The 230,686-nt window shown below is 52.5% G+C and carries 207 protein-coding genes, 7 tRNA genes and 1 pseudogene (2 of these 215 cut by a window edge); 74 read left to right on the top strand and 141 right to left on the bottom strand.

What is annotated here, in order from left to right; genetic code table 11:
• The 14 genes from SK39_RS16760 to mltB form a co-directional block, all read right to left on the bottom strand.
• A protein-coding gene (locus SK39_RS16760; protein ID WP_048217213.1) for a carbohydrate porin crosses the window boundary here: on the bottom strand, window positions 1-992 show its 5' portion. 376 nt of this gene lie to the left of the window's left edge; only the first 992 of its 1,368 coding nucleotides appear in the window; its start codon is at window positions 990-992; its stop codon lies off the left edge, out of view.
• Between the two features lie 346 nt (window positions 993-1,338).
• The gene (gene luxS / locus SK39_RS16755) at window positions 1,339-1,854 is read right to left on the bottom strand and encodes an S-ribosylhomocysteine lyase (RefSeq protein ID WP_003037312.1); all 516 of its coding nucleotides are present in this window, start codon (window positions 1,852-1,854) and stop codon (window positions 1,339-1,341) included.
• Between the two features lie 149 nt (window positions 1,855-2,003).
• Complete coding sequence (gene gshA / locus SK39_RS16750) at window positions 2,004-3,560, bottom strand: glutamate--cysteine ligase (protein WP_003037314.1); 1,557 nt, start codon at window positions 3,558-3,560, stop codon at window positions 2,004-2,006.
• A 77-nt stretch (window positions 3,561-3,637) separates the two neighbouring features.
• Entirely contained in the window at window positions 3,638-4,066 is a 429-nt protein-coding gene (locus SK39_RS16745; RefSeq protein ID WP_003839664.1) for a YqaA family protein, read from the bottom strand.
• A complete protein-coding gene (yqaB, locus tag SK39_RS16740; RefSeq protein WP_032938120.1) occupies window positions 4,063-4,629 on the bottom strand; it encodes a fructose-1-phosphate/6-phosphogluconate phosphatase in 567 nt (188 codons plus the stop codon). Before yqaB ends, SK39_RS16745 begins: the two co-directional genes overlap by 4 nt.
• A 247-nt stretch (window positions 4,630-4,876) precedes the next feature.
• Window positions 4,877-4,953 (bottom strand) — tRNA-Arg (locus tag SK39_RS16735).
• Window positions 4,954-5,043: 90 nt separating this feature from the next.
• A tRNA-Arg gene (locus SK39_RS16730) sits at window positions 5,044-5,120 on the bottom strand.
• 3 nt (window positions 5,121-5,123) lie between these two features.
• A tRNA-Ser gene (locus SK39_RS16725) sits at window positions 5,124-5,216 on the bottom strand.
• Between the two features lie 336 nt (window positions 5,217-5,552).
• Entirely contained in the window at window positions 5,553-5,738 is a 186-nt protein-coding gene (csrA, locus tag SK39_RS16720; protein ID WP_000906486.1) for a carbon storage regulator CsrA, read from the bottom strand.
• A gap of 237 nt (window positions 5,739-5,975) precedes the next feature.
• Entirely contained in the window at window positions 5,976-8,603 is a 2,628-nt protein-coding gene (gene alaS, locus SK39_RS16715; RefSeq protein ID WP_032938313.1) for an alanine--tRNA ligase, read from the bottom strand.
• A gap of 128 nt (window positions 8,604-8,731) precedes the next feature.
• Window positions 8,732-9,232, bottom strand: coding sequence for a recombination regulator RecX (gene recX / locus SK39_RS16710; protein ID WP_003037326.1), 501 nt, complete (start codon window positions 9,230-9,232; stop codon window positions 8,732-8,734).
• 86 nt (window positions 9,233-9,318) lie between these two features.
• Window positions 9,319-10,383 (bottom strand): recombinase RecA, encoded by a 1,065-nt coding sequence (gene recA, locus SK39_RS16705; protein ID WP_003037330.1) that lies wholly within the window; start codon window positions 10,381-10,383, stop codon window positions 9,319-9,321.
• A 92-nt stretch (window positions 10,384-10,475) separates the two neighbouring features.
• Window positions 10,476-10,973, bottom strand: a complete 498-nt coding sequence (pncC, locus tag SK39_RS16700) for a nicotinamide-nucleotide amidase (protein WP_003037333.1) — start codon at window positions 10,971-10,973, stop codon at window positions 10,476-10,478.
• Between the two features lie 192 nt (window positions 10,974-11,165).
• A complete protein-coding gene (mltB, locus tag SK39_RS16695) occupies window positions 11,166-12,245 on the bottom strand; it encodes a lytic murein transglycosylase B (RefSeq protein WP_003037336.1) in 1,080 nt (359 codons plus the stop codon).
• A 265-nt stretch (window positions 12,246-12,510) separates the two neighbouring features.
• On the opposite strand from mltB, the gene srlA reads away from it, so the two are divergent.
• The 7 genes from srlA (at window position 12,511) to gutQ (ending at window position 17,430) form a co-directional block, all read left to right on the top strand.
• Window positions 12,511-13,074, top strand: a complete 564-nt coding sequence (gene srlA / locus SK39_RS16690) for a PTS glucitol/sorbitol transporter subunit IIC (RefSeq protein ID WP_003037339.1) — start codon at window positions 12,511-12,513, stop codon at window positions 13,072-13,074.
• Window positions 13,071-14,042 carry a PTS glucitol/sorbitol transporter subunit IIB gene (gene srlE, locus SK39_RS16685; RefSeq protein ID WP_048217212.1) on the top strand — a complete coding sequence of 324 codons (972 nt, stop codon included), beginning with the start codon at window positions 13,071-13,073 and terminating at the stop codon, window positions 14,040-14,042. Before srlA ends, srlE begins: the two co-directional genes overlap by 4 nt.
• A gap of 13 nt (window positions 14,043-14,055) precedes the next feature.
• On the top strand, window positions 14,056-14,418 hold the full coding sequence (gene srlB, locus SK39_RS16680; RefSeq protein ID WP_003846051.1) for a PTS glucitol/sorbitol transporter subunit IIA: 363 nt from the start codon (window positions 14,056-14,058) through the stop codon (window positions 14,416-14,418).
• 17 nt (window positions 14,419-14,435) lie between these two features.
• The gene (gene srlD, locus SK39_RS16675) at window positions 14,436-15,215 is read left to right on the top strand and encodes a sorbitol-6-phosphate dehydrogenase (protein WP_003846054.1); all 780 of its coding nucleotides are present in this window, start codon (window positions 14,436-14,438) and stop codon (window positions 15,213-15,215) included.
• A gap of 55 nt (window positions 15,216-15,270) precedes the next feature.
• Entirely contained in the window at window positions 15,271-15,630 is a 360-nt protein-coding gene (gene gutM, locus SK39_RS16670) for a transcriptional regulator GutM (protein ID WP_003037348.1), read from the top strand.
• 68 nt (window positions 15,631-15,698) lie between these two features.
• Window positions 15,699-16,472 (top strand): glucitol operon DNA-binding transcriptional repressor SrlR, encoded by a 774-nt coding sequence (gene srlR, locus SK39_RS16665; RefSeq protein WP_003037350.1) that lies wholly within the window; start codon window positions 15,699-15,701, stop codon window positions 16,470-16,472.
• Entirely contained in the window at window positions 16,465-17,430 is a 966-nt protein-coding gene (gene gutQ / locus SK39_RS16660; RefSeq protein WP_003037353.1) for an arabinose-5-phosphate isomerase GutQ, read from the top strand. The genes srlR and gutQ overlap by 8 nt, the downstream gene beginning before the upstream one ends.
• On the opposite strand, the gene norR is transcribed toward gutQ, so the two are convergent.
• Window positions 17,427-18,947, bottom strand: a complete 1,521-nt coding sequence (gene norR / locus SK39_RS16655; RefSeq protein WP_048217211.1) for a nitric oxide reductase transcriptional regulator NorR — start codon at window positions 18,945-18,947, stop codon at window positions 17,427-17,429. The genes gutQ and norR overlap by 4 nt on opposite strands.
• A 188-nt stretch (window positions 18,948-19,135) precedes the next feature.
• Here norR and norV point away from each other — a divergent pair, with 188 nt between their 5' ends.
• Complete coding sequence (norV, locus tag SK39_RS16650; protein WP_044699694.1) at window positions 19,136-20,584, top strand: anaerobic nitric oxide reductase flavorubredoxin; 1,449 nt, start codon at window positions 19,136-19,138, stop codon at window positions 20,582-20,584.
• A complete protein-coding gene (norW, locus tag SK39_RS16645) occupies window positions 20,581-21,714 on the top strand; it encodes an NADH:flavorubredoxin reductase NorW (RefSeq protein ID WP_048217210.1) in 1,134 nt (377 codons plus the stop codon). Before norV ends, norW begins: the two co-directional genes overlap by 4 nt.
• A 161-nt stretch (window positions 21,715-21,875) precedes the next feature.
• Here norW and hypF read toward each other — a convergent pair whose 3' ends face one another.
• From hypF to SK39_RS16630, 3 genes are all read right to left on the bottom strand, one after another.
• Window positions 21,876-24,116 (bottom strand): carbamoyltransferase HypF, encoded by a 2,241-nt coding sequence (gene hypF, locus SK39_RS16640; protein ID WP_048217209.1) that lies wholly within the window; start codon window positions 24,114-24,116, stop codon window positions 21,876-21,878.
• A gap of 143 nt (window positions 24,117-24,259) precedes the next feature.
• Window positions 24,260-24,805 carry an electron transport protein HydN gene (gene hydN, locus SK39_RS16635; protein WP_003037366.1) on the bottom strand — a complete coding sequence of 182 codons (546 nt, stop codon included), beginning with the start codon at window positions 24,803-24,805 and terminating at the stop codon, window positions 24,260-24,262.
• 145 nt (window positions 24,806-24,950) lie between these two features.
• Window positions 24,951-25,964: a LacI family DNA-binding transcriptional regulator gene (locus SK39_RS16630; protein ID WP_044699793.1), complete on the bottom strand. Its 1,014-nt coding sequence runs from the start codon at window positions 25,962-25,964 to the stop codon at window positions 24,951-24,953.
• 264 nt (window positions 25,965-26,228) lie between these two features.
• Between SK39_RS16630 and ascF the strand changes: the two genes are divergently transcribed.
• The 3 genes from ascF to SK39_RS16615 all read left to right on the top strand — a co-directional run bounded on the left by ascF (window position 26,229) and on the right by SK39_RS16615 (window position 29,537).
• Window positions 26,229-27,683: a PTS cellobiose/arbutin/salicin transporter subunit IIBC gene (ascF, locus tag SK39_RS16625; RefSeq protein ID WP_003037374.1), complete on the top strand. Its 1,455-nt coding sequence runs from the start codon at window positions 26,229-26,231 to the stop codon at window positions 27,681-27,683.
• 22 nt (window positions 27,684-27,705) lie between these two features.
• Window positions 27,706-29,130, top strand: coding sequence for a 6-phospho-beta-glucosidase (locus SK39_RS16620; protein ID WP_048217423.1), 1,425 nt, complete (start codon window positions 27,706-27,708; stop codon window positions 29,128-29,130).
• A 167-nt stretch (window positions 29,131-29,297) separates the two neighbouring features.
• Window positions 29,298-29,537: a SymE family type I addiction module toxin gene (locus SK39_RS16615; protein WP_003037379.1), complete on the top strand. Its 240-nt coding sequence runs from the start codon at window positions 29,298-29,300 to the stop codon at window positions 29,535-29,537.
• 56 nt (window positions 29,538-29,593) lie between these two features.
• Here SK39_RS16615 and hycI read toward each other — a convergent pair whose 3' ends face one another.
• The 9 genes from hycI to hycA all read right to left on the bottom strand — a co-directional run bounded on the left by hycI (window position 29,594) and on the right by hycA (window position 37,472).
• Window positions 29,594-30,064, bottom strand: coding sequence for a hydrogenase maturation peptidase HycI (gene hycI / locus SK39_RS16610; protein WP_003037382.1), 471 nt, complete (start codon window positions 30,062-30,064; stop codon window positions 29,594-29,596).
• Window positions 30,057-30,467: a formate hydrogenlyase maturation HycH family protein gene (locus SK39_RS16605; RefSeq protein WP_003037385.1), complete on the bottom strand. Its 411-nt coding sequence runs from the start codon at window positions 30,465-30,467 to the stop codon at window positions 30,057-30,059. The genes hycI and SK39_RS16605 overlap by 8 nt, the downstream gene beginning before the upstream one ends.
• Window positions 30,464-31,231, bottom strand: a complete 768-nt coding sequence (gene hycG, locus SK39_RS16600) for a formate hydrogenlyase subunit HycG (RefSeq protein ID WP_003037388.1) — start codon at window positions 31,229-31,231, stop codon at window positions 30,464-30,466. Before hycG ends, SK39_RS16605 begins: the two co-directional genes overlap by 4 nt.
• Complete coding sequence (gene hycF / locus SK39_RS16595; protein ID WP_003037391.1) at window positions 31,231-31,773, bottom strand: formate hydrogenlyase subunit HycF; 543 nt, start codon at window positions 31,771-31,773, stop codon at window positions 31,231-31,233. The genes hycG and hycF overlap by 1 nt, the downstream gene beginning before the upstream one ends.
• Window positions 31,774-31,782: 9 nt before the next feature.
• Window positions 31,783-33,492: a formate hydrogenlyase subunit HycE gene (gene hycE / locus SK39_RS16590; RefSeq protein WP_003037393.1), complete on the bottom strand. Its 1,710-nt coding sequence runs from the start codon at window positions 33,490-33,492 to the stop codon at window positions 31,783-31,785.
• Window positions 33,493-33,509: 17 nt separating this feature from the next.
• Window positions 33,510-34,433: a respiratory chain complex I subunit 1 family protein gene (locus SK39_RS16585; RefSeq protein ID WP_003825914.1), complete on the bottom strand. Its 924-nt coding sequence runs from the start codon at window positions 34,431-34,433 to the stop codon at window positions 33,510-33,512.
• 2 nt (window positions 34,434-34,435) lie between these two features.
• A complete protein-coding gene (hycC, locus tag SK39_RS16580) occupies window positions 34,436-36,262 on the bottom strand; it encodes a formate hydrogenlyase subunit 3 (RefSeq protein ID WP_003846592.1) in 1,827 nt (608 codons plus the stop codon).
• Window positions 36,259-36,870, bottom strand: coding sequence for a formate hydrogenlyase subunit HycB (gene hycB, locus SK39_RS16575; RefSeq protein WP_003037401.1), 612 nt, complete (start codon window positions 36,868-36,870; stop codon window positions 36,259-36,261). Before hycB ends, hycC begins: the two co-directional genes overlap by 4 nt.
• Window positions 36,871-37,013: 143 nt before the next feature.
• Window positions 37,014-37,472: a formate hydrogenlyase regulator HycA gene (hycA, locus tag SK39_RS16570; RefSeq protein ID WP_003840271.1), complete on the bottom strand. Its 459-nt coding sequence runs from the start codon at window positions 37,470-37,472 to the stop codon at window positions 37,014-37,016.
• 198 nt (window positions 37,473-37,670) lie between these two features.
• On the opposite strand from hycA, the gene hypA reads away from it, so the two are divergent.
• From hypA to SK39_RS16535, 7 genes and pseudogenes are all read left to right on the top strand, one after another.
• Complete coding sequence (gene hypA / locus SK39_RS16565; protein ID WP_003037406.1) at window positions 37,671-38,042, top strand: hydrogenase maturation nickel metallochaperone HypA; 372 nt, start codon at window positions 37,671-37,673, stop codon at window positions 38,040-38,042.
• Window positions 38,043-38,145: 103 nt separating this feature from the next.
• Window positions 38,146-39,018, top strand: a complete 873-nt coding sequence (hypB, locus tag SK39_RS16560) for a hydrogenase nickel incorporation protein HypB (protein ID WP_003037409.1) — start codon at window positions 38,146-38,148, stop codon at window positions 39,016-39,018.
• Window positions 39,009-39,281 (top strand): hydrogenase 3 maturation protein HypC, encoded by a 273-nt coding sequence (hypC, locus tag SK39_RS16555; protein WP_003037411.1) that lies wholly within the window; start codon window positions 39,009-39,011, stop codon window positions 39,279-39,281. The genes hypB and hypC overlap by 10 nt, the downstream gene beginning before the upstream one ends.
• A complete protein-coding gene (gene hypD / locus SK39_RS16550) occupies window positions 39,282-40,403 on the top strand; it encodes a hydrogenase formation protein HypD (RefSeq protein ID WP_003037413.1) in 1,122 nt (373 codons plus the stop codon).
• On the top strand, window positions 40,400-41,410 hold the full coding sequence (hypE, locus tag SK39_RS16545; protein ID WP_003037416.1) for a hydrogenase expression/formation protein HypE: 1,011 nt from the start codon (window positions 40,400-40,402) through the stop codon (window positions 41,408-41,410). The genes hypD and hypE overlap by 4 nt, the downstream gene beginning before the upstream one ends.
• 127 nt (window positions 41,411-41,537) lie before the next feature.
• Window positions 41,538-43,616: pseudogene (gene flhA / locus SK39_RS16540) on the top strand (formate hydrogenlyase transcriptional activator FlhA).
• 44 nt (window positions 43,617-43,660) lie between these two features.
• Window positions 43,661-44,089, top strand: coding sequence for a TOBE domain-containing protein (locus SK39_RS16535; protein ID WP_003037421.1), 429 nt, complete (start codon window positions 43,661-43,663; stop codon window positions 44,087-44,089).
• Window positions 44,090-44,213: 124 nt separating this feature from the next.
• Here the strand turns inward: SK39_RS16535 and SK39_RS16530 are convergent, their stop codons facing one another.
• Complete coding sequence (locus SK39_RS16530; protein ID WP_032938326.1) at window positions 44,214-44,558, bottom strand: nitrous oxide-stimulated promoter family protein; 345 nt, start codon at window positions 44,556-44,558, stop codon at window positions 44,214-44,216.
• A 187-nt stretch (window positions 44,559-44,745) separates the two neighbouring features.
• Between SK39_RS16530 and SK39_RS16525 the strand changes: the two genes are divergently transcribed.
• The 14 genes from SK39_RS16525 to SK39_RS16465 all read left to right on the top strand — a co-directional run bounded on the left by SK39_RS16525 (window position 44,746) and on the right by SK39_RS16465 (window position 60,191).
• Window positions 44,746-45,663: a metal ABC transporter substrate-binding protein gene (locus tag SK39_RS16525; protein WP_032938328.1), complete on the top strand. Its 918-nt coding sequence runs from the start codon at window positions 44,746-44,748 to the stop codon at window positions 45,661-45,663.
• Window positions 45,660-46,475, top strand: coding sequence for an iron/manganese ABC transporter ATP-binding protein SitB (gene sitB, locus SK39_RS16520; RefSeq protein ID WP_003840297.1), 816 nt, complete (start codon window positions 45,660-45,662; stop codon window positions 46,473-46,475). The genes SK39_RS16525 and sitB overlap by 4 nt, the downstream gene beginning before the upstream one ends.
• A 2-nt stretch (window positions 46,476-46,477) precedes the next feature.
• Window positions 46,478-47,335: an iron/manganese ABC transporter permease subunit SitC gene (gene sitC, locus SK39_RS16515; RefSeq protein WP_048217208.1), complete on the top strand. Its 858-nt coding sequence runs from the start codon at window positions 46,478-46,480 to the stop codon at window positions 47,333-47,335.
• Window positions 47,332-48,180 carry an iron/manganese ABC transporter permease subunit SitD gene (sitD, locus tag SK39_RS16510; RefSeq protein WP_032938329.1) on the top strand — a complete coding sequence of 283 codons (849 nt, stop codon included), beginning with the start codon at window positions 47,332-47,334 and terminating at the stop codon, window positions 48,178-48,180. The genes sitC and sitD overlap by 4 nt, the downstream gene beginning before the upstream one ends.
• Before the next feature lie 766 nt (window positions 48,181-48,946).
• Entirely contained in the window at window positions 48,947-49,276 is a 330-nt protein-coding gene (locus tag SK39_RS16505; protein ID WP_225623509.1) for a DMT family transporter, read from the top strand.
• The gene (locus SK39_RS16500) at window positions 49,273-49,602 is read left to right on the top strand and encodes a DMT family transporter (RefSeq protein ID WP_008322725.1); all 330 of its coding nucleotides are present in this window, start codon (window positions 49,273-49,275) and stop codon (window positions 49,600-49,602) included. Before SK39_RS16505 ends, SK39_RS16500 begins: the two co-directional genes overlap by 4 nt.
• Before the next feature lie 13 nt (window positions 49,603-49,615).
• The gene (gene cutC, locus SK39_RS16495) at window positions 49,616-51,994 is read left to right on the top strand and encodes a choline trimethylamine-lyase (RefSeq protein ID WP_003840305.1); all 2,379 of its coding nucleotides are present in this window, start codon (window positions 49,616-49,618) and stop codon (window positions 51,992-51,994) included.
• Window positions 51,957-52,931, top strand: coding sequence for a glycyl-radical enzyme activating protein (locus SK39_RS16490; protein ID WP_003037447.1), 975 nt, complete (start codon window positions 51,957-51,959; stop codon window positions 52,929-52,931). The genes cutC and SK39_RS16490 overlap by 38 nt, the downstream gene beginning before the upstream one ends.
• A 284-nt stretch (window positions 52,932-53,215) precedes the next feature.
• The gene (locus SK39_RS16485; RefSeq protein ID WP_003840308.1) at window positions 53,216-53,983 is read left to right on the top strand and encodes a winged helix-turn-helix domain-containing protein; all 768 of its coding nucleotides are present in this window, start codon (window positions 53,216-53,218) and stop codon (window positions 53,981-53,983) included.
• Complete coding sequence (locus tag SK39_RS16480) at window positions 53,980-54,459, top strand: hypothetical protein (RefSeq protein ID WP_048217207.1); 480 nt, start codon at window positions 53,980-53,982, stop codon at window positions 54,457-54,459. The genes SK39_RS16485 and SK39_RS16480 overlap by 4 nt, the downstream gene beginning before the upstream one ends.
• Before the next feature lie 527 nt (window positions 54,460-54,986).
• Window positions 54,987-56,072 carry an efflux RND transporter periplasmic adaptor subunit gene (locus SK39_RS16475; RefSeq protein WP_032938330.1) on the top strand — a complete coding sequence of 362 codons (1,086 nt, stop codon included), beginning with the start codon at window positions 54,987-54,989 and terminating at the stop codon, window positions 56,070-56,072.
• On the top strand, window positions 56,072-59,125 hold the full coding sequence (locus SK39_RS16470; RefSeq protein WP_003034209.1) for an efflux RND transporter permease subunit: 3,054 nt from the start codon (window positions 56,072-56,074) through the stop codon (window positions 59,123-59,125). Before SK39_RS16475 ends, SK39_RS16470 begins: the two co-directional genes overlap by 1 nt.
• A gap of 15 nt (window positions 59,126-59,140) precedes the next feature.
• Window positions 59,141-59,299, top strand: a complete 159-nt coding sequence (locus tag SK39_RS27590; RefSeq protein WP_228051124.1) for a hypothetical protein — start codon at window positions 59,141-59,143, stop codon at window positions 59,297-59,299.
• Window positions 59,280-60,191 carry an AI-2E family transporter gene (locus SK39_RS16465; RefSeq protein WP_231593820.1) on the top strand — a complete coding sequence of 304 codons (912 nt, stop codon included), beginning with the start codon at window positions 59,280-59,282 and terminating at the stop codon, window positions 60,189-60,191. Before SK39_RS27590 ends, SK39_RS16465 begins: the two co-directional genes overlap by 20 nt.
• A gap of 82 nt (window positions 60,192-60,273) precedes the next feature.
• Here SK39_RS16465 and SK39_RS16460 read toward each other — a convergent pair whose 3' ends face one another.
• A complete protein-coding gene (locus tag SK39_RS16460) occupies window positions 60,274-60,417 on the bottom strand; it encodes a hypothetical protein (RefSeq protein WP_003034206.1) in 144 nt (47 codons plus the stop codon).
• A 152-nt stretch (window positions 60,418-60,569) separates the two neighbouring features.
• Between SK39_RS16460 and mutS the strand changes: the two genes are divergently transcribed.
• Entirely contained in the window at window positions 60,570-63,131 is a 2,562-nt protein-coding gene (gene mutS / locus SK39_RS16455; protein WP_016150901.1) for a DNA mismatch repair protein MutS, read from the top strand.
• Window positions 63,132-63,240: 109 nt separating this feature from the next.
• Here the strand turns inward: mutS and SK39_RS26080 are convergent, their stop codons facing one another.
• From SK39_RS26080 to SK39_RS16435, 4 genes are all read right to left on the bottom strand, one after another.
• On the bottom strand, window positions 63,241-63,393 hold the full coding sequence (locus SK39_RS26080) for a Hok/Gef family protein (RefSeq protein WP_003034202.1): 153 nt from the start codon (window positions 63,391-63,393) through the stop codon (window positions 63,241-63,243).
• Window positions 63,394-63,633: 240 nt separating this feature from the next.
• Window positions 63,634-63,870, bottom strand: coding sequence for a non-oxidative hydroxyarylic acid decarboxylases subunit D (locus SK39_RS16445; RefSeq protein WP_032938336.1), 237 nt, complete (start codon window positions 63,868-63,870; stop codon window positions 63,634-63,636).
• Between the two features lie 10 nt (window positions 63,871-63,880).
• Entirely contained in the window at window positions 63,881-65,308 is a 1,428-nt protein-coding gene (locus SK39_RS16440) for a non-oxidative hydroxyarylic acid decarboxylases subunit C (RefSeq protein WP_003846554.1), read from the bottom strand.
• A complete protein-coding gene (locus tag SK39_RS16435; protein WP_048217206.1) occupies window positions 65,308-65,901 on the bottom strand; it encodes a non-oxidative hydroxyarylic acid decarboxylases subunit B in 594 nt (197 codons plus the stop codon). The genes SK39_RS16440 and SK39_RS16435 overlap by 1 nt, the downstream gene beginning before the upstream one ends.
• A gap of 158 nt (window positions 65,902-66,059) precedes the next feature.
• Between SK39_RS16435 and SK39_RS16430 the strand changes: the two genes are divergently transcribed.
• Entirely contained in the window at window positions 66,060-66,464 is a 405-nt protein-coding gene (locus SK39_RS16430; protein ID WP_032938341.1) for a MarR family winged helix-turn-helix transcriptional regulator, read from the top strand.
• 142 nt (window positions 66,465-66,606) lie between these two features.
• On the opposite strand, the gene rpoS is transcribed toward SK39_RS16430, so the two are convergent.
• The 12 genes from rpoS to cysD all read right to left on the bottom strand — a co-directional run bounded on the left by rpoS (window position 66,607) and on the right by cysD (window position 76,434).
• The gene (rpoS, locus tag SK39_RS16425; RefSeq protein ID WP_000081498.1) at window positions 66,607-67,599 is read right to left on the bottom strand and encodes an RNA polymerase sigma factor RpoS; all 993 of its coding nucleotides are present in this window, start codon (window positions 67,597-67,599) and stop codon (window positions 66,607-66,609) included.
• A 62-nt stretch (window positions 67,600-67,661) separates the two neighbouring features.
• Window positions 67,662-68,744 carry a murein hydrolase activator NlpD gene (nlpD, locus tag SK39_RS16420; RefSeq protein ID WP_223232897.1) on the bottom strand — a complete coding sequence of 361 codons (1,083 nt, stop codon included), beginning with the start codon at window positions 68,742-68,744 and terminating at the stop codon, window positions 67,662-67,664.
• A gap of 184 nt (window positions 68,745-68,928) precedes the next feature.
• On the bottom strand, window positions 68,929-69,555 hold the full coding sequence (locus SK39_RS16415) for a protein-L-isoaspartate(D-aspartate) O-methyltransferase (RefSeq protein WP_003034172.1): 627 nt from the start codon (window positions 69,553-69,555) through the stop codon (window positions 68,929-68,931).
• Window positions 69,549-70,310, bottom strand: a complete 762-nt coding sequence (gene surE / locus SK39_RS16410; RefSeq protein ID WP_003825728.1) for a 5'/3'-nucleotidase SurE — start codon at window positions 70,308-70,310, stop codon at window positions 69,549-69,551. Before surE ends, SK39_RS16415 begins: the two co-directional genes overlap by 7 nt.
• Entirely contained in the window at window positions 70,291-71,340 is a 1,050-nt protein-coding gene (truD, locus tag SK39_RS16405) for a tRNA pseudouridine(13) synthase TruD (protein ID WP_016150904.1), read from the bottom strand. Before truD ends, surE begins: the two co-directional genes overlap by 20 nt.
• Window positions 71,337-71,816, bottom strand: coding sequence for a 2-C-methyl-D-erythritol 2,4-cyclodiphosphate synthase (ispF, locus tag SK39_RS16400; protein WP_003034167.1), 480 nt, complete (start codon window positions 71,814-71,816; stop codon window positions 71,337-71,339). The genes truD and ispF overlap by 4 nt, the downstream gene beginning before the upstream one ends.
• A gap of 55 nt (window positions 71,817-71,871) precedes the next feature.
• Window positions 71,872-72,567, bottom strand: coding sequence for a 2-C-methyl-D-erythritol 4-phosphate cytidylyltransferase (gene ispD, locus SK39_RS16395; RefSeq protein WP_003840328.1), 696 nt, complete (start codon window positions 72,565-72,567; stop codon window positions 71,872-71,874).
• Window positions 72,568-72,585: 18 nt separating this feature from the next.
• On the bottom strand, window positions 72,586-72,897 hold the full coding sequence (gene ftsB / locus SK39_RS16390) for a cell division protein FtsB (RefSeq protein ID WP_003034163.1): 312 nt from the start codon (window positions 72,895-72,897) through the stop codon (window positions 72,586-72,588).
• A gap of 215 nt (window positions 72,898-73,112) precedes the next feature.
• Complete coding sequence (locus SK39_RS16385) at window positions 73,113-73,436, bottom strand: DUF3561 family protein (RefSeq protein WP_003034160.1); 324 nt, start codon at window positions 73,434-73,436, stop codon at window positions 73,113-73,115.
• A gap of 47 nt (window positions 73,437-73,483) precedes the next feature.
• Window positions 73,484-74,089 (bottom strand): adenylyl-sulfate kinase, encoded by a 606-nt coding sequence (gene cysC, locus SK39_RS16380; RefSeq protein ID WP_003034157.1) that lies wholly within the window; start codon window positions 74,087-74,089, stop codon window positions 73,484-73,486.
• Window positions 74,089-75,516 carry a sulfate adenylyltransferase subunit CysN gene (gene cysN / locus SK39_RS16375; RefSeq protein ID WP_048217205.1) on the bottom strand — a complete coding sequence of 476 codons (1,428 nt, stop codon included), beginning with the start codon at window positions 75,514-75,516 and terminating at the stop codon, window positions 74,089-74,091. The genes cysC and cysN overlap by 1 nt, the downstream gene beginning before the upstream one ends.
• Before the next feature lie 9 nt (window positions 75,517-75,525).
• Window positions 75,526-76,434 carry a sulfate adenylyltransferase subunit CysD gene (gene cysD, locus SK39_RS16370; RefSeq protein WP_048217204.1) on the bottom strand — a complete coding sequence of 303 codons (909 nt, stop codon included), beginning with the start codon at window positions 76,432-76,434 and terminating at the stop codon, window positions 75,526-75,528.
• Between the two features lie 254 nt (window positions 76,435-76,688).
• Here cysD and SK39_RS16365 point away from each other — a divergent pair, with 254 nt between their 5' ends.
• A complete protein-coding gene (locus SK39_RS16365) occupies window positions 76,689-77,732 on the top strand; it encodes an aminopeptidase (protein ID WP_032938348.1) in 1,044 nt (347 codons plus the stop codon).
• Window positions 77,733-77,776: 44 nt separating this feature from the next.
• Here the strand turns inward: SK39_RS16365 and cysH are convergent, their stop codons facing one another.
• The 3 genes from cysH to cysJ form a co-directional block, all read right to left on the bottom strand.
• Entirely contained in the window at window positions 77,777-78,511 is a 735-nt protein-coding gene (gene cysH / locus SK39_RS16360) for a phosphoadenosine phosphosulfate reductase (RefSeq protein ID WP_032938355.1), read from the bottom strand.
• A gap of 83 nt (window positions 78,512-78,594) precedes the next feature.
• Window positions 78,595-80,307 (bottom strand): assimilatory sulfite reductase (NADPH) hemoprotein subunit, encoded by a 1,713-nt coding sequence (cysI, locus tag SK39_RS16355; RefSeq protein WP_032938357.1) that lies wholly within the window; start codon window positions 80,305-80,307, stop codon window positions 78,595-78,597.
• Window positions 80,307-82,106, bottom strand: coding sequence for an NADPH-dependent assimilatory sulfite reductase flavoprotein subunit (cysJ, locus tag SK39_RS16350; RefSeq protein WP_032938358.1), 1,800 nt, complete (start codon window positions 82,104-82,106; stop codon window positions 80,307-80,309). The genes cysI and cysJ overlap by 1 nt, the downstream gene beginning before the upstream one ends.
• 305 nt (window positions 82,107-82,411) lie before the next feature.
• On the opposite strand from cysJ, the gene queD reads away from it, so the two are divergent.
• Entirely contained in the window at window positions 82,412-82,774 is a 363-nt protein-coding gene (gene queD, locus SK39_RS16345; RefSeq protein ID WP_003034142.1) for a 6-carboxytetrahydropterin synthase QueD, read from the top strand.
• Between the two features lie 91 nt (window positions 82,775-82,865).
• Here the strand turns inward: queD and queE are convergent, their stop codons facing one another.
• The 3 genes from queE to SK39_RS16330 form a co-directional block, all read right to left on the bottom strand.
• On the bottom strand, window positions 82,866-83,537 hold the full coding sequence (queE, locus tag SK39_RS16340; RefSeq protein ID WP_003034139.1) for a 7-carboxy-7-deazaguanine synthase QueE: 672 nt from the start codon (window positions 83,535-83,537) through the stop codon (window positions 82,866-82,868).
• 71 nt (window positions 83,538-83,608) lie between these two features.
• Window positions 83,609-84,298: an N-acetylmannosamine-6-phosphate 2-epimerase gene (locus SK39_RS16335; protein WP_003846548.1), complete on the bottom strand. Its 690-nt coding sequence runs from the start codon at window positions 84,296-84,298 to the stop codon at window positions 83,609-83,611.
• Complete coding sequence (locus SK39_RS16330; protein WP_003034134.1) at window positions 84,298-85,854, bottom strand: maltose/glucose-specific PTS transporter subunit IIC; 1,557 nt, start codon at window positions 85,852-85,854, stop codon at window positions 84,298-84,300. Before SK39_RS16330 ends, SK39_RS16335 begins: the two co-directional genes overlap by 1 nt.
• Before the next feature lie 165 nt (window positions 85,855-86,019).
• Between SK39_RS16330 and SK39_RS16325 the strand changes: the two genes are divergently transcribed.
• Window positions 86,020-86,844, top strand: coding sequence for a MurR/RpiR family transcriptional regulator (locus tag SK39_RS16325; protein ID WP_003034131.1), 825 nt, complete (start codon window positions 86,020-86,022; stop codon window positions 86,842-86,844).
• Window positions 86,845-86,899: 55 nt separating this feature from the next.
• Here the strand turns inward: SK39_RS16325 and eno are convergent, their stop codons facing one another.
• The 5 genes from eno to rlmD form a co-directional block, all read right to left on the bottom strand.
• Complete coding sequence (gene eno / locus SK39_RS16320; RefSeq protein WP_003034129.1) at window positions 86,900-88,198, bottom strand: phosphopyruvate hydratase; 1,299 nt, start codon at window positions 88,196-88,198, stop codon at window positions 86,900-86,902.
• A gap of 87 nt (window positions 88,199-88,285) precedes the next feature.
• Window positions 88,286-89,923: a glutamine hydrolyzing CTP synthase gene (gene pyrG / locus SK39_RS16315; RefSeq protein WP_003034127.1), complete on the bottom strand. Its 1,638-nt coding sequence runs from the start codon at window positions 89,921-89,923 to the stop codon at window positions 88,286-88,288.
• Between the two features lie 224 nt (window positions 89,924-90,147).
• A complete protein-coding gene (gene mazG / locus SK39_RS16310; protein ID WP_003840346.1) occupies window positions 90,148-90,939 on the bottom strand; it encodes a nucleoside triphosphate pyrophosphohydrolase in 792 nt (263 codons plus the stop codon).
• Window positions 90,940-91,062: 123 nt separating this feature from the next.
• Window positions 91,063-93,297, bottom strand: coding sequence for a GTP diphosphokinase (gene relA / locus SK39_RS16305; protein ID WP_003034123.1), 2,235 nt, complete (start codon window positions 93,295-93,297; stop codon window positions 91,063-91,065).
• Between the two features lie 100 nt (window positions 93,298-93,397).
• Window positions 93,398-94,696 (bottom strand): 23S rRNA (uracil(1939)-C(5))-methyltransferase RlmD, encoded by a 1,299-nt coding sequence (rlmD, locus tag SK39_RS16300; RefSeq protein WP_032938359.1) that lies wholly within the window; start codon window positions 94,694-94,696, stop codon window positions 93,398-93,400.
• Between the two features lie 57 nt (window positions 94,697-94,753).
• On the opposite strand from rlmD, the gene barA reads away from it, so the two are divergent.
• The gene (gene barA, locus SK39_RS16295; RefSeq protein ID WP_048217203.1) at window positions 94,754-97,510 is read left to right on the top strand and encodes a two-component sensor histidine kinase BarA; all 2,757 of its coding nucleotides are present in this window, start codon (window positions 94,754-94,756) and stop codon (window positions 97,508-97,510) included.
• 43 nt (window positions 97,511-97,553) lie between these two features.
• Here barA and SK39_RS16290 read toward each other — a convergent pair whose 3' ends face one another.
• The 8 genes from SK39_RS16290 to syd form a co-directional block, all read right to left on the bottom strand.
• Window positions 97,554-98,696, bottom strand: a complete 1,143-nt coding sequence (locus SK39_RS16290; RefSeq protein ID WP_048217202.1) for a glycerate kinase — start codon at window positions 98,694-98,696, stop codon at window positions 97,554-97,556.
• A gap of 81 nt (window positions 98,697-98,777) precedes the next feature.
• On the bottom strand, window positions 98,778-100,118 hold the full coding sequence (gene gudD, locus SK39_RS16285; protein ID WP_048217201.1) for a glucarate dehydratase: 1,341 nt from the start codon (window positions 100,116-100,118) through the stop codon (window positions 98,778-98,780).
• Window positions 100,119-100,138: 20 nt separating this feature from the next.
• Complete coding sequence (locus SK39_RS16280) at window positions 100,139-101,479, bottom strand: enolase C-terminal domain-like protein (protein WP_003846538.1); 1,341 nt, start codon at window positions 101,477-101,479, stop codon at window positions 100,139-100,141.
• A gap of 2 nt (window positions 101,480-101,481) precedes the next feature.
• Complete coding sequence (gudP, locus tag SK39_RS16275) at window positions 101,482-102,834, bottom strand: galactarate/glucarate/glycerate transporter GudP (RefSeq protein WP_003034105.1); 1,353 nt, start codon at window positions 102,832-102,834, stop codon at window positions 101,482-101,484.
• Between the two features lie 342 nt (window positions 102,835-103,176).
• Window positions 103,177-103,626: a flavodoxin gene (locus tag SK39_RS16270; RefSeq protein ID WP_003846536.1), complete on the bottom strand. Its 450-nt coding sequence runs from the start codon at window positions 103,624-103,626 to the stop codon at window positions 103,177-103,179.
• A gap of 19 nt (window positions 103,627-103,645) precedes the next feature.
• Window positions 103,646-104,428, bottom strand: a complete 783-nt coding sequence (gene truC, locus SK39_RS16265) for a tRNA pseudouridine(65) synthase TruC (RefSeq protein ID WP_048217200.1) — start codon at window positions 104,426-104,428, stop codon at window positions 103,646-103,648.
• Window positions 104,428-104,757: a YqcC family protein gene (locus SK39_RS16260; RefSeq protein WP_003034091.1), complete on the bottom strand. Its 330-nt coding sequence runs from the start codon at window positions 104,755-104,757 to the stop codon at window positions 104,428-104,430. The genes truC and SK39_RS16260 overlap by 1 nt, the downstream gene beginning before the upstream one ends.
• Window positions 104,758-105,390: 633 nt before the next feature.
• Complete coding sequence (syd, locus tag SK39_RS16255) at window positions 105,391-105,936, bottom strand: SecY-interacting protein (RefSeq protein WP_003034087.1); 546 nt, start codon at window positions 105,934-105,936, stop codon at window positions 105,391-105,393.
• Window positions 105,937-106,004: 68 nt separating this feature from the next.
• On the opposite strand from syd, the gene queF reads away from it, so the two are divergent.
• From queF to xni, 5 genes are all read left to right on the top strand, one after another.
• The gene (gene queF / locus SK39_RS16250; RefSeq protein ID WP_048217199.1) at window positions 106,005-106,853 is read left to right on the top strand and encodes an NADPH-dependent 7-cyano-7-deazaguanine reductase QueF; all 849 of its coding nucleotides are present in this window, start codon (window positions 106,005-106,007) and stop codon (window positions 106,851-106,853) included.
• Between the two features lie 112 nt (window positions 106,854-106,965).
• Window positions 106,966-108,330 carry a nucleotide 5'-monophosphate nucleosidase PpnN gene (ppnN, locus tag SK39_RS16245; protein ID WP_003034076.1) on the top strand — a complete coding sequence of 455 codons (1,365 nt, stop codon included), beginning with the start codon at window positions 106,966-106,968 and terminating at the stop codon, window positions 108,328-108,330.
• Between the two features lie 559 nt (window positions 108,331-108,889).
• Window positions 108,890-110,179 (top strand): HAAAP family serine/threonine permease, encoded by a 1,290-nt coding sequence (locus SK39_RS16240; RefSeq protein ID WP_003034073.1) that lies wholly within the window; start codon window positions 108,890-108,892, stop codon window positions 110,177-110,179.
• 53 nt (window positions 110,180-110,232) lie between these two features.
• Window positions 110,233-111,600 carry an L-serine ammonia-lyase gene (locus SK39_RS16235; RefSeq protein ID WP_003034070.1) on the top strand — a complete coding sequence of 456 codons (1,368 nt, stop codon included), beginning with the start codon at window positions 110,233-110,235 and terminating at the stop codon, window positions 111,598-111,600.
• Between the two features lie 166 nt (window positions 111,601-111,766).
• Window positions 111,767-112,522: a flap endonuclease Xni gene (xni, locus tag SK39_RS16230; protein WP_003840372.1), complete on the top strand. Its 756-nt coding sequence runs from the start codon at window positions 111,767-111,769 to the stop codon at window positions 112,520-112,522.
• A 76-nt stretch (window positions 112,523-112,598) separates the two neighbouring features.
• Here the strand turns inward: xni and fucO are convergent, their stop codons facing one another.
• From fucO to SK39_RS16195, 7 genes are all read right to left on the bottom strand, one after another.
• Complete coding sequence (fucO, locus tag SK39_RS16225; RefSeq protein ID WP_032938365.1) at window positions 112,599-113,747, bottom strand: lactaldehyde reductase; 1,149 nt, start codon at window positions 113,745-113,747, stop codon at window positions 112,599-112,601.
• A gap of 27 nt (window positions 113,748-113,774) precedes the next feature.
• On the bottom strand, window positions 113,775-114,422 hold the full coding sequence (fucA, locus tag SK39_RS16220; protein ID WP_003034062.1) for an L-fuculose-phosphate aldolase: 648 nt from the start codon (window positions 114,420-114,422) through the stop codon (window positions 113,775-113,777).
• Window positions 114,423-114,563: 141 nt separating this feature from the next.
• Window positions 114,564-115,562, bottom strand: a complete 999-nt coding sequence (locus tag SK39_RS16215) for a LacI family DNA-binding transcriptional regulator (protein ID WP_003034060.1) — start codon at window positions 115,560-115,562, stop codon at window positions 114,564-114,566.
• Window positions 115,563-115,628: 66 nt separating this feature from the next.
• On the bottom strand, window positions 115,629-117,209 hold the full coding sequence (locus tag SK39_RS16210; protein ID WP_032938369.1) for an FGGY-family carbohydrate kinase: 1,581 nt from the start codon (window positions 117,207-117,209) through the stop codon (window positions 115,629-115,631).
• A 53-nt stretch (window positions 117,210-117,262) separates the two neighbouring features.
• Window positions 117,263-118,213: an ABC transporter substrate-binding protein gene (locus SK39_RS16205; protein WP_003034057.1), complete on the bottom strand. Its 951-nt coding sequence runs from the start codon at window positions 118,211-118,213 to the stop codon at window positions 117,263-117,265.
• A 73-nt stretch (window positions 118,214-118,286) separates the two neighbouring features.
• A complete protein-coding gene (locus SK39_RS16200) occupies window positions 118,287-119,270 on the bottom strand; it encodes an ABC transporter permease (RefSeq protein ID WP_003034055.1) in 984 nt (327 codons plus the stop codon).
• A gap of 3 nt (window positions 119,271-119,273) precedes the next feature.
• Window positions 119,274-120,773 carry a sugar ABC transporter ATP-binding protein gene (locus SK39_RS16195; protein ID WP_048217198.1) on the bottom strand — a complete coding sequence of 500 codons (1,500 nt, stop codon included), beginning with the start codon at window positions 120,771-120,773 and terminating at the stop codon, window positions 119,274-119,276.
• Between the two features lie 464 nt (window positions 120,774-121,237).
• Here SK39_RS16195 and fucI point away from each other — a divergent pair, with 464 nt between their 5' ends.
• The 4 genes from fucI (at window position 121,238) to fucR (ending at window position 125,764) form a co-directional block, all read left to right on the top strand.
• The gene (fucI, locus tag SK39_RS16190) at window positions 121,238-123,013 is read left to right on the top strand and encodes an L-fucose isomerase (protein ID WP_048217197.1); all 1,776 of its coding nucleotides are present in this window, start codon (window positions 121,238-121,240) and stop codon (window positions 123,011-123,013) included.
• A gap of 122 nt (window positions 123,014-123,135) precedes the next feature.
• Entirely contained in the window at window positions 123,136-124,554 is a 1,419-nt protein-coding gene (fucK, locus tag SK39_RS16185; protein WP_032938373.1) for an L-fuculokinase, read from the top strand.
• Between the two features lies 1 nt (window position 124,555).
• Entirely contained in the window at window positions 124,556-124,978 is a 423-nt protein-coding gene (gene fucU / locus SK39_RS16180; RefSeq protein ID WP_003840383.1) for an L-fucose mutarotase, read from the top strand.
• A 57-nt stretch (window positions 124,979-125,035) separates the two neighbouring features.
• A complete protein-coding gene (gene fucR / locus SK39_RS16175) occupies window positions 125,036-125,764 on the top strand; it encodes an L-fucose operon activator (protein ID WP_003034043.1) in 729 nt (242 codons plus the stop codon).
• Between the two features lie 35 nt (window positions 125,765-125,799).
• Here fucR and rlmM read toward each other — a convergent pair whose 3' ends face one another.
• From rlmM to SK39_RS16155, 4 genes are all read right to left on the bottom strand, one after another.
• Window positions 125,800-126,900, bottom strand: coding sequence for a 23S rRNA (cytidine(2498)-2'-O)-methyltransferase RlmM (gene rlmM, locus SK39_RS16170; protein ID WP_003034040.1), 1,101 nt, complete (start codon window positions 126,898-126,900; stop codon window positions 125,800-125,802).
• Window positions 126,893-127,288, bottom strand: a complete 396-nt coding sequence (locus SK39_RS16165) for a DUF423 domain-containing protein (protein WP_003034037.1) — start codon at window positions 127,286-127,288, stop codon at window positions 126,893-126,895. The genes rlmM and SK39_RS16165 overlap by 8 nt, the downstream gene beginning before the upstream one ends.
• Before the next feature lie 18 nt (window positions 127,289-127,306).
• Window positions 127,307-128,224 carry a glycine cleavage system transcriptional regulator GcvA gene (gcvA, locus tag SK39_RS16160; RefSeq protein ID WP_003034035.1) on the bottom strand — a complete coding sequence of 306 codons (918 nt, stop codon included), beginning with the start codon at window positions 128,222-128,224 and terminating at the stop codon, window positions 127,307-127,309.
• 363 nt (window positions 128,225-128,587) lie between these two features.
• Window positions 128,588-128,815 (bottom strand): YgdI/YgdR family lipoprotein, encoded by a 228-nt coding sequence (locus SK39_RS16155; RefSeq protein ID WP_003034032.1) that lies wholly within the window; start codon window positions 128,813-128,815, stop codon window positions 128,588-128,590.
• Between the two features lie 192 nt (window positions 128,816-129,007).
• On the opposite strand from SK39_RS16155, the gene csdA reads away from it, so the two are divergent.
• Both csdA and csdE read left to right on the top strand, forming a co-directional pair.
• Window positions 129,008-130,213, top strand: a complete 1,206-nt coding sequence (gene csdA, locus SK39_RS16150) for a cysteine desulfurase CsdA (protein ID WP_048217196.1) — start codon at window positions 129,008-129,010, stop codon at window positions 130,211-130,213.
• Window positions 130,213-130,659, top strand: a complete 447-nt coding sequence (gene csdE / locus SK39_RS16145) for a cysteine desulfurase sulfur acceptor subunit CsdE (RefSeq protein ID WP_003840390.1) — start codon at window positions 130,213-130,215, stop codon at window positions 130,657-130,659. Before csdA ends, csdE begins: the two co-directional genes overlap by 1 nt.
• A 77-nt stretch (window positions 130,660-130,736) precedes the next feature.
• Here csdE and tcdA read toward each other — a convergent pair whose 3' ends face one another.
• Window positions 130,737-131,543 carry a tRNA cyclic N6-threonylcarbamoyladenosine(37) synthase TcdA gene (gene tcdA / locus SK39_RS16140; protein ID WP_003840392.1) on the bottom strand — a complete coding sequence of 269 codons (807 nt, stop codon included), beginning with the start codon at window positions 131,541-131,543 and terminating at the stop codon, window positions 130,737-130,739.
• 109 nt (window positions 131,544-131,652) lie between these two features.
• Window positions 131,653-132,750, bottom strand: a complete 1,098-nt coding sequence (mltA, locus tag SK39_RS16135) for a murein transglycosylase A (protein ID WP_003840394.1) — start codon at window positions 132,748-132,750, stop codon at window positions 131,653-131,655.
• A gap of 205 nt (window positions 132,751-132,955) precedes the next feature.
• Between mltA and SK39_RS16130 the strand changes: the two genes are divergently transcribed.
• The 3 genes from SK39_RS16130 (at window position 132,956) to SK39_RS16120 (ending at window position 133,386) form a co-directional block, all read left to right on the top strand.
• Window positions 132,956-133,032: transfer RNA gene (locus SK39_RS16130), tRNA-Met, on the top strand.
• A 48-nt stretch (window positions 133,033-133,080) separates the two neighbouring features.
• A tRNA-Met gene (locus SK39_RS16125) sits at window positions 133,081-133,157 on the top strand.
• A 152-nt stretch (window positions 133,158-133,309) separates the two neighbouring features.
• Window positions 133,310-133,386: transfer RNA gene (locus tag SK39_RS16120), tRNA-Met, on the top strand.
• 141 nt (window positions 133,387-133,527) lie between these two features.
• Here SK39_RS16120 and SK39_RS16115 read toward each other — a convergent pair.
• The 10 genes from SK39_RS16115 to amiC form a co-directional block, all read right to left on the bottom strand.
• Window positions 133,528-134,571: a fimbrial protein gene (locus SK39_RS16115; protein WP_048217195.1), complete on the bottom strand. Its 1,044-nt coding sequence runs from the start codon at window positions 134,569-134,571 to the stop codon at window positions 133,528-133,530.
• A gap of 12 nt (window positions 134,572-134,583) precedes the next feature.
• Window positions 134,584-135,168, bottom strand: a complete 585-nt coding sequence (locus SK39_RS16110; RefSeq protein ID WP_003840921.1) for a fimbrial protein — start codon at window positions 135,166-135,168, stop codon at window positions 134,584-134,586.
• Window positions 135,169-135,183: 15 nt separating this feature from the next.
• The gene (locus SK39_RS16105; protein WP_003840923.1) at window positions 135,184-135,777 is read right to left on the bottom strand and encodes a fimbrial protein; all 594 of its coding nucleotides are present in this window, start codon (window positions 135,775-135,777) and stop codon (window positions 135,184-135,186) included.
• On the bottom strand, window positions 135,774-138,383 hold the full coding sequence (locus SK39_RS16100; protein ID WP_231593827.1) for an outer membrane usher protein: 2,610 nt from the start codon (window positions 138,381-138,383) through the stop codon (window positions 135,774-135,776). The genes SK39_RS16105 and SK39_RS16100 overlap by 4 nt, the downstream gene beginning before the upstream one ends.
• A gap of 44 nt (window positions 138,384-138,427) precedes the next feature.
• Window positions 138,428-139,114, bottom strand: coding sequence for a fimbrial chaperone (locus SK39_RS16095; protein WP_003840927.1), 687 nt, complete (start codon window positions 139,112-139,114; stop codon window positions 138,428-138,430).
• Between the two features lie 118 nt (window positions 139,115-139,232).
• Window positions 139,233-139,829: a fimbrial protein gene (locus SK39_RS16090; protein WP_003840930.1), complete on the bottom strand. Its 597-nt coding sequence runs from the start codon at window positions 139,827-139,829 to the stop codon at window positions 139,233-139,235.
• Between the two features lie 12 nt (window positions 139,830-139,841).
• Complete coding sequence (locus SK39_RS16085) at window positions 139,842-140,390, bottom strand: fimbrial protein (protein ID WP_003840932.1); 549 nt, start codon at window positions 140,388-140,390, stop codon at window positions 139,842-139,844.
• 10 nt (window positions 140,391-140,400) lie between these two features.
• On the bottom strand, window positions 140,401-140,958 hold the full coding sequence (locus SK39_RS16080; RefSeq protein WP_003840934.1) for a fimbrial protein: 558 nt from the start codon (window positions 140,956-140,958) through the stop codon (window positions 140,401-140,403).
• A gap of 61 nt (window positions 140,959-141,019) precedes the next feature.
• Window positions 141,020-141,589 (bottom strand): fimbrial protein, encoded by a 570-nt coding sequence (locus tag SK39_RS16075; protein WP_016150922.1) that lies wholly within the window; start codon window positions 141,587-141,589, stop codon window positions 141,020-141,022.
• 373 nt (window positions 141,590-141,962) lie between these two features.
• The gene (gene amiC, locus SK39_RS16070) at window positions 141,963-143,216 is read right to left on the bottom strand and encodes an N-acetylmuramoyl-L-alanine amidase AmiC (protein WP_003840937.1); all 1,254 of its coding nucleotides are present in this window, start codon (window positions 143,214-143,216) and stop codon (window positions 141,963-141,965) included.
• Between the two features lie 234 nt (window positions 143,217-143,450).
• On the opposite strand from amiC, the gene argA reads away from it, so the two are divergent.
• Window positions 143,451-144,782, top strand: a complete 1,332-nt coding sequence (gene argA, locus SK39_RS16065) for an amino-acid N-acetyltransferase (RefSeq protein WP_003034012.1) — start codon at window positions 143,451-143,453, stop codon at window positions 144,780-144,782.
• A gap of 124 nt (window positions 144,783-144,906) precedes the next feature.
• On the opposite strand, the gene recD is transcribed toward argA, so the two are convergent.
• The 12 genes from recD to rppH all read right to left on the bottom strand — a co-directional run bounded on the left by recD (window position 144,907) and on the right by rppH (window position 163,294).
• Window positions 144,907-146,736, bottom strand: a complete 1,830-nt coding sequence (gene recD / locus SK39_RS16060) for an exodeoxyribonuclease V subunit alpha (RefSeq protein WP_003846475.1) — start codon at window positions 146,734-146,736, stop codon at window positions 144,907-144,909.
• A complete protein-coding gene (gene recB, locus SK39_RS16055; protein WP_048217193.1) occupies window positions 146,733-150,278 on the bottom strand; it encodes an exodeoxyribonuclease V subunit beta in 3,546 nt (1,181 codons plus the stop codon). Before recB ends, recD begins: the two co-directional genes overlap by 4 nt.
• Entirely contained in the window at window positions 150,271-153,159 is a 2,889-nt protein-coding gene (ptrA, locus tag SK39_RS16050; protein ID WP_048217192.1) for a pitrilysin, read from the bottom strand. The genes recB and ptrA overlap by 8 nt, the downstream gene beginning before the upstream one ends.
• Before the next feature lie 179 nt (window positions 153,160-153,338).
• Window positions 153,339-156,707, bottom strand: coding sequence for an exodeoxyribonuclease V subunit gamma (recC, locus tag SK39_RS16045; RefSeq protein WP_048217191.1), 3,369 nt, complete (start codon window positions 156,705-156,707; stop codon window positions 153,339-153,341).
• A 12-nt stretch (window positions 156,708-156,719) separates the two neighbouring features.
• The gene (locus tag SK39_RS16040) at window positions 156,720-157,043 is read right to left on the bottom strand and encodes a prepilin-type N-terminal cleavage/methylation domain-containing protein (protein WP_003846470.1); all 324 of its coding nucleotides are present in this window, start codon (window positions 157,041-157,043) and stop codon (window positions 156,720-156,722) included.
• The gene (locus tag SK39_RS16035; RefSeq protein WP_032937462.1) at window positions 157,028-157,435 is read right to left on the bottom strand and encodes a DUF2509 family protein; all 408 of its coding nucleotides are present in this window, start codon (window positions 157,433-157,435) and stop codon (window positions 157,028-157,030) included. Before SK39_RS16035 ends, SK39_RS16040 begins: the two co-directional genes overlap by 16 nt.
• Window positions 157,432-157,995, bottom strand: coding sequence for a prepilin peptidase-dependent protein (locus tag SK39_RS16030; protein WP_032937461.1), 564 nt, complete (start codon window positions 157,993-157,995; stop codon window positions 157,432-157,434). The genes SK39_RS16035 and SK39_RS16030 overlap by 4 nt, the downstream gene beginning before the upstream one ends.
• On the bottom strand, window positions 157,986-158,456 hold the full coding sequence (locus tag SK39_RS16025) for a prepilin peptidase-dependent protein (protein WP_003033993.1): 471 nt from the start codon (window positions 158,454-158,456) through the stop codon (window positions 157,986-157,988). Before SK39_RS16025 ends, SK39_RS16030 begins: the two co-directional genes overlap by 10 nt.
• A gap of 183 nt (window positions 158,457-158,639) precedes the next feature.
• Window positions 158,640-159,434 carry a thymidylate synthase gene (gene thyA / locus SK39_RS16020; RefSeq protein ID WP_003033990.1) on the bottom strand — a complete coding sequence of 265 codons (795 nt, stop codon included), beginning with the start codon at window positions 159,432-159,434 and terminating at the stop codon, window positions 158,640-158,642.
• A gap of 6 nt (window positions 159,435-159,440) precedes the next feature.
• The gene (gene lgt / locus SK39_RS16015; RefSeq protein ID WP_003033987.1) at window positions 159,441-160,316 is read right to left on the bottom strand and encodes a prolipoprotein diacylglyceryl transferase; all 876 of its coding nucleotides are present in this window, start codon (window positions 160,314-160,316) and stop codon (window positions 159,441-159,443) included.
• 188 nt (window positions 160,317-160,504) lie between these two features.
• On the bottom strand, window positions 160,505-162,751 hold the full coding sequence (gene ptsP / locus SK39_RS16010; protein WP_003033984.1) for a phosphoenolpyruvate--protein phosphotransferase: 2,247 nt from the start codon (window positions 162,749-162,751) through the stop codon (window positions 160,505-160,507).
• 12 nt (window positions 162,752-162,763) lie between these two features.
• Window positions 162,764-163,294: an RNA pyrophosphohydrolase gene (rppH, locus tag SK39_RS16005; RefSeq protein ID WP_003033982.1), complete on the bottom strand. Its 531-nt coding sequence runs from the start codon at window positions 163,292-163,294 to the stop codon at window positions 162,764-162,766.
• A 684-nt stretch (window positions 163,295-163,978) separates the two neighbouring features.
• Between rppH and mutH the strand changes: the two genes are divergently transcribed.
• The 4 genes from mutH (at window position 163,979) to SK39_RS15985 (ending at window position 166,973) form a co-directional block, all read left to right on the top strand.
• A complete protein-coding gene (mutH, locus tag SK39_RS16000; RefSeq protein WP_003033965.1) occupies window positions 163,979-164,674 on the top strand; it encodes a DNA mismatch repair endonuclease MutH in 696 nt (231 codons plus the stop codon).
• A 75-nt stretch (window positions 164,675-164,749) separates the two neighbouring features.
• On the top strand, window positions 164,750-165,463 hold the full coding sequence (locus SK39_RS15995; RefSeq protein ID WP_003033961.1) for a TerC family protein: 714 nt from the start codon (window positions 164,750-164,752) through the stop codon (window positions 165,461-165,463).
• Between the two features lie 144 nt (window positions 165,464-165,607).
• Entirely contained in the window at window positions 165,608-165,826 is a 219-nt protein-coding gene (gene ygdR / locus SK39_RS15990; RefSeq protein WP_000758660.1) for a lipoprotein YgdR, read from the top strand.
• Between the two features lie 106 nt (window positions 165,827-165,932).
• Complete coding sequence (locus SK39_RS15985; RefSeq protein WP_003033954.1) at window positions 165,933-166,973, top strand: NADP(H)-dependent aldo-keto reductase; 1,041 nt, start codon at window positions 165,933-165,935, stop codon at window positions 166,971-166,973.
• Between the two features lie 82 nt (window positions 166,974-167,055).
• On the opposite strand, the gene lplT is transcribed toward SK39_RS15985, so the two are convergent.
• Window positions 167,056-168,249, bottom strand: a complete 1,194-nt coding sequence (gene lplT, locus SK39_RS15980; RefSeq protein ID WP_003033951.1) for a lysophospholipid transporter LplT — start codon at window positions 168,247-168,249, stop codon at window positions 167,056-167,058.
• Window positions 168,242-170,401 (bottom strand): bifunctional acyl-ACP--phospholipid O-acyltransferase/long-chain-fatty-acid--ACP ligase, encoded by a 2,160-nt coding sequence (gene aas / locus SK39_RS15975; protein ID WP_048217190.1) that lies wholly within the window; start codon window positions 170,399-170,401, stop codon window positions 168,242-168,244. Before aas ends, lplT begins: the two co-directional genes overlap by 8 nt.
• A 597-nt stretch (window positions 170,402-170,998) precedes the next feature.
• Between aas and galR the strand changes: the two genes are divergently transcribed.
• Complete coding sequence (galR, locus tag SK39_RS15965; protein ID WP_003033945.1) at window positions 170,999-172,027, top strand: HTH-type transcriptional regulator GalR; 1,029 nt, start codon at window positions 170,999-171,001, stop codon at window positions 172,025-172,027.
• A gap of 13 nt (window positions 172,028-172,040) precedes the next feature.
• Window positions 172,041-173,051: a LacI family DNA-binding transcriptional regulator gene (locus tag SK39_RS15960; protein WP_032937458.1), complete on the top strand. Its 1,011-nt coding sequence runs from the start codon at window positions 172,041-172,043 to the stop codon at window positions 173,049-173,051.
• 107 nt (window positions 173,052-173,158) lie between these two features.
• Here SK39_RS15960 and lysA read toward each other — a convergent pair whose 3' ends face one another.
• Window positions 173,159-174,415, bottom strand: a complete 1,257-nt coding sequence (gene lysA, locus SK39_RS15955; protein ID WP_032937456.1) for a diaminopimelate decarboxylase — start codon at window positions 174,413-174,415, stop codon at window positions 173,159-173,161.
• Between the two features lie 118 nt (window positions 174,416-174,533).
• On the opposite strand from lysA, the gene SK39_RS15950 reads away from it, so the two are divergent.
• Complete coding sequence (locus tag SK39_RS15950) at window positions 174,534-175,469, top strand: LysR family transcriptional regulator (RefSeq protein WP_003033937.1); 936 nt, start codon at window positions 174,534-174,536, stop codon at window positions 175,467-175,469.
• Here the strand turns inward: SK39_RS15950 and SK39_RS15945 are convergent.
• On the bottom strand, window positions 175,441-176,148 hold the full coding sequence (locus tag SK39_RS15945) for an aspartate/glutamate racemase (protein ID WP_032937454.1): 708 nt from the start codon (window positions 176,146-176,148) through the stop codon (window positions 175,441-175,443). The genes SK39_RS15950 and SK39_RS15945 overlap by 29 nt on opposite strands.
• A 141-nt stretch (window positions 176,149-176,289) precedes the next feature.
• Here SK39_RS15945 and SK39_RS15940 point away from each other — a divergent pair, with 141 nt between their 5' ends.
• Both SK39_RS15940 and SK39_RS15935 read left to right on the top strand, forming a co-directional pair.
• Complete coding sequence (locus SK39_RS15940) at window positions 176,290-176,616, top strand: cupin domain-containing protein (RefSeq protein WP_032937452.1); 327 nt, start codon at window positions 176,290-176,292, stop codon at window positions 176,614-176,616.
• 196 nt (window positions 176,617-176,812) lie between these two features.
• Window positions 176,813-177,700 (top strand): Rpn family recombination-promoting nuclease/putative transposase, encoded by an 888-nt coding sequence (locus SK39_RS15935; RefSeq protein WP_003033929.1) that lies wholly within the window; start codon window positions 176,813-176,815, stop codon window positions 177,698-177,700.
• A gap of 55 nt (window positions 177,701-177,755) precedes the next feature.
• Here SK39_RS15935 and araE read toward each other — a convergent pair whose 3' ends face one another.
• From araE to SK39_RS15910, 5 genes are all read right to left on the bottom strand, one after another.
• Window positions 177,756-179,174, bottom strand: a complete 1,419-nt coding sequence (araE, locus tag SK39_RS15930; protein ID WP_003033926.1) for an arabinose-proton symporter AraE — start codon at window positions 179,172-179,174, stop codon at window positions 177,756-177,758.
• 315 nt (window positions 179,175-179,489) lie between these two features.
• Entirely contained in the window at window positions 179,490-180,251 is a 762-nt protein-coding gene (gene kduD, locus SK39_RS15925; RefSeq protein WP_003033923.1) for a 2-dehydro-3-deoxy-D-gluconate 5-dehydrogenase KduD, read from the bottom strand.
• Window positions 180,252-180,307: 56 nt separating this feature from the next.
• Window positions 180,308-181,144: a 5-dehydro-4-deoxy-D-glucuronate isomerase gene (kduI, locus tag SK39_RS15920; protein ID WP_003840972.1), complete on the bottom strand. Its 837-nt coding sequence runs from the start codon at window positions 181,142-181,144 to the stop codon at window positions 180,308-180,310.
• Between the two features lie 471 nt (window positions 181,145-181,615).
• Window positions 181,616-182,794 (bottom strand): acetyl-CoA C-acetyltransferase, encoded by a 1,179-nt coding sequence (locus SK39_RS15915; protein ID WP_003033912.1) that lies wholly within the window; start codon window positions 182,792-182,794, stop codon window positions 181,616-181,618.
• A gap of 102 nt (window positions 182,795-182,896) precedes the next feature.
• Window positions 182,897-183,781 carry a LysR family transcriptional regulator gene (locus SK39_RS15910; RefSeq protein WP_003033908.1) on the bottom strand — a complete coding sequence of 295 codons (885 nt, stop codon included), beginning with the start codon at window positions 183,779-183,781 and terminating at the stop codon, window positions 182,897-182,899.
• Between the two features lie 101 nt (window positions 183,782-183,882).
• Here SK39_RS15910 and SK39_RS15905 point away from each other — a divergent pair, with 101 nt between their 5' ends.
• A complete protein-coding gene (locus SK39_RS15905) occupies window positions 183,883-184,338 on the top strand; it encodes a multidrug/biocide efflux PACE transporter (RefSeq protein ID WP_003846445.1) in 456 nt (151 codons plus the stop codon).
• 142 nt (window positions 184,339-184,480) lie between these two features.
• Window positions 184,481-185,710, top strand: coding sequence for an amino acid permease (locus SK39_RS15900; RefSeq protein WP_003033903.1), 1,230 nt, complete (start codon window positions 184,481-184,483; stop codon window positions 185,708-185,710).
• Between the two features lie 743 nt (window positions 185,711-186,453).
• On the opposite strand, the gene rcnR is transcribed toward SK39_RS15900, so the two are convergent.
• Window positions 186,454-186,726 carry a Ni(II)/Co(II)-binding transcriptional repressor RcnR gene (gene rcnR / locus SK39_RS15895; RefSeq protein WP_003033900.1) on the bottom strand — a complete coding sequence of 91 codons (273 nt, stop codon included), beginning with the start codon at window positions 186,724-186,726 and terminating at the stop codon, window positions 186,454-186,456.
• 120 nt (window positions 186,727-186,846) lie between these two features.
• On the opposite strand from rcnR, the gene SK39_RS15890 reads away from it, so the two are divergent.
• Window positions 186,847-187,746, top strand: coding sequence for a nickel/cobalt efflux protein RcnA (locus SK39_RS15890; RefSeq protein ID WP_048217189.1), 900 nt, complete (start codon window positions 186,847-186,849; stop codon window positions 187,744-187,746).
• Window positions 187,747-187,790: 44 nt separating this feature from the next.
• On the opposite strand, the gene SK39_RS15885 is transcribed toward SK39_RS15890, so the two are convergent.
• From SK39_RS15885 to SK39_RS15855, 7 genes are all read right to left on the bottom strand, one after another.
• Window positions 187,791-189,173 carry an amidohydrolase family protein gene (locus tag SK39_RS15885; RefSeq protein WP_048217188.1) on the bottom strand — a complete coding sequence of 461 codons (1,383 nt, stop codon included), beginning with the start codon at window positions 189,171-189,173 and terminating at the stop codon, window positions 187,791-187,793.
• 12 nt (window positions 189,174-189,185) lie between these two features.
• On the bottom strand, window positions 189,186-190,136 hold the full coding sequence (locus SK39_RS15880; protein WP_048217187.1) for a carbamate kinase family protein: 951 nt from the start codon (window positions 190,134-190,136) through the stop codon (window positions 189,186-189,188).
• A gap of 26 nt (window positions 190,137-190,162) precedes the next feature.
• Window positions 190,163-191,713, bottom strand: a complete 1,551-nt coding sequence (locus tag SK39_RS15875) for a hypothetical protein (protein ID WP_003840986.1) — start codon at window positions 191,711-191,713, stop codon at window positions 190,163-190,165.
• Between the two features lie 117 nt (window positions 191,714-191,830).
• Entirely contained in the window at window positions 191,831-193,249 is a 1,419-nt protein-coding gene (locus tag SK39_RS15870) for a YlbE family protein (RefSeq protein ID WP_003033887.1), read from the bottom strand.
• Entirely contained in the window at window positions 193,249-194,796 is a 1,548-nt protein-coding gene (gene fdrA, locus SK39_RS15865) for an acyl-CoA synthetase FdrA (RefSeq protein WP_032937445.1), read from the bottom strand. Before fdrA ends, SK39_RS15870 begins: the two co-directional genes overlap by 1 nt.
• Window positions 194,774-195,562, bottom strand: a complete 789-nt coding sequence (locus SK39_RS15860; RefSeq protein WP_032937443.1) for an oxamate carbamoyltransferase subunit AllH family protein — start codon at window positions 195,560-195,562, stop codon at window positions 194,774-194,776. The genes fdrA and SK39_RS15860 overlap by 23 nt, the downstream gene beginning before the upstream one ends.
• Before the next feature lie 126 nt (window positions 195,563-195,688).
• Window positions 195,689-196,294 carry an ankyrin repeat domain-containing protein gene (locus tag SK39_RS15855; protein WP_003033877.1) on the bottom strand — a complete coding sequence of 202 codons (606 nt, stop codon included), beginning with the start codon at window positions 196,292-196,294 and terminating at the stop codon, window positions 195,689-195,691.
• 390 nt (window positions 196,295-196,684) lie between these two features.
• On the opposite strand from SK39_RS15855, the gene SK39_RS15850 reads away from it, so the two are divergent.
• Entirely contained in the window at window positions 196,685-197,614 is a 930-nt protein-coding gene (locus tag SK39_RS15850; protein ID WP_003033874.1) for a LysR substrate-binding domain-containing protein, read from the top strand.
• Between the two features lie 42 nt (window positions 197,615-197,656).
• On the opposite strand, the gene SK39_RS15845 is transcribed toward SK39_RS15850, so the two are convergent.
• The 6 genes from SK39_RS15845 to pgaA form a co-directional block, all read right to left on the bottom strand.
• On the bottom strand, window positions 197,657-197,929 hold the full coding sequence (locus tag SK39_RS15845) for a GNAT family N-acetyltransferase (RefSeq protein WP_003033869.1): 273 nt from the start codon (window positions 197,927-197,929) through the stop codon (window positions 197,657-197,659).
• Window positions 197,930-197,940: 11 nt separating this feature from the next.
• Window positions 197,941-198,171 (bottom strand): 4Fe-4S mono-cluster protein YjdI, encoded by a 231-nt coding sequence (gene yjdI / locus SK39_RS15840; RefSeq protein ID WP_003033864.1) that lies wholly within the window; start codon window positions 198,169-198,171, stop codon window positions 197,941-197,943.
• Window positions 198,172-198,253: 82 nt separating this feature from the next.
• The gene (gene pgaD / locus SK39_RS15835) at window positions 198,254-198,760 is read right to left on the bottom strand and encodes a poly-beta-1,6-N-acetyl-D-glucosamine biosynthesis protein PgaD (RefSeq protein WP_003033860.1); all 507 of its coding nucleotides are present in this window, start codon (window positions 198,758-198,760) and stop codon (window positions 198,254-198,256) included.
• Window positions 198,757-200,091 carry a poly-beta-1,6-N-acetyl-D-glucosamine synthase gene (pgaC, locus tag SK39_RS15830; RefSeq protein WP_032937441.1) on the bottom strand — a complete coding sequence of 445 codons (1,335 nt, stop codon included), beginning with the start codon at window positions 200,089-200,091 and terminating at the stop codon, window positions 198,757-198,759. Before pgaC ends, pgaD begins: the two co-directional genes overlap by 4 nt.
• On the bottom strand, window positions 200,088-202,109 hold the full coding sequence (gene pgaB / locus SK39_RS15825) for a poly-beta-1,6-N-acetyl-D-glucosamine N-deacetylase PgaB (RefSeq protein WP_003033857.1): 2,022 nt from the start codon (window positions 202,107-202,109) through the stop codon (window positions 200,088-200,090). The genes pgaC and pgaB overlap by 4 nt, the downstream gene beginning before the upstream one ends.
• A gap of 9 nt (window positions 202,110-202,118) precedes the next feature.
• Window positions 202,119-204,581 (bottom strand): poly-beta-1,6 N-acetyl-D-glucosamine export porin PgaA, encoded by a 2,463-nt coding sequence (gene pgaA / locus SK39_RS15820; protein ID WP_032937439.1) that lies wholly within the window; start codon window positions 204,579-204,581, stop codon window positions 202,119-202,121.
• A gap of 816 nt (window positions 204,582-205,397) precedes the next feature.
• Between pgaA and SK39_RS15815 the strand changes: the two genes are divergently transcribed.
• Entirely contained in the window at window positions 205,398-205,934 is a 537-nt protein-coding gene (locus SK39_RS15815) for a GNAT family N-acetyltransferase (protein ID WP_003033852.1), read from the top strand.
• A 32-nt stretch (window positions 205,935-205,966) separates the two neighbouring features.
• On the opposite strand, the gene SK39_RS15810 is transcribed toward SK39_RS15815, so the two are convergent.
• A tRNA-Gly gene (locus SK39_RS15810) sits at window positions 205,967-206,040 on the bottom strand.
• A 79-nt stretch (window positions 206,041-206,119) separates the two neighbouring features.
• The gene (gene actS / locus SK39_RS15805; protein WP_003026902.1) at window positions 206,120-206,878 is read right to left on the bottom strand and encodes an amidase activator ActS; all 759 of its coding nucleotides are present in this window, start codon (window positions 206,876-206,878) and stop codon (window positions 206,120-206,122) included.
• 166 nt (window positions 206,879-207,044) lie between these two features.
• Here actS and idi point away from each other — a divergent pair, with 166 nt between their 5' ends.
• Complete coding sequence (gene idi, locus SK39_RS15800) at window positions 207,045-207,599, top strand: isopentenyl-diphosphate Delta-isomerase (RefSeq protein ID WP_032948043.1); 555 nt, start codon at window positions 207,045-207,047, stop codon at window positions 207,597-207,599.
• Window positions 207,600-207,676: 77 nt separating this feature from the next.
• On the opposite strand, the gene lysS is transcribed toward idi, so the two are convergent.
• The 5 genes from lysS to xerD all read right to left on the bottom strand — a co-directional run bounded on the left by lysS (window position 207,677) and on the right by xerD (window position 213,766).
• Window positions 207,677-209,194: a lysine--tRNA ligase gene (lysS, locus tag SK39_RS15795; protein ID WP_003026911.1), complete on the bottom strand. Its 1,518-nt coding sequence runs from the start codon at window positions 209,192-209,194 to the stop codon at window positions 207,677-207,679.
• A gap of 9 nt (window positions 209,195-209,203) precedes the next feature.
• Window positions 209,204-210,302 (bottom strand): peptide chain release factor 2 gene (gene prfB, locus SK39_RS15790; protein WP_096878465.1). Its coding sequence is split into 2 segments (ribosomal slippage): window positions 209,204-210,226 and window positions 210,228-210,302, totalling 1,098 coding nucleotides; the frame shifts between segments, so codons are not numbered across the junction.
• Window positions 210,303-210,393: 91 nt separating this feature from the next.
• Window positions 210,394-212,127 carry a single-stranded-DNA-specific exonuclease RecJ gene (gene recJ / locus SK39_RS15785; RefSeq protein WP_032937435.1) on the bottom strand — a complete coding sequence of 578 codons (1,734 nt, stop codon included), beginning with the start codon at window positions 212,125-212,127 and terminating at the stop codon, window positions 210,394-210,396.
• 5 nt (window positions 212,128-212,132) lie between these two features.
• Window positions 212,133-212,846, bottom strand: a complete 714-nt coding sequence (dsbC, locus tag SK39_RS15780) for a bifunctional protein-disulfide isomerase/oxidoreductase DsbC (RefSeq protein WP_003825520.1) — start codon at window positions 212,844-212,846, stop codon at window positions 212,133-212,135.
• Between the two features lie 23 nt (window positions 212,847-212,869).
• Complete coding sequence (xerD, locus tag SK39_RS15775) at window positions 212,870-213,766, bottom strand: site-specific tyrosine recombinase XerD (protein ID WP_003026928.1); 897 nt, start codon at window positions 213,764-213,766, stop codon at window positions 212,870-212,872.
• A gap of 113 nt (window positions 213,767-213,879) precedes the next feature.
• On the opposite strand from xerD, the gene fldB reads away from it, so the two are divergent.
• Window positions 213,880-214,401 (top strand): flavodoxin FldB, encoded by a 522-nt coding sequence (gene fldB / locus SK39_RS15770; protein ID WP_003026933.1) that lies wholly within the window; start codon window positions 213,880-213,882, stop codon window positions 214,399-214,401.
• 44 nt (window positions 214,402-214,445) lie between these two features.
• Here fldB and SK39_RS15765 read toward each other — a convergent pair whose 3' ends face one another.
• Both SK39_RS15765 and sdhE read right to left on the bottom strand, forming a co-directional pair.
• Complete coding sequence (locus SK39_RS15765; protein WP_003026936.1) at window positions 214,446-214,853, bottom strand: protein YgfX; 408 nt, start codon at window positions 214,851-214,853, stop codon at window positions 214,446-214,448.
• Complete coding sequence (gene sdhE / locus SK39_RS15760) at window positions 214,834-215,100, bottom strand: FAD assembly factor SdhE (RefSeq protein ID WP_003026938.1); 267 nt, start codon at window positions 215,098-215,100, stop codon at window positions 214,834-214,836. The genes SK39_RS15765 and sdhE overlap by 20 nt, the downstream gene beginning before the upstream one ends.
• A gap of 256 nt (window positions 215,101-215,356) precedes the next feature.
• Here sdhE and ygfZ point away from each other — a divergent pair, with 256 nt between their 5' ends.
• Entirely contained in the window at window positions 215,357-216,337 is a 981-nt protein-coding gene (gene ygfZ, locus SK39_RS15755; RefSeq protein ID WP_003838269.1) for a tRNA-modifying protein YgfZ, read from the top strand.
• 93 nt (window positions 216,338-216,430) lie between these two features.
• Here the strand turns inward: ygfZ and trhA are convergent, their stop codons facing one another.
• Both trhA and yqfB read right to left on the bottom strand, forming a co-directional pair.
• Entirely contained in the window at window positions 216,431-217,090 is a 660-nt protein-coding gene (gene trhA / locus SK39_RS15750) for a PAQR family membrane homeostasis protein TrhA (protein WP_003838267.1), read from the bottom strand.
• 162 nt (window positions 217,091-217,252) lie between these two features.
• A complete protein-coding gene (yqfB, locus tag SK39_RS15745) occupies window positions 217,253-217,564 on the bottom strand; it encodes a N(4)-acetylcytidine aminohydrolase (RefSeq protein ID WP_003026949.1) in 312 nt (103 codons plus the stop codon).
• Window positions 217,565-217,616: 52 nt separating this feature from the next.
• Between yqfB and SK39_RS15740 the strand changes: the two genes are divergently transcribed.
• On the top strand, window positions 217,617-218,345 hold the full coding sequence (locus tag SK39_RS15740) for a MurR/RpiR family transcriptional regulator (RefSeq protein ID WP_003838265.1): 729 nt from the start codon (window positions 217,617-217,619) through the stop codon (window positions 218,343-218,345).
• A gap of 120 nt (window positions 218,346-218,465) precedes the next feature.
• Window positions 218,466-219,899, top strand: a complete 1,434-nt coding sequence (gene bglA / locus SK39_RS15735) for a 6-phospho-beta-glucosidase BglA (protein ID WP_048217186.1) — start codon at window positions 218,466-218,468, stop codon at window positions 219,897-219,899.
• Window positions 219,900-219,993: 94 nt separating this feature from the next.
• Here the strand turns inward: bglA and SK39_RS15730 are convergent, their stop codons facing one another.
• The 8 genes from SK39_RS15730 to SK39_RS15695 all read right to left on the bottom strand — a co-directional run bounded on the left by SK39_RS15730 (window position 219,994) and on the right by SK39_RS15695 (window position 230,211).
• A complete protein-coding gene (locus SK39_RS15730; RefSeq protein ID WP_032937431.1) occupies window positions 219,994-220,737 on the bottom strand; it encodes an SDR family oxidoreductase in 744 nt (247 codons plus the stop codon).
• A gap of 61 nt (window positions 220,738-220,798) precedes the next feature.
• Window positions 220,799-223,672 (bottom strand): aminomethyl-transferring glycine dehydrogenase, encoded by a 2,874-nt coding sequence (gene gcvP / locus SK39_RS15725; protein ID WP_048217185.1) that lies wholly within the window; start codon window positions 223,670-223,672, stop codon window positions 220,799-220,801.
• A gap of 131 nt (window positions 223,673-223,803) precedes the next feature.
• The gene (gene gcvH / locus SK39_RS15720; RefSeq protein ID WP_003838257.1) at window positions 223,804-224,193 is read right to left on the bottom strand and encodes a glycine cleavage system protein GcvH; all 390 of its coding nucleotides are present in this window, start codon (window positions 224,191-224,193) and stop codon (window positions 223,804-223,806) included.
• A 25-nt stretch (window positions 224,194-224,218) separates the two neighbouring features.
• Window positions 224,219-225,313, bottom strand: coding sequence for a glycine cleavage system aminomethyltransferase GcvT (gene gcvT, locus SK39_RS15715; protein ID WP_003026967.1), 1,095 nt, complete (start codon window positions 225,311-225,313; stop codon window positions 224,219-224,221).
• 452 nt (window positions 225,314-225,765) lie between these two features.
• Entirely contained in the window at window positions 225,766-226,968 is a 1,203-nt protein-coding gene (gene ubiI, locus SK39_RS15710) for an FAD-dependent 2-octaprenylphenol hydroxylase (RefSeq protein ID WP_048217184.1), read from the bottom strand.
• Between the two features lie 139 nt (window positions 226,969-227,107).
• Window positions 227,108-228,286 (bottom strand): 2-octaprenyl-6-methoxyphenyl hydroxylase, encoded by a 1,179-nt coding sequence (gene ubiH, locus SK39_RS15705; RefSeq protein ID WP_003026973.1) that lies wholly within the window; start codon window positions 228,284-228,286, stop codon window positions 227,108-227,110.
• Entirely contained in the window at window positions 228,283-229,608 is a 1,326-nt protein-coding gene (gene pepP / locus SK39_RS15700; protein WP_048217183.1) for a Xaa-Pro aminopeptidase, read from the bottom strand. Before pepP ends, ubiH begins: the two co-directional genes overlap by 4 nt.
• A gap of 24 nt (window positions 229,609-229,632) precedes the next feature.
• Entirely contained in the window at window positions 229,633-230,211 is a 579-nt protein-coding gene (locus SK39_RS15695; RefSeq protein WP_003026978.1) for a YecA/YgfB family protein, read from the bottom strand.
• A 167-nt stretch (window positions 230,212-230,378) separates the two neighbouring features.
• Between SK39_RS15695 and zapA the strand changes: the two genes are divergently transcribed.
• On the top strand, window positions 230,379-230,686 hold the 5' portion of the coding sequence (zapA, locus tag SK39_RS15690; RefSeq protein ID WP_003026980.1) for a cell division protein ZapA. 22 nt of this gene lie beyond the right edge of the window; only the first 308 of its 330 coding nucleotides appear in the window; it begins with the start codon at window positions 230,379-230,381; its stop codon lies beyond the right edge, outside the window.

Genomic DNA, 230,686 nt, shown 5'->3' with positions numbered 1-230,686 from the left:
TCGGTTTTTTGTCCGTCCCAGGTCATGGTAAAACCATACCCCGTACGATCGGACTGATCGATCCACTTCCCGTTCTCATAATAGCCGTAGGCGTTGTTAACGACGTTACTTTCCATCGCCACTGCCGTCGAGAAACGCCCGTTTTGCCAGGCGATCACCGGGCGCACGTAAGCCACGTTTTTATCATTGGTTAAGTCCATCCCGTGGTACTGCTTCTCGGTATAGAGCGTACTGCCATTTTCCATCAATGTATTCACTTCAAAATACCAGTTATCGATGGTTTTACTTATCAGGAAATTACCGCCGCTGTCGCTACGTCCACGCCCCTCTTTCATCATATAAATATAGCCATAGCCATCACTGTAAAGATCATTCGCCGTATTACCTGAATATTCAATAAACGTATCCTGATTCAGCGGGAACATATCGTACGCTTCAAAACGTCCGACCTTAATTTGCCAGTCTTTTTCCTGGCCAAAAAAGAACACTGCATCATCGAGATTCATTTTTCCGGTCAGGTCTGCCAGCGGCTGAACTGAGAATCCGGCGAAATTACCGTTATTCAGTCGTTGGTAGCCATCAAACCCTAATAGCAGACGCCCGTTGATATCCCAACGTTCATTCGTTCCCGGCGCCCAATCTTTATTTGCCGAAGTTCTGGTTGATGTCAGACTACCAGAGCGGCTTGCCGCATCCATATTAAACTCAACGTCGCCATAGAACTTGATATCGCTAAAACCGGATAGCGTTAACTTGGGTGGATTTTCCGTAGAGGCGGAGGGTTCAGCAGACTGTACTTGCACCGTCGGCGCTGCAGCTACCTGCTGCTGCCTCAGCGAGCGAATTTGCGATTCAGCATCTGCGGCTCGCTGTTCGGCATTAATCACGCGCTGCTCCAGTTCAGCAAGACGCTGTTCAATAGCGGTATTTGCTGCCCAAAGGTTATGCGAAAAGCAAGCGCCGACCACAAGCGCTAAATATTTCACCTTCATTTTTTATCCCTAAAGTTTAATGTATACCAGATAAGATTTGATAAAAACCCCATCCACCAGCGATGAAAAGAGTCTTTTTATTACCTGGATATCTGGCGTATTCCATTATGTTTTTCTATTAATTATTTATGTTTTTTGATTTATGTGATCGGTGTGAGCTGGCATCGTTAATTATCCATTATTTTCTGTTTACCAGATCACGTTTTGTTATTTAACAGGTCACCAATTAATTAGCTTAAATTATATTCCTGTCGTAAATATAATAGATATAGATTATATGACAAAATAAAAAACCCCGGACATAAACCGGGGTTAATTTAAATACTGGAACAGCTAATCAATAAGACTAAATATGCAGTTCCTGCAATTTCTCTTTCGGCAGCGCCAGCTCTTCATTGCTGTTCACGCGTACATCACGCTCCAGAATATGACGCGCGATATCCTGTGCTTCGCTAAGAGAGTGCATCTGATACGTACCGCACTGGTAAACGTTCAGCTCCGGGATCTGGTTCTGATCCTGTACTTTCAGCACGTCCGCCATTGCCGCTTTCCACGCATCGGCAACACGCTGCTCGTCCGGCGTACCAATCAGGCTCATGTAGAAGCCGGTACGGCATCCCATCGGAGAGATATCAATAATCTCAACGCCATTACCGTTCAGATGGTTACGCATAAAACCTGCAAACAGGTGCTCCAGCGTATGGATACCTTTCTCAGGCATGACTTCTTTGTTCGGAATGCAGAAACGCAGATCAAACACGGTGATTGCGTCGCCATGCGGGGTGTTCATCGTTTTTGCAACCCGGACCGCGGGAGCTTCCATCCGGGTGTGATCGACAGTAAAACTATCTAACAACGGCATTTAGCCACCTCCGATAAATTTTTTAAAAATAATCTGAACTCTTTGTTCCGGGGCGAGTCTGAGTATATGAAAGACGCGCATTTGTTATCATCATCCCTGTTTTCAGAGATGAAATTTTGGCCACTCCCGAGTGGCCTTTTTCTTTTGTATCAAGCGTGCTTTTCCAGCCACACGCTAAACGGCTCAGTATCAGCCGCTTCGATCTCCTGCTGACGACGCTTCGAAGCCTCGGTTTCAGCAATAAATTCAGCTTCCTGCAATATTTCTAATGGCTCTTCACGCAGCAGATTTCGGTAAGCCTCACCCAGCGCTTTGCCCGTACCGCCAATGCCTTCATCAATCATAGACCGTAGGATCCGGGCAGAGAAAGTCAGTTCAGGATTGTCAAAACAGACAACCAGTTCATCACAGACCTTCTGATACTCCTCTCCCCCATCGATGCTGTCCAGCGTTTGTGCCACGCGTTTCAGATCGCGGAACAAATCTTTCCCAACCTTAGGCAGCGGGAACTGGGCCGTTTCACAGCCAATACCTAACGTCAGTCCTGGCTTGCGACCTTCGAGAATCACGCGATTCCAGTTTTTACGCGTACACAGCAATTCATCGCTGCTCATTTCCGGGGCATCGGCCAGCGCACACCAGACCATAAACAGATCGAGGAAGCGTACCTGCTGCTCGTCCACGCCGATCGGTGAGAACGGGTTGATATCCAGCGAGCGTACTTCGATGTACTCGATACCGCCACGCAGAAGCGCATCAGACGGCGTTTCACCACGACGAGTGACGCGTTTCGGACGAATAGGCGCATACAGCTCATTTTCAATCTGCAGAACGTTGCTGTTGATTTGCAGACGCTTACCGTCTTTCTCCAGACCGATCGCTGCGTACTCCTCGGAGGGCGTTTTAATCGCGCGCTTTAATCCTGCCACATACTCATGCAAATCGTTAAACGTAATTCCAAGATTGCTTTGCGACTTATTGGTATAGCCCAAATCACTCAGACGCAACGAGGTCGCGTACGGCAGGTAGTACATCCCGCAGTCGGTTTTTTCAAACGGCAGAGTTGTTGGTTTTCCTTGCAGGAATGAGGAACAAATGGCCGGAGAGGCGCCAAACAGATACGGGATCACCCAACCAAAACGGTAGTAGTTGCGGATCAGACGGAAGTAGCCCGCGGAGATCTTCTCTTTAGCATCTTCGCCTTCGGTTACGCCGCACTTCGCCTGCCAGAAAGCCATTGGCAGCGAGAAGTTGTAGTGTACGCCTGAGATTGTCTGCATCAACGCACCGTAACGGTTTTTAAGGCCTTCACGGTACAGCGTCTTCAGGCGACCGGTGTTCGACGTGCCGTACTGCGCCAGTTCGATATCCTGGCCTTCGGCAATATAGCAAGGCATGCTCAACGGCCACATACGCTCGTCGCCCAGGTTTCTGGCGGTATAACGATGCAGGTCGCGCATGAATGTGAGCATTTTCTCAATGTCATCGCCTGGCGGAGTGATAAATTCCAGCAGCGCTTCGGCAAAGTCAGTAGTTATCCATTTATGCGTTAGCGCTGAGCCTAACACCTCAGGATGGCCTGTCGTTGCTAATGACCCATCTGCATTAACACGCAGCGTTTCGCGCTCCAGACCACGTTGAATCCCCTTTAACGCCTGAGGATGGTTTTCCAGCCAGGCCAGCGCCTGTGATACGTCCGGGATCAAATTGACCTCCCGCCTGTCAAAATCGTTTTAATTAGCATAATGGTATTGGTTACCCTGAAGGCTATCTCACAACACAATTAGTGCCACCACATAATGCCTTGCGTCGTAACCGCTGCGACAACAACATAGCGCAGCGCCTTGCCAAGGCATAAGAAAAAGAGAACTGGACCCCACGAGATGCGCATCCACCCGGCTAACAGGCACAATAAATCACCTACAACCGGCATCCAGCTTAATAATAGTGTGACAGCGCCATAGCGCCGCAGCCAGCCAGTGGCTTTTTCTTGCCAGCGCGATGTTTTACGCAAAGGAAAGAAACGCCCAAGGATAACGTTAGTTAACCCTCCAAGGCTATTACCCATTGTTGCTGTTAAGACTAAGACCCAGGGATGACTTATCCCGGAGACCAGCAAAGCAACTAAAACAACTTCAGAATTGCCGGGTAATAGCGTGGCGCTGAGAAAACTACTGGCAAACAGTGACAGGAGCGACAGTCCATCACTCACAATAACCGGACATCCACGGCGTCCATTCCCGCAGCGTGCGCCGCCTGTATTCCAAAATCGGCATCTTCAAACACGACGCAACGCGCCGGAATAACCCCCATACGTTCGGCACAAAGCAAAAACGTATCAGGAGCAGGTTTGTGGCGTTGTACGTGATCGGCTGCGACGACAGCATCAAAATAGCGACGCAGTCCAAGGTGAGCGAGCAGCGCTTCTGCAATTGCGTTTTCACTCCCCGTTCCTACTGCCATAGGCCGACGCCCATGCCAGGCTTTCACGACGTCAACCAACGGCAGAGGCTGGACGCTATCCAGCAACATGCTTTTCACCTTGTCAGTTTTCTCGCGCGCTAAGGCATGGGGGTCAAGATCGGCATGATTCAATTCAATTACCGACTGGGCAATACGCCACGTTGGGGAGCCGTTGAGGGCGACCATGGCTTGTTCATCAAACCGCAGCCCATAATGCCCCAATACCTCATGCCACGCCTTACGGTGCGTTGGCTCAGTATCCAGGATGGTGCCATCCATATCAAAAATCAAACCCGCATAACGTTCGTACATCGTCTTCTCACAAGCCGAATGACCAGACGTTATTTTATCGTAATTGATTGATTTTGTCGCTGACAGCGAATTGAGGGGTGTTCAGAGAGTATGTGGAAATAATTTAAAGGGGGAGATGGTGCATCCGGGAGGATGACTCACTAGCGTTCGCCCTGCGGGCCGTTGCTGGAGCAACGTTATCCTTCCTGGTGCTCGCGATTATCTCGCAGACCATGAAACAACAGTTTTGCTGCTATCTCGGAGAAGATGGTGCATCCGGGAGGATTCGAACCTCCGACCGCTCGGTTCGTAGCCGAGTACTCTATCCAGCTGAGCTACGGATGCATCAGGAAAACTTACTTACTGCAGATTTGATATCGCTGCTAAAGTGATATCGATTTCCGTAACAACGCTAATGCGTTATTGCAGAGAAGATGGTGCATCCGGGAGGATTCGAACCTCCGACCGCTCGGTTCGTAGCCGAGTACTCTATCCAGCTGAGCTACGGATGCAAATGGCGGTGAGGCGGGGATTCGAACCCCGGATGCAGCTTTTGACCGCATACTCCCTTAGCAGGGGAGCGCCTTCAGCCTCTCGGCCACCTCACCAACACGCCTCTTGCGAGTGCTTCGAAGAACTTGTTTCTGCTCATCGTCGCTGCGTGGCGCACATATTACTTTCTGGGACTTATAAGTCAAACAATTTTTCCAGAGCTTTTATCGTTTGCACATTTCACGCGCAATTAGTCTGCAAAAACGGCAAAAAGAGTGTTTTATCAACAGATAAATTGGCAATTTCCTGAAGCAGTGAACAAACGGAAACTTCGTCGGGAAAGGCATTACGCCCAGTGGAATCGAAAAAATGGGGAGGACGAAGAAGAAAAGAGAAGAAAAAGGGTAACTCAATCAGGTTGCGCCTCACCAGAAAGGTGAGACGCGAAAACCTTAGTAACTGGACTGCTGGGATTTTTCAGCCTGGATACGCTGGTAGATCTCTTCACGATGGACAGAAACTTCTTTCGGGGCGTTTACGCCAATGCGCACCTGGTTGCCCTTCACCCCTAAAACTGTCACGGTGACCTCATCGCCTATCATGAGGGTCTCACCAACTCGACGAGTCAGAATCAGCATTCTTTGCTCCTTGAAAGATTAAAAGAGTCGGGTCTCTCTGTATCCCGGCATTATCCATCATATAACGCCAAAAAGTAAGCGATGACAAACACCTAAGTGTAAGCAGTCACGGCATCACATTCTGTTAAACCTAAGTTTAGCCGATATACACAACTTCAACCTGACTTTATCATTGTCGATAGCGTTGATTCGCATGCCGTAACTTAGGGTTTCGGCATGCGCTGACGCTTATAGTTATTACAGTTTTGCGCTGACCCAGCCTTTCACACTGGCTAACGCTGCAGGCAGAGCCGCTGCATCCGTACCACCGGCTTGCGCCATGTCCGGACGACCGCCACCCTTACCGCCGACCTGCTGAGCGACCATTTCAACCAGTTCCCCTGCTTTCACGCGATCTGTCACGTCCTTAGACACACCCGCAATCAGAGAAACCTTACCTTCCACTACCGTTGCCAGAACGATAACGGTAGACCCCAGTTGATTTTTCAGATCATCAACCATGGTACGCAACATTTTCGGCTCAACGTCCGCGAGTTCACTGACCAGCAGCTTCACACCGTTGATATCAACCGCTTTGCTGGAAAGATTTGCACTCTCCTGCGCCGCAGCCTGTTCCTTCAATTGCTGCAATTCTTTTTCCAGTTGACGTGTACGCTCCAGCACGGAACGAACTTTGTCAGCGATATTCTGGCTATCGCCTTTCAGCAGCTGCGCAACATCGCTTAAGCGATCGCTCTCAGCATGCACGGTTTGGATAGCGCCTTCACCGGTTACCGCTTCGATACGACGAACGCCTGCCGCAGTACCTGACTCGGACACTATGCGGAACAGACCGATATCACCCGTACGGCTGGCGTGAGTACCGCCACACAGTTCGGTAGAGAAATCACCCATGCTCAGAACGCGCACATGGTCGTCATATTTCTCGCCAAACAGGGCCATTGCGCCTTTGGCTTTTGCCGCTTCGAGATCCATGATGTTCGTTTCAATCGGCAAGTTGCGACGGATTTGCGCATTCACCAGATCTTCAACAGCACGGATTTCAGCAGGCTTCATCGCTTCGGTATGAGAGAAGTCGAAGCGCAGCAGTTTATCGTTAACCAGCGAGCCTTTCTGTGCCACATGTGTGCCCAGAACCTGGCGCAGCGCCGCGTGCATCAGATGCGTTGCGGAGTGGTTCAGGCGAATACGCGCACGACGCGCTTCATCCACATCAGCCTGTACTGCATCACCAATTTTCAGAGAACCCGCAGACAGCTTGCCAATGTGGCCAATGGCCTGGCCATATTTCTGTGTGTCGCTAACGGCAAACGCAAAACCTGCGCCTTTCAGTTCACCCTTATCGCCAACCTGACCACCAGACTCCGCATAGAACGGCGTCTGATCCAGTACGACAACAGCGTCCTGACCTGCGTTAATTGCGTCTACCGCTTTACCATCAACAAACAGCGCGGTGACTTTGCCGTTCAGTTCCAGGTGCTCGTAGCCTTTAAATTCAGAGGCGCCATCAACACGAATCATTGCATTGTAGTCTGCGCCAAAACCGCTGGCTTCACGTGCGCGACGGCGCTGTTCTTCCATTGCAGCTTCAAAGCCAGCTTCATCAACCTTAATGTTACGCTCGCGGCAAACGTCTGCCGTCAGGTCAACAGGGAAACCGTAAGTGTCATACAGACGGAATGCGGTTTCGCCGTCCAGCGTATCGCCAGACAGTTTTGCCAGTTCTTCATCCAGCAGCGCCAGACCACGCTCCAGCGTACGCGCAAACTGCTCTTCTTCGGTTTTCAGAACCTGCTCAACCATAGCCTGCTGACGCTTCAGTTCTTCACCAGCAGAGCCCATGACGTCCACCAACGGACCAACCAGCTTGTAGAAGAAGGTATCCTTCGCGCCTAGCATGTTGCCATGACGTACCGCGCGGCGAATGATACGGCGCAGCACATAGCCACGGTTTTCATTCGACGGCACAACACCATCGGCAATCAGGAACGCACAGGAACGGATATGGTCGGCGATAACGCGCAGCGACTTGTTGCTCAGATCGGTCGCGCCGGTGACTTTCGCCACGGACTCAATCAGTGAACGGAACAGGTCGATTTCATAGTTGGAGTTAACGTGTTGCAGCACGGCCGCAATACGCTCCAGACCCATACCGGTATCCACGGACGGTTTCGGCAGCGGTTCCATGGTGCCGTCAGCCTGACGGTTGAACTGCATGAAGACGATGTTCCAAATCTCAATGTAGCGATCGCCATCTTCTTCTGCGCTTCCCGGAGGCCCACCCCAGATATGGTCGCCGTGGTCGTAGAAAATTTCGGTGCATGGACCGCAAGGACCGGTATCACCCATCTGCCAGAAGTTGTCGGAAGCATAAGCCGCACCTTTGTTATCACCGATGCGGATGATACGTTCGCGCGGAATACCGACTTCTTTTTCCCAGATTTCATAGGCTTCATCGTCAGTTTCATAGACGGTGACCCACAGACGCTCTTTTGGCAGGGCAAACCAGTTTTCACCAGTCAGCAGTTCCCATGCATATTGAATAGCATCGTGCTTGAAGTAATCGCCGAAGCTGAAGTTGCCCAGCATTTCGAAGAAAGTGTGGTGACGTGCAGTGTAACCGACGTTTTCCAGGTCATTGTGCTTACCACCCGCACGTACACAACGCTGCGAGGTGGTTGCGCGGGAATAATTACGCTTGTCGAGGCCAAGGAAAACATCCTTGAACTGGTTCATCCCGGCGTTGGTAAACAACAAAGTAGGGTCATTGTTCGGTACCAGGGAGCTGCTGGCAACTACCTGGTGTCCTTTACTATGGAAAAAATCGAGAAACGCCTGACGGATCTCAGCGGTGCTCTTGCTCATAATTATCCTGAAGAAATCAAGCTAACGAAATGTCATTACCAGCATCGGCAAGCAAACTGCGCCTCTGGCAATCGAAAAGTGGGAATAAGATAAGTTTTCTTTACTGGGAAGTAAAATCCCGTATGCGGTCAATCGTCAAAATTTCGCCATATTGCCTGAATATCTTCCATCAGATAGCCGCGATAGAGCAAAAAACGCTGGACCTTTACCTTATCTGAAAAATCGACAGGTAAAGGTTCACCGTACTTCCGAATGGCCTGCTCACGCGCAAGCACTGCCCAGTCAATTTCGCATTCACGCATGGCCCGCTCGATAGCTTCACGCGTGATCCCTTTTTGGTTTAATTCCTGGCGCACCCGGGCAGGCCCATAACCTTTGCGGCTACGGCTGGCGATAAACTGCTGCACGAAGCGATCATCATCCAGATAACGACTTTCAATACACCAGGCGATGACCTTGTCGTAATCCTCCGGCGTGGCATCAATTTCTTCTGGTCCATTTTTCCCCATCACCGGAGCGGCCAGCTTGCGCCGCAGTTCCTGCTCGCTGTGATCGCGCATCGCCAGAATACGTACGGCGCGGTCAAGCAGTCGGGAATAAGCGGAACGGCGGGAAGTTGCTTCTGTCATAGTAAGCCTTCAGAAATGAAAAAGGGCTGCATGATATGCAGCCCTTTACTATATGCGATTCAAAACATGCGATTCAAAACAGATTATCAGAAATCTTCGTTCGTTTCTTTTACGTCTTCGCCGCTGTCATCAACGGAGAAATCAGGCGTTGAATCCTGGTTATTGAGCAGTAGCTCACGTAATTTCTTCTCAATTTCTTTCGCAGTTGCCGGGTTTTCTTTCAGCCAGTTGGTCGCATTCGCTTTACCCTGACCGATTTTCTCACCGTTGTAGCTGTACCATGCACCAGCTTTTTCAATCAGCTTCTCTTTCACGCCCAGGTCAACCAGTTCGCCGTAGAAGTTGATGCCTTCACCGTAAAGGATCTGGAATTCAGCCTGTTTGAACGGCGCTGCAATTTTATTTTTCACAACCTTAACGCGGGTTTCGCTGCCAACCACGTTGTCACCTTCTTTCACCGCACCAATACGACGGATATCCAAACGAACAGACGCATAGAATTTCAGGGCGTTACCACCGGTGGTGGTTTCCGGGTTACCGAACATAACGCCAATCTTCATACGGATCTGGTTGATGAAAATCAGCAGCGTGTTGGACTGCTTCAGGTTACCGGCCAGCTTACGCATCGCCTGGCTCATCATACGCGCCGCAAGGCCCATGTGAGAGTCGCCAATCTCGCCTTCGATTTCTGCCTTCGGCGTCAATGCGGCAACGGAGTCGACAACGATAACGTCAACCGCACCGGAGCGCGCCAGTGCATCACAGATTTCCAGCGCTTGTTCACCGGTATCCGGCTGAGAACACAGCAGGTTATCGATATCAACGCCAAGCTTACGGGCATAGACCGGGTCCAGTGCGTGCTCTGCATCGATAAATGCACAGGTTTTACCTTCACGCTGCGCAGCGGCAATAACCTGCAGGGTCAGCGTTGTTTTACCGGAGGATTCAGGCCCGTAGATTTCGACGATACGGCCCATTGGCAAACCGCCCGCGCCCAATGCGATATCCAGAGAAAGCGAACCGGTGGAGATAGTTTCCACATCCATGGAACGGTCTTCACCCAGGCGCATGATGGAGCCTTTACCGAATTGCTTTTCGATCTGACCCAGCGCTGCCGCCAACGCTTTCTGTTTGTTTTCGTCGATAGCCATTAATTACTCCTGTCATGCCGCTTTCGGGTTAAACCGCGAAACGTGATAGATAATGTTCTGTTGAGGCAATTATACTGTATGCTCATACAGTATCAAGTATTTTGTAGAAATTGTTGCCACAGGGTTTGTAACGCGTAGGCGGTCGCCTGTCGACGGACCGCATCGCGATCGCCGCTAAAGCATTCCCGGCGGGTAATCCCCTCGCCGCTCGCGCTGGCAAAGGCAAACCATACCGTTCCCACAGGTTTTTCTTCGCTACCGCCATCCGGCCCCGCAATACCGCTTATCGAAACAGCAAAATGCGCACGGGCGGCTTTTAACGCGCCTATCGCCATCTCCACCACCACAGGCTCACTCACCGCGCCATGTTGGGCCAGCGTCTCTTCGCGCACGCCAATCATCTGCGCTTTGGCTTCATTGCTGTAGGTCACAAACCCGCGTTCAAACCAGGCGGAGCTTCCGGCAATATCCGTAATCGCTTTGGCTACCCAGCCGCCGGTGCAGGATTCCGCCGTCGTCACGGTTGCCCCGCGCGCTTTCAGCGCCAGGCCAACCTGCTCGCTTAACTGCATCAGTTCACTGTCGGTCATTTCAGCCTCTGTCAGTTAAAAAAATATGCCGGACAAGATAGCACTTTCATGACCAATGTGGGGATGGGGAGAACGTTTTACGAGGGGGATTCCAAAAATTGCTCCGTTGCACAAATAAGACCTGCCGGATGGCGATGCCAGGACATCTTATCCGGCCTACCAGAGATATCTTCCGGTAGGCCGGTGGAGCGATTACTGTACGCGCGCCAGCGCCACCGCCTGACCTAACTGCCAGACTGCCATCGCGTAATGCGTGCTGTGGTTATAGCGGGTAATCGTGTAGAAGTTCGGCAACCCATACCAGTACTGATAACCCGTGCCAATATCCAGGCGCAGCAGGCTGGCCTGCTGATGATTCCCCAACGACTGCTGCGGCGTCAGGCCCGCGGCAGCAAGCTGAGAAATGCTGTACTGGGTTTTAAAGCCGTTCGCAAGCCCAGGTGCCTGACCATTTGCCGGAACCGCGACCGTATCGCCTTTCACCCAGCCGTGGCCCTTGAAGTAGTTCGCCACACTACCGATGGCATCAACCGGATCCCACAGGTTAATGTGTCCATCGCCATTGAAATCAACGGCATATTGTTTATAGGAAGACGGCATAAACTGGCCGTATCCCATTGCCCCAGCGAAAGAACCTTTCAAATCGAGCGGATCGTCGCTTTCATCTCGCGCCATCAGCAGGAAGGTTTCCAGTTCACCAGAGAAGTATTCCGCACGACGAGGATAGTTAAACGACAGCGTCGCCAACGCATCCAGAATCCGCGTTTTACCCATCACGCGGCCCCAGCGAGTCTCTACGCCAATAATACCGACAATAATTTCCGGCGGAACTCCGTAGACCTGCCACGCACGGTTCAGCGCATCTTCATATTGATTCCAGAAAGCCACGCCGTTTTGCACGTTGTCAGGTGTGATGAACTGTTTGCGATAGCGCAGCCATGCGCCGTTAGGTCCGGCTGGCGGTTGAGTCGTCGGTGCCTGGCGGTCCATCAAACGCAATACCGAGTCCAGACGCTTGGCCTGCGACAGGATCTCCTGCAGCTGCTGGCGGTCGAAGCCGTGCTTGTTCACCATTTTCTCGATGAACTGCTGCGCGTTCGGATTATTGGCAAAATCGCCGCCCGTTTGCATGACGTTGTGCTGTGGCTCAAGCAGGAAGCCGCCGGATGGCGCACCCGTAGTCGTTTGAGTCTCTGAAGGTTTAGGTTTGCTGCTACAGGCAGCGAGCAGTACGAAAAGGGGGAGTAACGCTACATAACGACGCTTGAACATGAGACATCCATTAAACAAATTCAGCCTGGGAGAAGTATGGTAAAGCATCCTCCGCCATACAAGGAAGCGGTAGTCGCTCTTCTTCACAGAATTTACATCCCCTTTCATCTCTGACCATCACATTTGCGAGCTTTCACGCAAAAACTTTCAAATTAAAATATTTATCTTTTATTTTGAGATCAAAATAACACTTTTATATCTTTCAATCTGATTAAAATCAGCCACCGTTTGGCAAGATAACTAAAAATCCCTACAGGAGAGAATAATGATCGACACCATCACACTCGGTGCTGAGTGGTTTATCGGGCTGTTCCAGAAAGGCGGAGAAGTGTTTACCGGCATGGTGACCGGTATTCTGCCACTGCTGATCAGTCTGCTGGTCATCATGAATGCGCTGATTAACTTTATCGGTCAGCAGCGTATTGAACGTTTTGCCCAGCGTTGCGCCGGAAACCCGCTGTCCCGCTATTTGCTACTGCCGTGCATCGGCACATTTGTATTTTGTAACCCAATGACGCTGAGTCTGGGTCGCTTTATGCCAGAAAAATACAAGCCCAGTTACTACGCCGCCGCGTCTTACAGTTGCCATTCCATGAACGGCTTATTCCCGCACATCAACCCCGGCGAACTGTTTGTCTATCTGGGGATCGCCAGCGGACTGACCACGCTGGGGCTTCCGCTTGGCCCACTGGCGGTGAGCTATTTGCTGGTCGGTCTGGTGACCAACTTCTTCCGTGGCTGGGTGACCGATTTCACCACCACTATCTTCGAGAAAAAAATGGGCATTCAACTTGAGCAGAAGGTACATCTGGCGGGAGCAACATCATGACACGTATTCGTATTGAAAAAGGCACCGGCGGCTGGGGTGGCCCGCTTGAACTGGATGCCGTTCCGGGCAAGAAAATTGTCTATATCACCGCAGGAACTCGCCCCGCGATCGTCGACAGGATAGCAAACCTGACCGGCTGGCAGGCCGTTGATGGCTTCAAAGAGGGCGAGCCGCCGGAGAGCGAAATTGGTGTGGCGATCATCGACTGCGGCGGCACGCTGCGCTGTGGGATCTACCCTAAACGCCGTATACCGACGGTGAATATTCACGCTACGGGTAAATCCGGCCCACTGGCTCAGTATATTGTCGAAGATATCTATGTCTCTGGCGTAAAAGAAGAAAACATTACCGTTGTCGGCGAAGCGTCCGCCACGCCAACGCCCGCAAGCAGCAGCATGGGACGCGATTACGACACCAGCAAGAAAATTACCGAGCAAAGTGATGGTCTGTTGGCAAAAGTCGGAATGGGCATGGGTTCAGCCGTTGCGGTTCTGTTCCAGGCCGGGCGCGACACTATTGATACCGTCCTGAAAACTATTTTGCCATTTATGGCGTTCGTCTCAGCACTGATCGGCATCATTATGGCTTCGGGTCTGGGAGACTGGATCGCCCATGGACTCGCACCACTGGCCAGCCATCCGCTGGGACTGGTCACGCTGGCACTGATCTGCTCTTTCCCACTGCTTTCGCCTTTCCTCGGCCCCGGTGCGGTCATCGCCCAGGTTATCGGAGTGCTGATCGGTGTACAGATTGGTTTGGGGAATATTCCCCCACATCTGGCGCTACCTGCCCTGTTCGCCATTAACGCCCAGGCCGCATGTGACTTTATTCCTGTCGGGTTGTCGCTGGCCGAAGCGCGTCAGGACACGGTCCGCGTCGGCGTGCCATCCGTTCTGGTGAGCCGCTTTCTGACCGGCGCGCCAACTGTTCTCATCGCCTGGTTTGTTTCCGGCTTTATTTACCAATAAGAGGCACTCAAAAATGACCGTGATTTATCAAACCACCATCACCCGTATCGGCCAGAGCGCCCCGGATGCATTGTGCGACCAGATGCTGATTACCTTTCGTGAAGGCGCGCCCGCGGATATCGAGGAGTTTTGCTTCATCCATTGCCACGGCGAGCTGAACGGTTCGTTGCAAGCTGGGATCCAGTTTGAACTAGGCCAGCATCACTACCCGGTCACCGCCGTTGGCAGCGTGGCGGAACAAAACTTACGTGAACTCGGGCATATCACTCTGCGCTTTGACGGACTGAGTGAAGCGGAATTCCCCGGTACCGTACACGTTGCAGGTCCCGTACCGGACGGTATCGCGCCGGGCTGTATTTTGAAGTTTGTTGCTTAAGATTGAAGGAGATAAAGATGAATCAGGTTGCCGTTGTCATTGGTGGAGGCCAGACCCTTGGGGCATTCCTTTGCCGTGGGCTTGCGACAGAAGGATACCGCGTCGCGGTGGTGGATATTCAAAGCGATAAAGCCGCCAACGTGGCGCAGGAAATTAACGCCGAGTTTGGCGAAGGCACCGCCTACGGTTTTGGCGCAGATGCCACCAGCGAACAGAGCGTGCTGGCGCTGTCGCGCGGAGTGGATGAAATATTCGGTCGCGTTGATCTGCTGGTTTACAGCGCGGGTATCGCTAAAGCCGCGTTTATCAGCGACTTTCAGCTTGGGGATTTCGACCGCTCGCTGCAGGTCAATCTGGTTGGCTACTTCCTCTGTGCACGTGAATTCTCACGCCTGATGATCCGCGATAGCGTGCAGGGACGCATTATCCAGATCAACTCCAAATCAGGGAAAGTGGGCAGCAAACACAATTCAGGCTACAGCGCGGCAAAATTTGGCGGCGTTGGCTTAACCCAGTCACTGGCGCTGGATCTGGCGGAATACGGGATCACCGTGCATTCACTGATGCTCGGCAATCTGTTGAAATCACCGATGTTCCAGTCGTTATTACCACAATATGCAACCAAACTTGGCCTTAAGCCAGATGAAGTTGAGCAGTACTACATTGATAAGGTTCCGCTTAAGCGCGGCTGCGATTATCAGGACGTGCTAAACATGCTGCTGTTTTACGCCAGTCCGAAAGCCTCTTACTGTACCGGGCAGTCCATCAACGTCACCGGCGGTCAGGTGATGTTTTAATGTTGAATTGCCGGATGGCGTCTGCGCTTATCCGGCAAAATCAAAGGAGTACAAAATGGTTTCCGCACTGATTACCGTCGCCGCTATCGCCTGGTGTCTACAACTGGCGCTTGGTGGCTGGCAAATATCCCGCTTTAACCGGGCGTTTGATAGGCTTTGCCAACAGGGTCGGGTTGGTGTTGGTCGCTCCGGTGGGCGTTTTAAACCGCGCGTGGTAGTCGCCATCGCGCTAAATGAGCAGCAGCGGGTGACCGACACGTTATTTATGAAAGGTCTTACGGTATTCGCCAGACCCGGCAAAATTGCCACGATAACCGGCAAACATCTTGATGATTTACAGCCTGATGTGATCTTTCCCCATGATCCGTTAGCGCAGAATGCACTATCATTGGCGCTTAAACTGAAACATGGGTAATTTCGTTGTGAATGCTAATAGCTTGCGAAATTATCATTTTGCAAATTTAAGTCAGGGTAATCACGCCTATGAAACCTCGTCAGCGTCAGGCTGCCATATTGGAGCACCTGCAAAAGCAGGGAAAATGCTCGGTTGAAGAACTGGCCCACTACTTTGACACGACTGGCACGACCATTCGCAAAGACCTGGTCATTCTGGAGAACGCCGGAACCGTCATTCGTACCTATGGCGGCGTGGTATTAAATAAAGACGAATCAGATCCGCCAATCGATCACAAAACGCTAATTAATACGCATAAAAAAGAGCAGATTGCCGAAGCTGCCGTCCGTTTTATACACGATGGCGACTCTATTATTCTGGATGCGGGTAGCACCGTACTGCAGATGGTGCCGATGCTCACACGCTTTAGCAACATCACCGTCATGACCAACAGTCTGCACATTGTTAACGCCCTTTCGGAGCTGGACAACGAGCAAACCATCCTGATGCCGGGCGGGACCTTTCGCAAAAAATCTGCGTCATTTCACGGTCAGCTGGCAGAAAACGCCTTTGAGCAGTTCAGCTTTGATAAACTCTTCATGGGCACCGACGGCATTGACCTCAATGCCGGCGTGACCACTTTTAATGAGGTGTTTAGCGTCAGTAAAGCGATGTGTAATGCCGCTCGCGAAGTGATTCTGATGGCTGACTCGTCAAAATTTGGGCGCAAAAGCCCTAATGTTGTATGCAGTCTGGAAAGCGTCGACAAGCTGATTACAGATGCGGGTATCGACCCTGCATTTCGTCAGGCGCTGGAAGCAAAAGGGATTGAAGTGATCATAACCGGAGAAACCAATGAGTGATGCACTACTGAATGCGGGCCGTCAGACGTTAATGCTGGAACTACAGGAAGCCAGCCGTTTGCCTGAGCGACTGGGCGATGATTTTGTCCGCGCCGCCAATACTATCATCCACTGTGAAGGCAAAGTCATTGTCTCCGGTATTGGTAAATCAGGTCATATTGGCAAAAAAATTGCGGCGACCCTCGCCAGTACCGGCACGCCTGCCTTTTTTGTGCATCCGGCGGAAGCGCTGCACGGTGACTTAGGGATGATCGAAAGCCGTGATGTCATGCTGTTTATCTCCTACTCCGGCGGTGCGAAAGAGCTGGATCTCATCATTCCGCGCCTGGAAGACAAATCCGTCGCCCTGCTGGCAATGACCGGAAAACCGACCTCACCGTTAGGCCTGGCCGCCAAAGCCGTGCTGGATATTTCCGTTGAGCGCGAAGCCTGTCCGATGCGCCTGGCACCGACGTCCAGTACCGTAAATACGTTGATGATGGGCGATGCGCTGGCAATCGCCGTAATGCAGGCGCGCGGCTTTAACGAGGAAGATTTTGCCCGCTCGCATCCGGCAGGTGCGCTGGGCGCTCGTCTGTTAAATAAAGTGCATCATCTGATGCGCCGTGACGATGCCATCCCGCAGGTGACACTTACCACCAGCGTCATGGACGCGATGCTGGAGCTAAGCCGCACGGGTCTTGGCCTGGTCGCGGTCTGCGACGACCAGTCACTGGTGAAAGGGGTCTTTACCGACGGCGACCTGCGCCGCTGGCTGGTTGGCGGCGGAGCGCTCACCACTCAGGTTAGCGAAGCAATGACCCAGAATGGCATTACGCTGCAGGCGCAGAGCCGCGCGATTGACGCCAAAGAGATCCTGATGAAGCGCAAAATCACTGCCGCCCCGGTGGTCGATGAAAACGGTAAACTCACCGGTGCTATCAACCTACAGGATTTCTATCAGGCCGGTATTATCTAATCCTTCAACCCCAGACGCTTCGCCAGCCGGTGCAGGTTGGCGACGTCTGTTTCCAGCGCCCGCGCACTTGCCGCCCAACTATGGTTATTTTGTGCCAGCGCCCGGCGGATCATCTCCCGCTGGAACGACTCTGTTGCTTCACGCAGGTTGTGATGCTGTGGGATCTCCGCAACAACTTCCGCCGCCGGTGTTACTGGCGCTTCATCCTGCAGGGCAAAATGCTGCGTCTCCAGCACCACTTCATCCCCTGCTCTGGTCGCCCTTGCCAGAACCACCGCGCGGTGAATGGCATGTTCCAGCTCGCGCACATTCCCGGGCCAGGCGTAGCTCAACAGATGGCTACGCGCACCGGGGCTTAACACCACGCGGGACAGTCCCAGCCGCAGCCGACATTGCTCGCAAAAATAGCCTGCCAGTAGCACCACGTCTTCACCGCGTTCACGAAGAGGCGGTACCGAAAGGGGAAAGACGCTCAGCCGGTGGAACAAATCCGCACGGAAATTCCCAGCCAACACCTCTTCGCGTAAATCACGGTTCGTCGCCGCCAGCACTCGCACATCCACACGCAAGCTGCGATCGTCACCTACGCGCTGAATATCACCGTACTGCAATACGCGCAGCAGCTTAGCCTGTAGCGCCAGCGAGAGTTCGCCTATCTCGTCGAGAAATAGCGTCCCATTGTCGGCCATTTCAAACTTACCGCTACGATTGCTGATAGCCCCGGTAAACGCGCCTTTTACGTGACCAAACAGTTCACTTTCGGCAACGCTTTCCGGCAACGCCGCGCAGTTCAGATACACCAGTGGATTCACCGCGCGCGGTGAACCTTCATGGATAGCTTTAGCCACCAGCTCCTTCCCGGTCCCTGTTTCGCCGCTAATCAGCACGTTGAGATCGGACCCCGCCACAATCTCAATCTCTTTTTTCAACTGCATCATATTGGGCGACAGGCCAATCATCTGGGTTTCCGTCACCTGCTCGAAAGCCGTCGACGAACCTGGCAGCATATTCTGGCTTTCCAGCTGTTCAATCAGCAACGCATTGCTCAATGCGCCAGCCGCCAGCGCGGCAATCAGCCTAAGCTCCTCATCGCTGAAAACATCGAACTGATCGGGCTCCATGCCATCCAGGGTTAACGCACCAATCAAATTTTGACCGGCGAACAACGGCAGCCCAATACAGGCATGCACCTTCAGACTCTCCTGCCCCGGAATCAGACCATCATACGGGTCTGGCAAATCGCTGTCGGCAGGGAAACGAACCACGTCCCCGGCGCGGGCAATCGCCTCCAGACGCGGATGCCCTTCCAGAGTAAAGCGTCTGCCGAGAACATCCTGCGCCAGCCCATCGATCGCCAGCGGAATAAACTGTCGCGACTCGTAGCGCAGCAGTGCCGACGCGTCGCACTCCAGCACCTGACGCAAGGTGGTTATCAGTCGTTGAAAACGGTCCTGATGCCCAATACCGCTTTGTAATTCAATGGCGATGCCCGCCAGCACGTCTACGGAAAAGCTCATGGCTACCTCATTGTCATTTTGACAATTCATATTGTCATATTGACAATAAAACATATAGTCATTTTGACTACCACCTTATAGGTGGTAAAACAACTAATCCTTTAAAATCAAACAAATAAAAAGTTGGCACGCAACCTGCAATTAGCAAAACATCTTTTTTGAAAAACGCTGAATTAATTGAGGTTGTTATGTCTATTCTGGTTAAAAATAACATTCATTGGGTTGGCCAACGTGACTGGGAAGTGCGTGATTTCCACGGAACTGAATACAAAACGCTGCGCGGCAGCAGCTACAACAGCTATCTCATCCGTGAAGAAAAAAATGTTCTGATTGATACAGTAGACCACAAGTTTAGTCGTGAATTCGTGCAGAACCTGCGCAGTGAAATTGACCTCGCGGATATCGACTACATCATCATTAACCACGCTGAAGAAGACCATGCCGGGGCGCTGACCGAGCTGATGTCCTGCATCCCGGACACGCCGATTTACTGCACCGCCAACGCCATTGACTCTATCAACGGGCACCACCATCACCCGGAATGGAACTTTAACGTAGTGAAAACCGGTGATTCGCTGGACATTGGTAACGGCAAGCAGCTGATCTTCGTTGAAACGCCGATGCTGCACTGGCCGGACAGTATGATGACCTACATGACCGGCGATGCGGTGCTGTTCAGTAACGACGCCTTCGGTCAGCACTACTGCGACGAACGTCTGTTTAACGACGAAGTTGACCAGACTGAACTGTTCGAACAGTGCCAGCGTTACTACGCCAACATCCTGACGCCATTCAGCCGTCTGGTTACACCGAAAATTACTGAGATCCTCGGCTTCAACCTGCCGGTCGATATGATTGCCACTTCCCATGGCGTGGTATGGCGCGACAACCCGACACAAATCGTTGAGCTGTACCTGAAATGGGCGGCGGATTATCAGGAAGACCGCATCACTATTTTCTACGACACCATGTCCAACAACACCCGCATGATGGCGGACGCGATTGCCCAGGGCATCAACGAAGTCGACCCGAATGTAGCGGTAAAAATCTTTAACGTCGCCCGTAGCGACAAAAACGAAGTTTTGACCAACGTCTTCCGCTCTAAAGGCGTGCTGGTCGGGACTTCCACAATGAACAACGTGATGATGCCGAAAATTGCCGGTCTGGTGGAAGAGATGACTGGCCTGCGTTTTCGTAACAAGCGTGCCAGCGCCTTTGGTTCACACGGCTGGAGCGGCGGTGCAGTAGACCGTTTGTCCACGCGTTTGCAGGATGCAGGTTTCGAGATGTCACTGAGCCTGAAAGCGAAATGGCGTCCGGACCTGGATGCACTGGAACTGTGCCGCCAGCACGGCCGTGAAATCGCGCGTCAGTGGGCGCTGGCTCCATTGCCGGAAACAACCGTGAAAGCCGTCGCCCAGGAAGAAGCCTGTGCATGTGCCGCTGCGGCTGCCGCCGATCTTGGTCCAAGCATGCAGTGCAGCGTGTGCCAGTGGATTTACGATCCGGCGAAAGGCGAACCGTTGCAGGACGTTGCTCCGGGTACGCCATGGAGCGAAGTTCCGGACAACTTCCTGTGCCCGGAATGCTCACTAGGTAAAGACGTCTTCGACGTACTGGCAACGGAGGCAAAATGAGTCACGGCATTGTCATCATTGGTTCGGGCTTCGCCGCCCGCCAGTTAGTCAAAAATATCCGTAAGCAGGATGTGAATGTTCCGCTGACCTTGATTGCCGCGGACAGCATGGATGAGTACAACAAGCCCGATCTCAGCCATGTTATCAGTCAGTCGCAGCGTGCAGACGACCTCACCCGCCAGTCGGCGGGGGAGTTTGCCGAACAGTTTAATTTGCGCCTGTTCCCACATACCTGGGTAACCGACATCAACGCCGATGCCCACGTAGTGAAAAGTCAGGACAAGCAGTGGCAGTACGACAAGCTGGTGCTGGCGACGGGCGCTTCAGCCTTTGTACCGCCGGTTACCGGACGTGAGTTAATGCTCACGTTGAACAGCCAACAAGAGTATCGCGCTTGTGAAACGCAGCTGCGTGACGCCCAGCGGGTGCTGATTGTCGGCGGCGGCTTGATTGGTAGTGAACTGGCGATGGATTTTTGTCGTGCCGGTAAAGCGGTAACGCTTATCGACAACGCCGCCAGCATTCTGGCTTCGCTGATGCCGCCGGAAGTCAGCAGTCGCTTACAGCATCGTCTGACCGATATGGGCGTACACCTGCTGCTGAAATCACAGCTTCAGAGTCTGGAGAAAACCAGCACCGGTATTCGCGCCACGCTCGATCGTAGCCGCAACGTAGAAGTCGATGCGGTGATTGCCGCCACCGGCCTGCGCCCGGAAACCGCACTGGCGCGTCGCGCCGGATTGAACATCAATCGTGGCGTCTGCGTCGACAGCTACCTGCAAACCAGCCACCCGGACATTTATGCTCTCGGCGACTGTGCAGAGATTAACGGTCAGGTGCTCCCGTTCCTGCAGCCGATTCAGCTGAGCGCCATGTATCTGGCGAAAAACCTGCTCGGCGGCAATGCGCCATTGAAACTGCCAGCCATGCTGGTAAAAGTCAAAACGCCAGAACTGCCTTTACATTTGGCCGGGGAAACCCAGCGCCGCGATCTGAACTGGCACATCACCGCCGAAGCACAGGGGATGGTAGCCAGAGGGATGAACGATGAAGGCCAGCTGTGTGCGTTTGTCGTCAGTGAAGACCGCATGAAAGAGGCCTTTGCGCTGCTGAAAACGTTGCCCGTGTAAGTCTGTGATGCCGGATGGCGCCGCTTCGCGTCTTATCCGGCCTACGACTTTGCCCGGCAACGGTGCTACTGATTTATTAACCTCACGCACATGGATGTGCGTTGCCACTTGTCGGTATGCCCCGACATGTTTTTCTTGCCCCGCCAGTCCCGGGGCTTTTTTTATTTTTGCATCAACACCCGCGCCGCGGCAATCACGCCCTGCCCCAATGACAACCCGCCGTCGCCCGCCGGTAAACGCTGCGGGAACAGTAAGGTAAAATCACGCAGATAAATCGCCAGCCGGGATGACAGCAAGCGGTTATGCATCACGCCACCACTGAATACTAACGTTTTAATTCCGCGCGCTTCGGCCTGCTCACGCATCAGCGTGGCAAAACCACACGCCAGCGCGTCGTGAAACGCCCACGCTCTTTCTGCAGGGGCGGTCTGCCAGGCCAGCCATTGCTGCCAAAAAATTGCTAAGTCCAGTTGATTGCCATTAAGCGGCACCGTAACAGGGTGATCAACACCTGCACACTGCGATGCCAGCGCCTCCAGCGCACAGGCCGCCTCACCTTCATAACTCAACGATTCCGGCGCACAATGCAACGCGGCGGCAACCGCATCAAACAGTCGTCCGCACGACGATGCCAGCGGGGCATTGATTCCCCGCTCGATGGCGCGCGCCAGTACGTTCCAGTTTTGATGCTGTAGCCCCGATGTTTCTGGGTAACGCTGCCAGTCAGGAACAAAACGCAGGCACTGCGCGAGCAGATTGCGCCATGGCTGTTTTGCCGCTAAATCGCCGCCCGCCAGCGCTACCGCCGGTAAGCCGCCAAGGTGTTCGCATTCACGATAGTTGACCCGCAGACATTCGCCGCCCCACAGCTCGCCATTTTCCCCCATGCCGATACCGTCCAGCGTCAGAGCAATCACATCGCCGCCATCGAGCGGCCAGCCGTGCTCGGCAAGACATGCAGCGGCATGAGCATGGTGATGCAATACCGTTTCGGTTGGCAGATTCATTTCGCTGGCCCACTGGCTGGAAACATAGCCAGGGTGGGCATCATGCACGATACGCTGTGGCGTAAAATCATAAATATTCTGGATCAGGCGTAGCGCATCACGCCACTGCTGCTGAATGCCGTCATCGCTGAGATCGCCTAAATGCTGGCTGATAACCGCCTGTTCGCCACGCACCAGGCAGAAGGTATTTTTCAGATCCGCGCCTAAGCACAGCATCGGTGGCACGTCGCGAAATCCTGGCGGCAGCGCGACCGCATCCGGCACGTACCCCCGGGAACGACGCAGCATTTCCCCGCTATCACGCACCACGGAGTCATCCATCCGCTGCACAATTTCGCGGTTATGCAGCAGGAAACCATCAGCAATCGCACTTAAATCTTCCAGCGCCTGGGCGTTGGTAATGGCCGGAGGCCTGCCGCTGAGGTTGCCGGAGGTCATCACCAGTGGACAATTCATCTCTTGTAAGAGCAAATGCTGCAACGGATTCGCGGGCAGCATGACGCCCACTTCCGTTAACCCTGGCGCAATGCCCTCGCTCAATGCAGCGACATAGCATTTCTGCACCAGCACGATCGGCGCAGCAGGTGTAGTCAGCAAACGACGAGCAGGTTCGGGCAGTCCGTCATCACCTGGCAGCATTACCGCCAGCGGTTTCGCCGGACGGTGTTTACGCAGCCTGAGCAGCGCGACAGCGTCATCATTGCGCGCATCGCACACCAGATGAAACCCACCAATGCCTTTAACCGCCACAATACCGCCTGCTTTCAGTCGCGATACCGCCGCCTGCAGCGCCTCTTCTTTCTCTGCCCGCTCATCCGTGCTGAACCACTCAAGATGAGGGCCGCACGCCGGACAGGCAACGGGCTGGGCATGGAAGCGACGATCATACGGGTCACGATACTCTTTGTCGCATTGCGCACAGAGTGGGAACGACGCCATCACGGTGAACGGGCGGTCATAGGGCATGGCACGGATAATCGTAAAGCGTGGACCACAGTGGGTGCAGTTGATAAAGGGGTATCGGTAGCGACGTTCGCCGGGGGTGTTCATTTCAACAAGGCATTCGGGACAGGTCGCGGCATCCGGAACGATTTGCGTATTCATCGTACCGCCAGCACTTTGACGAATCGAGAAATCGGCAGGCTGCTGCGTCCAGGCGAATGCTTCGCTCTCAACGCTGTCAATGCGCGCCAGCGGTGGGCAGTGTTGATGTAACTGCGCAATAAATACCGCCGGATCTTCCTGTAAGCGCACAACCACACCGTCACCGTCGTTACACACATCGCCATGCAGTTGTAACCGCTGCGCCAGTTGCCAGACGTAGGGGCGAAATCCGACGCCCTGTACTTTGCCGCGAATACGCAACTGTACGCCGGAGAGGGTGTTTATTGTCATTAGATTATTCCCGCAGTCATCAATCCCGGTTAGCCTGATGGCGCGATGCTTATCAGGCCTACGGGGATGCGAACAGTAGGCCGGATAAGGCGAAGCCGCCATCCGGCATAAGTACTACCGTATTTTACGCGGATTTTCAGATATCAGAACAGCAAAGATGCGGTGGAATCCAGCGCCGCGCGACGGCGTTTTTCCGCGCTAAGTTGCTCAAGCTTATTGCGATCGACATAAATCAGCGCGTGAGTCGGGCACACTTCCATACAGGCAGGACCGGCCTCGCGATGGTGGCACAGGTCGCACTTATTGGCTTCAGCTTTTTCTGCACGGACGTTCAGACCCGCGCCGCTGTTACGCACAACCGGACGCACGACCACTTCCATTGCGCCGTAAGGACAAGCCACAACGCAAGTTTTACAGCCAATGCAGCGTTCCTGCATTACGTGAACAAAACCTTTATCGCGGCTGATCGCACCGTTCGGGCAGACGTTAGCGCACGGCGCGTCTTCACACTGGCGGCACAGCGTCGCCGTAGAGACATTAACGCCTTTGATGACGTGAATGCGGGGTAAAAAAGTTTCAGGGGTCAGCGATGCGCAGTCCTGGTTATCCTGATGGGATACCACGCAGGCCACTTCACAGGTACGGCAACCAATGCATTTATTGGCGTCTGCAATGATGAAACGGTTCATCAATTTCTCCAGCAATGACAGAATATCTGCCGAAGCATTCACAAATCGTGCCAGAATTTAATTCACTGTTATTAAAGGAATTTTATTTTGAAGAACGCAAGAAGAGCGTGTCATCGTCACTAGTGACGATGACAAATGACAGCCGTCAGCGCGAAGCGGGCGGCGCAACTGAGTCGCGCTGGATGAGTTCACCGGTGAAAGTCTTTGGCGGCGTAAACGCCCCGTCACCCAACATAAAGATCAGGCGCCCAATCGTTTCCTGAATCATTTCTGTTACCGGAATTTTAACGCTGGAAAGCGCCGGAATAGTGTATGCCGCGAGGGCGATATCATCAAAGCCAATCACCGACACCTGTGCAGGAACGCTCACGCCATGCTCGTGCAACTGCTTCATCGCGCCGATCGCCATATCGTCATTACTGGCCACCAGCGCGGTAAAATTGACCTTGCGCGAAAGCAAAGTATCCACACCCGCTGCGCCGCAGGCTGGCGTCCATTTCCCTTTAACAATCAGATCATTATTTAGCGCGATACCATGATGTGCCAGCGCGTCTTTATAGCCTGAAAGTCGCTCCAAGCCTGTTGGAGAATCCATCGAGCCGGTAATAAAACCAATCTCTTTATGCCCAGCGGCAATGAGCTGAGTAACGGCGTTAAAGCTGGTCTGCTTTTGATCACACCATACGCTGTGGCTACTGTTTTTCCGCAGGCGTCGATTAAGCACCATAATCGGCTGGCTGTGGGTATCGATGATATCGTCTATCTCATCCACGCTGAGAAAACGCGGATAAATCATAATCGCGTCACAGCGCAGGTCGAGCAGGTACTGGATCGCCTGACGCTCTTCCTCAGCGCTGTGCTTACCGTCAGCCAGCAACAACTGGCGTCCTTTATCTTCCGCCATCCGCGCGGTATGAAACAGCAGCTCGCTGAAATAGACGCCGTGATAAAGGGTATTTGTTACCACCAGGCCCAGCGTCTGCGTGGTTTTCGCCGCCAGACTGCGCGCCAGCAAGTTTGGGCGGTAACCACTCTCTTCAATGGCCTGAAACACGCGGTCTTTGGTCTCCTGGCTGACGTAGCCGTTCCCGGAAAGCACCCGGGAAACTGTCGCTTTCGACACCCCGGCACGCTTCGCCACCTCCAGCATCGTGGTCATATTACTCATCCCTATTCTCTCAATGTGACGCAGTGTACTGCACCATTTCGCCGCTGTCCTTGCTGCTAAATCGCAGACGCTGACATCTGGTGATCGGAGTCACAATTACAAAAAATGATCAAAATTAAATCTTGCTCATTACTCATATTTTAAACATGATTTTGTGGAACCGGTTTCCTATCTGCGTTTCATAACCCAGAAAAGCGACCCAACGTAAACGGATAAAACATAACGTACCCTACTGATAAAACAGGATTAAATCCGATGTCCAAGAATTATGCAGCGCTGGCGCGCTCCGTTGTGACGGCTCTGGGAGGCGTCGACAACATCACAGCAGTGACCCACTGTATGACCCGTTTGCGTTTCGTTATCAAAGATGACTCGCAGGTCGACAGCGCGACGCTGAAGACGCTTTCTGGCGTACTTGGCGTGGTGCGTAGCGATAACCAGTGCCAGGTGATCATCGGCAACACCGTTTCGCAGGCGTATCGCGAAGTGGTCAGCCTGTTGCCTGCCAATATGCAGCCTGCTGAGCCGCAAACCAAACCCCGACTGACGCTGAAGCGGATTGGCGCGGGGATCCTCGACGCGCTGATCGGCACCATGTCGCCGTTGATCCCGGCAATTATCGGTGGATCAATGCTCAAACTGCTGGCAATGATCCTCGAAATGACCGGCGTGCTGGAGAAAGGATCGTCCACGCTCACCATTCTGACCGTTATCGGTGACGGCGCATTTTTCTTCCTGCCGCTGATGGTCGCCGCGTCGGCCGCTATCAAATTCAAAACCAACATGTCGCTGGCAATCGCCATCGCGGGCGTACTGGTGCATCCCAGCTTCATCGATCTGATGGCGAAGGCTGCGCAGGGTGAGCACGTTGAGTTTGCCCTGATCCCGGTGACGGCAGTGAAATACACCTACACGGTGATCCCGGCGCTGGTGATGACCTGGTGCCTGTCATACATCGAACGTTGGGTCGATCGCATCACTCCGGCGGTAACCAAAAACTTCCTTAAACCAATGCTAATCGTGCTGATCGCCGCGCCGCTCGCCATCGTCATCATTGGCCCGATCGGTATCTGGATCGGTAGCGCAATTTCAGCGCTGGTCTATACCATTCACGGCTATCTCGGCTGGCTGTCGGTGGCCATTATGGGCGCACTGTGGCCGCTGCTGGTAATGACCGGTATGCACCGTGTCTTTACGCCAACCATTATTCAGACCATTGCCGAAACCGGAAAAGAAGGCATGGTGATGCCGTCAGAAATCGGCGCCAACTTGTCGTTAGGTGGTTCATCGCTGGCAGTAGCATGGAAAACCAAAAACCCGGAACTGCGTCAGACGGCGTTAGCGGCAGCCGCCTCCGCCATCATGGCGGGGATTTCCGAACCTGCGCTGTATGGCGTAGCGATCCGCCTGAAACGACCACTGATTGCAAGTCTTATCAGCGGTTTTATCTGCGGTGCCGTTGCCGGAATGGCCGGACTTGCAAGCCACTCCATGGCAGCTCCTGGCCTGTTCACCAGCGTCCAGTTTTTCGATCCGGCCAATCCGATGACTATCGTTTGGGTATTTGGCGTGATGGCGCTGGCGGTAGTGCTTTCCTTTGTATTAACGCTGATTCTCGGCTTTGAAGATATCCCTGTCGAAGATGCAGCCGCGCAGGCCAGAAAAAACCAGGCCGCACAACCGGGCAATATCAATGGAGCCAGCATTTGACTGGTATGAACTGAGGTTAATTATGTCTGTTTTTCCACAAGGATTTTTATGGGGCGGCGCACTGGCCGCCAACCAGTCTGAAGGGGCATACCGGGAAGGCGGCAAAGGACTGACTACCGTCGATATGATCCCCCACGGCACACATCGGATGCCCGTCAAGCTGGGTCAGGAAAAGCGCTTTGCGCTGCGGGATAACGAATTTTATCCTAGCCATCAGGCGATCGACTTTTATCATCGCTATAAAGAAGATATCGCGCTGATGGCGGAAATGGGTTTTACGGTATTTCGTACTTCCATTGCCTGGAGCCGTCTCTACCCTAACGGCGATGAGCTGATGCCGAATAAAGAGGGCATAGCGTTTTACCAGAGCGTGTTTGCCGAGTGTAAAAAATACGGTATTGAGCCATTAGTCACGCTGTGTCACTTCGATGTGCCAATGCATCTGGTCACCGAGTACGGCTCCTGGCGTAACCGCAAAATGGTTGAGTTCTTTACCCGCTACGCCCGTACCTGCTTCGAGGCCTTTGACGGTCTGGTGAAGTACTGGCTGACGTTCAACGAAATCAACATTATGCTGCACAGCCCCTTTTCAGGCGCCGGGCTGGTATTTGAAGAAGGTGAAAATCAGGATCAGGTGAAATATCAGTCCGCTCACCACGAACTGATAGCCAGCGCCCTGGCGACTAAAATAGCCCATGAAATTAATCCGCAAAACCAGGTCGGTTGTATGCTGGCTGGCGGTAATTTTTATCCTTATTCGTGTAAGCCGGAAGATGTGTGGACCGCGCTGGAAAAAGACCGCGAAAACCTGTTCTTTATTGATGTGCAGGCGCGCGGGGCCTACCCGGCTTATTCTGCCCGCGTGTTTCGCGAAAAAGGCGTGGTCATAGAAAAAGCCCCAGAAGATGACGACATCCTGAAAAACACCGTCGATTTCGTCTCGTTCAGCTATTACGCATCGCGCTGCGCCTCGGCGGAAATGAACACCGGCAATACCAGCGCCGCCAACGTGGTGAAGTCGCTGCGTAATCCGTATATTGCGGCCAGCGAATGGGGCTGGGGCATCGATCCGCTTGGTCTGCGCATCACCATGAATATGATGTATGACCGCTACCAGAAACCGCTATTTCTGGTGGAGAACGGGCTGGGAGCGAAGGATGAAATCGATGCCAATGGTGAGATCAATGACGACTATCGCATTAGCTATTTACGCGAACATATTCGCGCCATGGCAGACGCGATTGAAGATGGCGTGCCCCTGATGGGTTACACCACCTGGGGCTGTATCGATCTGGTTTCTGCCTCAACCGGTGAGATGAGCAAACGCTACGGTTTTGTGTATGTGGACCGCGATGACGCGGGCAACGGCACGCTGGCGCGCACCCGTAAGAAATCATTCTGGTGGTACAAAAAAGTGATCGCCAGCAACGGCGCCGATCTGGCATAACAGATCTGCCGGAGGGGATTACAGTCTTCCGGCAGAATTACATATTTTCATTTATTACATTCCAGATGTGGAATCGTCCTTCCAGTTTCAGGTTTGCCCTCATCCTTTTTTACTGGCATTTTATTCAGTAGTTTTTAATCCTGGCCGTTCACCACAAGGAAGCGTGCATGTTTGATAAAAAGGGTAAATCAGCAGAGGTAATCACCAAACCGGTACGTCGCTTGAAAGTCAGCTATGTCAGAAAACGCCATGAAGATCCAAAAACGGGTTACACGCGACGAATCAGTCGGCACGCCTCGCTCACGCTGAACGGCGACTGGCTGGAACAAGCTGGATTTCCGACCGGTACGGCAGTGAATGTATCAGTGATGCAGGGGAAATTAATTATTGAGCAGGCAATTGAATGACGAGGATACACTGGGAAAACAGGCCGGATGTCGTTCACATCCGGCACTGATACGGTTTACTCTTCTGGCGCTTCCAGCTCGGAGAATCCACCGTGTCCTTCCCAACCGGCTAATCGCTGATAGACGGTATCAACAGCATCTTTGATCGGCTGTGTCATCGGGTAGTAAAAACCGACGATGTCCGGTTGAATGCCGAGGAAAATCACCTCGCCAACGTCGTCTTTCAACTGATCGACCAGGTAATTCAGCGGCATGTTATGAGTGGTCATCATGAACATCTCGGCAATGTCATCGGGATCGATAATGCGGATTTCACCAGGGTTCAGCCCCATATCGGTAGCATCAACAATCAACAAACGTTGCGGACGCAGTTCACGGATGGCGACAATATCGTTTTCTGGCGCACTACCACCGTCGATGACAACCCAGTTGCCTTGAGGATTTGCAGCACACATTTCAGCCAGCAGCGGGCCCGCGCCGTCATCGCCCATCATGCTGTTACCCACACATAATAAAACGTCAGTCACGGTGTCTCCTCACCATCAGATAGATGGCGCTTTCCTGGTGTATGTCGTGCAGCATGCTAAGCATCAGCTTGCTCCACTCCTGCTGCTGCGGGGTCTGTACGGCACGCGCATCATCGAACGCGCGTGCCAGCATTTGCACATGGTTGAAATCGATAACGATCTCGCCGTATTTCGGCACACCTTCCATTTTCCGGCGAGCTTCGCTTCCCTCAGCAAGGGTAGCAATCCATGCCAGATATTCGTCCCATGGACAAGTTAACGCCGCTTCCAGGCAATCGATGATCCCAAGGTGGTGACCAATCGCCAGGCTGTAATAGACAACCTGCTGCGCCTCAGCGGGCGTCGCATCGTTCTCATCAATAAACTTACGGCTCAGTTGACTGAACACCACCGTTTCACTCATCGGATACGCGCCTCTTCGACAACATGGTTAAGATGCGTGACGATCTCGGTCAGACGCGGATCGTTTTCCGCCTCCAGCCAGCGCGCCACCTGATGCTCGCCCTGCCCTAACTGCGTCATGTAGTCATCAGCAATCTGGCGACCGTAGCGGTATCCCGCCAGACGGCGAGCCTCGCGATCCACCTTCACTCGCAGCGGCTGAACCATATCCGGATGCAGAATTTCGGCGGGCTGTTCGTCCAGTTCACCCGGCGCACGCGCGTGAATTTTTTGTTCCAGCAGACCCAGCGCCATGGCAAAACCATACAGCGTGGCTGCAGGCGTTGGCGGGCAGCCAGGGATATAGACATCCACCGGTACGATTTTGTCCGTGCCGCCCCATACGCAGTATAAGTCGTGGAAAATACCGCCGCTGTTACCGCAAGCACCGTAAGAGATACAAATTTTCGGGTCTGGCGCAGACTGCCAGGCGCGTAGCGCCGGAGAGCGCATGGCACGGGTTACCGCGCCGGTAAACAGCAGGATATCCGCATGACGCGGGGACGGTACCACTTTGATGCCAAAACGTTCGGCGTCAAACAGCGGAGAAAGCGTGGCGAAGATTTCGATTTCGCAACCGTTGCAGCCGCCGCAGTCCACACGGTAAACGTACGCTGAACGCTTGATGCTTTTTAGCAGCGACGCTTTCATGCTGGCAATGGATTCATCCACCGTCATCGGTACCGGAATACCGTTGGCGTCACGTGGGCCTAATAAATTGCTCATCAGCTGGCCTCTTTCATATGGCGAGTCAGTTCAATACGGTCAGACGGCACCAGGCATTTCTGGCGCTTACAGTCCGGGCAGGTCTCAAAGCTTTCACGGTGGTTTTCCGCGCGGCTATCACCGTTGTGCTTAAGCAGCGCAATGGCGTAATCAATCTCTTTTTGTACCGCAAACGGACGGTTACATACGCGGCAATTACACAGCGCAAAGCGGGACTGCTGCAGGAAATCCTCTTTCTTCCACACCGCCAGCTCATACTCCTGCGACAGCTTGATCGCCGCCGTCGGGCAAACTTCTTCGCAACGGGCGCAGAAGATGCAGCGACCGAGGTTGAACTGCCACGCCAGCTCATTGGTGGCCAGATCGGTTTCGACCGTCAGCGCGTTCGACGGGCACGCATTCACACAGGCCGCACAGCCGATGCACTGTTGCGGATTATGTTCCGGTTTGCCACGGAAGTTTTTATCGACCGCGATCGGCTCCAGCGGATACGACGACGTCGGTGCCCCGGTTTTGATGACTTTTTTGATAAAGGTAAACATGGCGATTCCTTATTTCAGCGGCGAGTTTTTACGCTCGATGCTGTAGCGCTCAAGTTCTTTGTACGGCACGACTTTGCTCTTCTTCTTACGCACATCGACTACGGTCATACGGTCAGTACAGGAGTAGCAAGGATCGAGGCTACCGATAATCAGCGGTGCATCGGAAACGGTATTGCCACGCAGCATGTAGCGCAGCGTCGGCCAGTTGGCGTAGGTCGCCGCACGGCAGCGCCAGCGATACAGTTTCTGGTTGTCGCCGGTCATACTCCAGTGGATGTCATCTCCACGCGGCGCTTCAGCAAAGCCTAGTGCGAAACGGTGAGGAATATAGGTAAAGCCTTCTACCATCAGCGGACCGCCCGGCAGGTTATCCAGACCGAAGTCGATCATATTCAGTGCAGTGTAGACTTCATTAATACGAACTTTCAGACGAGAAATAACGTCGCAGCCCTGCTCGCTATGAACTTCCATCGGCAGCAGACCATAGCCGACAAACGGGTGATCGGCGCGGGTGTCACGCGCGTGGCCGCTGGCGCGAACCATCGGGCCGACGTTACTGAAGTCACGGGCAATTTCCGGATCCAGACGACCAATACCAACGGTACGCTGTTCCATGTTCGGCGTGCTGAGCAGCATATCGACCAGTTCCTGCACGTCACGACGCATCTGCTGCGCCAGTTGACGGGTCTGGATCATATCTTCTTTCAGCAGATCACGACGGATACCGCCGATCAGGTTCAGGCCGTAAGTCTTACGCGCCCCGGTGAGGATCTCCGCCATTTTCATCGACGTTTCACGCACGCGGAAGAACTGCATAAAGCCGGAGTCAAAACCGGTGAAGTGGCAGGCCAGACCAAGGTTCAGCAGATGCGAGTGCAGACGTTCCACTTCCAGCAAAATGGCGCGGATCATCTGCGCACGTTCCGGCACCACGATGCCCATCGCATTCTCAACGGAGGTGGTGTAGGCGGTGCTATGCGCAAAGCCGCAGATGCCACACACGCGATCTGACAGGAACGTCACCTCGTTGTAACCCATACGGGTTTCCGCCAGTTTCTCCATGCCACGGTGGACATAGAACAGACGGTAGTCGGCATCGATAATGTTCTCGCCGTCCACGAACAGGCGGAAGTGACCGGGTTCATCGGAGGTGACGTGCAACGGGCCAATCGGCACCACGTTATTTTTCTTGTCGCCCAGTTCGTTGATGAACTCGTAGGTTTCAGCATCGGTAGTCGGCGCCGGGCGCTGACGATAATCCATGCTGTCTTTACGCAGCGGATAGAGTTCGTCCGGCCAGTCATCGGGCAGTACCAGACGACGCTCATCCGGCAAACCTACCGGGATCAAACCGTACATATCGCGCACTTCGCGCTCGCCCCAGACCGCAGCCGGAACGCGCGGCGTGACGGATGGGAACTCCAGCTTATTGGCATCGACTTCAACGCGGACGGTTATCCAGCATTTGGTGCCCTGCTCCATCGACATCACATAATAAACAGCGTAATGGCCGCACAGCTGGCGTTCGTCGTTACCAAACAACACGGACAACCAGCCGCCCTGTTTGTAGTACAGGAACTCCACCACTTCCGGCAGGTAGTTCACCTTGACGGTGATCGTCAGCTGATCTTTGGTCTGCCAGGCTTCATCCAGCACCACGCCCGGAAAGGCCTGATGCAGCGCAGCGAGATATTGTTGACCTAATTTTTCTTCAGACATGCTCAAACTCTCTTAAATCACGCCACCAGCAAGGAGACGAACGCTAAAAACGCAAACCCAAAACCGGCCCAGGTCACGCGTGAAGTGGCGCAAAAACGCAGACGCGCCATGCTGTTTTCGAACAGGGCGATGACCAGCACGCCGAGGACCAGCTTGACGACGGCAATCACCAGCGCCAACAGCAGCCCACCCGCGGTGAAGGTTTCCATCTGTCCCCACGGCAGGAACACACCAACGAACATTTGCAGAACGACCAGTTGCTTGAGGCTAATGCCCCATTTCAGCACGGCAAAACCGCTGCCGCTGTATTCAGTCAATGGACCTTCCTGCAGCTCTTGCTCTGCTTCTGCCAGATCGAATGGCAGTTTGCCCATTTCGATAAAGGTGGCGAAAGCACAGGCGCACAGTGCCAGAATCAGCGGGATGCTGCGCGCAGCAGGCCAGTGGTAAATGGTATCGGCGATATTGCTGATATGGGTTGAACCCGCAACCTGTGCCGCTACCCACAGCCCCAGCAACAGGATAGGTTCAACCAGCACGCCGAGCATCGCTTCACGGCTGGCACCAATGGCGGTAAACGGGCTACCGGTATCCAGTCCCGCGATAGAGAAGAAAAAACGGGCAATGGCGAACAGGTAAATTAAGGTGATCAGATCGCCCAGTTGCGGCAGCGGTGAGCCAACGGTCACTACCGGTAGCGCAGTGGCGATAGTCAGCATCACGCCCACCATCACAAACGGCGTCAAGCGGAAGACCCAACTGGAATCCGCAGGCGCAATGCTCTGACGGCCCAGCAGTTTGATAATGTCGCGGTATTCCTGCAAAACGCCCGGACCGCGGCGATTGTGCAAACGCGCGCGCGCCACGCGGGTAACGCCGGACAGCAGCGGCGCAACGGCAAACAGCACCAGCGCCTGAATTAACGGATATAAAACACTCATTTTCAGGCTCCTCGTGAAACCACAATCACCACCAGCACCGCCAGCTCAATCAGCGCCAGGCGACGGAACAGCACCGGCGCAGCCGCATTCTGCCAGCCCGGAACCAGTGATACCGGATTCAACCACTTACGCAGTTTGAGTACCGGGGCAAAGGCTTCTTTCACCGGCATGGCAAAACCGTGCGCGGTAATGACCATTGACTGCTCGTGATCGTAACCACACACCCATGCCGCACCGCGTGAACGCGACGGCAGACGGTTGCCTTTGAAAATTGCCATGATGATGAACGGCAGCAGCGGACATGCGATCAGCAGCAGCGTGATCATTGGCTGAGAAACGGTGGTGTTCGCAGTTTCCAGCGGCAGCGGAACGGCAGAGGAGATCATCGGCAGCAGCCACGGCGCAGCCACGCCGCCGATCACGCAACAGATAGCCAGCGCAACGACGCTCACACCCATCAGGATTGGCGCGCAGCAGGCGTTTTCAGCTTCCTTCGTGCGCGGTGCACCAAGGAACGTTACGCCATAGACTTTCGCCATACACATCACCGCCAGCGCGCCGGTAATTGCCAGCCCAACCGCCAGCAACGGCCCTAACAGACGACCGACAAACGCCCCGCTGTTACCCAGCTTGAAGAAGGATTGATAGATAACCCACTCACCGGCAAAACCGTTCAGCGGCGGCAGCGCGGCCATCGCCATCAGGCCAACCAACATCGCCAGAGAGATAACCGGCATGCGTTTGCCGATACCGCCCAGTTTTTCGATATCACGATGACCGGTACGGAACCAGATGCTGCCTGCGCCCAGGAACAGAACGCTTTTGAACAGGCTGTGGTTTACCAGGTGGTACAGACCGCCGGTCAAACCCAGCGCAATCAGCGCCGGTTGATTCAGGGAAATCCCGGTCACGCCAGCGCCCAGCCCCAGCAGAATAATGCCGATGTTTTCCAGCGTGTGGTACGCCAGCAGGCGCTGGATATTGTGTTCCATCAGCGCATACAGACCGCCAACAAATGCGGTGATCATGCCCAACACCAGCAGCGTAATTCCCCACCACAGCGGCGCGTTACCGCCCAGCAGCGACAGCGACAGAATACCCAGCAGCCCCACCTTCATGACCACGGTAGAGAACAGCGCCGCAGCCGGCGCGCTGGCATTGGCGTGTGCCTGTGGCACCCAACCATGCAGAGGAATAATCCCGGCCAGCAGGCCAAAACCTGCCACGCCCAGCAGCCAGATGTCAGACCCGAGCGGCAGCTCCTGGGTGCGCAGGTCTAGCAAACGCAGCTCCAAAGTGCCGTAACGTTGCCACACAAGGTAGCAGGCAACCGCCAGCAGCAGCGTACCAATACGCCCCAGCGCAAACCACAGTTTGCCTTCTTTACTGCAGCCGGTGAGGAACACGGCACACAGCGCCATGATTTCCGCCATCACCACCAGCGTACCGAGGTTGCTGGCAACCACCGCACATACCGCCGCGGCCATCAGCAGATTCACCAGCAGGCCGTTAGCTTTCACCTGCGGATGACGATGCCAGTCAATGTTGTACAGGCTGACAAACAGGCCGCACAGTCCCAGCGTAATCAGCCAGATAGCATTCAGCGGAGTAATTTGCAGACTGTGCCCAATAAACGGCATCACGCCGCTCACCGCCAGCGCATTAGTCAGAACGGTAAAACCAGCGGCTGCCGTACACAAGCTGCCGACCGCACCGCCAACTCCAGCAATCCAGCCGCTCAGCGATTTATGAAATGAAAACAGAAATGCCAGAACCGCAGCCGCTGTAAACCAGGCCACGCCGCTGTTAATCAGTGAAATTGCGCTCATTTTGCATCCCCACTCTGAGCCTGCTGAAACAAGGTGAGATCGCCAAAATCGGTATTGAAAGTCAGCTCACGCTTACGTTTGCTGGCGCGGGCGATATCCATGTTGCTCACCAGGTGCAGGGCTTTGGTCGGACACATGCGCACGCAGGCCGGACCAAGCTCGTCAAAACTGCACAGATCGCATTTCACCGCGATGGCACGAACGCCTGGAACCCAGTCCAACAGCGAACTCACGCGAGCAGGCGCTGGCGGAGCCGGAGGCGCTTTTGGCGTATTGGCGTTTGCCGGGATATGCAGCGGACGGCTACCAGAAAACTCTATCGCGCCAAACGGACAAGCGATCCCGCACAGTTTGCAGCTTACGCACAGGCTTTCATTCAGCTGTACGGCGCCATCAACGCGGTTAATGGCATTAACCGGACACACGGTGGCGCAAGGCGCATCTTCACACTGGTGGCAAAGCTGCGGCGCGGATTCTTTTTCATTTAACATCACTTTCAGGCGCGGCATTGACTGCAGGCCATGCTGGCGATGTGTCTCTGAGCAGGCGGCTTCACATGTGTGGCAGCCAATACAAAGAGTGGAGTCAGCAATTACAAAACGATTCACCAGGCATTCCTCAGGTGATAGTCATTTTTGACGAAAACATGTCTGCAAAATGTCATTTCGACATTTTTCGACATGCCCATTCCCTAAAACATCGTGACGCAGTATGTAAACCGCATCATGACAAAGTGGACAGCACCTGAGGCTTAAGCCGGGCTATGTCCCTCAACCAGTTGGCTTAAATTCACCGGCATATTGTTCTCAACCGCGGTGTACAGGCTGTCGTAGACGGTGGCGATTTTCTCGAGATAGTGCTCCAGCACCTGTTCGCGATCGCGGTTACTGAAACGCTCATCGACTTGACCGTCGATGGTCAACTGTGCCTGTGCAATCAGTTGCTTATCATCACCATCTTTTGTTTCGACGTAGTACTCGATGGTGTGGCTATTGAAGCCATCCGCCAGCGTGACGTAGATAGTGAAGTGTTCAAAAAGGACAAAGCAGAGATCTTTGTCCGGCGCACAGCTCATTGCATGATGCAAACGCGCTTTCGAGAGGGTGATCCCCTGAACCAGCGAGTTGCAGTAAATACGCCACTGGTCCTGTAGGCGACGATGCCGTTCAGCGATGTAATCGGCTTTTTCGCTTATTTCCCAAATAGTCATGTCAGGTTACCCGTTTAGCAGAGATGAACAGCCTTAAGCACATTTCATGCCAAAATTAAATTACTTAATTTTCATATAGATAAAAAATCAAAGGCGGGTGACGACATGTCATTTCGTCATTGTCGTCATTGTCACGAATGAAAAAATTCAACCTGGCATGCTTATTGCTTTTGATACGGCAACTTCACAGGAGGCGGTATGCACGAAATAACCCTCTGCCAACGGGCACTGGAATTGATTGAACAACAGGCCACGCAACACGGTGCTCAGCGAGTAACTGGGGTCTGGCTCAAAATTGGCGCATTTTCTTGCGTAGAAACCAGCGCTCTCTCCTTTTGTTTTGATCTGGTATGCCGCGGGACCCTTGCAGAAGGTTGTAAACTCCACCTCGAAGAACAAGAAGCCGAATGTTGGTGCGAATCTTGTCAACAATACGTCACGTTACTGACGCAACGCGTGCGCCGATGTCCGCAATGCAACAGCGATATGCTGAGAATTGTGGCCGATGACGGCCTACAGATTCGACGTATTGAAATAGATCAGACTCCAGCGCCGGATGGCGACGCTTAAGCGTCTTAACCAGCCTACAGAAAGAGCTCGTTTGTAGGCCGGATAAGGCAACGCAGTCATCCGGCAACAGATGTATCGCAAGTAAAAAGATCAGGAGTGAGCGATGTGTACGACATGTGGTTGCGCTGAAGGCAACCTATATATAGAGGGTGATGAGCATAATCCCCACTCGGCGTTTCGCAGCGCGCCATTTGCCCCAGCGGCTCGTCCAGCGCTGAATATTACCGGTGTGAAGACCTCAAATTTCACACCGAGCCAGACCGAAGAAGGCGATTTGCACTACGGTCACGGTGAGGCAGGAACCCACGCACCAGGTATGAGCCAACGCCGTATGCTGGAAGTGGAAATTGACGTACTGGACAAAAACAACCGCCTGGCCGAACGCAACCGTGCCCGCTTTGCGGCCCGTCAGCATCTGGTGCTGAACCTTGTTTCAAGCCCGGGCTCCGGTAAAACCACGCTGCTGACCGAAACGCTGATGAAGCTGAAAGATAGCGTGCCGTGCGCCGTTATTGAAGGTGACCAGCAGACGGTGAACGATGCTGCCCGTATTCGCGCCACAGGCACGCCCGCCATTCAGGTCAACACCGGTAAAGGTTGCCACCTTGACGCACAAATGATCGCTGACGCCGCGCCGCGTTTGCCACTTGACGATAACGGCATTCTGTTCATTGAAAACGTCGGCAACCTGGTCTGCCCGGCCAGCTTCGACCTCGGCGAGCGCCATAAAGTGGCCGTGCTTTCCGTCACCGAAGGTGAAGACAAACCGCTGAAATATCCACATATGTTTGCCGCCGCATCGCTGATGCTGCTCAACAAAGTGGATCTGCTACCGTACCTCAATTTTGACGTTGAAAAATGCATCGCCAGCGCCCGGGAAGTGAACCCGGGAATTGAGATTATCCTGATTTCCGCCACCAGTGGTGAAGGGATGGATCAATGGCTCTCCTGGCTGGAGACGCAGCGATGTGCATAGGTGTTCCGGGTCAAATCCGCACCATTGATGGCAACCAGGCCAAAGTCGACGTTTGCGGTATTCAGCGCGACGTCGACCTGACGCTGGTCGGTAGCTGTGATGAACATGGCCAACCGCGCCTCGGCCAGTGGGTACTGGTCCACGTCGGTTTTGCCATGAGCATCATTAATGAAGCTGAAGCGCGCGATACGCTCGACGCGCTGCAAAACATGTTTGACGTTGAGCCGGATGTCGGCGCGTTGCTGTACGGCGAGGAAAAATAAATGCGTTTTGTTGACGAATACCGCGCACCAGAGCAGGTGATGCAACTGATAGAGCACCTGTCTGAACGTGCCGCCCACCTCCCCTACACGGCTGAACGCCCACTGCGCATCATGGAAGTTTGTGGTGGTCATACCCACGCTATCTTCAAATTCGGCCTCGACCAGTTGCTACCGGAAAACGTGGAGTTTATTCATGGTCCGGGTTGCCCGGTTTGCGTTCTGCCGATGGGTAGAATCGACAGCTGTGTAGAAATCGCCAGCCATCCAGAAGTGATTTTCTGCACCTTTGGCGATGCGATGCGCGTCCCGGGTAAGCAAGGCTCCCTGCTGCAAGCCAAGGCGCGCGGTGCAGATATCCGTATCGTCTATTCACCGATGGATGCGCTGAAGCTGGCACAGGAAAACCCAACGCGTAAGGTGGTGTTCTTTGGTCTGGGTTTTGAAACCACAATGCCAACGACCGCTATCACTCTGCAACAGGCAAAGCAGCGTGACGTGCAGAACTTTTACTTTTTCTGCCAGCACATCACGCTTATCCCTACGCTGCGCAGCCTGCTGGAACAGCCGGACAACGGTATTGACGCCTTTTTAGCACCAGGCCACGTCAGCATGGTGATTGGCACAGATGCCTATAATTTCATTGCTTCAGACTTCCATCGTCCGTTAGTGGTCGCCGGTTTTGAACCGCTCGATCTCCTGCAAGGCGTGGTGATGTTAATTGAGCAGAAAATTGCCGCGCACAGCCAGGTAGAAAACCAGTACCGTCGCGTGGTACCGGATGCCGGTAACGCGTTAGCGCAACAGGCCATCGCCGAGGTGTTCTGCGTCAATGGCGACAGCGAATGGCGCGGTCTGGGCGTTATCGAATCCTCTGGCGTTCACCTGACGCCTGACTATCAGCGCTTTGATGCCGAAGCCCATTTCCAGCCAGCGCCGCAGCAGGTGTATGACGATCCGCGCGCGCGTTGTGGGGAAGTGCTGACGGGCAGATGTAAACCACATCAGTGCCCATTATTTGGCAAAACGTGTAACCCGGAGACCGCTTTTGGCGCCCTGATGGTCTCCTCAGAAGGCGCATGTGCCGCCTGGTATCAGTATCGTCAGCAGGAGTGTGAAGCATGAGCAGCGTACAACTCGCCCACGGTAGCGGCGGTCAGGCTATGCAGCAGTTGATCAACAGTCTGTTTATGGAGGCATTCGCGAATCCGTGGCTGGCGGAACAAGAAGATCAGGCACGTCTGGAACTGGCGCAACTGGTCGCTGAAGGCGATCGTCTGGCGTTTTCAACCGACAGCTATGTTATCGATCCGTTGTTCTTCCCGGGCGGTAATATCGGCAAGCTGGCTATCTGTGGTACGGCTAACGACGTGGCGGTCAGCGGCGCGATCCCGCGCTATCTCTCCTGCGGTTTTATCCTCGAAGAAGGTTTACCAATGGAGACGCTGAAAACCGTCGTTAACAGCATGGCGGCAACCGCGCGCGAAGCGGGTATCGCCATCGTCACCGGCGACACCAAGGTTGTACAGCGCGGCGCGGCGGACAAACTTTTTATCAACACCGCCGGAATGGGCGCGATCCCCGCCAACATTCACTGGGGCGCACAGACCCTGAGCGTGGGCGATGTGCTGCTGGTCAGCGGTACGCTTGGCGATCACGGCGCAACTATCCTTAACCTGCGCGAACAGTTGGGTCTTGATGGCGAACTGGTCAGCGACTGCGCGGTATTGACGCCGCTTATCCAGACGCTACGTGATATTCCCGGCGTCAAGGCGCTGCGTGACGCCACCCGTGGCGGCGTGAATGCAGTAACGCATGAATTTGCCGCATCATGCGGGTTTGGTATTGAGCTGTCTGAAGCGGCCCTACCCGTGAAGCCCGCTGTGCGTGGCGTTTGCGAACTGCTGGGACTGGATGCGCTCAACTTTGCTAACGAAGGTAAGCTGGTGATTGCCGTTGAGCGTCAGGCCGCTGAAACGGCGCTTGCCGCGCTGCGCGCGCATCCATTAGGACGCGACGCCGCAATGATTGGCGAAGTGGTAGAACGCAAAGGTGTGCGTCTGGCCGGACTTTACGGCGTGAAACGAACCCTCGATTTACCACACGCCGAACCTTTACCTCGTATATGCTAACTGCCCATTAGCAGCAACGTGTAGGCCGGATAAGCGAAATCGCTATCCGGCAATAATTTACGACTTATACCTATAATTCATTTACCGTTTTCGCACCGTTCTGCGGTGCTTTTCCTGGAAAAGCAATATGTCGTATACACCGATGAGTGACCTCGGACAGCAAGGCCTGTTCGATATTACTCGTACATTATTACAGCAGCCCGATCTCCCGTCTCTTAGCGAGGCGCTTTCGCAGCTGGTCAAGCGTTCAGCGCTGGCCGACTGTGCGGCTATTGTCTTATGGCAGGCACAAACGCAGCGTGCGCGTTATTTTGCGACGCGTGAAAATGGTAAACCCATCGATTATGAAGACGAAACGGTACTGGCTCATGGCCCGGTACGCCGTATTTTGTCTCGCCCCGATGCGCTGCACTGCAACTATCACGAGTTTACGGAAACCTGGCCACAGCTGGCCTCTGGCGGACTGTATTCTGAATTTGGCCACTACTGCCTGCTGCCGCTGGCGGCGGATGGGCGTATCTTTGGCGGTTGCGAGTTCATCCGTAATGAAGATCGTCCATGGAGTGAAAAAGAATATAACCGTCTACAGACCTTCACCCAGATAGTCGGCGTCGTTGCTGAACAAATTCAAAGCAGGGTCAGCAACAACGTCGATTACGATCTGTTGTGCCGCGAGCGTGATAACTTTCGCATCCTGGTCGCCATCACCAATGCGGTACTCTCCCGCCTGGACATTGACGAACTGGTCAGCGAAGTCGCCAAAGAGATCCATCACTACTTCGACATTGATGCCATCAGCATCGTGTTACGCAGCGATCGCAAAAACAAGCTCAGCATTTATTCCACCCACTATCTGGATGAACATCATCCAGCGCACGAACAAAGTGAAGTGGATGAAGCAGGTACGCTTTCCGAACGCGTGTTCAAAAGCAAAGAGATGCTGCTGATTAATCTGAGCGAACGCGATACGCTCGCTCCTTACGAACGGATGCTGTTCGAAACCTGGGGCAACCAGCTACAAACCCTGTGTCTGTTACCGCTGATGTCCGGCAATACTATGCTCGGCGTGCTCAAGCTGGCACAGTGCGAAGAGAAAGTTTTCACTACCGCTAACCTCAAGCTATTGCGCCAAATTGCCGAGCGTGTGGCAATTGCCGTGGATAACGCGCTTGCGTATCAGGAGATTCACCGCCTGAAAGAACGTCTGGTAGATGAAAACCTGGCGCTGACTGAACAACTCAACAATGTAGAGAGTTAGTTCGGCGAAATCATTGGCCGCAGCGAAGCGATGTACAGCGTACTCAAGCAGGTCGAAATGGTGGCGCAAAGCGACAGCACCGTCCTGATTCTGGGTGAGACCGGAACGGGTAAAGAGCTGATCGCACGGGCCATTCACAACCTGAGCGGACGTAACGCCCGTCGGATGGTGAAGATGAACTGCGCGGCAATGCCTGCCGGATTACTGGAAAGCGATCTGTTTGGTCATGAGCGCGGCGCGTTTACCGGCGCCAGCACGCAGCGGATTGGTCGTTTCGAGCTGGCAGATAAAAGTTCGCTGTTCCTCGATGAAGTTGGCGATATGCCGCTGGAGCTTCAGCCTAAGCTACTGCGCGTTCTGCAAGAGCAGGAGTTTGAACGTCTGGGCAGTAATAAGCTGATCCAGACCGATGTGCGCTTGATCGCAGCCACTAACCGCGATCTGAAGAAGATGGTCGCCGATCGCGAATTTCGTAACGATCTCTACTATCGACTGAACGTCTTCCCGATCCATCTGCCGCCACTGCGCGAGCGCCCGGAAGATATCCCGCTGCTGGTGAAAGCTTTCACCTTTAAAATTGCTCGCCGGATGGGGCGCAATATCGACAGCATTCCCGCCGAGGCGCTGCGTACGCTGAGCAGCATGGAGTGGCCGGGCAACGTGCGCGAGCTGGAAAACGTGGTAGAACGTGCGGTTCTGCTTACCCGAGGCAACGTACTGCAACTGTCCCTGCCGGATATTGCCCCTTTGATGCCGTCTACGCCTCCGGTGGCAACCGAAGTCGCACAGGACGGCGAAGATGAATACCAGTTGATCATGCGCGTTCTGAAAGAGACCAACGGCGTGGTTGCCGGACCTAAAGGCGCGGCACAACGGCTGGGGCTGAAACGCACCACGTTACTCTCGCGTATGAAACGCCTGGGCATTGATAAGGATGCACTGGTTTAGCCAGTGTGGCTATACTGGGTGATATCTCAACGAAAGGAGGCAATATGGCGGTATCAGCACGTAATCAATTAACCGGTACAGTGAGCGCAGTCGCTACAGGCGCAGTGAATGATGAAGTTGAACTGACGCTGGCTGGCGGCGCAAAACTGGTCGCGATTGTGACCCATAGTAGTCAGCAGGCACTGGGTCTGGCGAAAGGAAAAGAAGCCATTGCGCTGATCAAAGCGCCGTGGGTGACGCTGGCGACTGAAGACTGTGGCCTGAAATTCTCTGCCCGTAACCAATTTGCCGGTAGCGTTTCACAGGTAACCGAAGGCGCCGTTAACGCCACCGTACACATCAAAACTGATGCCGGTTTTGACATTGTCGCGGTCGTGACGAACGAAAGTCAGCAAGAGATGAAACTGAGTCAGGGAAGCCGGGTCATCGCGCTGATCAAAGCCTCGGCCATTCTGATTGCCACCAAAGCGTAATCGCCATTCATCACCGCATGGCCAGATTGCCCGATGGCGCTACGCTTATCGGATTTACACAACGGTTCCGTTTACCTTGTAGGCCGGATAAGGCGCAGCCGCCATCCGGCATAGAATTGTTACATTACTTCTTACGCTGGTATTTCTCTGGCAATTCCGGGACAGGGCGTTTGTCATCAATCAGATGACGCACGGTCAGAATCGGATGACGCCAGAGCATTCTTGGCCCAGCCCAACGCATAATTTGCTTCATCTCTTCGCGTTTACCAGGTTGATAGCAGTGCACCGGACACTGCTTACAGGCTGGTTTTTCCTCGCCAAACACGCACTTATCGAGGCGCTTTTGCGCATAGGCAAACAACGCATCGTAATGCCCCGGCTCGTCTGAAGCCTGCGGACACTGGCGCTCGTAGAGTGAGATCATTCTCTGGATCGTCATTTTTTCACGTGCAATACGTTTGCCGGACATGATGCCTCCATAGTTAAGTTGCATAAATAATACACCTTAACTAAGCACAGGACTATTGCTGGAGGTCATCCATTCCTTAGCACCCTACGCAAATAAGAATTATTTTCATTTATTTATGCCATGTGCTATATAACATAGCAAAGGCTATATTCGATGATAAATTAACCATTTTGTTGTGAGGGATACTATGCCGCATCTGCCCCATCTCAAGTCATTTCTCCTTGCCAGCGCGTTAACGGCGCTGATGCTGTCACCCGCCTGGGCGAAAGAAAAATTTAAAGTGGTAACCACCTTTACGGTGATTGCCGATATGGCAAGCAATGTAGCAGGTGATGCGGCGGACGTTAGTTCTATCACCAAACCGGGGGCTGAAATTCACGAATATCAACCAACCCCAGGTGATATTAAACGGGCGCAAGGCGCACAGCTTATTCTCTCCAACGGTCTTAACCTCGAACTATGGTTTGCCCGCTTCTACCAAAATTTGTCCGGCGTACCAGAAGTGATGGTCTCAAACGGCGTCCAGCCAATGGGTATCAGCGAAGGGCCGTACAACGGCAAACCGAACCCGCATGCCTGGATGTCAGCGGAGAACGCACTCATCTACGTGGATAACATTCGCGATGCGCTGATGAAATACGATCCAGACAATGCCGCCACTTACCAGAAAAATGCACAGAATTATAAAGCGAAAATCCAGCAGACCCTGGCGCCGCTGCATGCTGAACTGGTAAAACTCCCCGCCGATAAACGCTGGCTGGTCACCAGTGAAGGCGCATTCTCCTACCTGGCACGTGATAACAGCCTGAAAGAGCTGTATCTGTGGCCGATCAATGCCGATCAGCAAGGTACGCCGAAGCAGGTACGCAAGGTAATCGATGCGATCAGAGAGCATCATATCCCAACGGTATTTAGCGAAAGCACCGTGTCCGACAAACCAGCGCGTCAGGTTGCCCGTGAATCTGGCGCGTATTACGGAGGCGTGCTGTATGTCGATTCGCTCAGCGCTGCCGATGGTCCGGTACCGACCTATCTGGATTTACTGCGCGTCACCACGCAAACCATTGTTAACGGCATCAACAAAGGTCTGGAGAGCCAACCATGAGTCACTCTGCGATTACCGTAAATCAGGTTACGGTGACGTATCGCAACGGTCATACCGCATTGCGGGACGCCACTTTTCAGGTTCCGGGCGGCTCAATTGCCGCTCTGGTCGGCGTAAACGGGTCGGGAAAATCAACGCTTTTTAAAGCGCTGATGGGTTTTGTCCGCCTGGCGCAAGGGGAAATCTCAATTCTGCAACAGCCGGTAAATAAGGCGCTCAAACAGAATCTGATCGCCTATGTCCCTCAGTCAGAAGAGGTGGACTGGTCGTTTCCGGTACTGGTGGAAGATGTGGTGATGATGGGACGCTTTGGCCATATGGGCTGGCTGCGTCGACCAAAACAGATCGACCACGCCTGCGTGGATGCGGCGCTGGCGCGGGTTGATATGCTGGACTATCGCCATCGTCAGATAGGTGAACTGTCCGGTGGGCAGAAAAAGCGAGTTTTTCTGGCAAGGGCCATCGCACAGGACGGACAGGTTATTTTACTGGATGAACCCTTCACCGGCGTGGATGTAAAAACCGAGGCCCGGATCATCGACCTGCTGCGTGAACTGCGTGATGAGGGTCGAACCATGCTGGTCTCTACCCATAATCTGGGATCCGTCACCGAGTTTTGTGATTACACGGTGATGATTAAGGGCACGGTGCTGGCAAGTGGACCAACCGATACCACCTTTACCCCCGAGAATCTCGAGCTGGCATTCAGCGGCGTACTGCGTCACGTTGCGCTGAGCGGCGGCGAACAACACGTGATTACCGACGATGAACGCCCGTTTATTTCGCGACGTGCGGCAAGCGAGGGGGAATAATCATGAACTGGCTGACAGAGCCGTTTAGTTACCAGTATATGCTCAACGCCATGTGGGTCTCGGCGATGGTCGGCGGCCTGAGCGCGTTTCTCTCCTGCTATTTGATGCTCAAAGGCTGGTCGCTGATCGGCGATGCGCTGTCGCACTCTATTGTTCCGGGCGTGGCAGGCGCTTATATGTTAGGGCTTCCCTTCGCGCTTGGCGCATTTCTTTCCGGTGGGCTGGCAGCGGGCAGTATGCTGTTTCTCAATCAACGTTCACGCCTGAAGGAAGATGCGATTATCGGGCTGATTTTTTCGTCTTTCTTCGGTATCGGGCTGTTTATGGTGTCGCTCAATCCGATGTCGGTGAACATCCAGACCATTATTCTCGGTAATATCCTGGCAATTGCGCCGGAAGATATTCTGCAACTGGCCATCATAGGGGTTATCTCGCTGACTATCCTGTTTTTGAAGTGGAAAGATCTGATGGTGGTCTTTTTTGATGAAAACCACGCGCGCTCTATCGGTTTGAATCCGGGCCGGTTGAAGCTGTTGTTTTTTACGCTGCTCTCCGTTTCAACGGTAGCCGCCCTGCAAACCGTCGGTGCATTTCTGGTGATTTGCCTGGTGGTTACGCCCGGAGCGACGGCCTGGCTGCTGACCGATCGTTTTCCACGCCTGCTCACCATCGCCGTAGCTATCGGCAGCCTGACCAGCTTTTTCGGCGCCTGGCTGAGCTACTGGCTGGACGGCGCAACCGGCGGAATTATCGTCGTTCTGCAAACATTGCTGTTCCTGCTGGCATTTGTCTTCGCACCAAAACATGGTCTGCTGGCGAATCGCCGACGCGCCCGACTGGTGAACAAGGAGTCAGTATGATCTTAACAACGCTATTAGAACCCTTTCAGTTTAGCTTTATGGTCAATGCGCTGGTTATCTCCACCATTGTCGCCGTGCCCTGCGCGCTGCTGTCGGTATTTTTAGTTCTCAAAGGCTGGGCGCTGATGGGCGATGCCATGAGCCACGCGGTTTTCCCGGGAATTGTACTGGCGTGGATTGCGGGTATCCCACTGGCAATTGGCGCATTTATCGCTGGATTGTTCTGCGCGATAGCAACTGGATACCTCGACGATAACAGCCGCATTAAGCGCGACACCATCATGGGCATTGTTTTCTCCGGGATGTTCGGTGCGGGACTGGTGCTGTATGTTTCCATTCAGTCGGAAGTCCATCTCGATCATATTCTGTTCGGCGATATGCTCGGTATATCACTGACCGATATCATGCAAACAATGGCGATCGCTTTGGGGATCGCGCTTATTATTGGGCTTAAGTGGAAAGATCTGCTACTGCATGCGTTCGACCCGCATCAGGCAAAGGCCAGTGGGCTTAACACTGCACTGCTACATTACGGCCTGCTGTGCATGATCGCCCTGACGATTGTCGCCACGCTAAAATCAGTAGGGATTATTTTGTCAATCTCCTTACTGATTGCGCCTGGCGCCATTGCGATTTTAATGACGCGGAAATTTTCCCACGCCTTGTGGCTGGCGGTGATTATGTCGGTCGTTACCTCGTTTATGGGCGTGTACCTGTCTTTTTTCATCGACAGTGCACCGGCCCCCACCATCGTCGTACTATTTTCACTGCTGTTTGTGATGACCTTTATTTATTCCACCCTGCGCGATCGCCGTTTAGAACGGCAACGCCTGCATGATGTATAAATAATGCTTCATAATATGTCAGCTAATGATGTTTATGCCTCTAGAGCCTCGTTTCCACATCCTGACGGGTATTATCGTTATTCCATAAGATAAAAAAGAGCAACCACGAAATGAAAGAGTAATTTGATACAAACTTCACCGGCCACACCACAATGGTAAATTAGGGTGTGGCATTGATACTTGAAGTTCATCTGTTAAAGATAAAGAAATCGACTCATTAACCAGTTTTTAATTAACTATCTAATTTTATGATCATTATTTCTCCACTCACTGAAGAAATATAATCTGCAGGTTTATAGATAAATCCATACAACATCGGCAAAGCTCATATCACACCCCAGAAAATAATTAATAATTTTTTATTAAGCCATACTAGTGCGGGTTATGGCTCCAAAATCCTTCGCCGCACCAAACACCCCATAACTGAACCGTATATACACTCTAAGCATTCACGTACGCTCTTTGAGCTGCCTGGGCAGACATTAATCTCAAAGGTTAAATTACATCAACATCATTATTTAGCCTGCACTTCGGGAAATGATATCAGGCATAAAAGCAATACTGAGAGGTACTCGTCCCATATCATTAAAAGATGAAATTTAACGCTTCATAAGCAAACAAACAAAGAATAAAAAACTATAATCGCCAATTTTTTCGAATTATATAGATAGAAAAATAAAAATACTGTTTCATGTCCGTCATCCAATCCGACCTGTAACCAGGCTCATTAATCAGGAAAGTTAATATGACGTTAAGAAAGACATACATGAAACTTGCTCTGGCTATTTTGTTCGAAATATTTGCAACAACTATGCTGGTCCTTTCTGAAGGATTTACTCGCATCCTTCCTTCTATTTTATCCATAATAGGGTATGGGCTTTGCTATTATATCCTAACTTATGTATTTCGCAGAATGCACCTTGGCGTTGCTTATGCGATCTGGTCTGGTGTGGGTATCGTCGCAGTAAATATAATTGGCGTGTTAAATTTCGGCTATTCAATAAGTGGCGGCCACTTACTGGGCATGTGGTTAATCGTCGCCGGAGTTATTGTTATTAATTTTTCCGCAAAATATAAAACGATGGAAAACACATGATTCAAATAATACTCATGAGTACAACATGGTTATTTATTGCCATTCTTACTGAAGTTTTTGGTACTGCTATGCTACCCAAAACCCGACATTTTCGGAGACTCGCCCCAACCATATTTTGTGCGTTAAGTTACGTAGTTTGTTTTTATGCCCTGGGGCAAGCAATGAAATTAATGACACCAGGTATCGCTTACGCAATCTGGTGTGGTATGGGCACAGTATTAATTACTGTGATAAGTAGTATTTATTACGACATGCATACCAGCATATTTGAAAAAGCAGGTATTGCACTGATCCTGAGTGGCACGCTGCTGATGGGATTTGCATAAAAGGAGTTATTAAATGGAAAAGCAACTTACCGATCGTATTGACGCCCTGAAAGCCCAATATTTCAGCGCAAAGCCGTTTATCTCTGTTTCAAGGGCACAGGCGGTTACAGAGGTCTATAAAAACAACCCCGGGCTGGATCTGATTATGTTACGGGCACTTGCCTTTCGGCGCGCCTGCGAACGGGCACCTTTATGGATTGCCGAGAATGAGCTTATTATCAGCCACCCGGCAGGCGGTCCGCGCGGTGGAGAAGTATCACCTGAGCTCAGCTGGCGCTGGGTAGCTGAAGAACTGGATACCGTAAAAGAGCGTAAACAGGATCCCTATCAGATAAGTGACAGCGCAAAGCGTATTCTCAGAGAAGAAATCTTCCCTTTTTGGCGCGGTCGCTCGCTGGATGAAATCGCGGAAACTCAACTCCGTCATGCAGGCCTCTGGGAATGGTGCAATGAATACGGCGTCTGCGACGTAACCATTAAAACCCAGAATGGCGGAGGTGATACCTGTCCGGGTTACGACACGTTATTACTGACAGAAGGTATGGGCGGTTTGCGTGACAGGGCTATTCACGCAATTGAACAGCTAAGTTTAACCTGCGCAGAAGATATGGAACGCCACCAATTTTATCTGGCAACGAAAGAGACCTGCGATGCGGTGATCCATTACGCCCATCGTTACAGCGACTACGCCGCACAACTGGCTGATGAACAAACCGATCCTCAACGCAGAGTAGAACTGAACCGTCTCGCTGACATTTGTCGCCGTGTACCTGAACACGCGCCGCGTAATTTTTATGAGGCGCTTCAGTCCCTGTGGATTGTACAGTCTCTGTTTTGTCTTGAAGAAAACCAGACCGGTATTTCACTGGGACGCGTCGATCAGTATCTCTGGCCATTACTGGAGCGTGACCTGGCAGAAGGGACATTGACCCATGCCCACGCAGAAGAATTACTGTGTTGCTGGATGATTAAAATGGCAGAGAGTTTGTGGATCTGTAGTGAGTCTACAGCAAAATATTTCGCTGGATATCAACCATTTATCAATATGGTTGTTGGCGGGCAAAAACGTGAGGGCGGCGATGCTACTAATCAGCTGACAATGATGATTATGGCCTGCTCACGGAAATTGAAAATTTATCAACCCAGCCTGGCTGTAAGGATACATAACCAGTCGCCGTGGCACTATCTGCGGGAAATTGTGGAAGTTATCCGCGGGGGAACGGGTTTTCCGGCCTGCCATTTCGATGACGCGCATATCAAAATGATGCTGCGCAAGGGATTTGATTATGAAGATGCACGTGATTATTGCCTGATGGGCTGTGTTGAGCCTCAAAAGTCCGGAAAAATGTATCAATGGACATCTGTAGGCTATACCACGTTTACTCGGCCACTGGAACTGGCGTTTAGTAATGGTTATGGGCCACAGGGTGAGCGTATCGGTCCTCAGACCGGCGAACTGACAGAGATGACCAGTTACAACGATTTTGAAGCGGCAGTAAAACAGCAACTGGCGGCTATTACGGCTAAAGCGGCCCAAGCCACACTCATCATTCAGAAGTTGCACAGACAGTATGCCCCAAAACCGCTTATTTCCTGCCTGATTGAGGGATGCCTGGAAAAAGGTCGCGATGTTACCGCGGGCGGAGCGTGGTTAAACAACGGCCCCGGGCTTATCTGGACAGGTCTGGCTGATTTAGCGAACGGGTTGATGGCCATTAAAAAAGTGGTGTATGAGCAAGAGCAGGTCACTTTGTCTGAGCTGGATGAAGTGTTGAAAGCCAATTTTGTTGGGCATGAAGCGCTTCGCCAGCGCTGCCTGCGAGCACCGAAATACGGCAATGATATTGCAGAAGTTGACGAACTGGCGCGTTCCCTTATTCATTACACTGAGCAAGAGCATCGCCGCTATCACATGCTTTATGGCCGCTTCACGCATGGCACGCTATCTATTTCAAATAATACGCCGTTCGGACTGGCAACCGGTGCGTTACCTGGCGGCAGACTGGCTCATAAACCTCTGGCCGACGGAATAAGCCCATCGCAGCAAACCGATATCAATGGCCCGACGGCAGTGATTAACTCGGTGAGCAGGATAAACGTTGAAGAGATGGAAATCGGCATGGTGCATAACCTCAAACTAATGCACGGTATGTTGGAAAGCGATGAAGGCATTAATCAACTGATTAACCTGCTTCGCACCGCCAGTATGCTTGGTAATGGGCAAATGCAGTTTAGCTACGTCGATAATGAAGAGCTGAAGCGCGCGCAGGCACGTCCGGAGGAGTATCCGAATTTGATGATTCGTGTGGCCGGATATAGCGCATTTTTTGTTGAACTCAGCCGTGAGGTGCAGGATGAAATCATTAGCCGTACCGTTCAACATGAATGCTGAGCCGCTAACAGGCCGCGTCTTTAATATTCAGCGCTTCTCGTTACATGATGGCCCGGGTATTCGCAGCGTCGTATTCCTTAAAGGATGTCAGATGAGCTGTATTTGGTGCGCGAATCCCGAAGGATTGCGTCAGGATAATGACGTGCTGTGGCGTGCCAGTAGTTGCCAGCACTGCGGGGCCTGCGTTGATGCCTGCCAGAAAGGTATTCATCAGTGGAGTAATAAGAATCACGTTATTGATCCCAGTATGTCGTGTGATGGCTGCCGTCTTTGTGAAGAAGCTTGCCCGTCCCAGGCGCTTAAGATTGTCGGACGTCAGATGTCAGTTGATGAGGTACATCAAGAGGTCGTAAAAGATGTAGCTTATTATCAGTTATCAGGAGGAGGCGTTACGCTCAGCGGCGGTGAAGTGATGCTTCAACCGGATTTTGCAGTCCAGGTACTACAAAACTTACGCCGGGAGGGTATCCATACCGCGGTGGAAACGGCAGGGTTCGCCCCCTGGTCAGCGGTTGAGAAAGTCAGTACTGTGGCTGATCTGGTGCTCTATGATCTCAAGCTGGCGGATGACACACTTCATCAACGATTTACCGGGGTCAGTAATATCCGTATTTTACGCAATCTTGAAAAATTACTGACGTTGAATACTCCAGTACGCCTGAGGATCCCAGTAATTCCCGGCGTTAACGATTCATCACATGAAATAAATAATATGCTCCTGCTTATCAGCAATCTTACTGCCGGAAAGACATCTTTTCAGGGTATTGATTTATTGCCTTACCATGCTTACGGCGTACAAAAATACTCACTGCTGGGACGCGATTACCCGGCCAGTACTATTATCAGGAAGGGTACAGAAAGTAATGGCGCAACATTCCTTCAGATTGCAAAAGACAGAGGAATCTCCGCTACGCTTTCAACCAGCCTGGTGGGTTAAAAGAACTGTGCCGCAATTGCACAACTTTGGCTTAACAACATTACTCATTTTTTCAGCAAACTGTCTGTTATCTGTAGTGATTTTGCTTATAAGCTAATAACTGAGAATATTACTACTTCGGGCTAAATTCATTAGCAACTGTTAAATTCGTTAATAATTACCAGTTATATTGATGAGAATTTTCATAAATGTAACAAATATACGGGAGGCAATTTAGCGCATAATCACCCGGATATCTGTGTTATAATTTTCTGTAATAACGCAGGTATCTGGTAATTGCCAATATGATTTTTTTAATTGCGGAGAAAATAAAGTTTAATCCAGAGGATGGATCGCTAACCCATTGCGCCACAAAGGAAACGGTAAAACTCACCCTAACGGCCAGCCGCTTGCTGGAAACCCTATTAAGGGCGTCAGAAGGGATACTATCACGTGAGAAATTATTAACTATGGTCTGGGACGATTATGGTTTACAGGCGTCCAATAGCAGCCTTAATCAGTATATCAGTATCTTACGTCGCGCATTATCTGCATTCGGCTGTGAAGAACTGATAATTACTGTACCGAAGATGGGGTTCAGGCTAAATCCTGACATCACACTTCAGTTAACCCAGACAGTGCCGCTCAGTATACCTGAACAGGTCACTTCTCAACGTACCGGGAAACTGTTTTCTTTAAAAAATGCGTACCTCACGATGATTATCGTTCTGACATTATTCATTTGCGGTGCGATCGTTTTTTTTAATACCGTCTCATCGGTCAGTACCAGTCACTACCCGTTGTATAAAGACAGTCTGGCGACCGGGTGCGAGGTGGTGTATATGAAAAATCTGAGTGAGCGAGATCGGGAGAAAGCCAGGAAGAATATTGCTGCCATTCTTAAGGACAATGCCGCCACCTGCGGCCCTGAACAAAAGGTGATATTTGACAGCAATGACTCCTTTACCGCGCAAAGCGCCGGGCGCACCCTTTTTTCGCTTTGCACAGCAGGAAAAAATAATCAAATTATCGCGTGTGACAACGTCTACTACCACAACTGGAAGCAATCATGAAAATTAAATGGATAGTGTGCATGGGTCTTGTCCTGATTGCTGTCTGCCTGGGTGTTTCATTTAACTATGCCCATGGAATCAGTAACTTCAAATGTACGAATCAGTCACGCTATCGTATAACAAGAAATTCAGTGGTATATGATTTCTATGTTAAGCAAACCATTCAATTATATGAAGATAATACGGGTTTTATTTCATTTAATGGTAAGGTTGCGGGAGGCGATGTAACACAAAGCGTGAGCCGTAAAATTCTTCTGCGGGATGGTCATCAGATAGATAACCATACTCTCCAGTACCAGAATGACGGCGTTCGCAGATTACCGGCAGATCATGTTGAGGATGATATTTTTCAAATCTTACTGGCAGAAGTCAGCGGTGATGACGCAACCCTGATTTTTGAGCGAGAAAGAATTGATAACCACGCCTGGCTTATCGGTAATCCGGATGCCTGGGTTCTCACTTGTGTTGAATATTAAAACAATAAAAGCGTGACTGCAGAGTTAAATAATTAAACCTGTAATGACATTAAATCACTTCCTTTGTTTTAATATTAAATCACAGCAGTATTAAACAACATCCTGAATTTACCATACCATGTACCAGTGGCTACCCCTCATTACGGTTGCGGATACGGTATTAATTAAAAATTACATATTAAAGAACCTGTTAAGTATTAGTGAGATTGGAATTCACAATTTATCAGAGATCCGGTTTCATCTAAATATAACATTGTTATATACACAGTGATATTGAAGGCGGCGAATGAAATTTTACCAATAAGAATTTGAATTAACTTGTCCATTCCTCCGGAGTAAGGACCGTGTTGTATCTGTTTCTTCTTGTACGACAAGAATGCATGTAACTAGCGGAAAAACTAAAGGAAGTTATATACCAACCAAACTGAGTCTGCATTGTGTCAGCCTCTGGCTGGCATTCTGCTTTCATTCGCTCACATATATAACCCTACAAAATTAATTACATCATTATCGCTGAGGATATAAAATTGGCTCGTTATTTACCCCTGATTATCTTTGCCGTTTTTTTAATTACAGCGTGCGAGCAGAAAGATATAGATTTACCCATTCAGCCTCGCACAATTAAAGTTGTGGAGGTGGGAAAGTCTGAAAAGTCCCGTCAACGTATTCTCCCCGCAAGAATTGAGTACAGTGATTCCACCGCACTATCTTTTGAACGCTCGGGCCGTATTGAATGGCTTGATATCCGCCAGGGAACTCCAGTGGCGAAAGGACAAGTGATCGCCCGGCTCTCTAGCGATGAAGCCCGGCAACGGGTAAAAGAACGGCAGACCACCGCCGACCTCGCACAGCGACAGTTTGAACGCTTCCAGGCATTGTCTGCGCGCCATGCCGTCTCACGTGATGAGATGGATGTACAACGTGCCAAAAGAGATGCTGCAAACGCGGCGCTACAGATCGCTCGTGAAGAACTGAGCCAAATGATACTCACCGCCCCGTTCTCCGGTATCGCTGTCAGTGTAAATGCTCGAAGCCATCAGGTTGCGACAGCCGGACAAACTATCGCCACTCTGGCTCGCACCGACATGCTCGATGTGGCATTCAGCGTACCGGAAAACCTGTTTACCGCAATGGACATTCGCAATGTGACCTATCGACCACTGGTGCAAATCACTGCACTGCCTGGCCGCCAGTTTCAGGCTGATTACAAAGAGCACTCGGCTAGCAGCAACAATAACACGCTCACCTGGAAGATGATTTTAACCATGCCACGACCGTCTGACTTCCCTGCTGTTGCTGGGGTCAGTGGTACGGTCACCATCGATCTGTCAAAACTGCCAGTCAGTACCTTGCGTGAAAAGCTGGTCGTGCCAGTTGAAGCTGTGTTTAACCCGGACAACAGCCCACTCAATCACCCCCACGTCTGGGTGGTAAAGGGCAGCGGCGAGCAGCTTACGCTGGAAGAACGCAGTGTAACCACTGGTGAACTCACCGAGGGCGGTATCGTAATAACCCACGGTCTAACAAACGGTGAACGGGTGGTCGCTGCCGGGGTTAATGAAATACATGCTCAGCAGCAGGTCCGTATCTGGACACGTGAAGGGGGACTGTAATGGATATCTCCCGACAGTTTATTAATAATCCCGTCCGTGTCTGGCTGCTCATTCTGTTACTAGGTATCGGCGGTATTTTTGCACTACTTAACATCGGTCGTCTTGAAGATCCAGAGTTTGCTATTAAAAGCGCCGTAGTTGTTACCCTCTATCCAGGGGCATCCGCCGAGCAAGTAGAAGAAGAAGTAACACTGCCACTGGAAAAAGCCCTGCAGCAACTGCCCTATCTGGATAACATCAGTTCGATTTCATCCAACGGGATGTCGCAAATCACAGTGAACATCGCTTCGCACTACCACTCGGATAAATTACCCCAAATCTGGGACGAATTACGTCGTCGGGTAGGTGATGCAGGACGCGTATTTCCGCCTGGTGTCATGCAGCCTTTCGTAAACGATGATTTTGGCGATGTTTTTGGATTTTTCTTCTCAATTTCCGGTGACAATTTCAGCAATAAAGAGCTTGCACAATATGCCGAACAGCTGCGACGTGAGCTGGTACTGGTGCCTGGCGTAGGCAAGGTCATGACCGGAGGAATCATAACGTCACAGATCAATGTAGAGGTGTCACTGATAAAAATGGCTGCGCGCGGCATCACGCCGGCTCAGCTATCCGCTGCGCTGAGTCGACTGAATGTTGTGTCAAACGCTGGGGTGATAAAATCTGGTACAGAATCAATCCGTATACATTCCACTGGCGAATTCGAAAATCTTGATGAACTGGGCCATCTACTTGTTAGCCCAGCGGGTGACAGCGCCAGCACACGCCTGAAAGATATAGCCACACTCACGCGCGGTCTCGCTGATTCGCCCTCCAGCATTTATCACGCCAACGGTCAACCCGCCGTGATGATGGGGGTATCATTTATACCCGGAGTGAATGTGATTGACGTGGGACAAGCGCTGAAATCTAAGTTACTACAGATGTCTGAGGAAAAACCCGCCGGTATACAGATCGGTGTATTTTACGACCAGTCTGCTGAAGTGGCATCTTCAGTAAATGGCTTTCTTACTAATTTTCTAATGGCGCTAACGATAGTCATCGGAATATTGGTGATATTCATGGGGCTGAGCAGCGGCATTATTATAGCCCTGTCATTAGCGCTCAATGTGCTGGGCACGTTGTTTATTATGTATCTGTGGGGACTTGAGCTTCAGCGCATCTCCCTGGGAGCGCTGATAATCGCGCTGAGTATGCTGGTAGATAATGCGATAGTGGTTGTGGAGGGATTACTCATTTCGCGTCAGCAGGGCGTGTCAGGGGTAAAAGCGCTAAACTTAATTATTCGGCGATCCGCACTTCCGCTGTTGGGAGCCACAATTATTGCTATCCTGGCATTTGCTCCTATTGGCCTGTCACAGGACTCAACGGGCGAATACTGTAAATCGCTGTTTCAGGTATTGTTAATTTCACTGATGCTGAGCTGGTTCACGGCCCTAACCATTACGCCAGCACTGGTTAAATGGTGGCTATTTAAAACCGAATCCCCTCTTAAGCAGCCATCAGAATTCGCTCCCTATAGTGGCAGTTTTTACCGACTCTATCAGCGTATCCTGAATACACTGTTGGCACACAAAACAGCCACACTTTCAGTCATGGCAGTACTGCTGGCGTTGGCAATCTGGGGCTTTGGCTCGGTACGACAAAATTTCTTTCCTTCAGCCAGTACACCGATTTTTTTTGTGGATCTGTGGCTACCTTATGGTTCGGACATCACCTCCACGGAAAAGATGGCTAGTGATATTGAAAAAATAATTGACGGTCGCCCGGGCGTGGTTTCCACGGTGTCAACGATAGGTCATGGCAGCATGCGGTTTATCCTGACTTACAACGGTCAGCGCCAGTACAGCAATTACGCACAAATCATGGTAAGAATGGACAATGAGCGCAATATTGGGGTACTGACGAGCCAGTTGGATACCGTTATCGCGCAGGATTACCCGCAGGTCAATGCCAGTACCAATCGCGTGATGTTTGGCCCTGCGGGCAGTAGCAGTATTGAGGTACGCATCAGAGGGACAGCGCCCGATATCATGCGCCAGATTGCCAGCAAAGTAAGTACTATTCTGGCCGACAATCGCGATACCAGTAGTGTAAGTAACGACTGGCAAAACCGCAGTAAAGTCATTCGCCCACAATATAATCCAGTGCTCGGTCAAGAGTTAGGTGTGGATAAAAAAGAAGTAGATGACGCGTTGGAAATGAATTTTTCCGGCAGTCGCATCGGGCTATATCGCGAAGGCACGGATATGATGCCGATAGTCGTGCGTCCGCCCGAAAACGAGCGGCATGACATTAATCATCTTAATAATGTCCAGGTCTGGAGCCAAAATCAGCAACGCTACATTCCGCTCAGTAACGTGGTCGATGGGTTCATATTACAGTGGGAAAATCCACTGATTCTGCGTCGCGATCGCAGCAGGGTTATGACCATCATGACCAACCCTGACCCACTGAGCAATGCCACTTCCGCCGATATTCTGGCACGCGTTCGCCCACAGATTGAACAGATTCCGTTGCCGCACGGTTACAACATTACGTGGGGAGGAGATGCGGAAAGTTCAAGCGAGGCACAGCAAGGCCTGTTCTCTACCCTGCCGTTAGGTTATCTGGTGATGTTCACCATTACCGTGTTGATGTTTAGTTCGCTGAAAAATGCTTTCGCCATCTGGCTTACCGTGCCGCTGGCATTAATTGGCGTCACAACAGGGTTTTTACTTATCGACATTCCGTTTGGCTTTATGGCCCTGATAGGTTTGCTGAGTCTGAGTGGAATGTTGATCCGTAACGGGATTGTCCTGGTTGAGGAGATTGAGCATCAGAAACAGGTGAAGCCGCAACATGAAGCGCTTATATCCGCCGCCACTTCACGTTTACGTCCTGTTCTGCTCACAACCTTCACCACTGTACTGGGTTTCGCGCCGCTGCTGAGGGATGTCTTTTTTCAGGGCATGGCCGTGGTTGTTATGTTTGGTCTGGGTTTTGCGACAATCCTTACCTTAATGGTTCTGCCGGTCCTCTATGACTGCCTGCACCGTCCGGAGACACCATGAAACATCACGGGGTAAATGTTAAAAATCGACAGGCTGCTTGTCGTTTACAGGAGAACAGACGTCAATGCATCAGAGCGGGTTAAAATCATTAACGCCCCTTATTCAGGGGCTACTTTTGCTGACATGTTTGACCATACTATTGGCTGGATTGCACATGGCAGCACCACTGGTTAATCAGGTCCTCCTGGCGCTGTTTCTCGCCGTGATGCTTGATCCACTGATCGAACGCCTGGAGAAACACGGACTCCCTCGACTCCTTACTTCGCTATCAGTGATTGTGGCTCTGCTGTTACTGATCGTTATTATCATCAGCTCGCTCAGCGCCTCAGCACCGGGGTTAATTCAGCTCAGTCGCCTGGCATCGGTTCAGATCGCCACCCAGCTTCATGCTCTGACATTTTTTCTGAGCGAGGCGGGTATTTTCCTTTCCACCAATCTGGTGCTTAGTTTCATCGATACCAGTGCCATACTTCGTCTGATAACCAGCCAGCTGTCGCTGATTCCGGGCATGTTGTCCTGGTGGCTGATGGTATTTCTTATGCTGCTATTTATGTTGTACGAACTGCCAGTGTTAAAAACCACTCTGCGCACCACTCAACATCGTTCGGGTGTGATCCGTGCGCTGCTGGAAGGCATACAAAGCGTGATCGTTTATGCACGCGTAAAAACGCTGACGGGACTGCTCGGTGGCCTGGTTGTCTGGGCCGCCGCCTGGCTACTGGGTTTAAAGTTTGCTTTTCTCTGGGGCATGCTGATGTTTATTTTCAATTATGTCCCGGTGGTCGGCTCCTTACTTGCCGCGATTCCGCCGGTCCTTCAGACGATGATCTTTTTCGATATACAGGCCGGCCTGTTGGTCGTTGGATTTTTCGTGGTGCTAAACCTTTCCCTGAGTTCAGTGATGGAACCACTTATGCTCGGCAAACGGTTGAATTTACCACTGACGGTTCAACTACTGGCATTCCTGATCTGGCAGGCACTACTTGGCATAACTGGAGCTATACTGGCCATTCCACTCACCTTTTTACTGAAAAAAGTGTGGCAAGCATTACGTGAACTGGAATGACGTATATATGCAGACGAGAGAAGTTGTGGAAAGTTACCAATTTTAAACTGAATAAGTTTACCAGTCGGGGACTCGCGTAACGTTAGAAAAAAGACTTCATCCTGGTGGCACCAGATGAGAGACGTAAACCACGATTTTCGCCTACGTCAGCTTCATCTTTGCCACCAGGCTTCATCATTTTTACCGCTTTAAACGAAAGTGGCTTTCCCTCTTGTTTTCCTGCCATAAAGACTCCGTTATCATGCACCTCATACCGTCATGAAATCCTACTATTAACTGTAGGATTTCATGATATTCGATGAGACAACGTGAAACCTAATGATAACCATAAAATTCACTAACTCATGAAAAATTAAGAAATATGGACATCACACTCCAATGAGTACAATAGAAAACCTAGACTCTCACACCCCAATGATGCAGCAGTATCTCAAGCTGAAAGCCCAGCATCCGGAGATACTGTTGTTTTACCGCATGGGCGACTTTTACGAACTGTTTTATGACGATGCGAAACGCGCGTCTCAGCTGCTTGATATCTCCCTGACCAAACGCGGCGCATCAGCAGGCGAGCCTATCCCGATGGCGGGCATTCCTCACCATGCGGTAGAAAACTACCTCGCCAAGCTGGTCAATCAGGGGGAATCTGTCGCTATTTGTGAGCAAATCGGCGATCCGGCAACCAGCAAAGGTCCGGTTGAGCGTAAAGTGGTACGCATTGTCACGCCTGGCACCATCAGTGATGAAGCGCTGTTGCAAGAACGCCAGGACAACCTGCTGGCTGCCATCTGGCAAGACAGTAAAGGCTACGGCTACGCTACGCTGGATATCAGCTCAGGGCGTTTTCGCGTCAGTGAACCCGCCGATCGCGAAACCATGGCCGCAGAGCTGCAGCGCACCAACCCTGCTGAATTGCTGTATGCCGAGGATTTCGCTGAAACCTCACTGATTGAGGGGCGTCGCGGATTACGTCGTCGTCCACTTTGGGAATTTGAAATCGATACTGCTCGCCAGCAGCTGAACTTGCAGTTTGGCACGCGGGATCTGATTGGTTTTGGCGTGGAAAACGCCCCGCGCGGATTATGTGCTGCTGGCTGTCTGCTGCAATACGTAAAAGATACCCAGCGCACCTCGCTGCCGCATATTCGTTCCATCACCATGGAACGTCAACAGGACAGCATCATTATGGATGCCGCCACGCGCCGCAATCTGGAAATTACCCAGAACCTGGCGGGTGGCGTTGAAAACACGCTGGCTTCAGTACTCGACTGCACCGTGACGCCGATGGGCAGCCGTATGCTCAAGCGCTGGCTGCATATGCCGGTCCGTGACACCAAAGTCCTTACCGAGCGTCAACAGACTATCGGCGCGCTACAGGATTCCACCAGTGAATTGCAACCCGTGCTGCGTCAGGTAGGCGATCTGGAACGTATCCTGGCGCGTTTGGCCCTGCGTACTGCGCGTCCGCGCGATCTGGCCCGTATGCGTCATGCCTTCCAGCAATTACCGGAACTGCGCGCGCAACTGGAAAGTGTAGACAGTGCCCCCGTGCAGATGCTGCGCGAGAAAATGGGTGAGTTTGCAGAGCTGCGTGAACTGCTGGAACGCGCCGTTGTGGAAGCTCCGCCAGTGCTGGTTCGCGACGGTGGCGTCATCGCCCCGGGCTATAACGAAGAACTGGACGAGTGGCGAGCGCTGGCTGATGGCGCAACTGACTATCTGGACAGACTGGAAATCCGTGAGCGCGAGCGCACCGGTCTGGATACGCTGAAGGTTGGGTTTAACGCCGTTCATGGCTACTACATTCAGATCAGTCGCGGGCAGAGCCATCTGGCGCCGATTAACTATGTGCGTCGCCAGACGCTGAAAAACGCTGAACGCTACATTATTCCGGAACTGAAAGAGTACGAAGACAAAGTTCTGACGTCAAAAGGCAAAGCACTGGCGCTGGAAAAACAGCTGTACGATGAGCTGTTCGACATGCTGTTGCCGCATCTGGCTGATTTGCAACAGAGCGCCAGCGCGCTGGCGGAGCTGGACGTACTGGTCAACCTTGCAGAACGCGCTTATACCCTGAATTACACCTGCCCGACCTTCACCGATAAACCCGGCATTCGTATTACTGAGGGACGTCATCCGGTGGTTGAACAGGTGCTAACCGAGCCGTTTATCGCCAACCCGCTTAACCTCTCGCCTCAGCGACGGATGCTGATCATCACCGGTCCGAATATGGGGGGTAAAAGTACCTATATGCGCCAGACCGCGTTGATTGCGCTGTTGGCGTACATCGGCAGCTACGTTCCGGCGCAGAAAGTGGAAATAGGCCCGATCGATCGGATCTTTACCCGCGTGGGCGCGGCGGATGATCTGGCATCCGGTCGTTCTACCTTTATGGTAGAAATGACCGAAACCGCCAACATTCTGCATAACGCCACCGAGAACAGCCTGGTACTGATGGATGAGATTGGACGCGGCACCTCCACCTACGACGGCCTGTCGCTGGCATGGGCGTGCGCGGAAAACCTGGCCAATAAAATCAAAGCATTAACGTTGTTTGCCACCCACTACTTCGAACTGACTCAGTTACCGGAAAAAATGGAGGGCGTCGCGAATGTGCATCTGGATGCATTAGAGCACGGCGATACCATCGCCTTCATGCACAGCGTACAGGATGGTGCGGCGAGCAAGAGCTATGGTCTGGCAGTAGCAGCCCTGGCTGGCGTGCCGAAAGAGGTTATTAAACGCGCGCGGCAAAAACTGCGCGAACTGGAAAGCATTGCGCCAAACGTTGCTGCGACCCAGGTCGATGGAACACAGATGTCGCTGCTTTCAGTGCCTGAAGAAACCTCGCCCGCCGTTGAAGCGCTGGAAAACCTCGACCCGGATTCACTAACGCCTCGCCAGGCGCTGGAGTGGATCTACCGGTTGAAAAGTCTGGTGTAACGTTGTAATGCCCGATGGCGCTTTGCTTATCGGGCCTACGGCAACGCGAGAATGGGTGCAAGAGGACGAAACCAGACCATCAAGACGCGGGGTTTCCCCCGCGTTGTTGCTACTTCTTCGGTTCGTAAGCGAGAACAGCTTTAAACTCCATACCACGTTCTTTAATACTTAACTCGCACAACGAATCTCGCACCATTAACGTGAATCCCAGCGCCGTGAAACACAGCACTACAATTGCCACAAGGGCATATTTTGTCAGCATGTCTTGCCTCCCTGCAAAGAAGAGACTAACATCCAAAGGGTCTAGGTTTGTACGTTAGCCTCAGGTTGATAGAACTATCTCCTGGGGCTTTTGTCTTTCCGGGACCTTGCCAATGCTCAAAGCCCAGAAAGCCTCAAGCACCCGCAGCTATTCTATTCCCGATGCCGCTGTAACAAATCAATTTATCAATACGTTACGAGTCTACTCGCAAAAAAGACCCGGAATCCCGGGCCTTCAGTATTAGCGCTTATCTTCCGCCAGCAGCGGTGGAATACTCGGCACCATCGGTGCGTCATCCATATCTTTTTGCGTCATACGAAACGCCTCCGGGTAGTGCTCGCGGCTGGTACGACGTAGCGGTTCGGTATTACGCCATGTATACAGACAATGCTGGCACTGATATACCGTCCAGACACCTTTTACCGGCGAGTTTGCCATCACTTCAATATGTTCATCGGCACAACGTGGACAAATCATCTGCTACTCCTTATTTACGGTTGGCCAGCATGGCGGTCAGTTTTTCTGCCCAGGCTTTCGTTTCCGGTAAATCACATACCGGCTGGCTGTAGTGCCCACGGTTATCCGGCGCGACCGGCGTGGTAGCATCAATAATTAACTTGTCGGTAATCCCCGCCGGACTGGAACCCGGATCAAGCTCCAGCACCGACATATTCGGCAGTTGCACCAGATCGCCCGCCGGATTGACCTTCGAAGACAGCGCCCACATCACCTGCGGCAGGTTGAACGGGTCAACATCCTCATCAACCATAATCACCATTTTCACGTAACCCAGGCCATGCGGCGTCGTCATTGCGCGCAGCCCCACCGCGCGGGCAAAGCCGCCGTAGCGTTTTTTGGTGGAGATAATCGCCAGCAAACCGTGGGTGTACATGGCATTCACCGCCTGCACTTCCGGGAACTCGGCTTTCAGCTGTTGATACAGCGGTACGCAGGTTGCCGGCCCCATCAGGTAGTCAATCTCCGTCCACGGCATCCCCAGATATAGCGATTCAAAAATCGGTTTGGTGCGATAAGAGACTTTATCGATACGTACGACCGTCATATTACGTCCACCGGAATAGTGCCCGGTAAACTCGCCAAATGGCCCTTCGATTTCACGCTTACGGCTTTCAATGACCCCTTCGAGGATCACTTCCGAACCCCAAGGTACGTCAAAGCCGGTAAGCGGTGCGGTAGCGATCGGGTACGGGCTTTCACGCAGCGCTCCCGCCATTTCGTATTCCGACTGATCGTACTTCAGCGGCGTGGCCCCCATCAGGGTGATGATAGGATCGTTACCCAGCGTGATGGCAATCGGCAGATCTTCACCGCGCTCTTCAGCTTTATGCAGATGCAGCGCGATATCATGCATCGGCACCGGCTGCAGGCCAAGCTTACGTTTGCCCTTCACTTCCATACGATAAATGCCGACGTTCTGTTTGCCGAAGTTGTCCGGATCCAGCGGATCGCGCGACACCACGCAGGCTTTATCAAGATAGAAACCGCCGTCACCATCGTTCAGACGAAACAGCGGCAGAATATCAAACAGGTTGATCTCCTCACCATCAACACAGTTTTCAGCCCACGCCGGGTTGGCACGACGCTCCGGCGTAACCGGAAATTTATCCCAACGGCGAATAAACTCATCAATTTGTTTTTTCACCGGCGTATTGGGCGGCAGGCCTAATGAAATGGCATGATTCTGCCATGAGCCGATAGTATTCATCGCCACGCGGGCGTCGGTAAAACCACGAATATTGTCAAACCACAGCGCTGGCGCACCATCACCAATACGTCCGGTCGCGTTAGCCGCCGCAGCCAGATCCGGCTCAGCGTTGACTTCTTCACTGATTTTCAGCAATTGTCCCTGGTCGTCCAGCGCTTGTAAAAAGCTGCGCAAATCATCAAATGCCATTATTCATTCTCCTGTGAAAAATTCTGCGCCTGCCGTAAACCCTGCCAGCGACGGGCGTTTGGATGCTCCAGACCAAACTGATCGAGCACACGCGCAACGATATGCTGAGTGATGTCATCGACCGTTTGCGGGTGGTTGTAAAACGCGGGCATCGGCGAGACCATCGCCACGCCCATGCGGGAAAGTGCGAGCATGTTTTCCAGATGAATAGTGCTGAGCGGCATTTCACGCGGAACCAGAACCAGCTTGCGCCCTTCTTTCAGCACCACATCAGCAGCGCGCCCCACCAGTCCTTCCGCGTAGCCTGCTCGAATACCGGCCAGCGTTTTCATACTGCAGGGGATAATGATCATGCCGTCAGTACGAAACGATCCTGAGGATATGGTCGCCGACTGGTCCGCCGGGTTGTGGCAATAATCGGCCAACGCCGACACATCACGGACGCTGTACGGCGTCTCCAGTTCAATAGTGGTTTTGGCCCACTTTGACAGCACCAGATGGGTTTCTACCCCCGGCATTTCCCGCAGCGCCAGCAATAGCGACACACCAAGCGGTGCGCCGGTCGCCCCGGTCATTCCTACAATCAGTCTCATTTCGCCCTCAATTTTGTTCGTGTACGAACATTTTGATTAAAATACTCCCTCGATGCATTCCGGACAAGAGCACCTCGCACAGATTGCTAAAGCAGCAATGGTTAAACTATGACGCGTTACCCGTTAAGATAGAGACTGACAGATATTCCGGAGCTCTCATGCCGTTAAGAAACACAGCCTTTCACCTTTTACGTCAGCTTTTTCAGCAACATACGGCTCGCTGGCAACATGAATTACCGGATCTGACCAAACCGCAGTATGCGGTGATGCGCGCCATTGCCGAGCATCCCGGCATTGAGCAGGTCGCCCTGACCGAAGCCGCAGTCTGTACCAAGGCAACGCTTGCGGAAATGCTGAGCCGGATGGAAAAACGGGAGTTGGTCAGACGTGAACACGACCCGGCGGATAAGCGTCGGCGGTTTGTTTATTTGACCGCGCAAGGAGAAGCATTACTGGCCAGCGCAACCCCGTTAGGCGATAGCGTGGATGATGAGTTTCTGGGGCGATTATCTGATGAAGAACGTGAGCAGTTCACACGTCTGGTGCGTAAGATGATGAACTAATCTGCCGGATGGCGACATAAATGTCTTATCCGGCCTACAAAGTCCTGCTCCCCGTAGGCCTGATAAACGCAGTGCCATCAGGCAACAAACATAGAAAAAGGCCAGTCTCAATGAGACTGGCCTTTCTTGATAGAACTTGTGCTTACTCGCGGAACAGCGCTTCGATATTCAGTCCCTGAGTCTGCAGGATTTCACGCAGACGACGCAGACCTTCAACCTGAATCTGGCGAACACGTTCACGGGTGAGGCCAATTTCGCGGCCTACATCTTCCAGTGTCGCAGCTTCATACCCCAGCAGACCAAAGCGACGTGCCAGTACCTCACGCTGTTTGGCGTTCAGTTCGAACAGCCATTTGACGATGCTCTGTTTCATATCATCGTCTTGCGTGGTGTCTTCCGGGCCGTTTTCCTTTTCATCGGCCAGAATATCCAGCAACGCTTTTTCGGAATCGCCACCCAGCGGGGTGTCTACCGAGGTAATACGCTCGTTGAGTCGGAGCATACGGCTGACGTCATCAACCGGTTTGTCCAGTTGTTCAGCAATCTCTTCTGCGCTCGGTTCGTGGTCCAGTTTATGCGACAACTCACGCGCGGTACGCAGATAGACGTTCAGCTCTTTTACAATGTGAATTGGCAGTCGGATCGTACGGGTTTGGTTCATAATCGCCCGTTCGATCGTCTGGCGGATCCACCAGGTTGCGTATGTTGAGAAGCGGAACCCGCGTTCCGGGTCAAACTTCTCGACTGCACGGATCAGTCCCAGATTGCCCTCTTCAATCAGGTCCAGCAATGCCAGACCACGATTGCCATAACGACGAGCAATTTTCACCACCAGACGCAGGTTACTTTCAATCATGCGACGGCGGGATGCGACATCCCCACGCAGTGCGCGACGCGCAAAATAAACTTCTTCTTCGGCTGTTAACAGTGGTGAATAACCAATCTCACCAAGGTAAAGCTGAGTCGCGTCCAACACACGCTGTGTGGCCCCCTGCGATAACAGCTCTTCTTCAGCCAGGTCGTTATCACTGGGTTCCTCTTCACTCAAGGCTTTTTCATCAAAAGCCTCTACTCCGTTCTCATCAAATTCCGCATCTTCATTTAAATCATGAACTTTCAGCGTATTCTGACTCATAAAGGTGGCTCCTACCCGTGATCCCTAACGGAACTAGCACGTGAAAGCCTGGTTCCGCCGAATTATCGCTGCGGTAAATAACGCAGCGGGTTTACGGATTTCCCCTTGTAACGAATTTCAAAATGCAAGCGTGTTGAACTGGTTCCGGTACTACCCATGGTAGCTATTTTCTGCCCCGCCTTGATTTCTTGTTGTTCCCGGACCAGCATTGTATCGTTATGGGCGTAGGCACTCAGGTAATCATCGTTATGTTTGATGATAATAAGATTACCGTAACCACGCAGCGCGTTACCGGCATAGACGACGCGTCCATCTGCGGTCGCGACAATAGCCTGTCCCTTGCTGCCTGCAATGTCGATCCCTTTATTGCCACCTTCGGTAGCCGCAAAGTTTTCGATCACTTTGCCGTCGGTCGGCCAGCGCCAGGTAGAGATTGGCGAGCTGGTTGACGTTGAGCTTGCAGTTGATTCGGTTGCGCTAACTGCCGGAGCCGTTACAGGCGCTGTGACCACAGTCCCAGCAGGCTTGTTGTTCGGCAACATTTTATTAGCACTTTGTTCACCTGAATCCTCAGAATACGTAATTGTTGGTTTCGAAGCAACAGCAACGGTGGAATTTTGTGCAGGGTTGGTCACAACTCCTTGCTGTGCTGCATCCGCCTGGGTGATGGCATTTCCACCGGTAATCGGTGCGCCAGACGCATTGCCCACTTGCAGAGTTTGACCGACATTCAGGCCATACGGGGCCGGAACGTTATTGCGTTGTGCGAGATCACGGAAATCGTTCCCGGTAATCCAGGCAATATAGAAAAGGGTATCGCCTTTCTTAACAGTATAGGTACTGCCGCCCGTATAGCTACCTTTCGGAATGTTCCCATACTTACGGTTGTACACAATACGACCGTTTTCCATTTGCACAGGTTGTTCCGCAACAGGCTGGATCTGTGTTGACTGTGTGGTCGGACGCTGCACCGGCTGGATCTGCGGCGTTTGCTGTACTGTCGACGTCGAGCCCATTTTTGGTGGAGGCGTAATCAGCATACCGGAATTGGTGTTCGTTGATGCACCGCCATCAACCGAACTGACCGGTGCAGGTGGATTCGAGGTATTTGAACAACCTGCCAGCCATAATGAAACCAGTGACAATGCCGCAATGCGGCGAACGGTAAATTTGTGGCTTCCCGCGCTCATTTATCCCCCAGGAAAATTTGGTTAAAACCAGTGACGTAATCACCGTGCAAGGCATCGGACTGGGCACTGGAAACGTGACCACGATACGCTTACTAATTCCAGAATATCCAGGAAAACTCCAGGTATTCAGAGCCTGTATCTACGCAAGCTCCCCTTTTACTAAGGGAACGAAGCGTACGGCCTCCACGGTATCGATAATAAATTCGCCTCCCCGACGACGCACCCGTTTCAGAAACTGGTGCTCGTCACCCACGGGTAAGACGAGAATGCCGCCTTCATCCAACTGCATCATCAATGCGGTTGGGATCTCAGGCGGCGCTGCCGTAACAATGATAGCGTCAAACGGGGCTCGCGCTTGCCAGCCTTGCCATCCATCACCATGACGGGTAGAAACATTATGTAAATCAAGCTGTTTAAGTCGACGACGCGCCTGCCACTGCAAACCTTTAATGCGCTCAACAGAGCACACATGGTGCACCAGGTGCGCCAGAATCGCCGTTTGGTAGCCAGAGCCGGTACCAATTTCCAGCACCCGGGACTGTGGCGTTAACTCCAGCAGCTCGGTCATCCGTGCAACCATATAGGGCTGCGAAATCGTCTGCCCCTGACCAATCGGCAGGGCAATATTGTCCCAGGCCTTATGTTCAAACGCCTCATCAATGAATTTTTCACGCGGCACGGCGGCGAGTGCATCGAGAACAAGCTCATCTCTGATGCCCTGCGCACGTAATTGTTCAAGAAGAGTGTGTACGCGTCTGCTTACCATTGCGTGTCGGCTCCCACGCTGTCTAACCAGTCAGAAACAACTTCATGCGCGCCGTATGCGGTTAAATCGACATGCAGCGGCGTGATGGAAACATAGCCTTCATCGACGGCGGCAAAATCAGTATCCGGTCCGGCGTCGCACTTTTCGCCCGGTGGCCCGATCCAGTACAGCGTATTACCGCGCGGGTCCTGCTGTGGTATCACCTGATCCGCAGGATGGCGACTACCGCAGCGGGTGACGCGAATACCTTTAATCTGATCCAGCGGTAAATCCGGCACGTTGATATTCAAAATGCGCCCGGTGCGCAGCGGTTCACGACTCAGCGCCCGTAAGATACGGCAGGTTACTGCGGCAGCAGTATCGTAGTGTTTATGCCCATCAAGTGAGACAGCCAGCGCAGGGAAGCCCAGGTGACGACCTTCCATCGCCGCCGCAACGGTACCGGAATAGATAACATCATCGCCGAGATTAGGACCTGCGTTAATACCAGACACGACAATGTCCGGACGCGGACGCATTAATGCGTTAACGCCCAGATAGACGCAATCGGTAGGTGTACCCATTTGTACGGCGATATCACCGTTATCATAGGTGAACGTGCGAAGTGAGGATTCCAGCGTCAGCGAGTTGGACGCGCCACTGCGGTTACGATCCGGGGCAACCACCTGTACGTCAGCAAACTCACGCAGCGCTTTCGCCAGCGTTTGTATACCGGGTGCGTGAACCCCATCATCGTTACTCAGCAATATACGCATAATCACCCATTGTGTTAATAAGTTCCCTTACAACACTGGTGGCGAAGCTACCTGCCGGTAGCCAGAAACGTAACTCAACGGTTACGTCATCCCACCAGTTCCAGCTTAATTGTTGTGGATACAGCAACATAGCGCGACGCGACGCGTCGACTTTCTCGCGCAATAACAGAGACTGCAGCGCGGTTTCATCAGCAACAGCGGCTTCTTCAAACGCCAGCGCGTCGCGTTGAGTTCCCCACTCACCGCTGCCCGGTAATGCCGCTGTAATCATCAATTCTTTCTCATCGACGCGACGCTGTAATTCAGTTTGTTCTTCCTGTGCGGCGACAAACCAGCTTCCGCGCCCCGATAATTGTAGCGCATCGCCGTCAACAACTTGATTAAAGTCTGTTTTTTTCAGGCGTTCACTGACTATCTGATTAAACAACGCGCTACGGGCCGCCGACAACCAAAAACTGCGTTTATTGCGATCGCGCACCGGCGCATCGCTTTGCGCCCAGCGCAGCGCCCCTTGCAGGTTGCTGCCGCCGATACCAAAACGCTGAGCGCCAAAATAGTTCGGAACGCCGCGCTCGTTAATTGCCTGCAAACGCGCTTCAACATCATTTCGCTCGCTCACTTCACGCAGCACCAGCGTAAATTCGTTGCCTTTCAGCGCCCCTAAACGCAGCTTACGCTTGTGGCGTGCGTACTCCAGCACTTTACAGCCTTCAAGCTCAAATTTGCTTAAATCAGGCATCGCATTGCCCGGCACACGCGCACACAGCCACTGTTCCGTGACCGCATGCTTGTCTTTCTGACCAGCAAAGCTCACTTCGCGGGCATGAATTTTCAGGAATTTCGCCAGCGCGTCAGCCACAAAACGGGTGTTACAACCGTTTTTCAGGATACGCACCAAAATGTGCTCGCCTTCGCCATCGGGTTCGAAGCCTAAATCTTCGACGACGACAAAGTCTTCCGGATTCGCTTTCAGAACGCCATGGCCTTGTGGTTTGCCATGGAGATACGTCAGATCTTCAAACGCAGTCATTTCGTTGCCTTAATGAGTAACGCCACCGCTTCACAGGCAATCCCTTCCCCACGCCCGGTAAAACCGAGTTTTTCCGTGGTGGTCGCTTTCACGTTAACATCATCCATATGACAGCCGAGGTCTTCGGCAATAAACACACGCATTTGTGGAATGTGCGGCAGCATCTTCGGCGCCTGAGCAATAATTGTCACATCCACATTACCAAGCGTATAGCCTTTGGCTTGAATACGCCGCCAGGCTTCACGCAATAATTCACGACTATCAGCACCTTTAAAGGCCGGGTCGGTGTCCGGGAATAGCTTACCGATATCCCCCAGCGCAGCCGCGCCCAGCAGAGCATCGGTTAACGCGTGCAACGCCACGTCACCATCAGAATGCGCCAGCAATCCTTTTTCATACGGGATGCGCACACCACCAATGATAATTGGGCCAACTCCTCCAAAAGCGTGTACGTCGAAACCGTGTCCAATTCGCATTATGCCTTCTCCTGATATACACAGCGTCCTCCAGGCAGCCTGAAGGATGATGTATCTAGATAGTTCGGGTCAGATAAAATTCCGCCAGCGCCAGATCTTCCGGGCGGGTGACTTTGATGTTGTCAGCACGCCCTTCGACCAGCTGCGGATGAAAGCCGCAATATTCCAGCGCCGAAGCTTCGTCTGTAATAGTTGCACCTTCGTTGAGTGCACGCGTCAGGCAATCGTGCAATAACTCACGTGGGAAAAACTGCGGCGTCAACGCATGCCATAAATCGGTGCGATCGACCGTATGGGCGATGTCTGTTCGCCCCGGCTCCGCGCGCTTCATTGTGTCGCGTACCGGTGCGGCAAGGATCCCGCCGGTACGGCTGGACTCGCTGATTGCCAGCAAACGGGCCAAATCATCCTGGTGCAGGCACGGACGCGCGGCGTCATGCACCAGCACCCAACGGGCCTCCCCTGCGGCTTGCAAACCGGCAAGGACAGAATCGGCACGCTCGTTGCCGCCATCCACCACCGTAATTTGCGGGTGCGCAGCAAGTGGAAGTTGGGCAAAGCGACTGTCGCCTGGGCTGATAGCGATGACGACTCGCGTCACCCGGGGATGAGCCAGCAGCGCATCAACCGAGTGTTCAAGAATGGTTTTATTGCCAATAGAGAGGTACTGCTTAGGACACTCTGTTTGCATTCGGCGGCCAAACCCGGCAGCCGGCACCACGGCGCAAACGTCCAATAAAGTGGCTGCCATGTTAAATCCCTGGACGGTTTATCGATTGTTTTGCCCTGCAGTCTGAGCGCGTTTAGACGCGTCAGGCACCAGACGATAAAAGGTTTCGCCCGGCTTAGTCATACTGAGTTCGTTGCGCGCACGCTCCTCAATAGCCTCTTGTCCGCCATTGAGATCGTCAATTTCGGCAAAGAGCTGATCGTTACGCGCTTTAAGTTTCGCGTTTGTAGCTTGCTGCGCAGCAACATCATCGTTGACGCGACTATAGTCATGTATGCCGTTCTTACCGAACCACAGCGAATACTGCAGCCAGACTAATAAAGCCAGCAACAGCAGCGTTAGTTTACCCATCCTGCCCCCTGAAAAACGGCATTAATATCCCATAACTTCCGCAGACAACTTTACATCAACGGTCGGGAATGCCGCGACAACGCGGGCAAATGTACCACATTTGCCCGTTGTTACGTATACCCCGTGTAAGGAGAACATAATCTCATTGTTGGTTACGGTTTGAATTATGACCAGAGAGTGAACAACGTCGGCGATTGTTAAAAAAAGGCGTTTGCCTAACCCAATAACCATAAAAATAGTGCGCCAAACATCGCCCCAACCACCAGCAGGGTACAGGTAATGCTCAGCAGCAACCTCCCCTTCAATAGCGAGTGCAAGGCAATACCCGCGACAATCGCCACGGGCAGCAATGCGAGGAAAAAGGGCCAGGTATAAATGAAGAAAAACAGTGTATTAGGGCCATACATCAGACACGGGAATCCCAGCGCCAACAACCACGCGATAAAACCGACCACGGCCCCCGGTAGTGACCAGGTGGTTTCGTCGTCGGCGGCGAAGGTATCTGACTCTGTAATAGTAATGTTATGGCTGTTACGCATATCTAATCCTGTGACCGTGACTGACCGGGCATGTGAGCTCGGGTGTCTCAGGATCTGATAATATCTTCCTGCCTCAGCAGGTCTAATAATTGGGGTACCAAATTTGTTACCAATTGTTCACCATCAAGATGAATCTCTGGCGATTCAGGCGCTTCGTATACCGAATCAATTCCGGTGAAATTGCGTAACTCACCCGCCCGCGCTTTTTTATACAGCCCTTTTGGATCGCGTGCTTCACACGTTGCTAATGGCGTATCGACAAAAACTTCAATAAAACGCCCTTCGCCAACTCGCTCACGAACCATTTTGCGCTCAGCGCGATGCGGTGAGATAAAGGCGGTCAACACCACAAGCCCCGCATCCACCATCAGGTTAGCCACTTCACCAACCCGGCGAATATTCTCCTTACGATCGGCATCACTAAATCCAAGATCGCTGCACAAGCCGTGACGCACGTTATCGCCATCCAAGAGATAAGTACTCACCCCCAGCTTATGCAACGCTTCTTCAAGCGCCCCTGCTACCGTGGATTTACCGGAACCAGACAACCCGGTAAACCACAGTACAACACCACGATGACCGTGGCGTTGTTCCCGCTGTTGCGGTGTAACAGGATGGGCATGCCAGACGACGTTTTCGTCATGCAGCGCCATTATTTTCCTCCCAGCAGATCGCGCGCACCCCAGTGTGGGAAGTGGCGACGCACCAGTGCATTAAGCTCCAGCTCAAACGCGCTGAACTGAGAAGCCGCGGCGTGCTCCTGAACAAGTGGCTCACGCACCAGTCCCGCGCCAACGGTAACGTTGGTCAGGCGGTCAATAATTATCAGCCCGCCCGTCACCGGGTTCTGCTGATAGGTATCCAGCACCAGCGGCTCATCAAAGGTCAGATTAACCAGACCGATGCCGTTCAGCGGTAGCGCTTCAACGTCACGTTGGGTCAGGTTGTTTATATCGACCTGATATTGCACGCTATCAACGCGTGCGCGGGTCTTCTTGCCTGCGACTTTGATGTCGTAGCTTTGTCCAGGCGACAGCGGTTGTTCCGCCATCCAAACCACATCAATGGCAGCGCTTTGAACCGCCGGCAACGCCTCACCGGCATCAAGTAACAGGTCGCCCCGGCTGATATCGATCTCATCTTTCAGCACCAGGGTGATCGCTTCACCTGCATACGCTTCCTGTAAATCGCCATCAAAGGTCACGATCCGCGCTACGCTGGACTCAACGCCGGACGGCAGTACTTTGACGCGCTGCCCGACCTTCACGCTACCGGAGGCCAGCGTTCCGGCATAACCACGAAAATCCAGATTCGGTCGGTTCACATACTGCACTGGGAAGCGCATCGGCTGAGTATCAATACTGCGCTGGATCTCAACGGTTTCCAGCACTTCCAGCAGCGTCGGACCGCTGTACCACGGCATACTGGCGCTTTGCGAAGCCACGTTATCGCCTTCCAGCGCAGAGAGCGGCACAAACCGGATATCCAGGTTGCCCGGAAGTTGTTCAGCAAAAGTAAGATAGTCTTCGCGAATGCGATTAAATGTCTCTTCGCTAAAGTCCACCAGATCCATTTTGTTGATCGCCACCACCAGGTGTTTGATCCCAAGCAGCGTGGAGATAAAGCTGTGACGACGAGTCTGATCCAGCACACCTTTACGCGCATCGATCAATAGGATCGCAAGGTCGCAGGTCGACGCACCGGTCGCCATGTTACGGGTGTACTGTTCATGCCCGGGAGTGTCCGCAATAATAAATTTGCGCTTCTCGGTAGAGAAATAACGGTAAGCCACGTCGATGGTGATGCCCTGCTCGCGCTCGGCCTGTAAGCCGTCAACCAATAACGCCAGATCAAGCTTTTCGCCCTGAGTGCCGTGACGTTTACTGTCATTGTGCAGCGATGAAAGCTGGTCTTCATAAATCTGACGCGTGTCGTGCAGCAGGCGACCAATCAGGGTGCTTTTCCCGTCATCCACGCTACCGCAGGTTAAAAAGCGCAGCAGACTTTTGTGTTGCTGGGCAACCATCCAGGCTTCAACGCCGCCTTCATTAGCAATTTGTTGTGCAAGTGTCGTATTCATGGCGGCTCCTTAGAAATACCCCTGACGTTTCTTCAGCTCCATGGAGCCCGCCTGGTCGCGGTCAATCACGCGGCCCTGACGTTCACTGGTGGTTGAGACCAGCATCTCTTCGATAATTTCCGGCAGCGTCTGCGCATTCGACTCCACCGCGCCTGTCAGCGGCCAGCAGCCGAGCGTACGGAAACGTACCATGCGTTTTTTAATCACTTCCCCGGGTTGCAGATCGATTCTGTCGTCATCAATCATCATCAACATGCCATCGCGTTCAAGCACCGGACGCTCCGCCGCCAGGTACAGTGGCACGATGTCGATATTTTCCAGCCAGATGTACTGCCAGATATCCTGTTCGGTCCAGTTGGAGAGCGGGAAGACGCGAATACTTTCGCCTTTGTTAATTTGTCCGTTGTAGTTGTGCCACAGCTCCGGGCGCTGATTTTTAGGATCCCAGCGATGAAAACGATCGCGGAAAGAGTAAATACGCTCTTTGGCACGCGATTTCTCTTCGTCACGACGAGCACCGCCAAACGCGGCATCAAAATCGTATTTATTAAGCGCCTGCTTCAGCCCTTCGGTTTTCATAATGTCGGTATGCTTGGCGCTGCCGTGGACGAACGGGTTGATGCCCATCGCCACCCCTTCCGGGTTTTTATGCACCAGCAGTTCGCAGCCGTAGGCTTTCGCCGTACGGTCACGAAACTCGTACATTTCGCTGAATTTCCAGCCGGTATCAACGTGCAGTAATGGGAACGGCAGCGTGCCAGGATAAAACGCTTTACGCGCCAGATGCAGCATTACGCTGGAATCTTTGCCGATGGAATACATCATCACCGGATTAGAAAACTCGGCGGCCACCTCACGAATGATATGGATGCTTTCCGCTTCCAGTTGCCGCAGGTGGGTAAGTCGTTTTTGATCCATAACCGTTCCTATGTAATGCCGTTATTTTGCTAACGATGCTCAGATAACCTGACTATAGGGAGGGCAAGAGGGCGAATGAAATTACGAATTGGAATGAGTAGTTCCTCAAAGGAATAACGATCCGGAAAAGCAAATATCAAAAAGTGCTTAAGCTACCGGATTTCGGGCATTTAGGAGCAAATGAAATTGTTTTACCTCGATCACAGTTTCATACTAGCGGCTGAAAATTTCTGCTTGGTATTTAAGGACTCATTATGTTTTCCGCAACGCGCCACCTTATTGCTGCCATGGCGCTCGGCGCGTGTTTTATCCTTCCTGCACAGGCAACATCCTCCAAACCTGGCGATATCGCAAATACCCAGGCTCGATATATCGCAACGTTTTTCCCGGGCCGCGTGACGGGATCTCCGGCTGAAATGTTATCTGCTGATTATATACGTCAGCAATTTCAGCAGATGGGCTACAGCAGTGATATTCGGACGTTTAATAGCCGTTATGTTTATACCGCCAAAGATAACCGAAAAAACTGGCATAACGTAACGGGAAGCACCGTTATTGCAGCACATGAAGGCAAAGCGCCGCAGCAGATTATTATTATGGCGCACCTCGACACCTACGCCGCACAAAGCGATGCCGATTCAGATGCCAATCTGGGTGGATTAACCCTGCAAGGGATCGACGACAACGCCGCAGGTGTTGGCGTGATGCTGGAACTGGCGGAAAAACTCAAAGACGTGCCGACGCAGTACGGCATCCGATTTATCGCCACCAGCGGCGAGGAAGAAGGCAAACTGGGCGCGGAGAACATCCTGAAGCGAATGAGCGCCGCCGAGAAGAAAAACACGCTGCTGGTTATCAACCTCGATAACCTGATTGTCGGTGATAAGCTCTATTTCAACAGCGGTAAGAAAACCCCGGAAGCGGTGCGAAAACTAACGCGCGACCGGGCACTGGCTATCGCGCATAGTCGCGGCATTGTAGCCAGCACCAATCCAGGCCTGAACAAAGACTATCCGAAGGGTACAGGATGTTGTAACGATGCGGAGGTCTTCGACGACGCGGGTATTGCTGTGCTCTCCGTTGAAGCGACCAACTGGAACCTGGGCAAGAAAGATGGCTACCAACAGCGCGCCAAAAGCGCCTCGTTCCCGTCTGGCAACAGCTGGCATGATGTGCGACTGGATAACCAGCAGCATATCGATAAAGCCTTACCGGGCCGGATAGAGCGCCGTAGCCGCGACGTAGTACGCATTATGCTGCCGCTGGTAAAAGAACTGGCGAAAGCAGGTAAATCCTGAAGAAGAAGCCCGGTAATAAATAAACGTTACCGGGCTTTTAACAGTTAGCCTTCGTGCAGCCCGCACTCTCTTTTCAGCCCAAAGAACCGCGTCTCTTCTTCCGCCATTCCCGGCTCCCATTTGCGGGTGGTATGGGTATCGCCGACTGACAGATAGCCCTGATCCCACAGTGGATGGTACTTCAGACCATGCTTTTGCAGATACTGGTAAACCGTACGGTTGTCCCAGTCGATGATCGGCAGAACTTTAAACACACCACGCTGAATAGCCAGCACCGGTAAATGCGCACGACTGCCCGATTGCTCACGGCGCAGACCGGCAAACCAGGTCTGCGCGTTCAGCTCCAGCAATGCCCGGTTCATCGGTTCGACTTTGTTGATGTCATTGTATTTTTCAATGCCCTCAACGCCCTGCTCCCACAGTTTGCCATAGCGCGCTTCCTGCCAGGCCGCACTTTCCTTCGCCCGGTAGACTTGCAGATTAAGCTTGAGCTTGTCCGTTAACTCGTCAATAAACTGGTAGGTTTCCGGGAACAGATAACCGGTATCGGTGAGGATCACTGGGATATCCGGGCGAACCTGATTTACCAGGTGCAGGCTCACTGCCGCCTGAATACCAAAACTTGATGACAGTACATATTCGCCAGGCAGGTTTTCCAGCGCCCACGCCACGCGATCCTCGGCGCTCAATTTTTCCAGTTGGTCGTTGGTTTGCGCCAACGCCATAACGCGTTCAACTTTCGGCAGTTCGTTCAACGCGTTGAGATCGAGTTTGGACATAAGTTCCTCACTGTTTGCCTTGCCTGATGGCGCTGCGCTTATCAGATCTACCAATTCAGTAGACCCGATAAGTCAATTTCACATTATTCCCAGAAATCCCGGGCAGGATCGAGCACCGGGCGAATAATGCCCGCACGCACCGTAAAGTCACCGAAGCCTTCACCCGCTTCGCGCTCTTTCGCCCAGCGCCCAATCAGTTCATCCAGCGATGCCAGAATTTCCGGCTCGGTGATGTTCTCTTTAAACATCCGGGGAATGCGAGTTCCAATACGGTTGCCCCCTAAATGGAGGTTGTAACGTCCGGGCGCTTTCCCCACCAGACCAACTTCCGCCAGCATCGCGCGGCCGCAACCGTTCGGGCAGCCAGTCACACGCATGACAATATTTTCATCACTCAGGCTGTGCTTCGCCATCAGCGTGTCGATGTTGTCGATAAACGTTGGCAGGAAGCGCTCGGCCTCCGCCATCGCCAGCGGACAGGTTGGGAACGACACGCAGGCCATCGAGTTTTCACGCTGCGGAGTGACCGCATTCATTAAGCCACTCTTCTGCGCAATCTTCTCGATCTTCACCTTTTCACTCTCAGGAACACCTGCAATGATCAGGTTCTGGTTCGCGGTAATACGGAACTCACCTTTGTGGATCTTCGCGATCTCAAGCAGACCGGTTTTCAACGGACGGCCCGGATAATCCAGGATACGGCCGTTTTCAATAAACAGCGTCAGATGCCATTTATTGTCGATCCCTTTCACCCAGCCGATACGATCGCCGCGACCGGTGAACTCGTACGGGCGGATAGGCTCAAACTTGATCCCCGCGCGGCGCTCAACTTCAGCTTTAAAGGTCTCAACGCCTACGCGTTCCAGCGTGTATTTGGTTTTGGCGTTTTTACGATCGGTACGGTTACCCCAGTCACGCTGAGTCGTCACCACCGCTTCCGCCACGGCCAGTGTATGCTCAAGCGGCAGATAACCAAATTCGCTTGCCGTCCGGGCGTAAGTTTTCTTATTGCCATGCTCAATTGACAAACCGCCGCCCACCAGCAGGTTAAAGCCCACCAACTTGCCGTTTTCCGCAATCGCCACGAAGTTCATGTCGTTGGCATGCAGATCGATGTCGTTCTGCGGTGGGATCACCACCGTGGTTTTAAACTTACGCGGCAGATAGGTTTGACCGAGGATCGGCTCCTCGTCGGTGGTCGCAACTTTTTCCTGATCAAGCCAGATCTCTGCATAGGCGCGGGTGCGCGGCAGCAGATGTTCGGAGATCTTTTTCGCCCACTCGTAGGCTTCGGCGTGCAGCTCAGATTCATACGGGTTGGAGGTGCACAGCACGTTACGGTTCATATCGTTGGCGGTCGCCAGTGCGTCCAGGCCGACGGAATGCAGCATCTGGTGTACCGGTTTAACGTTCTTCTTCAGAATGCCGTGAAACTGGAAGGTCTGACGGTTGGTCAGACGAATGCTGCCGTAAATAGTGTTGTCATGGGCGAACTTGTCGATCGCCTGCCACTGTTTGGTGGTGATCACTCCACCCGGCAGACGACAGCGCAGCAGCATCGCGTGACGCGGCTCCAGCTTTTGCTCGGCACGTTCGGCGCGGATATCGCGGTCGTCCTGCTGGTACATACCGTGAAAACGGATCAGCAGGAAGTTGTCGCCTTTAAACCCGCCGGTCAGGCCGTCGTTTAAATCTTCGGCAATGGTACCGCGCAGATAGTTGCTTTCCAGCTTCATACGCTCAGCGTCGGACAGTTTGCCTTCGACCACCAATGGTCCTGGATGTTTTTCGCTCATTAGTAGACATCTCGCTGATAACGGCGCTCAATGCGCAGCTCACTTAAAAATTCATCCGCCGCTTCGATATCCATACCACCGAATTCGGCAATCACTTCCAACAACGCCTGCTCAACGTCTTTCGCCATACGATTGGCATCGCCGCAGACATAAATGTGGGCACCGTCGTTAATCCAGCGCCACAGTTCCGCGCCCTGTTGGCGCAGTTTATCTTGTACGTAGACTTTTTCTTTTTGATCGCGGGACCAGGCGAGATCGATACGGCTCAGTACGCCCTCTTTGACGTAACGCTGCCATTCCACCTGATACAGGAAATCTTCGGTAAAGTGCGGGTTACCGAAAAACAGCCAGTTTTTGCCTTCGGCTCCATCAGCCGCACGCTGCTGCATGAAAGCACGGAACGGTGCAATTCCCGTACCCGGGCCAATCATAATCACCGGCGTCTGCGGGTTTGACGGCAGGCGGAAATTGTCGTTGTGTTCAATGAACACGCGGACTTCACCTTCTTCTTCCACGCGGTCGGCGAGGAAACTGGAAGCACCACCAGCACGGGCGCGACCTTCTATTTCATAACGCACCACGCCCACGGTGACGTGCACTTCGCTTTCCACTTCCGCCTGAGAAGAGGCAATGGAGTACAAACGCGGCGTCAACGGACGCAGAAGATCAACTAACGCCTGAGCATCCAGTTGCGCCGGGGAAAAGCGCACCATATCGACGATGGGCGTGGTGGCGGCATAATGCTGCAACTGTGCTTTGTCACCCACTAACGGCAGCAATGTTTCGCTGCGGGTTAAGGTGGCATAGTTCTCCACGATATTGCCGGTATTCACCGTCAGCTCGAAATGCCACTGCAACGCTTCAGCGAGCGACAAGGTTTTGCCTTCAACCGTCACCGGTTCATCACCTTTCAGCCACAGCAGTTCAACCAGCTCTTTGACCAGCGCCGGGTCGTTCTGATACCACACGCCCAGCGCGTCGCCCGGCTGATAGCGCAGACCGGAATCGCCAAGGTCGATTTCGATATGGCGGACATCTTTTTCCGAATTACGGCCGGTAATTTTCTGATTCACCGCAAGCGACGCCGTCAGCGGCGCTTCTTTGGTATAGGGGCTGGAGTGAATCTCGTTCACCGCGCCGCCCGCCACGGCCTGCACCGATGGCGCCGCCGGCGCGCGGGCTTTCAGTACCTCGACCAGACGCGCGCGCCATTCAGCGGCGGCGGCCTGGTATTCGACGTCGGCATCGACGCGGTCGAGCAGACGTTCACCGCCCAGCTCGGCCAGTTTGCTGTCGAAGTCTTTCCCGGCCTGGCAGAAGAATTCATAGGAGGTATCGCCAAGACCAAACACGGCAAAAGCGGTGTTATTGAGCTTTGGCGCTTTTTTCGAGAACAGGAATTTATGCAACGCCACAGCTTCTTCCGCCGGTTCACCTTCCCCTTGCGTCGACGCCACCACGATCAGCAGTTTTTCATTGGCGATTTGTTTGAATTTATAGTCGCCAGCGTTGATCAGAGTGACGTTGAGCTTCGCGGCGATCAGATCATCGCGCAGGGCTTCCGCCACACGACGCGCATTACCGGTTTGCGAGGCGGAGATAAGCGTAATGCCAGGCATTTCAGCGACAGGCGCAAGCGCCGCTGCATTGCTACCAGGCTGCTGATTCAGCACGCCCCAAAAATAGCCAGAAACCCACGCAAGCTGTGCGGGAGTGAAATCGGTCGTGGCAGCCTGAAGGCGTGCCAGTTGCTCCGGGTTTAGCGGTAGCAGAGCGGAAGGTGGGGCCTGTGTCGTCATGCGTTGTCATGTTCCAGTAAGCAAAGCGGATTTCAGCAATAAAACCCAAACTGAAGATAAGGTTAACGGCGGGGATAGTAACAATTAAAGAAGGGATAGAAATAACAAATAACCAAATGGACTAACCTGTTTTAGTTATAGTCATTAACGACAAAAACGATTTAATAACTATATGATATATAAATAGTTATCAAACATTAACAGCGTAAATATGACGTTCTGATGCTTAGCGCCCTTTTAACTAATGATAAAAATTGTGCTTTACGGTACCCTACGGCGGTTTTTCGCATTCTTGAGAGTAAATAATGTCCACCACCTTGTTTAAAGATTTCACCTTCGAAGCCGCTCACCGCCTGCCGCACGTACCGGAAGGGCATAAGTGTGGCCGCCTGCATGGTCACTCATTTATGGTGCGTCTTGAAATTACCGGTGAAGTCGATCCGCATACCGGTTGGATCATGGATTTTGCTGAGTTAAAAGCCGCGTTTAAGCCGACTTATGACAGACTCGATCACTACTATTTGAACGATATTCCTGGCTTAGAAAATCCAACCAGTGAAGTGCTGGCCAAATGGATTTGGGATCAGATTAAACCTGTGGTCCCTCTGCTAAGTGCTGTAATGGTGAAAGAAACCTGCACAGCAGGCTGCGTGTACCGCGGCGAGTGATTGTAGGCTTGCCGGATGGCAATGCGTCTTATCCGGCCTGCAACAAGCAACAAACTCTGGCCGGGTAAGCGAAACGCTCCCGGCACAGTTATCAGGCAATATTCAGATATTTATGGGTTTGCATCGACAGACGCCAGTTGCGCGCAATACAGGTATCAATACACAAACGCGTCGCATCTTCTTTCTGGCTGATTGGCTGTAAGGCGATGATTCGTGGTTTGTCGTCGCTCAACGTTGCCAGCAGTTCATCCAGCGCTTCAATATCGCGAACGCGACCAACCGGATGTTTGATTTCATTCGCGCGCTCCAGCGCCTGCGACAGCACATCATAACCGCCACGCATATTTACCTTCGGCGATACGGTCACCCAGGTATTCGGCGTACAGCGTACTTCGTGGGTACCACTGGTCTCAATCTGGCAGCTAAAGCCGTTCTTTTCCAGCAGGTCAGTCAGCGGCATCAGGTCATGAATGCAGGGCTCGCCGCCGGTGATCACCACATGACGGGCGGTATACCCCTGACGCGAAATGACCGCCAGCAGATCCTCACTGCTCGCCGCCCCCCATTTGTCGCTTTCTTTGGTCTTGGCCAGGATGCTGTACAGGGAGACTTCCCGATCCTCAAGCTTATCCCAGGTGTGTTTGGTATCGCACCAGGCACAGCCAACCGGGCATCCCTGTAAACGAATAAAAATGGCGGGGACGCCGGTAAAGTAACCCTCACCTTGCAGGGTCTGGAACATCTCGTTAATCGGGTACTGCATAGCGCTCTCAATATGGGGATAAACGATAATTATCGCAGATCCCCGCCAAAGTATCATGCCCCATCGATGCTTTACGAGGCGATCGCCGCGACAAAGCGTGCCGTTATCTGCTGCGGACGCGTGATTGCGCCACCAACCACCACGGTATGGGCACCTAATTCCAGGCATCGTGCGGCACGTTCCGGAGTATCGACGTTTCCTTCTGCCACGACAGGTACGCTGACCGCCGCCAATACCTCACGTAAAAAACCGCAGTCGTTTTCCGCCAGCACATGCCCGGCAGTGTCAGCGGTGTAGCCGTAGAGCGTGGTGCCCACGCAGTCAAAACCCAGACGCTCAGCTGTCACCGCCTCGTCTATGGTGGCGATATCCGCCATCAGCAGCACAGACGGGTAGCGAGCGCGGATTTGCATAACTAATTCTTCCAGCGTTTGTCCACCTGGGCGCGGGCGCGCTGTCGCATCCAGAGCAATAATCTCCGGCTCAACGGTCATTAGCTCATCCACTTCCTGGAGCGTGGCCGTGATAAACACATCGCTACCCGGATAATCACGCTTGATAATCCCAATCACCGGCAGGGAGACGCTCTCTTTGATCGCGCGAATATCCACCACGCTGTTCGCACGAATACCTACAGCACCTCCCTGCGCTGCCGCCAGTGCCATACGCGACATAATAAACGGACTGTGCAGGGGCTCATTTTCCAGCGCCTGGCAGGAGACGATTAATTTACCTTTCAGGGAATCCAGTACAGTTTTCATTACGATAAGATCTCTTCGACTTCGTTTTTGATGATGGTGACATGCGGGCCATAAATCACCTGAACCCCGTTGCCGCGAATAATTACGCCACGCGCTCCGGTCGCTTTCAGCGCCGCTTCATCGACCTTGCTACTCTCTTTTACCGTCACGCGCAGACGTGTGGCGCAACAGTCCACCTCTTCCAGATTCTCTTTACCTCCCAGTCCGGCAATCACAGCCGCAGCACGCTCACTTTGCGGCAGGCCGGATTCAGTCGGTGCTGCGTTTTCACGACCAGGCGTCAACCAGTTAAAGCGGTTAATCAAATAGCGGAAGGTGAAGTAGTAAAGGAAGAACCACGGGATCCCCACCATAGGGACGTACATCCAGTTGGTTTTAGCTTCCCCCTGTAGCACACCGAAGAGGAGGAAATCGATAAGCCCACCCGAAAAGGTTTGCCCGATGGTGATATGTAAAATATGCGCCATCATAAACGCCAGACCATCGAAGAAGGCGTGAATGACGTATAACACAGGTGCGACAAACAGGAAGGAGAACTCGATAGGCTCAGTGATCCCCGTCAGGAAAGAGGTCAGGGCCGCAGACAACAGCAGTCCGGCGACAAGCTTTCTGTTCTCTGGTTTTGCAGTATGGTACATCGCAAGACATGCGCCAAGCAGGCCAAACATCATGGTGATAAAGCGCCCGGACATAAAGCGCGAGGTGCCCGCATAGAACTGCTGCGTATTCGGATCGGCAAGTTGCGCGAAGAAAATACGCTGCGTGCCTTCAACCAACTGGCCGTTGACGATTTCACTCCCGCCAAGCGCTGTGGTCCAGAACGGTAAATAAAAGATATGGTGTAACCCCAGTGGGCCAAGCATACGCAGGATGAAGCCGTACAACAGCGTACCCAGATAACCGGTCGCATCCACCAGACCACCCAGTCCAAAAATGAGTTTCTGGAAATGCGGCCAAACCACCGTCATGACCGCACCCACTACAATCGCGGCAAGGGAGCTAATAATCGGCACAAAGCGCGAACCGCTGAAGAAACCAAGGAACTGAGGCAGCGAGACTTTATTGAAACGGCTATGCAGCGCGCAGGTGACAAGCCCAATCACCACCCCACCAAATACGCCTGTTTCCAGCGTCTGAATACCCAGCGTCATCCCCTGGCCTACGGCACCGGGATTCTCGTGCGCCAGCGTTCCGTTGAGTGTCAATAAAGCGTTGATGGTGGCGTTCATCACCAGAAATGCCAGCAATGCAGCAAGCCCGGCGGTGCCTTTGTCCGTTTTCGCCAATCCTACTGCCACACCCACCGCAAAAAGTACCGACAGGTTGGCAAACACAATAGAACCTGCGCTGGTCATGATCGTGAAGATTGCCTGTAACCAGTCAACGTCCAAAAACGGATACGCCGTCAATGTGTTTGGATTCGACAGCGCACCGCCAATCCCTAACAACAGCCCCGCAGCGGGCAGTACCGCAATCGGCAGCATGAACGATTTGCCAAACCGCTGTGCCTTTTCAAACCATGCGCCCGATGAGGCGCCGCTAAACATTTGCATCATTTTTTCATCTCCCCGATTAATGATGAAAATTTTTACCATAATTAATTTTATAAATGAAAATTATCATCAAAAACCAGGAAGCCGATCATACTTTTTTAAAATGACTGGCATCTCTCCCCTGCTTTCCGCCACACTATCAGCAGAGAAACGCATTAAGGATTTTGCATGTCAGAAAATGAAAACCTGCTGCTGAGATTGCGCCAGGGCGTTGACGGATATAGCCGAACACAGCAGAAGCTGGGAGAGTTTGTGCTTAGTGATCCGGCAAAAGTTGTCTACCTGACGATTACCGAACTGGCGCGTGAAAGCGACACCAGCGAGGCGAGCGTCACACGTCTGTGCCGCACGCTTGGGTGTAAGGGTTATAACGAATTCAAAATGGCGCTGGCTCTCGATCTCCAGCAAGGACAGCCGGTAGAGCACAGCGGGGATGAAATTGACAATGTGGTCAATGAATCCGTGCAAGCGCTGCAGGACACAGCAAAGTTACTCGACAGGACATTACTGGAATCCGCCGCTCTGGCGCTACATCAGGCTCAGTCGGTACAGATTTATGGCGTAGCGGCCAGCGCTATTCTGGGGGAGTATTTACATTACAAACTCCTGCGCCTCGGCAAACCCGCGCAACTGTTCAGCGACATGCACCGCGCAGCCATGAATGCCACTACGCTTAGCAAAAATACGCTCGTGGTAGCGATCTCCAGTTCAGGCTCCACGCGCGATCTGCTGCATGTCGTGAAACTGGCGCGTAAGCAAGGCGTGCGCGTACTGGCGCTGAGTAATACGCCGCGCAGTCCGCTGGCTTCGCTGAGCGATATTCAACTGGTCGCAGCCAAACCAGAAGGTCCGTTGAGTGCTGGTGCGCTAAACGCCAAGGTGGGTGTGATGCTGTTGGTTGAACTTCTCACCACGTCGCTGATTGCGCTGGATGAAAAGTACAGTGATGTGAGCCAGCAAACAGCCAGCGCAACACTTCCTCTACTGCTTTAAAAGCATAAAAAAACCCGCCGCAGCGGGTTTTTACGTTAAGAGTTAAAGAACAGGATTACGCCTGACCTTTGATCTCTTTACGACCGTTATACGGTGCTTGTTCACCCAGAGCTTCTTCGATACGAATCAGCTGGTTGTACTTAGCAACGCGGTCAGAACGGCTCATAGAACCAGTTTTGATCTGGCCTGCAGCGGTACCAACAGCCAGATCAGCGATGGTAGCATCTTCAGTTTCGCCAGAACGGTGAGAGATGACAGCGGTGTAGCCAGCGTCTTTCGCCATTTTGATCGCAGCCAGAGTTTCGGTCAGAGAACCGATCTGGTTGAATTTGATCAGGATGGAGTTAACGATGCCTTTTTCGATGCCTTCTTTCAGGATCTTGGTGTTGGTTACGAACAGATCGTCACCAACCAGCTGGATTTTGTCGCCCAGTACTTTAGTCTGGTATGCGAAACCATCCCAGTCAGACTCGTCCAGACCATCTTCGATGGACACGATCGGGTACTGTTTGGTCAGTTCTTCCAGGAAGTGAGTGAATTCTTCGGAGGTGAATGCTTTGTTGCCTTCGCCAGCCAGAACGTATTTACCGTCTTTGTAGAATTCAGAAGCTGCACAGTCCATCGCCAGAGTGATGTCTTTGCCCAGCTCGTAGCCAGCTGCTTTAACCGCTTCAGCGATTACAGCCAGAGCTTCAGCGTTGGAACCCAGGTTCGGCGCGTAGCCGCCTTCGTCACCAACTGCAGTGTTCATACCTTTAGCTTTCAGAACTTTAGCCAGGTTGTGGAACACTTCAGAACCCATACGAACGGCTTCTTTCAGAGTCTTAGCGCCAACCGGCTGAATCATGAATTCCTGGATGTCGACGTTGTTGTCAGCGTGCTCACCACCGTTGATGATGTTCATCATCGGAACTGGCATGGAGTATTTACCCGGAGTACCGTTCAGTTCAGCGATGTGTGCATACAGCGGCAGGCCTTTAGCAGCAGCTGCTGCTTTGGCGTTCGCCAGGGACACAGCCAGGATGGCGTTTGCACCGAAGTTGGATTTGTTTTCAGTACCGTCCAGATCGATCATGATCTTGTCGATGCCAGCCTGATCTTTAGCATCTTTACCCAGCAGAGCCTGAGCAATTGGGCCGTTAACAGCTGCAACAGCTTTCAGTACGCCTTTACCCATGAAACGGGATTTGTCGCCATCGCGCAGTTCCAGTGCTTCGCGGGAACCAGTAGAAGCACCTGACGGAGCTGCTGCCATACCAACGAAACCACCTTCCAGGTGTACTTCGGCTTCAACAGTCGGGTTACCACGGGAGTCGATGATTTCACGACCGATGATTTTAACGATTTTGGACATTAGATTTTCCTCAGTACAAGTTAAACTAAAACTCCAGACAAACAATGCACCCTGATGGGTGCATTGCCGTTCTAACTTATTTACTTCTTACTTCGCCTGACGCTTCTGATGTTCACTGGCGGCTTTCACAAAGCCGGCAAACAGCGGGTGCCCATCACGTGGCGTGGAAGTAAATTCCGGGTGGAACTGACAGGCCACGAACCACGGATGATTCGGTACCTCAATGATCTCGACCAACTGATCATCACCGGAACGGCCTGCAATACGCAGACCCGCAGCTTCAATCTGTTTCAACAGCATATTGTTGACTTCGTAACGGTGGCGGTGGCGTTCAACAATTGTCGGCGCGCCGTACAGTTGACGAACCAGGCTATCGTCGCTCAACTGACACTGCTGCGCACCAAGACGCATAGTGCCGCCCAGATCGCTCTTCTCGGTACGGACTTCGACGTTGCCGTCTTCATCGCGCCATTCGGTAATCAGGGCCACCACCGGGTACTTACAGTCTGGCACAAATTCCGTGGAGTTGGCGTTGTCCATACCCACTACGTTACGTGCAAACTCAATCAACGCAACCTGCATACCCAGGCAAATGCCCAGATAAGGAATATTGTTCTCACGCGCAAAGCGCGCCGTCGCGATTTTACCTTCAACACCACGGTAGCCGAAGCCGCCAGGGATCAGGATTGCATCAAGACCTTTCAGGATCTCAACGCCACGCGTTTCGACATCTTGTGAATCGATCAGCTTGATATTGACGGTGACACGATTCTTCAGACCGCCATGCTTCAGCGCTTCGATAACTGATTTATAGGCATCCGGCAGTTCAATGTACTTGCCGACCATACCGATAGTCACTTCGCCTGCCGGATTCGCTTCTTCGTAGATAACCTGTTCCCATTCTGACAGATTAGCTTCCGGACAGTTCAAGCTGAATCGTTTACAAATATAATCGTCAAGGCCCTGAGATTTCAACAGGCCCGGGATTTTATAGATGGAATCGACATCTTTCAGAGAAATCACCGCTTTTTCCGGAACGTTACAGAACAATGCAATTTTTGCACGTTCATTAGCCGGAACTGCGCGATCGGAGCGGCAAATCAGGATATCTGGCTGAATACCGATAGAAAGCAGCTCTTTTACAGAGTGCTGAGTCGGTTTAGTTTTGACTTCACCTGCCGCTGCCATGTACGGAACCAGCGTCAGATGCATAAACAGCGTGTGCTCGCGACCAATTTCTACGGCCATCTGGCGAATCGCTTCAAGGAACGGCAGAGATTCGATATCCCCAACGGTTCCGCCGATTTCAACCAGAACAACATCATGACCTTCACCGCCTTCCAGAACACGCTCTTTAATGGCATTCGTGATGTGCGGGATAACCTGAACGGTCGCGCCCAGGTAGTCACCACGGCGTTCTTTACGCAGAACGTCGGAGTAGATACGACCCGTAGTGAAGTTGTTGCGGCGGCTCATTTTGGTACGAATGAAGCGCTCATAGTGACCCAGGTCCAGGTCGGTTTCAGCGCCGTCTTCGGTAACGAACACTTCCCCGTGTTGGATTGGGCTCATAGTACCTGGATCGACGTTGATGTACGGATCCAGTTTCATCATGGTTACATTGAGGCCACGGGCTTCAAGAATGGCTGCCAGGGAGGCTGCGGCAATGCCTTTTCCCAGAGAGGATACGACCCCGCCGGTCACAAAAATATAGTTCGTTGTCATGCTGGACCTGAGAAGTTAGGGTGAAACGATGGAATTACCAAGACGGGAAAGTAGTATACCCGAACATGACGAGCGCCACAAACTTTCATTATTCCTCCTCTTCACCAGGCTCACATTAACATCGGGAGTGAGAAAATAGCCCCTTTGGGGTAAATGTTTTTGACGTAAATCAAGCGCTTGTTATTTAAAAAATCACACAAATCGCCCTTGACCGACGAAATCCCTTAGAGATCAATTTCCTGCCGTTTTACCTGTTGCCAGACTTCTTCCATAGTTTCCAGATCAACACCAGTCATTTCCAGACCGCGAGCAGCCACAATTCGCTCAACCTCACGAAAACGTCGCTCAAATTTCTCGTTCGCTTTTTGCAAAGCAGTCTCTGCTTTAGTGCCTAAATGCCGGGCCATATTGACCGTGGCAAACAGCAGATCGCCCATTTCCTCCTCCAGTTTAGCCTGGTCGACAACAGCCTGCTTCGCCTCAAACATGACTTCGTCGATCTCTTCGTAAACCTTGTCGACAACCGGTCCTAATGTTTTCCAGTCGAAGCCAACATTTGAGCAGCGTTTCTGGATTTTTTGGGCGCGCATTAATGCCGGTAAACTACGGGGAATATCGTCGAGCGCGGAATGCTGTGCCTTCTCAGCACGTTCTTCGGTTTTGATTTGCTCCCAACGGGTAAGCACCTCGGTGCTGTTACTTGCAGAAACATCAGCAAAAACATGCGGGTGGCGGCGTTCAAGCTTATCGCTTATCGCAGCGCAAATATCATCAAAGTTGAAGCGTCCTTCTTCCTGAGCCATCTGGGCGTAAAACACCACCTGGAACAGCAGATCCCCCAACTCTCCACGCAGGTCGTCGAAGTCTTCTCGCGCAATCGCGTCCAGCACTTCATAAGTTTCTTCGAGGGTATAAGGAGCAATAGTGGCGAATGTCTGCTCTTTGTCCCACGGACAGCCGTTCTCCGGGTCGCGCAGGCGCTGCATAATACCGAGCAGTCGGTCGATTTGATTCATTGGAATATCCTGAAATTTCAATACGGTAGGCCGGATAAGGCGACATCAGGCAACATAGCAATGCCTGATGGCAACGCTAACGCGTCTTATCAGGCCTACAAGGTTATCCGGCCTACATAATGATTAATTACCGTGCAGACGACGTGCGTCGATCACATCCGGTACCTGGTTCAGCTTGCCGAGCACGCGCCCGAGCACCTGCAGGTTGTAGATTTCGATGGTCATATCAATGGTGGCAAGCTGTTGTTTGGTATCACTCCGGCTGGCAACTCCCAGCACGTTTACCTTCTCGTTGGCGAGAATCGTGGTGATATCACGTAACAAGCCACTGCGATCGTTGGCCTGGACGCGAACCACCAGCGAATACCCTGCAGAGTAACTTTCGCCCCAGACCGCATCAACAATACGTTCCGGCGCATGGGAGCGCAGCTCAGTCAGCTGTTCACAATCAGCCCGGTGCACAGAAATACCGCGTCCCTGGGTAATAAACCCGACAATCTCATCGCCTGGAATCGGCTGGCAGCAGCGAGCGATGTGGTGCATCAGGTTACCTACCCCTTCCACCACGACACGACCGTCGTCTTTACGGCGACTCTGCGGTGCGTGCGTTTTCTGCTGAAGCTGTTTCAGCGCGGCGGCATCCTGTTCGGCAGCGCTTGGCTTATTAAACTGCGCCTGCAGGAAATTCACCATCTGGTTGAGGCGGATGTCTCCTCCGCCAATCGCCGCCAACAGTTCATCCAGCTCATTGAAACTGTAGCGCGGCAGCAGATGTTTTTCCGCTTCTTTCAGGCTGATGCCTAAATGCGCCAGTTCATCGTCGAGGATCTGGCGACCTGCAAGAATGTTCTTATCACGGTCCTGTTTACGGAACCAGGCGTGGATCTTCGAACGCCCACGACTGGTGGTTACGTAGCCAAGGTTAGGGTTCAACCAGTCGCGGCTTGGGTTTGGCTGTTTCTGGGTGATAATTTCAATTTGATCGCCCATCTGTAGTTGGTAGGTAAACGGTACGATGCGTCCACCAATTTTCGCGCCAATGCAACGATGCCCCACATCACTATGAATGTGGTAAGCAAAATCGAGCGGCGTGGAGCCTGCTGGCAGATCCACAACGTCGCCTTTCGGTGTAAAGACGTACACGCGGTCATCAAAGACCTGGCTACGAACTTCATCCAGCATTTCACCGGAATCTGCCATCTCTTCCTGCCAGGCGATCAGCTTACGCAGCCATGCAATACGATCTTCATGACCAGAGCGCGCGGCGCCTGAAGCAGTGCCCTCTTTGTACTTCCAGTGTGCCGCGACGCCCAGTTCGGCATCTTCGTGCATCTGTTTGGTACGGATCTGAATTTCAATAGTTTTCCCACCCGGCCCCAGCACAACCGTATGGATTGACTGGTAGCCGTTGGGTTTCGGGTTCGCGACGTAGTCATCAAACTCATCCGGCAGATGGCGATAGTGAGTATGTACTATCCCGAGCGCGGCATAGCAGTCCTGTAAACGCTCTGCCACGATACGCACTGCGCGCACATCGAACAGTTCATCGAAGGCCAACTGCTTTTTCTGCATTTTGCGCCAGATGCTGTAGATATGCTTCGGACGCCCGTACACTTCAGCTTTGACGCCTTCCGTTTTCATCTCTGAGCGCAAATGACCAACGAACTCATCAATGTAATGCTCCCGGTCGATACGACGTTCATGCAGCAGCTTGGCAATGCGTTTGTATTCAGCCGGGTGCAGATAACGGAAGCAGTAATCTTCCAGCTCCCATTTTAATTGCCCGATTCCCAAACGGTTGGCCAGCGGTGCATAGATATTGGTGCACTCTTTTGCCGCCAGAACGCGTTCATCTTCCGGCGCGTCTTTCACTTCACGCAGATGGGCAATCCGCTCTGCCAGCTTGATGACCACACAGCGAAAGTCATCCACCATTGCCAGCAGCATGCGGCGGACGTTATCGACCTGCTCGGAAGAAACTGAATCGGTATGCGTGGCTTTAAGCTGGCGTATCGCCGCCATATCACGCACGCCGTGGATAAGATGAACAATGGATTTGCCCACGCTCTCGCGCAGGATGTCTTCACTTACCACGTTGGCATCAGCCAGAGGGAACAGCATTGCTGCACGCAGCGTGTCGATATCCATGCTCAACATGGAGAGAATTTCTACCATCTCCACGCCACGCCACAGCAGCAGATCCGCATCCGGATGCCCCTGTGTCTGCTGGAGGCAGTACGCCCAGGTTTCGGCTAAGCGTTCACACGACTGCTGGCTGGAGATCCCCAGACTCGCGATCCATTTCTTGGGATCAAACTCACCAGCTTTATTTAAATGTGCACTTCTTACCGCAACCATCGTCCTCTCCTTAAGGGGCATGGCCTGTCGAAGTCGACAAGCCGAACCCATTGTCTTTCACACAGCATTACAAGGCGAAATCCAATGGGTATTAAGTTCATTACAAACGCTCAAACAGGACCATTGATTCCAGGTGTCCAGTGTGCGGGAACATATCGAGCATCGCCAGCCGCCGGATGGCATATCCCGCATTGAGCAAAGCATCGCTGTCACGAGCCAGCGTTGCCGGGTTACAGGATACATAAACAACGCGTATAGGTTCTAATTTTATAATATGTTGCATCACACCAGCAGCCCCCGCACGCGCAGGATCGAGCAATACTTTGTCGAATCCGTTTTTCGCCCACGGCTGCCGGGTAACATCTTCCTCAAGGTTTTCATGAAAGAACGTCACATTGTGTAATCCGTTATTCAGCGCGTTCTCCCGACCTTTCTCCACCAACGCCGGAACACCTTCCACGCCAACCACGCTTGCTGCCCGAGTTGCCAGCGGCAGAGTAAAATTGCCCATTCCGCAGAACAGATCGAGTACGCGATCTTCAGGTTGAACATCGAGCCATTCCAACGCACGGGCCACCATTTGCTGGTTTACCCCTTCATTGACCTGAATAAAATCACGCGGGCTGAAGGTTAACCGTAGTCCATTTGAGTCATACCAGGGTGATTCTTCTGATATTGATTCCAGTATCTCGCTTTGCGGGGCCAGAAACAAAGACAGCCCCAGAGAATGCGAAAAGCATTCCAGTTTTTCTTTATCCGCTGCACTTAATGGCGCCGTGTGGCGCAAAATCATCAGGGTTCCGCTCCCTGCCTGCACCAATTCAACATGTCCAAGGTGGCGTAACCCTTGAAGACTTTCCAGACACGCCCTGAGATGGGGCAATAACGCTTCAAGCTGGGGCACCAAAACAGGGCATTGTTTGACATCGATAATGTCGCTGGAGCCTGATTTACGAAACCCCATCTGCAATTTTTGTTCTTTTGGCCGATAGTTCAGGCTCAATCGGGCACGACGACGATAGCCCCACGGCGTATCAGCTATAACATCCGACACGTCACATTTCATTAAACGCGACAACGCCGCGCTTTTACTACGCTGCTGTAACGAGATGCTGGCATGCTGCTGCTGGCAACCGCCGCATACGCCAAAATGCGGGCAACGTGGCACTTCACGCTCAGGGCTGTTGTTCAAACGTCGTTTTACTTGCGCGCGGGCGAACTGTTTTTTATCTTCGGTAATCACCACCTCGGCGCTTTCCTGGGGTAGCAATTCCGGTATAAACAACGCTTTTCCGTTATGGCGAGCGACGCCCTGACCAAAAGGATCGAGGTCATTGACGGTAACGGTTATGATCTGACGCGTCGTCACGCGTCGTTTTGCAGAGTAGAATTGCGCCATCGACGAGATATTTCTCTATTTAACAGTGTGACCCTAATTGTCCCATAACGGAACTCCATGACCAACTACAGCCTGCGCGCACGCATGATGATTCTGATCCTGGCCCCGACCGTCCTGATAGGTTTGTTGCTCAGTATCTTTTTTGTTGTGCATCGCTATAACGACTTGCAGCGTCAACTGGAAGATGCTGGTGCCAGCATCATAGAACCACTCGCGGTCTCCAGCGAATATGGCATGAACCTGCAAAACAGGGAATCTATCGGCCAGCTTATCAGCGTGCTGCATCGTCGCCATTCCGATATCGTGCGGGCAATTTCTGTTTATGACGAAAATAACCGACTGTTCGTCACCTCTAATTTTCATCTCGATCCGTCTGAAATGCAGTTGGCGACAGGTTCACCGTTTCCACGTAAGCTAAGCGTCACCCGGCACGGGGATATCATGATCCTGCGTACCCCGATTATATCGGAAAGCTATTCACCAGATGAATCCGCCGTAAGCGATGCGAAAAACACCAAAAATATGCTGGGGTATGTGGCGCTTGAGCTGGATCTTAAGTCCGTGCGATTGCAGCAGTACAAAGAGATCTTTATCTCCAGTGTAATGATGCTGTTTTGTATTGGTATTGCGTTAATTTTTGGCTGGCGTCTGATGCGAGACGTAACCGGCCCGATTCGCAATATGGTGAATACCGTTGACCGAATTCGTAGAGGACAGCTCGACAGCCGCGTGGAAGGTTTCATGCTGGGCGAGCTGGATATGCTCAAAAATGGTATCAACTCGATGGCGATGTCACTTGCGGCTTACCATGAAGAGATGCAGCACAACATCGATCAGGCCACCTCTGACCTGCGTGAAACGCTGGAGCAGATGGAAATCCAGAACGTCGAACTGGATCTGGCGAAGAAACGCGCCCAGGAAGCGGCGCGTATTAAGTCTGAGTTTCTGGCTAACATGTCGCACGAACTGCGAACACCGCTGAATGGCGTGATTGGCTTCACCCGTCTTACGCTAAAAACCGAGCTCAACACCACGCAGCGCGATCACCTGAATACCATTGAACGCTCGGCTAACAATCTGCTGGCTATCATCAATGATGTACTCGACTTCTCCAAACTTGAGGCGGGCAAGCTGATTCTGGAAAGCATTCCCTTCCCGCTGCGCAGCACGCTGGATGACGTCGTTACGCTGTTAGCGCATTCATCCCATGATAAAGGGCTTGAGCTGACGCTGAATATTAAGAATGACGTGCCGGACAACGTCATCGGCGATCCGCTACGCTTACAGCAGGTAATCACTAATCTGGTTGGCAATGCCATCAAATTTACCGAAGGCGGCAATATCGACATTCTGGTCGAGAAGCGCGCCCTTAGTAACACGAAAGTGCAGATTGAAGTACAAATCCGCGATACCGGAATTGGTATTCCTGAGCGCGATCAGTCACGCTTGTTCCAGGCCTTCCGCCAGGCGGATGCCAGTATTTCCCGCCGCCACGGCGGTACCGGGCTGGGCCTGGTCATTACGCAAAAACTGGTCAACGAAATGGGCGGGGACATCTCCTTCCATAGTCAACCGAACCGGGGTTCCACGTTCTGGTTCCATATCAGCCTCGATCTTAACCCTAACGTTCTCGTTGACCGCTCAACCACGCTCTGCCTGGCCGGTAAACGACTGGCCTACGTCGAACCGAACGCCACTGCCGCACAGTGCACATTAGATATCTTGAGCGAAACGCCGTTGGAGGTGATTTACAGCCCTTCATTCTCCGGGCTGCCGAAGGATCACTACGATATTCTGCTGCTCGGCATTCCGGTTACTTTACGCGAACCGCTCACCATGCAGCATGAGCGGCTGGCAAACGCTGCGGCGATGACCGACTTTTTGTTACTGGCCCTGCCTTGCCATGCGCAGATTAACGCCGAGAAGTTAAAACAGGGCGGCGCGGCGGCATGTCTGTTGAAACCTCTCACCTCAACTCGCTTACTGCCTGCGCTGACAGAGTATTGTCAGGTGAATCACAGCGCGGATCCGCTGCTGTTAGACGATAGCAAAATTGCGATGACCGTTATGGCGGTAGACGACAACCCTGCGAACCTCAAGCTGATTGGCGCACTGTTGGAAGATAAGGTGCAGCACGTCGTGCTCTGCGACAGTGGGCATCAAGCGGTGGATCGCGCCAGACAAATGCAATTTGATCTGATCCTGATGGATATTCAGATGCCAGACATGGACGGCATTCGCGCTTGTGAACTAATCCACCAGCTTCCTCATCAACAGCAGACACCGGTCATTGCGGTCACCGCACACGCCATGGCTGGGCAGAAAGAGAAGCTGCTCAGCGCCGGGATGAACGATTACCTGGCGAAGCCTATCGAAGAAGATAAGCTGCATAATCTGCTGTTACGCTACAAACCCGGCGCAAGCACAGCGCTTAGGGCGATCGCCGTTGAACCCGTTGAGCCGGTAGTCAATCCGAATACCACACTCGACTGGCAGTTAGCATTAAGACAAGCCGCAGGTAAAAACGATCTGGCGTGGGATATGCTGCAAATGCTGCTCGATTTTCTGCCCGAAGTACGTAACAAAATTGAAGAACAGCTGGTCGGTGAAAACCCTGAAGGTCTGGTGGATATGATCCACAAGCTGCACGGTAGCTGCGGTTATAGCGGCGTTCCCCGCATGAAAAACCTGTGTCAGCTTATTGAGCAGCAATTACGTAGCGGGACCAAGGAAGAAGAGCTGGAGCCTGAGTTTTTAGAGCTTCTGGATGAAATGGACAACGTTGCGCGCGAAGCGAAGAAGTTGTTGGGGTAATATTCGCAGGAAGGCGGCGTGACCGCCTTATCCAACCTACAACTCAGCGTAATTGCTGCCAGGCTTTAAGCGTTGCGGCAACGTTTCTCGCCGTCATTCGTACGTTGTCGCTCGCGTTCTTTAGCGCCTCATCCAGGGTACAGATGGTATAGATGACGCTGAAAACCGCATCCAGCCCATGCTCGTGGACCACACCGACATCCGCCGTCAGGCTACCGGCAATGCCGATAACCGGTTTGTTGTAACGCTTTGCGACCTTCGCCACGCCAACCGGAACCTTACCGTGAATGGTCTGACTATCAATGCGCCCTTCACCCGTGACCACTAAATCCGCATCCGCAACGCAGGCGTCAAGGTGCAACGCATCCGTTACTATCTCAATACCGCAGCGCAACTGTGCGCCGCAAAACGCATATAGCGCCGCCCCCATACCACCAGCGGCGCCACCGCCGGCCAGATCCAGCACGTTGACGTCCAGATCGCGGGCAATGAGTTGCGCATAGTGCGTGAGTGCCCGATCCAGGCGGGTAATCATCTCCGGCGTCGCCCCTTTTTGCGGGCCAAAAACCGCAGAAGCGCCCTCTTCACCGGTCAACGGATTAGTCACGTCGCAAGCCACTTCAATACGACACGCAGCAAGTCGCTGGTCTAACTGAGAAATATCAATCCGAGCGAGCGATTCGAGGCCAGCCCCGCCATGGGCAATATCGTTATTTTGCGCATCCAGCAATTTTGCTCCCAGCGCTTGCACCATCCCGGCACCGCCATCATTGGTGGCGCTTCCGCCAATTCCAATGATGATATGCTCAACGCCAGCGTCCAACGCATGACGGATTAACTCCCCGGTTCCCCAGGATGTCGTTTTCAGCGGATCGCGTAACCCCGCAGGAACCTGTTCCAGTCCGCTGGCGGCCGCCATTTCGATAAAGGCCGAGCGCTCATCACCGGATAAACCATAAAATGCCTGAATTGTGTTGCCCAAAGGGCCGGTAACATCAACATGCACAAGGTGACCTTGCGTTGCGGCAACCATCGCTTCGACCGTTCCTTCACCGCCATCTGCAACCGGAATCTTCACGTAATCCGCATCGGGCCAGATCTCACGAAACCCCTGCTCAATAGCCGTTGCCACTTCAAGCGCACTCAAACTTTCCTTATAGGAATCCGGTGCGATTACTATTTTCATAAAGCATCCTTACGCATGTTGACTGTGTTAAGCATATACCAGGATAAAAACCGCCCCTTAATGGGAGCGGTCCCAGTTCGCTTAGCGTACCATGCACGGACGCTTATTATCAAACGTCCAGTTCGGGATCAGATACTGCATTCCCATCGCATCATCACGCGCCCCCAATCCATGTTGCTGGTACAGCTCATGCGCTTTCATGACCTGATCCATATCCAGCTCCACGCCCAGACCCGGTTTTGCCGGAACCTGCACCATGCCGCCTTTGATTTCAAATGGCTCTTTGGTCAGGCATTGATTGCCTTCCTGCCAGATCCAGTGGGTATCAATCGCGGTAATTTTGCCCGGAGCCGCTGCCGCGACATGCGTAAACATCGCCAGCGAAATATCAAAGTGGTTGTTGGAGTGCGATCCCCAGGTCAACCCAAACTCATGGCACATTTGTGCCACGCGGACAGAACCCTGCATGGTCCAGAAGTGCGGGTCCGCCAGTGGGATATCCACGGACTGCAGCGACAGCGTATGCCCCATCTGACGCCAGTCGGTGGCGATCATGTTGGTGGCGGTCGGCAGACCGGTAGCGCGGCGGAATTCCGCCATCACTTCACGACCAGAGAAGCCCTGCTCGGCGCCACACGGATCTTCCGCATAGGCCAGAGAACCCTTCAGATATTTGCCGATCTTAATCGCTTCATTTAGCGACCACGCACCGTTCGGATCCAGCGTGACGCGGGCCTGCGGGAAACGCTTCGCCAGCGCAACGATAGATTCCGCTTCCTCTTCCCCGGCCAGCACGCCGCCTTTCAGTTTAAAGTCGTTGAAACCATACTTCTCATACGCAGCTTCCGCCAGGCGCACTACCGCATCCGGGGTCATCGCCTCTTCATGACGCAGACGATACCAGTCGCACTTCTCATCCGGCTGACTCTGGTACGGCAGCGGCGTTGCCTTACGGTTACCGACAAAGAACAGGTAACCCAACATTTCAACTTCGCTACGCTGCTGTCCATCACCCAGCAGAGAGGCGACGTTTACACCCAGATGCTGACCTAACAGATCCAACATGGCCGCTTCGATCCCAGTAACCACATGAATAGTGGTACGTAAATCAAAGGTCTGCAAACCGCGACCGCCCGCATCACGATCGGCAAAAGTATTGCGTACCGCATTCAGCACGTTTTTGTATTCACCTAACGTTTTGCCTACCACCAGCGGGATCGCATCTTCCAGCGTTTTGCGGATTTTTTCTCCGCCGGGAATTTCACCCACGCCGCTATGACCGGAGTTATCTTTAATAATCACAATATTGCGCGTGAAGAATGGAGCATGTGCGCCGCTCAGGTTCATCAGCATACTGTCATGACCCGCAACCGGAATAACCTGCATAGAGGTAACCAATGGGGTAGAAAATTGTGCGCTCATAATTAAGTCCTTATTCAAAATTAGTGGCGGCCGAAAACGGGACGTTTACGGTCAAAAGTCCATCCGGGGATCAGATACTGCATTGGGCCTGCGTCATTACGCGCGCCGCCGGGCAGTCTCTTGTAGGCTTCATGAGCCTTGTTAACCTGATCCCAGTCCAGCTCTACGCCCAGTCCAGGCGCGTCAGGAACAGCAATTTTCCCGTTCTTAATCTCCAGCGGATTTTTGGTCAGACGGCAATCGCCCTCCTGCCAGATCCAGTGGGTGTCGATAGCCGTCGGGTTGCCCGGCGCGGCGGCGCCAACGTGGGTGAACATCGCCAGCGAAATATCAAAATGATTGTTAGAATGGCAGCCCCAGGTCAGGCCCCAGTCATCGCATAACTGTGCCACGCGTACCGCGCCGGAAAGGGTCCAGAAGTGCGGATCGGCCAGCGGAATATCTACTGAGTTCAGCATCACCGCATGGCCCATTTCACGCCAGTTGGTGGCTATCATGTTCGTTGCTACCGGTAGACCGGTTGCACGGCGGAACTCGGCCATCACTTCGCGGCCAGAAAAACCCTGTTCAGCGCCGCATGGATCTTCGGCGTAGGTCAGAACATCGTTCAGCCCTTTACACAGGGAGATGGCTTCATCCAGCAACCAGGCACCGTTGGGATCAACCGTAATACGCGCATCCGGGAAGCATTTTTTCAGCGCACGAGCGGTGTCGATTTCCTGCTCGCCAGGCAGTACACCACCTTTGAGTTTGAAATCTTTAAAGCCGTAGCGATCCTGCGAAGCCTGAGCCAGACGTACCACCGCCTCACTGTTCATCGCTTGCTGGTGACGCAGGTGATACCACTCATGGTTTCCCGGCGTGCTTTCCAGATACGGTAAATCGGTCTTTGTGCGATCACCCACGTAGAACAGATAGCCGAGTACGGTGACCGCATCGCGCTGCTTGCCCGGCCCTAACAGTTCACAAACCGGCACGTTCAGCGCCTTGCCCAGCAGGTCGAGCAGCGCCGCTTCCAGCGCCGCTACCGCGTTTACCCGTAGCTCAAACGTCCAGGCGCCTTTGCCGAAGGTGTCAAAATCAGCGGCCTGGTTGCCTTTATGCACCTGCTGTACCACCTTATTCAGGCGCGCAACCTCCTGACCCAATACCATCGGGATAGCGTCAACCAGCGTCTGATAAATCACTTCGCCGCCCGGCGCTTCACCGACGCCGGTATTGCCGGCGTTATCGGTAAGAACCACAATATTGCGGGTGAAATATGCATTGTGCGCACCGCCAATATTGAGCAGCATGCTGTCATGACCGGCCACCGGGATGACCTTCATATCGGTAATAACGGGACTCGATTGTGTTGTCATCATCATTGTCCTGCGACAGGTTTCAGTTCGATACGTTTAATATCGCCCACCAGTACCAGATAGCTCACCACCGCAATCAACGCATGCACCCCGACGTAAATCAACGCGCCGTTAAACGAGCCGGTGGTCCCTACGATGTAGCCGATAGCAATTGGCGTGACGATACCGGAGATATTGCCAAACATGTTGAACAAACCGCCGCTCAGACCGCTGATCTCTTTAGGTGCAGTATCAGCCATCACCGCCCATCCCAACGCACCGATACCTTTGCCGAAGAAGGCCAGCGCCATAAAGCCGATGATCATCCACTCCACGTTGACGTAGTTACAGAACACCATCACCATCGACAGCAGCATGCCGAGTACGATTGGCGTTTTACGGGCGATATTTAGCGAACCGGTACGGCGCATCAGCCAGTCGGAAATAATGCCGCCGAGCACGCCGCCGGCGAATCCGCAAATGGCCGGGACCGAAGCGACAAAACCAGCTTTCAAAATCGACATACCGCGAGCCTGCACCAGATAAACCGGGAACCAGGTGATAAAGAAGTAGGTCAGCGCGTTAATGCAGTATTGCCCGATGTAAATACCGATCATCATCCGTGAGCCCAGCAGCTGTTTGATTTGCCCCCACTTCACGCTGAACGGCACTTTAGCTTTGGCGGCCGCCTGATCCATATTGATCAGCGCCCCGCCTTCAGCAATGTACTCCAGCTCTTTTTGGTTTACGCCCGGGTGCTGGTTTGGTTCATGAATCACCTTCAGCCAGATAAAGCTGATAACAATCCCGAGGCCGCCCATAAAGAAGAACACATGCGACCAGCCCACTTCGTGGGTCAGCCACCCCATGATTGGCGCAAAAATAACGGTGGCAAAGTACTGCGCAGAGTTAAAGATTGCGACCGCCGTGCCCCTCTCCTGTGCCGGGAACCATGCCGCAACTATACGACTATTACCGGGGAAGGAAGGTGCTTCAGCTAAACCGACAAGGAATCGCAACGTAAACAACGCAACGATAATGCCGAAGCCGCTAAAGATATCGACGAAGCCTTGCAGCAGGGTAAACATGGACCAGATAAAGATGGACCAGAAATAAACACGTTTTGAACCGAAGCGGTCGAGCAACCAGCCGCCAGGGATCTGGCCGATAACATAGGCCCATGAGAAAGCGGAGAATACATAACCCATCCCTACCGCATCCAGACCAATGTCTTTGGCCATCTCCGAACCGGCAATGGATAAGGTGGCGCGATCGCCGTAGTTGAAGGATGTGACGATAAACAACATCACCACGATCCAGTAACGAGCGTTAGTGCGTTTTTCCGCGCTGCTCGCCGCCTGACTTAATGAACTCATTGTTGCACTCCTGAATCTTGGCTTTCGCCAGTTCATTCTGTACAGCACCTGTAGGGTGATCAGAATGAGAGGTTAGTGTGTGGCAGTTTTGGTACAGCTCAGGGCCGTTTTATTCTGACTCGCTGCCTTTTCGGGAACTGACGGGAAAAGTATATGAAGGAGTGGCTCTTACCCTCACCGTGCATGAACACAACATTCGGGAGGCAGTAAGAAGTTGTTTGGGGCATAAGCCCAAAGCAGTGGAAGTTAGTTCACGTAATTGGGGTTTTATTGCCGGGTGGCGGCTTCGCCTGACCCGGCCTACGGTTCAAATGGGGGTTGTATGCCCGTACGGGCGAGAGATTATTTGAGCAAGGTTCCCCAGTTTTCTACCCAAGGGTTGGATTCGCTTTCCGGTTCAGGATGTTCGCTGGCGTCAATCAGCAACATTTCACCCACGCGCTGTGCGCTTTGCTCCTGTAACAGCGCATCAAACTGTTTGCCACCATTGCAGAAATTAACGTAGCTGCTGTCGCCCAGCGCAATGACTCCGTAATGCAGATTTGGCTGGAAACCGAGATTATCTTTGATCCCCTGAAACAGCGGCACAATGCTATCGGGCAGATCGCCCTGCCCGGTCGTTGAGGTCACCACCAGCACATATTTATCCTGATATACCTGCCAGTCGCTAAGCTCCGGATCTTCAAACACCGTGGCTTTATGACCCTGTGCCGTCAAAATGGCCTCGGCCTCTTCGGCAACCAGCAGCGCGTTTCCGTACATTGTGCCGACAAAAATTCCAATTTCCGCCATAACCGTAATCTCCTGGGACTTAAGAATCTATCTGCTCATCCTGACCTGACATCCCGCTGAACTCAACCCTTTCATTCTCAGGGAGAAGTCCACGCCAGCCAAATTGTGACAATGCCTGCATCCAGACGTCATCCAGCCCGGCGCGAATAACCAGAGGCTCACCGGTGAATGGATGTGTCAGCGCAAGCTGGCTGGCATGCAGCATTAATCGCTGACAACCGAAATGCTCCGCGGCGCTGCGGTTTTGCCGTAAATCACCGTGCTTGCTGTCGCCAATTATCGGATGGCGTAAGTGGGCCAGATGGCGCCTGAGCTGGTGTTTCCGACCGGTTTTAGGATCCAGCTCCACCAGTCCATAACGGGTGGTCGGATAACGTCCGGTCGCTACCGGCATTTCTACCGTTGCCAGACCGCGATAATGGGTGACGGCAGGCTGCGGGCCTTTATCATCGCGGGCAAACTTATCGGCAATCTTATCCAGCTCTTCGACCAACGGGTAATCCAGCACGGTATCATCCATCAGCCAGCCACGCACAATCGCATGATAGCGTTTCTGAATTTGATGATGTTCAAACTGCTGAGACAACAAACGCCCGGCTTCGCTGGACAGTCCCATCAGCAGCACACCGGAGGTTGGTCTGTCGAGTCGATGGGCGGTAAAAACGTGCTGACCAATTTGGTCTCGCACCGTTTGCATCACCACCACTTTCTCATCCCGGTCGAGCCAACTGCGGTGAACCAACCAGCCCGAAGGTTTATTGACGGCAACCAGCCATTCGTCCTGATAAAGAATTTCCAGCATCAGGCGTTATCACTGGTAAACAGCGCATCCAGCTCCTGCAATGCCGCCAGGAGAATGTCGCGTTGCGGATGATCGGCTGCTAGCGCCATTTCGTAATACGGTGCAACGGCAAAAGCCTGCGGAAGCGGCTGCGCGTTATCGAGTAGCGTATGCATGCGGGGAATCAACACCCACTGCAGCCACTCGACCGGCTCCATGGTATCCATACAAAAAGGCTGCGTACTGGTAAACAGATGCTCTGCTGGCTCATCCATCCGCCAGTGATTATGTTCACGCAGTAGCGCTTCAAGTGCGTGTAACTGCTGGCGCACACGGTCATGAGTCGTCATGAAATAAACCTCAATGATGAAAAATCTGGCGCGAAGAATAGCACTAGTGGAGGGAAATAAAAAAAGGGAGCACTGTAAAAAAACAGTGCTCCCGGTTCGTTTCGCAGCATTCCAGCTACTTTTAGTGCTCCCTGCTCATCCGTGACAACTTTTCCTGTGGTCTTGCGACCTTGTTCATCCTGAACTTTTGCATCCTGCTCACATCACCCCGATGTGAAAACTTCATCCTGAAGTATCCTGGCCATCCTGACCCGCCGAACATCCTGACCGGCTCTCATTCTCCGTCCTGGAGGTGTCCTTTAACGCATCCAGCGTCTTCCTCTTTGCTTCGTCCTGAAGCCTGTCCTTGCAACACCGTCCTGGTGTGTCCAGGCGAAGAGCCATCATCCTGATGTTCTCTTCGTTGTGCGACTCCTTGTCGACAGATATAGAATCGCCTGTTTCGCTTTGTCTTACAAGATGCTTACAGGCTTACCCTTACGATTATTTTCGTATGAAAGTTGACAATAAAAGACTAACCAATTGAATAATAATAAATTATTATTTTATCAATTCATTAAGTCTTTACTTATCACCTGGCAATGTCCTACAGGGTATGTAAGAGATCTCTCACAAGATTCAGGGCAAACAGGATTACAGAACTGGCTTAAGTTGAGTGAGGAATTCCGCAAGTGAGGCCGCCAGCACCGTTCGTTTACGGGTTCCCAGCGTTTCTTTGCACACTTCACCGGACAGATTGCACACCGAAATGACGTCAAGCTCATTATCTTGTGTGGCAATAAAAAGCGTAGGCGAAAGCTTAAGTCGCTTTTGCGTAACCAAGTGACCAATCAGGTTTTCCTGAACGCGCCTGAAGTCATCTTCACTCCAGGTCTGCAGCAGCGTCAGCTTTTCATCCGCAAACTGCGCGTGCATATCCCCGGCAAACTGGGTGGTGTAAAAAGCGTGAACGGCAGGTTGTATCACAATATCAAATGCCCGTTCAACCGCATTGAGGTTTTTTTCGCCGACAAAAGGTTGAGGCTGCCAAAATACCGCATCGTCTGTGGAAGAAATGATGCACGGAGAAGGTACGCCATACAGCTCTTCACTGAGTGGCCAACTGTTGTTTTTTTCATGCCATGCGTCGCAATAACGCGTCGTAAAGGCTACCAACGCCTGCGCTGTCAATTCGTCCACTGATTTCTCTCTTCACAAAAGCCAGGATACACTTGTCGCATAGTGTATCTGGTTTATGACGGTGAAACATGTCCTCTTATGAAAATCATCAGGCGCTTGACGGCCTGACTCTCGGTAAATCAACGGATTACCGAGACAATTACGATGCAAGTCTGTTGCAGGGTGTTCCGCGCAGCCTGAACCGCGATCCGCTGGATTTAAAGGCCGATGCCCTGCCTTTTCACGGTGCGGATATCTGGACGCTGTATGAACTGTCGTGGCTGAATGCCAACGGCTTACCGCAGGTCGCAGTCGGTCACGTGGAACTGGATTACACCAGCGTAAATCTGATTGAATCGAAAAGCTTTAAGCTTTACCTGAACAGTTTTAATCAGACGCGTTTTGATTCCTGGGATGCGGTACGTCAGACACTGGAAAACGATCTTCGCGCCTGCGCTCAGGGCGATGTCAGCGTGGCGCTGTACCGCCTTGACGAACTGGAAGGGCAGCCGATAGCCCACTTTAACGGCACCTGTATCGACAATCAGGATATCGTCATCGATAACTACCAGTTCAGCACTGCGTATCTGGAAAATGCCGTGAGCGGTGAAAAGGCAGTGGAAGAGACACTGGTCAGCCATCTGCTGAAGTCCAACTGTTTAATCACCCACCAGCCAGACTGGGGCTCCATACAAATTCAGTATCGCGGACGTAAAATCGACAGAGAGAAGCTGCTGCGTTACCTGGTCTCCTTCCGCCACCATAACGAGTTTCATGAACAGTGTGTGGAACGCATTTTCAATGACATTCTGCGCTTCTGCCAGCCGGAGAAACTGAGCGTTTACGCACGCTACACGCGACGTGGTGGCCTGGACATTAACCCATGGCGCACCAACACCGATTTCACTCCGGCAACCGGTCGTCTGGTGCGTCAGTAATCTTTTTTCTCAATTTTGCGTGTCGGATTCCGCGCACAAGGTTGTGAAAGGTCATAAGCCAGGGCTATTGTAATCACAGGGAATGACGTGTTGCGTCCCATAAGGAGTTTACTTGATTACACATATTAGCCCGCTTGGCTCAATGGACATGTTGTCGCAGCTGGAAGTCGATATGCTTAAACGCACGGCCAGCAGCGACCTGTATCAACTGTTTCGTAACTGTTCGCTTGCCGTTCTGAACTCCGGCAGTTTGACCGACAACAGTAAAGAACTGCTGTCACGCTTTGAAAGTTTCGATATTAACGTACTGCGCCGCGAACGGGGCGTGAAGCTGGAACTGATCAACCCACCTGAAGATGCGTTTGTTGATGGACGCATTATTCGTGCGCTACAGGCTAACCTGTTTGCCGTGCTGCGCGACATTCTGTTCGTCAATGGCCAGATCCATAACGCCGGTCGTTTTCAGCATCTGGATCTCGAAAGCTCGGTCCATATCACCAACCTGGTATTCTCGATCCTGCGTAATGCCCGGGCGCTGCACGTCGGTGAAGCGCCGAACATGGTCGTCTGCTGGGGCGGTCACTCAATCAACGAAAATGAGTACCTGTACGCCCGTCGCGTCGGCACCCAGTTGGGCCTGCGCGAACTGAACATCTGTACCGGCTGCGGTCCAGGAGCGATGGAAGCGCCAATGAAAGGCGCTGCGGTAGGCCACGCCCAGCAGCGATACAAAGACAGCCGCTTTATTGGCATGACCGAACCGTCAATCATCGCCGCTGAACCGCCTAACCCGCTGGTAAACGAACTGATCATCATGCCGGACATTGAAAAACGTCTGGAAGCGTTCGTGCGTATCGCCCACGGTATTATCATCTTCCCGGGTGGCGTAGGGACAGCAGAAGAGCTGCTGTATCTGCTGGGGATCCTGATGAATCCGGCCAACAAAGATCAGGTTCTACCACTGATCCTGACCGGACCAAAAGAGAGTGCGGATTACTTCCGCGTGCTTGACGAATTTATCGTGCACACGCTGGGGGAAGATGCGCGTCGCCACTATCGCATTATCATTGACGATGCAGCGGAAGTGGCGCGTCTGATGAAAAAAGCGATGCCGCTGGTGAAAGAAAACCGTCGCGACACAGGTGATGCTTACAGCTTTAACTGGTCGATTCGTATCGCGCCCGATCTGCAGATGCCGTTCGAACCGTCCCATGAAAACATGGCCAACCTGAAGCTGTACCCGGATCAACCCGTTGAAGTACTGGCGGCCGATCTACGTCGCGCATTCTCTGGTATTGTGGCTGGTAACGTGAAGGAAGTCGGCATCCGCGCTATTGAAGAGTTTGGCCCGTACAAAATCCACGGTGACCGCGAAATGATGCGCCGCATGGACGATCTCCTGCAGGGCTTTGTTGCACAACATCGTATGAAGTTACCGGGCACTGCGTATATCCCTTGTTACGAGATCTGCGCCTAACCTTCTACACCCGCTAGCAGCACTATAGCGATGACAGTTTTGTCCATATCAAAGCCGGGTTTGGCGCATTTGCCTCCCGGCTTTTTAAGTGATACCAGTCACATAGCTCTGACAATCACATAAATACCAGTGATAATTCATTAAAAACAGCGTGCCACGCAAACGATTACCTTGAAAAACCAACCGTGATTTATCTTAGTAAATTATTATTAGTCGCCGAAATCATCTAAAAACAACAGTTTTTACAGCTGAACACGCCTATCTTCGCGCCTTCGCTTTCATGAGATATGTCGTTAATGTTAGCCTTCGCGCCCGTAAATTCGCTTTGACTATTTTTTAACAGATTAATGGCCCAAATTTATCCACATAAAAGGTGGATTATTGCATTTGGGATCCCGATCACTGATACATTCATTACTAAAATGTATCTTTCCGCCCGAAAATTATTACGGCGAAAAATTATATAAAAATCGCTCAACGAATTTCGATTTACAGCCGGGTACTTTCTCATTGGATTGACCTCAAACCCGGCTTTTTAAGCTTCCTCCAGGAGAAATAGATGGAAAACACTCAAACCAGCACTATCGTTACGGGCCAGACCCGCAGCGCATGGCGCAAGACAGACACCATGTGGATGCTGGGCCTTTACGGCACGGCGATTGGCGCGGGTGTATTGTTCCTGCCGATCAACGCAGGCGTAGGCGGTATGATCCCGCTGATCATCATGGCGATCCTTGCCTTCCCAATGACCTTCTTTGCACACCGCGGTCTGACTCGCTTTGTGCTGTCCGGTAAAAATCCGGGTGAAGACATCACCGAAGTTGTAGAAGAACACTTCGGCGTTGGCGCAGGTAAACTGATTACCCTGCTCTACTTCTTCGCTATCTACCCGATTCTGTTGGTTTACAGCGTAGCAATCACCAATACCGTTGAAAGCTTCCTGACCCATCAGCTGGCGATTACTCCTCCGCCGCGTGCAATCCTGTCTCTGATCCTGATTGTCGGCATGATGACCATCGTGCGCTTCGGTGAGCAGATGATCGTTAAGGCGATGAGCATCCTGGTATTCCCGTTCGTTGCGGCTCTGATGCTGCTGGCGCTGTATCTGATCCCTCAGTGGAGCGGTGCGATTCTGGAAACCATGTCTTTTGACTCTGCGGCAACCACCGGGAACGGCCTGCTGTTGACCCTGTGGCTGGCGATTCCGGTAATGGTGTTCTCCTTCAACCACTCCCCGATCATCTCCTCCTTCGCCGTGGCGAAGCGTGAAGAGTACGGTGATGAAGCTGAGAAGAAATGCTCCAAGATTCTGGCATTCGCTCACATCATGATGGTACTGACCGTTATGTTCTTCGTCTTCAGCTGCGTATTCAGCCTGACCCCGGCGGACCTGGCAGCAGCAAAAGAGCAGAACATCTCGATTCTGTCTTACCTGGCGAACCACTTTAACGCGCCGATTATTGCCTGGATGGCACCGATCATCGCGATTATCGCTATCACCAAATCCTTCCTCGGCCACTACCTGGGCGCACGTGAAGGCTTCAACGGGATGGTGATTAAGTCTCTGCGCGGCAAAGGCAAATCCATCGAAATCAACAAACTGAACAAAATCACTGCACTGTTCATGCTGGTAACCACCTGGATTGTGGCGACACTGAACCCGAGCATCCTCGGTATGATTGAGACCCTGGGTGGCCCAATCATCGCGATGATTCTGTTCCTGATGCCGATGTATGCCATCCAGAAAGTACCGGCAATGCGTAAGTACAGCGGCCATATCAGCAACGTCTTCGTTGTGATTATGGGCCTGATCGCTATCTCCGCTATTTTCTACTCTCTGTTCAGTTAATTCCCCTGCGCCGCTCTTCGGGGCGGCGCATCTCGATACACAATGGACGCCTCATGATTAGCGTATTCGATATTTTCAAAATCGGCATTGGCCCTTCCAGCTCCCACACTGTTGGCCCGATGAAAGCAGGCAAACAATTCACGGATGACCTGATTGCACGCGGAATTCTCACTGACGTAACCCGCGTAGTGGTTGATGTCTATGGCTCCTTATCTCTGACGGGGAAAGGTCACCATACCGACATCGCGATTATTATGGGCCTGGCGGGTAATCTGCCGGATACCGTAGACATTGATGCCATCCCTTCCTTTATCCAGGATGTGAATACTCATGGGCGTTTGCTGCTGGCAGACGGTCAACATGAGGTCGAGTTCCCGGTCGACAAGTGCATGAATTTCCATGCGGACAATCTGTCCCTGCACGAAAACGGGATGCGTATTACCGCACTGGCGGGCGAAAAAGCCATTTACAGCCAGACTTACTATTCCATTGGCGGTGGGTTCATCGTTGATGAAGAACATTTTGGTTTACCGAACAACTCTCCGGTAAACGTGCCGTATCCGTATAAATCCGCAGCTGATTTGCAACGTCATTGCCAGGAAACCGGCCTGTCACTTTCCGGTCTGATGATGCAAAACGAACTGGCGCTGCACAGCAAAGAAGAGCTGGAACAGCACTTTGCTAACGTCTGGGAAGTGATGCGTAGCGGGATTGAGCGCGGCATCACCACCGAAGGTGTATTGCCGGGCAAACTGCGCGTCCCGCGTCGTGCTGCTGCGCTGCGTCGCATGCTGGTCAGCAGCGACAAAACCACCACTGACCCGATGGCGGTTGTTGACTGGATCAACATGTTCGCGCTGGCCGTGAACGAAGAAAACGCTGCTGGTGGACGTGTGGTTACCGCGCCAACCAACGGTGCATGCGGGATTGTTCCTGCCGTACTGGCGTATTACGACAAGTTTATCCGTGAAGTGAACGCTAACTCTCTGGCACGCTATATGTTGGTCGCGAGCGCCATTGGTTCACTGTATAAGATGAACGCCTCTATCTCTGGTGCCGAAGTCGGCTGTCAGGGTGAAGTTGGCGTGGCCTGCTCCATGGCAGCGGCTGGTCTGGCTGAACTGCTGGGTGGTAGTCCAATGCAGGTGTGCATCGCGGCAGAAATCGGTATGGAACATAACCTGGGTCTGACCTGCGATCCGGTTGCCGGCCAGGTACAGGTACCGTGCATTGAGCGTAACGCGATCGCGTCCGTGAAAGCGGTGAACGCCGCACGTATGGCGCTGCGCCGTACCAGTGAGCCACGCGTGTGCCTCGATAAAGTTATCGAGACCATGTACGAAACCGGTAAAGACATGAATGCCAAATACCGCGAAACATCTCGCGGCGGTTTGGCAATGAAAATTGTCACCTGCGATTAAGTCCCACTCCATTGCCGGATGGCGCAAGCTTATCCGGCCTACAGTGCCGTATTCATTTGTAGGCCGGATAAGGCTTCAGCCGCTATCCGGCAAAATGTTGTATCAGATCTTCGCCTCCACTCGCCGTGAATGTTACCCTACAGACTGATTTGTTAGGGAGAACACCGTGGCCGTCCATCTGCTCATTGTCGATGCACTGAATCTTATCCGCCGAATTCACGCCGTACAGGGCTCCCCCTGCGTGGAGACGTGCCAGCACGCGCTCGATCAGTTGATTGTGCACAGTCAGCCCACACACGCCGTGGCGGTATTTGATGACGAAGCGCGCAACAGCGGCTGGCGTCACCAACGCTTACCTGACTACAAAGCCGGTCGCCCGCCAATGCCTGACGATTTACACAAGGAAATGCCCGCCTTACGCGCCGCTTTTGAACAGCGCGGTGTCTGCTGCTGGGAATCCAGCGGGAATGAAGCCGATGATTTAGCCGCAACTCTGGCGGTGAAAGTTAGCCAGGCCGGACATCAGGCAACCATCGTCTCAACCGATAAAGGCTATTGTCAGCTACTCTCCCCAACACTGCGTATTCGCGATTATTTCCAGAAACGCTGGCTGGATGCGCCGTTTATCGAGAAAGAGTTCGGCGTACTGCCGCAACAGTTGCCTGATTACTGGGGACTGGCAGGGATCAGCAGTTCTAAGATACCTGGGGTTGCCGGTATTGGTCCTAAAAGCGCCACACAATTGTTGACGCAGTTTCCAACGCTGGAAGCACTGTATGAACATCTGGATGACGTACCGGAGAAATGGCGTAAGAAACTCGAAGAACATCGGGAGATGGCGTTTTTGTGCCGCGATATCGCGCGGCTGCAAACGGACTTACATATCGACGGAAACCTACAGCAGCTACGGCTGGCACGGTAGTCTTATTTTCGAATGGCGCTGCGCTTATCCGGCCTACTTAACGTATAACCCTGTAGGCCAGATAAACGCCAGGTGATTACCAGGCAGTATGGTACAGCTCGACGATATCCCCAAGGCTCGCTTCACGCGGATTTCCCCCGGTACAAACATCGTCAAATGCGGCCTGCGCCAGCGCAGGAATATCCTCTTTACGGACACCAACATCGCGTAAATGCAGTGGGATCCCTACATCGCGATTAAGGGCGAAGACAGCATCCACTGCCGCTTTACGTGCTTGCGCCAACGTCAGTCCTTCAACCTTAACCCCCATTACCCGGGCGATATCGCGGAATTTTTCCCCAGTGAATTCGGCGTTATAGTGCATCACGTGCGGCAGCAAAATAGCATTCGCTACGCCGTGCGGCGTGTTATAAAACGCGCCTAACGGGTGTGCCATGCCATGCACTAATCCCAGACCTACGTTGGAAAAGCCCATCCCGGCTACGTATTGGCCCAGCGCCATCGCTTCACCCGCCTGGCTTTCGCCCGCAACCGAACCGCGTAATGCCCCGGCAATAATTTCAATGGCTTTGATGTGCAGCGCATCGGTCAATGCCCACGCCGCCCGCGTGATGTACCCTTCAATGGCATGAGTCAGTGCATCTACACCTGTAGCCGCTTTTAATGCAGCAGGCATGCCGTCCATCATGTCAGCATCGATGAACGCCACCTGCGGGATGTCATGTGGATCGACACAAACAAACTTACGCCGATTCTCTTCGTCAGTGATCACGTAGTTAATGGTCACTTCCGCCGCCGTTCCCGCGGTGGTTGGGATAGCCATAACCGGCACGCTCGGGCTGCGCGTCGGCGATAACCCTTCAAGGCTGCGTACATCAGCAAACTCAGGATTATTATTGATAATGCCAATCGCCTTACAGGTATCCTGCGGGGAGCCTCCGCCGATTGCTATCAGATAGTCTGCGCCACTTTGCTGAAAGACACTCAATCCTTCCTGCACTACCGCAATGGTTGGATTAGGAATAACGCCTGAATAGATTTCCCATGCCAGACCTGCAGCATCCATTCGGGTAGTCACTTTCTCAACAACGCCGCACTGCACCAGATTTTTATCAGTCACAATCAACGCTTTGCGATAACCGCGACGAATAACTTCATCGGTTAATGCGCCAACAGCCCCCCGGCCAAACCATGCCGTTTCATTCAGAATCATTCTGTTCGCCATTGTATTTCTCCTTTTCGCTATGCGAAATTACTCTTCAATGCGTAATCCGTAAGATTTGAATTTCTCCAGCACAATAGCGATCTCCTCGTCATCCAGCACCGGCACCGGATCAACAATCGCCAGCGTGCTCAGGTACAGACGGGCCAGAACTTCCACTTCATGCGCCAACCACAGTGCTTTTTCCAAATTCGCTTCGCAAGCAATCAACCCATGGTGCTGTAAAAGCGTTGCCTTACGGTTTTTCAGGGCGACGCTCACATGCTCTGACAGCTCTCGTGTACCAAACGTCGCATAAGGCGCACACGGAATAGAGTTCCCCCCCGCCGCTGCAATCATGTAGTGAATTGCCGGGATAGGGCGATTAAGAATTGAAACGGCCGTGCAGTGTACGGCATGGTTATGGACAACCGCATTGGCATCCGGACGCGTCTGGTATGCCGCCAGGTGAAAACGCCATTCACTGGAGGGTAATTGTCCTTTATCATATTTCCCGTCGTTATCTACATACACGATCATGTTTTCAGTAAGTCTTTCGTAAGGAATACCGCTGGGCGTGATCAGCATCCCGTTTTCATAACGCGCACTCACATTTCCCGCCGTCCCCTGATTCAATCCAAGGCTGGTCATTTCCAGACAGGTTTCAATGATTTCTCGCGACAAACGCATTCTTTCCATAATGATTCTCCGGGTACAGTTTCCCCTCGTCTTTATTGCGAAAAATGCAGCCGCAGAATAAGACGGGTCAGGTTTTAGGTACAGGCAGCCACTGAACGTATTTATTCAGATTCAGTTGGCCGATTTATTTATAGCGACATATTAAGGTTGTCTTACGCGCTTAATAAGTTTCATCTCAACTTTTACAGTTTCTTTAATTGGGTGATCATCAATAGCACTCATCATCATATCGAATGCTTTTTCCGCCCAAACATTTTCATCCTGTTGCATTGACCAGACATTATTGGCGAGGAATCCCAGCATTGGGTGTTCATCGAATGTCCCAATATTAATTTCCGGTGGAATTGTGCCTAAACGATTACGAATAGCGTTAATGGCCCCCTCCAGTACCGGTAATGATGAGGCGATAAACGCCTGCGGACAGCCCTGTTCGCCGATCAACTCATCCATCAGTCGATAACCACCTTCAGGTGTGTTGTCCGGACCTTCGCGCACCCAATCTCTATGTGAAATGCCATTATTGTTCAATGCATTAAGATAACCTTGCAAACGATCACCAATGCTGGGTAATCCAGTATCCCCCACTAAAAACCAGATTGGCGACTTTCCAGCGTCAAACAGACTCTGCGTCAATTTCTCGCCGCCCAAGATGTTATGACTTTCTACCAGTGCGTTATCGGTATACTTAAAATCACGGTCAAGTAACACCATCGGTTTTCTGACCTGACGTAAATGGTGTTGCTGATTCTCTAACGTTGAGGGAACAATAAAAAGGCCATCGACATTACGGGCGATTAACGCTTTGGTCAGTTTATTTTCGTAATCAACATCGTCATAGGTACAGCTAATCGTTAACTGATAACCTGAACGACGACAGCGTTGCTCAAGTTTTTCTGCGAGTGTGGCAAAAAAGACGTTGGAAATATTGGGTACAATCAATCCCAAAGTATCCGTTTTATTTAATTTCAGGCTACGTGCTGAATGGTTAATGACGTAACCATAGCGCTCGACATATTCATTAATACGCGTTTGGGTTTTGACACTGATTCGATATTGCTCTGCTTTCCCGTTCAGCACCAGTCGTACGGTCGTAACCGATAAATTCAGATCGCTGGCTATCTGTTCTACTGTTTTAGCCATCTATATGCCCCAGTCCACATCCAAAAACGTCAATCTACAATCATAAAAGTATTTTAAACTTTTGTCTTACTGCATAAGTTGGTTAATCGCCTGCTGCTGATCCCACAGCATCAGATAAGCCTGGTATTTGCGATCATAGAAGTTCCGCCGCGCCGGGTTCGCCTTAATCACCTCGCCCGATCGAACCATCGCCCGGCATGCGGACGGTATAGTTGCCCACGCGCCGCATGCTACCGCGCCAGTGATAGCCGCACCTAACGTCACCGCATCCTCTTCCTGCATAAGATGAATATCGCATCCGGTAGCATCGGCATATTCTCTCATCCACAGTGGGTTATGCGTTGCGCCGCCGCACAGCGTCAGTCGGGAAATGGTGTGACCGTTTTCACGCATCACTTCCATAATATGCCGCGTACCGCAGGCGATCGCCTGTAATGTCGCCAGGTACAGGCGAGCTACCTGCATCTCACCTCGTTCCAGCGTCAAACCACAGATGCTGCCTCGAGCATCGGGCCGTGCGCGCGGCGAACGATTACCGTGGTGATCGGCAAGCACATGCAGATAACGACCAGGCTCAGACTCCTGCTCCTCAAGTGCGGCAACCCATTCATTAACTAAAACAATGGGATGGCAGCCCCGGGCCTCAGCTTTGTGAAACAGCTCAGCACTGGCTCCTGATTCCTGAAGCGTCCAGTCGACTAACGCCCCAGCAGCACTCTGCCCCCCTTCCGTCAGCCAGTAGCCTGGCAGCATGGCTGACCAATAAGGCCCCCAAACACCTGGCGTATGAATTTCCTGCTCGCTGCACAGCATATGGCAATTTGACGTTCCGCTAATCAGCGCCAACGTCCCCTCAGGCTCAACCCCGGCAAGCGCAACTCCGCCGGCATGGGCATCAATCATACCGCTGGCGACGACCACTGCAGTCGTCAGCCCCAGCGCCTGGGCCGAATCGCTGCTAAGCGTTCCAACGCCAGCGCCTGGCGGAAGAATACGCGACGGGATTTTGCCCAACAAATCCGTTAATTCAACGGCGTCGAGCAGGGAGTGGCTAAAGTGTTGTTCATGTGCCAGATAGTTCCATTTACAGGTCAACGTGCACAAACCGGCAACATCAGTGGCGGTAGCTTTAGAGACCAGAAAGTCCGCAAGATCATAGAAACGATGTGCACTCTGCCACGTTGCGGGAAAATGATTTTTCAGCCACAGCACCTTGGGAAGTTCCATCTCTACGCTGACTTCACCGCCAACGTAGCGTAGAGCCGGATCTTGCGTGGCATTAATGCGTTTGGCCTCATCTACCGCGCGATGATCCATCCACATGATGATGTTATGGTCTGGCGATTCACCAGGCGAAACCGCCAGTCCCTGCCCGTGTTCATCGAGGGCAACTAAGGAGCAGGTGGCATCAAATCCCAGTGAACGAATCTCCTCGACGGGAACCCCCGCTGACGACACCGCTCCTCTCACCGCATGGCAAACCTGCTGCCAGATTTCTGCAGATGACTGCTCAACCCGCTCAGGACCGGGTCGAAACTGCGAGATGGGGCGTGTCGCAAAAGCCAGCCGTGTGCCACTGGCATCAAAGACACCAGCCCTGACGCTGGCGGAACCGACATCCACACCGAGGAAATATCCACTGCCCATAGTAACTCCCTGACGCTGGCTAATGATGGGGCGAGCACCTCGCCCCAACGGTCTTATTTTTTACCGAATGGGTGTAACAATTTGTCAATTTCTGGGGTATCAATGTTCTTCGCACTGACAAATTTCACCGGAATATCAATCTCTTTCGGTACAGACTGACCCGATACCGCTGCATTCAGCGTCTTGATACCCTGGTAGCCAATCTGATAAGCGTCCTGTACCACAAATCCCTGAATCACTCCGGACTTCAGGAAGGCAATGATTGCCTCGGTGCTATCAAAACCAATCACCTTCACTTTGCCTTTCAGATTTTGGCTATCAATAGCGTTTGCTACGCCAAGCGTTGAGCCTTCATTTGTGCCATAAATTCCTGCAATATCCGGGTTGGCCTGGATCATATCGATGGTTTTATCCATTGCTTTTTGCGGATCGCCATCGCTGTACTGGACCGGTAGCACCTGAATATCCGGATATTTCTCCTTCATACGGGCAATAAACCCTTCCGAACGTTCAATCGCAGAAGAGGTCCCTGCTACGTGCGCAATAATGCCCACTTTCCCTTTACTGCCCACTTCCGCTGCCAGCGCGTCTGCGGCTTCTGCACCGGCTTTACGGTTATTCGTGGCGACAAAGCTCACCGGAATATCGGAATTCACGCCGGAGTCAAACGTCACAACTTTAATACCGCGTGAATTTGCGGTCTCAACTAATGGCGCAAGCGCATTGGCATCTAACGCGGCCAGTAATAGCCCATTAGGTTTCTGCGCCATCGCGTTTTCAACTAGCTGAATCTGCTCGGCAATCTGAGTTTCATCCGCCGGGCCAACATAGCTGGTTTTATCGCCCAACTCTTTTGCTGCTGCTTCCGTCCCCATTTTTACGGTTTGCCAGAATTCATGCTGGAAACCTTTACTGACCACCGGAAGGTTCATATCTTTAGCCAATACGCTGGATGTCATACAGGCCAGCAGGGATAACGCATAGACAAAATTCCTGGTTCTCATTGTTTTACTCCGTTCTGAGTGAGTCACCCTAAACGTCAGGGTTATGATGCCCCGTGACTTCCGGGAGCGTAAATCAACGAATTTTTTTGCGTAATGTATCGAGATAAACCGCGGCAATGACAACCACACCCATGGCTACCATTTGCCAGAACTGGGAGACGCCCATCAGGTTCAGACCATTCTTCAACACGCTCATAATGAATGCGCCGATGATCGTGCCGCCGATGGTGCCAATTCCGCCCATCAGGCTCGTACCACCAATAACAACCGCCGCGATAGCTTCCAGCTCATACCCCACGCCGACCGTTGGTTGTCCTGAGTTCAAACGAGAAGCCAGAATCACCCCGGCAATCCCAGTCAGCAGACCACAAAAGGCGTAGACGAAAATTTTGACGCGCTGAACTTTAATACCGGAAAGATGTGCGGCTACCTCATTGCTACCCACGGCGTAAACATAGCGACCAATCACCGTTTTCTTCAGGATGTAGGCGGCAATTAACGCCACCACCACCAGGTAAAAAACGGGATAAGGCAGCACATCAAACAAACGTCCCTGGGCCAGCATTTTGAAGGTGGGGTAATCAGCGAAATAAATCGCACGACCATCGGTCATCACCATATTGATGCCTCTGACTGACATCATCAGGCCCAGCGTGGCGATAAAAGGCGGGATAGTCATTTTGGTGACCAGCAGGCCGTTGATATAGCCGCATAATCCCCCGGCCAGCACCCCCGCCAGAATACATACGGGCAGAGGCAATCCCAGCGTGGCGCTGATGCCTACCGCAACACCAGAAAAGGCCACTACCGAGCCAAGAGAAAGATCGATTCCTGAAGTGATAATGACAAAGGTAACGCCAATCGCCATGATGCCAATCACTGACGTTTGCAAGGCAATTGTCATGATGTTTTCAGTGTTAAAGAAAAATGGCGAACCAAAACTAAAAAATATTACTAAAATAATCAGACTCAAAAGCGGCGCAAGGCGCATTAAAAGTTCTTTGTTAATTTTTATTTTCTTATTATTGCTGTCTGAAGAGGTTACAGAGATAGTCATAAATTAGTCCTCTAACGTCGCGTATTGCATGATTTTTTCTTGTGTGGCGTCATCAGAAGCTAACTCCCCGGTAATACGTCCATTACGCATAACCAAAATGCGATCGCACATACCCAGCACTTCCGGTAATTCAGAGGAAATCATGATAATTGACTTCCCTTTTGCCACCAGTCGATTCATTAATTCATAAATTTCAAGTTTGGCCCCCACATCAATACCGCGAGTGGGTTCGTCAAAGATGAGAATATCGGTATCTTTACATATCCATCTGGCAATAATAATTTTCTGCTGATTACCGCCACTTAAATTCAGTGCAGCCTGCTCTAAATGTGGTGTTTTAATCCGTAAAGCTTTAACCTGTTCCTCGCTGGTTTTCTGACAACGTTTGCTGTCCACATTGCCATAGCGGTCAGAATATTCAGGATAATTGCCCAACATAATATTACGCTCAACGGACAGTCCTAATGCCAGCCCCTCTTTTTTTCTGTCCTCGGTTAAATAGCTGATACCCTGTTGGATAGCATCAGGAATATCTTTAATTACCGTCACTTTTCCGTTTAGCTTGAGGGTACCGCCATCAATGGGATCCGCGCCAAAAATCGCCCGCGCCAGCTCGGTACGCCCTGCGCCCATCAGACCGGCAAAGCCCAATATTTCGCCCTGATACAGGGTGAAATCAATGTTGTTCAGTACACCATTGCGAGTCAGACCGCTGACTTCCAACACCGGCTTACGTTGAGCCAAAGGTCCACGGCGAGGATAGATATTGCCGAGGTCCCGCCCAACCATCATGGCAATCAGGTCGCTAATTTTAACCGCATCATAATCTACAGTGGCAATAAACTGACCATCACGCATCACCGTAGCGCGATCGGCTATCAGCGCCAGTTCTTCCAGTCTGTGCGAGATATAAACAATGCCCGTTCCCTGTTCTTTCAGCAAACGGGTCACCTGAAATAAGCTGTCGATTTCCGTTTCCGTCAGTGCCGCCGTCGGTTCATCCATAATAAGGATCTTAGCATTCACCGATATCGCTTTAGCAATCTCAACCATTTGTTGTTGCGCGACGGTCAGATCGGCCACCAGCGTTTCTGGGGAGATATTCAGGTTTAATTTTTGCAAAATATCGATAGCAGCCTGTCGCTGTTGTTTTTCATCCAGACGCCAGCGGTTATTTTTGCAAAACTCCCTGCCAATAAAAATATTTTCTTCTACCGTGAGTTCAGGGAAAAGATTAAATTCCTGGTGAATAATCGTGATACCTGCGCTTTGTGCGCTCAACGGGTTCGCAAAAGAAACAGATTGCCCTTCAAAAATAATATCTCCTTCATCAGGCTGATAAACACCGGATAAAATCTTCATCAACGTAGACTTTCCTGCGCCATTCTCACCCAGCAGCGCATGAACCTCGCCTTTGCGTAAAGCAAAATCCACATTACTCAACGCTAATACGCCGGGAAAACGTTTCGTAATATGACTCATCTGTAAAAATGTTTCAGACATTGCTGCTTTCCTCAATATACAGAAACTGCAATCAGTGAATCAGGCGAAAAAACGTTGCCAGGAAGCCATCGTCACCGTTAATGCGAATACTACCTATACGTTCATATGCGTTTTATCAATCATGCTAACTCGAGTTAGCGAAGTGCCTTTTAAAGCTATTTTAGCTACTCAAATTAGCCAAATCATTTGGTTTAAATCTGTGACGCTGAACAAACATTTTATTGCAAATACTTAATTTAAAAGGATTTATACAAAAATATGCGTTCTGGTTTATTTGACGCAGATCGAATTTTAACCACTTCTCGTGAAGCCTCTCACAGTTCCACAACAAAAAAGTTGTGCAAAAAACTCTCTAATACCTAAGCTAACTCGAGTTAGCAAAAATGAGTTATTCAGCCAACTGCGACGGTGGTGTTCAACATCCGCTTTTGCAGCACGGCATAAAGTGAGATGAGGAACCTCGAATGAAAAAAAATAGCTTACCGAAAATTGGCATTCGTCCGGTGATTGATGGGCGCCGTATGGGTGTTCGTGAATCGCTCGAAGAGCAAACCATGAATATGGCTAAAGCCACCGCTGCGCTGATCGCTGAGAAACTTCGTCACGCCTGCGGCGCGCAAATTGAATGTGTCATTGCCGACACCTGTATCGCCGGGATGGCGGAATCTGCCGCCTGCGAAGAAAAATTCAGCAGCCTGAATGTGGGCATGACCATCACAGTGACCCCATGCTGGTGCTACGGTAGCGAAACCATCGACATGGATCCAATGCGGCCGAAAGCTATCTGGGGTTTCAACGGTACAGAACGTCCGGGGGCCGTTTATCTGGCCGCCGCGCTGGCTGCGCATAATCAAAAAGGACTTCCTGCCTTCTCTATTTACGGCCATGACGTACAGGACGCCGGCGACACCACGATCCCTGCCGATGTGGAAGAAAAATTGCTGCGCTTTGCCCGCGCGGGCTTAGCCGTCGCCGGTATGAAAGGCAAAACCTACCTGTCCGTAGGCGGCGTTTCAATGGGCATTGCCGGCTCTATTGTCGATCATAACTTCTTTGAATCCTGGCTGGGAATGAAAGTTCAACCCGTTGATATGACCGAACTGCGTCGTCGCATCGACCAAAAAATCTATGACGAAGCTGAGCTGGAAATGGCGCTGGCATGGGCGGACAAAAACTTCCGCTACGGCGAGGATCAGAACGCGCAGCAATATAAGCGCAATGCAGAACAGAGCCGTGCGGTGCTGAAAGAGAGTCTGCTAATGGCCATGTGCATTCGCGACATGATGCAGGGTAACCAGAAGCTGGCCGACAAAGGTCGGGTTGAAGAGTCGCTGGGATACAACGCGATTGCCGCAGGCTTCCAGGGCCAGCGTCACTGGACCGATCAATATCCGAATGGTGATACCGCCGAAGCGCTGCTCAACAGCTCCTTTGACTGGAATGGCATACGCGAACCGTTCGTTGTCGCCACCGAAAACGACAGCCTGAACGGCGTGGCGATGCTGTTCGGCCATCAACTCACCGGCACGGCGCAGGTCTTTGCCGATGTGCGCACCTACTGGTCGCCAGAAGCGGTAGAGCGCGTCACGGGTAAACCGCTGACCGGCCTTGCTGAGCACGGCATTATTCACCTGATTAACTCCGGCTCGGCAGCACTGGACGGCTCCTGCAAACAGCGCGACGACGCAGGGAAACCGACCATGAAACCGCACTGGGAAATCTCGCAAAAAGAGGTCGATGATTGCCTGGCGGCAACCGAATGGTGTCCGGCTATTCACGAATACTTCCGCGGCGGCGGCTACTCCTCTCGCTTCCTGACCGAGGGCGGCGTGCCGTTCACCATGACTCGCATCAACATCATCAAGGGCCTGGGGCCGGTACTGCAAATCGCAGAAGGCTGGAGCGTGGAATTACCGGAAGATATGCATGACCAGCTCGATGCGCGCACCAACTCTACCTGGCCGACCACCTGGTTTGCCCCGCGCTTAACCGGTAAAGGCCCGTTCAGCGATGTCTATTCGGTTATGGCTAACTGGGGCGCAAACCACGGAGTGCTGACGATTGGTCACGTGGGCGCAGACTTTATCACTCTGGCCGCCATGCTGCGTATCCCGGTTTGCATGCACAACGTGGAAGACGAGAAAATTTACCGTCCTTCAGCCTGGGCAGCCCACGGAATGGATACGGAAGGCCAGGATTATCGTGCCTGCCAGAACTACGGTCCGCTGTATAAGCGTTAAACATCGAGCAATTGCCTGATGGTGGCGCTTACGCGTCTTATCAGGCCTACGAAGCGCACGGTTTTGTAGGCTGGATAAGGCGAAGCCGCCATCCGGCAATAGGTAATCTCCCAGGAGCAATTATGAAACAAGAGGTTATCCTGGTCCTCGACTGTGGCGCGACCAACGTGCGGGCCATAGCCGTTGACCGTCAGGGAAAAATTATCGCCCGCGCCTCTACGCCCAACGCCAGTGATATTGCCGCGGAGAACGGTATCTGGCATCAGTGGTCGCTGGAAGCCATTTTGCAACGCTTCGCCGACTGCTGTCAGCGGCTCTCCACGCAACTGGCCAATTGCCGTATCTGCGGGATCGCCGTCACCACCTTCGGCGTAGACGGTGCGCTGGTCGATCAACACGGCAGGCAGTTATATCCGGTAATCAGTTGGAAGTGCCTACGCACCGCAGCAGTAATGGAAAATATCCATCGCTACATGTCACCGCAGCAGTTGCAGGAAATCTCCGGCGTCGGCGCGTTTAGCTTTAACACGCTGTATAAACTGGTGTGGCTGAAAGAAAACCATCCACAATTACTGGAACAGGCGCACGCCTGGCTGTTTATCTCATCGCTTATCAACCACCGTTTAACCGGCGAGTTCACCACAGATATCACCATGGCGGGCACCAGCCAGATGCTGAACATCCAGCAGCGCGATTTCAGTGATGACATTTTGCAGGCGACCGGCATACCGCGCCGACTGTTTCCACGGCTGGTGGAAGCGGGCGAACAGATTGGGGTACTGCAAAACGAGGCCGCCAGCCTGCTCGGGCTACCAGTGGGTATTCCTGTGATATCTGCCGGGCACGACACGCAGTTTGCGCTCTTTGGCGCAGGAGCTCAGCCAGACGAACCGGTGCTCTCTTCCGGTACATGGGAAATTCTGATGGTACGCAGCGCACAGGTGGACACCTCTCTGCTCAGCCATTATGCGGGTTCCACCTGTGAATTAGACAGTCAGGTCGGTCTGTATAATCCCGGCATGCAGTGGCTGGCTTCCGGCGTGCTTGAATGGGTGCGTAAGCTGTTTTGGACTGCCGAATCGCCCTGGCAGACGCTGATTGACGAAGCCCGGTCCATTCCTGCTGGCGCAGAAGGCGTCAAGATGCACTGCGACCTGCTGACCTCTCAGAATGCGGGCTGGCAAGGGGTTACGCTCAATACCACCCGCGGGCATTTTTATCGCGCCGCACTGGAAGGACTGACAGAACAGTTGCAGCGGAATTTACACACGCTGGAAAAAATCGGTCATTTCCAGGCCACTGAATTGTTATTGGTTGGCGGGGGAAGCCGTAACGCATTGTGGAACCAGATTAAAGCTAACGTTCTCGGGATCCCTGTCAAAGTGCTGGATGACGCCGAAACCACCGTCGCAGGTGCCGCGATGTTTGCCTGGTCAGGCATTAAGGAATTTACCTCACCGGAACAGGCCCGTGCACAGGTGCGCTACCAGTACCGTTACTTCTATCCGCAAACCGAATCCGAACAGACAGGAGTCGAGTAACATGCTCAAAACAATATCCCCCTTAATTTCCCCCGACCTGCTGAAGGTGCTGGCTGAAATGGGTCACGGCGATGAGATTATCTTTTCCGATGCTCATTTTCCGGCTCATAGCATGGGACCGCAGGTGATTCGCGCCGACGGTCTGCTGGTCAGTGACCTGCTGCAGGCGATTATTCCGCTTTTTGAACTGGACAGCTACGCCCCACCGCTGGTGATGATGGCCGCAGTAGAAGGCGACGCTCTCGATCCTGACGTCGAGGCTCGCTATCGACAGGCGCTTTCATTGCAGGCCCCCTGTCCAGACATCACGCGTATTGACCGTTATGCCTTTTACGAACGAGCGCAAAAGGCGTTTGCGATCGTTATCACAGGAGAGCGGGCAAAGTACGGGAATATTCTTTTAAAAAAAGGGGTAACGCCGTAATCTCTGGTCAGAATGCCCGTCTGGTACGGGCATTTATCATCAGATGAGGATCTGAACATGAAAGCGGCGCGCCAGCAGGCAATCGTAGATCTGCTTACCCACCACAAAAGCCTGACAACTGAAGCCCTGTCTTTGCAGCTAAACGTTAGCAAAGAGACCATCCGCCGCGATCTCAGTGAATTACAAACCCAGGGCAAGGTGCTACGCAATCATGGGCGGGCCAAGGCTATTCATCGGGAAAATCAGGACAGTGGCGACCCGTTCCATATACGACTAAAAAGCCACTATGCCCACAAAGCAAATATTGCCCGCGAAGCGCTGGCATGGATCGAAGAAGGTATGGTGATAGCTTTAGACGCCAGCTCAACCTGCTGGTACCTGGCGCGACAGCTACCGGACATCAACATTCACGTTTTTACCAACAGCCAGCCCATCTGCCAGGAATTGGCTAAACGTGAACACATTCAGCTTATCAGCTCCGGCGGTCGCCTTGAGCGCAAATACGGTTGCTACGTTAATCCCTCGCTTATCTCGCAGCTTAAATCCCTCGATATTGACCTGTTTATTTTTTCCTGCGAAGGGATCAATAGCGACGGTGCGCTCTGGGACTCAAATGCAACCAACGCAGACTTCAAATCCATTCTGCTTAAGCGCGCATCGCAATCTTTATTGTTGATCGATAAAAGTAAATTTAATCGTTCGGGAGAGGCCAGAATTGGGCATCTGGATGATGTGACGCATATTGTTTCAGATACACAGCTGATTGAATCAATCCAGGCCGAATAGGGCGATTTCGCCGCCATCCGACCAGGATTGTAGCCTTATCGCTCGTCGCGACGACCGCCGACGGCCGCCCACAGACGACGTACGTGAACGGTTACTTCTTCACGGTCATGATACAGCTGACGCGCCTGAATTTGGGCATTTACGCCATGTTCATCAAGCTGGGCCTGAATGTAAGCCAGGTTCTGTGATACCTCTTCGTAGCGTTTTTTCATTGGCAGCTTGAGGTTGAATATTGTCTCACGACACCAGCCGTTGACCAGCCATTGTGCCATCAGCGCGGCGACCTTCGCCGGCTTCTCCACCATATCGCAGACCATCCACGAAATATTGTTGCGATTCGGACGGTATTTAAATCCGTCTTCACGCAGCCAGGTGACCTGTCCGGTATCCATCAGGCTTTGTGCCATTGGACCGTTATCCACGGAGTAAACCCACATGTTGCGTTTAACCAGCTGATAGGTCCATCCGCCCGGGCAGGCCCCTAAATCCACCGCATACATTCCGTTCGCCAGACGCTCATCCCATTCATCGGCAGGGATAAACACGTGCAGCGCTTCTTCCAGTTTCAGCGTTGAGCGGCTCGGCGCATCGGCCGGGAATTTCAGTCGCGGAATACCCATGTAGAACGGTGAGTTATTGTCAGGCCAGGAATAACCGGTATAACAACAGCCAGGGGCGATAAAGAAAACATGAACCACCGGACGTTTCGGCGTTTCATATTTTGCCAGTACGCCCGCTTCACGCAGCGCCGCGCGCAGCGGTACGGTAAATTTACGGCAGAACTTAACCAGCTCTTTGCTTTCATTGGTGTCGGCGACTTCGACACGCAGATCGCCACCCTTTTCCACCACGCCCTGCAGCATGCCAACGATCGGCGTAATGCGGTCTTCCGGCGGTAAATATTGCAGCAGTTCGCCCACCACAAACATTTGACGGGCAAAAATCAGTGAGCTAAACGGCAGCTCTTTCACTAGCTTTTCGGCATCATCCTGCTGATAGCATTCGAAGATGACGTAACCCGCATTGTCTTTCACGCGGGCAAAACCGAAGATTTCCCGGCGCCCTGCTTTATCCGTAATTTCTGCGGCGCACTCTTTTTCAAAACCCGGGCGACACAACAACACAACCTTATTCATGGCTAACGCCCTTACGTTTCAATCTAATAGCACCCACTAACATCAGCGCCCAGCCCACAAGGAAGCTGAAACCGCCGACGGGGGTAACAAACGCCCACAGGCGTAAATGAGAGAGTGCAAGGCAATACAGGCTGCCGCTAAACAGCACCGTTCCTAATGCCAGAAACACGCTACTCCAGTAAAACCAAATGCTAATGCGTCGCTGCATGGCGACGGCCAGGCCAAAGATAGCCAACGTATGGAACGCTTGATACTCAAGGCCAGTCTGGATCCACCCCATCTCAACGACACCGAGGGTTTTACTCAGAACATGTGCCCCAAAGGCACCCAACGCCACAAAGATAAAGCCACTTACGGCGGCAAAAATCAGCATAAAACGGCTGGTCATGTGAATACCCTACGTAAATTATTGTTCATAACGAAAGCGGAATTTTTCTTGTTCCGTGGCCGCTTTAGCCAAAATCCACTGACGGAAGGCGGCTATTTTACCCAGTTCTGCCTGACTGTCATGACAAACCAGATAAAATGCGTTTTTGCTGACCAGAACATCGTTAAACGGACAGACCAGACGTCCGGCTTCTATTTCGGACTGCGCCATGACGTTATTCGCCAGCGCAATCCCCTGTCCGTGGATAGCAGCCTGTAGCACCATGGCGCTATGGCTGAAGATAGGTCCCTGCTGTACGTTGATATGATTCAGGCCAAGCTGGCGCGTATAGGCTTGCCAGTCACGGCGCGACGCATCGTGCAATAATGTATGTTTAGCCAGATCGTCGGGCGTCTTCAACGGTTTATCACCGGTGAGTAATAGCGGCGAGCAGACCGGCAATAAATATTCTGCGTACAATTTTTCAACGCGCAGACCCGGCCAGTTGCCGCGTCCGTAGAAAATCGCCACATCTACATCGTCCGCCAGTTTGTCTTCCTGACGGTCCACCGCCTGGATCCTGACATCGATTCCCGGATAAGCTGAGTTAAAGCTAGAGAGTCTGGGCACCAGCCATTGGATCGCAAAACTGGGCAATAAACTGACGGTAAGTGCACCTTTTGCACTACGTGCCTGAAGTTTACGCGTCGCGTCGGTTAATTGCGAAAAAATCTCTTTGATGTCGAGGAAGTAGCTTTGACCTTCTTCCGTTAACAGCAAAGATCGATTGCGTCGACGAAACAGCTTCAGCCCCAGGAAATCCTCAAGAGACTTGATTTGATGACTTACTGCGGCCTGCGTCACAAAAAGCTCTTCTGCTGCGCGAGTAAAGCTCAAATGACGCGCTGCAGCATCAAAAACACGCAACGCATTTAAGGGTGGTAATCGTTTTGACATGACTTTTAGGCTTTGATGTTAAATGAATTTAACAATTAGCTAACAGGCTGTAACCTATTAGTTTTTTTTATCTGAGCCATTATAAATTGTCCGTTGAGGTTCTACCAGCAAATACCTATAGTGGCGGCACTTCCTGAAGCCGGAACGAAAAGTTTTATCGGAATGCGTGTTCTGGTGGGCTTTTGGCTTACGGTTGTGATGTTGTGTTGTTGTGTTTGCAATTGGTCTGCGATTCAGACCATGGTAGCAAAGCTACCCTTTTTCACTTCCTGTACATTTACCCTGTCTGTCCATAGTGATTAATGTAGCACCGCCAAATTGCGGTGCTTTTTTTTGTCCGACTCTTTGTCGATGGATGACCGGTTAGTTATCCAGTTCTACCATCTCTTTCACGTCAGTGCGGTTAATCTGCTGTTTGTTGCCGTTAGCGTCTTTATACGAAATCATCCCCGTTTCACTATCGGTCTGTGGCTTACCGTCAGCTACGATTGATCGACCATCGTTGGTGTGCATCACGTAATTCGAACCGGAACAGGCGCTCAGGGCAAAAGTCAGCATACAGGCAGAAATTATGGCGGCAGTCTTTTTCATCTTCTTCTCCTTAAAGCGATTTATGCTATTAAAAACACACTCCGTAACAGGCAAAATTGTTCACCTAACGCTATTTAGCATAAGACACTGAGCGGGCTTTGCCAGGATATCCAGAGTATTCCGATGGTTAGCGCAACCCTTGTATCAATGCCCTTTTTGCGCCACGATCGGTTTACTGAACTGAGGAATACCATGAACGCTTTTAACCCCGCGCAGTTTCGCGCACAATTTCCCGCACTCAACGATGCTGGCGTCTATCTCGACAGCGCTGCTACGGCGCTGAAGCCACAGGCGGTGATTGAGGCTACCCACCAGTTTTATAGCCTGAGCGCCGGAAACGTCCATCGCAGCCAGTTTGCTGAAGCCCAGCGCCTGACCGCACGCTATGAAGCCGCGCGGGAAAAAGTCGCAAGCCTGATTAATGCGCCGGATGACAAAACCATCGTCTGGACCCGCGGCACAACGGAAGCGATCAACATGGTTGCTCAAAGCTATGCGCGTCCACGCCTTCAGCCGGGTGATGAGATTATCGTTAGCGCAGCGGAACATCACGCCAACCTCGTGCCCTGGCTGATGGTCGCGGAGCAAACGGGGGCTAAGGTCGTCAAACTCCCACTCACCCCCGATTTATTGCCAGACGTTGAGCGCCTTACGCAACTCATTACCCCGCGCAGCCGCATTCTGGCACTCGGGCAAATGTCGAACGTCACCGGTGGCTGCCCGGATCTGGCCCGCGCCATCACGCTCGCCCATGCGGCTGGCATGGTGGTGATGGTTGATGGTGCCCAGGGGATTGTCCATTTTCCTGCCGACGTACAACAGTTAGATATTGATTTCTATGCGTTCTCGGGCCACAAGCTGTATGGTCCAACCGGCATTGGCGTGCTGTACGGTAAGCCTGGATTACTGGAAGCTATGTCACCGTGGCTCGGCGGCGGAAAGATGATTAGCGAAGTCAGCTTCGACGGTTTCACCACCCAGGCAGCCCCATGGAAGCTGGAGGCCGGTACGCCTAACGTTGCTGGCGTTATCGGGCTAAGCGCAGCGCTCGAATGGCTGGCGGACGTCGACGTTGCACAGGCCGAAAACTGGAGCCGGGGTCTGGCGACGCTGGCAGAAGATGCGCTGGCGAAACGCCCCGGCTTTCGGTCCTTCCGCTGCCAGGATTCCAGTCTGTTAGCCTTTGATTTCTCGGGTGTTCATCACAGCGATATGGTTACGCTATTGGCCGAATATGGCATTGCGCTGCGCGCGGGGCAACACTGCGCGCAACCGTTACTGGCAGAACTGGGCGTATCCGGGACACTACGCGCCTCATTTGCCCCTTATAATACACAAAGCGATGTGGATGCGTTGGTCGCAGCCGTCGACCGCGCGCTGGAAATATTGGTGGATTAATGACAAGCCCTCTGTTCGCCGGACACCCGTTTGGCACAACCGTAACCGAAGAGACGTTACGCAATACCTTTATCCCGCTCACTCAGTGGGAAGATAAATATCGTCAGCTGATACTGCTGGGTAAGCAGTTGCCGGCACTTCCGGATGCGCTAAAAGCACAGGCCAAAGAAATCGCGGGCTGTGAAAACCGCGTCTGGCTGGGGCATACTCTTCATGAGAATGGCACTCTGCATTTCTTTGGTGACAGCGAAGGTCGAATAGTACGCGGGCTGTTGGCGGTATTACTCACCGCGGTCGAAGGTAAAACGGCCGCCGAGTTACTGGCGCATTCACCAATGGAATTATTTGACGAGCTGGGTTTACGCGCGCAGCTCAGCGCCTCGCGTAGCCAGGGGCTACATGCTCTTAACGAGGCAATTATCGAGGCTGCCCAGAAAGCCGGATGACGGCGCTGATGTATCTTATCCGGCCTACAACACCGCACAAACCGTAGGTCGGATAAGCATAGCGCCATCCGACACAATCAGGGCTGGCGCGCCGCTTTGGCCATCATCTTCTTCAGCGCATGGGAGACGGCAACAAAACCAAAGGTGGCGGTCACCATCGTGGCCGCGCCAAACCCGGATGCGCAATCCATACGTTTCGGCCCTTCCGCCGTCGCTTTCATCGCACATACCGAGCCATCTGCCTGCGGGTACACCAGCGCTTCGGTCGAGAACACACAGTCCACGCCCAGCTTGCCTTTGCTGTTTTTCACCACGCCAAAATCGCTTTTCAGCCGCTCACGTAGCTTGGCCGCCAACGGATCCTGGATGGTTTTTGCCAAATCAACGACCTGAATCTGCGTAGGATCAATCTGTCCGCCCGCACCACCGGTGGTCACCAGCGGAATTTTGTTACGCCGACAGTACGCGATCAGTGCCGCTTTTGGACGCACGCTATCAATCGCATCAATGACATACGAAAATCCTGCACTCATATATTCAGCAACGTTATCCGGCGTGACAAAATCATCAACCACGTTCACCCGGCACTCCGGGTTAATCTGGCGGATACGTTCAGCCATCACTTCAGCTTTTGCCTGGCCGACGTTATCGCGTAAAGCATGGATCTGGCGGTTAGTATTGGTGACACACACATCATCCATATCGATGAGCGTGATGGCGCCAATGCCGGTTCGTGCCAGCGCTTCCGCCGCCCATGACCCCACTCCGCCAATCCCAACCACGCAAACGTGCGATTGGGCAAACAGTTGCAGCGCATTTTCGCCATACAGACGCGCCGTACCGCCAAAACGCTGACGCCAGGCATCACTTATAACCACAGACATAACACCTCAAATTCATTAATACTACGCAGTATGGCTGCCGGATGGCGCTTCGCTTATCCGGCCTACGCGCTAATTTGTAGGCCTGATAAGGCTAGCCGCCATCAGGCAACTAGCCGCTAAATACGTTACCCGCACCCGGCGCGGTTTTCAGCACCCACACGCGTCCGTAGTGATTATACCACCCGGCACGGTGTCCGGCGTCTGCGCCAATACCCTGATAGATGTCGAAGTGCTGTCCTTTTATCGCCCCGCCCACATCCAACGCCACCATCAGACGCAGTTCGTACTGGCCGGTAAACTTGCCGTTATTGTCCAGTAACGGGACTTCCGCCAGTAACGTTGTGCCCGCAGGAATGATACTGCGGTCAGAAGCCACGGATGCGCGGCCAATCAACGGTACCGCGCTGGCCCCTTTCACCGGAGCAAAAGATTGTGGTTTAAAGAAGACAAACGATGGGTTCTGCTCCAGCAGCTCACGCACTTCGGCTTCGCTGTGCGTTTCACCCCAATGACGAATAGCCTGCATCGACATATCTTCTTTTTTCACTTCGCCACGGTCGATAAGCACTTTACCGATACTGCGATAGGCGTGGCCGTTTTTCCCGGCATAGCTAAAGAAGTTAAGCGGGCTGCCATCGCCAAAATCGATGTAACCACTGCCCTGAACATCCATAATGAAGTTATCCATCAGGGAGTTGCTGTACGCCAGAATATAATTGTCGCTCAGGGCGCCCGCATAAATCTCGGCACGGCTTGGTAAGCGCCCACGTTTTGGCGGCATGCGATAGATAGGGTACTGAAATTCGCCCTGACGCGTATGGCGCGCCTGGATAACCGGCGTGTAGTAACCCGTAAACTGGACGTTACCGTAGTTGTCCGCCCCTTCCATTTGCCATGCATCAATACCAAACTGGCGCATACTGCGCGTATCGCCACCCGCACGTAACCACTCCTGGATAGCGTTGTAAACGTTGCTCTGGTTACCGTACAAACGTGGCGATGCACTGCGAATTTGATTAACCTGCTCGGCGAAATCACCGGCATTGATTGGCGCGCCAATCGCATCAGGCTGGTTCACCAGTGAGAAAGGCTGGGTAAATTTCCCGTCTTTATACTGCTGCCCACGATCGGTGGGTTTTGAGGAACACGCGGCGAGCATCGCGACTACTGCTCCCGCCAGAAGATATTTTGCCCAACGTCCTTTCATTGTTCTCGTCTTATGTTGCCTGAATGCGAGACGAAGATAACAAACCCCCGAACCTAATGAAATGCGTATACCTACCCGAACGCAAATTTTGCGCAAAAAACAGTCCAGAATGCGTTGTTTTTGTTCGTTTTCACCCTAAAAACGTGATCAAGGTGAAAAAAGGGTTGCATGAAATCATTAGCAGAGTATAGTGCGCATCCACGGACGCGGGGTGGAGCAGCCTGGTAGCTCGTCGGGCTCATAACCCGAAGGTCGTCAGTTCAAATCTGGCCCCCGCAACCAATTAAAATCAGAAGCAGTAACGTTACTCGATGGAAGAGTAATGACGGACGCGGGGTGGAGCAGCCTGGTAGCTCGTCGGGCTCATAACCCGAAGGTCGTCGGTTCAAATCCGGCCCCCGCAACCAATTAAAATCTGATGTAATATTTTTGCAAAGTAGTTCAAATCACAGCAAGGTGGCGACGCAGTGAATCCTTAGGAGCTTACTCCAGTAAGTGACTGAGGTGAAAGAGGAAAGCCAACGCAGATGTGGTTTGAAATACGAAGCGAAAAGACGGACGCGGGGTGGAGCAGCCTGGTAGCTCGTCGGGCTCATAACCCGAAGGTCGTCGGTTCAAATCCGGCCCCCGCAACCAACATAGTTTGTTAAGGCTATTAAATAAGACCTTAAAAAATAAAACCGCAAAAGCGTTTCGCTTTATGCGGTTTTTTTGTGTCTGCCGTTCTGTCATCCGCCCGTATCGATCAAAGGCACAGGCAGTGGTCGTTCATTGGGGTTAATAGTAGCTGACGTTAATAGTAGCGGTAGCCTCGAATTTCCCATTCCTTAGCGGCGTACCGTCGGGCTCAAGATATAAGTAAATACGATCAGAGGCATCAAACTCTTTCGGCGCGGAAGTGTACGGGCCACTAATGTCTCCGTTCCCCGAAAGAGCATCAATGATAAGGGGATTGTCAAAAGTATAAAGCGCCACACCAAAACCGCTGGCGGCATCATCACCAGCCAGTTTGTTTAGCAACAAATGCTGGTCAGAACTCACCGGATTCCCATTACTCAGTATACGAGTCTCAATTTTAGTCGTCATATTGCAGTTATTGTTACTAACACGTATCTCTTGATACGGCCCATTTTTAACTCCCCCCGTTCCGCCATAGAGCAAAAAGTTAAACGAACCAAAATCGACTTTTGACCTGTCAATAGACAAGTTACAAGTGGTTGGCGTAATCGGAATGGCAGGGGAATTAAAACGAAACCCTTTCATAACATTACTAAAGCCCACTTTAAAATACGTAGTGTTCACTGCCACGATCTGGCTCTTTTTTACCTTATCACCATAGCTTCCCCCCGCATACCATAATTCGGCCTGAAACTCCCACCTTGCGCCATTAAGCTGGGCAGGCGTCGCGGTGAACATCCCCCCTTTTTTAAGATGCCCCGAAACGCTTCCACTGCCATCACCATAGGTCACGGTGTACCAGAATCCATAACCAAATCCATCGGCGATGCCGCCTATCAGCAAACCACCATCAGGCATCGTTTCAGGCAGTGAACCCGAAGAAAAACCATCCCCCGATACGGTGATGGCGGTTCCCGTGGACGGATTACAGGTGGAAATGACCGGTCCGCCAACCAGCACCGAACTTTGGAATAACTGCTGCAAATTTGTGCTTGTCAGCGTGACCGCCGTTACGGGCGACGATGCCATAGTTTGATCAATATATGTTCCCGTTGGCGTGGTAAATGCACAACTCGCCAATGCGCTGCGAACGCCACATAAGCCCAGCAATAACAGCATGATAAATCCATATTTTTTCAGCATGACATATCCTTTTTATTCATACGCTGCGGTCACGGAAACTTTCGCTGCATACAATCCGCTTGCGACGCCACTTTCACCGTTGCCCACTTTCTGAAAACGCGCCGCGAAATGGAAGACTTGTTCACTATTCGTAGCAATTTGATTAGTGAATATAATTTCATCCAGCAGGACATTTCTTGCGCTGGCGCCATCCGTATTAAAAATAACAATGCCAACGTTGGTACTGTTTTGTAAATAATCGCTGAATACGCCATCGATAATAGGTCCGGCACCTATATTACGAAGCGTTAAACGCATTGTTCTGGATATTGACGCCGTTTCGCTGCCACAGTTGGTGAGCGTAATATTAAACGGCGTATAGATATCTCCTCCACTGTAATCAGTAGGGGTTAAAGCGTTCAATACACCGCCGGCAGCAAACTGGCTTATATGTGTATCAGGAAGGGTTATCTCCTGTGCAACACTAACATTACATACGGGTAATACGGTTGTTGCCGTTACAGTAACATCCATCGTGGGTGCAGCAATAAACGTTTCTGCCGCCAGCGCTGGAGAAGACAGGATTAACGTGAACAGGTAAGGAAGATAATAGCGCATGATAACCCCAGGTATTTAGTTATAACGGACAATGATTTGAAACGATTCCTCGAAATAACCAGAGCTCATTGTAGCCCCCCCAAAGGCTGCCATAATATATATATCGTAAATCGTGAAATACCCCTCACCATTACTATTCAACGTCATATCCCTCTCGCTGTTGAATGTAATAAAATCTCCCTTGACTCGATCCTTAATTTTTAATCCCAACATTGTCCCCATCCCGAGGCATGTTTTATGGGGATCTGAACAGAGATCAGCACTATTTATGGAAAAAGTCACCTTTGCTTTATTAAGCATATTGTCACAACCAGTTAAAAATATACCTAAAGGACGGTTATAACGTTCATCATTCAAATCCAGATCACGCGCTATAATCTGACCAAAATCAATAACGAGAGACTTTCCTCCCAGATTACTCTCTCCCCCTAAAGAAACATTGCACGAAGGAGTTTGAAGAGTTGCGGTAAAGGTTACATCAACCGTCTTGGTACTCCCCATACATTTCAACGGATCACTTTTTGCCAGGCAATCAGCAAAAGCAGCAGCGCTAAAGCAAAATGAACACAGGCCTAATACTACATGGCGAAAAATTCGATGATGGATCATGGCGTCACCTTCACGCTGGTTGAGGACATCCGGCAGCGCAGACCGGAGATAAGCGGCGTTTTACCGATCATGCTGGCATTGCCATCTAACTGATAGCTCACCTGACAGCGGCTTTCTGCGCCGCTGCCCCAAATGACGGAGAGCGTACCGCTGTCATCCATGCCGCGCACAAAGGCAATCCCCGCCTGGCCTACGGTGCCGACCGAGCTGCCAGCACTATCCTGCACATCTGCCGCCAGCGGAATAAACCCGCCATCGTCGCGCATCAGTTCCAGCATAAACGCTTTACGGGCGTCGGTTTCGATATCCACACGCACCAGCGCCCCGCTGGTCGGCACCACGACACCGGTGGTATTACTAATCGCCACATCGTTTTCCATCGTGTCAATATTCAGACCGACGGTGTTTTCCCGGTAGGGACTCAGGCTGGTGACGACCATATTGCCAAAACCGTCTATCTGCCCATTGCCCATTGAGGCGGACGCGCCTTTCGCCCCGCTGGCGTGCACCAGCGCCATCGTCGAGTCTGGCGTTAAATAGCCGGAGGCCAGCGTCAGCCCGCCGCTGTGCAGCACCACGCCACCGGTTGTACTTAGCGAGTACTGTTGATCGCCGTTAAGCCCCTGCGTCGCCGATAATGAGGTGGTGCTGTACGCGCCGTTGCGCGTCACCCAACTGCCTATCGTGGTGAGGTCTTCGCTGTCTTTGTTGCGGCTGCTCGTGGTGTTCAGGGAGTAGTTATACATATTGTCCCGAGAACTCCCTGTCGCCATCGCGCTGACGCTGTCATTACCTTTAAAGTCGCTACTGCTGTTGACGCTCATACTGGAGAATGGACGATAGTCCACGCTGGAGCCTGACCCCAACGGAATAGAGAAACCCAGGTTGATGCTATCGTCTTCTTCGCCAAATTCGTCATAGCTGCGCTGGGCGGAAATGCTGTAACTCACGCTCCCCACAGAGTTGCTATAACCTACGGAATACTGCGAGGTATTGCCATCATCGCCCCAATAGCTACGCCAGGTCCCGTTCAGATAAAACGAGCCATAACTTTCACCATTGATAGTCACATCCTGATAGACGTTGGCCTGTATCTCATTGCGCGTGCGTGTATAGGCATGATATGCCTCCTGCGTCGTGGTGTTTTTATCGGAAGCATAATTATTCAGCGTATTTTTGAGCGATAGCGCATCGTTCATCGACATGTAGTTTTCAGAGGAAAAACGATAGCCGACCACGCTGAAGGTGGTCCCCGTCGCCGTGAAATTTTTACTGTAGTTAAGGCTGTAACTCTGCCCTTTTAAGGTGCCAACGTCATCGGCGGTGGTTTGTGAGTGCGTCACGTCGAATGAAAACGCCCCAATGCTGGTGTTCATTGCTACGCCGAGCATTCCGGCGGTGTATAAGTTGTCTGCCATTTGCACACCGCCGTAGGCGGTAAACATATTGCTCAGACCGTAAGAGGCGGTGGCGACTCCCGCCCACAGCGTTTCATCAACCGTGTCTTTATCCACCGTGCCGATACCGATATCCCAGTCCACTTCACCAGGACGCAGTAAATGGGCAATAGAGGCATAGGGCATAGAAAATACGCGCGTACTGCCATCAGACTCCTCAACGGTAACATCCAGATCGCTGCCGTTTTGTGCGGCATAGTAGTCGCTGATGGCGAACGGCCCCGGAGGGACGGTGATCTGCGTAACAATACGACCTTCCTGGCGTACCGTCACTTTGGCATTGCTGTTCGCGACGCCGCGAATCACCGGCACATAGCTGTTAGCCGACGGATCCATCTGTGCATCGTTGTAAAGGTGCACACCGTCCAGCGAAACGGAATCCATCATGTTGGCGTTGGTGCGTACGTCCCCCGCTTCCAGTTTTGCGCGCAGCGGCACAATGTCGCGTGCAATAAAAAGATCGTAGCTGCTGTACTCTCCGCCGTTATCGTTATCCCAGTTGTATGCGCCATTTGAGCGTAAACGCCATGCGCCAAGGTTCAAACCCAACATCAACCCGGAGTAAAAGGTGTCCTGCGTGGTATTGTCGCTTTTGGAATGCCAGGCGTTGGCGTTATAGGAGAGCAACGCCATCGGGATCCCGGAATCCCAACGCGAAGGAGGAATATAGCCGGCAGGATGACTGACCAGATAGACCTGCGGGATGGTTACATTCAGCTCCTGCGTCAATGGGTCGTAGCGGCTGGATGACTTCGGCAGGGTGGCAGCCAGATCATAACAGCCATCCTCATCCTCCTGATTTAGCGGCTCGGGATCCACACTGAGCTGTTCCAGCAGCGCATGGGTAAAACACGCCGACGCATAATCCGTATTGTTTTCGTGAAAAGTCAGCGGAGTTTTGAACATTTCCTTGCCATTAAGGAAAACTTTAACGTTGTATGTTCCGGCAAGAACAGGATTACCACGTGAAAAACGCTTCAGGTCAAGTTGGCTGCCCGCATCACCCCTTAAAAAGGCGTCACTAAACTCCACCATTTCGGTGCTGGCGCTTTCATCGGGCGTACCTTCATCTGCCTGTGCGGATGTCAGCGAAAAAAAGCCAGTCAGAAACGTCGATAAATAAATAGATCGTGATAATCGGCGCACCATCATTCCCTTTTAATTAATAATCCTGTTAGTCTGCGGGTACTTTTTTATTTAACCGTTTTGACGACTTCCGCATCCGCACCGTAATCATTCAACGCAACCCATGACACTTTATTAACGGAAGTCGTGGTTAATTGCGGTACGACAAAGCGTTCCTCACTAAAAGGACTCAGCATTTTCGGTTTGTAGTCATATTTTTTCGCCCCTGCCCACACCGCGCCGCCAATCAGTGAGAGATAATAAGGCGAGTCGTTTTTCAGGACGATCGCCACGTTACCCGCGTCATTGACCAGCGACCACTTAACATTATTTAAACCATCAATAAAGCTGCCCTTCAATGAGGCCGGACGATAAAAGAATTTAATCCGCGAACGTAAAGCCAGATTAAGTTTGCTTTTCCCTTCCGCATTCTTATCTTTAGGTGGAATTTCCAGCACGTTAAACCAAAAAATACTCTCTTTATCCTGCGCTAACGCCTTACCGGTCCAGGTAATACGCACGCTCTGGCCTTTTTGTGGATCAAGACGCGAGACGGGGGGAGTGACAATAAACGGTAGCTTCATTTTAGCCGGATCGCCGTTTTCATTACCGTCATCCAGCCAGGATTGGACCAATAAAGGCGACCTGCCCTCATTTACCATTTTTACCGTTACTTCTTTCGCCGATTCAGGGTAAATGACCCGCGTTCCCTGAATCACCACGCTGGCCAGTGATGAAGTTGTAGTGAGCGTCATCAAACACGCAATAAATAGCGAACATGAATACCTTTTCATATAAATCCCTTTGACAGAAACAATATTTTTACACTATGCAAATCTGATATATAAACCAACCAAATATATTTTAGCTATTTTATTCAACATTAATAATTACGGTAGCATCGGCAGTAACAATGCCCGCGCCGGGCGTACCGTAGGCGATATAACCGACTGAATAGGTTGACGCCCAGTTAAAGCAGACTCGTTCACCTTCCTCTAATTTATAACAACGGCCGCGATCTACATATTCATAATCTTTTCGGCTACCCGTCTGGAAATTCACGACTGAGCCCGGTGGTGTTGATTGATCCTGTACCAGGAAACCAACGTTTACCGCGCCTGATAAGGCGGTATTTTTTAACGCATAGGTTGCAGGGTCGGTCTCTCCGCTCGTCACCCAACGAATATTCGGATAATATTGTTCGGCCTGAGTGCACTCAGAACGTATAGCGAAACTCTTTTGATGCAGCGCGCCTGAAGTCGCCCCCTGAAGTTCCTTCAGGGAAGCCGTCTCTAACGCAATAGTGGTGCTGCTCACGCCATCCACCTCGACCCATACTTTACATTGTGTGGGTATAGGCTCGACGAAAGCCGAAACAACAATTTCAGGCGTCTGTACCGTGTCGTAAACCGGCGCTGCACCATAAACACAGAAAGCCATCAGAGACAAAAGGAATGGTAAATATTTCATTTTCTTCCCCTGTTACTCAAATGTGGCAGTAAACATAATAGAAGCTTGCAGGAAACCGTAGTTCACGTTCACACCGTAAGGCACGACACCCACTATAAAATTAAAATCAGCCCTTTTTACATCGCCATCCTGGACAAGGGTCTGCGTATTTTCCGCCGTGCTAAAATCAATCATCATATTCTGATCGGTATCTTTAAAAACGAAGCCAAACTGATTATTTCTATCTTCAGATTTTATTGCGAGGGTGGCGGCATCAACCTCCTGCGATGTACTTATTTTTCCTGTCACTGTTGACGCCTTATATCCGGACGGGCAGGAAACGCGGAAATAATAATCTCCCGCATTCGATACCCAAGTAATATCACCTATGGCTGGCAGAGTATCGATCACGAGCCCGCCGACATAAAGAGCACTTAATGGTGTTCCCGTGTAGGAATAAAGTTCCACCTTACAAGTTAACTCCGTCACCCGACCGGTAAATTCATATTCCACCGTATCGGCAGCACGCGCTGAATTAACCCACGCCAGCCCAGACAGCAGCAGAACAATTAATTTATTCACAGACGCTCCGTCAGGCATAGGTCAGGGTAAAGGTCGCCGCCGCATGTACGTCGCCCTTTTCCGGCACACCATAAGGCATATAACCCACTTCAAACTTAAATGAGGCGCTGTCCTCATTGCTAAAAGCTAACGTGAACTGCTGCGTTGCACTGAAATCAACAACAGTATCGGTAATTTTATCTTTAATTTGTAGGCCGACATATTTTGCGCCAGTCGTATCGGTAATCGTATTTTTTAAATGAACAGAAAAATTGGAACCTTCGATCTCCCCGTCAGTGGTAAATTTTCCCGTCACTTCATGCCAGTTTGAAGGTGAAGAACAACTGACATTAATCGTAAATTCCTTCGGCGAAACAGGAAAGCTTCGTGCATCATGTAATGCCTGTGTGGTCACCTCCTCCAACGCTATCGAAGTACCGTCTCCCGGCGTTTGTACGGTACAGGTTGTGCTATAAATACGCCCCTGCACAATAAGTTCCGCATCAGGGGCAACCGCAGCCAGCGCCCCTTGCCCGTTTAACAGACCGAATATCATCAGGAGCAACAATAACGGTTTTCCTTTACGCATACGCCCTCCCTCCTGGATGAAAAAGCAGGGCTCAACGGCCCTGCCTGACATTATTTTGATATTACTGATACGTTGCGATAAACATGGCGTCAGCTGCAACCAGACCGCCGCTGACGGTGCCGGTTTTCAGGTAGCCAACGTTGTAGTTAAACAGCATTGGCGCCGCAGTATCGATCACTTTCGCCTGGCGATCCGCGGTGGTAAACGTCTGGACTGCATTGCTGCTGTCTTTGTTTTGCACCTGGAAACCAACCCCTTGCGCACCCGCAGCAGAAACGTCGGTGTTATCCAGCGCAGAAGTGCTGGCATTAACCGCTGTTCCTTTTGCAGCCGCCAGATAGCCTGTTACAGTGGCATAGCTCGCACCGGTAATTTTGTCTTTGGAACCCTGGGCCGTACAATCCAGAGAGACTGTGAAGTCTTTTTTCATTACCGAGTCAGTGGTGGCTGCCGAGACGGTCTTAACGTCAGTCGGATCCAGTTGCACTGAAGTTCCTCCCCCTAAAAGCGCTGCCGTACAGATGTTAGTCTGTACTTCACCGGCAAAGTGAATATCCGCAGAGTCCTGATCGCCCGCAAAAGCGCTTCCTGCAAATGCCATAGCAATGGCTGCAATAGTAAATTTTTTCATTTTTTTCCCTTGGTGATAAATATCCAATACCATAATTTATGGTGTCTGCATTCCTACCAGAGGTGATGCGATAAAATTATATCCCAAGTGAAGAGACACTATGTGCCAGAAAACATCATTAGATTTATTTTTAGGAAAACATCAATATGAAATAATTATCAGTTAATAAATAAAATAACACCACCAAATAATTAAAAATAAACTTCAAACAGATGTATTAATTTTAAAATTATATAATCAACAAGATACTTTATGAATATATGTTATCTGTAATTTATCCGATAATAATAAATGAACCTGTAAATAGTCCTACTATAATATTTCGTCCTGGACAATCATTCGTTATATCGCATCAGAATGCCAGGACGTGTATTTATCCCCTTCTCGCCAGCGTCGCCCCATCGGCAAAATAGGCTTTAATCCCTGCCAGAATCGACTCTGCAACTTCCTGCTGGAAGGTCGCCGTTTTGAGTTTGCGCTCTTCCTCAACGTTACTGATAAATGCCGTTTCGACCAGAATGGACGGGATATCCGGCGCTTTCAGTACCGCAAACCCGGCCTGTTCAACTTGGTTCTTATGCAGGTTGTTGATTTTACCAAGCTTATTCAATACCGCTTTACCAAACTTCAGGCTGTCGGCGATGGTCAGCGACTGCACCATGTCAAACATGGTGTGGTCGACGTAACGGTCACCGCTCTTACTGACGCCACCAATGAGATCCGAGGCGTTCTGGGTCTGCGCCAGATATTTCGCTGCGGTACTGGTCGCGCCTTTGGTCGAGAGCGCAAACACCGAAGAACCGCTGGGTTGTCGACTGGTAAAGGCATCGGCGTGAATAGAGACAAACAGGTCTGCGCGCTGCTTCTGCGCTTTTGCCACACGGACTTTAAGCGGAATGAAAATATCTTCATTTCGCGTCATAAAGACCTTCATGTTGCCCTCTTTCTCTATGAGAGCTCGCAGACGGCGGGCAATCTGCAGTACCACATCTTTTTCACGCGTCTTGTATTTCCCCACCGCACCGGAGTCTTCCCCGCCGTGGCCCGGATCCAACATAATGACAATGGGGCGATCGCGTCCCGCTTTGCCCGGCTGTGGGCCACTCTGCGCAGGCGGTACCTGTTTATCCAGATCGCCCCTGTTGTAATCTTCCAGCAATGCCAGCAGCGGATCCTGAACATCCTGGGCATTTGCGGGATAGAGATCCATCACCAGACGTTCTTTAAAGCCCGCCACCGGTGCCAGGGCAAAAAGTTGCGGCTTCACATTCTGTTTCAGCTCGAACACCATCCGTACGGTCTTTGGATCAAACTGGCCAACGCGCGCCGACTTAATATACGGATCGTCAGGACGAATCTGCGCTCCCATGCCCTTGAGCACCGAATTCAAATTAACGTCTTCAATATCCACAACCACACGCTCAGGATTACTCAGGGCAAACTGTTTGTATTTCAGCAGACGGTTAGATTCTACCGTGACGCGGGTATAGCTGGACGCAGGCCAGATACGTACGGCAACGACCTGACTCGCGGCAGCCAGACCCACCTGGCTGACGCTTAAAAGCCACATAGCACCCGCACCTTTCAGTAAACGGCGGCGACTGATTGCTGAGTTGGATCCCGACATGCTTCTCCCGAGCAAAAGAAATCTTTTTAGAGGTAATACGTAAAACGTCCGAATTGACAGGAAACTTTAGCGAATGACGCATAATCTGTCATCTATAAAAGGGTAAACATTCTTTTTATATTCACGGTATTACTGATAAAAATCTTCAGCATGGGTAAAAATTACGCTTGCGCACAGAACCAAAACAGAATAAAAATACACAAATTACGAATAATCATGCAATGAGGGTGTGCCGTGGTGAAGGAGCGTAGAACCGAACTGGTACAGGGATTCCGCCATTCTGTTCCCTATATCAATACCCATCGGGGAAAAACGTTTGTCATTATGCTGGGCGGTGAAGCCATCGAGCATGAAAACTTTTCCAGTATCGTCAATGACATTGGTCTTCTTCATAGCCTCGGCATCCGCCTGGTCGTGGTCTATGGCGCTCGACCGCAGATTGATGCCAATCTTGCGGCGCATCATCATGAGCCGGTGTACCACAAAAACACGCGCGTCACCGATGCGAAAACCCTGGAGCTGGTCAAACAGGCTGCAGGGCTACTTCAGCTTGATATTACCGCCCGCCTGTCGATGAGCCTGAATAATACGCCATTGCAGGGTGCACACATCAATGTGGTCAGCGGTAATTTTATTATCTCCCAGCCGCTGGGCGTTGATGACGGCGTAGATTACTGCCATAGCGGGCGTATTCGTCGCATCGATGAAGATGCCATTCACCGCCAGTTAGATAGCGGCGCGATTGTGTTGATGGGCCCGGTCGCCGTTTCCGTCACTGGTGAGAGCTTTAATCTGACGTCAGAAGAGGTCGCCACGCAGCTGGCTATCAAACTGAAGGCAGAGAAAATGATCGGTTTTTGCTCGTCTCAGGGTGTCACCAACGATGATGGCGATATTATTTCCGAGTTGTTTCCTAACGAAGCTCAGGCTCGCGTTGAGTTGCAGGAAGAGAAAGGCGATTACAGCTCCGGTACGGTGCGTTTCCTGCGCGGAGCAGTGAAAGCCTGTCGCAGTGGCGTACGCCGCTGCCATCTGATCAGCTATCAGGAAGATGGCGCCTTGTTGCAAGAACTGTTCTCCCGCGACGGCATCGGTACGCAGATCGTGATGGAAAGCGCCGAGCAGATCCGTCGCGCTACCATCAACGATATCGGCGGGATTCTGGAGCTTATCCGCCCGCTGGAACAGCAAGGTATTCTGGTCCGCCGCTCGCGCGAGCAGTTGGAAATGGAGATCGACAAATTCACGATTATTCAGCGTGATAACCTGACTATCGCCTGTGCCGCTCTGTACCCTTTCCCGGAAGAGAGAATTGGCGAAATGGCGTGCGTAGCGGTACATCCGGACTACCGTAGCTCGTCGCGCGGGGAAGTGTTGCTGGAACGGATCGCCGCGCAGGCCCGGCAAATGGGGCTGAGCAAGCTGTTCGTGCTGACCACGCGCAGCATTCACTGGTTTCAGGAGCGAGGCTTCACGCCGGTAGATATCGACCTGCTGCCGGAAAGCAAAAAAGAGATGTACAACTATCAGCGGCGGTCAAAAGTGCTGATGGCGGATTTGGCATAGGCGTGGTTGCCGGATGCGGCATAAAATTCGCTGGCACATCTTTGGTATGCAGATCGTAGGCCTGATCAGACGCGATAGCGTCGCCATCAGGCACACAGCCGGATGGCGCTGACGCTTATCCGGCCTACATCATGCCATCATTAAACAACGCCGACAATCCGCTGCGGCGTTCGGTTCGGGTGGCAATGGCGCCACTCAATATCCGCTCATCGGCATACAGCGACAAACGACGGCGCGCGCGGGTAACGGCGGTATAGACCAGTTCGCGAGTCACCACAGGTGAATGCTGGTTGGGTAAAATCAACGCCGCGTGGTCAAACTCAGATCCCTGCGATTTATGCACCGTCATTGCCCAGGTGGTTTCATGTTCAGGCAAGCGGCTGGGCTGAACCGATTTGATAGAACCGTCCGGCAGCGCAAACCACACCCTCAGACCCTGCCCACGATCCAGGGCAATGCCAATATCACCGTTAAATAATCCCAGCGAACTCTCATTGCGCGCGATCATCACTGGCCTTCCTTCATACCAGCGGCTATGCGTCGAACGGTGAATTTTGCGTTTTTGCACCATCACCTGCTCAATGCGTTCATTCAAACCACCCACGCCAAACGGACCTTCCCGCAGGGCACACAATAGCTGATACTCATTGAAGGCCTGAATGACAGCATCCGGCTCGGCGCGCTCGCGCAGTAAATCCAGATAGTGACCATAACCCGCTAGCGCTTCCTCCAGCATCGCAGCGTAATCTTCGCTGCTGTGCAGAGCGCGTTTTTCGATGTCGCTAAATCCCTGCTGGAAGACCGTTTTTATCGCGGCTTTGTCACCACGATTAATCGCCGCAGCCAACTGACCGATCCCGGAATCGCTACCGAAACGGTAGCTCTTTTGCAGCAGGCACAAACTGTCGCGCAGAGCAGCCGCCTGAGTTCCCGAACCAGCCGGAATAGTGGTTTCAGTCAGGCGACTAAGCTGGCGGGCACGCTCCGGGGTAAAACCATCACCGACGAAAGCACAGATATCCCCCAGTACCGCCCCCGCTTCAACAGAAGCGAGCTGGTCGCGATCGCCCAGAAAAATCACCCGCCCGTGTGGCGGTAGCGCATCGATAAGGCGCGACATCATCGGCAAATCGATCATCGAGGCTTCATCCACTACCAGCACGTCAAGATGCAGCGGGTTTCCTGCATGATGCCGCAAGCGTTGGCTACCAGGCTGAGCGCCCAATAAGCGGTGCAACGTACTGGCATCATCGGGAATGCGTTTCTTTTGCTCATCAGTCAGCGGCAGTTCTCGCAGCGCCGCGCCCAGCGAGGCGGTCAGACGTGCTGCCGCTTTTCCCGTGGGCGCCGCCAGACGAATACGACAGCGTTCACCGTCCGCCATCTGAATCAACGCCGCCAGAAGCCTCGCCACCGTTGTTGTTTTTCCGGTCCCCGGCCCACCGGAGATCACCGATATACGACGGGTCAGCGCGACAGCAGCGGCCACTTTTTGCCAGTTAACGCCTTCAACGGGCGGAAACAGCGCTGCCAGCGTGTGGGTCAGCCGTTGTTCATCCACCTCAATGGCGTAGTTAACTTCACCGAAAAAGCGCGCCACCGCGCGTTCGTTATGCCACATCCGGTTCAGATACAAACGATCGCCGTACAGCACCAGCGGTGTGGGCTGCTCGCCACGGCTTACCGCCCCGGAGGCCAGCAGGCATTCCGCCCAGTCTTCGGGCTCTCCCGCTTCAGCGAGCCAGGCGCTTAACAGAGGATGGGCGTCCTCACTTCGGGATAGACGCGAAAGCGGTAAGCAGACGTGCCCTTCTCCTGCTTCACGGCTGAGCAACGCCGCTGCCAGCGCAACGGCAGGGTTATCATTTCCGGCAACCGCCAGCGCGAACTGGGCATCCAGAGGGCGGAGCTGCTTTTGCTCAACGGCTTCCAGTAATCGTTTCTGGATTGTCATGACATCTCCTCCAGCGGCACACCGGCAAACAACTCGTCCATCAAAGCGATCAACTCTCCGTCAGGTCGGGTCGCATAAATTCCCTGCTGCGGATTTTCACGGTCAACGCCACGCAGGAAGAGATAGATAACGCCGCCAAAATGGCGTTCATAATCGTAATCAGCAATGCGATGGCGCAAGTAGCGATGCAGCGCCAGGGTATAAAGTTGATATTGCAGGTCGTAGCGATGCGCCTGCATGGCAGAGGCCATCGCCTGCTGCGTATAGGCGGAGCTGTCTTCACCCAGCCAGTTCGATTTGTAATCGAGCAGGTAATAGCGCCCCTGATGGCGGAATACCAGGTCAATAAAGCCTTTTAGCATGCCGCGCACCTGCATAAAGTCCAACGCAGGGCACCCCGCCGAGAGCGGATCGTACTGGCGAATCAACGCATCAAGTTGGCTGGCCATCAGCGGCTGCGAAATCGGCAGATAAAACTCCATCTCCACCTGTTTTTCTCGCGCGGAAAGCTGACTCAAACTCACGCCCGTCTCGTTGAGAGGTGCCTGCAAAATGGCGTCCAGCCATTCGGTCAAAACCGGCGTCCAGTGCGCGTCATAACCGCCCAACGCCAGTTGCTCCTCGACCCAATGCGGATCCACCGGTTGCGTAAAATCGAGATTTTCAAACAGGCTATGCAAGAACGTACCCGGCGAAGCGCCGCGCGGGAACTGATGCGGTGTGAGTCCTGATTCTTCAATAACCTCACCGACGCCTGCGGCATCGATATCCAATCGCGGGATCAGATCCTGCGCAATACCATGTCCACGCTGTTGCAGACCGGAATAACTGGTCACGCGCCAGCTGTCGCCGGGCGTACGCTGCAGTATTTTTGCACTCAGTTCATTGCTAACAGACTGCGCAACCTGCCAGGGTTCGCCGTCAGGCTGCGCGGGAATCTGGCAGGCAATATCGTCGCAGCACAGCGCTTCAATCGCGCCACGCAGACCCGCGGCATCCATCGGCTCACCTTTTTGTAACAGGCGACCAAGGGCGCTCTGATGCACATCGGTATCCCCTTTTTTATCGCCCCGACGTCGTACCAACGGCGCAACGCCAAGGCTGCAGTGCCATACCGAACGGGTTAGCGCGACATACAGCAAACGCAGGTCTTCCGCCAGACGTTCCGCTTCTGCCAGCTCAACGCTCTCCTCGGCATCGCTGAGATCCAGCACCGCTTCAAAGGAGCTGCGATCGTGGTAGAAAGCCTGATCCTGGACGCGGAAATTGGTGATAAATGGCAGCCAGACCAGCGGATATTCCAGCCCTTTCGATTTATGGATGGTGACGATTTTAACCAAATGCTTGTCGCTTTCGAGCCTGAGCTGCTGACTGGACGCATTGCTGTCGGGTTCAAGAATATGCTGGGACAACCAGCGCACCAGCGCATGCTCGCTTTCCAGCTGCGAGCCCGCTTCCTGCAACAGTTCGCTGATATGTAAAATGTCGGTCAGTCGACGTTCGCCCCCCGCCGTCGCCAGCAGGTTCTCCGCAATCTGGCGGGCAGCCATCAGCGCGCGCAGCATCGGCATCACGCCGCGTTTATGCCAGATCTGACGATAACCATCGAACTCCTCGACCACCGCATCCCAGGCATTTTCGTCATTATTTAACGCTTCAAGATCCTGCGCATTCAGCCCCATCATTGAGGTCGCCAGCGCGCTACGCAGCGTGTTCTCACGCTCCGGCGTCATCACCGCCTGCAGCACCCACAGCAGCTCCTGCGCTTCCAGCGTTTCAAATACGCTGTCACGGTTAGAGAGGTAGACGGAGGGAATGGCCAGTTGCGTCAGCGCATCGCGGACCAGCGCCGCTTCCTGGCGGCTACGTACCAGTACGCTGATGTCCGACGCGCGTACCGGGCTGGATGCTTTGCCACTGACCAGTTGCGCAGCGCCAGAATGTCCGGCCTTAAGCCAGTCGCGAATTTGCGTGGCGCACACCTGCGCCATGTTGTTCTGATAGTCGCCGACGCCACAGCTTTCCCCTTCCATCAGCCACATACTCATGGCTGGCTGCGTTTCACCGTGTAAAACAAACTGAAGCGACTGGTTTTTTTCTGCGAATTTTACCGGGCTGAAGGGGATTTCGCGGAACATAAAGGCGTCGTCCATCTGGCTGAAAAGCGTATTCACGCTATTGACCATGCCAGGGGCCGAACGCCAGTTGGTATCAAGCGTATAGTGTGCGCTGACTTCGCTGCGCGCCTTCATATAGGTGAAGATATCCGCGCCGCGAAACGCGTAAATCGCCTGTTTTGGATCGCCAATCAGCAGAAGTGCGGTATCCGGCTGATGCTGCCAGATCCGACGAAAAATACGGTACTGCTGCGGATCGGTATCCTGGAATTCATCGATCATGGCAACCGGAAAACGGGTGCGAATAGCCGTCGCCAGCGCATCGCCGCTTTCACTGCGCAACGCTGCATCCAGACGGCTGAGCATATCGTCAAAACCCAGCTCGCCGCGGCGGCGTTTCTCCTCGGCAACCGCCGCGCGGATCTCCGCCAGCGCCCGGGTGATCACCAGATCGCGCAGGGTTAACGGTTCGCTAAGCAGTTCATCAATAGCAACGAAAAGCGGGTGCTGAGGAGTTATCCCGCCCGCTTTGGTTCGCTCTTCTAAAAAGCGCTGGGAGAATTTCTCCAACGCATCAGGCAACTGATAGCTTTGGGTTTCTTCCTGCGCCCATGCGCTGATCTTTTCGATCCACTTACCCTGGTTAGCGCGATTAAATTTACGCCGATCGATCCCGGAGGCTTCCAGCAGACCATCCAGCTCATCAACAGAATCACGCCATTGCTGCTTGATCTGGTTAATGCGTGCAAGAATTTGTTCATGCCGGGAGGCCAGCGTTTCGTCATCGGGCGGAGGAGCCTTGATAACCGGTGCTTCCCCTTGCAGATAGCGATCGATATCTCTCAGCAGCGCCTGCGGCCCTTTCCACGTTTCAAAAACCACCTGCGCAATGTCGCGGGGCAACGGGTAGCAGTGCCGACGCCAGAAGTCCGCGCAGGCCTGATAGCGCAGCAGCGATTCATCCTCTATCAGCTGCTGTTCGAACAGCATGCCAGACTCAAAGGCGTTAAGGCTGAGCATACGCTGACAAAAACCGTGGATGGTAAACACCGCCGCTTCATCCATCTGTCTTTCAGCCAATAACAGCCACTGAGCAGCCTGTTTTTTATCGGCAATTTCATCTAACAAACGGGCATATAGCGGGTTGTCGGTGGTTTCACGCAGGCAGGCAATTCGCAGTTCATGAATGTTGCTACGAATTCGACCGCGCAACTCTTCGGTAGCCGCCTCAGTGAAGGTGACTACCAGCAGTTCTTCGACGGTCAGAGGACGAGGAAAGGCGGCAGAGCCGCCCAGTCCAAGCAGTAAACGTAAATACAGGGCGGCGATGGTAAAGGTTTTACCGGTGCCCGCAGAGGCTTCAATCAGACGCTCGCCCGTCAGGGGCAAACGCAGTGGATCAAGGGACTCAGCGGCATCATTCATTCTTATCACTCATCAGGGGTAAGGTTTGCTGCAACGCGCTGACGGTCTGCCACACTTTCCAGCCTTCCGGGTGCACATATTCTGCTTGCCCGTTCTGACTGCCGGAAACCTGTGACAATATCGCCATGCCTTGCGGCTCAACCACCGCCTGATGGAAGAAGTCGGCAAGTTTTTGCGGCGTCAGCAGTTTAATCTGAGCCACTATTTTATCACGTGAATCGAAGCGCATATTGCCGCGATCAAAATCTTTGCTTAACTGTGAGGCTTCTGCCCCCAGCGTTTGCGGCGCCTGCAGCATTTGCGCAATAATCGCCTGCTGAATTTGCGCGAACTCTTCAGGTTTCATCGCCCGCAGCTTCGCTTCCGCCGTCGGGAAGAACGCTTTATAACGCTCCCAGAGGTAAGACGGCTGCTTATCACTGCTTTGCAGCAAGAACCCCATTCCCCACTGACGGCCAACGCTCATCGGGAAAGCAAATACGGCGTAACCTAACTGTTCTTCAGTACGCAGCTGATTGTAGAACCACGGCTGAACAATCTGCCCCAACATGGCGCTGTAGGCTGAACTGGTGTATTCATCGTATCCGGTTGGCACAAATACCGCCGCCAGTGCTGAATCCGTGCTGCTGCCTGCTTTTTCAAAGATGACGGACTGCTTCTTGTCCACCACCACATCTTTGTTGCGACACCACTGTGACCCGTTCGCACCAAGCTGTTTTTGGATATCCCGCGCCATGCTCGTTGTCTGAGCTTCGCTCATATTGCCAATGACCAGGAATTCAGGTCGCGCACCGGTTTTTAAAGCGTCGCGGTAGGTCATCACCTCTTTCAGGGTGATGGAAGGCAGCAGCTGACGGCGCTCATCACGTGAAAAATAAGGCACCTGAGAAAGCATCTGCACCGGCATAATAGCCTGATCGTAGGCTTTACCCTTTTCTGCGGAATCCATCATCTGGGCATACCAGGATTTCGCCTGTTCCAGTTGTTCATCCGTTGAGGTATAGCTGAAATAGCCGCTCAGCAGCGCCTGAAAAAGCTGCGGCAAACGTTGGGTGTAGCCGTTGGCGTTAAGCATCAACCCATTGTTAGCGTTGGTAGAGAAACCAATTCCACCTACCGATGCCTGGTTACTTAACTGATCGAGCGCAATCCCCGCCAGGTAATCGTTAAGTGCGAATAAGACCTGGTTGCGGGCGCTGTCCATGGCTTTCGGGTTACGCAGGATCACGCTGACGTCAGCCTTCGGCTCGCTGGCAAAGTACTGGCTCGGGGCATACACCACGCGTAAATCCGGCTCATCAACAATCAGCTCCGGATGAGCATATTTTTTATCCGTCTTAATCAGCGTGAAATCATCCGGAATGTAGGGGTTCACCTCCGGTAACGACAGCGCAATGCCCTGTGCTTTTTGCTGCCAGTCGGCAAAGGTTTTGTCGCTGATTTTATCCACCTGGTAAGGCGCATCGACAAAATAAGCGGTTTTATTATGCGGCTCTTTCGCACTGATATACCAGATACGCGCATTCTGCGGCGTCATCATTGCCAGACGTTGCTCAACAGCTTTCGCATCGTACTGGTCAGCAATATTCACCGCATCCAGCGTATGCTCGACGGGAACGCGGATCATGGTATCAGCCAGCCATTCCACGTAGTCCATATCACGGGTGATGGAGGGATAACGGAAATCGAGATCCAGCACATGCGCCAGCTCGTCAAAATAGCGTTTATCGACGCCTTTCTCGCGTAACAAATTGAGGTAGCTAAAGATTGCCGCGACAACTTCATCGCGATTCGCCAGCCCCTTGTCGGTTAACGTCGCGGAAATGGCTAACACGCCGCTGTTCCCGTTGACCACCGGATCGGAGTCTGCGCGAATACCTTCAACCAGGCCCTGCTTTTGCAGCCAGTCAGACAATGTGCCCGGACTACGATTGCCAATCAGGTAGGTCACCAGCTCATCGGTTTTACTGCGGAACTGCGCGCTGTTGTTATCGATACGAAACTCGACGCGCAATACTTTACGCGGCATTGCCGGAACATAGTGGATGATGATGCCCTTTTGCGCATCAGTGACGACCGGTACGGTAATTTCAGGCTTTTCGATATTTCTGTTCGGCACGCGCCCAAAGGTGTCAGCCGCTATCCGCGCCAGCTCTGGCAGCGGTTTATTGCTATAAATCACCGCCTTCATCAGGTTCGCGGAGTAGTACTTTTCATGAAATTTTTGTAACGCCTGTACCACCGGGTTGCCCGGTTTGTCGCTTAATGTCTCTAGATTCCCGCCAGAGAAACGCGAGCCAGGGTGCGCCGGGTTGATAGTCTCAGCGCTCACCTGCGCCATACGCATCCCGTCTCGGGTACGCGCCAGCGTCAGCTCGGAGTTAACCGCGTTACGCTCACGGTCGGCATATTTTTTATCCAACAATGGATCGGCAATAGCATCCGCCAGGCGATCCACCGCCCCCACCAACGCGTCGTTTTCGACTTCAAGATAGAAGGCCGTACGATAAGGCGCAGTGCTGGCATTGTGGCTACCGCCGTGCATTTTCAGAAATTCAGCCAGGCTGTCCGGCTGCGGGTATTTTTTCGAGCCCATCAGGCACATGTGTTCGAGATAGTGCGCCAGCCCCTGATGATCGTCCGGATCTTCCAGCGAGCCCACGGGGACTACCAGTGCAGAAAGGGATTTCACGGCCTGAGGATCGGATACCAGCAGCACAACCATGCCGTTATCAAGGCGCACGGCCTGATACTGACGGGTATCTTTCTCGCTTTTACGGATGGTTTCAGCTAAAGGCTGCCAACCGGTATCTGCCTGACTTACGGGAACCCAAAGGGCGACGAACAACAGTAATGCGCTGAACCAGGTGCTGCGGGGCATTCACAAACCTCATCATTAACGTATTCACCTGTTCACTACAAACCACGCATAAATACATGGTCTGAACAGGGCAAGACTATGTGCTGAACGAGCCAGCATCTTCTCTTTGTAAGAATCAGTCCGTGACAGAATGCGCATCATAGTGGAAGCTATCGAATTGCGCAATTTTTATACAACCATCATGACTGATTGAAGCGAAAAATCGGTAACAGGTAGCGTTGAGACTGTAAAACAATAGTCTCCAGCGTATCAGCATCCAGTTGACGCCAAAGACGCTGATACCAGATATCATCACCTTCGCCACGTATTATCATGTTGCCTTCATAGGCTTGCAGAAACTTACTGCGCGCTTTTTGCAACGTTGCATCGTCATCTAACATGGCATCATTTGCGGCGTCATAACAGGTTTTTATCCATGCACCGCCGCTTTCGGGCAATACCAGCAATGGTGACGACATGCCTTCCCGATACCCCTCAATGAGTTGCGACAGATATAGCAACGCCTGTTCTGCATCCAGCGGCGGAAAACGCCATTCCCCGTCTTTACGCAGGAATAATCGGCTCTCTCCCGTACCGCCACTCGCACAATAGACAAGATGTTCCAGCCAAAGTTGCACGCCCTGCGCAATGCTGATCAAAGATGGGCGCCAGCGCAACAAACCGTCCTCTTGTACCTGCGGCAACCAACCGGTGATTTGTACGCCGTTACAGTTAAGATCGATTTCCATGCTCTGACAGGGCTGACGACAGGCGATAATACGCTCAGCAAGCGACTGCATCTCCTGACGCTGCGTATCCCACAGAATTTCGCCAAACGGCCCATAGGGTAGCGTGCCCGCCGCGCGAAAACGGCGGAACAGTCGTTCAGCGTCGTTCTCTTCAACCAGTGTATTAAGCAATTGCTGATTAAGCTGATAGCGGGTTAATCCTTCAAGGGTGAAAGGCTCCGTGTCCGGGATCTCACTCTCTTCAGAGCGGAAGTTGACCCTCAAACGCATCTGGAAAAAGGCGCGTACCGGATGTGCCCAAAATCGCTGCAGTGTTTCCAGCGTCAGTGTTTCTGGCATTTCAAAAGGAAGAGGCTGCACAAAATCCGTGTGCGCTTTTCCTGACAGGCTCGCCGCAGGTAGCCATTCCCGGGCATAGCTTTGCTGTTCGCCCGGGAGATAATTTTGCGCATCAAAGGGCATACGGGTATGCAAACGGGTAATGTGCGCTTTTACCCTTGTCTCGCTTTGATCGCAGGTCAACAATTCGTCACCCGGCAGATAATGGCTTTGCCCAATGTAGTCCATCAGTTCTTGCACCAGCACCGACGGGAAGCGCTCGCTGTTATCCTGAATCGAGCGGCCAATGTAGCTGATGTAGAGCGTCTGCTGTGCCGAAATCAATGCTTCGAGGAACAGATAGCGGTCATCATCACGACGGCTGCGATCGCCCCGCATCGGTTTTTGACTCATTAAATCAAAGCCCAGCGGCGCAAGCTGGCGTGGATAAACGCCATCGTTCATACCCAGCAGGCACACCACTTTGAACGGAATGGAGCGCATCGGCATCAGCGTACAAATGTTAACGGGACCCGCCAGGAAGCGCTGGCTGATGCGTTCCTGATCAAGGCGCTGGGCCAGCTCATCACGTAACAGAGAGAGCGGTATAGCATCGCCGTACTCGGCCCCTAAACCTTCGGTGATAATAGCCTGCCACTGCTGTTCAATCAGCGTCATCGCCGCTTCGGTATCCGCGTCCGGCAGGAAGAAATCATTAAGCATTTCCCGACAAACAGGTAGCCACTCTTCCAGCGGTCGTTCCTGCGCTAACCCTCTACGCCAGAGATTAAGCTGCATCAGCAACGAGGCCAGATGTCCTACCAGCTCGGCAATCAAACCGCTGGACTCATCGTAAGGCAATACCGATTGCCACTCGCCCTGCGCGCTTTCCATCGCGTAGCCGAGCAGCATACGCATTAAACCAAATTGCCAGGTATGCTGACCTGTAGGCGGAAGTTCCAGTTCACGCACGTTATCGTCGTCAATTCCCCAACGAATCCCGGATTCATTGACCCATAAGCGAAGATAGCGCAACCCTTCTTCATCAATGTTGAAACGCGCCGCCAGCACGGGGACATCCAGTAACGCCAGGACATCCTCTGAGACAAAACGGCTATCCGGTAGAGACAGCAGACTAATAAAAGCCTGTAAGACGGGATGGGACTGGCGTGCCCGACGGTCGGAAATCGCATAAGGTAAGTAACGCTCGGCTGGTGCACTGCCAAAGACCGACTGAATGAATGGGCTGTAGCTGTCGATGTCCGCCACCATCACGATAATATCGCGCGGCGTCAGCGTTGGGTCCGCTTCCAGCATGGCCAACAGCCGGTCATGCAGAATTTCCACCTCGCGCTGTGGGCTATGGCAGACATGGAAAGTCACGCTGGTATCGTTCAGATCAAGCCGGCGTTTATTGTCACTACGGGAATATTCTTCCAGCGTGACGCCCGCCACGGCATGGCTTTCGAGTTCCAGAATATCCGATTGAATATTATGCAAAAGGTTGTCAGGCGTAATGTCGACAAACGCATCCAGTTCCTGACTATTTTCCAGCTCCGAAAGCAAATAAATGTAATCACGCCCCAGCTTGCCCCACGAGGCCAGCATCGGGTTGCCCACATCCTGTTCCCCATCGCTGTTAAATAATCCTTCGGCTTTCTGGTTATCACGAAACAGCGGCAGGTGCCGTTCTTCAAAGCTGTGCCGACGCTGACGCGCCATAAGCTTCGCCAGCCAGGCAGGATCTTTAATATCTCCCCAGTAGTAGCGACAAGGGTTGGTAAACAGCAGATGAATATCGATGTGCTTACCCAGCGCTTGCAATGCCTGCAAATAAACCGGCGGCAGCGCCGAAATGCCGCAAATAAAGACGCGAGAAGGCAGTCCCTGCGGGCACTCGGACGCGTTTTCCAACGTCTGAATAAATCGTTGGTATAAATTGGCACGATGCCAACGCGGCTGGCCCAACTCCGCGGTGTATTCCACCAGCGCTTTCCACAACGGTGCCTGCCAGGCCTGAGACTCGCCGAGTCCCTCAACCAGTCGCCCCGCTTCCCACTGGGTCAACCAGTCAGGGCGGTAGACTAAATACTGGTCGAAAAGGTCAGCCGCGCGCGAGGAAAGCTGAAAAAGCTTACGTTTATCGGTGTCGTCCGTCAGATAGTGGCGCAGCAATGCAAAGTCATCGCCATCCAGTAATTGCGGCAACAGCGTCATCAACTTCCAGCTCATGCTCTGTTTGCTGAACGCGCTCTCTTTCGGGATATCCGGCAGCACGCGCACAAACATATCCCAGATAAAACTCGCGGGCAGCGGAAAATCGATATTGGCGGCAATACTAAACTTCTGTGCAAGAGTCATTTGTAACCACTGCGCCATACCGGTACTTTGAACCAGGATCATCTCAGGCTCAAAGGGGTCGTCCAGCCGCTCGCGCTCAACGATAAACTCCATTAACGCTTCCAGCACATCCAGACGGTTGGAGTGGTAGACCCTTAACATAGCGACTCCTGACTACTGACGATTCGGGCAATGCAGACGCGTCATCTGACCCTGCCTGCCGAGGGGTGAAGAAATTATGACGTTGATGCTGACACATCCCGCTCTCGTTGTCTGCATTCGGTTAACCTGCCAGTTCACAGGCGATGAAAACTGGTACAGCTGGCTTTGCTGCCAGGCGTGACGCCAGAGTTGTTGATACTGGTTTCTGATAATAAAGCTGTTCATTAGCACCCGCTGGTATCCTGACAACGCGGTCACAATCATGATCATCAGTACCATTGCCAGCATCACTTCCGGCAGACTAAAGCCACGCTGACTGTTCAGGGGATCTGGCATAACGTCTGCTCCTTAAGCGGACAAAAATCGCTCCAGCCATGCGCCGAGAATTCTATGTTGCCATCAATAACCGCCCCCTGACGCCATAAAAATACTCCTTCATAGTGGGCGATTAGCAGCACGAAATTATTGGTAAGCAGGCGCAGGCAAACCGCGGCATTCTGCGTGGGATCGCGCCGACACTGTACGACGGGTTGTAAGCGCCAGGGTTGTATACGCCCCCATTCCATCGCGGATTGCACTACCGCCTGACGCTGCAGCGCCTGACTTTGTGTGACCACACGCGCAGCAAAACTAGCCTCCTGTCTGCTAACGCCTTCCAGCAGCAGACTACCGAGCACCAGCAGCAACAGGACCATTGCCAGAGAGGATACGCCTCGCTCACGGTTCACAGGTTGAATCCCGTAACGCTGTAGACCGCTTCAACAACTTTTTGTGGTTCGTCATTGCTCACTCCACGCAAACGCAGCGTAAGAAGCGGGGAATATCCGCTAAAATTCAGCCGTTCAACCTGGAATGCCTCAATCTGGATGGTAGTCTGATCGGTCATTTTCTCCCATCCTTTTCCAGTGCAGCCGGTGGCTCCACGCAGGGTTTCCAATACCTTGTCCTGTAAACGAAACCCGATAGCATCAGCCTCTTTCGCGGAACTGCTCTCCCAAACGCCGTTGCCGTTGGCATCCCAGCGTGCAATGACACAGTCCCCCTTAGCCGATATCACCAGTCCCTCTCCGACACAGTTTCCCCGGCAATACCCCGCCCGTTGAAGATGCTTCGCCACGGTGTAGGCCCGCTGCCATATTTCATCTTCCAGCGCTAACTGGCGCGTGTTACGCAGAATCTCTCGCTGTAGCGCCGGTAAAAATCGTGCCGAGCTAAGTAATAAAATACTGCTAATCGCCATGGCAATGAGCACCTCCAGCAGTGAAAATCCCCGTTCGTTTACTGACATAATCTGGCCTCATCGCGCTCACAAAGCCTGATTCGCCCCCAGCCAGACACCACCACGCGCCATTCCCCTGCCGCATTTTTCAGGCGTATATGTCCGGCCCATGCCGTATTGCGCAGTCCAAAAAAAGCCAGTGAAGGCGTGATATCTGCCATTTCGACATCAGCCCAGAGTGGCGCAAATATCAACGGTGAAACAGGCTGACACGAAGCTTGTGATGTCGCTGAGCTTGCCAGACACCATGTCCCCCCTTCGCGGAGTACGTTGATGACGTGATCACGATTACGCCAGTTAGCATCTTCACGCAGTTGCAGCAGGTAGTCCCGCACCTGGCAGGCGGTCTGCCACAGCCGCTGTTGTTGCTGCCAGCGCTGCCAACCATACAGCCCAGATGCACCAAGCGCCGCGACGATCAGCATCGCAATCAGGGTTTCGAGAAGCGTGTAACCTTGTTGTTTTTTCATGTCGCCAGTATGGCGTGAGGAAAATGAATAACGAGCGGGAAATTCGGTTTCTACGGCGAGCTACAGGAAATATTTGTCGCGTTGCAGACCGTTGCACTATTTCAGGAATGTTCGCCGAAGAACGTGATTTTAGACAAAAAAAACCGACGCTCACGGGCGTCGGTTGTGTCAGCATGAAGCTGGTTAGATAGCCACCGGCGCTTTAATACCCGGGTGCGGATCGTAGCCTTCAATTTCAAAGTCTTCGAAGCGATAGTCAAAGATAGATTCAGGCTTACGTTTAATAACCAGTTTCGGCAACGCGCGAGGTTCACGGCTAAGCTGCAGATGCGTTTGATCCATATGATTGCTGTACAGGTGCGTGTCGCCACCGGTCCAGACAAAATCACCCACTTCCAGATCACACTGCTGCGCCATCATGTGTACCAGCAAAGCGTAGCTGGCAATGTTAAACGGCAGGCCGAGGAACACATCGCACGAACGCTGATACAGCTGACAGGAGAGCTTGCCATCCGCGACGTAAAACTGGAAGAACGCATGGCACGGTGCCAGCGCCATTTTATCCAGCTCACCGACGTTCCATGCAGAAACGATAATGCGGCGAGAGTCCGGGTCATTTTTAAGCTGGTTTAACACGGTGGTGATCTGGTCAATATGGCGACCATCTGGCGTAGGCCACGCGCGCCACTGTTTACCATAAACCGGGCCTAAATTACCGTTTTCATCCGCCCATTCGTCCCAGATTGAGACGTTGTTTTCATGCAGATAGGCAACGTTAGTGTCGCCCTGCAAAAACCACAGCAGCTCATGAATGATCGAGCGTAAATGGCAGCGTTTCGTCGTAACCAGCGGGAACCCTTCCTGCAGATTAAAACGCATCTGATGACCAAAAATGGAAAGCGTTCCGGTTCCGGTACGGTCGTTTTTCTGTGTGCCTTCATCCAGCACTTTTTGCATCAGTTCTAAATACTGTTTCATGGTTCCTCAGGAAACGTGTTGCTGTGGGCTGCGGCGGTACGCCCAAACCATCATAATAATGCCTGCGACAATCATCGGGATAGAGAGGATCTGCCCCATGCTGATGTACTGTACCCAGGTGCCAGTAAACTGCGCATCCGGCTGGCGGAAGAATTCAACGATAATACGAAACGCGCCATAACCAATCAGGAACAGACCGGATACCGAGCCCATTGGACGCGGCTTACGAATGTACAGGTTGAGAATGATAAACAGCACAACACCCTCGAGCGCCATCTCATAAAGCTGTGAGGCGTGGCGCGGCAGCGAGCCGTAGGTATCAAAAATAGACTGCCATTGCGGGTTAGATTGCAGTAGTAAAATATCTTCGGTACGGGAGCCCGGGAACAGCATGGCGTACTTGAAGTTCGGGTCAACGCGTCCCCACAGCTCACCATTGATAAAGTTACCCAGACGCCCTGCACCCAGGCCAAACGGAATCAGCGGGGCAATGAAATCAGAAACCTGGAAGAACGAACGTTTGGTGCGTTTGGCGAAGATAATCATCACCAGGATCACACCGATAAGTCCACCGTGGAAGGACATACCGCCGTCCCAGACGCGGAACAGATACAGGGGATTATCGAGGAATAACTCGAAGTTATAGAACAGTACGTAACCAATACGCCCACCGAGGAAAACCCCGAGGAAGCCCGCATACAGTAAGTTTTCTACTTCATTTTTGGTCCAGCCACTGCCCGGGCGATTCGCGCGGCGCGTCGCCAGCCACATCGCAAAAATAAACCCCACCAAATACATTAAGCCGTACCAGTGAAGCGCGACGGGTCCGATTGAGAAAATGACCGGATCGAAATCCGGAAAATGCAGATAGCTACTGGTCATCTGTCACCACAAGTTCTTGTTATTTCGCTGAAGTCAGACAGCAATTGATAAGCGCGCCTGCATAATGCAGGCGCTCCAAAGGTGCGAATGATAGCACAAGGGGTTAGAAGCGGATGCCGGGAAGATGTAAAAGATCTGTATAAGTAATCTTTACCCCGTAATGCCTGATGACGCTACGCTTATCAGGCCTACAATCCTCCGCGAATCAATCCCCCCATGCCGCGGCGCTCCATAAAGGCCGCTACCTGATGGCGTACCTCAGCCGCCATCTGCGCTTCCAGGCTGCGCTGCGCCAGCGTTTGCGCCTCATCAAAATCGATATGACGCAGCAGATATTTTACGCGAGCGACAGAACGACCGTTCATCGACAAATGACGGAAACCCAGGCCGATCAGAATAGCCACGCACATCGGGTCGCCCGCCATTTCACCACACAGGCGTAAATCGATACCGCTTCTTTCGGCTTCCTGCGCAATCATCGCCAGCGCACGTAACATCCCCGGATGCAGACTGTCATAAATGCTGGCTACCCGTGTGTTGTTACGATCGACGGCCAGTATGTACTGGGTAAGATCGTTGGTTCCGACTGAGATAAAGTCAATCCGGTTTGTCAGATGCGGCAGCATGAACACCATCGACGGAACTTCCAGCATGATGCCAATGCGCGGTTTCGGGATCTCGTAACCGATCATCTCCTCCACTTCGCGTCCGGCGCGTTCAATCAAACGTCGCGCTTCGTCCACTTCATCAATGCTGGTTACCATCGGCAGCAAAATGCTGAGGTTGCCGGTTGCCGCGTTGGCACGCAGCATGGCGCGAACCTGGATCAAAAAGATCTCTGGCTGATCGAGCGTTATGCGGATCCCTCGCCAGCCAAGGCACGGGTTCTCTTCACTGATCGGCATGTAGGGCAGCTGTTTATCGGCACCGACATCCAGCGTACGTAGGGTCACCGGCTTGTCGTTAAACATTTGCAGCATGCCCTGATACTGCGCAACCTGTTCTTCTTCCGAAGGAAAACCGCTTTGCAGCATGAACGGGATTTCGGTGCGATACAGGCCAATACCGTCGATCCTGCTACCCAGCTTTTCTTCATGTTCCGGGCTGAGACCCGCATTGAGCATCACCTTCACGCGCTCGCCGCTTTTCAACTGTGCTGGCTGGTTGACGTCGTCTTCCGCCAGGCGGCTCAGCTCAATTTCTTCACTGATAAGACGCTGGTATTCCTGAATCAATACCGGTTCCGGATCGACCAGCAGTTCACCGCGATAACCGTCCACCACCAGCGTGCGACGATGCAGCACCGACGGCTGGATATCGGCCCCCATAACGGTAGGGATACCCAGCGCACGAACCATAATTGCCGCATGAGAGTTGGCTGCGCCGTCCCGGACAACCACGCCGACTAACCGGTCCTGAGGAAGCTCCGCCAGCGTGGTCGCCGAAAGTTCATCCGCCACCAGTACGAAGCGTTCCGGCCAGGCATTCGGCCCCTGGATAGAGTCGTCGAGGTGGAACAGCAGACGCTGGCCGAGCGCGCGTAAATCTCCGGCCCGCTCTTTGAGGTAGTTATCGCTCAGCGCGGCAAATTGTTCGGCAAACTTTTCAATGATCGTTTTAACCGCCCACTCGGCCACTGAACCGTTATCCACTTCCGCAAACAGCTCGCGGCGCAGACGGGTATCGGAAAGCAAGTGCGAGTAAAGATCAAAGATCGCCGCCGTTTCTTTCTGCGCCCCAGCGGTAAAACGCTTGCTGTAGCGGCGGAATTCGTTCGCCGCCTCTTCCAACGCACCGGTCAGTCGCTCGCGCTCAAGCACCGGATCCAGCGTTGAAGCCTGATAGACCTGCTCCATCAGCGGCAGCGTCGCATCCTGCCAGCCTTCAGCTATTGCCACGCCGGGGGCGGCAGGCAATGCACGGATGCGCGTTTGCCGGTATTGACCGAACAGCGCGTTTAGTTGCGACTGCGAAAGTATGGCCGCCATTTGCGTGGCGAGCGTGACGAGGAAAGACTCTTCACTTTCATCGTACTGACGCAGTTCACGCTGCTGCACCACCAGCACACCTAAAAGCTGGCGACGCTGAATGATCGGTACGCCTAAGAATGCACGAAAACGCTCTTCTTTTACCGAAGGTATGTATTTAAAGCTGGGATGTTTTTGCGCATCGGCGAGGTTGATAGGTTCCGCCAGCCTGCCAACCAGGCCAACGATACCTTCATCAAACGCGAGTGCGACAGTGCGACCACGTGGTTTTTTCAGTCCCCGGGTCGCCATGAGGTAATAACAACGTCGATCGTGATCGGCCAGATAAACCGAACAGACCTCTGTATCCATCGCAAGACAGATGTCGGTAACCAGTATATTGAGCGCTTCATTCAGACGCGGAGCACTGGCCACCTTTTCGACTATTTCGCGCAGGCGGGTGAGCATAATTTGCGTAGCTTAACCTCTTTTACGTCTGTACGCAGGTGTGCTTTGCGGCTTAGGAGTGCTCTCCTGAAGCGCCATGACAACACTTGCGAATTCTTTCATCACCCTGCGATAGACATCGCGTTTAAATGACACCACCTGTCGAACCGGATACCAGTAACTCACCCAGCGCCAGCCGTCGAACTCAGGTGTACTGCTGGTTTGCATATTGATTTCAGCATCGCTGCTGACCAATTGCAGAAGAAACCACTTTTGTTTCTGGCCGATACAAACCGGCTTCGTGTCCCAACGCACCAAACGTTTCGGTAACTTGTAACGCAACCAGTTACGAGTAGAAGCAAGGATCCGTACATCTTTACGACTGAGACCCACTTCTTCAAAGAGTTCCCGGTACATCGCCTGCTCTGCTGTCTCTCCTGCGTTGATCCCACCTTGTGGAAATTGCCAGGAGTGCTGACCAAATCGCCGGGCCCACATGACCTGCCCCTGGCGGTTACAAATTACTATCCCTACATTCGGGCGGTAGCCATCGTCATCAATCACCGGACTACCTCAACATAAACCTTATATACAAACGATTGTTTCACACTCCTGAGGGGCGGTAAACCACTCTGTTAAGGGTGCGATATTCTAATAACAATTGAATAACTCACAGTTAAAGGCCGAGTTATAAACAGAAGAAGGGCAAGCAAGGCGATTTTATTCACCTTTTCTGTGGATATAGTTGTGAAGAAGTACGGAATTACTATGGGAAAACCCAGAACAGTCCGAATAAGACATTCGTCACAGAGTAAAAATAGTCTTATACATTCATAAAGTTAAAACTGATCCACGCAGATAAACACACAGAAATGTGATGTACATCACTCATACGATCTTCACGTTGATGAAAGATCGACCAGCGTCGGTTTTATCCACAGATTATGCCAATAAGTTAGGCACAATTTGTGTGAAAATTCGATTTTCGTCGCACGTCAAGGCTGTAAATTGAAACAGTAGTGGGGGTTTTTCACAGTTATCCCATCTTTCTGTGGATAACATGGTGTAAGATCCTGTTCATTGTCAGTGACCAGAATTGGAAAACCCGCTTCGCTGTTGCGCAACTCTGCAAACGTGAATCTAAAAACCAATATAAATCATATAATTGAATAAAGCATGTGGAAAAAGATAAACTCTGTCCACACGGTATAAAATCATTGCTTATTTTTTCACCTAAGGGTTAACCCGATGCCAGAACTCCGTCCGTTGCTTTCTCCCCCTGAATCTGAAGCCCAGTTGCTGAGCCAGGCACGACAGCTTTCGGGCTACGCGTTAGGAGAATTAGCGGCAATGGCGGGAATCGTTACGCCGAAGGATCTTAAGCGCGATAAAGGCTGGATTGGCGTGCTACTGGAAATCTGGCTCGGTGCCAGCGCGGGCAGTAAACCAGAGCAGGATTTTGCGGCGCTGGGCGTGGAGCTGAAAACGATCCCTGTGGACAGTCTTGGCAGACCGCTGGAAACCACCTTTGTGTGCGTGGCACCGTTAACCGGCAATACCGGCGTCACCTGGGAAACCAGCCATGTACGGCACAAACTCAAACGCGTTCTGTGGATCCCAGTAGAAGGCGAACGCAGCATCCCGCTGGCTGAGCGCCGCGTCGGCTCTCCCTTGCTGTGGAGCCCGAATGAAGAAGAGGACCGGCAATTGCGTCTGGACTGGGAAGAATTAATGGACATGATTGTGTTAGGTCACGTCGAACGCATCACCGCTCGCCATGGGGAAGTACTGCAACTGCGTCCTAAAGCCGCTAACGCCCGCGCGCTAACCGAGGCCATTGGTGCCAACGGCGAGCCCATCCTGACCCTGCCACGCGGCTTTTATCTGAAAAAGAACTTCACCCGCGCATTGCTTGAGCGACATTTCTTGTTCCAGGCGCAATAGGCACCGCCCGGCCTTTCACCCGCCGCGTTACGGGCCTATAATTACCGCTTCTTTTTTTTGGCAGGACTTTGTTCGATGTTATTTGCATGGATAACCGATCCTAACGCCTGGCTTGCGCTCGGTACGCTGACGCTGCTGGAGATCGTTCTTGGGATCGACAATATTATTTTCCTTTCTCTGGTTGTAGCCAAACTCCCGACAGCGCAACGCAATCATGCCCGACGTATTGGGCTGGCGGCGGCGATGATCATGCGTCTGGCTCTGCTGGCTTCTATCGCCTGGGTAACGCGACTGACAAACCCGCTATTCGAGTTGTTTGGCGAGGCAATATCAGCACGCGACCTGATCCTTCTGCTGGGGGGATTGTTCCTGATCTGGAAAGCCAGCAAGGAGATCCACGAGTCCATTGAAGGTGAGGAAGAGGGGTTAAAAACCCGCGTATCTTCTTTCCTGGGCGCGATTGTGCAGATCATGTTGTTAGACATTATCTTCAGTCTGGATTCCGTGATTACTGCGGTTGGTTTGTCCGATCATCTGTTTATCATGATGGCGGCAGTAGTGATTGCCGTAGGCGTGATGATGTTTGCTGCTCGCCCAATTGGTGAGTTTGTCGATCGCCACCCTTCAGTAAAAATGCTGGCGCTCTCGTTCCTGATTCTGGTCGGTTTTACGCTGATTCTGGAAAGTTTCGACGTCCACGTTCCGAAAGGATATATCTATTTCGCCATGTTCTTCTCTATCGCGGTAGAGACCCTGAATCTGTGGCGTAATAAAAAAAATCCGCTCTGATAAAATTCATCGCTCCCCGCAAGGGGAGCGAATGCCCACCACACCTACCCCTTCTCACAGTTTAAGATTTTACTGCTTTCACCCTGCACAACTTCGCGTTATTACTAAACTATTGTCAGACGCAGGCCATGTGAGGATAAGCAGATGAAAAAATGGGCAGTTTTGATTTCCGCCGTAGGACTGGCTTTTGCCGTTTCCGGATGCAGCAGCGATTATGTAATGGCAACAAAAGATGGTCGAATGATCCTGACCGATGGAAAACCAGAAATTGACGATGATACCGGTCTTGTGAGCTATCACGACCAGCAGGGCAATGCGATGCAGATTAACCGCGATGATGTGTCCCAAATCATTGAACGCTGATGGTTGAGGTCAGCAGCGCGCTGGCCTTAACAATTTTACTTTCCTTTTTCGCTTCCCTCAGCCATTTTTATAATCCTTATGTCGTGATTATAAAAAGGAAACGGCTATGCAATATCACCGTATACCCCACAGCTCGCTGGAAGTCAGTACACTGGGGCTGGGCACAATGACGTTTGGTGAACAAAACAGCGAAGCCGACGCACATGCACAGCTCGATTATGCCGTAGCACAGGGCATTAATTTGATCGACGTTGCCGAGATGTATCCGGTACCGCCGCGTCCTGAAACCCAGGGTCTCACCGAAACCTACGTAGGTAACTGGCTCGCCAAACACGGCAGCCGCGAAAAGCTGATCGTCGCTTCTAAGGTCAGTGGACCATCACGCAACAACGACAGCGGCATCCGCCCGAATCAGGCGCTGGATCGAAAAAATATCCGTGAAGCGCTGCATGACAGCCTGAAAAGACTGCAAACCGATTACCTGGATCTGTATCAGGTTCACTGGCCGCAGCGCCCGACCAACTGCTTTGGTAAGTTAGGCTACAGCTGGACAGACTCCGCGCCGGTCGTTTCCCTGCTGGATACGCTGGACGCGCTGGCCGAGTTTCAGCGCGCCGGGAAAATTCGCTACATCGGCGTTTCTAATGAAACCGCTTTTGGCGTGATGCGCTATCTGCACCTGGCGGACAAACACGATCTGCCACGCATCGCCACCATCCAGAACCCCTACAGCCTGCTGAACCGCAGCTTTGAGGTTGGACTGGCAGAAGTGAGCCAGTATGAAGGCGTTGAGCTGCTGGCCTACTCTTGCCTGGGCTTCGGTACATTAACCGGGAAATACCTGAACGGCGCGAAACCTGCCGGTGCACGCAATACGCTGTTTAGCCGTTTCACGCGCTACAGCGGCGAGCAGACGCAGAAAGCCGTTGCGGCCTATGTGGATATCGCGAAACGCCATAATCTGGATCCTGCGCAAATGGCGCTGGCATTCGTGCGTCGTCAGCCGTTTGTCGCCAGCACTTTGCTGGGCGCCACGACCATGGAGCAGCTAAAAACCAACGTTGAAAGTCTGCATCTGGAGTTGAGCGAGGAAGTGCTGGCAGAGATTGAAGCGGTGCATCAGGTGTATACCTATCCTGCACCTTAACAGTTAGCGCCTGATGGCGCTGCGCTTATCAGGCCTACAGACAGCGTTCCCTGTAGGCCTGGTTGCAACAGCATATAACAGACTAATGGCGGCGCTGCCAAATCCACAGCGCCGCAATCGCCAGCGCAAACAGCGCACCGAACCCAATACCAATTGCTACCGCCGGAATCCCCACCAGCACCGCCAGTGAGTAAATACCCAACATCAACAGCATCGCGCTGTTTTCACCCAGGTTTTGCACCGCAATCGCATTACCTGCGCCGACGCTTTTCTTACCCCGCTCCTGCAGTAACGCATTCAGCGGCACCACAAAGAACCCACCACACACGCCGATAAGCATCAGCAATGCGTAGGCCGGAAGCAGCGAATGTTGAAGAGAAAAAATCAGCACCACGACGCCGATCAGGATCCCCGCAGGCATACAGCGCGACACAGTTTCCAGCGTCACCAGCTTCGCAGCCGCCCCCGCGCCGACGACAATCCCGATCGCTACCATGGCATTGAGATAGGTCGGCGTGGCGTTATCGGTGATGCCGAGCGCCACCGGAACCCACAGTACCAGCAGAAAACGCAGCGTAACGCCCGCCCCCCAAAAAAGGCTGGTTCCCACCAACGAGAAGCGTGTTTCACCGTTGCGCCACAGCGAAGAGGCGGCACAGAAGAAACTGCGCGTCATTTTCCCCAGATGCCAGGACTGGCCAGGGCGAGCCGCGGCTAGTTTCGGGATATACAGGTTAGCGACCACTGCGCCAGCATAGGCCAGCGCACAGGCAGAAAGCGCGGCAATCACGTGCCAGTCGGCCAGAACGCCGCCGGCGACAGAACCGAGCAAAATCGCGGCAATGGTGGAAGCTTCCATCAGGCCGTTGGCTTTCACCAGTTTGTCGCCGGTGGTCAGTTCACCGAGAATGCCATACTTGGCCGGTGAATACGCCGCCGCGCCAATCCCCACTAGCGTATACCCGAGAAACGGATTAATGCCGAAGCAAATACTTGCCGCACCCAGCAGTTTCAGGGAGTTCGCGAACATCATCACTCTGCCTTTGGCAAAGCTATCCGCCACCTGTCCAACAAACGGCGCAAACAGAATGTAAGCACCCACAAACACCATTTGCAGGATAGGCTGGCTCCAGTCCGGATAAAATTGCTCCTTCAGCAACGCCAGCGTAGCAAACAGCAACGCGTTATCGCCAAACGCCGACAGAAACTGCGCGGCGATAACGGACATCATCCCTTTGGACCAGATTGACGTGTTAGTGTGCACTGACTCACTCATGTTGTTTTTCCGGCTCATCGACCCAGCTTTTCAGCGTAACAAAATCCGGCTTACCGCTGCCGAGTAATGGGAGTTGCTTCAGGTGGCGTATATCACGCGGTACGGCGAGTTCAGGTACGCCGTGCGCCCGCGCATACTGCTGTAGTTTTTCACGCGTGAGTTCGCTATCGGTGGTAAACAGCACCAGCGCCTCACCTTTGCTGGCATCACTCTTGATCGCAGTAGCATGCATTTTGTCTGCAGACACCGCCAACGCCAGTTGCTCAACCATTTCCAGCGACACCATCTCTCCGGCAATTTTAGCAAAACGCTTAGCGCGCCCCTGAATCTGTACAAAGCCGTTTTCATCAAAGCGCACGATGTCTCCGGTGTCATACCAGCCGCGCTCAATCTCACCTTGCGCATTCTCTGCCGTTGGCACCTCCAGCACCCCAGGTTTTTCGACGCGCAAATAGCCGCTCATAATATTAGGGCCTTTCAGCTGTAAACGCCCACCGTCCTCAATTCCCGGAACGGCCAACAGTCGAGCATCCATACCAGGCAAGATGCGCCCTACCGTTCCCGATTTTGCCGCCATCGGTACGTTAATCGACACCACCGGGGCACATTCCGTCACCCCATAGCCCTCAAGGACACGCAGGCCAAATTTCTCCTGCCACAGTTGCTTTGTGCTGTCCTGCAGTTTTTCCGCTCCCGCAACCACATAGCGCAGGCGATGGAAATCGTATGGATGCGCGAAACGCGCGTAGTTGCCTAGGAACGTTGACGTACCAAACAACACGGTGCAGTTCCGGTCGTATACCAGCTCTGGCACAATGCGGTAATGCAGCGGGCTGGGATAAAGAAACACTTCTGCGCCAGTCAGTAGCGGCGTGAATAATCCCACCGTTAGCCCAAAGGAGTGGAACAGCGGCAGCGCCGACATAAAGCGGTCATCGGCGGTGAAATCGGCAATCGTTTTAATCTGCTCAACGTTCGCCAGAATGCTTTTATGACTGTGAACCACGCCTTTCGGATGGCCTTCTGAACCGGAGGTAAAGAGGATCACCGCAGCGTCTTCCGGCTGCTGCTTCACCTGCGCCAGATGCGGTGCCAGCAGATGTGAGAAAATCCACAGCTTATCGCTAAAGGTCACATCAGCTTTCAAGTCTTCCAGATACACCCAACGCACCTGGGTGAGCTGTTCCGGTAAATGCCAGAGTTTGCCTTTATCGAGAAACTGTCGGGATGTGAAGATCGTCTTTATTTCAGACGCAGTAATGGCGCTGGTTAATCCTTTCACACCCGCGGTGTAGTTCATCATGGCTGGAATGCGTCGACGCGCAATGGCGCCAAAAATGACCGCCGCGCTGATTCCCGCATTTGGCAGCATCAGGCCGATTCTTTCACCCTCGGTGCTGTATTTTTCCAGAATACGCGCGACAAACAGCGTTTTCGTCAGCAGTTTGCGGTAGCTGTCCGGAGTGAAATTAATATCTTCAATGCAGTTTTTGCCTGCGCCAAAACGGTATTTCGCCGCCAGCAGCGACTCGTAGAGCGTCTCACGCGGACGAACCGCCATGCGTGCTTCCATCATAATTTGATGCAGCATCTCTCCGGCGATTTTACGGCGATCGCGAGCTCGCGGTGCTTCCGGCATCGGCAGTTGTGTCGGCGGTAGGATGTGTAAGCGGATGCACGGGAAGAATCGCTGTTTAACCAAACCTTTCAGGCGGCTAAAGCGGGAAAGCTCTGCGCCCTCAATGCGCACAGGTACGACCGTCGCTCCCGACTTAGCGGCGACAAACCCGGCACCGTCATAGATTTTCATCAACGAACCGGTGGTCGAAATACGCCCTTCCGGGAAGATAACCACCGGGCGGCCCTGTTCGACCAGACGAACCAGATGTTTAATCGACATCGGTTTGGTTGGATCTAACGGTACGAAATCAATCAGCGGGGTTAGCCAGCGCATATACCATTGCTGGCTGATCGAGGTGTAAACAGCGAAGACGGGACGAATCGGTAAAAAGAGCGCCAACAGGATGCCGTCTATAAATGAGACATGGTTGGGAGTGATTAGAACGCGTTCTCCCTGTAGCGCGCTGACATCGCCCGTGACGCGAACGCGGAAAAGCACGCGAAACAGATTACGAAAAAAGCCAAATAGCATCTCAACTCCCTGTGCCATTAATTATATAAACATCAATGGTGGGAGAGTATACGAGTTGGGGAATAGGCGCGACAGGTAACTGTTAAATACAATTCGAAAAAAAACCTGCGCATCCGCGCAGGTTGGTGCAAGAGACAGGTACGAAGTGCGTACCGAATAATCTCACCAATCAATACCTCTGGGATCTTGATTGTGGTCGTCAGCAGCCAGATACGCCAGTGCGAAAACGCAAAGGAATGAACCCAAATGCAACGAGTTGTGTAAATTATCGGTTACTGTTACAGATAGGCTGAAGGTAAAAAAAAACCTGCGCATCTGCGCAGGCTGGTGTAATTCTAGTGATCAACCCGAAAGTTGATTTCACCTATCAATACCTCTGGGATCTCAACTCTAGCAATCTGCTCAGTTCCCTCACCAGCGAACAATCGCAACAGCACATCGCAAAGTGTAAGCAAAAATTAGCATTTTCTATTTTCTGTCTTACTTCGCTCGTGTGCGCTCACATTTGCGACGTTCTGACGGGCAATCTGCTTGAACAGCCAGCCATTTTCCGTAACACTGACGGAATGTAAGCGTTTACCCACAACAGGTACTATCATGGCGACCATAAAGGATGTAGCCCGACTAGCAGGTGTATCAGTCGCCACCGTTTCTCGAGTGATTAATGATTCCCCTAAAGCCAGCGAAGCATCGCGCCTGGCTGTAACGAGTGCAATGGAATCTCTCAGCTACCACCCCAACGCCAATGCGCGTGCGCTGGCACAACAATCCACAGAGACCATCGGTCTGGTCGTTGGTGATGTGTCCGATCCATTCTTTGGGGCAATGGTTAAAGCTGTCGAGCAGGTGGCCTATAACACCGGTAATTTTTTACTGATTGGCAACGGCTACCATAACGAACAGAAGGAACGACAGGCGATTGAACAGCTCATTCGCCACCGCTGCGCAGCCCTTGTTGTCCACGCAAAAATCATCCCGGATGCTGAGCTGGCATCACTAATGAAGCAAATCCCCGGCATGGTATTAATTAACCGAATTCTGCCAGGATTCGAACAACGCTGCGTTGCCCTTGATGACCGTTTCGGCGCATGGCTGGCGACCCGCCACCTCATTCAACAGGGCCATACGCGCATTGGCTATCTGTGCTCCAATCACACAATCTCAGATGCGGAAGATCGTCTGCAAGGCTATTACGACGCGCTGGCAGAGAGCAATATACCGGTCAGCGATCGCCTGGTAACGTTTGGTGAACCGGATGAAAGCGGCGGTGAACAGGCGATGACCGAGTTACTTGGTCGTGGCAAAAACTTCACTGCGGTAGCCTGCTACAACGACTCAATGGCGGCTGGTGCCATGGGCGTATTAAATGATAACGGCATTGATGTACCGGGAGAAATCTCGCTGATTGGTTTTGATGATGTGCTGGTTTCCCGCTACGTGCGCCCGCGTCTGACCACGGTACGCTATCCGATCGTGACGATGGCAACCCAGGCTGCCGAACTGGCGCTCGCGCTGGCGGAGAAGCGCCCCGTGCCTGAAATTACCCACGTTTTTAACCCAACTCTGGTGCGTCGCCATTCCGTTTCGACGCTGACAGAGCCGGGGAATTCATCGTCAAACGATTAACCAGGATAGCGTTATGACTACGATGTTGGACGTTTCACGACGCGCAGGCGTCTCAAAAGCGACCGTTTCGCGCGTACTGAATGGCACGGGTCAGGTAAAAGAGAGCACGCGCCAGAAAGTGTTTAAGGCCATGCAGGCACTTGATTATCGGCCTAATTTTCTAGCACGATCTTTGGCAAACCGCACCAGCAACAGCATTGGTCTGGTGGTTTCTACATTTGATGGATTCTACTTTGGCCGGCTGCTGCAACAGGCTTCACGCCAGACGGAATCTCACGGCAAGCAGTTGATCGTCACCGACGGACACGACACACCAGAGCGTGAGCAGGAAGCCGTGCAAATGCTGGCGGACAGGCAGTGCGACGCCATTATTCTCTATACCCGCTATATGAGTGAAAAAGAGATAATGTCGCTGATGAACAGCATCGCTATGCCCTTGCTGGTCATCAACCGTGATGTAAGCCAGGCCCGCGATCGCGCGATTTTCTTTGAACAGGAAGACGCGGCCTATCAGGCGGTCAATTATCTTATCTCCCAGGGCCATAGCGATATTGCTTGTATCACTGTGCCAGGCCATACCCCGACCGGTAAATCCCGCCTGATGGGGTATCGTAAAGCGCTGGAAAAAAACGGTATTCCCTGGGATCCCGACAAGGTCAAATACGGCGACTCCACGATGACACGAGGCTATGAAGCCTGTCGTGAACTGCTGGAGGAAGGGGTGAAATTCAGCGCATTGTTCGCCTGTAACGATGACATGGCATTGGGCGCATCAAAAGCGTTACATCAGGCCGGGCTGAGGATCCCAACGGACGTCTCACTGTTTGGTTTTGATGATGCACCCAGCGCCAAATGGCTGGAGCCGGGGCTGTCTACCGTTTATCTGCCGATTGATACCATGATAACCACGGCAATCGACCAGGCTATCCGGCTGGCCAACGGCGAGAGCGTCGAGCCAATCCCACCGTTTACCGGCAAACTGGTACTACGTGACTCAGTAACGCTCGGGCCGTATTTTAAGTAATTAAATGCCGGATGGCGGCACAAGTGCCTTATCCGGCCAACAGCGCCCACAGTTAATTTCGTAGGCCGGATAAGCGTAGCGCCATCCGGCATTTCACCACGCTGTAATCAGATTAATTCCAGCGCTAACAGCTCATCAATGGTCTGGCGACGGCGAATCAGCCGCGCCACGCCGTTATCGAACAAAACCTCCGGCAGCAGAGGACGGCTATTGTAGTTTGACGACATAGACGCGCCGTACGCCCCGGTATCATGCAAGACCAGATAATCACCCGGCACCACCGCAGGCAACAGACGGGTTTCCACATTTCCGCCCTCCTGCTGGGTAAACACGTCGCCAGATTCGCACAGCGGCCCGGCCACCACGGTTTCCCGTTGCGGGGTGTGTTCCAGAGAGCGACCATCCCCAGCCAGCGCGGAGATATGGTGATAGCTGCCGTACATCGCCGGGCGCATCAGATCGTTGAAGCCCGCATCGATCAGTACAAAGTGACGGCTACCCATCTCTTTTACGCTGCGTACCTGTGCTACCAGCACGCCGGCTTCTGCGACCAGAAAACGACCCGGCTCTATCTCAAGCGCGACCGGGTGACCCAGGTATTTAGCAATCTGCTCACGCGCAGCGTTCCACAATCCAAAGTAGTGATTGGTATCGATCGCCTCTTCACCTTCGCGATACGGGATTGATAAACCGCCGCCCGCAGAGATCGCCTCCAGATCCTGATCAAATTCAATTACCTGACGCACCATCGCACCACACACCTGCTCCAGATGCGCGTAGTCCACACCAGAACCAATATGCATATGAATCCCCACCAGCTTCAGCTTGTAGCGCTGAATCACCTCCAGCGCCGCGGGAAGATCGCTATACCAGATCCCGTGCTTGCTGTTTTCGCCGCCGGTATTGGTTTTCTGACTGTGTCCATGCCCAAAGCCAGGGTTTACGCGTAGCCACACGCGATGGCCCGGCGAGACCTGACCCAGTTGTTCCAGCATATCCACCGACCCGGCATTTACCGGAATGCGCAATTCATGCACCCGCGCAAGCGTCGCTTCATCAATCATATCGGCGGTAAAGACGATTTCATCTTTCCCCGGTACAAAACCTGCCGCTAGCGCACGTTCAATTTCGCCAAGCGAGACGGAATCAACCTTTACGCCCTGCTCGCGCATCAGGCGCAAAATATGAATATTCGAACATGCCTTCTGGGCAAAACGCACCACGTCAAACTGACTCAGTTTGCCAATCTGGGCGCGTATAATCTGCGCATCATAGACCCACACCGGGCAGCCGAATTCGGCAGGCAGGCGCAGCAGGTTGTCGGCGGTCAGGTCCGTGTCTGTGTTGTTGAGTGGGCGTGGCATGGTGTACTCCGGTATTGGCTTTTTTATGATTACGCCACAGCCCGAAAAGAATAAAAAATATCGTTTTATCGTGAGTCTATGCAAAAATGATATGGATTGGTTCATTCGAGGATTGCCCATGCCCGCCGTTAACCTGCGACACATCGAAATTTTTCACGCCATCATGACGGCAGGCAATCTGACGGAAGCCGCGCGCATGCTACATACCTCGCAGCCCACCGTCAGTCGGGAACTGGCCCGATTCGAGAAAGTACTGGGATTAACGCTGTTTGAACGCACGCGTGGCCGGCTGCACCCAACCGTGCAAGGGTTACGTCTGTTTGAAGAGGTGCAACGTTCGTGGTATGGCCTGGACAGAATTGTGAGCGCCGCCGAAAGCCTGCGCGAGTTCCGCCAGGGCGAATTGTCGATTGTTTGCCTGCCGGTATTCTCACAGTCCTTTTTACCGCCACTACTGCAGCCATTCCTCGCACGCTATCCGCAGGTCAATATTCAGATAGTGCCGCAGGAGTCACCGCTACTGGAAGAGTGGCTGTCAGCGCAGCGCCACGATCTGGGGCTAACGGAAACGCTGCATACGCCTGCCGGAACAAAACGCACCGAATTGCTGGCGCTGGATGAAGTGTGCGTGCTGCCCCAGGGGCATCCGCTGACTAAGAAAGCGGTGTTAACGCCGCAGGATTTTCAGGGGGAAAACTACATCAGCCTGTCACGGACCGACAGTTACCGTCAGCTACTGGATACCCTGTTTAATGAGCACCAGGTGAAGCGCCGTATGGTGATTGAAACCCATAGCGCCGCTTCAATTTGTGCAATGGTGCGGGCAGGCGTGGGGATCTCGGTGGTAAACCCACTGACCGCGCTGGATTACGCCAGTAGCGGGGTCGTCATCCGCCGCTTCAGTATTTCGGTACCCTTTACGGTCAGCCTGATTCACCCACTTCATCGCCCCGCCTCGGCGCTGGTTGATGCTTTTACGGCGCATCTGCAGGACCATCTACCAAGTCTTATTGACCCGCTGGAGGCTATTTTGCATCCACAACCGAAAGCATAAATGCCACCGCATCTTGCGCATGGATTGCCGCGGTGTCGAAAACCGGTAGTGGGCTTAGCTCGGCGGGAACCAGCAGACCAATCTCAGTACAGCCAAATATCACCCCTTGCGCCCCCTGTTTCGCCAGTTGGTCGATGACGCCCAGGTAATAATCGCGGGAAGCCTCGCTGAACTCACCGAGACACAGCTCATCGAAAATAATCTGGTTTATTTTCTGACGGTCATCAGCTTCAGGAATCAGCGTGCTAATGCCAAATTCAGTCTGTAAACGACCGCGGTAAAAATCCTGTTCCATGGTGTAGCGCGTACCCAGTAGCGCCACGTTGCTCATCTGCTGCTTTTGTATCGCCCGCCCCGTCGCGTCGGCAATATGCAGGAACGGCACATCACAGGCGCTTTCAATCGCCTCAGCAACCTTGTGCATGGTGTTGGTACACAGCACAATCCCTTGCGCTCCGGCTTGCTGTAGCGCTGTGGCGGCCTGCGCGAGGATCTCACCGGCTCGCTGCCAGTCACCGCTTGACTGACAGACTTCAATCTCGTGAAAATCCACGCTGTGCAACAGAATCTGCGCAGAATGCAGGCCACCCAGACGCTGTTTTACCCCTTCATTAATGAGTCGATAATAAGGAATGGTAGATTCCCAGCTCATACCGCCTAACAGACCGATCGTTTTCATCATTTCCCCTGACTCGTTGTTGTCTCTCCAGTGAACCAAAGATGTGATCAACTTTCCACATCTGTTGGCGTGCATTTCTTTTTTTAATTTTCTGATATAGGTTTAATGAAACATTGTTTTAATTAATTACAGGAAGGCCGGATGTTTATTTTTCATAAAGAGACCACGCTTGACGATCTGGGCAATGGCGTTACCCGGCGCATTCTTGCTCACGACGGTAACATGATGGCGGTTGAGGTGAACTTCGGGCAAGGCGCGATAGGCCCGATGCACAATCATCCGCACGAGCAGCTGACTTACGTGTTGTCCGGTGAGTTTGAATTTACCATCGGCGAAGAAAAGCATGTCGTTAGGGCGGGCGATACCCTGTATAAACAACCCAACATTATGCATGGCTGCGTCTGTTTAAAACCGGGAACGCTGCTGGATACCTTTACGCCCATACGCGAAGATTTTCTACACGGGTAATTTCGTTGTTCTCAAGCCGTGCTACTGACCGGTTTGAGAACACGCTAAAATGCGTACTCAGTTCCCTAAAAATGAATACGTTACAATGTGGGGCATTTTCCTTCGATACCAATTCGCATAAGCATTAATCACCCGATGTGTCTCGCCATGTGGGCGATTACAGTCACGTTATCTTAATTAACGGTGACGGATCGCCATGACAAAAATGACAACATCCACTCCACATGACGCAGTCTTCAAACAGTTCTTGTACCATCCTGATACCGCAAGAGATTTTCTGGATATCTATCTTCCATCAACCTTGCGGGAGCTATGTGATCTGCAAACACTAAAACTGGAATCAGGCAGTTTTATTGAGGATAGCCTGCGAGCCAGCTACTCCGACGTACTGTGGTCATTAAAAACAAATGAAGGCGATGGGTATATCTATGTTGTTATCGAGCATCAGAGTTCGCCAGACGCTCACATGGCATTTCGGCTAATGCGCTATGCAATGGCCGCAATGCAACGCCATCTGGATGCTGGCCATAAAACATTACCTTTGGTGATACCGATGCTGTTTTATCATGGTGCACTCAGCCCCTACCCCTTTTCACTCTGCTGGCTGGATGAGTTTGACGACCCCATAGTGGCACGACAGCTATACTCAGCAACATTTCCGCTGGTAGATATCACCGTAATACCCGATGACGAAATTATGCAACATCGCCGTATAGCACTGCTGGAATTGATGCAAAAACATATCCGCAAGCGTGATTTAATGGGATTAGTGGAACAACTGGTCTCGTTGCTGGCTACGGGATACGCTAATGACAGCCAGCTCAAAACGCTATTTAATTACATGATGCAGTTTGGAAATACGCCTCACGTAGATAAATTTATCCGTGAAGTCGCTCAGCGGGTACCACAGCAAAAGGAAAGTCTGATGACTATTGCGGAAGTGTTGCAACAAGAAGCCAAACAACAAGAAGCGTTACGCATTGCCCAGATGATGTTAGCGAATGGTATTAGCCATGAAATTATACTAAAGATAACCGGGCTGTCTGCTAAGGATCTCCTCGCAAGGCAGGCGGCTCCACACTGAAATAAGTAGTAATGAGAGCCCGATAATCAGTTGTTCTATCGGGCTCCCTGCTCACTTACACCCCAATATCTCTTAACTTCTCACCTGCCATCAGCTTACGTTCGATATGCTCAAGCGTGACGTTTTTGGTTTCTGGAATCAGCCAGAACGTAATACCGATAAACACGACGTTCAGCGCAGTATATAGCCAGAACGTACCGGCGGCGCCAATGCTATCGAGCAGCGTCAGGAACGTTGCACCAATGATCATGTTCGACACCCAGTTGGTGGTGGTGGAGCAGGTAATACCAAAATCACGGCATTTCAGCGGCTGAATTTCCGAACACAGGATCCACACCACCGGCGCGGCGCTCATCGCATAGCCTGCAATACACATCATCGTCATGCCAACTGACAGCCAGGATAGTCCACTGGAAGCCGTGCCGTTATCAAACTGCATCAGGCAATATCCGAGCACCAGCGTCCCGATGGCCATTACGCTGAACCCAATTTTCAGCGCCGGTTTACGTCCTGCTTTGTCGACCGTGAAGACGGCAATAAAGGTAGCGAACATAAACGTTAAGCCAACCACCAGCGTGGCAATCATCTGCTGCTCTGTGGTGGTAAAACCCGCCATTTTGAAAATGCGCGGCGCGTAATACATGATGATGTTCATCCCGGTGAACTGCTGCATCGCCTGCAGTAACATCCCAAGAAAAACTGCGCGGCGCACGTTACGGTTAATTTTAAACAGCGCCCAACCACCCTGCTTCAGCTTCAAGCTTTCACGGATTTCGTTCAGCTCATCGCGGGCCTTTTCTGACGTATCGCGCAGCATGCGCAATACTTCTTCTGCTTCAATGTGGCGACCTTTTTCCGCCAGCCAGCGCGGGCTGTTTGGCAGGAAAACCACCAGGATAATCAATAACACCGCCGGAAGCGCCAGCACTCCCAACATGGCGCGCCAGTTTCCGCTGTAACTAAATGCCGTATCAGACAAAAAGGCCAGCACAATACCCAACGTAACCATCAACTGATACATGCTGATCATCTTACCGCGTACGTTCTCACTGGCCATTTCGGAGAGATAAAGCGGTGCGGTGTAAGAGGCGATCCCCACCGCAACGCCCAATACCACGCGGGCAAAAATGAGCATTTCTACGCTGGAGGCAAACGCCGAGCCCAGAGATCCGACGACGAAAAGGATCGCCCCCGCCATCAGACTGTATTTACGTCCCAGGCGAAATGACAGCCAACCGTTAAACAGCGCACCAATTGCCGCGCCCAGCATCATGCTGCTGACCACCCACTCCTGCAGGCGGCTGGTCAACACAAAGTGATCGGTGATGAAAGGCAACGCCCCGGCAATCACGCCAATATCCAGGCCGAATAACAACCCTGCGACAGCCGCAGAGATAGAAACAAACATATTCATACGTCGCGTATCGCGCACTGGGCGCGGCGCTAAAGCAGCATCATTATTTATTGAGACCATTTTTTCCTGCCAGATACAGAGTAACCATGCCATTGAAAGTAAGGGATCCCTTGCAGGAAGCGTCAGGCGGGAAACGGCAAAAACATGGATTAAATAGCTACACCACATCGTTATGTGATGGATATTCCAATTTTAAAATTTACCGACAATCACTCAATTAAATTTAATTTATTGATATTAAAGAATATTAAAAACAATAAATTGATACGCATGAAATTTAATATGGAATAATTTATAACCACAATATGGATTTTAATGATTCAAAAGTAAAAAAAACCCTGCCATTTAGCAGGGTTTGTTGGCTCTGGAAAGCAATTAACGCGCCAGCCAGCCGCCGTCTACCGCAACGGTATAGCCGTTGATATAGTCAGATGCGCTGGACGCCAGGAACACGACAGGCCCCATCAGGTCGCTCGGCAGACCCCAACGCCCCGCCGGAATACGATCGAGGATTTCTGCGCTACGCTGCTCATCAGCACGCAGCTGTTGAGTGTTATTCGTCGCCATGTAACCCGGTGCAATCGCGTTGACGTTGATGTTATGTTTTGCCCACTCGTTCGCCATCAGACGGGTAACACCCATTACGCCGCTTTTAGACGCGGTGTAAGACGGCACGCGGATCCCGCCCTGGAAGGAAAGCATAGAGGCGATGTTGATAATTTTACCGCCGTTACCCTGGGCGATAAAGTGCTTCGCCGCGGCCTGAGACATAAAGAACACGCTCTTAATGTTCAGGTTCATCACGTCATCCCAGTCTTTTTCGCTGAAATCGATCGCATCGTCACGACGGATAAGACCCGCGTTGTTGACCAGAATATCGATATGGCCGAATTCTGCCACTGCGCGCTCCAGCAGCGCCGGAATACCGTCGATTTGACGCAGATCGGCGGTCAGGCTTAAAAAACGGCGGCCCAGTGCGGTCACACGTTCGATGGTTTCTGTCGGTTCAACAATGTTGATACCGACGATATCGCAGCCCGCTTCCGCCAGGCCCAGCGCCATACCCTGACCCAGACCGGTGTCACAACCGGTCACAACGGCGACTTTACCTTCAAGAGAGAATGCATTCAAAATCATTGTAAATCCTTAATTTTTATAATGCCCGCCGCAGCAGGCACGGCTGTCGCCCGCAACTAGCGCAGATCTTTTACTGCAACATGGTCCATATCATCAAAGACCTGGTTTTCGCCGACCATGCCCCAAATGAACGTATACGCTTTTGTGCCGACACCGGAGTGAATAGACCAGCTTGGAGAAATCACCGCCTGCTCGTTGTGCATCACAATATGACGCGTTTCCTGAGGCTGCCCCATCATGTGGAAGACGCAGGTATCTTCTTCCATATTGAAGTAGAAATAGACTTCCATACGACGTTCATGGGTATGACACGGCATGGTGTTCCACAGGTTACCCGGTGCCAGTTCAGTCAGACCCATGCTCAACTGGCAGGTTTCCAGAACATCCGGCACAAAGTATTTGTTGATGGTACGACGGTTACTGGTGAGGTTATCGCCCAGCGTCACTGGCGCAACGTCTGCAGGCGTGACTTTCTTAGTTGGGTAAGTCGTGTGGGCCGGCGCGCAGTTGTAGTAAAACTTCGCCGGTTTTGTCGTATCAATACTGGCGAATACCACCTCTTTTGCCCCTTTTCCGACGTACAGCGCGTCGCGATGGCCAATTTCATAGCACTGACCGTCAACGGTAATCGTGCCCGGGCCGCCGATATTGATCACACCCAGCTCACGACGTTCGAGGAAATAGGTTACGCCCAGCTGTTTGCCGACTTCGCCACCCACAGAGACGGTTTTGGCCACTGGCATAATGCCGCCAACAATGATGCGGTCGATGTGGCTGTAGACCATGGTGTATTCATCTGCGACAAACACTTCTTCGACCAAAAACTCATTACGCAGCCCCTGAGTGTCCAGGGTTTTCGCATGCGCACTATGGATGCTTTGTCTTACGTCCACATTTACCTCCAGTGATAAATTGACCGTGAATGCTTAAACGAATAGCAAAACGCTGTTCCGTTTTATCTTATGCACTCATGATATTCCTCCCTGAATGTGTTTTCAATTATAAATAAAACGATGTTTCACTTTTTTCGCATCTTATTATCAAAAGTGTAAGTGCGATCACGCTAGCGCGTATGAATAGCGAAATGGACCTTAATAAAATGATTGAATAACAATACGATAAATTTATTTATTCATTAGGGGCGGGGATAAAAAATGGAAAATTCAGCCGCGATGATCAGTCGAAAAGACACCTTTTCTAACAAAGTGCGCAGTTAATCACATGAAATGAAACAATGTTTTGATAAGTTGACTGTGTTTAGAGTGTATGTTTCTGTAACTGGCCTTGCCCTCCTGCTGGAGGGCTTTTTTACAGGTGCAGGGAAAACACGTAGAAAGGCGTTTAAGACGGTAAATGTAAGATCGTTAATCTCGTTCGATAGCGAGCGCCACACCCTGACCACCACCGATACACAGCGTTGCCAGGCCCTTATGCGCCCGACGCTTCACCATTTCATGCACCAGCGAAACCAGAATTCGGCAGCCAGACGCACCAATCGGATGACCGAGCGCAATGGCTCCGCCGTTAACATTCACCCGCCGTTCATCCCACTCCAGCATTTTCCCAACGGATAATGCCTGCGCGGCGAAGGCCTCATTAGCTTCGATAAGATCAACATCAGCCAGTTGCCAGCCCACACGCTCAAGGCAGCGGCGGGTCGCATACACTGGCGCAATCCCCATGAGCGCAGGGTCGACCCCGACGCTGGCAAAGGCGCGAATACGGGCCAGTACAGGTAAGTTCAACTCTTGCGCCTTGGCCTCGCTCATCATCATCACCGCAGCGGCGCCGTCATTGATGGATGACGCGTTACCTGCCGTTACCGAACCGAGCCTGTCAAAGGTAGGATCCAGACGCGCCAGCCCTTCGGCGCTGGCATCGGTACGCGGCTGCTCGTCGGTATCCACCACCAATGATTGCCCATTACGCTGTGTTACCACCGGCACGATTTCATCTTTAAAGCGTCCAGCATCAATTGCCATCCGCGCTTTGTGCTGCGAGTGCAGCGCGTAGGCATCCTGCAATTCGCGGCTAATGCCGTATTCTCGCGCCAGGTTTTCCGCGGTAACGCCCATGTGATAATCGTTGAAGGCATCCCACAGACCGTCATGTACCAGGCTGTCGACCAGTTGGCTGTTCCCCAGTTGAGCGCCGGTGCGGCTATCGGTAAGAACATGCGGGGCACGGCTCATATTCTCTTGCCCGCCCGCAATCACAATGTCGGCTTCGCCGCACTGGATAGCCTGGGTCGCCAGATGCAGCGCTTTCAGGCCCGAACCGCAGACATCGTTAATGGTGATGGCGGAAACGGTATTGGGTAGCCCACCATTGATGGCGGACTGACGCGCCGGATTCTGCCCGGCACCTGCGGTAAGCACCTGACCGAGGATCACTTCATCCACAGCATGAACGTCCACGCCCGTGCGTTCCAGTAACGCCCTGACCACCATGCTGCCTAATTCAACGGCAGAGTGGCGCGCCAGCGTCCCCTGGAAGCAGCCAATCGGTGTCCGTAACGCCCCGACTATCACAACCTCTTTCATCACCACCTCAGCGCAAAATAACACCGCAATAGTAGATGATTGTTAAAAAGAGTTATCAAGGTTGTTTAAAAACGGTGATTTTTATCACAAAGGAAATTCGTATCATTTATTGGTCATCTGAACGCCACTCTGCTGTAAATGGTCGCGCAGCCAACTTCCCGCCACGCCAGGCGGTGATTTCTTATTCCACAACAGATCGATAGAGATAGCCTTTGGCCAGCCGGGCAGCTTTAATTGAACCAATGGTTTTTCTGCCGCAAACTCCTCCACCAGCGCACACGGGAGCGCGCACCAGCCGAATCCCTGAACAGCCATACTTAGCAATAACAGGTAGTTAGGAGCCGACCAGACGGGACCGCGCGCCACGTTAGTCCCGCTTTCCAGATAGGTATTCAAACGCAGCTCGCGCCAGGTGTGTAGCTGCTCCCACTGCAGTTTTTCTTGAGCCGCCAACGGATGCGAAGCCGCAACATATAATCCCATCCAGGTTTGCATCGGCAGACGCGTAACACCCATATCGGTCGGGTAATCCTCCCGCGCTTCGATCAACCCCACCTGAGCACGTCCTTTTTGCAGCAGATCGATCACGTCCTCGTCTTCGCCAATCAGACATTCAAACTCGGTATGGGGAAACTTGCGATCAAACTGCACCATCAACTCTTCCAGCACATCCGGATGCAGCGTGTCTGACAACACGAAGGTCAGACGCGCTTCCGTTTCACCCGACAGCGAAATCGCCGCTTCATCCAGTCGTTCGCTGGCCGTCAGAATCGCCTGTACATAACCCAGCACCCGCTTACCTTCTTCGGTCAGCGTTGGCTGGCGTGATGAACGGTCAAACAGCGCAAAACCAAGGTCGGCTTCCAGATGCGCAATGGCCGTACTGATAGTGGACTGGCTTTTACGCAGCCGACGAGCCGCAGCAGAAAATGAACCGCAGGAAACGGTCTCCACAAATGCCGTTAACGCTTCAGGAGAGTAACGCATGAACTATCTACTTTATCGATGGATACTATCTTTTAGATATCACATTAAACGATAAAATTGCCACCATTCCGTTATCCGGGCATCAAAGAAGGTTTTAGGTTATGCAACACGATACAGTCCAACGCCGCTCGTTAGTAGAGCGTATTTTTCATGCCGTCTGCTTTGAAGGCATTGCCACCGCTGTTCTCGCACCAACCACCGCATGGTTGATGCAGCGCTCGGTGCTGGAAATGGGCGGACTGACAATTCTTCTCGCCACTACAGCGATGATCTGGAATATCATTTATAACGCCCTGTTTGACCGTCTGTGGCCGTCGCACCTGGTAAAACGTACGGCGAAAGTGCGAGCATTTCACGCCTTAGGTTTTGAGAGCGGTTTTATTGTGATCGGGGTGAGCATCGTGGCGTATGTGCTGAACGTCAGCCTGCTTCAGGCATTCACGCTGGAAATAGGTTTCTTCCTGTTCTTCCTGCCGTATACCATGTTCTATAACTGGGCTTATGACACGTTACGCGAGCGTGTTATGAAGCGCCGCCAGCAGCGCGTTACTGCCTGATTATTCAAACAATAGTCGGAATTTTCTCGGTTCCGGCTATTCATCCATTCACCAGCCCGCTTGTTCACATCTCCCCCAGCCCCTGCCATTTGTGGTAAATTGCGCTTCTTTTTGTTTATTTTATAGTTGATACGTTCAAATAATGTCGAAATTTTGGTCAAAAGAAGAGACTCTCTGGAGCTTCGCACTATATGGGACTGCCGTCGGCGCAGGAACCCTCTTCCTCCCCATACAGCTGGGTTCTGCAGGTGCGGTGGTACTGTTTATCACCGCTCTCGTCGCCTGGCCTTTAACCTACTGGCCGCACAAGGCACTGTGCCAGTTTATCCTGTCTTCAAAAACGTCAGCTGGTGAGGGGATCACTGGCGCGGTTACACACTACTACGGCAAGAAGATTGGCAGCCTGATCACCACCCTCTATTTTATTGCCTTCTTTGTGGTGGTGCTGATCTACGCCGTGGCGATAACCAACTCACTCACTGAACAGCTGGCAAAACATATCACTATCGACCTGCGGATCCGCATGCTGGTCAGTCTGGGCGTGGTACTGGTGCTGAATTTAATTTTTCTGATGGGTCGACAAGCCACCATCCGGGTGATGGGCTTTCTGGTGTTCCCGCTCATCGCGTACTTTTTGTTCCTTTCGCTCTACCTGACCGGAAGCTGGCAGCCAACGCTACTCACCGGCCAGATGTCTGTCGATCAGCACACGCTTCATCAGGTTTGGATATCTATTCCCGTGATGGTTTTCGCTTTTAGCCATACGCCAATTATCTCCACGTTCGCCATTGATCGACGTGAGAAATATGGCGAGCAGGCCATGGGTAAATGCAAAAAAATCATGAAGGTAGCCTACGTCATCATCTGCCTGAGCGTGCTGTTTTTCGTTTTCAGCTGTTTGCTTTCGATTCCGACAAACTATATCGAGGATGCAAAAAATGAAGGCGTGACCATTCTGTCAGCACTATCGATGATGCCAAACGCACCGGCATGGCTGTCGATTTCCGGGATCATCGTTGCCGTCGTAGCGATGTCAAAATCGTTCCTTGGCACCTACTTTGGCGTGATTGAAGGGGCAACGGAGGTAGTAAAAACATCGTTGCATCAGGTGGGTGTGAAGAAAAGCCGGGCCTTTAACCGCGCTCTGTCCATTATGTTGGTCTCAAGCATCACGTTTATCATCTGCTGCATCAATCCTAATGCTATTTCAATGATTTACGCGATTAGTGGGCCGCTGATTGCCATGATTTTGTTTATCATGCCGACATTGTCTACCTATCTGATCCCGGCGCTGAAGCCATACCGTTCAGTGGGTAACCTGATAACGTTGATTGTCGGTCTGCTGTGCGTATCTGTGATGTTTTTTGGCTAGAACGTGTTGCTTAACGGCTCATTTTCAGAAAGCATCAACCAGTGTTGGCGGAGGTAATAAACATGTTATCTCAAGGAAAGGATTCCGTTCACCTCATATTAATCGTTTCTCTGAAGCACAGATTCCTGTGAACGTGCAAGGGAGGCTCACCACCGCCTCCCTTGCAACCCAGGCTCCCGGCGGGAAAATCGTCGCTACGCGATTCATTCGTCTTATGCCGTCTGCCTGTCGGGTCGGGGCCGAGCCTGCGTCCATGCAGCCCGTCCCCTCTGCCCGCATCCCTGCGGACAGCCCCGGTCAGACGTCAACTCCTCATCGATTTTCAACCGGACCCGAGTCATCGCTTCAACACTCTGATTTCCAGTTAAATCTGTTTTGCTGTTCAGACCAAAAACGCAGATGGTGAGGTGTGGGCTGGTCCGGCTGAAAATTGCCGACGTGTTTCCGTAAGCCCGGGAGAGCCAGCATGGATGCTGGCTCAGGGCGCGCTTTGCAGGGACGCTACCTCGCGCCCGACCCGGTAGCCTGGAGGAATAAGCGGAGGGGACCGCGGAGCGGCAATTTTCCCGCCGGGAGCCGGGATTGTAAAGGGCGTGGCGAAGAACGCCCTTTACACGTTCACAGGAATCTGTGCTTCAGATAAATGACACTGCTGAGGTGAACGGAACCCTGAGAAAGAATCACATGTTCACCCTACATGCTTAACTGGACGGTATTGAACGTGGATGAGCCGTTAAACTGGCTTATTTGATGTACGAATCCAGTACTTTCAGAATCACATCCAAATCTTCTTCGCGCTTAATTTCATCGCCCTGATGCACAATGTGCTCGGTCAGATGACCTTTAATCACTTCGCGCATTAATCCATTTACCGCCCCGCGGATCGCCGCTATTTGCTGCAATACCGCCGCGCATTCATGCGGTTCATCCAGCATGGTTTTCAACGCCGCTACCTGCCCCTGAATCTTGCTGGTTCGGGCTTTCAGCTTTTGTTTGTCGCGGATCGTATGTGACATAACTTTACCTTTTTAACGTCTGGCTGAAGGGACAATACCATCGACATTCTACTGGGGGGTAGTATTTGATACTGGGGGGGAGTAGAATCAGGCGAAATTAAACAACTAAGAATCATTCTCATGGGTGAGTTTTCTACGCTTCTTCAGCAAGGCAACGCCTGGTTTTTCATTCCCAGCGCGATTCTATTAGGTGTGTTGCACGGTCTGGAACCAGGGCATTCCAAGACGATGATGGCGGCCTTTATTATTGCTATTAAGGGGACCATCAAACAGGCGGTGATGCTGGGGCTGGCAGCAACGCTGTCGCATACCGCCGTAGTATGGCTGATTGCGCTCGGTGGGATGTATATCAGCAAAGCGTTTACCGCCCAGGCCGTTGAGCCCTGGCTGCAATTTGTCTCGGCGATAATTATTCTCGGGACCGCATTCTGGATGTTCTGGCGAACCTGGCAGGGAGAGCAGAACTGGCTGGCCCAGACGCATCACGACCACGATCACGGGCATCACCACCACCATGATCATGACGACCATCACCACCATCATCATGACCACGATGACGATCATCACCATCATCATCACGAACACGAGCATAATCACGATCATGGCGCACTGGCCGGACTCACCGAAGGCTCAAAAGAATATCAGGATGCCCACGAACGGGCGCATGCCACCGATATTCAGCGCCGCTTTGCGGGCAAAGAGGTCACCAACGGCCAAATATTACTGTTCGGTCTGACCGGCGGGCTGATCCCGTGCCCAGCTGCCATTACGGTACTGCTGATATGCATCCAGCTCAAAGCCTTCACGCTGGGCGCCACCATGGTGCTGTGCTTTAGCCTCGGGCTGGCGATAACGCTGGTAACAGTGGGCGTGGGTGCGGCAATCAGCGTGCAGCAGGCAGCCAAACGATGGAGCGGATTTAACACGCTGGCACGCAAAGCGCCCTATTTTTCCAGCGTGCTCATTGCAATGGTCGGCGTATATATGGGGATGCACGGCTATATGGGGATCGTCGGTTAATATATGGGAGCGCAGCAGCGATAGCCGCTGCGCGGAAAACCAAACTAGCTTGCGACATTCCCCCACACCAGTTGGCCTTTGTGGAAGGTCGCAGTGCGTGGGGAGATTCGCGCGACCGCTTCCGCTGAGCATGAGGCATCTACCAGCACAAAGCTGGCTTCATCCTGCGCTTTCGGCCAGACGCGCTCACCTTTATCGTTAAGCGGCAGCACATCACCGGTAGCGAGGAACAGCGCCCGCGACAGATTAAGTTCATTCGGGCGAATATAGAGCTGCGCGTACAGATTCGCCTTCTCCAGCATGTCTCCCAGCCCGTACGGCGACCAGTGGTCAATCACGCTGTCGGTTCCGGTAATCACTTCCACACCTTTGTCACGCAGCTGCTTGAGCGGCATGTGCATCGTGCCAATCGGCACCGTCGAGGCAATGGTAATCTGCTGCGCCGCCATGCGGGATGCGAGTTCATCCACCTGCTGTTCGTTCAGCGTAGACAGCGCAAACGCGTGGCTGATGGTCAGTTTGCCCTTTAACTGCGGCGTTTTCTCCACCGTTTCTACCATGTAATTCACCGCCGCCACGCCCGCCGGACTGGTTTCATGCAGATGGATATCCACGCCTTTGTTGTAATCGAGCGCAATCTGGAACATGGTGTCGAGGGATTTTTCCATCGCCCCATCCACGCTGGTTGGGTCCAGACCGCCGACATAATGCGCTCCCGCCTGCATCGCTTCACGCATTAGCGGTTCAGATTTTGATAACAGCAGACCATGCTGTGGAAATGCCACAATTTCACAGGCAAAACCCGGCTGGCGACGCGCCAGCACCGCCTGCAGGTTCTCCAGGTTTTTCAGTCCGGAAACCGGTTCTATGTTGCAGTGGCTGCGGGCAATCGAGGTACCTTTTGATTGCAGCAGATCGATCAGCTTTTCCGCGCGCTCCTGGGTGTAAGGCTGGAGTTCAGGCAGCAGCTTTTGTTCCAGGCGGATCATATCCTGAATGGTGGTGCCCGCCGGACGGTTCAGCGAACGCCAGGGACCGCCGTAAAAGGTTTTATCCAGATGGATATGCATGTCGCGCATGGCGGGCAGCATCAGCTTTCCACCCGCATCGTAGTGCGGCAGCGTCGCATCCGGATGCTGCTTATTCTCGCGTAGCGCAACTATTTTCCCGTCCTGGATTTCAACGGTTTGCAGCGCGGTACGGGTGTGCACCACCACTGAGTTTTCGTAATCAAACCCCGCTTCCAGCAGGACGTTATCCAGGTAATAGTGCTTATCGTTAATCGTCATTGTGCTCTTCGACCCGCAGGTGTTCCCGACAGGATTAGCAGCATACGCGACTGGGGCGACTGCGCCAAACAGCGCGGCAGCAGTGACCATTTTTCCGCTCTGGCTTAAAAAATCACGGCGGCTGTTACTTTCCTTCATTCGCATCTCCTCTCAGGAATGGACAATATGGGTGCCCGTTTCGCCGCGCAGTGCGGCGGGCAGGCATTCCGGCGTGGTGATGATCACTCGTTTACCGCCACGCTCCAGAAACGCCAGGCTGGCAACAATCTTGGGTAACATGCTGCCCGGCGGGAAATGTCCCTCCTGCATGTAACGGGTCATCGTGGCGACATCCACCGTATCCAGCGCCTGCTGGTTAGGTTTGCCAAAATGAATACAGACCTGCTCGACGCCGGTGGTGATCACCAGAATGTCGGCGCGGATCTCCTGTGCCAGCAACGCCGTGGAGAGATCTTTATCAATCACCGCATCCACGCTCTGGTAATCCCCCTGATTGCTACGCACCACCGGGATGCCACCACCACCCGCACCAATCACCACGAACCCCTGCTGAGTCAGCGTTTTGATCGCCTCTGCTTCAACAATACGTTTTGGTTCAGGGGAAGCCACAACCCGGCGGTAGCCGCGTCCCGAATCCTCAACAAAGCGCCAGCCTGGATTGACCCGCAGCAACTCATCGCGCTGCGCTGCGCTAAAGAACGCCCCGATAGGCTTGGTCGGATTAGCAAAGCCCGGATCGTTTTTGTCGACCTCCACCTGCGTGACCACCGTGACTGCCTTCTGCTCGCCGCGCCGCGCCAGACGGTTGTTCAGCGCCTGTTGGATCAAATAGCCAATGCCCCCCTGCGTATCGGCGACGCAGTTTGCCAGCGGGGTAAGCGGCAACCCTTCACGCTCGTGCGCGATTTCCGCACGTCGGAGATCCAGCCCCACCTGCGGCCCGTTACCGTGCGTCAGCACAATGTTGTAGTCCGATGCCAACATCTCCAGCACCGTATCCGCCACCGCCTTCACCGCTTCAGCCTGGTGCTCAATCGACTGGCTGGCGTTATCTTTGATAATGCTGTTGCCGCCAATGGCAACGACCACAAGTTCTTTCATAGTGTTATCTTCCGCTTACAGGCGATTCAGGTCGTTTTCGTCGGTTCCTGCTCAGGCGCAGTCACCGCTTCACGGCTATCAAGAACATGCTTGAGGACAAACATGCCGCTCATCATCAGGTAGGCCACAACAAACATCATCGAGCTGCCCTCAGCAAAGCCAACTGCCGGGGAGTGGATCACGCCAAACAGCGATAACAGTGCCCCAAAGGCTGCGGCAATCGCCCCGCGCAGCGGCTTATTCATAATGGCGAAGATAGCGACGCAGCCCCACAGCATGCTGGCCAGCGGCGCGCCGCTTCCCAGATGCACCAGTCCGTCGTAATAGACACCTTTGCTGTGCAGTAAGTCGCTACCCAGTTTCCCCGCGGATGTTCCGGCGGCGCCCATCACGCTGTTAACGATGGTCAATGCCCAGTTAGCGATCCACGGGAACAGGCAGATGAAGATAACGGGAACCTCGACTTTGGGCGTTTCTCGCACCACCTGGTTGGCGGTCACCACGCCGATAAACACCAGAATCGGCACTATCGCAGTCATCGGAATAATGGCGAGCATAAACGCGCCCAGGCCAAACAGCGGTACCAGGAACATGGTGATGCCTGAAGCGAGGGTATAGCCGATACTGGCGCCCATCGCTTTCCAGCCCGCATGCCCAACATACACGGTCACCGGGAACGGGTTGCCCAGCATGCAGCCGAGCATGGAGGCAAAGCCGTTCGCCATCATCACCTTACGGGTGTTGTACTCATCCCCCGCCGCGTGCGCACTTTCAATGTTCTCAAGGTCGAAAATGTAGTTCGCCAGACCCAGAGGAACCGCAGAAGCCAGATACGGCAGTGCATGCGGCAAACCTTGCAAGAAGCTGTCGACATGAATTTCCGGCGGGTTGAAGCCAAAGGAAGACATCGACGCTTTAATGGCCTCCGGGCTTTGTAAACCGGAGATCCACGCCAGGGCCGTACCGGCAATAAGCAGCAGCAAGCCGGTAGGAATGCGGGCAAAAATCGGCTTCTTACCGAACCAGTTAATGAAGATCAGCAACAGGACGATGAAAGAGACGGTCGGCGCTTCGAATGCCTGCAGCATCGGGTTCATCGCCAGCAGCAACAGTCCCAGGCCGGACAGACAAGAAAGCAGTACCGTACGTGGAATCATCTTGCGGATGGTCTCGCCCAGGAAGGAGCCGCCGACCAGGATCAACGCTTCGACAAAGCACCACACCAGGGCTATCTGGATAGCAAAGTTGGCATCTTTGGTTTGCTGATAAACCGGCATCAGTACCAGGAAGGTTACGGTAAAGATTGACGGTGCGCTCGGTCCGGACGGCAGCGCCGTCACGTCTTTACGCCCGGTGTGTTTTGCCATCTGCAGGCCAAACCAGGCGTAGCAGACGCTGGCCACCAGCACCGCCAGACCAAAGGCAGGCGCAATGCGACCATAGACAATTTCAGTAGGGATCCCGACGACAAAAATGAGCAGCCCCATCATTGTCAGCAGGTTAGTCAGGTTGTTGGTCATCAGCCCAAAGTAAGCTGCCCAGTCACCACGTTTCCATTCTAGTTTTATGCTGTTCATGGAATATCCTTAACAGGTTAAGCATCGTTTGCGATCGCGGAGATCGCCCAGCCCTGCAGGTAAGCAACGTTTTTCGCTTCGCTACTGTGGGGCTAACCGCGTTAGCCCCGATTGTTGTTATTGGCAGTAGCGGTCGCGCCAGTTGAGGATCGCCTTTTCAAAACAGGCGAACGGCGGGTGGACTATTCCGGCGCCGATCATGCCGATCCCCGCATCTTTGTGCGCAATTGCGGTGTTAATCACTGGCAGAATGCCGGTGCTGCCCACGCGCGTAATATCGATAGCAGTCGGTACGCCCATAAAACCCAGCAGCGGAATGGTGACGTTGGGGTTTTCGCCGAGAGTGATTTCACGCATCTGGCGCGAGAAATCAACGGCCTCTTCGACCGTACCACCCACCAGTGCTACGATGGCCGGCGCCGTCGCCATAGCGAAACCGCCAATGCCGTAGGTTTCAGTGATCGCGCTATCGCCAATATCACGTCCGGAATCTTCCGGCTTGTAGCCTGCAAACATCGGGCCAATCACCTGCTGCGCCGGACCGGTAAACCACTGGCCCGGTAAGCCGCTAATGCGCAGACCGAACTCAACGCCGTTACGCGCCATCGTCGTCACCACGGTGCTGTATTCAATGCCGTGTGCAGCGTCCATTGCGGCTTTACACATCGCCATCCAGGTCGGCCCGGAGAAGTAATCGCTGCTGAGGACGAACTCGAACACCTCACGCTGCTGCTCAACCGGATAACCGGTCTGAATAATCCACGGCGTCAGCGCCTGAATCAGCAGCGCCGTCCCGGCGTTGTTACGGTTATGGCACTCATCGCCCATGTGTAGCGCCTGCGCCAACATCAGGCGCAGATCGATTTCGCCCGCCAGCTTCATGGCGTCGCGCAGCATCGGCCCCAGCACATCACGCATCCAGTTCAGACGATCAATAACGCTCTGATCGTTCGCGCCCATACGCAGGATCTTCGCCATCTGCTCGCTCATATTGGTATATGCGCGGTTGCCGTAGGTTTTGTTCTCAACGATGTGCATAAACATCGACGCAGAGGTCACACCCGCCATCGAGCCAACGCAGTCATGCTCGTGACATGGTGAGAAGATAATTTCACCCGAGGCGGCCAGTTCGGCAGCTTCATCCAGATCTTTCGCCAGTCCTTCAAACACCAGCGCCCCGGTGACCGCGCCCTTCATTGCACCGCACATTTTTTCCCAGCGGATCGGCGGCCCGGCATGCAGGATGGTGTTGCGGGTCATCCCCGGTACGACATTGATTGCCTGGTCATAGCCAATCAGCACCGGATGCGACTGAATAATACGTTCCAGCGCCTGCTGGTTAGCGGCAGCGATTTTGTCTGCCAGCGGCGAATCGGCAATCTCGTCCAGTGCAGCAACCACCTGCATGTTGCCCTGACCCGGCGGCGTCCAGTCGAGCTGGGTCACGGGAACGTTCTGCTTTTTCAGGTCATCGCTGAACATCGCGATACCGACGTTAATCACGTTCAGCGGCTGGTTAAACAGTGTCTGGCTCATCAGGCTTCCTCCCCTTTACAGATAAATTCACGCGCCAGCAATCCGGTGTTGGTGCTACTGCTCGCCCAGATAACGCCCGCATCAGTCAGCATCTGACATTGTTTTTCCAGCGACGGCGTATCAAGATCGGTCCCCAGCACATAGCCGAGGATCTCAAGCGGACGACCGTCTGCGGCGGCGATCGCTTTGGCTTCAACGATCGCGTCGAGCATCACGCCAACCGGATCTTCATGCGATCCAAAACCAAGGACGAAGTCCATCACGATCACGCCGACTTCAGGATCGCGCGCTTCCTGCAACAGACGACTAATGCGGTTGGTGGGATCGATCATCGGGTGCGGTTTACCATTGGTAAAATCGTCATCACCGAAATCGAGGAAGGTATGCGCCACGCTGCGGTTGAGATCTTGCAGGCGGAACGCCGGATCCGGATGAATGTTGCTGTAAACTTCGGCATGTTTTTCCATGGCAGCAAACATCGCCTCATCGCACAACGTGCCACCGCAGAACAAGCCACGGATGTACTTTTGTTGCGGGGTCAGACGGGCGCGAACCTCTTCAATCAGCGGCCAGTTGAGCGGATGCAGATCCAGGCTCTCTTTTTTCACGCCGGTCAGCAGTACCGCTTTCAACGCCGCATCTTTAGTACCGCGGGCAAACTGTAGGCCTTTTTCATCCGCAGGCGCGGCTTCACGTCCGAGGAAACACACCACCACGGGCTTATGACAGGCGCGCGCACGTTCCAGCACCTTGCGCGCCACCGCTGGCGCAGGAGGTTTGGAGATAAGCGCGATGATCTCAGTTTGCGGATCGGCCTCCAGCATGCCAATCGCGTCAAGCATCATCAGGCCGCCAATCTTCTCACTCAGATCGCGTCCACCGGTGCCAATCAGTTGAGAAATTCCGCCGCCAAACTCGTGAATGCGTACGCTCAGCTCCTGGCTACCGGTACCGGACGCACCAATAATTCCGATGTTGCCGCGACGCACCGCGTTGCCAAAACACAGCGCCGCGCCGTTAATGATGGCGGTTCCGCAGTCTGGCCCCATCATCAACAGTCCTTTTTCGTGCGCCAGTTGCTTAAGCGTCAGCTCGTCTTCAAGAGAGACGTTGTCAGAGAACAACATCACGTTGAGGTTATTTTGCAGCGCCTGACGCGCTTCACGCGCGGCAAACAGGCCATTGACCGAGATCACCGCCAGGTTGCTGTCGGGAACGTGCTTCTTCGCGCTGGCGAGCGTGGCATAGCGCGCTTCGTGCTGGCCACCCTGCTCTTTATGCGTAAACAGATCGTCAATCGCCACCAGCGTTTGCGCGTTTGCTTCGTCGCTCGCGCCTTTAATGACAATCATCAGATCGCCACTCTTCGCCTCTTCCAGCTCAGGCGTGAGCAGGCCGAGATTCTTCAGTACGCCCTTATTCATTTCTGTCGCCATAGCTACGAACGCCTGCTCAACACCATCGAGCTTATTTGCGCGCGTGGAGATAGACATCAGTGAGACAGAATCAAAATACGTGTTCTTTTTAACAACTATCCTGATCGACATAATTCCCTCCGGACCTGTGGCTCAGGGCGCAGGCATCCGCCATGCCATACAGCATGTCGCAGCCAGAACTTGAGCCAATATTTTTAATGTCAGTAATATATTGCGTAGAAACGGGTTGTTGCTCAGTAATAAATTGGTTCAGCAGCCGTCCAACACTTTCCCGATAACGCTGATGAAAAGCTTCCTCTAACGTTATTTTGCTGAGTAGCGTCGTATTATTTCCGGCATATTGTAAAGCTGCTAAAAAATCTTCACGATATTTCCTCAGCGGATGTCCAGGAATAAATAGAATAGTGCTTAGGCCCACTAAATAATCATCCGATGAGGGCGTCAGACCAATCCCCAAACCAATTAAATGGCTGACCGCTGTAGAGATATTTTCTCCTGTACGCAACGCCGTCAGTAATGTTTGTCGGCGGTTGTGTAATTGACGGGTGATTTCCTGAAAAAACGGATTGTCACCCTGATACAGAAATAATGTGTCGTCGCTTCTTAGCTGTTGGCGGATAACCTCTTCCCAATGCTGCCAGCCGACTGTGGCAAGACTTGCTGCATCAGATGTCCACCGTGGTATTCGCCACAGCAGGCAACCGGCGGTTTCTATCCATTTATCATTGCCAACAACTATTCCCGACCCGCTAAAATTGACCAGCTCACCGGGGTGAAACAGGTCTTCACAATGCGTCAGCGCCAGCCGACAGCTGTTAGGTGCGTTATCACAATCTTCACTCAGTAACGTCAGCAGCCGCTGCTGTTCAGGTATCAACAGGTTTACCGCGTGGGAAAAAACCTGTTCAACCCGTCCCGTTCCCCGGAAAGTGAGAAACGCGCTGTCTGCGGTTAGCGCCCGTACGCATCGCCGTGATGGCGTAGCGATAATGGCGCTCCTGTGTCAGGCTCCGGCCGCAATCAGCAGCTCGGCAATTTCGTGGTACCCTTTCTCTCGCGCCAGTTCCAGCGGGGTTTTACCGTATTTATCCGTCATGTGCGGATTTGCGCCATGGTCGAGCAGCAGCTTAACGATCTCCTGCTGCTTCGCGCCACCGTCATTAAGTACGATGGCTTCCAGGAGCGGCGTCCAGCCAACAAAATTAGTATGGTTGACATTGATATCGGTACGCAGCAGCAGCTCACGCACGATCTCGACATGGCCTTTTTCGCTGGCTGGCGTAATACCGACACCGCCAAAACGGCTCAGACAATTAAGGTCGGGGTTAGCCGGTAATACCGTACGCAACAGCGTTAAATCATTCGTCAGGCAGCTAATCAGAAAGGGGTTAAAACAAGTTTGATCTTGTTTATTAATATCGGCACCCTCAGCAATCAATAAAGAAACACAGTCATAATGTTTATTCAGGCTGGCAATAATAATGGCAGTACGCCCCTGGCGGTTAGTGGCATTAATATCCACATTTTTTGCCAGACAGGATTTTAATCCATCGGCATTGCCCTGTTCTGCCGCCAGCAGAAATTCAGTAATGAGTTCTTTCTCTGACATAATCGCTCTCCTGCAGTTTTTTAGACTTTTTAAATATCCGATAACCTGAGAATAGCAACAGAGTGCAGAGAATAACATCCGCTTAAATTTCATTCATCGTTAGCGCATCGATTATTAAATCAATTTTAACAATGAGAACAAAACGTGCTGTAGTGCAATCTTTCCCTTATGGCTGGGGCCCTTTTAGCCACTAATCAGTAGTCCGGTGAATCAGGCGGTATGCTGCACGGATAGCGGCCTGCAATTAAAATACAGAAGTGTGATTGCCTTCAAATCAAATGTAAAACTAGTGTTAAATTTTGTTCAAAACTGATTGCTCTGTATAAGGATTACAAATACATTCAACAATCATCGTGTTGCGGATGCGCATTGTCGCCGGAGGGGAGAAAGATGAATTCAATATTTACCGAGGAAAACCTACTGGCGTTTACGATGGCTGCCCGCTACAGCAGCTTTAGCAAGGCGGCTGAAGAGCTTGGCTTAACCACATCGGCAATTAGTTACACCATTAAGCGCATGGAAATGGGTCTCGACGTGGTGCTGTTTACCCGCAGTACTCGCAGCATTGAACTGACCGAGTCCGGGCGCTACCTGTTTCGCAAGGCGACCGACCTGCTCAACGATTTCCACGCCATCAAGCGCAGCATTGATACCATCGCTCAGGGCATTGAAGCCCGGGTACGCATCTGCATTAACCAGCTTTTGTATACCCCTCAACATACAGCGCGGCTGCTGCAGGTACTCAAGAAACAGTTTCCAACCTGCCAGATAACCGTCACCACCGAGGTGTATAACGGCGTCTGGGATTCGATCATCAACAACCTGGCTAATATCGCCATTGGCGCGCCCGATACGTTACTGGATGGCGGCGGAATTGATTACACCGAGATCGGCGCGATCCGTTGGTCGTTTGCGATTGCCCCGGATCATCCCCTCGCCTTTATGCCGGAACCCATTTCTGAGAGCCAGTTACGCCTGTACCCAAACATCATGGTGGAAGACACCGCACACACCATCAACAAGAAGGTCGGCTGGCTGTTACACGGACAGGAGTCGATTCTGGTTCCCGATTTTAATACCAAGTGCCAGTGCCAGATCCTGGGTGAAGGCATCGGTTTTCTACCGGACTACATGGTGCGCGAGGCGATGGAAAAGTCGTTGCTGGTGACGCGGCAGATCCACAACCCGCGTCAGGATTCACGAATGCTGTTGGCCACCCAGCATTCGGCAACCGGTCGTGTAACTCAGTGGATTAAAAAAGAGTTTGGGCCACAAGGGATACTGACGGGGATTTATCAGGATCTGCTGCATCGGGAGTGATGAACCGGATGGCTGTTATACCTTCCGGTACACATAAGATGATCAGGCGCGGATATCGTCGTACTCGCGGGTTTTATCAAATTCATGTTTGGCAAACGGGCACAGCGGAATAACTTTGCGGTTTTCAGCGCGCATCTTCTCTACCACTTTCGCCACCAGCTGTTTGCCGACGCCCTGACCTTTCAGGCTGGGGTCGACATCGGTATGTTCAATGATGCTCAGATGCTCGCCCGTCGGCACAAATACTATCTCGGCAACCTGGTTGCCCTCAGCATCATTGACATAAAACTTGTTGTGGCCTGCAAGAATTTCCATGGTCCCCTCACTCATTTCTGGCGATATTTCAGCGCACCGCTCGGACAGGTATCGATGACCTTGATGACCGTCTCGACATCCACTTCATCCGGAATGATCCACGGTTTACGTTTCAGGTTAAACAGTTTCGCGCTTCCCCGCACGCAATTGCCCGAATGCTGACATATCGCCGTGTTGAAATAGACGTCAATCTTCTCGCCGGTATAGGCCCGGTAACCTGCATCCAGTAGTTCCTTATCCACGACATTGCCTCACATTTTTTTATTGTCTGGGTCTAATCATAGACCTATGCGAGGCTGAAGGAAGCTGCTGAAAGCAGAAATATCACTCGGGCCTGTTCTGCAACGACGGCTGCTGCTCTGGTGGCAAATACTCCAGCATCGCAGGCGTTGGCGGCGGGAGGCGGTTATCGGCAATATCCCTGTCCACATCGATATGACTGATTTCGCCATTCTCATGATGGTGGACCGTCAGCACCCTCGCCTTGTTCAGTTCCGTAACCAGCTCCCGGGTAATACGCAAACTTTCTGCCAGCTCATGGTCTTCCAGCCCGGGTCTGCGACTGCGGCGTTCCACCCGAAAACGAAACTGGTTGTACTTCGCCCAGCCAATTAGCACCAGGCCGTTGACCAGGGCGACAAGGATATAAAACGTGACCGTATCCAGCGTGGTGAAAAAGGGTCGCACCCCCATATACGGTGAATGCGCCAGGGCCGTGATCAACCCTTTATAGATCAGGTATAAGAAACCAACCCAGGCGATGAGCGTCAACAACACATCGATAATGCGAGGCAGCAGACGCCGCTCCGTAAAGATCAGTGGCTGATTCACGATTCGATCCTCCCAATTCCACGGTCAGGACTCACCCAACGCGCTCTGCCGCGTTTGCGTTTGAGCATCACTTTCGGGAACGCGACCAGCGTGGTGAACAGGCTTAGCATCCAGTACACCACCGGGAACCAGATAATCCAGAACAACGAGGCGCCAATGCCTTTTTCATAACGTCGTTCAATCATCAGGCTCACCGCAAACTGCAGCAAGCACACCACGCCGAGGATAAGTCCGGTGAAGGCTGGCGGGAACAGATGCTGCACATACAGCGAGTCCGGCATCGGGATCATCAGCCCTAACAGGAACAGCACGATACTGATCGCATAGGCAAACGACCAGGCGGTAGAAAAACAAAACTCAAGAAACAGCGGCCACATGCGACGGAACTCCCACGACCACAGACGACGCATGTTAACGATAAACACCTCTGCACCACCCTGCGCCCAGCGCAAACGCTGCTTCCACAGCCCTTTTAACGTTTCAGGCATCAGGATCCAACACAGTGCGCGCGGCTCAAAGAATACCGACCAGTGGCGCAATTGCAGCTTCCAACTGATATCGATATCTTCAGTGATCATGTCCGGGCTCCAGTAACCGACCTCGGCCAGCGCGCGACGACGAAACGCCGCAACTACGCCTGAAACGGTAAAGATCTGCCCATAGACTCGTTGAGTACGCTTAATTAAGCCGATAATGGAAGAGAACTCACCGACCTGCACACGGCCGATTAACGTAGAGCGGGTTCGAATACGCGGATTCCCCGTCACCGCACCAACGCGCGGGAACTGGATCAGTGGAGCCACAATATAGGCAACGGCATCACGATCCAGTAACGCATCGCCATCAATGCACACCAGGTAATCGCTGCGCGCCGCGGCCGCACCGGTCTTGAGCGCCAGCGCTTTGCCCTGGTTTTCAGCCAGATGAATCACCCGCAGGCTGGGGTATTCCACTGCCAGTTGTTCCAGCACGTCGTGAGTGTCATCCGTTGAACCATCGTTGATGGCAATCACTTCGATATTCTTATATCGCTGTGCCAGTGCGGCTTCAATGGTTTCACGCGCGTTGATCCCTTCGTTAAAACAGGGGATCAGAATAGAAACCAGTGGATTCCCCTGCAGGGTCGGTGGTGGCGTGTCATCTCCCCATTTCCAGTGACGTTCACGGTAAAACCAGAAATAGACTCCGCCGCTTATCCACAAAGCAGACATGAACAAAGGCCAGAAGAAGACGAAGTTCAACATCACTTCACCTGTAAAGATGACAGCCACGCCAAACGGCAGGCTGAACATCAGGCAAAGTATCAGGAAAGCAATAATGCGATCGGTCATTTTTGCGGATACCAGTATGAGGAGAACGTCGAGCGAATCTCTGACATCTCAGGTTTGTCGCTGATGAAATCATCCGGGTAATAGCCGTAGTTACCTGCACCGCTTAACTTCAGCTGGCGCATCCATTCGGCTATTTGTTTTCCGCTGATTTCAGCCTGATCCCCGGATTTACGCCAGTCTCGTGCCTGCAGTTCAAACACGGTTTTATCCAGCGCCCCAGGGTTTTGTGCAACGGCATTCACCAGTCGGTCAAGCCATGCGTTGGCATCATTGGCCGGGATCTGTTCCATGAATGGCATCGCCATCGGCGCCGTCCAGTCATAGGTATTGAGGAAATCATTCAGGTTTTGTGCAAACCAGGCTTCACTTTCAGGCTCCAGTACCGGCATGGCGTAAATATTGCGCGCAGTTTGCACCTGTGGACCGCGAATATTACGCACAGACTGGGTCAGCTGTTTGGTGAAGTCGATCAGCATCTTACTTTTCAGACGCGTCCAGCGCTCGAACGCCTGAGGATTATTACGTATTTGCTCGATACTGCCCGGAAGCCCTGCGGCACGGTAGGCGGCTAACGCCTCCGGTGACGCATCTTCAAAGTCCGTCAGGAAAGCATCGTCATGAAACAAAATACCTTTGAAACTGGCGTGCTTCGCCAGGTCTTCATAGATTTCAGTGATGCGCTGACGCGCTTCGCTGCTCCAGGGTGAAAGGCGGACATAGTTCTCGTGATTGATAGCAGTACGTCCCGTTTTCGGATCCCATGCGGTTACGCGTGGAATAGACGCGTCGAGATCGAAAGCCAGAACCGGCATCCAGGCATATACCGTCACCCCTGCCCGCGTTTGTAATTGCCAGGAGATATAGTTAAAGAGATCGGCACGCATCGGCAGCCAGCGGTTGGGGAAATAGACCTCACGAATATTCCCGTCGCCTTGCGGATCGGCGTACGCCTGCAGGAAGACATGAGAAATACGCATGTCATAAACGCGCTGGATCAGCTTATCGATATTTCGCTTCTGCTGAGCAGGGTCCTTGTCATACACGTAATCCAGATCGACATGCATCACGCGCATCGTCTGTGGCTCACGGACCTGAGCGACCTGACTGGCAAAGCGCTTAAGGGATGGGTTATCAGAGATCAGCACGCGCGGAATATCATCGAGAAACGCGGCATTCGCCAACCCTTCATTAAGCGTAAAGGCCATCTTATAGCCATGCTCTTTGGCCAGGTTTAACGTCGTGCCGTTGGCTGCGCCGTACGGCCATACCCACGCGCGCGGCGATTTCCCGGTCACCGATTTTATCTTGTTAGTGATCAGAGAAATATCCGTGTTTATACGTCGCGTGTACTGTTCGTCCGTTTCGTAAGTGCCGGTTTTCTTATCATACAGGCGGTTCGCTACAGCTGGCTCTTTACTCCCCTGCGGATTGGCCTCAGCGCCAAAGTGCGAGTTCCAGGTGTGCGCACCGACTTCCACCAACGGCGATTTCCCCATTTCTTCGACCATTTTCCAGGTGGCGAATTTATCTCGCGCTGTCATTAAGCCGCCAAAATCGACTTTTTTGTTGGCTGGCGCATCAACCCAACTGCCTACTGGCGCCCAGAGCGCAGGCCAGTTGTAGGCTTTCAGCAATGGCCAGACGCGGGTATAAAAACTGCTATACCCGTCATCAAAGGTGAGTAATACCGCTTTTTCCGGCAGTACAATTTTACCGTCATGGGCATCCAGAATTTGCTGCACGCTGATCGGCTGATAGCCATTATCACGCAGCCAGGCCATTTGGTCGCTCAACGCGCTGGTACGCACAGAGAGGTAACGCTGGTCGGCAGCACCATCTTCAACATCGTGATAACCCAGTACCAGGAAACTATTTTTCGGCCACTGATGATCCGCCGTCAGCGGTGTTCTCTCCCCAGGAGGAACATAGCGAGGCGTTGTATTGTGCGCGCTGCTGCACGCGGTAATCATCAACCAGCCAGCGATTAATGCGCTAAGCCACAGGCATCTTTTCAGCATGAACAATCCTTAAAACCTGACATTTAAATCGAAAGCGAGGGAGATATTCCGCTCACGTTTACCGTCATAGGGGCGTTTATCCCAAATCAGCATCACCCCGCCATCTACGACGTTGTTCCATTTAAGCCGTTGTCCGTATCCTACCTGGACGATAGCGCCTGCATCTTCACCTTGCTGCCAGTAGCCACCTACGCCTGCCAGACCTTGTTGCGTCCAGACGGTATCATAGTGGCGGTAAAGAACCTGCTCTGCGCTCAGGCCAGGGACAACCGAAAAATCACTCTTCGGGTTGTAATACGGCACATTCTCTTTGGTGTTGGTGCTCCCGCCAATGCCCGGCGTAAAGTCCAGCGTGAAGCGAGGCGTGGTCCAGATGCGCTCTTTTCCGCTGAGTCCGTATTCGATGCGATCGTTACCGTCTGAGAAATGTGATGCAGCAAACGACAGTTGATATTCACGTCGCTCGTTTTGATACCAGCGAACGAACATATCGCCGCCGTTGGCATACACACCGCTACGCAGCGCGCGCAATGGCGTATTACGCGACAAGCGCTCGGCCGAACCGCCTACGCGCCAGTTGTCATTAAAGTCATGCCAGCCGGATAGACGCCCACCAATCTTCTGACCATCGCCATAATTTCGGCCAGACACTTCCATTTCCGCCCAGTAATCACGGGAAGTCCATTCTGCACCCGCCGCCAGATCGCGGCTGATGCCCTTCCCTTCCTCAAATTCACCGGTAGCGAAGTTGAATCCAGTAAACAGTCGCCAGTTGTCATTAATCGGCGGACTGTAAATAGCCGTGTTGATGTTGAAGTCATTCTTACCGCTGACCGGGCTATCGGACGAGATCCCCTGCGTGCCGCTAATGCGCACTTCCGACATTTTGTGGACGTCACGAATACGCGCGAGGCGCAGCGTCGCTTCATCATCCGGGCTACGGGCAATAACGTCATCCGTCAGTTCATCGACCTGCTTCCATTCCTGGAGATCCAGCGCAACGTAAGCCTGCTGACGCTCCAGCTCCAGGTTGCTTGGCTCAATCACTTCCGCCAGCTTAAGCTCTTTCTCCGCCGCATGCGGCAATCCACGCGCTTCAAGCACAGAGGCATAGGAAATGCGCAGTCCCTGGTTACCGGAGCCTGTTCGTGCCAGATGCTCTGCGAGCTTTTCTGCCTCTGGCAGTTCATTTGCAGCGATATGATATTGCGTCAGCAGCGACTGTCCGAGCAGCCAGTTATCGTTAGGCTGCGGTGTTGGCGAGCCATAGATACGCCGCAGATACGGACTCTCTTTGATCAAATCATCGACTTGTTTTTTGGCTGCATCGAAGTTTTCATTATCAATGTGTGCATAGAACAGATCTTGTTGATCCTCTGGACTGAGCGGCGTCACCGGAATAGGCCCATTCGGGTAGTAGATGCTCGCCAACATCGCTTCGGTTTTTTCCGGCTGACGCTCGCTTAACCATGCTGATGCCACCCAACGTTTTGCGTAGTTTGGTACTTCGCCGCTTGCGGAAAGGGACTCATATTCCTCGATCACTTCGGCAGTACGTTTACGCACCAACAGGGCACCCATACGGTCTATTCTCGCCCGGCGGACATCATTCTGCGCAGACGGCTCATCTTTCCAGGCCGCCAACAACTGGTCATAACGGGCCAGCGCTTTATCTGCTACGATAAAACGTTCTTCTTCATTACGTGCGGACGTATAAGAGGATCGGACCATTTCAGCCGCCGCATCAAGCTCAAGGCGACGCTTCACCGGATCTGCCGTGGGTACGACTTCCGCCATATTTAAGGCTGGTCCGGAAACACGGTTCGCTGACAGCGCAGACAGCAGCGTGGATTTTGCATTTTTGTTGCCAGGATCGACGTCATCCGCCTGGCTGGCAACCAACAGCGCGTCCCAGTTTTTCCCCTGAGAGTGATAGACATAGGCAAGTAGCGCATCGGAATCAGCCCCCGGATGCGCCTGAGCCCATTTATTCGCTTCGGTAAGGGCATGCTGATTGTAGCGCGCATCTGCCAGCGTCATTATCCAGCCGGTGCGTACATCCACGTTATCAGGTTCTTCCTGTAAAACGCGTTCCCACACCGCCAATGAATCATTCCAGTTTTTCTGGTTACGATACGCACGCGCTGCGGCGACTTTTCCCCGTGCAGGCACATCCATCTGACCACGATACCGCTGCCAGATTTCAATTGTTGTTTTATCGTTGTTCTCAACCCAACTAGAAACTTGCAGCCAGTCGGCAACCTGGTTTGGCGTTAGCGCGCTTTTCTTTCCCTGATCCTCAAGGTAGCGCAATAGCGGCGCACTATTCCCCCCCCGCGCTTCAATAACCAAAGCATCATAATCAGATACCGCAGCAGAGATTTGCATAGGGAAAAGAATGCTGGCCGTAAATAAACAGCTTACAGACTTAAAACGTTTAATGAAGTTGGCATGTCGACGCATACTGAACATATCTGCCCTTATATCTTACATCAGAGTAAAAATAAGCGTTTTCAATAAGTTAAGGTCAATCCCTGACGATTGCCGACCATGTAAGATGCACTGCCGCTTATTTCGTAATAGAGTTATAAAGCAATTAATTCTTTCGTCTTATTGACTACCCGCACCGCGTCCTCTAATCGTTGAGCAGGAGGCATAAACTCGGGAATTTTATCACTCCATGTAGTTCATGGCTACGTAATAAGAAAAGTCTTAGTCAAAAAAGTATTTTAGACTAAATAATCCTAATACTCTTGGGATTGAATTCTGGATTTAAACAAAGTTTGCCCGGTGACATAATGTGACGATGCTTACTATTGCTGGTTAGCATAGCTACACCGCGCAACTGTTTGCATGGTAACTATTTTGAGAGATGAATAGAGAAAAATCTGATAATAGGCTCTCTGCTAACAACAAAATATAACTTAATTTTTAGGGCTCAAACAGGGCCAATGAAATGAAAATAAGGGTACAGGCGCAAGAAGAATTAGATACAGAAACAACACATTGAAATCAAATAACTTTCTTCATCATTTTTCGAAACCTACCATAATTGGCATTTGGATACACGCTCGAAAACATGCACGAATAATTGTGTATTACTCTACAAGTTAATGTATTTACCAACCTTGCGTATTATTGACAACATCAACCACAATCAATTATTTCCCCTTACAATATGAAAGCCTATTAGCATTGCAAGCAACTGTTCGAAGCATAATTTTTTGCACTTACCTTCCCCTCAGTCTTTCAGGTAATCTGGGCAAAGACGCCAATGGGAGCCGGTCAATGAAAATCGTTAACGCAGAAGAAAAGCACATCCCCGCCATACGCGATATTTATGCACATCATGTTCTTCACGGTACCGGCAGTTTTGAAACCGACCCTCCGGATGCTCACCAGATGTTTGCTCGTCTGGAAAAAATCCGCAGCCTCGGGCTGCCGTGGGTCGTCGCGCTACAGGAAGATAAGGTCATCGGGTATTGCTACCTCACCCGCTATCGCGAGCGTTATGCCTACCGCTATACCCTTGAGGATTCGATTTATATTGCTCCAACGGCTCAGCGTCAGGGTGTAGGAAAGGCTTTACTGCGTCATGTGATCGGCTGGGCTGAAGCACAGGGCTATCGGCAACTGATTGCCATCGTCGGCGACAGCAATAATCAGGGATCGTTAAAAGTCCATCAGCAGGCCGGATTTACGGAAATCGGCACACTGAAAAACATTGGCTTCAAACATGGACTATGGCTCGACACGGTATTGCTACAACGTAATCTGGGTGAAGGTAACAGCACACTGCCACCGGATTTCGGTGTCGCTATTTAACATTTATAAAGAATAACTACAGGAGAGAGTTTTGGAGCGGGCGAAGGGAATCGAACCCTCGTATAGAGCTTGGGAAGCTCTCGTTCTACCATTGAACTACGCCCGCATTGAAGTGCGTAAGGGATTATAAACCTTACGCTCTTCTTGGCAAGGGACTAACCGACTGACTGGCGATTAATTCACCGTCAGCATTTTGGCTTACTCCCCTGCGGCGGTAAATAACGCAGCGGATCGATAGCCGTTGCCCGGTAGCGGATTTGGAAATGCAGGCGCACCGTCGTCGCATCCGAGCTGCCCATCGTCGCTATCTTCTGCCCGGCCTTCACGTTTTGACCGTTGTTCACCAGCATGGTGTCATTATGCGCATACGCAGTGATGTAGTCCTCACTGTGCTTAATCATGATGAGATTACCGTAGCCCCGCAGCTGATTACCGACATAAACCACCTTCCCTGCTCCGGCCGCATAAATCGGCGTACCGCGCGCAGCCGAGATATCAATGCCCTTATTGCCGCCGTCCGCCGTAGAATAAGGCAGGATCACCTTACCGCTGGCAGGCCACTGCCAGCAACGTTGCCCTACTGGTGGCCAGGACGACTGCGGCACAGAAGAAGATGGTCTGACCGCCGCCGTTTTGGTTGAGGATTTCTTGGTTGTTTTGCCAGATCCAGAACTGGTTTTCGCGCCGCCGCTGACCTTCAGCTTTTGCCCCACTTCAATGGTATAGGGCGGTGAAATATTATTCAGGCGAGCGATCTCTTTCACGCTGGTACCGGTGGCGCGCGAAATACGGTATAGCGTATCTCCCCGCTTCACGGTATACACGGAGCCGGAATAACTTCCTGTATCAGACGACTTGCTCCCGGAACAGCCCGCTAACAGCAGACCGACACACAGCAGCATCACGATACCCAGGCCATTTTTCTTCAGGCGTCCTGCACTCAAAACAATACCTCGCAACATTTTCAGACGCTTTATCATAGCAGCCAGAAACCGGATGCCAAATCATATCGCGCAACGAACCGGCGGCTCTGGCATTTCACACCCTCTGTTAATCACTCTGACTTAATTAAGCATATAATGTGAGTGCTTAAGATTGATGGTGGACGCTATGCGACAGGAACATGTCATTTTATTGAATGAGCAGGACCAACCCTGCGGAACGCTGGAAAAGTATGCGGCGCATACCGCCACAACCCCCCTGCACTCCGCTTTCTCGTGCTGGATATTTAACGAGCAGGGCCAACTGCTGGTCACCCGCCGCTCACTGCACAAAAAAGCCTGGCCAGGTGTCTGGACCAACTCTGTCTGCGGTCACCCGCAGTTGGGCGAAACCAACGAAGCCGCTATTGTCCGCCGGGCTCGCTTCGAACTGGGTGCAGATATCAACTTGCTCACCCCCGTATACGCTGATTTTCGTTATCGCGCCACAGACCCGAGTGGGATAGTTGAAAACGAAGTATGTCCGGTTTATGCCGCACATATCGTCAGTGAGCTACAGCTAAACCCAGATGAAGTGATGGATTGCCAGTGGAGCAATCTTGAGGATGTCTTAAGCGGGATTGACGCGACGCCGTGGGCTTTCAGTCCGTGGATGGTAATGCAGGTTGCAAACAAAGAAGCGCGTGCGCTGTTGCAGAATTACTGCCAACAAATTATTGCCTGATGGCGCTACGTTTATCTGGCCTACATAACGAATCGTAGGCCGGATAAGGCGTCAGCCGCCATCCGGCATTTCACATCTTACTTAACCGGGCGCATCGCCGGGAACAGGATCACGTCACGGATGGTGTGGCTGTTGGTGAACAGCATAACCATACGGTCGATACCAATGCCCAGACCCGCTGTCGGCGGCAGACCGTGTTCCAGAGCGGTAACGTAGTCTTCGTCGTAGAACATCGCTTCGTCATCACCCGCATCTTTGGCGTTAACCTGATCCTGGAAACGCTGCGCCTGATCTTCGGCATCGTTCAGTTCGCTGAAGCCGTTACCGATCTCACGTCCGCCGATGAAGAATTCGAAGCGATCGGTGATTTCCGGGTTTTCGTCATTACGACGCGCCAGCGGAGAAACTTCTGCCGGGTACTCGGTAATGAAGGTTGGTTGAATCAGGTGCGCTTCTGCAACTTCTTCAAAGATCTCGGTCACGATACGACCCAGACCCCAGCTCTTCTCAACTTTGATGCCGATAGATTCAGCAATCGCTTTTGCAGAGTCGAAGTTATCCAGATCGGCCATGTTGGTTTCCGGACGGTATTTCTGAATCGCTTCGCGCATGGTCAGTTTTTCAAACGGCTTACCGAAGTCGAAGACTTCTTCACCGTAAGGCACTTCAGTCGTTCCCAGAACGTTCTGCGCCAACGTACGGAACAGAGATTCAGTCAGTTCGATGAGATCTTTGTAGTCCGCATAAGCCATGTAGAGTTCCATCATGGTGAACTCTGGGTTATGGCGAACAGAGATGCCTTCGTTACGGAAGTTACGGTTAATTTCGAATACGCGTTCGAAGCCGCCAACCACCAGACGCTTGAGGTAAAGTTCCGGCGCGATACGCAGGTACATGTCCAGATCCAGCGCGTTATGATGAGTGATAAACGGACGCGCTGCCGCACCGCCTGGGATCACCTGCATCATCGGGGTTTCTACTTCCATAAAGCCGCGAGCAACCATGAACTGACGAATGCCAGCCATAATCTGTGAACGCACTTTAAAGGTATTGCGGGATTCATCGTTAGAGATGAGATCCAGGTAACGTTGACGATAGCGCGCTTCCTGATCCTGCAGACCGTGGAATTTGTCCGGCAGCGGGCGCAGCGCTTTGGTCAGCAGACGCAGTTCGGTGCAGTGGATAGACAGCTCACCGGTCTTGGTCTTGAACAACTTACCTTTCGCGCCGAGGATATCGCCCAGATCCCATTTTTTGAACTGCTCGTTGTAGACGCCTTCCGGCAGGTCATCGCGAGCAACGTACAGCTGAATACGGCCGCCAACGTCCTGCAGCGTAACGAATGATGCTTTACCCATAATACGACGGGTCATCATACGGCCAGCAACGGATACCTCAATGTTCAGCGCTTCCAGCTCTTCGTTTTCTTTCGCGTCGAAGTCAGCATGCAGTTGGTCTGAGGTATGATCGCGACGGAAATCGTTCGGGAACGGGATCCCCTGCTCACGCAGGCTCGCCAGCTTCTCACGGCGCGTTTTCAGTTCATTGTTAAGGTCGGCTACCGCGTCAGCGCCCTGTACGTGTTGTTCAGACATGTTGGTTCCTCATAACCCTGCTTTCAAACTTGCTTCGATAAATTGATCCAGGCTGCCATCCAGCACCGCCTGCGTGTTACGGGTTTCAACCCCGGTACGCAGATCTTTGATGCGGGAGTCATCAAGGACATAAGAACGAATCTGGCTACCCCAGCCGATATCTGACTTGGTGTCTTCCATCGCCTGTTTCTCGGCATTCTTCTTCTGCATTTCCAGTTCATAAAGCTTCGCTTTCATCTGCTTCATGGCCTGGTCTTTGTTCTTGTGCTGGGAACGGTCGTTCTGACACTGCGTCACAATCCCGGTAGGGATGTGGGTAATACGCACCGCAGATTCCGTACGGTTAACGTGCTGACCGCCTGCACCGGAGGCACGGTAAACGTCGATACGCAGGTCCGCCGGGTTGATATCGATATCAATATCATCGTCAACTTCCGGATAAACAAACGCCGAACTGAACGACGTATGGCGACGTCCGCCGGAGTCGAACGGACTCTTACGTACCAGGCGGTGTACGCCGGTTTCAGTACGCAGCCAACCGTACGCATATTCACCAGCAATTCTGATGGTCACGGATTTAATACCCGCGACTTCACCTTCAGACTCTTCAATGATTTCAGTCTTAAAGCCGCGCGCTTCAGCCCAACGCAGATACATGCGCATCAGCATGCTTGCCCAGTCCTGCGCTTCCGTACCGCCAGAACCTGCCTGAATATCGAGATAGCAATCCGCGCTGTCATATTCACCGGAGAACATACGACGAAATTCCAGCTGGGCCAGCTTATCTTCCAGCGTATCGAGTTCTGCTACGGCTTCGTTAAAGGTTTCTTCGTCGTCGGCTTCTACAGCCAGTTCCAGCAGGCCGGAGACATCTTCCAGGCCCTGGCTCATCTGATCGAGCGTATCAACGATGGCCTCAAGGGAGGAACGCTCTTTGCCCAGCGCCTGAGCGCGTTCGGGTTCGTTCCACACGTCCGGCTGTTCCAGCTCGGCGTTTACTTCTTCCAGACGCTCTTTCTTGGCATCATAGTCAAAGATACCCCCTAAGAACGTCAGAGCGCTCCGTGAGGTCCTGAATGCGGTTATTTACCGGATTAATTTCAAACATTGTCTGATTTCTTTTATTGGACTAGTCAAAATGCGGTGATAAGAGCGGGATTGTAACTAATCCACGCCCTTTTTTATAGCGATTAGTGACGCTAAAGTGGCCAGATATTGTCGATTATAATCTGCAAGCTGCGGTTGCCGCGAAACTCGTTAATATCCAGTTTGTAGGCAAGCTGAACTTCGCGCACGCCGTTATCCGGCCAGCAGGTGGTATCGACATTAAACGCAATACCGTCCAGTAGCGGACCACCGCCCACGGGCTCGACCATCACCTTCAGATGACGCTCACCGACCAGACGCTGCTGGAGCAAACGGAAATGCCCGTCAAACAGCGGTTCCGGGAACATTTGCCCCCACGGTCCGGCATCGCGCAGCATTTGTGCGATCTCCATGGTCATCTCCGCCGCGCTCAGTGGGCCATCCGACACCACTTCACCTTGCAGTAAGGCAGGATCCAGCCACTCGGTTACCAGCTCGCCAAAACGCTGCTGGAAACGCTCAAACTGCGCCTCTTCAAGCGATAAACCCGCCGCCATGGCGTGACCGCCAAACTTGAGGATCATGCCCGGATAAAGGGTGTCCAGGCGCTCCAGCGCATCGCGCATGTGCAGCCCCTGAATCGAACGCCCGGATCCTTTGAGGGTACCGTCACCTGCCGGGGCAAACGCTATTACTGGGCGATGGAATCGCTCTTTAATACGCGATGCCAGAATCCCCACAACGCCCTGATGCCACTCAGGATGATACATTGCCAGGCCGCCCGGTAGTGTATCGCTACTGCGTTCCAGCTTTTCACACAAAGTCAGTGCTTCGGCCTGCATACCCTGCTCGATCTCTTTGCGCGTCTGGTTGAGCGCATCAAGCTCATTGGCCAGCACACGCGCTTCGCCAATGTTGTCGCACAGCAACAGCGCCACACCAACGGACATATCGTCCAGACGGCCCGCCGCATTCAGCCGTGGCCCCAGGGCAAAACCTAAATCACTGGCTGCCAGCTTTAGGGGGTCGCGATTGGAAATCTCCAGCAGCGCTTTAATACCAGGGCGACACTTTCCGGCACGAATGCGGCTTAAGCCTTGCCACGTCAGAATACGGTTATTGGCATCCAGCGGGACCACGTCCGCCACCGTGCCAAGTGCAACCAAATCGAGCAAATCTGCCAGGTTCGGCGGTGCAATGCCGCGTTCATCAAACCAGCCTTTGTCACGCAGGAAAGTACGCAGCGCCAGCATCAGATAGAAGGCTACACCAACGCCTGCCAGCGATTTCGACGGGAACTCACAGTCGGGTAGGTTAGGATTAATGATTGCCTCTGCGCCCGGCAGCGTATCCCCTGGCAGGTGGTGATCGGTCACAACGACCGGGATCCCCAACGTTCTGGCATGTTCGACACCCGCGTGAGACGAGATGCCGTTGTCTACGGTGACAATCAGCTGAGCGCCCCGGGCATGGGCCTGATCAACGACTTCCGGGCTTAAACCATAACCGTCTTCAAAACGATTTGGCACCAGGTAGTCAACGTTACTGCAGCCCAACGCGCGCATCGCCAGGATGCTTAGCGCCGTGCTGGTCGCACCATCAGCGTCAAAATCGCCGACAACGACGATTCGGGTTCCTTCGCGAAAGGCGTTGTAGAGGATCTCAACCGCTTTTTCGACGCCGTTCAAATGCTGCCACGGCAGCATGCCTTTCACGCTACGCTCAAGCTCCTGCGCGCTACGTACACCACGGCTGGCGTATAAACGGCGCAGCAGTGGCGGCAAGTCTGCAGGTAGCTCGGCGGTCTCGTCGGCCTCACGCCGACGAAGTTGTATCTGTTGTTTCACGCGAATTATTTACCGCTGGTTTGTTTTGCATGTGCGTCGAGGAATTCTTTCATCTCTTTCGGGCCCTGATAGCCAGGTACGACATAGCCATTGCTCAGCACAATCGCCGGTGTACCGCTGACGCCAAACTGTACGCCCAGCGCATAATGGTTAGCGATATCCACATCACAGGTCGCCGCTTTTACCCCCTTGCCAGTCATCGCGTCGTCAAAGGCTTTGTTTTTGTCCTTAGCACACCAGATAGACTTCATGTCCTGCTCAGCCTGGCTGTCCAGCCCCTGACGTGGGAAGGCCAGATAACGTACAGTGATCCCCAACGCATTGTAATCTTTCATCTCTTCATGCAGCTTGTGGCAGTAACCACAAGTGATGTCGGTGAAAACAGTAATGACGTGTTTTTCCTGCGGCGCTTTGTAGATGATCATCTCTTTTTCCAGCGCGTTCAGATGCTTCATCAGCAGTTGGTTGGTGACGTTCACCGGACTTGCGCCGCTCACGTCATACATCGGTCCCTGAATAATATGTTTACCGTCTTCAGTTACGTACAGCACGCCGCTATTGGTCAGTACGGTTTTCATGCCCGCAACCGGAGCAGGTTGAATCTCGGTGCTCTGCACACCCAGCTTTGCTAATGACTGGCGAATTGCCGCGTCGTCTGCATGTACCATGCCGGAAAACGCCGTCGCCAGCAGGGTGAACATCATAAAACGTTTTTTCATAGCCTATCCTATCCTGTCAGCACTCACGCTCGCGGGTGATGCTGTTGATGTAGTTGCCGCAAGCGCTCCGTTGCGACATGAGTATAAATTTGCGTTGTCGAGAGATCGCTATGCCCCAGTAGCATCTGCACCACACGCAGATCTGCGCCATGGTTGAGCAGATGCGTGGCAAATGCGTGCCGCAGGACGTGCGGTGACAGCTTTTCGCTGTCGATTCCCGCCAACACAGCATAGTGTTTGATACGATGCCAGAAGGTCTGACGGGTCATCTGTTGCGCCCGCTGACTAGGAAACAGCACATCAATCGATACGCCGTTGAGCAACCATGGACGCCCATGCTCCAGGTATGTTTCCAGCCAGTACACTGCCTCCTCACCCAACGGGACAAGGCGCTCTTTGTTACCTTTACCGATCACCCGTACCACGCCCTGACGCAGGCTGACGTCACTCATCGTCAGTCCTACCAGTTCAGACACGCGCAGGCCCGTTGCATACAACACTTCCAGCATGGCTTTGTCGCGTAGCTCCAGCGGTTGATCGATAAGCGGCGCCTGCAGCAGTCGTTCTACCTGCGCTTCGCTGAGATCTTTGGGCAGACGCTGCGGAAGTTTAGGTGATGCAAGCGAGGCGCTGGGGTCATCTTCGCGATATTTTTCGCGGTACAGATGCTGAAAAAAACGTCGCGTCGCACTGAGCAAACGTGCAGAACTGGTGGCTTTATACCCTCCATCCATCCGCTCAGCCAGCAAGGCTTGCAGATCATCACTTTGCGCGGTCGCAAGCGAAGCGCCGCGATGATGTAACCATTCCACAAGCATGGTCAGATCGCGACGATACGCACTTAATGTGTTTTCCGCCAGATTTCGTTCCAGCCACAGGGCATCAAGAAACTGCTCGATGCGCGCCAGATCCTGTTCCACTCGCGCCCCTTATTCCACTCTCATTTTTGATGCATTATGCCTCATTGTGCCGGGATTGCGGCGATTCTGTTACACTACCCGCAACGCTACAGCAGAATTGAGATGTTTACGTCATGAACATGGGTCTTTTTTACGGTTCCAGCACCTGCTACACCGAAATGGCAGCAGAAAAAATCCGCGATATCCTGGGTCCCGAACTGGTGACACTGCACAACCTCAAAGACGATTCCCCGACCCTAATGGAGCAGTATGACGTGCTCATTTTGGGCATCCCAACCTGGGATTTCGGTGAAATTCAGGAGGACTGGGAAGCGGTCTGGGAGCAACTGGACGACCTCAACCTGGAAGGAAAGATTGTCGCGCTTTACGGTATGGGCGATCAGTTGGGATACGGTGAATGGTTCCTGGATGCGCTGGGTATGTTGCACGATAAACTGATCACCAAAGGTGTAAAGTTTGTCGGCTACTGGCCCACCGAAGGCTACGAATTCACCAGCGATAAACCCGTCATTGCCGATGGACAGCTGTTTGTTGGTTTGGCGCTGGATGAAACGAACCAGTACGATCTCAGCGATGAACGCATTCAGGCCTGGTGCGAGCAAATTCTTGGCGAAATGGCCGAGCACTGGTCCTGAATTTCTGCCGACTGACGGCTAAGGTCGCAACCTTACCGTCAGTACTACTTCTGCTTCGCCTTTTGCAGCATCAACCGCCGTAAATCCCGCCACTCAGCATCATCCATACTGTCTGCCGCCAGCCACAAATGTTGACGTTTTCCGGCATCAGAGCGCAAACGCAGCATCATGCCTGTTTTAACCATCCAGGGGGCGCTAACGATAGACCACTCTTGCCCTTGCCAGCGCAGACGACCATCCATCAACAGCCGAATCTCACCCTGACAGGCGTTGATTCGACGCTGACTGCGAACGCTATCGAATACCACCAGAGAGAGCAAAACCAGCCATAATGGGGTGTAGCTCAATGGCCAGGGCATCAATAAAATAAACACCGCGACCAGCCCATGAATTAGCAGTGAAAGCCACTGCGCGCGCCATGATACGCGTAAATCAGATTGCCACTGGACCACGTTCCCGATTCCGTGTCTGGATAAGTCGCACCATCTGCTCCAGCTCAGCATCAGCTGGTTTCCCATGATTCATCAACCAGTTAAATAAATCTGGATCATCACATTCTAGCAGACGGATAAAGATACGTTTTTCTTCGTCACTTAAGCTGTCATATTCATGTTCGAAAAACGGCATGATCGAGATATCCAGCTCGCGCATACCGCGGCGGCATGCCCAATGAATACGTGCTTTGTTGTTAATATCCATGTTCTTCTCCCTGTCTCGCGAAAACGAAGTATCCCGCTATTGTAACGTGTTTTTCCCGCTCTTTTACGGGAATATCAGTAAACTGAAGCTCGCTCGCTAAATAAAACCTTATTAAGCCAAAGGATTCACCATTTTTTGATGTTTCCTCGCAAAGCGCAATATATGGCACAAATAGCCTGTTTAAACCGCTTGCAATGGGCCATAGCTCTTTTACCATTAGTCATTATCACTGCGTTAAGCAAATCAGGACATTATTATGGCTTTTACATCTTTTCCTCCTCGCCAGCCTTTCGCGTCAACGCGTTTGCCTCTGACGCTAATGACGCTCGATGACTGGGCGCTCGCCACCATCACCGGTGTCGACAGTGAGAAGTATATTCAGGGTCAGGTCACAGCGGATGTCAGCCAGATGACCGAGAATCAGCACCTGTTAGCTGCACATTGTGACGCCAAAGGTAAAATGTGGAGCAACCTGCGTCTGTTCCGACAGGGTGACGGTTTTGCATGGCTTGAGCGCCGTAGCCTGCGTGATGCGCAGCTCACCGAGCTGAAAAAATACGCGGTCTTCTCGAAGGTGGCGATTGCCCCGGATGACGAGCGTGTCCTGCTGGGCGTAGCGGGATTCCAGGCACGTGCAGCGCTGGCCAATCTCTTTAGCGAATTACCGAACAGTGATAAGCAGGTCATTACCGAAGGTGCCTCCACGGTATTGTGGTTCGAACACCCTGCTGAACGTTTTCTGCTGATCGTTGATGCCACCACAGCAGAAACCTTGGTTGAAAAGCTGCGTGGCGAAGCAGAGTTAAATAACAGCCAGCAGTGGCTGGCGCTGGATATCGAAGCGGGTATCCCCGTTATTGATACAGCCAACAGTGCACAGTTTATTCCACAGGCTACCAATCTGCAGGCTCTGGGCGGGATCAGCTTTAAAAAAGGCTGCTACACCGGTCAGGAAATGGTTGCTCGTGCAAAATTCCGCGGAGCCAATAAACGCGCCATGTGGACTTTGGCGGGTGCCGCCGGTCGAGTACCGGAAGCTGGCGAAGACCTTGAATTAAAAATGGGCGAGAACTGGCGTCGTACCGGTACCGTACTTGCCGCAGTAAAACTGGCCGATGGTCAGGTACTGGTGCAGGTTGTGATGAATAACGACATGGAGGCCGACAGCGTGTTCCGCGTTCGTGACGACGCAAAAACGCTGCAAATCGTACCGCTGCCGTATTCGCTGGAAGAGTAAATGAATAATGCCTGATTGCGATGCGTCTATCAGGCATGCTGGCTTTTGTTTTGTAGGCCGGATAAGGCGCTAGCCTCCATCCGGCGTCAGTGATTACGCCTGACCAACGTACAGATAGATCGCCAGGAAGTGGCAAACGCTGCCGCCCAGCACAAAGCCGTGCCAGATCGCATGGTTATAAGGAATACGCTTACAGACGTAGAAAATTACGCCCAGGGAATACACCACACCGCCAACAGCCAGCAACGTCACGCCTCCCGCTGCCAACTTAACCGCCAGTTGATACACCACAATCAGCGATAGCCAGCCCATTGTCAGGTAGGTTACCAGCGACAGAACCTTAAATCGGTGCGCAATGGTCAGTTTGAATAAAATACCGATCAGCGCCAGGCTCCAGATAACAATCATCAGTCCACGTGCCAGCGGCGAATCAAGCCCCACCAGCAGAAATGGCGTGTAGGTCCCGGCAATCAGCAGATAAATCGCACAGTGGTCAAATTTTTTCAGCCAGATTTTCGCTCTCTGATGGGGGATCGCGTGATACAAGGTTGAGGCGAGGAACAGCAGGATCATGCTGCCGCCGTACAGGCTATAGCTGGTAATGGCCATAGCGCTGGCGTTGGTATCTACTGCCTGGACCAGTAATAACACCAGTCCGACAATCCCAAACACCAGCCCGATACCGTGACTGATGCTATTGGCTATTTCCTCTGCCAACGAATATCCCTGCGCGATTAATGGCTTCTGAACCATAAGTTACTCCCCAGAAACGAACACTTTCGTTATTGCGCCTCTAGCGTAACTGAGAATGGTTCCAGTGAACACCTGTTAGCTAAAATAAATATCACATTAATATTAATCCTTTAAAATCATTGTGTTGAAAGTGATTTTTCAACTAACAGATGTTTCTTTAAATCAAAGGCATTTAAAATCAATCACATAAAATTGCGTCTGATTCGGATAAATCTCGGCAATCACATGTTTAAGTTCTTCAAGCGTCATGTTTTCCTGCTGGGCATGTTTATCCGTTAGCGTATCCAGCGTGACGGTTGAGGTGCCAACAACCTCAATCGTGCAAAAGTAACCGTCATCTTCGAAGCGCCCAACCCGTAAAATGTCCCCGGCTTTGAAGTGTGATTCGGACTCGTCACGAATGGTGATGGTCTTGCGTCCGGCCAGAATGTCATCCTGGAAACGCTGAAAAAAAGTGATGTCATTTGGCTGCATGTTATTATTCCCTGTAGATGAAGTCTGATGAGTGAGTTTTGCCATTGTGAGTATGTTCTCCCACGCTGCCATCGCCAGTCTCAACAATCTTGAGATGCTGGTCTACAACTATGTCATCAAAAACCGTGACAAAGTCATGTACATGACCATTCGCGAACTGGCCGATGCCGTGGGTGTTTCCACTACCACCGTACTGCGCTTTTGCCGCAAGCTTAAATGTGAGGGTTACTCAGAATTTCGCGTGCGCTTCAAATTATATTTAGAGCAGAATGAACCGCAACAGGCTAATTTCGGTGCCAGCGAAATTATCAGTTTCTTTAAAGGCGTCAATAACGACGAATTCGATAAACTGCTCGATCAGGCTGTTGATATTATATTATCGTCCGAACGTATTATATTCGTCGGAGCGGGAACGTCTGGAGCGCTGGCAAAATATGGCGCACGTTTTTTCTCAAACGTCGGTAAATTCAGTAATCACATTGACGATCCTTATTTCCCGGTCACTAACGACATGGCCAGAAACGCGCTGGCGATCGTGCTTTCCGTATCTGGTGAAACAGAAGAGATCCTGCGCTTTGCCAGCCAGTTCAGTCTGCACAACTGTAAGGTTCTGTCGGTCACCAGCCATGAACACTCTCGCCTGGCGAAACTCGCCGACTTTAACCTCTCCTGGCATGTTCCACAAACACGTATTGCCGGGGTATACGATATAACCACGCAGATCCCCGTTATTTATATTCTGGAATCACTCGGTCGCAAGCTGGCGAAAAGAATAGCGTAAAAAAACAATCTGTTTTTTTGATGTAACAAATCACATTTACGCTATTTTGTTATATCGTGACATTTATCTTTCCTTTGTTAGACTCAAAATCAGATTGTATTAATTTGAGACTGAGCGCAGATGAAAAAACTTACCTTACCAAAAGATTTTTTATGGGGCGGCGCGGTTGCGGCGCACCAGGTTGAAGGCGGCTGGAACAAAGGTGGCAAAGGCCCCAGCATTTGCGACGTACTGACCGGAGGGGCACACGGTGTTCCGCGAGAAATCACTCAGGAAGTTGAGCCCGGTAAGTACTACCCCAACCACGAAGCTGTCGATTTTTACAGTCATTACAAAGAAGACATCAAGCTGTTTGCCGAGATGGGGTTCAAATGCTTCCGTACCTCCATCGCCTGGACCCGTATCTTCCCCAAAGGGGACGAAATCCAACCGAATGAAGAAGGGCTAAAGTTCTACGACGACATGTTCGATGAACTGCTGAAGTACAACATTGAACCAGTCATCACCCTTTCCCACTTTGAAATGCCGCTGCACCTGGTTCAACAGTACGGTAGCTGGACCAATCGTAAAGTCGTCGATTTCTTTGTCCGTTTTGCTGAAGTCGTTTTTGAGCGCTATAAGCACAAGGTCAAATACTGGATGACCTTCAATGAGATCAACAACCAGCGTAACTGGCGCGCGCCGCTGTTTGGCTATTGCTGCTCCGGCGTGGTGTATACCGAGCATGAAAACCCTGAAGAGACTATGTACCAGGTGCTGCATCACCAGTTCGTGGCCAGCGCGCTGGCGGTAAAGGCGGCACGTCGCATCAACCCGGAAATGAAAGTCGGCTGCATGCTGGCGATGGTGCCACTGTATCCGTTCTCCTGTAAGCCTGAGGATGTAATGTTCGCGCAGGAATCGATGCGTGAGCGCTACGTTTTCACTGACGTTCAGCTGCGCGGCTACTATCCATCATATGTACTGAACGAGTGGGAACGCCGCGAATTCAACATCCAAATAGAAGCCGGCGATGAGCAAATCCTGCGTGAAGGCACCTGTGACTATCTCGGATTCAGTTACTACATGACCAACGCGGTAAAAGCGGAAGGCGGCAGCGGCGATGCCATTTCTGGTTTTGAGGGCAGCGTACCGAACCCGCACGTAAAAGCCTCCGACTGGGGCTGGCAGATTGACCCCGTCGGTCTACGCTATGCCTTATGTGAGCTGTATGAACGCTACCAGAAGCCGCTGTTTATCGTTGAAAACGGGTTTGGCGCTTATGACAAAGTAGAAGAAGACGGCAGCATCAACGACGACTATCGCATCGACTATCTGCGCGCCCACATCGAAGAAATGATGAAAGCGGTGACCTATGATGGCGTAGACCTGATGGGCTACACGCCATGGGGCTGCATCGACTGCGTATCGTTTACCACCGGTCAGTACAGCAAACGTTACGGCTTTATCTACGTGAACAAACATGACGACGGCACCGGCGATATGTCGCGTTCACGAAAGAAGAGTTTTGAGTGGTATAAAGCGGTGATTGCCAGCAACGGCGAGAATCTGTAATTTTTTGCCGGATGGCGGCGTAAACGCCTTATCCAGCCTACAGGTTATACTCCCGTAGGCTGGATAAACGCGGCGCTATCCGGCAATTAAATCCCTACTTCCCGCCTGCCAGTTCCAGAAAACTGCCCGTTACGTAAGATGCCTTCTCGCTCAACAGCCAGGTAATTGCCTGCGCGACTTCTTCCGGCTGCCCGCCACGCTGCATAGGCAACAGTGATTTCACGCGATCGACTCTTCCCGGCTCGCCGCCTGATGCGTGCATTTCAGTGTAGATAAGACCTGGTCGCACGCAGTTTACGCGGATCCCTTGCGCCGCAACCTCCAGCGCCAGGCCGGTGGTGAGCGTGTCCACAGCGCCTTTCGAGGCCGCGTAATCAACATATTCGAATGGCGCACCAAGCCGCGATGCCGCCGAAGAGACATTTACAATCGATCCACCCTGACCGCCGTGCTTGAACGACATGCGCTTTACCGCTTCCCGACAGCACAGAAAATAGCCGGTAACGTTGGTTGCCAGTACGCGATTAATTCGTTCGGCGGTTAAGTTTTCGACCGTGCTTTGCTCAAACAAGATCCCGGCATTATTCACCAGGGCAGTCAGTTGCTCGCCTTCACGGTCAATAGACTCAAACATTGCCACCACCTGGCTTTCATCACTGATATCCGCACGCAAAGCAAATGCTTTACCGCCTGCAGCGACGATGTTGTTCACCACCTCGGTTGCCGCACGAATATTGTGATGAAAATTCACGGCGACCGTGTAACCCTCTTGCGCCAGTTGCAGCGCGGTTGCTCGACCAATGCCACGACTGCCGCCCGTCACCAATGCTATAGCCATAACGTTTCTCCCAAAAAATAAAGGCGCCGAAGCGCCTTTAAAAGATAGTTGAATCAGCAGATTACTGATATTCGCTCATCGGTACGCAGGAGCAGAACAGGTTACGGTCACCGTAAACGTCATCAAGGCGTTTCACGGTTGGCCAGTATTTGTTCGCCACACCCGCCGGGAAGACGGCGATTTCGCGGCTGTAACCGTGATTCCACTCCGCGACCAGCTCGTTTTGCGTGTGCGGTGAGTTAACCAGCGGGTTATCTTCCAGTGACCATTCACCGGCTTTCACGCGATCGATCTCAGCGCGGATTGCCAGCATCGCATTGATAAAGCGATCCAGTTCCACTTTGCTTTCAGATTCAGTCGGTTCAACCATCAGGGTACCCGCGACCGGGAATGACATAGTCGGCGCATGGAAACCGTAATCGATTAGGCGCTTGGCAATATCCAGTTCGCTGATGCCGGTCTCTTCTTTCAGTGGGCGAATGTCGAGAATACATTCATGCGCCACGCGACCATCGCGACCGGTATACAATACCGGATAAGCATCTTTCAGACGGCTGGCAATGTAGTTAGCGTTAAGAATCGCCACCTGGCTTGCCTGCTTCAGACCTTCTGCGCCCATCATACGGATGTACATCCAGCTGATTGGCAGAATGGATGCGCTACCGAACGGCGCCGCAGAAACTGCGCCCTGACGGGTCAGCATCCCTTCAATCTGCACTACGCTGTGGCCCGGTACAAACGGCGCCAGATGTGATTTCACGCCGATCGGTCCCATACCTGGGCCGCCGCCGCCGTGCGGAATGCAGAATGTTTTATGCAGGTTGAGGTGCGAGACATCTGCGCCAATAAAGCCCGGCGTGGTGATCCCAACCTGAGCGTTCATGTTCGCGCCATCAAGGTAAACCTGGCCGCCGAACTGGTGCACAACGTCGCACACTTCACGGATCGTTTCTTCATAAACGCCGTGGGTGGATGGATAGGTCACCATGATGCAAGAAAGGTTGTCGGCATGTTGTTCTGCTTTTGCTCGCAGATCGTCCAGGTCGATGTTGCCGTTCTTATCACAGGCGACAACCACTACCTGCATACCCGCCATCTGTGCAGACGCCGGGTTGGTACCGTGGGCAGAAGCCGGGATCAAGCAGATATCGCGATGACCTTCGTTACGGCTTTCGTGATAATGACGAATCGCCAGCAGACCCGCATACTCGCCCTGCGCACCGGAGTTCGGCTGCATGCAGACGGCATCATAACCGGTCAGTTTAACCAACCACTCGGAAAGCTGGCCGATCATCTGGTGATAACCTTCAGCCTGCTCTGGCGGGCAGAACGGATGCAGCTCAGCGAATTCAGGCCAGGTGATAGGGATCATCTCGGCAGCGGCGTTGAGCTTCATGGTGCAGGAACCCAGCGGGATCATTGCCTGATTCAGCGCCAGATCTTTACGCTCCAGTGAGTGCATGTAGCGCATCATCTCGGTTTCACTGTGATAGCGGTTGAACACCGGATGGCTGAGGATCGCATCGTCACGCAGCATGCTTTCCTGAATAGAACGGCTGTCGAGCGCCACGTCTTTATCCAGCGTATCGATGTTAAGAGCGTGACTGTCGCCCAGCAGAACATTGAACAACTGCACCACGTTTTCACGGGTGGTGGTTTCATCGAGCGTAATACCTACCGCGTTATGGATATCGCTACGCAGGTTGATTTCTGCCGCTTCGGCACGCGCCAGCACTGCGGCCTTATCGGCTACTTCAACGCACAGGGTGTCGAAGTAATGTGCATGACGCAGCTTCAATCCTTTCTGTTGCAGACCGGCTGCCAGGATATCAGTCAGGCGGTGGATGCGATTAGCAATGCGTTTCAGGCCAACTGGACCATGATAAACAGCATACAGACTGGCGATGTTGGCCAGCAGGACCTGCGAGGTACAAATGTTGGAGTTCGCTTTCTCGCGGCGGATATGCTGCTCACGAGTCTGCATCGCCATGCGCAGTGCGGTATTGCCCGCCGCATCTTTGGAGACGCCGATAATACGGCCTGGCATGGAGCGTTTGAATTCGTCTTTCGCGGCGAAGAATGCCGCGTGTGGGCCACCGTAACCCATCGGTACGCCGAAGCGTTGTGCAGAACCGAAAACGATATCCGCGCCCTGTTTGCCCGGAGCAGTCAGCAGTACCAGCGCCATAAAGTCGGCAGCGACACTGACCACAATTTTACGGGATTTCAGCTCAGTAATCAGTTTGCTGTAGTCATGCACTTCACCGGTGGTGCCAACCTGCTGCAACAGCACGCCAAACACATCCTGGTGATCCAGTGCTTTCGCCGCGTCATCGACAATCACGTCAAAACCAAAGGTTTGTGCACGGGTGCGCACAACATCCAGCGTTTGCGGATGGACATCAGCGGCCACAAAGAAGCGGTTGGCGTTTTTCAGTTTACTGACGCGTTTTGCCATCGCCATCGCTTCAGCCGCCGCGGTGGCTTCATCCAGCAGAGAGGCGGAGGCCATGTCCAGACCGGTCAGATCCAGCGTCACCTGCTGGAAGTTGAGCAGCGCTTCCAGGCGCCCCTGAGAAACTTCTGGCTGATACGGCGTATACGCAGTGTACCAGCCCGGGTTTTCCAGCATGTTGCGCAGGATAACCGGTGGCAACTGCACGGCGGTGTAGCCCATGCCAATGTAGGACGTGAAGCGCTTGTTACGCCCAGCGATGGCTTTTAATTCAGCCAGCGCAGCGTATTCGGTCGCCGCCTCGCCGACCTGCGGCGGGGTTGCGAGCTGAATGTCTTTCGGCACAATCTGGCCGATCAGCGCGTTTAACGACTCGGCGCCAACCGCATTCAGCATCTCTTGCTGCTGCGCGGCGTCCGGTCCGATGTGGCGTTCAATGAAAGCGCCGCTGTTTTCAAGCTGGCTTAACGTCTGTGTCATGGGCGATGGTTCCTGAAACGTGCAGTGAATCGTGATTGTCTCTGTCTACGAGCCCGGCAGCGCTAGCGCTTACCGGGTCTACGCATGCTTTGTAGGCCGGATAAGCGCAGCGCCATCCGGCAAAAGCGTATTTACTCGTCTTCTAACAATGCTTCATATGCGGCCGCATCCAGCAGCGATTCAATTTCGCTTTCATCGCTGGCTTTGATTTTGAAAATCCAGCCGCCCGCATACGGCTCGCTGTTGACCAGTTCCGGGGAGTCGCTGAGCGCGTCGTTAACCGCCACAATCTCACCACCTACTGGCGCATAGATATCGGATGCCGCTTTTACGGACTCCGCAACGGCGCAGTCATCGCCCGCGCTGACGGTTGCGCCAACTTCAGGCAGGTCAACGAAAACCATGTCACCTAACAGCTCCTGAGCGTGTTCGGTGATACCAACGGTGTAAGAGCCGTCAGCTTCTTTGCGCAGCCATTCGTGTTCTTTGCTGTATTTCAGTTCTGCAGGTACGTTGCTCATCAATCAATCTCCAAAAAAGGATGAATTACGCGACGGCTTTGCCGTTACGCACAAAAACAGGTTTAGTCACTTTTACCGGCATTTCGCGGTTACGGATCTGCACGATCGCAGTTTCGCCGATACCCGCAGGGACACGCGCCAACGCGATGCTGTAACCAAGAGTTGGGGAGAATGTCCCGCTGGTGATAATGCCTTCCTGCTGGTTGCCGGAAGCATCGGTGAAGCGCACCGGCAGTTCATTACGCAGCACGCCTTTCTCGGTCATCACCAGCCCGACCAGTTGTTCGTGGCCTTTTTCACGCTGCATTTCCAACGCTTCACGACCGATAAAGTCGCGGTCAGCCGGTTCCCATGCGATGGTCCAGCCCATGTTGGCCGCCAGCGGAGAAATGCCTTCGTCCATCTCCTGACCGTACAGGTTCATACCGGCTTCCAGACGCAACGTGTCACGTGCGCCGAGACCGCAGGGTTTGACACCAGCCTGTACCAGCGCACGCCAGAAATCTGCCGCTTTTTCATTCGGCATGGCAATTTCATAGCCTGCTTCGCCGGTATAACCGGTGGTTGCGATAAACAAGTCGCCCGCCTGAACGCCGAAGAACGGCTTCATGCCTGCTACCGCCTGACGCTGCTCGTCAGTAAACAACGTAGCTGCTTTTTCCTGTGCGTTTGGACCCTGTACCGCAATCAGCGACAGGTCGTCACGAACGGTGATGTCGATAGCGTATGGTTCAGCGTGTTGGGTAATCCAGGAGAGGTCTTTTTCGCGGGTGGCGGAGTTTACAACGAGGCGGAAGAAATCTTCAGTGAAGTAGTAGACAATCAGGTCATCTATCACGCCGCCCGAAGCGTTAAGCATACCGGAGTAGAGGGCTTTACCCGTCTTCGTTAGCTTTGCGACGTCGTTTGCCAGCAGATAACGCAAGAACTCCCGAGTGCGGCTACCGCGCAGGTCGACGATGGTCATATGCGACACATCAAACATTCCGGCATCGGTGCGAACAGCATGGTGTTCATCGAGCTGAGAACCGTAATGCAGTGGCATCATCCAGCCATGGAAATCGACCATGCGCGCGCCACATAGCGTGTGTTGTTCGTACAAAGGAGTCTGTTGAGCCATCTTTTCCTCGTTGAATAAGCGGGGCTATCAACTCTTTCGCGGTGAAATTATCGCCACGAAACCCAGCACCGCAGCCGCTCCAGGGGCTACGACGCAAACGTTCTCTTTGTCCTGAACTTACCACCGAAACAGACGCTAAACCATAAGTCAAAATTAACCATCACATTAGCTTATGGCGAAAAACAGCCAGATCGCCAACAGAATAAAACTCCATGTATGTAGTAAGAAATCAGAATAACAAACAAAGATAAGCGCAAACTTACAGCACCAATCCACATTAAATGTGGAAAAAATGTCAAAAATGGCGTTATGAAAAAAACGTGATATTAAAAAAACTAATGCGAAAAAAGGCGTGGAATTAGATTATTTCAAATGAGAGAAGCACCCCGGCGCGCAGGCCGGGAGAGGAAAGTGTGACGGGTCTCAAACTCTTAAGATTGTCCTTACGGACACTAACGTAACCACTCGGGAAGATCGTTCAGTCCCATCGCCTGACGGATGAGTTGTGGTTTTACGCCCGGGAGGGTATCGGCCAGTTTCAGCCCAATATCGCGTAGCAGTTTTTTCGCCGGATTCTCGCCTGCAAACAGTTCACGGAAACCCTGCATCCCTGCCAGCATCAGCGCTGCGCTGTGCTTACGGCTGCGTTCGTAGCGGCGTAAATAGAGATACTGCCCAATATCTTTACCCTGACGTTGTAGCCGCTTAAGTTCATCGATCAGCTCCGCCGCATCCATAAAGCCAAGGTTAACCCCCTGACCCGCCAGCGGGTGGATGGTATGCGCCGCATCCCCCACCAGCGCCAGACGATGGGCGGCGAACTGACGGGCATAACGTCCCGTCAGCGGAAACGCCTGACGTTCGCTTTCAAGGCTGCACAGCCCCAGACGATTATCAAAAGCGATATTCAGCGCCTGATTAAACTCGTCAACGCTTGCCTGCTGCATACGTTCTGCTTCCTGCGGCGAGAGCGACCAGACGATAGAACACAGGTGTGGATCGCTGAGCGGCAGGAATGCCAGGATCCCCTCGCCGTGAAACGCCTGACGCGCAACTGCACCGTGCGCTTCCTGCGTACGGATAGTCGCCACCAGCGCTTGATGACGATAATCCCAGAAGGTGAGCGGAATATCCGCTTTGTTGCGCAGCCAGGAGTTAGCACCATCAGCACCGACGACCAGGCGGGCCGTCAGCATTGCGCCATCTTTCAGGGTCAGAAATGCTTCGTTCTCACCCCAGGCCACCTGCTGTAATTCAGCGGGTGCCATCAGCGTAATATCCGCTGAACGCTGCGCCTTTTGCCACAGCGCATAATGAATCTCTGAGTTTTCGACAATGTGCCCCAAATGGCTGTAGCCCATGCTCTGGTCATCAAACGCAATACGTCCAAAGCTGTCTTTGTCCCAGACTTCCATGCCGTGGTAGCAGCAAGCGCGACGGGCAACAATGTCGGACCAGACACCAAGACGGGTAAGCAGTTTTTCGCTGGCGGCATTAATGGCCGAAACACGAAGCTGAGGAGGTGCATCCGCCGCCAACGGCTGCGGAACATGTTGTTCTAATACAGCAACGCGCAACCCGCTGCCCTGTAAGCCGCAGGCAACCGCCAGTCCTACCATGCCGCCACCAACAATTGCTACATCAACACTTTGCACTGTTTGCTCCTGAAAATAGGACAATCAAAAACCGTAGGCCGGATAAGGCAAAGCCGCCATCCGGCATCAATTCCGCGACATTGCCTGATGGCGCTGCGCTTATCAGGCCTACTTCTTTAATTCGGCCTACAGGTTATATTTAGCGCGCAACCCAGCCCAGGGTCCGCTCCGCCAGCGCATCGCGCGCAGGGGTGAATAATTCCATCGCCATCAGCCCGGCATTACGCCCAACAACCAGCGGGGCCCAGTGATTGGCAAACAAATACACTAAATTATTGGTCACACCAATCGTCGTATCACGATCGCTTTCGCGGCGCTGCTGATAGCGAGCCAGCACCGCATAATCACCCACATCTTCCGCGCCGTTTTCCGCCTGCGTCAACGTCTCAGCCAGGCTCATTACGTCACGCAGGCCCAGGTTGAAACCTTGCCCGGCAATGGGATGCAGCGTCTGGGCGGCGTTCCCTACCAGCACGGTACGATGGGTAATCGCCTTCAGCGCTGTAGTTAACGAAAGCGGATAGGCGCTGCGTTTACCGGCCTGGGTAATACGTCCCAGTCGCCAGCCAAAAGCGGTTTGTAGTTCACGGCAAAACTGTTCGTCAGACCAAGCCATAATCTCATCACGCTGCTCCAGCGGATGGCACCACACCAACGAGCAGCGACCGTCAGACATCGGCAGCATTGCCAGCGGACCATATTGCGTGAAGCGTTCAAACGCTCGCCCGTCGTGCGGTACAGAGGTCGTGACGTTGGCAATTACCGCCAGTTGCTCATAAGGCTGTTGCAGCCAGTCAACACCGCAGGCGGTAGCCAGTGCGGAGCGCGTACCGTCGGCGGCCACCAGCAGGCGACCATCAATCACTTCGCCATTTTCCAGCGTAACTTCTACGCGCTCCTGCGTGCGCGACACGCTGGCTACGCGATCGGGGCAGTGCAATGTGACGCCCGGTGCTTTGCGCAGCAGCGCAAACAGACGCAGCCCGACGTCGTGCAGTTCTACCACCTGGCCCAGAGCCGGAATACGGTATTCCTGCGCATCCAGCGTCACAAATCCGGCATGACCGCGATCGCTGACGTGAACCGTTTTAATGGCCGTTGCGCAATCGGCAATCGCCTGCCATACGCCAATTCGCGCCAGCTGTTGGCAGGTTCCTGCCGCCAGAGCGATCGCCCTGGCATCAAACCCGGGATGGCGGTCAGTTTCAGGTTCGCTCGCTTCTATCAGATGAACCGGCAGAGTCCCATGGCTGAGCTGAGAAATGGCCAACGCCAGCGTCGCGCCAACCATACCACCACCAACGATAATCACGCTCATTGCTGTCGCGCCGCAGCCATTAAGGCTTCAATGTCATCCGCTTTCTTCACTACGCTGGCGGTCAGGTTTTCATTGCCGTCCTCGGTGATGAGAATGTCATCCTCAATACGAATGCCGATACCACGATAAGCCGGCGGTACATCGGCGTCCGGCGCGATATACAGTCCCGGCTCGACGGTGAGCACCATTCCCGGCTCAAGAATACGTGAGCGGTCCTGACCATAAACGCCGACGTCGTGCACATCCAGCCCAAGCCAGTGGCTTAGACCATGCATAAAGAATGGGCGATGTGCATTTTCGGTAATCAACTGATCGACATCACCGTGCAAAATACCGAGTTTCACCAGACCCGTAATCATGATGCGCACCACTTCGCCAGTGACTTCCTGAATGGACGTTCCGGGACGATACAGACGCAGGCTGGTCTCTAAGGATTCCAGCACGATATCGTAGATTTCATGCTGTGCTGGGGTAAATTTACCATTTACCGGAAAGGTACGCGTAATGTCGCCCGCATAGCCTTTGTATTCACAGCCAGCGTCGATCAGCACCAAATCGCCATCGCGCATTTCACTTTCATTTTCGGTGTAATGCAGGATACAGCCGTTTTCACCGCTGCCGACAATCGTGTTATAGGACGGATAACGCGCACCATGGCGGGTAAATTCGTGGTGAATCTCCCCTTCTAACTGGTATTCAAACATTCCCGGACGGCATTTTTCCATCGCACGGGTATGCGCCAGCGCGGTGATTTCTCCGGTACGACGCATGACCGCAATCTCTTCCGGTGATTTGAACAGGCGCATCTCATGCACCATTGGACGCCAGTCGATAATCGCGGCAGGTGCGTGCAGATTTTGTCTGGAGCCTTTACGCAGTTTATCCAGTGCCGTGCACACAATCTCGTCGGCCCAGGCATATTCGCCCTGTGCGTGGTAGACCGCGTCCAGGCCATTGAGCAACAGGTGCAGCTGTTGGTTGATTTCACTGAAGGCCAGCGCCCTGTCAACGCCAAGTTTTGCCGGGGCAGCATCCTGGCCCAGACGGCGACCAAACCAGATCTCCGCCGTCAGATCGCGAACCCGATTGAACAAAACGCTATGGTTATGAGTGTCATCGCTTTTAATCAACACCAGCACGGCTTCAGGTTCGTTAAAACCGGTGAAGTACCAGAAATCACTGCTTTGGCGGTACGGGTATTCACTGTCCGCGCTGCGCGTCGCTTCAGGCGCGGCAAAAATCAGCGCGGCGCTGCCGGGCTGCATTTGTGCCAGTAAAGCCTGGCGACGACGCTGGAATTCTTGCTGAGATATCTCGCTCATCACACTCTCCTTTGCGTTTCGTTCTTAGTGCAGAGTCGGTTTACGGACTTCCGGCGCAGTCGGCTGCTGACGCGTAAACGTGTCATGACACAGCAAAGCGGCTACGCGCACGTATTCGATGATCTCTTCGAGCGACATTTCCAGCTCTTCCTGATCTTCGTCTTCGTCATACCCTAACTGCGCGATATTGCGCAGGTCGTCAATCGCTTCCCCGGTTTCGCCGGTTACTTTGTCGAGCTTCGGCTGCGTGACGCCAAGGCCCAGCAAAAAGTGGTTTACCCATCCCGCCAGCGCATCGGCGCGATCGAACACGCTGACGTCATCCCCTTCAGGCAGATAAAGCTGAAAAAGGAAGCCGTCGTCTTCGAGGGCATCGCTGGTGGCAGAGTGCATTTTCAGCAGCGCCTGAGCCAGCTCGTGACCAAAGGCCAGGCCTTCGTTCGTCAGGTCGTGCAACAGCGGCTGCCATGAGCTGTCGTTGTTTCCACCACAAATCATTCCGCTTATCAAGCCGTGCATTTCGGCCGGGGTTAATCCAGCCCCTTGTTGGTTCAAAAACTGGCTAACTTCGTTGTAACCAGGCATTTCGTTCTGTATAGACATAAGCATTCGTCATCAAAGGGAGGAATATTCATGGTATGCTACCACTTTGGACCCTGGTGGACCAGAAAAGGGCTTGTATCTTGATACCAGGGTAGCTATAGTGTCGCCCCTTCGCGGACCCACGGTCTGGAGACGAAGGCAGCGCAGTCAATCAGCAGGAAGGTGGCATGTCTGCACAACCCGTCGATATCCAAATATTTGGCCGTTCACTGCGAGTGAATTGCCCGCCTGAACAAAGGGATGCGTTGAATCAGGCTGCGGACGATCTCAATCAGCGATTGCAAGATCTAAAAGTTCGCACTAGAGTCACAAATACTGAGCAGTTGGTTTTCATCGCCGCGTTGAACATCAGCTATGAATTAACTCAGGAAAAAGCGAAGACGCGTGAGTACGCGGCGAGCATGGAACAACGTATTCGGATGCTACAACAGACCATCGAACAGGCGTTGCTTGATCAGGGTCGCATAACCGAAAA

Origin of the sequence: Citrobacter sp. BIDMC107, from assembly GCF_001037575.1 — a bacterium.
In the GTDB taxonomy this organism is placed as follows: domain Bacteria; phylum Pseudomonadota; class Gammaproteobacteria; order Enterobacterales; family Enterobacteriaceae; genus Citrobacter; species Citrobacter freundii.
The sequence above is the reverse complement of the archived record's forward strand: the minus strand, read 5'-3'. Positions and strand labels throughout refer to the sequence as shown.

What these genes read in the sequence shown, in the direction of transcription:
- ygfZ (WP_003838269.1), top strand. Translation starts at nt 215,357, where the DNA reads ATGGCTTTTACATCTTTTCCTCCTCGCCAGCCTTTCGCGTCAACGCGT.
- sitD (WP_032938329.1), top strand. Translation starts at nt 47,332, where the DNA reads ATGATCTTAACAACGCTATTAGAACCCTTTCAGTTTAGCTTTATGGTC.
- SK39_RS16165 (WP_003034037.1), bottom strand. Translation starts at nt 127,288, where the DNA reads ATGACCAGCCGTTTTATGCTGATTTTTGCCGCCGTAAGTGGCTTTATC.
- fucI (WP_048217197.1), top strand. Translation starts at nt 121,238, where the DNA reads ATGAAAAAAAATAGCTTACCGAAAATTGGCATTCGTCCGGTGATTGAT.
- hypA (WP_003037406.1), top strand. Translation starts at nt 37,671, where the DNA reads ATGCACGAAATAACCCTCTGCCAACGGGCACTGGAATTGATTGAACAA.
- SK39_RS16100 (WP_231593827.1), bottom strand. Translation starts at nt 138,383, where the DNA reads ATGGTGCGCCGATTATCACGATCTATTTATTTATCGACGTTTCTGACT.
- SK39_RS15945 (WP_032937454.1), bottom strand. Translation starts at nt 176,148, where the DNA reads ATGAAAACGATCGGTCTGTTAGGCGGTATGAGCTGGGAATCTACCATT.
- SK39_RS16290 (WP_048217202.1), bottom strand. Translation starts at nt 98,696, where the DNA reads ATGAAAATAGTAATCGCACCGGATTCCTATAAGGAAAGTTTGAGTGCG.
- SK39_RS27590 (WP_228051124.1), top strand. Translation starts at nt 59,141, where the DNA reads ATGTTAAAAATCGACAGGCTGCTTGTCGTTTACAGGAGAACAGACGTC.
- SK39_RS15940 (WP_032937452.1), top strand. Translation starts at nt 176,290, where the DNA reads ATGTTTATTTTTCATAAAGAGACCACGCTTGACGATCTGGGCAATGGC.
- cysJ (WP_032938358.1), bottom strand. Translation starts at nt 82,106, where the DNA reads ATGACGACACAGGCCCCACCTTCCGCTCTGCTACCGCTAAACCCGGAG.
- hycG (WP_003037388.1), bottom strand. Translation starts at nt 31,231, where the DNA reads ATGAGCAATTTATTAGGCCCACGTGACGCCAACGGTATTCCGGTACCG.
- SK39_RS15870 (WP_003033887.1), bottom strand. Translation starts at nt 193,249, where the DNA reads ATGAGCCAGACACTGTTTAACCAGCCGCTGAACGTGATTAACGTCGGT.
- truD (WP_016150904.1), bottom strand. Translation starts at nt 71,340, where the DNA reads ATGACTGCGTTTGAAGATCTGACGTATCTCCATGGCAAACCACAAGGC.
- hycE (WP_003037393.1), bottom strand. Translation starts at nt 33,492, where the DNA reads ATGTCTGAAGAAAAATTAGGTCAACAATATCTCGCTGCGCTGCATCAG.
- SK39_RS16490 (WP_003037447.1), top strand. Translation starts at nt 51,957, where the DNA reads ATGAAATCATTAGCCGTACCGTTCAACATGAATGCTGAGCCGCTAACA.
- SK39_RS15995 (WP_003033961.1), top strand. Translation starts at nt 164,750, where the DNA reads ATGTTATTTGCATGGATAACCGATCCTAACGCCTGGCTTGCGCTCGGT.
- ispF (WP_003034167.1), bottom strand. Translation starts at nt 71,816, where the DNA reads ATGCGAATTGGACACGGTTTCGACGTACACGCTTTTGGAGGAGTTGGC.
- sitB (WP_003840297.1), top strand. Translation starts at nt 45,660, where the DNA reads ATGAGTCACTCTGCGATTACCGTAAATCAGGTTACGGTGACGTATCGC.
- SK39_RS16240 (WP_003034073.1), top strand. Translation starts at nt 108,890, where the DNA reads ATGGAAAACACTCAAACCAGCACTATCGTTACGGGCCAGACCCGCAGC.
- fucA (WP_003034062.1), bottom strand. Translation starts at nt 114,422, where the DNA reads ATGGAAAGAATGCGTTTGTCGCGAGAAATCATTGAAACCTGTCTGGAA.
- relA (WP_003034123.1), bottom strand. Translation starts at nt 93,297, where the DNA reads ATGGTTGCGGTAAGAAGTGCACATTTAAATAAAGCTGGTGAGTTTGAT.
- cysI (WP_032938357.1), bottom strand. Translation starts at nt 80,307, where the DNA reads ATGAGCGAAAAACATCCAGGACCATTGGTGGTCGAAGGCAAACTGTCC.
- pgaA (WP_032937439.1), bottom strand. Translation starts at nt 204,581, where the DNA reads ATGTTCAGTATGCGTCGACATGCCAACTTCATTAAACGTTTTAAGTCT.
- recA (WP_003037330.1), bottom strand. Translation starts at nt 10,383, where the DNA reads ATGGCTATCGACGAAAACAAACAGAAAGCGTTGGCGGCAGCGCTGGGT.
- csdE (WP_003840390.1), top strand. Translation starts at nt 130,213, where the DNA reads ATGACAAGCCCTCTGTTCGCCGGACACCCGTTTGGCACAACCGTAACC.
- srlD (WP_003846054.1), top strand. Translation starts at nt 14,436, where the DNA reads ATGAATCAGGTTGCCGTTGTCATTGGTGGAGGCCAGACCCTTGGGGCA.
- SK39_RS15850 (WP_003033874.1), top strand. Translation starts at nt 196,685, where the DNA reads ATGAATTCAATATTTACCGAGGAAAACCTACTGGCGTTTACGATGGCT.
- SK39_RS16325 (WP_003034131.1), top strand. Translation starts at nt 86,020, where the DNA reads ATGTCAGAAAATGAAAACCTGCTGCTGAGATTGCGCCAGGGCGTTGAC.
- SK39_RS16585 (WP_003825914.1), bottom strand. Translation starts at nt 34,433, where the DNA reads ATGAGTGTTTTATATCCGTTAATTCAGGCGCTGGTGCTGTTTGCCGTT.
- mltA (WP_003840394.1), bottom strand. Translation starts at nt 132,750, where the DNA reads ATGAAAGGACGTTGGGCAAAATATCTTCTGGCGGGAGCAGTAGTCGCG.
- srlA (WP_003037339.1), top strand. Translation starts at nt 12,511, where the DNA reads ATGATCGACACCATCACACTCGGTGCTGAGTGGTTTATCGGGCTGTTC.
- recB (WP_048217193.1), bottom strand. Translation starts at nt 150,278, where the DNA reads ATGAATGATGCCGCTGAGTCCCTTGATCCACTGCGTTTGCCCCTGACG.
- trhA (WP_003838267.1), bottom strand. Translation starts at nt 217,090, where the DNA reads ATGGTTCAGAAGCCATTAATCGCGCAGGGATATTCGTTGGCAGAGGAA.
- sdhE (WP_003026938.1), bottom strand. Translation starts at nt 215,100, where the DNA reads ATGGATATTAACAACAAAGCACGTATTCATTGGGCATGCCGCCGCGGT.
- truC (WP_048217200.1), bottom strand. Translation starts at nt 104,428, where the DNA reads ATGCTGGAAATTCTTTATCAGGACGAATGGCTGGTTGCCGTCAATAAA.
- rcnR (WP_003033900.1), bottom strand. Translation starts at nt 186,726, where the DNA reads ATGTCACATACGATCCGCGACAAACAAAAGCTGAAAGCCCGAACCAGC.
- SK39_RS16090 (WP_003840930.1), bottom strand. Translation starts at nt 139,829, where the DNA reads ATGAAATATTTACCATTCCTTTTGTCTCTGATGGCTTTCTGTGTTTAT.
- recX (WP_003037326.1), bottom strand. Translation starts at nt 9,232, where the DNA reads ATGACAGAAGCAACTTCCCGCCGTTCCGCTTATTCCCGACTGCTTGAC.
- queD (WP_003034142.1), top strand. Translation starts at nt 82,412, where the DNA reads ATGTCCACCACCTTGTTTAAAGATTTCACCTTCGAAGCCGCTCACCGC.
- gutQ (WP_003037353.1), top strand. Translation starts at nt 16,465, where the DNA reads ATGAGTGATGCACTACTGAATGCGGGCCGTCAGACGTTAATGCTGGAA.
- SK39_RS15915 (WP_003033912.1), bottom strand. Translation starts at nt 182,794, where the DNA reads ATGAAAGAGGTTGTGATAGTCGGGGCGTTACGGACACCGATTGGCTGC.
- mutS (WP_016150901.1), top strand. Translation starts at nt 60,570, where the DNA reads ATGAGTACAATAGAAAACCTAGACTCTCACACCCCAATGATGCAGCAG.
- SK39_RS16200 (WP_003034055.1), bottom strand. Translation starts at nt 119,270, where the DNA reads ATGACTATCTCTGTAACCTCTTCAGACAGCAATAATAAGAAAATAAAA.
- SK39_RS16630 (WP_044699793.1), bottom strand. Translation starts at nt 25,964, where the DNA reads ATGACCACGATGCTGGAGGTGGCGAAGCGTGCCGGGGTGTCGAAAGCG.
- pgaB (WP_003033857.1), bottom strand. Translation starts at nt 202,109, where the DNA reads ATGCTGAAAAGATGCCTGTGGCTTAGCGCATTAATCGCTGGCTGGTTG.
- queF (WP_048217199.1), top strand. Translation starts at nt 106,005, where the DNA reads ATGTCCTCTTATGAAAATCATCAGGCGCTTGACGGCCTGACTCTCGGT.
- hycC (WP_003846592.1), bottom strand. Translation starts at nt 36,262, where the DNA reads ATGAGCGCAATTTCACTGATTAACAGCGGCGTGGCCTGGTTTACAGCG.
- norW (WP_048217210.1), top strand. Translation starts at nt 20,581, where the DNA reads ATGAGTCACGGCATTGTCATCATTGGTTCGGGCTTCGCCGCCCGCCAG.
- yqfB (WP_003026949.1), bottom strand. Translation starts at nt 217,564, where the DNA reads ATGCAGCCAAATGACATCACTTTTTTTCAGCGTTTCCAGGATGACATT.
- ascF (WP_003037374.1), top strand. Translation starts at nt 26,229, where the DNA reads ATGTCCAAGAATTATGCAGCGCTGGCGCGCTCCGTTGTGACGGCTCTG.
- lysA (WP_032937456.1), bottom strand. Translation starts at nt 174,415, where the DNA reads ATGCCACGCCCACTCAACAACACAGACACGGACCTGACCGCCGACAAC.
- ptsP (WP_003033984.1), bottom strand. Translation starts at nt 162,751, where the DNA reads ATGCTCACCCGCCTGCGCGAAATAGTCGAAAAGGTGGCCAGTGCTCCG.
- SK39_RS15890 (WP_048217189.1), top strand. Translation starts at nt 186,847, where the DNA reads ATGGGTGAGTTTTCTACGCTTCTTCAGCAAGGCAACGCCTGGTTTTTC.
- hypF (WP_048217209.1), bottom strand. Translation starts at nt 24,116, where the DNA reads ATGACAATAAACACCCTCTCCGGCGTACAGTTGCGTATTCGCGGCAAA.
- SK39_RS15950 (WP_003033937.1), top strand. Translation starts at nt 174,534, where the DNA reads ATGCCCGCCGTTAACCTGCGACACATCGAAATTTTTCACGCCATCATG.
- SK39_RS15935 (WP_003033929.1), top strand. Translation starts at nt 176,813, where the DNA reads ATGACAAAAATGACAACATCCACTCCACATGACGCAGTCTTCAAACAG.
- eno (WP_003034129.1), bottom strand. Translation starts at nt 88,198, where the DNA reads ATGTCCAAAATCGTTAAAATCATCGGTCGTGAAATCATCGACTCCCGT.
- mazG (WP_003840346.1), bottom strand. Translation starts at nt 90,939, where the DNA reads ATGAATCAAATCGACCGACTGCTCGGTATTATGCAGCGCCTGCGCGAC.
- barA (WP_048217203.1), top strand. Translation starts at nt 94,754, where the DNA reads ATGACCAACTACAGCCTGCGCGCACGCATGATGATTCTGATCCTGGCC.
- SK39_RS16270 (WP_003846536.1), bottom strand. Translation starts at nt 103,626, where the DNA reads ATGGCGGAAATTGGAATTTTTGTCGGCACAATGTACGGAAACGCGCTG.
- SK39_RS16485 (WP_003840308.1), top strand. Translation starts at nt 53,216, where the DNA reads ATGATTTTTTTAATTGCGGAGAAAATAAAGTTTAATCCAGAGGATGGA.
- aas (WP_048217190.1), bottom strand. Translation starts at nt 170,401, where the DNA reads ATGCTATTTGGCTTTTTTCGTAATCTGTTTCGCGTGCTTTTCCGCGTT.
- ubiH (WP_003026973.1), bottom strand. Translation starts at nt 228,286, where the DNA reads ATGAGCGTGATTATCGTTGGTGGTGGTATGGTTGGCGCGACGCTGGCG.
- SK39_RS16260 (WP_003034091.1), bottom strand. Translation starts at nt 104,757, where the DNA reads ATGACGACTCATGACCGTGTGCGCCAGCAGTTACACGCACTTGAAGCG.
- kduD (WP_003033923.1), bottom strand. Translation starts at nt 180,251, where the DNA reads ATGATTTTGAATGCATTCTCTCTTGAAGGTAAAGTCGCCGTTGTGACC.
- cutC (WP_003840305.1), top strand. Translation starts at nt 49,616, where the DNA reads ATGGAAAAGCAACTTACCGATCGTATTGACGCCCTGAAAGCCCAATAT.
- SK39_RS15910 (WP_003033908.1), bottom strand. Translation starts at nt 183,781, where the DNA reads ATGCGTTACTCTCCTGAAGCGTTAACGGCATTTGTGGAGACCGTTTCC.
- SK39_RS16215 (WP_003034060.1), bottom strand. Translation starts at nt 115,562, where the DNA reads ATGGCTAAAACAGTAGAACAGATAGCCAGCGATCTGAATTTATCGGTT.
- galR (WP_003033945.1), top strand. Translation starts at nt 170,999, where the DNA reads ATGGCGACCATAAAGGATGTAGCCCGACTAGCAGGTGTATCAGTCGCC.
- SK39_RS16415 (WP_003034172.1), bottom strand. Translation starts at nt 69,555, where the DNA reads ATGGTAAGCAGACGCGTACACACTCTTCTTGAACAATTACGTGCGCAG.
- hydN (WP_003037366.1), bottom strand. Translation starts at nt 24,805, where the DNA reads ATGAACCGTTTCATCATTGCAGACGCCAATAAATGCATTGGTTGCCGT.
- ftsB (WP_003034163.1), bottom strand. Translation starts at nt 72,897, where the DNA reads ATGGGTAAACTAACGCTGCTGTTGCTGGCTTTATTAGTCTGGCTGCAG.
- SK39_RS16530 (WP_032938326.1), bottom strand. Translation starts at nt 44,558, where the DNA reads ATGTCCGGCAAACGTATTGCACGTGAAAAAATGACGATCCAGAGAATG.
- ispD (WP_003840328.1), bottom strand. Translation starts at nt 72,567, where the DNA reads ATGGCAGCCACTTTATTGGACGTTTGCGCCGTGGTGCCGGCTGCCGGG.
- SK39_RS16075 (WP_016150922.1), bottom strand. Translation starts at nt 141,589, where the DNA reads ATGAAAAAATTTACTATTGCAGCCATTGCTATGGCATTTGCAGGAAGC.
- fucK (WP_032938373.1), top strand. Translation starts at nt 123,136, where the DNA reads ATGAAACAAGAGGTTATCCTGGTCCTCGACTGTGGCGCGACCAACGTG.
- SK39_RS16025 (WP_003033993.1), bottom strand. Translation starts at nt 158,456, where the DNA reads ATGAAAAAACAACAAGGTTACACGCTTCTCGAAACCCTGATTGCGATG.
- fdrA (WP_032937445.1), bottom strand. Translation starts at nt 194,796, where the DNA reads ATGTCGATCAGGATAGTTGTTAAAAAGAACACGTATTTTGATTCTGTC.
- SK39_RS16470 (WP_003034209.1), top strand. Translation starts at nt 56,072, where the DNA reads ATGGATATCTCCCGACAGTTTATTAATAATCCCGTCCGTGTCTGGCTG.
- pncC (WP_003037333.1), bottom strand. Translation starts at nt 10,973, where the DNA reads ATGACCGACAGTGAACTGATGCAGTTAAGCGAGCAGGTTGGCCTGGCG.
- gcvA (WP_003034035.1), bottom strand. Translation starts at nt 128,224, where the DNA reads ATGTCAAAACGATTACCACCCTTAAATGCGTTGCGTGTTTTTGATGCT.
- csrA (WP_000906486.1), bottom strand. Translation starts at nt 5,738, where the DNA reads ATGCTGATTCTGACTCGTCGAGTTGGTGAGACCCTCATGATAGGCGAT.
- fldB (WP_003026933.1), top strand. Translation starts at nt 213,880, where the DNA reads ATGAACATGGGTCTTTTTTACGGTTCCAGCACCTGCTACACCGAAATG.
- SK39_RS16330 (WP_003034134.1), bottom strand. Translation starts at nt 85,854, where the DNA reads ATGATGCAAATGTTTAGCGGCGCCTCATCGGGCGCATGGTTTGAAAAG.
- norV (WP_044699694.1), top strand. Translation starts at nt 19,136, where the DNA reads ATGTCTATTCTGGTTAAAAATAACATTCATTGGGTTGGCCAACGTGAC.
- hycA (WP_003840271.1), bottom strand. Translation starts at nt 37,472, where the DNA reads ATGACTATTTGGGAAATAAGCGAAAAAGCCGATTACATCGCTGAACGG.
- cysC (WP_003034157.1), bottom strand. Translation starts at nt 74,089, where the DNA reads ATGGCGCTGCATGACGAAAACGTCGTCTGGCATGCCCATCCTGTTACA.
- SK39_RS16430 (WP_032938341.1), top strand. Translation starts at nt 66,060, where the DNA reads ATGCCGTTAAGAAACACAGCCTTTCACCTTTTACGTCAGCTTTTTCAG.
- pgaC (WP_032937441.1), bottom strand. Translation starts at nt 200,091, where the DNA reads ATGACCGATCGCATTATTGCTTTCCTGATACTTTGCCTGATGTTCAGC.
- SK39_RS16115 (WP_048217195.1), bottom strand. Translation starts at nt 134,571, where the DNA reads ATGCTGAAAAAATATGGATTTATCATGCTGTTATTGCTGGGCTTATGT.
- SK39_RS15900 (WP_003033903.1), top strand. Translation starts at nt 184,481, where the DNA reads ATGTCGAAATTTTGGTCAAAAGAAGAGACTCTCTGGAGCTTCGCACTA.
- SK39_RS16500 (WP_008322725.1), top strand. Translation starts at nt 49,273, where the DNA reads ATGATTCAAATAATACTCATGAGTACAACATGGTTATTTATTGCCATT.
- araE (WP_003033926.1), bottom strand. Translation starts at nt 179,174, where the DNA reads ATGGTCTCAATAAATAATGATGCTGCTTTAGCGCCGCGCCCAGTGCGC.
- SK39_RS15885 (WP_048217188.1), bottom strand. Translation starts at nt 189,173, where the DNA reads ATGAAGGAAAGTAACAGCCGCCGTGATTTTTTAAGCCAGAGCGGAAAA.
- gutM (WP_003037348.1), top strand. Translation starts at nt 15,271, where the DNA reads ATGGTTTCCGCACTGATTACCGTCGCCGCTATCGCCTGGTGTCTACAA.
- SK39_RS16605 (WP_003037385.1), bottom strand. Translation starts at nt 30,467, where the DNA reads ATGAGTGAAACGGTGGTGTTCAGTCAACTGAGCCGTAAGTTTATTGAT.
- SK39_RS16280 (WP_003846538.1), bottom strand. Translation starts at nt 101,479, where the DNA reads ATGACAACACAATCGAGTCCCGTTATTACCGATATGAAGGTCATCCCG.
- csdA (WP_048217196.1), top strand. Translation starts at nt 129,008, where the DNA reads ATGAACGCTTTTAACCCCGCGCAGTTTCGCGCACAATTTCCCGCACTC.
- SK39_RS15985 (WP_003033954.1), top strand. Translation starts at nt 165,933, where the DNA reads ATGCAATATCACCGTATACCCCACAGCTCGCTGGAAGTCAGTACACTG.
- SK39_RS16460 (WP_003034206.1), bottom strand. Translation starts at nt 60,417, where the DNA reads ATGGCAGGAAAACAAGAGGGAAAGCCACTTTCGTTTAAAGCGGTAAAA.
- SK39_RS16080 (WP_003840934.1), bottom strand. Translation starts at nt 140,958, where the DNA reads ATGCGTAAAGGAAAACCGTTATTGTTGCTCCTGATGATATTCGGTCTG.
- yqaB (WP_032938120.1), bottom strand. Translation starts at nt 4,629, where the DNA reads ATGTACGAACGTTATGCGGGTTTGATTTTTGATATGGATGGCACCATC.
- sitC (WP_048217208.1), top strand. Translation starts at nt 46,478, where the DNA reads ATGAACTGGCTGACAGAGCCGTTTAGTTACCAGTATATGCTCAACGCC.
- norR (WP_048217211.1), bottom strand. Translation starts at nt 18,947, where the DNA reads ATGAGCTTTTCCGTAGACGTGCTGGCGGGCATCGCCATTGAATTACAA.
- thyA (WP_003033990.1), bottom strand. Translation starts at nt 159,434, where the DNA reads ATGAAACAGTATTTAGAACTGATGCAAAAAGTGCTGGATGAAGGCACA.
- SK39_RS16435 (WP_048217206.1), bottom strand. Translation starts at nt 65,901, where the DNA reads ATGAGACTGATTGTAGGAATGACCGGGGCGACCGGCGCACCGCTTGGT.
- SK39_RS16095 (WP_003840927.1), bottom strand. Translation starts at nt 139,114, where the DNA reads ATGACGCTCACTACAACTTCATCACTGGCCAGCGTGGTGATTCAGGGA.
- SK39_RS16210 (WP_032938369.1), bottom strand. Translation starts at nt 117,209, where the DNA reads ATGGGCAGTGGATATTTCCTCGGTGTGGATGTCGGTTCCGCCAGCGTC.
- fucR (WP_003034043.1), top strand. Translation starts at nt 125,036, where the DNA reads ATGAAAGCGGCGCGCCAGCAGGCAATCGTAGATCTGCTTACCCACCAC.
- hycF (WP_003037391.1), bottom strand. Translation starts at nt 31,773, where the DNA reads ATGTTTACCTTTATCAAAAAAGTCATCAAAACCGGGGCACCGACGTCG.
- srlR (WP_003037350.1), top strand. Translation starts at nt 15,699, where the DNA reads ATGAAACCTCGTCAGCGTCAGGCTGCCATATTGGAGCACCTGCAAAAG.
- SK39_RS26080 (WP_003034202.1), bottom strand. Translation starts at nt 63,393, where the DNA reads ATGCTGACAAAATATGCCCTTGTGGCAATTGTAGTGCTGTGTTTCACG.
- rpoS (WP_000081498.1), bottom strand. Translation starts at nt 67,599, where the DNA reads ATGAGTCAGAATACGCTGAAAGTTCATGATTTAAATGAAGATGCGGAA.
- cysN (WP_048217205.1), bottom strand. Translation starts at nt 75,516, where the DNA reads ATGAATACGACACTTGCACAACAAATTGCTAATGAAGGCGGCGTTGAA.
- dsbC (WP_003825520.1), bottom strand. Translation starts at nt 212,846, where the DNA reads ATGAAAAAACGTTTTATGATGTTCACCCTGCTGGCGACGGCGTTTTCC.
- SK39_RS15740 (WP_003838265.1), top strand. Translation starts at nt 217,617, where the DNA reads ATGTTCTCCCACGCTGCCATCGCCAGTCTCAACAATCTTGAGATGCTG.
- SK39_RS16365 (WP_032938348.1), top strand. Translation starts at nt 76,689, where the DNA reads ATGTTTTCCGCAACGCGCCACCTTATTGCTGCCATGGCGCTCGGCGCG.
- gudD (WP_048217201.1), bottom strand. Translation starts at nt 100,118, where the DNA reads ATGAGCGCACAATTTTCTACCCCATTGGTTACCTCTATGCAGGTTATT.
- rlmD (WP_032938359.1), bottom strand. Translation starts at nt 94,696, where the DNA reads ATGGCGCAATTCTACTCTGCAAAACGACGCGTGACGACGCGTCAGATC.
- SK39_RS16040 (WP_003846470.1), bottom strand. Translation starts at nt 157,043, where the DNA reads ATGCCAGATCCCCTGAACAGTCAGCGTGGCTTTAGTCTGCCGGAAGTG.
- recC (WP_048217191.1), bottom strand. Translation starts at nt 156,707, where the DNA reads ATGTTAAGGGTCTACCACTCCAACCGTCTGGATGTGCTGGAAGCGTTA.
- SK39_RS15815 (WP_003033852.1), top strand. Translation starts at nt 205,398, where the DNA reads ATGAAAATCGTTAACGCAGAAGAAAAGCACATCCCCGCCATACGCGAT.
- SK39_RS16110 (WP_003840921.1), bottom strand. Translation starts at nt 135,168, where the DNA reads ATGCGCTATTATCTTCCTTACCTGTTCACGTTAATCCTGTCTTCTCCA.
- SK39_RS16155 (WP_003034032.1), bottom strand. Translation starts at nt 128,815, where the DNA reads ATGAAAAAGACTGCCGCCATAATTTCTGCCTGTATGCTGACTTTTGCC.
- cysH (WP_032938355.1), bottom strand. Translation starts at nt 78,511, where the DNA reads ATGTCCAAACTCGATCTCAACGCGTTGAACGAACTGCCGAAAGTTGAA.
- SK39_RS16465 (WP_231593820.1), top strand. Translation starts at nt 59,280, where the DNA reads ATGGCAGCACCACTGGTTAATCAGGTCCTCCTGGCGCTGTTTCTCGCC.
- gudP (WP_003034105.1), bottom strand. Translation starts at nt 102,834, where the DNA reads ATGAGTTCATTAAGTCAGGCGGCGAGCAGCGCGGAAAAACGCACTAAC.
- lgt (WP_003033987.1), bottom strand. Translation starts at nt 160,316, where the DNA reads ATGACCAGTAGCTATCTGCATTTTCCGGATTTCGATCCGGTCATTTTC.
- gcvT (WP_003026967.1), bottom strand. Translation starts at nt 225,313, where the DNA reads ATGGCTCAACAGACTCCTTTGTACGAACAACACACGCTATGTGGCGCG.
- SK39_RS15880 (WP_048217187.1), bottom strand. Translation starts at nt 190,136, where the DNA reads ATGAAAGAACTTGTGGTCGTTGCCATTGGCGGCAACAGCATTATCAAA.
- hypE (WP_003037416.1), top strand. Translation starts at nt 40,400, where the DNA reads ATGAGCAGCGTACAACTCGCCCACGGTAGCGGCGGTCAGGCTATGCAG.
- ygdR (WP_000758660.1), top strand. Translation starts at nt 165,608, where the DNA reads ATGAAAAAATGGGCAGTTTTGATTTCCGCCGTAGGACTGGCTTTTGCC.
- SK39_RS15855 (WP_003033877.1), bottom strand. Translation starts at nt 196,294, where the DNA reads ATGTCAGAGAAAGAACTCATTACTGAATTTCTGCTGGCGGCAGAACAG.
- gcvP (WP_048217185.1), bottom strand. Translation starts at nt 223,672, where the DNA reads ATGACACAGACGTTAAGCCAGCTTGAAAACAGCGGCGCTTTCATTGAA.
- srlB (WP_003846051.1), top strand. Translation starts at nt 14,056, where the DNA reads ATGACCGTGATTTATCAAACCACCATCACCCGTATCGGCCAGAGCGCC.
- tcdA (WP_003840392.1), bottom strand. Translation starts at nt 131,543, where the DNA reads ATGTCTGTGGTTATAAGTGATGCCTGGCGTCAGCGTTTTGGCGGTACG.
- SK39_RS16440 (WP_003846554.1), bottom strand. Translation starts at nt 65,308, where the DNA reads ATGGCATTTGATGATTTGCGCAGCTTTTTACAAGCGCTGGACGACCAG.
- SK39_RS16385 (WP_003034160.1), bottom strand. Translation starts at nt 73,436, where the DNA reads ATGCGTAACAGCCATAACATTACTATTACAGAGTCAGATACCTTCGCC.
- surE (WP_003825728.1), bottom strand. Translation starts at nt 70,310, where the DNA reads ATGCGTATATTGCTGAGTAACGATGATGGGGTTCACGCACCCGGTATA.
- queE (WP_003034139.1), bottom strand. Translation starts at nt 83,537, where the DNA reads ATGCAGTACCCGATTAACGAGATGTTCCAGACCCTGCAAGGTGAGGGT.
- lysS (WP_003026911.1), bottom strand. Translation starts at nt 209,194, where the DNA reads ATGTCTGAACAACACGTACAGGGCGCTGACGCGGTAGCCGACCTTAAC.
- rlmM (WP_003034040.1), bottom strand. Translation starts at nt 126,900, where the DNA reads ATGAATAAGGTTGTGTTGTTGTGTCGCCCGGGTTTTGAAAAAGAGTGC.
- SK39_RS16195 (WP_048217198.1), bottom strand. Translation starts at nt 120,773, where the DNA reads ATGTCTGAAACATTTTTACAGATGAGTCATATTACGAAACGTTTTCCC.
- hypB (WP_003037409.1), top strand. Translation starts at nt 38,146, where the DNA reads ATGTGTACGACATGTGGTTGCGCTGAAGGCAACCTATATATAGAGGGT.
- amiC (WP_003840937.1), bottom strand. Translation starts at nt 143,216, where the DNA reads ATGTCGGGATCCAACTCAGCAATCAGTCGCCGCCGTTTACTGAAAGGT.
- recD (WP_003846475.1), bottom strand. Translation starts at nt 146,736, where the DNA reads ATGACAATCCAGAAACGATTACTGGAAGCCGTTGAGCAAAAGCAGCTC.
- SK39_RS16235 (WP_003034070.1), top strand. Translation starts at nt 110,233, where the DNA reads ATGATTAGCGTATTCGATATTTTCAAAATCGGCATTGGCCCTTCCAGC.
- hypD (WP_003037413.1), top strand. Translation starts at nt 39,282, where the DNA reads ATGCGTTTTGTTGACGAATACCGCGCACCAGAGCAGGTGATGCAACTG.
- cysD (WP_048217204.1), bottom strand. Translation starts at nt 76,434, where the DNA reads ATGGATCAAAAACGACTTACCCACCTGCGGCAACTGGAAGCGGAAAGC.
- fucU (WP_003840383.1), top strand. Translation starts at nt 124,556, where the DNA reads ATGCTCAAAACAATATCCCCCTTAATTTCCCCCGACCTGCTGAAGGTG.
- SK39_RS16205 (WP_003034057.1), bottom strand. Translation starts at nt 118,213, where the DNA reads ATGAGAACCAGGAATTTTGTCTATGCGTTATCCCTGCTGGCCTGTATG.
- ptrA (WP_048217192.1), bottom strand. Translation starts at nt 153,159, where the DNA reads ATGCCCCGCAGCACCTGGTTCAGCGCATTACTGTTGTTCGTCGCCCTT.
- alaS (WP_032938313.1), bottom strand. Translation starts at nt 8,603, where the DNA reads ATGAGCAAGAGCACCGCTGAGATCCGTCAGGCGTTTCTCGATTTTTTC.
- SK39_RS16535 (WP_003037421.1), top strand. Translation starts at nt 43,661, where the DNA reads ATGGCGGTATCAGCACGTAATCAATTAACCGGTACAGTGAGCGCAGTC.
- lplT (WP_003033951.1), bottom strand. Translation starts at nt 168,249, where the DNA reads ATGAGTGAGTCAGTGCACACTAACACGTCAATCTGGTCCAAAGGGATG.
- SK39_RS16480 (WP_048217207.1), top strand. Translation starts at nt 53,980, where the DNA reads ATGAAAATTAAATGGATAGTGTGCATGGGTCTTGTCCTGATTGCTGTC.
- gcvH (WP_003838257.1), bottom strand. Translation starts at nt 224,193, where the DNA reads ATGAGCAACGTACCTGCAGAACTGAAATACAGCAAAGAACACGAATGG.
- hypC (WP_003037411.1), top strand. Translation starts at nt 39,009, where the DNA reads ATGTGCATAGGTGTTCCGGGTCAAATCCGCACCATTGATGGCAACCAG.
- bglA (WP_048217186.1), top strand. Translation starts at nt 218,466, where the DNA reads ATGAAAAAACTTACCTTACCAAAAGATTTTTTATGGGGCGGCGCGGTT.
- SK39_RS16505 (WP_225623509.1), top strand. Translation starts at nt 48,947, where the DNA reads ATGAAACTTGCTCTGGCTATTTTGTTCGAAATATTTGCAACAACTATG.
- SK39_RS15730 (WP_032937431.1), bottom strand. Translation starts at nt 220,737, where the DNA reads ATGGCTATAGCATTGGTGACGGGCGGCAGTCGTGGCATTGGTCGAGCA.
- SK39_RS15695 (WP_003026978.1), bottom strand. Translation starts at nt 230,211, where the DNA reads ATGTCTATACAGAACGAAATGCCTGGTTACAACGAAGTTAGCCAGTTT.
- mltB (WP_003037336.1), bottom strand. Translation starts at nt 12,245, where the DNA reads ATGTTCAAGCGTCGTTATGTAGCGTTACTCCCCCTTTTCGTACTGCTC.
- SK39_RS16105 (WP_003840923.1), bottom strand. Translation starts at nt 135,777, where the DNA reads ATGATCCATCATCGAATTTTTCGCCATGTAGTATTAGGCCTGTGTTCA.
- srlE (WP_048217212.1), top strand. Translation starts at nt 13,071, where the DNA reads ATGACACGTATTCGTATTGAAAAAGGCACCGGCGGCTGGGGTGGCCCG.
- SK39_RS16335 (WP_003846548.1), bottom strand. Translation starts at nt 84,298, where the DNA reads ATGAAAACTGTACTGGATTCCCTGAAAGGTAAATTAATCGTCTCCTGC.
- mutH (WP_003033965.1), top strand. Translation starts at nt 163,979, where the DNA reads ATGCCAGAACTCCGTCCGTTGCTTTCTCCCCCTGAATCTGAAGCCCAG.
- SK39_RS16615 (WP_003037379.1), top strand. Translation starts at nt 29,298, where the DNA reads ATGTTTGATAAAAAGGGTAAATCAGCAGAGGTAATCACCAAACCGGTA.
- fucO (WP_032938365.1), bottom strand. Translation starts at nt 113,747, where the DNA reads ATGGCGAACAGAATGATTCTGAATGAAACGGCATGGTTTGGCCGGGGG.
- SK39_RS15905 (WP_003846445.1), top strand. Translation starts at nt 183,883, where the DNA reads ATGCAACACGATACAGTCCAACGCCGCTCGTTAGTAGAGCGTATTTTT.
- pyrG (WP_003034127.1), bottom strand. Translation starts at nt 89,923, where the DNA reads ATGACAACGAACTATATTTTTGTGACCGGCGGGGTCGTATCCTCTCTG.
- SK39_RS16030 (WP_032937461.1), bottom strand. Translation starts at nt 157,995, where the DNA reads ATGTCAGTAAACGAACGGGGATTTTCACTGCTGGAGGTGCTCATTGCC.
- SK39_RS15875 (WP_003840986.1), bottom strand. Translation starts at nt 191,713, where the DNA reads ATGAACAGCATAAAACTAGAATGGAAACGTGGTGACTGGGCAGCTTAC.
- pepP (WP_048217183.1), bottom strand. Translation starts at nt 229,608, where the DNA reads ATGAGCGAGATATCTCAGCAAGAATTCCAGCGTCGTCGCCAGGCTTTA.
- SK39_RS16445 (WP_032938336.1), bottom strand. Translation starts at nt 63,870, where the DNA reads ATGATTTGTCCACGTTGTGCCGATGAACATATTGAAGTGATGGCAAAC.
- luxS (WP_003037312.1), bottom strand. Translation starts at nt 1,854, where the DNA reads ATGCCGTTGTTAGATAGTTTTACTGTCGATCACACCCGGATGGAAGCT.
- SK39_RS15960 (WP_032937458.1), top strand. Translation starts at nt 172,041, where the DNA reads ATGACTACGATGTTGGACGTTTCACGACGCGCAGGCGTCTCAAAAGCG.
- SK39_RS16525 (WP_032938328.1), top strand. Translation starts at nt 44,746, where the DNA reads ATGCCGCATCTGCCCCATCTCAAGTCATTTCTCCTTGCCAGCGCGTTA.
- idi (WP_032948043.1), top strand. Translation starts at nt 207,045, where the DNA reads ATGCGACAGGAACATGTCATTTTATTGAATGAGCAGGACCAACCCTGC.
- SK39_RS16620 (WP_048217423.1), top strand. Translation starts at nt 27,706, where the DNA reads ATGTCTGTTTTTCCACAAGGATTTTTATGGGGCGGCGCACTGGCCGCC.
- SK39_RS15845 (WP_003033869.1), bottom strand. Translation starts at nt 197,929, where the DNA reads ATGGAAATTCTTGCAGGCCACAACAAGTTTTATGTCAATGATGCTGAG.